This window comes from Winogradskyella sp. PE311, from assembly GCF_046545555.1.
Lineage (GTDB): Bacteria > Bacteroidota > Bacteroidia > Flavobacteriales > Flavobacteriaceae > Winogradskyella.
In genome coordinates this window covers 1-230,686 of sequence record NZ_JBHZTH010000004.1, presented here as the reverse complement: position 1 = coordinate 230,686, position 230,686 = coordinate 1, and the positions used below count along the sequence as shown (strand labels likewise).

The window sequence follows — 230,686 nt, the reverse complement described above, 5'->3', positions numbered from 1 at the left end:
TTTAGCAAAAGAGTTTGTTAAAGGAAAGCGCTTATTGTTTTTGCATCCAGCACAGATGTATTTGTTTGTTGCAGTTATCTTCTTTTTTATTTTTAATTTTTACGTTAGAGATAGCAGAGCCACTTTGGATGAAGAGATGAAAAGTGTTGTAGAAAATAGAGGTAAACGAAATAATAAAACTTCATTAAATGATAGTATTATAAAAGATTCTATTCAATTAGATAAAATTTTAAGGCCCATTAAAGACAATAAAGAGCTTCTCGGTCTTAATGAAAAAACAATCAAAGAATTAGATTCTTTATCTAAAACAAAAGTGCCAAAGAATAATATAGGAACTTCATACAATTTTAATGAAGCAAAAATAGACTCACTAATTAGCATAGGCGCTGCTGATGAAGAGCTTTATAGAGCTATGGGTATGTCTGATGATGCAGGATACTTTAACCGTAAAATTTATACTCAAGCCCTTAAATTTTACAAGACTATGGGACTTGGACAGGTGTATCAAACTTTTATAGATAGTATTCCTTTGGCTATGTTTTTTTTATTGCCAATTTTTGCATTTATTTTAAAGTTATTCTTTTTTAGGAAAGGAAGGTACTCTCATCATTTGGTATTTAGTTTTTACTATTTTTCTTTTTTATTTACAGTATTTAGTATTGTTTTAGGCACTAATTATTGGATATGGGATATACCAGATTGGATTGATGTATTAATAGGATTATCTACTTTTTTATATCTATTTTTTGCCATTGTTAAATTTTATGGACAAAACTGGTTTTTTAGTTTTGTTAAAACAGGTATGACTACTTTTTTGTTTTTAATGCTAGTACTGCCTTTATCGTTTTTTATATTAGGATTTATAGCATTTTTATTTTATTAGTCTTGCAGCATAGTAAGAAGCGTATAACCTATTAGTTTTCCTTTTTTATTATAAGATTCTGAGCGTACTAAGCCAATATTTTCTGCATACCATTCTTTAGAAGCACTTTTAATACGAACTACCATTTTTGTGCTAATTTTTTGTGAAATTACAACACAGTCAAAACTACCAGCTGGCGTAGTTAACTCTTCGCGATTTTCTACCTCTCGTTCTGTAATATCAATAGTCATATTAAACGAAATAGGACTATCAGTGCCTGCTTTAATAGTTAAATTACCATCCTTTAACTTAGTGCCAGTGGCAGAATCTAATGAAGGTAAGTCTAATTTAGACGCATCAACCTCTAAGGCCATATCCTTATACTGTTTAAGTTGGTTACCGTCCATTTTAAAATCCATATCAATGTCAAAAACACCATCAATACATTTTGCGGTAAATTCACCTTCAAAAACTAGCTTATCTTTTTTGTCATAAGATTTAGAATTAATTGTAAACGTAGCAGAATTCCCTTCTACTATTTTATCAATCACTTCATAACTGGTTTTACCAGTCACTTTGCCTTTACCAGTATAGTTAGTTAATTCCCATTGTGTACCCTTTTTGGTTGGTATGTAAGGTTTGCAGTCATTTTGAGCAAAACCGCCGTTTAATGAGATAAGAAATATTAAAATTGAAGTTAATGTTTTCATTTTGTAAAAAATTGATTAATAGCTAGTTAAATATACAAAATGAAATTGAGCTTCATAATAGAGTTTATTAAAACTTAAATTTATAAATCTTATTAGGTTTCGGCATGCCAAATAGGAATATTTAAAAATTCACTTATAACATAGGCATCACTTATAATGGATTTTAGACTTCCATGATCGATAACGTTAGTTCTTAAGCCATCCTTTAAGACTAAATTAAGCTCAAAACTGCCATAAGATCCATTTTTACTACTTATCGATTCTCCTATAATTTGCAGTGCTACAATAGATTTTAGTGCAATACAATTTTTGGTGTTTAATTTGACTTTATATGCTTTATAATAGTAGCCTAAGTTTTTATTAAATATCCTTGGCTTGAACAGTCTAAAACCAATATATGCACCAGCAAAAGAAAATACTAAACCTATTGCTAGTGTAAAAAAATTTGAAATTGAAGGGGAAGAAAATAAACCCTTATAGTTAACGAAATTAAAAAATACCAAAGCTAAACCAACTATGAAAAAGATGGAAACAAATAAAATCCCTCCAAAGGATGGATTATATCTAATTATGGAGTTGTGACTTTGCTTAAGAACATGTGTTTGAAAATTTGTACCGCCTGAAACTAATGGTGAAGTAGAAACTTGCTTTTTCAATAAAGACTTAGTGAAATCTACATTATCGAGTGATACGAAGGGTGCTACTACTTGTTTTTGTTTCTTTTTTGGAAGTTCCATTCACTATAATTTATCTTCTAAATATTTACCAGTTACAGAATTTTTATTCTTAACAACGTCTTCTGGTGTTCCGTAGGCGACTAAATGGCCTCCATTTTTACCACCTTCTGGCCCTAAATCAATTATATAATCTGCACATTTAATTAAATCAATATTATGCTCAATTACTATAATAGAATGCCCTTTTGCAATTAATGCTTTAAAAGATGTTAATAATTTCTGAATATCATGAAAATGTAAACCAGTAGTTGGTTCATCGAAAATAAAAAGTGAATTATTGCTCTTACTTCCTTTACCTAAAAATGTTGCTAACTTTATTCGTTGTGCTTCTCCGCCAGAGAGAGTAGAGGAGGACTGACCTAATGTAACATATCCTAATCCTACATCCTGAAGTGGTTGCAATTTACCTTGTATTCTTCCTTGCTTAGTAGTTGTAAAGAATTCGATAGCATTATCAATTGTCATATTTAAAACATCATCTATAGATTTACCTTCAAAATTTACTTCTAAAACTTCTTTTTTAAATCGTTTGCCACTGCAAGTATCACATGTTAAATGCACATCGGCCATAAACTGCATTTCTATGGTTACTTCACCTTCACCTTTGCAGGTTTCGCATCGTCCGCCATCAACATTAAAACTGAAATGCTTAGCAGCATAATTTCGGATTTTACTTAGTTTTTGAGATGCAAAGAGTGCTCTTATATCATCATATGCCTTTATGTAGGTTACAGGATTAGATCTAGAGGAACGACCTATTGGATTTTGGTCAACAAACTCAACATTCTGTATATTACTATGATTACCTTTCATTTCAGTAAACTGACCAACCTTATCACTAAAACCTGTTAATTTTTTTTGTATCGCAGGAAATAATATCTTTTTTACTAATGTACTTTTACCACTGCCAGAGACTCCTGTTATAACGGTTAGCATTTCTAAAGGAAATGTAACATCGATATTCTTAAGGTTATTTTCTCGAGCACCTATGATATCAATTTTGTATTTTGAAGTCTTTCGTGTTTTAGGTACTTCAATTTCTAATTGGCCGTTGAGGTATTTAGCTGTTAATGTATCTGAATTTAATATATTTTTAAAATCACCCACAGCTACGACCTCGCCACCAAATGTGCCTGCTTCTGGGCCTATATCAATAATCTCATCAGCAGCTTTCATAATGTCTTCATCATGTTCTACTACAATGACAGTATTTCCTAAATCTCTTAAAGATTTTAATACATCGATTAAACGCTCTGTATCCTTTGGATGAAGACCAATACTGGGTTCATCTAGTATATACATAGATCCAACAAGACTGCTACCAAGTGAAGTTGCTAAATTTATACGTTGACTTTCACCACCAGATAGTGTATTAGATTTTCTATTTAAGGTTAAATAGGTCAATCCAACATTAGAAAGAAACTCTAGTCGTGTATTAATCTCTGTTAATAGACGTTTAGCAATTTTTGTGTCATATGTATTTAGTTTTAAATCTTTAAAAAACGTAGTAAGTTCGTTAAGCGGTAAATCTACTAAGTCAGTTATTGTCGCATTATTAATTTTAACATACGAAGCCTCTTCCCGTAAGCGCTTACCTTTACATACATTACATTTAGTCTTTCCTCGATAGCGAGACAACATAACACGATTTTGAATTTTATACGCTTTGGATTCTAATTCTGAGAAGAAACTATCGAGCCCTTCAAAATATTGGTTGCCTTTCCAAACTAATACTTTGTGTTTATCACTTAACTCAAAGTAGGGTTTGTGAATTGGGAAATCAAATTTGTGAGAATTGTTAACCAATTGATCTCTGTAAAAACTCATGCTTTCACCTCTCCAAGGGAAAATAGCATTTTCATATACTGATAAAGCTGTATTAGGAATTACTAAATCGTTGTCAATACCAATTACATCTCCATAGCCTTCACATTTAGGACAAGCCCCATAAGGATTATTGAAACTAAACAGATGTGCGTTTGGCTCAAGGAAAAGCATATTATCTAATTCAAACTTGTTATTAAATGTTATTAGTTTATTGTCTGCTAGGTTTTCTATAATACATGTGCCTAAGCCTTCAAAAAAGGAAGTTTCAATTGCATCGGCTAAGCGATTTAAAAAATCTTCGTCATGTTTATAGACTATTCGGTCCACAACTAAAAATAAATTTGCATTTGAGTCTATGGCTTGTTTGAGTGCATCATCGATTCTTACGACGTCATCTTTTATTTTAATTCTTGCATATCCTTGTTGCTGTAAGGTTTGCAGTTTATTCTCTATTGTTCTTCCTTCTTCTAAAACAATAGGAGACAAGAGCAATAATTTTGACCCTTCTTTATATTTTGAAATATGATTTATGACATCTGAGACCGAATGTTTTTTTACTTCTTCACCAGAAATTGGTGAGTAAGTTTTACCAATTCGGGCAAATAATAATTTTAGATAATCATAAATTTCTGTTGTGGTGCCAACTGTAGATCGCGGATTTGTAGAATTTACCTTTTGTTCTATTGCAATAGCTGGTGCTATACCTTTAATATAATCTACTTTGGGTTTATTTAACCTTCCTAAAAACTGACGTGCATAACTCGACAGACTCTCAACATAGCGCCTTTGGCCCTCTGCATACAAGGTGTCAAAGGCTAAACTCGACTTACCAGAGCCAGACAACCCTGTAATAACCACTAACTTATTCCTTGGGATCACAACATCAATGTTCTTTAGATTATGCAGTTTTGCACCTTTTATGATGATGTTTTCTTTAGGGTTAACGTCTAAAACAGTAGTGTTCATAGGATATCTTAGTATATAATTTTGCAAAGATACTATAACTATTTCATCTATTAAAGGAACATATTATCCGATAAAATGTTAAATTTTACTAGTTTTCTTTGTTTTTTCGGAATGATTGTTGTTATATTGTCATTATAATCATAAAAAAATTCTGCGTATCGTATAATATTACTTTTAGAAAAGCTATAAACCCCAAGCTAAGAACTATTGTTCTGGCGACTAAGAGTATTATTATGAAAAAAGAACTTATCCAAGACGCAGAGTTGGTTAGCAACTACATTAAAGGTGACGAGAATGCATTAGCAATGCTAATACAGAGGCACAAACAGAAAATTTACAGTTTTATTTATTCTAAAGTATATGATAGAGACATCACAGAGGATGTATTCCAAGATACTTTTATTAAGGTTATTAGAACATTGAAAAGAGGTAAGTATAATGAAGAAGGTAAATTTTTACCTTGGGTAATGCGTATAGCGCATAACCTAGTTATAGATCATTTTAGAAAAAATAGCCGTATGCCTAAATTTGATAATACAGGCGAGTTTAGTATATTTTCAGTATTAAGTGATTCTAGCCTTAATGCAGAAAAAAGCATGATTAAAGATCAAGTAGAATCTGATGTAAGACGCATTATTGAAGAGCTGCCAGAAGATCAAAAGCAAGTGTTACTAATGCGTATGTACCAAGATATGAGCTTTAAAGAAATTTCGGAACGTACGGGAGTAAGTATAAATACGGCATTAGGAAGAATGCGTTATGCGCTAATTAACATGCGTAAAGTAATTGAACAAAACAACATTGTTTTAACAAATTAATACAATAAAGTGTTTTAAGTTGCGTTTTCCGTATATAATAACTTCTAAATTATTAAAATGGAAAAAATTTACTCTAACGCTTCCCCAAAAAATGATAACCTAAAACCAAAAGATGAAACTATAAGTTTCCTGTTGAATTATTCAAAGGCTTTAAGTGTTATAAATTATAATAAATTGAAGTTTGAAGCACTTCTAAATTGATAAAAAATCCTGATGTAAAAGCATCAGGATTTTTTTTCGAATAATAGTTCCTCATAATTATGAGTTGTTATATATTCTTGTTTTAATTTTTTTAGATATTGAATTATCTTAGGTTTGTTGGGATAATTTTCAGACAAGCAATTTTTTATGTTGTCATCGTAAACCGTAAGAATCAAATACCAGTGACCTTCTCTTAAAACATGTGATTTGGAAAAGAGAGGGTCATTGCCGTTTTGTTCACGTTTGGCATCAACAACAATTAATGGCAAATTAAGTGCCTTGTCTTCTATTTCAGTTTCTGAATAAGACAAATAATAATTGTTCCCGTCTAGATTAAATTCAACTTGACTATCTACGTTTAGACCATTAAGTTGATATTTTGTGTCAATATAATTGTAAAATTCATCAGCATCTTTTGGGTCTTTAAAGATAAAAGACGTCTCGTTAGGTAGTTTACGTTTAAACTTTTTAGCCTTAACTACTTTGTAACCCTCTTTTTTAAATTTTGGAGCTATTTTATAAGGAACACAAGATGTAATTAACAATAGTATTAATACAGCAGTAACTCTAGTTTTCATAGTTAAATAGTTTCTTTATTAAATAACAAGAACTATTCCAGAACTCCTTATTTTTTCTTTTTATAGTAATCATCCAAAACAGATTTTCTACCTATGGTTTTGGTGATAATATCCTTGTCTAAATTCCATCCACGAGCTGGTGAGTACTCACGTCCATACCAGATAATTTGAAGATGCAAATCGTTCCAAAGCTCCTTTGGAAACAAACGCTTGGCATCTTTTTCGGTTTGTACAACGTTTTTACCGTTGGTTAAATTCCAACGATACATTAAACGATGAATATGCGTATCTACAGGAAATGCAGGAATCCCAAAAGCTTGAGATAGAACGACTGCAGCAGTCTTATGGCCTACAGCAGGGAGCTCTTCCAAATCCTTATATGTTTTAGGAACTTGGCCATTGTGTTTATCTATTAAAATATGAGATAATCCATGTATGCCTTTACTTTTCATTGGAGATAATCCAACAGGCTTTATAATTTCTCTAATCTCTTCAATACTCATCTTAATCATATCATAAGGGTTATCGGCACGCGCAAATAATAACGGTGTAATTTGATTGACTCGGACATCGGTACTTTGTGCCGACATTAGCACTGCAATTAATAAAGTATATGGGTCTTTATGTTCTAAGGGTATAGGAATTGTTGGATACAATTCTCTTAATGAATTAATTATAAATTGTACTTTATCGAGTTTTTTCATCTTATTAAAATTAAAATAGTAAATTTACAACATTAGATAAGTAACTACTTTACATTTTCCCCTAAAACAAAATGAATTGTAAATAATTTTAACTATTAAATAGCTATACTTGATTAATAGCAGAGTATAATATTAATATTAATAGAAATTCTATTAGACTAACCAATTAGAATTAAATGAAATTAGCTTATGTAACGAATTCCATTAATGGAACAAGTGGTCTTGAACGCATGGTTAGTATACAAACTAACTATTTCTTAGAATATTTTGATTATGAAATTGATTTGATTTTATTAGATCAAAATGAAGATAACTCTGACGGATTTTACCCAATTAATAGTAATATAAATAGATACTACCTAAACTTAAAAAGTAAAGGATGTAAAAATTTATATCAAAAAGCCAAGGGGTTAAACCAAATATTGAATAAAATTGAACCAGATATTGTTGTCGTATGCGATAATGATATTTTCAGTTTATATATTCCTATCTTCATTAATTCTCGATACAAAACTGTATATCAAAGGCATAATGCAAATACTATAAATCTTGATAGAAGAAGAAATACTATTAAAATAAAATTTCTCAATACTATAAAGAAAATTTTAATTAAATATGCAGGTAAAGGATATGATAGGTTTGTTCTCCTTTCAAATTCACATAAGAATGATTGGAAGAGACTAAATAATATAGAGGTTATAGGAAATCCGACTACTATTGATACCAAAGGTCAAAGAGCTATTTTAAAAGAAAAGACTGTGTTGGCAGTAGGGAGGCATGACCCTGTTAAGGGATTTGACATGCTTTTGTTGGCTTGGGCTAAAGTCTTAGATAAAAACCCTGATTGGACTCTAAATATTGTTGGTAAAAAAACTCATGGAATTGATCTAAAAAAAATAGCTAAGGATTTAGGTATATTGAATAAAGTCATTTTTAAAGAATATACTAACGATGTCTCGAAGTTATACTTAGAGTCTTCAATATTAGTTTGTAGTTCAATATTAGAAGGGCTTCCTTTAGTAATAATAGAAGCTATGTCTTTTGGCTTACCAGTGGTATCTTTCGACTGTAATTATGGACCACGTGATTTAATTACTGATTCAGAAGATGGTATAATTGTTCCTCAAAATAACATAGATAAGCTCTCAGAATCATTAAATTATTTAATCGATAATGAAGATATTAGATTTAGATATGGCCAAAATGCACAGAATAATATTCAAAGGTACTCTATGGAAAATATAATGTCTAAATGGAAACATTTATTCGAAGAATTAATGAAAGAATAGATTAATTTCTTTAATTGCTTAAATCTAATTGTATCTTTACTTAAAACAAAGATTTTTCAAAATGACGCATTTAAAGGTAGGCGATAAAGCACCAAATTTCACATCAGAAGATCAAGACGGTAAAACAATTACGTTAGAAGATTATAAAGGAAAAAAGTTAGTAATCTTCTTTTATCCAAAAGCCAGCACTCCAGGTTGTACAGCGGAAGCTTGTAATTTAAATGATAATTATGATCGTTTTAAATCTAATGGTTATGATATTTTAGGTGTTAGTGCAGATAGCGCGAAGCGTCAAGCTAATTTTAAAAATAAGTACGGATTTCAATATCCGTTATTGGCAGATGAGGACAAATCTGTAATTGAAGCTTTTGGTGTATGGGGACCTAAGAAATTTATGGGAAAAGAATATGATGGTATCCATAGAACAACATTTGTTATAGATGAAAATGGTATTTTAGAAGACGTTATTTTAAAAGTAAAGACAAAAGCACATACGGATCAAATTTTAATTGATTAGCAACTATATGTTATAAAAAAAGCGACCAAATGGTCGCTTTTTTATTTGTATTAAGATTTAGTTTTTATGCATGACCTCTTCTGCCTCACATCCAAATAAACATTTTTCTTTTATTAAGCGTGCAACACCTTCTGGTAACATGGCTTCCCATCCATCATCACCATTTGCAATCATTTTTAGTACAGTTCTGGAGAAAACAGATAAGTTAGACGCATCAAAATCTGTTATATCTACAACCTTTCCGTTGTATTTAAAGAACTTGTAAAGTTCTTTCATACGTGGGTGAACTTTCAAATTCTCACTATTAGTGAGGCTTCCGTCTTTATTTTGCATTGGATATAAATAAACACGTAAGTCTTTGTAAAATAACTTTCCGAATGCTTCTAGAATACCACCACTTAAATGACGATAATATTTCTCGTCGAATATATCTACTAAATTATTTACACCCATGGCTAATCCCATGCGCGCTCTTGAGTATTGTGAGAAGTATTCAACGAGTTTATAATACTCTTGAAAGTTAGAAATTAATACCGTCTGGCCTAGAGAGCATAGTAGTTTCGCACGATCCATAAAATCTTGCTCATCAATCTTTCCTTCAGCTCTTAAATTAGATAGAGTTATTTCAAAAATAACTTGAGTTTTCTCTTTATCTACTTTATTTTCCTTTATGAACATTTCGTATGATTTCTCAAACATGTCCATATTCACCTTTGTTACTGGTCTAAAGCTACCTCTTAGCGTTAAAATGTTCTTTTTATATAATACGCGAGCAGGTAAGACATTATTACCATCTGGCGCAAACATTACGGCATCAGTCATATTGTTTTTCACCAATTGCAGACTCATAAGGCGATTATCTACATCCTTAAAGACTGGACCTGAGAAATTAATAGTGTCAATTTCTAATTGATCTTTATCTAAATGGTCATATAGATAGCGTAATAACTTACGTGGCTGATTGTATTTGTAAAAAGCACCATAAATTAAGTTTGTTCCTAATTTACCTAATGTTTCTTGTTGTAACCTGGCATCAGTTTCTTTAAAACGTATATGAAGTACAATGTCGTTATACGCTTCATCTGGTCCAACTTGATATTTAATGCCAACCCAACCATGACCCTTATATTTCTTTGCAAAATCAATAGTAGCTACAGTGTTTGCATAAGAGAAGAAAATTTTATTAGGATTATTGTCTCTTGTTATACGTTGCTCCATCAAACCAACTTCATGATTTAACATCTTTCTAAGTCTAGCTTCGGTAACATAGCGCTTATCATCTTCAATACCATAAATAGCGTCACTAAAATCTTTATCATAAGCAGACATCGCTTTAGCAATAGTACCAGATGCACCACCTGCTCTAAAAAATTGGCGCACGGTTTCTTGTCCTGCACCAATTTCGGCAAATGTGCCGTAAATATCTTTGTTAAGATTAATACGTAAGGCTTTGTCTTTTAGTGATGGAATATTTTCAAATTCCGTGTCGCCTGTATACGTTATGTCCTTCATAGAGTATGGGTTTACATCTTTGCTGTAAAGGTATCAATTTACCATGGCAAACAAAAAAATAAGCTTATTTTTGTTTTAAACTTAACACTATTGAAAGTAACTTTTTTAGGCACCGGAACTTCACAAGGAATTCCAATTATAGGAAGTAGTCATCCTGTATGTTTAAGTGATAATCCTAAAGATAAAAGGCTTAGAGTGTCCATTCTTGTAGAGTGGGATGATTATAGTTTTGTGGTGGACTGCGGACCAGATTTTAGACAGCAAATGCTACGTGCTAAAGTCTCTAAAATTGATGGAATTATTTTTACACACGAGCATGCAGACCATACTATGGGACTAGACGATATTAGACCTTTTTTCTTTAGACAAGGTGATATTGATTTATATGCACATCAGCGAGTCTTTAGGGCTTTACAAAAACGATTTGACTATATATTTACAACAAAGGCAAAATACCCTGGAGTACCAAGTGTAACTCAATATGAAGTTAAGAATCAGCCTTTTACTGCTGGAAACATAGAGGTGGTTCCAATAGATGGATTACATTATAAGCTTCAAGTTTTTGGTTATAGATTTAAAGATTTCGCTTACCTAACGGACATGAAAACTATTAATGCCTCTGAAGTTGAGAAATTACATAACTTAGATGTTTTAGTTATTAATGCCTTAAGAGAAGAACCTCATATATCTCATTTTAATCTTGAGGAGGCTCTATCATTTATAGAATTAGTTGCGCCTAAGCGTGCTTATTTAACACATATAAGTCACCATTTAGGGTTTCATGATGAAGTACAACAAAAATTACCAAACAACGTTTTTTTAGCATACGATAATTTACAAATCACCATTTAAGATATGAAGAGTAGAATTTTTATGTACTTGTTTATTTTTTCAGTTTTACTGACTATTTTTTTATATGTTAATTCAAAAAGTATACTAGATAAGTACGAGGTAGATATTAAGAAGTATAAAGTTATAATGGCTGAACAAGAAAAGGCTATTGCCACTCTAGAAGAAGAAAATTTTGATTTGAATTACTTTAATATAGATCGAAATGATAATGCTTTAGATTATTTTGTGGAGCAAGGGTATGACACGGATAAACTTATACTTGCAATTAAAGAAGGTTTATATAATATGAATAATTATGAAGGTGATGATCACCCAATTGTGCCTTTTGTTTCAATGACAGACTCTAAGATATTGATTAATAAAGTAAGAATATTAAATCATAAATGGATTGCTGCAAATTTTACGGACGGAGTGCATTGGGGAGAAATTTTCGTAACCTATGATATTGACGAAAATAATGACTTAAAATATAAATTAGTAGAATACTTCATGTATCCAAGATTTAATTAGATATATTGCTCTAACCACGTTTTAAAATCATAGAAATTTTGTGGCGCAACACCATGTCCTACAGGATATTCTTTATAAACGTGATTAATATCTAATTCCTCTAAGAACTCAGGGTTTTTTCTTGCCCAATCAACAGGTATAACTTGATCCATTGATCCGTGAGAACAAAAGAAGTTGAGATGTTCTACTTTATTGTCCTCAATAGTATGAGGTAAAATATCTTTATGGATATAACCACTTAAAGCAACAATATTTTTTACTTTGTGTGGGTAATTCAATGCTACTGCATAACTTAAAATTGTTCCTTGGCTAAATCCTAAAAGTGTAACGTTTTTTGAGTCTACATTATACGTATTACAAGCATAATCTATAAAAGCAGAAATCTTATCTACAGATTGTTTTGCTTGTATGTTGTCATTCCATTTTCCTTTTTCCGCATCAAAATTTATAGCGTACCAAGCATTTCCGTAAGGTTGCATTGGGTATGGTGCTCTTACTGAGATGATAAATAAGTCATCGGGAAGTTCAGCTGCAAAAGAAAATAAATCATTCTCGTCGCTCCCATATCCATGGCACATAATCAATAATGGTGCATTTTCTTGTAATGAAGATGGTCGAGTGATATAATGTAAATCATTCATTTTTACTGCCCTATAGATTTAAATACATTTTGAAAAACACGACCAACTATAGGTATAATATTCAATTTACCAGTAATGGCTCCATAAATTCCATATAAATAAAGGACCGAAAAAAATATCCAAAACGACATACTAACCATCATACTGTCTAAACTACTTACAACATAACCAATCATAATGTATAAAAGGCCTAAACCTAAGGCTTGTCTAATATGAAATGAAGTGAAAGGATTCTTTTTATCATTATTCATAAAAAAAGCTATTAAGGTTCCAAATAAAGTTAAATAGGCAACTAAACCTAGCGTTTTGCCCTCGTCCACAGTATTCTGGTTCATTATTTTAATGTGATTTTGTTATTGGCAATAACTCCATAAGTCAAACCTTTTAATTTTAATCCTAAAAAGGCACTGTTTTTAGATCTTGAAGTTATATGTGATTTGTCGAATGTATAATTAGTATCGGGATTAAATAAAGTTAAATTAGCAATTTCACCTTCGCTTAAAACAGAGCTCGAAACTTTAAACCTTTCTTTACCTTGGGTTAAAAGACCTATTGTTTTCTTTGTTGTAAAAATAGTTTGAAGTGCTCCAAATGCTGATTCCAGGCCTATAGTTCCGTATTTAGCATAATCGAATTCTATTTTCTTATCTTCTATGTCAATTGGATTATGGTCTGTTGTAACCATATCAATAGTACCATCTTTTAAACCTTCTATTAATGCATCACAGTCTTTTTGCGTTCTAAGTGGTGGTAATACTTTAAATCTTGTATCAAAACCTTCTAAATTAGTATCTGTAAGGATTAAATTATGAATAGCTACGCTACAAGTAACATTTAGTTTATTTGCTTTTGCATCTCTAATAAGTTCTACAGACTTTGCTGTAGATATTGTTGGTATGTGTAATTTGCCTTTTGTATAATTTAACAGAAACAAATCTCTTGCAACTTGCAGCGCTTCTGCCAGAGCAGGATTACCTTTAAGACCTAACCTTGTGCTATTTATATGCTCATTAACAACACCAGCACCAGAAATCTTAGATTCTTGTGGAAATGAGCAAACCAAGCCATCAAAACTACTTACATATTGCATCGCAATTTTCATAAGATTAGGATTAGAGATTGGTTTTTGGTAATCGTAGAATGCCACAGCACCTGCATTGGTCATATCAAACAATTCGCCTAATTCTATCCCATCGCTGAGTTTTGTTAAAGCTCCAATAGGGTATAAGCTAGTCGCACAATTTTGAGCTTTAGATTTTACAAATGTAATATCTGCGTAGCTATCAATTACTGGATTTGAATTAGGGTTTAGAGCTACAGCTGTAAAACCAGATTGGGCAGCAGTCATTAAACCATTACTGATAGTTTCACGTTCTTCATATCCAGGTTCACCAAAAGAAACACTGCTATCAAACCAACCTTGTGATATATGAAGATTGTCTAATTTTATTTCTTTGTAATTGTTTGAGTTTGAAATGTTCTTGGAAATCTCGGCAATGCGACCTTTTTCAATTAAAATATCAACCGTTTCATTGTGAAAATCACTTTTAGAATCAACGATGGTTGCAGATTTTATGAGTGCGTTCATTTAAGATATTTTAATAATAATATTTCTATAATTAAAAATACTAGGGCAAAAATAACAAACCATTTCCATAGTGCATTAATATTTGAACTACTTTTTATATCATTAATCGTGGAGGCTAAACTGTTATTAAGTATTTCGGCATTGGTTGTTTGTAAATCGTAGTAGCTAAGCGCACTTTCTGAACGATTATAATTAAAGCTTAAATTTTGAAGGACTTGATCTTTATTTTTCACCTTAAGAATACCTGCTTTATTGGGATAACTTTCCGTTTCTAAAACGACAGATTTACTGAATGTTTTTTGTAATGGAATTACTGAAGATTCTTCAGAAGATAAGGTTAAAATGTCATCCTGTCCCAAAACAGCATTAATTGCTATTGTATTGGGTTGGCCAATTGTGTAATAAAGCTGAGACAGTTTTAAGCTCTGCTTACCAACATTATATAAAACAGGAACTATTAATGGGGAATTCTTAAAGTTAGAATTAGTAGAGTTTAATGCTGATGAAAAAGCAAATAAACCATCGATACCAGTTAAAAATGTACTACCATCTTCATAAGATAATACACTATTAGATTTTGAAGCAAATCGAAATGAAGTCTCGACTTTTGGGTACTGAAAATTAGATACTTTAGAGTAAAATGCATTAGCCAATAATGGATGATTATAGTTAATAGATGTAATGCGTTTATCGGTAGTGTTCTTAGAAGTTAATGGCGAAATTTTAAAATCTTTAAATAATTGATTATATGTATTTAAGGATAATTTACTTGACGGTATTATTAAAACATAACCTCCGTTGTTTTTAAAAGCCTTTAATGCTTCTTGTAGTGCTGTAGAAATAATATCAATTTCATTTAAAATTATTAAATTTTGATCTGGTATTAAATTAAAATTTAGTGCATCAAATGTGTAAGACTTATACTCAAATTCGTCTTCTGTATAGATGCGTTTTAAAAAACCATCATTCGTATTTTGATTAATGCTTAATACCTTAATTTTAGGTTTTGAGTTAATATTAAAGTAGAAAGTATTGTCATATTGTAAACCAGAATCTTCAATAATTAATTTACCATTAACAACTAAATTATTGGTAATTGTAAACGTGGTTTCTGATTTTTCGTTAATATCCACCGCGCTTTTTGCTAAAAGTTCATCATTATTAAATAATGAAATCGTTACATTTTCAATTGCGGCACCTTCATTTGTTAAATTAACAACTAAATCAATGGTTTCGGCTGTAATATTAGAGGCATATAAGCTATCGATACTGACGTTGGAAACCAAGGAGGATTTCGGTTGCACCAATTTAAGCTTTAAAGTACTATCGTTTTCAAAAACTAAAGGTCCATTTTTTTGCTGAAAATCAGAGGCTAAAACTAAGTTTTTTGTAGAATTATTTTCTTGTAAAAATAGTTGTTTGCCTTTAAGGTAAGCCGCATCATAGCTGAGTTGTGTTGTTGAAAATGGCAACTGAATTAATTCATTTCTAAGCGCTTTTAACGTTGTGTTTCTAAACGTTTTATCATTGGTAAATAGGCTTAATGACGCATCCTCAGGAAGCGTTCCAATTATATCCTGAATAGATTCATTTAAGAGCGAGCCATTTTTCCCAGTTGCCTCCATACTGTATGAATTATCGAGATAAATTACAGTCTCTTGTGTTTCATTAAAATCGTCTGTATGAGGTATAAATGGCTGTGCAAATGCTACAATAATAGAAGCTAATAACAACATTCGAGACAAGAGTGTTAGCCATTTTTTTAATTGAGAACTTTTACGCGTTTGTAATTTTACTTTTTTTAAAAATTTAACGTTAGTAAACTGTACTTTCTGAAATTTTCGTAGTTGAAATAGGTGAATAAGAATAGGAATAAAAAGTAAAAATAAAGCGTAAAGTAATTCTGGATTTTTAAACTGCATTCCTGTAGTGTAGGATTATTATTTAGTCAAATATAGAAAATGAATAACGATAACAGTATTTCGGTTTTGAGAAATTTAACAGAAAAAGAAATAATCGGTTATAGATTTCATATAATGTGTATTAAAGTACTGTCTTATATCTTCTTGTTCTTCTGCGTTTGCAACAGTAACAATACTTTGAGGTTCCTTTAGCTCTGCTAGGTAATCAAAACTATAAAGTTCTTGGTCATATATATGTTTCCCAATTTTTTTTATGTTGTCGCAAATCCAAAAGAAGGGAACGTTTTGTTCTAATAATAATTTAGCAACAGTTTTTCCTTTTTTTCCTGCACCCCAAACAGTTAAGGGACGATTGACATCATGGTCTAGTTCTAAAAAATAATGAACTTTAATGTCTAAAAAGTAGTTAATGGCATAATGCTCGTGAGTTCTAGATGTTCTTGTACTATAATCCCTCCAATGCAATAAGACTTTGTCGCAAGGAATACATTTATAATTTGCTCTATAATAACGAAACGTGAGATCATAGTCCTCTGGATAACGGCTTGGATTAAAGCCTCCGCAGGCAATAAAATCGTCTCTGTGCAACATCCAACAAGGTGAAGGGATTACACACTCTTTATAAATTTCAGAATAATTAGTTCCTGTAGCTGTGAGTTTATTTATCCAACGCTCATATCTTGCATAGCCGTCACTCACACCGTCTGCTCTAAAGTATTTAACTTGTCCGACAGCAACATGATTTTTACCATGCGTTATTAAGTTATTAAGAAGTACTTCGTTGCGATTATTAGCCATAATATCATCACTATCCATCCTAGTAATGTAACTACCTTTAGACGCATCAAAACCCGTTCTTAGAGCTTCAATTATGCCATGTCCATTATTTTTATAGAGCTTTATTCTATCGTCTTGCTCGGCATAAGATTGAACAATGTCCAAGGACGAATCTGTAGAACTATCATCTACAAATATAGCTTCCCAATTAGTATAGGATTGATTCCTTATAGAAGAAATACATTCAGCAATAAAGGCTTCGGTATTCTTAAATGGAATTAAAATGCTTATTATTGCTTGAGACATAGCACGAATTTAACAAAACATTTAGATTTTAAGTGGTAACAGGTTGTAGTTTTGTGCGTCAAAGAAAAAATTAAAACTTTTAACATGAAAAATTACATTGCCATCCTTGGTTTAAGTTTAATCATAGTAGGTTGCGGATCTGCTAAACCAAAAGTAGATGATTCTGCAGCAAACAATCCAATTGAAACATCATTAGATCTTACAGCAGTCGTAGATGATAAAGTACCTGTTGTTATTAATCCTGGTCGTTTTACAACAGAAACTGTAACATATAGATTACCAAGAGTTGTACAAGGTACGTATTCTGTAAGTGATTTCGGGAAATATATAGATGATATAAAAGCTTTAGATTACGACGGCAATGAGCTAACTATCAATAATGTAGATACCAATACATGGACCATTGCAGATGCTACAAAATTAGATAAAATCACATATTATGTAAACGATACTTTCGATATTGAAACGAATGGAGGTATTGGAGGTGAGCAGCCGTTTTCGCCTGCTGGTACTAATATTGAAGAAGACAACTACGTATTAAATTTACATGGTTTTATTGGGTATTTCGATTCACTAAAGAATAATCAATATGCGCTAGATGTAACTGCACCAGCAACATTCATTAGAACTTCTGCATTAGAAGATAAAGGAATGAAATCGAGCCCAGATGGCAAGTCGATTACAAGTAGCTATTTTGCACAACGTTATTTTGATATTACAGATAACCCAATGATGTATGGTAAGTTAGATGTTGAAGAGTTTATGGTTGGTGATATTAAAATTGTACTAAGCGTATATTCGCCGAACAAAGTACATACTGCAGCTAGCCAAAAAGAGACAGTATTTAAAATGATGCAAGCTCAGAAAGAATATTTAGGAGACGTAAATAGTACAGCACGATACGATATATACTTATACCTATCTGATGGAACTGATACAGCGCCAAAAGGAATGGGAGCTTTAGAACATCATACATCTACAGTAGTCGTATTACCTGAGTCTTCTAGTAAAGAAGGTTTAGCTTCTTCTATTGTTGATGTTGTTGCACATGAATTTTTTCATATTGTAACTCCACTTTCAGTACACTCTGAAGATGTACATTATTTCGATTATAACAAGCCTACATTTTCTAAACACCTTTGGATGTATGAAGGGGTAACAGAATACTTTGCTCAGCACTTTCAGGTGTATGAAGGTTTGGTAGAGCCAAACACATTTTATAATACTGTAATGCAAAAAATTGCACGATCTAAGAATATGGATGATGCTATGAGCTTTACTATTATGAGTGAAAATGTATTAGATGAGCCTTATGCTTCTAACTACTTTAACGTGTATATGAAAGGTGCATTAATCGGTATGTGTATCGATATTTTAATGCGAAACGAAAGTGATGGCAACAGAAGTATGTTATCATTAATGAAAGAGCTTTCTGCAAAGTACGGACAAGAAAAACCATTTGTAGATGACGATATTATTGCAGAAATTACAGCAATGACTTATCCTAGTATTGGCGAATTTTTAACCACACATGTAGAAGGTGATGTGCCAATTAATTATAATGAGTTTTTTAAAATGGCTGGTTTAACTTTAGGACAAACTGAAGTAGAAACTAATTATATTTTTGCTGGTGGACAAAACATCATTTTTGATGCAGACCAAGAAAAAGGTTTGATTAAGTTTTCACCAATGGCATTAAAGAATTCGTTTTGGGCGTCTCAAGGCGTACAAGCTGATGATATTATCAAAAAAGTGAATGGTGCAGATTTAACATTACAAAATGCCCAACAAGTAATTGGTGGTATGTTCTCATGGCAAGCAGGCCAAGAGTATAGCTTAGACATTGAAAGAAATGGAGAAGCTAAAGTTTTAAAAGGAACATTAGAAAAAGCAACTGCTACTAGCGAATCTTTAGTAGAAGATGAAAATGCTACGGATGCGCAAAAAGCGTTAAGAGCTGCTTGGTTAAAAGGATAGTCTGTAAGACATAAGAATAAAAAGGCCTCCAGTTCGGAGGCCTTTTTTATTAGTACTTTGCAGATTTACCCTTTGGCAATGAGTTACTTATAAAATCTCTCAAATCGTCATTAGCTTTTATTAAATCTTCGTTTCTTAAGTACATCATGTGCCCACTTCTGTAGCCTTTAAAGAACATCCGATCTTTCATCTTTCCGCTTGGGTCGATTTGCCATTGCGAATACTTTGCAGAAAAGTAAGTCGTAGCACCATCATAATAACCAGATTGTGTTAACACTTTTAAATAAGGATTTTGCGCCATGGCTTGTCTAAGATTTTCTCTAGTATTATCGTTAGTTCTATCCCAATTCCCAACATTACCAAACACATTGTATTTTACATCGGTATGAAAGCCCAATTCATTTTTCACATAGTAATTAATAGCTGGTGTAAACGAATGTAACCATGATGTGAGTTCTGCACTATAATCTGGACTTGTACCAGTTTCCACCTTGTCGATACCAATATATCTCGAGTCTAGGCGACCAATAGTTTCGCCTGTTTTATTACGTAACAGTTCTTTCCAGAAATACCGATTAGGTACATCTAAATTTTGTTGTAAAATTACCTTTTCCGAAAGACCAGAGTAGTAACTCATTTTTTTGGCAATGGCTTTCTTTTCAGTATCAGTAATAAATCCACCTTTAGCCAGTGCTGGCATTAAATCATTAACTGCAAATTGTTCAGCTTCTGGTAAAATATCTAATAAGTCTTTAGACTGAAGGGCAGGAGGTAGCATTTTATGATACCAAGCTGCAGCTGTATAATAAGGTAAATTTAAACTCGATGATAATGGTCCGCCAACACGAAGCACTTTATAATCTGCAGGAGATACCATAATAACACCATTAAGATACATCCATTGGCTATTCTGAAGTTCTAATGACAAGCCCATAACACGTGTCCCACCATAACTCTCGCCAATTATGTATTTTGGAGATTCCCAACGATTATAGCGCGTGGTAAATGTGTTCATCCAACTGGCTAAATATGTAATATCTGCATTAACACCAAAGAATAATTTGTCATCTGGCATTTTGCCATCTTTATCGGCAACTTTCCTAGAAAAGCCAGTATTTACTGGATTTATAAATACGATATCCGCAACATCTAAAATAGAGTTGGGATTATCCTTTACTCCATAAGGCTGAATAGGATACCCTTCATCATCGATTTTTAAAATCTTTGGCCCTGTGTAAGCAATATGCATCCAAACCGATGCCGAACCTGGTCCACCATTAAAAGAATAGATAATTGGTCGTTGGTTGCCTTTAGGGGCGTTTGTACGTTTGTAATACGTGTAATACAAGGATGCTATCGTTTTTCCATTAGCATCCCAAACCGGTTGAAAACCTGTTTCTGCACGATAGTTAATCTGTTTTCCTTTAATAGTTACAGAATTATTAGTGACATATGCCGTATCTATTGGGATTTTTAAATCTTGAGAAAAGCTAAGCGTTACAAAGCATACGAGGAGGAGTGCAAATCTAAATTTCATTTTTATAATATTTGGTTGGGTGTTATATACTGTCTTTTTGTGCAAGCCAATCTTCATAAGAAAGCACAGTTTTTGTTGGTTTTGAGTCTCCTTCTAAAAGGCCTATAAATTCTAAATCATGACCATCGGGATCGCTAAAATAAATGGCGACTGCTGGCATCCAAGCAAATACCATTGGCCGTTCTGTACCATCGTTAAGAAAATTCCAGAAGTTTAAGTTGTGCTTTTTTAAGAAGGCAACGGAGTCATTAAGTATCCAATCTGCATCGCATTGAAATGCAAAATGTCTAATATCAATCTCATCTTTTGGTTTTTCCCAAAGACCTAGCATTTGTTGTTTGGGTTTGCCAATCCAAAAAAAAGCGGTACGTCTATCGTCGCGAGTACGGCAAAGTTCTAAGCCTAGCACGTTAGAATAAAAGTCTATAGAGCGCTCAAGGTCTTCTACAAAAAGATGTGTTTCATAAAGTCCGTTGATCATAAGCTTATTTATAATTAGCATTAGCAACTAAAGGTAAGCAATTTTAGAACCCTTCAAAAACTCCCAAACCAAATAAAGCAAAATCATATTTTACAGGGTCGTTTGGGTCTAAACGACGTAAGGCCTTGTCTAATTCTGCTAAGGCTTTACCATCATTTTGCTTACGTTTTAATAGTCCGAGTTTGCGTGCTACGTTACCAGAGTGCACATCTAAAGGACAACTCAATTGCGCTGGTGCTAATGATTTCCAAATACCAAAATCTACACCAGCAGCGTCATTACGTACCATCCAACGCAAATACATATTAATACGTTTGGCAGCCGAGTTTTTTAAGGGATCACTCACATGTTTTTTAGTACGTTCTAAATGTGGCACCTCAAAAAACACCGATTTAAAATGATGAATACTTTGCTGTAAAGAATTTGCCTCAGCATGTTTTGAAAACACACCTTCTAAACCTTTGTGGTTATTATATATATGCTTGAGACTTTTTATAAACTGTTTTAAATCGTCACTATTAAATGTTCTATGTACAAAACCTTCAAAACCATCTAAATCTGCTTCTTGGTGTTGTGTAATAAACTCAAAAGGGGACTGGTCTAATAAATCCATCATCCGTTTGGCATTGGTTATAATGCTCTTACGATTGCCCCAAGCAATAGTGGCTGTTAAAAACCCAGCAATTTCAATGTCTTCTTTTTTAGTAAACTGATGTGATATTTGTATAGGATCACTCTCAATAAATTTTGGATTATTGTAAAGGCTCACCTTTTCGTCTAGGAAATTTTTTAGTTCTTCTTTTTTGAGTTTCAATGTGCTTTTTTTACAAAAATACATTAAGTTATAATTCTTATATTTAGATTCAGAAGACTTATTTTCGATTAAACTATAAAATTTATATGCGTCATTTATTAGTGTTTTTTATTGTCCTTTCTTATATCAATGTTTATGGTCAAACTGATGTTAAAACAGTATTCGAAAATGCAAAAAATGAGTTTAAACGAATAGATACTTTAGATAGAGATGAATATGATAAAATCAATTACACTTCAATACTAAAATCCTTTAAAGAATCCATTAAACTTGAACCTGATAATGCAGAAGCCTTATACTTTTTAGGCTACGTATATAGTAGAATGAATTCGAAAGACGGTAGAAAAATTATTGATTTGAGTGTAGATTTAACTATAAAATCTAGCGAACAATTCGAAAAAATAAATGAGATAACACCAAAGTATTCGGGAGAATTATTATTTCTTGATCCTTATTCTAAGATTTCTGCAGAATGGGGTTCTTTAGGGCTTAAATACCTTTATGAGCAGAAAAAAGATTCTGCGATTTGGGCTTTCAAAGAAGGCAAAAGAAGAGGTGGTTTTAGTAAATACGCACTCAAAACTCACAGAAAAGTTTTAGAGGCTTGTAGTGAAAACTCAGTACTGATATCTTCAGGTGATATGTCGACTTTTCCTTTATATTATCTGCAAACAGTTGAGAATTTTCGTAATGATATATCTTTAGTTGATGTAACTTTATTGAATACAGTGTGGTACCCTAATTTTCTTTCTGTAAATAACATAATTGCGTTTGATATTCCTAAAAAGGAGCTCGAAACTATTGACTACCTAGAATGGCCAGACAAATTAATTAAGATCAGTGATTTTTCTTGGATGCTCAAAGCCAGTTATGAAGGACATCTTCTTAGAGGTGATAGAGTTTTTTTGAGTTTTTTAAAACAAAATAAGTTTAAAAGAGATATTTATTTCACCCTAGGCTTCGATAGAAGTAGCGAATTGAGTTTAAGAGATTACCTAGGTTCAAAAATTGTTGTTAACCAATTAGTGTATTCCGAATTAGAGAATGAGGACTTTGATCAATATAAAAAGTCTATTTCTCGAACATTGAAACTTACTAAATATATAGATTTAAATAATCCTGATGAATTAGCTCAATTAGAATTTTACAGATATAATTTATTAAATCAAATTAGTTATCTTTTAGATGAAAACGATAAGAAAAGAGCTAAACAATTGATAAGTATTTTAGATAAATATGCTCCTGAAAACATTTATCCATATAAATATACTGAAGATTCTGAAAGTCTAGAAAAGTATAGAAATAGACTCTAAGTTTCGATAAACTATTTAACTACTCCAATTTAATAAGCTAAAGGTTTTAAGTTCTTGTTTTTTGAGTTTCAATAGATAGACATTTGGGCACAAAAATAAAGTAACTTTTAGTTAAATTTTCGTAATGTTAGGTATAGATAATCTGCTCTATAAAAACTAACTTCGCTTTACAATTGATATAAGTCATTATAACGGACTCATATCACAACGTTAGCCATTATTAAAAAAACAGAGTGAATCAATGAATAAGTTGATAAATATTGTACAACTAACTGTAAAAAAATTTAAGGCAAATACAATTTCTTTAGTCTTGTTTCTGTACTCTACAATTATGAAGTTGGTAAAACTTATTCAACCATTAATTAATAAAATTAAAGAAAATGCAATTTCTTTACTTTCGTTACTATGTGCTATAATTGCGTTGTATTATTCACAAAAATCTATAGAACTAAGCGTAATGCAATTCAGTAAAAACTCTATTGCATCCGATAGTCTTTTCCAAGTGCAACTTGATAATTCTAAAAGGTTAAATGATAGCCTAATAAGTGAGGTAAGCAAAATTCAAGAAATTAACTCTGAATTACAAAACATTAATAGATTACAATTAAATTCAATTGAGCGTCTTAATATTGCCACAAAAAAAACCTTAGATAATATTATATATTCAGAAAGACCTAATATATCTAATAATGGTTCTCTTAAATTATCCGATATAAATAGTGATGAAAAGTATATTAGACTCGATATTCAGAATATTGGAAAGAGGACTGCAAAATCAATAGCATATAGAAAATATATTATTAGTGAAAGTGGAGAAATAATATATTCAGATACACAAAAAAATAATCCCTTAGACATTTCATTAGAAAGCAACCAAGAATTCGTATTAGGATTTAAGTTCAGAACTAATTTAAAACAAAAAAAATTAAACGATTTTTATTTCTGCTACGAGTTAAGCTATTTAGACTCCAACCTTTCTAAAAAATTCTATTATACTAAATTTACTAAATACAGTTTAAATAAAGCACTTGTAGATAAGCCTCTTTTTTATACGTGCAATACACAAGAAACGATAAAACTACTTGAGATAATTAATACTGATTTGAAAAATAAAAAGGAACGTATCTTTTCAAATAGGTCTGAATAATAAAATAACAATGGCTAACACCGTATAAAATTAATTGCTAGTGCAAGCCTACTTACGAAAATCCTCACGGATTTTCTATTCGGTTTGTATTTGCTAAATTAGTTGCTTAAACACGCAACTAATCTTATACAAACACGTTAAGCGCAGCATAAAATCCTTCTATACGAACAACCTTTTTATTTTAATTTTCAGGAAAATTAAAAGTTGAGTTGTTATATAAATAAACTCAACACTTTAAAGAAGATGAACCAACTAACTCAACTTGCGATTATTATAATATTTAGTATAACTATAACAAGCTGTTCTAGCGATGATAACCAAGAGCCACAGCCTATAACAGTAACAGACATAGACGGTAATGTGTATAATACCATAACCATTGGTGATCAAATTTGGATGCTAGAAAACCTCAAGGTGACTACTTTTAATGATGGTACACCAATTACACCCTACACATTTGCAGAACACGGTAATAATTGGGGAAGTCTAAATAACCAAGAAACCTTTTATCAATGGGCCAACACGGACGATTTAAATGATGTTGTAGATGTTGATATGCCTCTAGATTATTATGGAGCAATGTATAATCATTGGGCAATTGAAAGTGGAAAACTAGCTCCAGAAGGTTGGAGAATACCATCTGCAGAAGATTTTATAACATTAGAAAATTATTTAGCTGCAAATGGCTATGCTGGTAATGAAGCGGTAGCTTTAAAATCAGATTCAGGTTGGTTGACGGCTTCCGGAAACGGAACAAATGCTGCGGAATTTAATGGATTACCAAATGGTTATGTAAATGCATTGGGAGGCCCAACACTCTCCGAAGGAATTTGTACTTGGGCAACAACAAATACAAATGGCTCAACAAGAACTATGGTGCAGTTATTTGATGAAGCGACGATAAGTTATCCATTAAACGCTATTCAAATAGGAGCTGGCATAAGATGCATAAAAATTTAGGTTAGTAAATAGGTTGATTTAGTTAATTAAATGGCAGCTTGTTCCTTGCAGGTTGTCATTTTTATTTCATTCAGTTTTACTTAAAGTGAATCCTTAATTTGTTTGTGTAGTCTCTAATTAATTTCAAAACTTTTAATTCAACTATTCTACTAATTACCTACATTTGCAATCTCTTAAATGAGAGAATTTAAGTTTAACTAAAAGAGATTCCTGCTTTTGCAGGACATATTATGAAAGCAGGCATTGTAGGATTACCAAACGTAGGAAAATCAACTTTATTTAACTGTTTGTCTAACGCTAAAGCACAGAGCGCCAACTTTCCGTTTTGTACTATAGAACCTAATATTGGTGTGGTAAATGTACCAGATCCAAGACTATCTAAGTTAGAGGAATTGGTGAACCCAGAAAAAGTAATACCTGCAACGGTAGAGATTGTAGATATCGCAGGTTTAGTGAAAGGTGCGAGTAAAGGAGAAGGTCTTGGAAATCAGTTCTTAGCTAATATTAGAGAAACCGATGCTATCTTGCACGTACTACGTTGTTTTGATAATGAAAATATTGTCCATGTAGATGGTTCTGTAGACCCAATAAGAGATAAGGAAACGATCGATATGGAGTTGCAGTTAAAAGACTTAGAAACTGCTGAGAAGAAATTAGATAAAGTAAAACGTGCTGCAAAAACGGGTAACAAAGAAGCTCAGAAAGAAGAAGCGGTTTTAATAAATATTAAAGAGAATTTAGAGGCAGGTATTTCTGTGAGAGCAATCTCTTTTTCTGATGAAGATTATGAAGACTATGTAAAACCGTCTCAATTTATTACTGACAAACCTGTTATGTATGTCTGTAATGTTGATGAAGGTGCTGCAACTACTGGAAATACTTATGTAGAAAAGGTGCGTGAAATGGTAAAAGATGAGAACGCAGAAGTTTTAGTTTTAGCTGTCGGTACAGAAGCAGATATTAATGAGTTAGAAGATTACGAAGAACGCCAAATGTTTTTGCAAGATATTGGTTTAGAAGAACCAGGTTCTGCTAAGTTAATCCGTTCGGCATATAAGCTTCTAAATCAACAAACGTATTTTACTGCTGGTGTAAAAGAAGTTAGAGCTTGGACTGTAAATATTGGTGCCACAGGACCACAAGCTGCAGGAGTTATTCATACCGATTTTGAAAAAGGTTTTATTAGAGCAGAAGTTATTGCTTATAATGACTATGTAGAATATGGTAGTGAAAGTAAAGTAAAGGAGGCCGGTAAAATGCGTGTTGAAGGAAAGAATTACATTGTTAAAGATGGTGATGTGATGCATTTCTTGTTTAATGTGTAAATTTCTGTAAAACCAAATGCTTATACAAGCATTGTTGCTATTTTAAACGACTCAATTATATAGAGATAAGATGAAACGTTACATTTTCTTATTTTTTATTTCTACATTTTTTTGTAATGCTCAGATTAATGAGAGCGATTCACTTAAAGTAAAAGGAAGTTTAGCATTAACGGGCTTTTGGCAAAGCGGAAATGTAGAAACCTTGATATTGCGAGGTCGTTCTGATTTTAGTGTGAAACCTTGGAAAAAATGGGTTTTCAAAAACACGAATTCTTATGTTTACCAAGCCTTTGATAAGGATAAGGCTGATTCTGATTTTTTAAGCCTCAATTTCCTTTATTTTAATCCAGAGCAACGTTTCTATCCGCAAGTATTGGGTTTTGTGAGTACTAATTTTAGACGAGAAATCGACCTGAGGTATATCGTTGGTGCAGGTGCAACCTATCAAATAATAAAGCAGAAAGAAAATTGGCTTAAAGCGTCTTTAACATTTGAGTATGAAGAAACTGACTTTAAAAGTAATCAGTTTAATAATTCAGAATTTAATGGATCGCGCTCTATAAATACCTTTAGAGGTACGTTATGGCTTAATGGTAAGTATACTTTGTTTAAGAAAAAGGTTGTTATTAAGCACGAAAGTTATTTTCAGCCGTCTTTAGAACAAGGTGACAATTACCGTTGGCAAGCGGAGCTAACAACAGAGTTTCCACTTTGGAAATTTCTCAGTTTTAATATTAATTACCGTCGTACATTTGAAAGTGTGGTCATTGCAAGCCAAGAAGAAGGGGATCAATTCTTAACGTTTGGCTTTACCGTAAAGAGTTTTTGAAAATAGTATAGCATGCCAACACTAGAAATTAAAACAGTAATTAATGCAGATATAAAAACCTGTTTTGACTTATCACGCGATATTGATTTCCATAAAAAATCGCTCGAACATTCAAATGAGAAAGCCATAGCAGGTAAAACTTCAGGTTTAATTGAACTCGGAGAATGGGTGACTTGGGAAGCCACTCATTTTGGTGTAAAACAGCAATTAACTTCTAAAATTACCGAATTTGATACTCCCAACTATTTTGTAGATGAAATGGTATCAGGTGCATTTAAGTCCTTTAAACACGAACATTTGTTTAGTTATGCTAATAATCAAACCATTATGATTGATAAATTTCATTTTCAATCACCTTTTGGAATTCTAGGTAGATTAGCAAATTCTCTTTTTTTATCTCGATACATGAAGAATTTATTGATAACAAGAAATGGATTTCTTAAGACTAAAGCAGAAGCCATTACCAACCTTGAACATCGTAACTCTTAATTTTTGTGTTTTCTTATTTTAGGAAACAGCTCTAATTTCACGCCATGAAATCTAAGCAAACGTTCATTTACGGAATTTTACTCGGTATTCTTGGTATTGTACTATTTTCGTCTAAAGCCGTCATGGTAAAATTGGCTTATAGATACAATATAGATGCGCTAAGTATGCTTTTATTGAGAATGCTATTTGCATTTCCGTTTTATATAGCAATAGCCTACTTCTACAGAAATGAAAAGAAAGAATCTACTGCACGCAAAGATTATCTATGGCTTATATTTTTCGGGTTTGTTGGTTACTATTTAGCAAGTTATTTCGATTTTGTTGGTCTAACTTATATAAAAGCCAGCTTAGAACGGATTATTCTATTTATCTATCCCACTATTGTCTTACTGTTTAATAAATTGTTTCTAAAGAAAACTATTACAAACAAACAAAAACTAGCAATACTTATCACTTATGTTGGTATTGTAATAACATTTGGTAGTGAAGTTTCAATATCTGGTAATAATGCTTATTTAGGCGGTTTTTTTGTGTTATTGAGTGCTATAACTTATGCTTCATACTTAGTTGGTAGCGGTTGGCTAATTCCAAAGTTTGGTGTCATGCGATTTACAGCATATGCGATGCTCGTATCTTGTGTATGTGTTTTTGTACATTTCGGGATATTTTCTCAAGTTAATCTTTTCAATTTTCCATGGCAAGTGTATGCGCTAGGTCTAGCAATTGCAGTTTTTGCAACCGTAATTCCGTCATTTTTGGTATCATTATCCATTAAATTAATAAATTCTTCAAATTTTGCTGTGGTTGCTGGTATCGGACCAATTTCAACAATTATACTTGCTGTTGTTTTTTTAAATGAAAGTTTAACGGGTCTTCAAATTATTGGAACTATGGTTGTAATTCTAGGCATCTTATTAGTTTCAAAAAGTAAGAAGGTATAGTAAGGCACGAAGTATTTCATCAATTGTAATCTATATCCATTGAATACCAATGTTCTCAACATTTTAAAGACATTATTGTTAATTACTTTACTCAAACCGTATTTCATTTTTTAACGTATAGTCTTATCTTAGCCCTTCACGTAAAAATCCGTATCTATTTCTATGGCAGAACAGTCTAATTATACTGAAGATAATATTCGCTCACTCGATTGGAAAGAACATATCCGAATGCGACCTGGTATGTATATCGGTAAGTTAGGTGATGGATCGTCTCCAGATGATGGTATTTACATTCTGCTTAAAGAGGTTTTAGACAACTCTATAGATGAGTTTGTAATGGGAGCTGGTAAGACCATTGAAATTTCAATACAAGGCGAACGTGTTATAGTCAGAGATTATGGTCGTGGTATTCCTTTGGGTAAGGTTGTAGATGTGGTATCTAAAATGAATACAGGTGGTAAATACGATTCTAAAGCCTTTAAGAAATCTGTAGGATTAAATGGTGTTGGTACAAAAGCGGTAAATGCATTATCTTCCTACTTTAGAGTAGAATCTACGCGAGATGGAAAATCAGCATCTGCGGAGTTTGAACAAGGAAATCTTACTAACAAAGAACAATTAGATGATACCTCTAGGAGAAAAGGAACTAAGGTATCATTTATACCTGATACTGTAATTTTTAAGAACTATAAGTATAGAAGCGAGTACGTTGTAAAAATGCTCAAAAACTATGTGTACTTAAATCCTGGATTAACGATTGTTTTTAATGGTGAAAAGTATTTTAGCGAGAACGGGCTTAAAGATTTATTATCTGAAACGATAAATGAAACGGATTTACTCTATCCAATAATTCATTTAAGAGGCGATGATATTGAAATTGCATTAACGCATAGTAAAACACAATATAGCGAGGAATACCATTCGTTTGTAAATGGACAGAATACTACACAAGGTGGCACGCATTTAGCAGCTTACAGAGAATCTATAGTAAAAGCAGTTAGAGAATTTTATGGTAAAAGCTATGAGGCCTCTGATATAAGGAAATCTATAGTTACTGCGATTGCTATAAAGGTGATGGAACCTGTTTTTGAGAGTCAGACCAAAACAAAACTAGGTTCTACAGATATGGGAGGAGACTTACCAACAGTAAGAACGTATATAAATGATTTTGTTAAACGCTATTTAGACAACTATTTGCATAAGAATCCTGATACGGCAGAGAAAATTCAGCGTAAAATTCTGCAAGCGGAACGTGAGCGTAAGGAATTATCTGGTATTAGAAAATTAGCAAAAGACAGAGCAAAAAAAGCAAGTCTACATAATAAGAAATTGCGCGATTGTCGTGTACATTTTGGTGATACTAAAAAAGACAACTATTTAGATACGACCTTATTTATTACTGAGGGAGATTCGGCTTCTGGTAGTATTACAAAATCGAGAGATGTTAATACGCAAGCTGTTTTCAGCCTAAAAGGGAAACCTTTAAATTCTTATGGGCTTAGTAAAAAAATTGTTTATGAAAATGAGGAATTTAACCTTCTTCAAGCAGCATTAAATATCGAAGAATCCTTGGAAGATTTAAGATATAACAACGTCGTTATTGCAACAGATGCCGATGTCGATGGTATGCACATTAGATTGCTATTAATAACATTCTTTTTACAGTTCTTTCCTGAGGTGATAAAAGAAGGTCACTTATACATCTTGCAAACTCCTTTGTTCAGGGTAAGAAATAAAAAGGAAACCATTTATTGTTATTCTGAAGATGAGCGTAGAGATGCTGTAGAAAAATTAAAACCAAAACCAGAGATTACACGTTTTAAAGGTTTAGGTGAAATATCTCCAGATGAGTTTGTTCATTTTATTGGAGATGATATTAGATTAGATCCTGTAATGTTAGACAAAGACATGTCTATAGAAGAGTTATTATCCTTCTATATGGGTAAAAATACACCAACACGACAGGAGTTTATAATTGATAACCTTAAGGTTGAATTAGATGTTGTTGAATAAAACCAATTTTAAATGAAAGGAGCGGTAAAAGTATTTAATGCAATCACCATAATATTTGTTTTGATTCTAATATTTTGGTTGACGCAACTTAACTATTCTGATTTATCGTTTAAAGAAAATAGTAATGTTTATTTTGGGATAGGATCAGTCAGTTTAATGATTTTTGCGATGCAAATGATTAAAAATTCAATACAAAAAAGAAGTAAATAAAAGAACCCAATAACTACCATTTGAATAAAATTGATTCCTGAGTTTACAGGAATGTCAGAAAAGAGCATGAGCGAAGAACACGAAGAATTAGAAAACATAAATAACGAGCAAGAGCAAGAACCTCAGGAGACCATAACTAAGGTTACAGGCATGTATAAAGAGTGGTTCTTAGATTACGCATCTTATGTAATTTTAGAACGTGCGGTACCAGCTATAGAAGACGGTTTTAAGCCTGTACAACGCCGTATAATGCATTCTATGAAAGACTTAGACGATGGTCGCTATAACAAAGTAGCAAACATTGTTGGTCATACCATGCAATACCATCCGCATGGAGATGCGAGTATTGCAGATGCCATGGTTCAAATAGGTCAAAAAGACTTATTAATAGATACCCAAGGAAACTGGGGAAACATATTAACAGGAGATAGAGCAGCAGCATCTAGATATATCGAAGCACGTTTGTCTAGGTTTGCTTTAGATGTGGTTTACAATCCTAAAATCACTGAGTGGCAAGCCTCTTATGATGGTAGACGTAAAGAACCGATAAATTTACCTGTAATGTTTCCGTTACTGTTAGCGCAAGGTGGAGAAGGTATTGCTGTAGGTTTATCTACTAAAATATTACCTCATAATTTCATTGAACTTATAGATGCTTCAGTAAAACATTTAAAAGGCAAACGCTTTACGATATTGCCAGATTTTCCAACAGCAGGTATTGCCGATTTCACGAATTATAATGATGGTTTACGAGGAGGAAAAGTTCGTGTTAGAGCTAAAATTTCGCAACGCGATAAAAATACGCTTGTCATTACAGAAATTCCTTTTGCAACAACCACATCATCGCTCATAGATTCTATTCTAAAGGCCAATGATAAGGGTAAGATAAAGATTAAAAAGATTGAAGATAATACGGCTGCAAACGTAGAAATTTTAATTCATTTACCATCTGGTTTATCACCAGATAAAACGATTGATGCATTGTATGCGTTTACAAATTGCGAATCGTCTATTTCACCACTCGGTTGTGTTATAGAAGATAATAAGCCTTATTTTGTTGGTGTTTCTGAAATGTTACGTCGCTCAACTGATAACACTGTGCAGTTACTAAAAAGTGAGTTAGAGATACGATTATCAGAATTTCAAGAACAATGGCATTTTGCTTCTTTAGAGCGTATTTTTATTGAAAAACGAATCTATCGCGATATTGAAGAGGAAGAAACCTGGGACGGCGTAATTAATGCTATAGATAAGGGACTTCAGCCACATATAAAACATCTAAAACGTGCTATTACTGTTGAAGATATTACACGTTTAACAGAGATTAGAATTAAACGTATTTCTAAATTTGATATTGATAAGGCACAGCAAAAAATTGATGCTTTAGAAGATCAAATCGCTGAGGTGAAACATCACTTAGCGAATCTTATAGATTATGCGATTGCTTATTTTGAAAGACTCAAAAAAACGTACGGAGAAGGTAAAGAGCGTAAAACAGAAATCAGAGTTTTTGAAGATGTTGATGCTACCAAAGTAGTTATACGTAATACTAAACTTTACGTCAATAGAGAAGAAGGCTTTATTGGCACTTCTTTGCGACGCGACGAGTACGTGTGTGATTGTAGTGATATTGACGATATCATTGTATTTACCAAAGAAGGTAAAATGATGGTGACTAAAGTAGACTCAAAAACTTTTATAGGTAAAAATATTATTCATGTTGCCGTGTTTAAGAAAAAAGATAAGCGCACAGTTTATAATATGATTTATCGCGATGGTAAAGGTGGACCATCTTATGTAAAGCGTTTTGCTGTAACTAGCATGACCAGAGATCGCGAGTACGATTTAACCAATGGTAACAAAGGATCTGCGCTTTGGTACTTCTCTGCAAACCCAAATGGAGAGGCAGAAGTTGTTACTATTATGCTAAGACAAGTTGGAAGTATTAAAAAACTGAAATGGGATTTAGACTTTGCAGATATTCTTATTAAGGGTAGAACGTCTAAGGGTAATTTGGTGACTAAATATTCAATTAAGCGGATAGAACTTAAGGAAAAGGGAGTTTCTACATTAAAACCACGTAAAATATGGTTTGATGATACAGTTCAGCGCCTTAATGTAGATGATAGAGGGGAGTTGATAGGTGAATTTAGAGGTGAAGACCGTTTGCTAGTCATAACGCAAAGTGGATTAGTTAAAACAATTATACCAGAACTCACAACACATTTTGAGAGTGATATGATTGTTTTAGAAAAATGGATTCCTAAAAAACCAATCTCTGCTATTTACTACGACGGTGAAAAAGAACGATATTACGTAAAACGTTTTTTGATAGAACAAGAAGGTAAAGAAGAGTCATTCATATCTGATCATGCAGATTCACAATTAGAAATTGTATCTACCGATTGGAGACCAATGGCAGACGTCGAATTTACTAAAGAACGTGGTAAAGATAGAAAACCAAACTTAGAAGTTAATCTTGAAGAGTTTATTGCAGTAAAAGGCATTACAGCCCTTGGAAATCAGTTAACTAAAGATAAAATAAATCAAGTCAGCTTAATGGATTCATTACCTTATGAAGCACCAGAAGAAGTGCCTGCAGATGAGATAGAAGTTGTCGATGAAGAAACCATTTCATCATCTGATGATGCCTCTAATGCGTCTAAGAAGGAGGTAGGATCTTCCAATATAACATCCGATGAAGATGATGCTGATATAGATGATTCTGGGCAAGCGAGTTTATTTTAGCTTTTCTTTTTAACACGATAATTTAAAAACTCCACAAACAAAGAAAACGCAATTGCGAAATACAAGTAGCCTTTTGGTATGGCTCCAACCGTGTTTCCAAAGAATTCTGTATGCGATAAATGTGCAGCCTCTGTAATTAGCATAAAGCCAATTAGTATTAAGAATGATAACCCTAAGATTTGCATGCTTGGATTACGATCTATAAACTTACGGATTGGGTTGGCGAATCCTATCATTACAGCAATAGAAATGACTACAGCAATAACCATTAGAACGAGGGTGTAGTTTGTGTTTGGGTGCAAACCGTTAGTCATGCCAACAGCAGTAAGTATCGAATCTATAGAAAATATAAAGTCTATAATTAAAATTTGAGTTAAAGCTTGCGATAGCGATTTTATAATTTTTGATTTTACTCCGTCTTCGTCATGTTTTGGACTTTCTACTTTTTCTCTAATCTCTGATGTACTCTTGTAGATTAGAAATAAACCACCAGCAAAGAGAATGATAGCTTGCCAACTAATTGCAATAGTGAGCCAGCTAGATTCAATGGTGTAAAAAGGCGCACTTAAACCCACTAAAAACGAAACAAAGAATAGTAAAACAATACGTTGTACCATCGCTAGTATTAAACCAATATTAGTAGCCTTATTCCGTTGATGCTCGGGTAGTTTATTAGCGGCGATAGATATAAATACTATATTATCTATGCCTAGGATAATTTCTAAAAACGTAAGTGTAATCAATGCCATTATAGCATCAGAACTTAATAAAAAATCTAGCATGTTATTTAGTTGATCTTAGTCGCAACGCCTTGTTCTGTGCGAGTGGGTCTGTTTGGTTTTTTTACTGCGAGTTTATACTCAAACGTGTAAGAATCACTAGAAGTTGTTAGTATTTTCATGTGAATCGCTTCTTTTTCTGAATTATTCTTAGGGTGCAATTTTTTGAGAATAAATTCACAATCATTTATCCATCGAATAGAAGATGTATCTATTTTATCTTCGTAATAATCTATATTTAAGTTCTCAGTTCTTGTGAATTTACCGATTTTTTCTGTCCCATCGACTTTGTAAGTAAACTCGAAATCTCCAGTCTTGTAATCGTTACAGTTACGTTCTATTTCGTAGCAACTAAAAAACAACATTGGTAATATGAGGCAAACAGCACGTTTCATTTTAATAATTTGTACAAAGATAAAAATAGTGTGATTACTTTTAGGGCTTATAGCTCTTAAAAGTGCCGTCTTTATAAAAAACGACAATTTTTTCTATTTGAGAATCAGAATTTGTATTCTTTGAAGCAGGTTCGCTTATAATTTTAGACTCGGTGAAATTTGAATTGGGAGATTCAGAAAGTTTAGGCTCAGATGGGAAATTACCTTTTCCATTCATTAACCAATATAATTCTACTTCAGGATAGGAGTGAAGTACCTTCATTACAAAATCTAAACTCGGTTTGTTTCTACCCGAAAGTATATGTGAAATACTGGAGCGTTGCACACCAACTTTTTCAGCGAAACTTGATGCGGATTCGTTGTAAAAATTAATGACTTTTTGTAGCCGTAATATGAATTCTTGTGAGTTTATCATTGTAAACATGTTATTAGTGTAAATAACGTTACAAAAGTAAACAATAGTATTGTAATTAGGTCCTAATATTAAAAATTAGTATTTTAATGTTTAAATTAAAACATTGATAAATGTTTATAAAATACTGAAATACAATAAAATAAAAACCAAAAATGATTCGTATTGAATATTTTTCAATAGCTGCGAACGGTTCGGGTGTATCATTGTAATATTTTGTTTAATAATGTAACAAATAGGATTATTTTAAGCGTTTACATTTGTAAATTATCAAATGATTACATTTGTAATTCAATTTGTATTGTTAATGAATTTAGAACATTTAAATAGTATTTATTCTTTAGTTAAAACGCCAGAATTGTTTGGACGTTATATTACCAATTCTGATATAGAAAAATGTTTTGTGAGGTTTCCAAAATCTGTAATTTCTACTATCGGAAGTTCAGTAGAAAATAGGTCAATTTACAGTTTAAAATTTGGGACTGGTCCGAAGAAAATTCTATTATGGTCTCAAATGCATGGTAATGAATCTACAACAACAAAGGCACTTTTTGATTGTTTTAATCTATTTATGACAAACAATGCTATACCTAGCACAATTTTAGATGCTTGCACTTTAATGATAATTCCAATATTAAATCCAGATGGTGCTCAGCGTTATACGAGATTAAATGCCAACGAGGTAGACTTAAATAGAGACGCTCAACAACTTACGCAACCGGAAAGTAAAGTTTTGCGGAATACCTATGATGAGTTTAAGCCAGATTACTGTTTTAACCTTCATGGGCAGCGTACAATATATAATGTTGGTGATAGTAAAATATCTTCAAGCTTATCATTTTTGTCTCCATCGCAGGATGAAGAACGAACATTAACTGAGAATAGAAAAATTTCTATGTCTATAATAGCGAAGATTAATGAAATGATGCAATCTGCAGTGCCAGGAGGAATAGCAAGGTACGATGATGGTTTTAACTTAAACTGTGTTGGTGATACGTTTCAAAATATGAATGTGCCAACGTTGTTATATGAAGCGGGTCATTGTCCTAATGATTATGATAGAGAGGTGGTGAGACGATTAATTTTTTGTTCAATTCTAAAAGGTTTAAATACAATAGCATTAGGACGAGATATATTAGATTATAAATCTTACCTCAAAATACCAGAAAATAGAAAACAGTTTTATGATATCATTATCCGTAATGTAAAAATAGAAGGTGAAAATTCGAAGTCCTTAGATTTAGCTATTCAATATGAAGAAAAACTGGTTAATAGTAAAATTGAATTTATTCCTGTTGTAGCTAATATCGCAAAATTAGACCAATTTTATGGGCACAGAGAAATTGATGCTAATAAGGCTTTTGTTGAAAACTCTCAAAACCGAATGCTAAATGTAGGCGACGAAATCGATTTCGTATTCATAAATAATGAAAGAATATCACTAAAACCTTAAAATAACTCAATTTTAATGCGTATTTGTTAATAAAAATCCTTTATTTTTGCATAAAGCTTAAAGAATTCAACAATTATGGCAAAATTTAAATTAGACGAAGTTGACCACCAAATCTTAGATATGCTTATAGATAATACCCGTATTCCTTTTACGGATATTGCTAAAAAGTTATTAATTTCCGCAGGTACAGTGCATGTGCGTGTAAAGAAAATGGAAGAAGCAGGTATTATTAAAGGATCATCATTAACATTAGATTATAAGAAATTAGGATATTCATTTATAGCGTATGTAGGTGTGTTTTTACAGAATACCTCTCAGACTAAATTTGTCTTAGAGCGCATTAATAATATTCCTTATGTGACAGTGGCCCATATTACGACGGGTAAATTTAATATCTTTTGTAAAATTAGAGCTAACGATACCATGCACGCAAAAGAGATTATCTTTATGTTAGATGATATTGAGGGAGTTTACCGAACAGAAACTATGATTTCATTAGAGGAAAGTATCAACGATAAAAAGCGATTGATGCATACCATCTTTAATGAGTTATAAACTAATACTATAAATAGCGATTATGGCCCTTAGTGTTTAGCTGAGGGTCTTTTTATTTAAAACTTTAATTACATGCTTTCAAATACTTTAAATACAGGAGAATTTAATCCTTACTATGCAGTTTATATTGATAAAGCAACTGATGTAGATATTGTAAAGGGTTTAAAGCAGAATTTAGATACTGTAGTGAATTTTTATTCTAACCTTCCTAATGAAAAGCATAGCTATGCCTATGAGGCTGGCAAATGGACAATAAAAGATATTTTATTACATATTATTGATACAGAACGCATATTTTCTTATCGTGCTTTAAGAATTGGAAGGAAAGATACGACCGCAATAGCAGGTTTTGAACAAGATGACTATGTTGCTAATTGTTATGCGGAAAAAAGATCTTTAGAAAGTTTAATTGAAGAATACAAATCTGTTAGACTCGCTACAATTTCACTTTTTAAGAGTTATGAAGACGATGTATTAAGACATATAGGTATGGCTAGTGGCTCACCAGTATCAGTAAGAGCCATAGGTTATATAATTACAGGTCATGAGAACCATCATAATCAAATAATAAAAGAGAGGTATTTCTAACCTATGTAATCTTTAAAAGCTTCAAGAATGATTGTATTATCTACTTCACAGTTTATTTTAGGCTGACCGATAGCTTCTAAAAGAACAAATCTAACCTTGCCATAACTATTTTTCTTATCGTGCTTTAATAGACCTATAATAATTTCGATATCTCTTTCAGTGATTAAAGCCTTAGAGAAGGTTTTTAAAATACTATTTTTAATATCTAAAAATTCCTTAGGCGCCAAACTGCAAATCTTGGTAGAAATGTAGGCTTCTAAAATCATACCTATTGCAATAGCCTCGCCATGCAATAAAGGGGTTTTGTCTGCATTACCTAGAAAATAACTTTCAATGGCATGGCCGAGGGTATGACCAAAATTTAAAATCTTACGTAAGCCCTGTTCTGTAGGATCTTCACTAACCACTTTGTTTTTTATAATAACAGAATCGTATATTAATTGATCTAAATGAGAAATATCTAGGTCTTGTAAATTAGTAAGCGTATCCCAATAGCCTTTATTGTAAATTAATCCATGTTTCAGCATTTCAGCATAACCTGACACCATTTGATTTTGAGGTAATGTACTTAGAAATGAAGTATCTATTAGTACCATACTACCTTCGCTAATAATTCCTATTTGGTTTTTTAAATGACCTAAGTCCACACCAGTTTTACCACCAACTGAAGCATCTACCATCGCTAACAAGGATGTAGGTACATTTATATAATCTATGCCTCTCATGTAAGTGCTAGCAACGAAACCACCTAAATCTGTTACAACACCACCTCCCAAATTAATAAGAAGACTTTTTCTATCTGCATTATAATCTGACAATGCTTCCCATACACCTGTGCATATATCGATAGTTTTATGGTCTTCGCCTTCTGGCATTTCCATAACTTCTACTACGATATCTCCAGACTCTAATTGTGCGAGGAAATTAGGTAAACAATATTCGTGCGTATTGGTATCGACGAGTACAAATATTATTGAAGGATTTGATGTCTTTACATAGTTGTTTAATTCTACATAAACTTCAGAATTAAAGTGAACTATGGCATTTTTGGTAACGATGGATTTCATATGAAAAAAGTCCTAAAATTAATGATGTGAAAATACTTAGTTTTTTTAGAAAATAATACCAAGCAGATTAAATATATTTGCAGTATACAGATGATATTATGATAAATCGTTCACTTTTTGAAAATACGAGCACCGCATTTAGTTTAAAATCAGATTCTGAATTAGAACGTGCTTATTTTTTGTTTAAGATGATTTCTTCTCAACCATTGGTGCGAATAGGAACTGCCGCCACTAACTTTGCTTTAAAAGCAAACTTACCAGTAGAAGGATTAATTCGGTCAACTGTTTTTGACCATTTTTGTGGTGGAGTTAGCGAAGACGATTGTTTACCGGTTATTGATAAACTTTTTACAAAGTCTGTAAGCTCTGTTTTAGATTATTCGGTAGAAGGGAAGGAAGTGGAAAATCAATTTGATAATGCGTTAGAAAAAATTTTAAAGATCATTAATTTTTGTGATGAAAAAGAGGCTATGCCCATAGTTGTATTTAAACCTACGGGTTTTGGTCGTTTTGCATTATATCAAAAGAAGACAGAAGGTATAAAGTTAACTGCAGATGAGAATGACGAGTGGAATAGAATTGTATCTCGATTTGATGCCGTCTGCAGTCTAGCTGAATCAAAAGATGTAGAAGTATTAATTGATGGTGAGGAAAGTTGGATGCAAGATGCTGCTGATGATTTAGTTGAATCAATGATGCGCAAGTATAATAGAGAAAAAACCATAGTTTATAATACATTACAATGTTACAGATGGGATCGCTTGGAGTATCTTAAAGATTTGCATGAAAGAGGTAAAGCAGAAGATTTTAAAATAGGAATGAAGATTGTAAGAGGCGCTTACATGGAAAAAGAGCGCCTTAGAGCAGAAGAAAGAGAATATACTTCGCCAATTTGCGAAAACAAGGCTGCTACCGACGCTAATTTTAATGAAACCCTTGTTTATATCTTAGAAAACCTAAACGATATATCTGTTTTTATAGGAACCCACAATGAGCATAGCTGTTATTTGGCTATGGATTTAATGGAAGAAAAAAAGATTGATAAGCAAGATAATAATGTGTGGTTTGGGCAGTTATACGGCATGAGTGATCATATTAGCTTTAATCTAGCTGCACAAGGTTATAATGTTGCAAAATATATTCCTTTTGGACCTGTTAAAGATGTTATGCCTTATTTAATAAGAAGGGCAGAAGAGAACACTTCTGTTGCCGGGCAGACTAATAGAGAATTAGTCTTACTGAAGTCTGAACGGAAACGCCGTAAAATATAAAAGAAAAGCCTCAACTATTAGAATGAGGCTTTTTTTTATAATATATTTTCAAATGGATTTATTTCCAAAACTGAAACCATTTTTTCTTGTTTGCAGGATCAGTACCATAACCATAACCATAACCGTATCCACCAGTCTTAGATTTTACACCATTTAATAGCATAGTCATATTTGGCAACCTTTTCTCGTCATATAATGTTTGTGCAACATGCACTAGTTTTCGCTTATCTACATTATTTGCACTTACTACATAAACAAATATATCTGCAAAGTGTGATATTAATAATGTATCACTAACCAAGCCAACAGCGGATGTATCAGCAATAATATAATCATATTTGTTTTCAAAATAATCAAAAAGTTCAGTAACCCGATCGCTCATTAATAATTCTGAAGGATTCGGAGGTATTGTACCGGAAGGAATAATATCTAAATATTTATTTTCTTTATGTTTAAAAATCACATCATTGGGCTTGAGCGTTTTATCAGCAATATAATCTGACAAGCCTTTTTCTGGTGTGTCCTTAAATCCTAAATAGTCTAATATTTTTGGAACCCTAATGTCCATTTCTATTAAAAGAACAGATTTACTTGAATACGAAATTGATGTCGCTAAGTTTGTGCTAGTATGAGATTTACCTTCTTGTGCTTTTGTAGAAGTGATAAATATCTTTTTAGCTTTACCTTTAATATTTTTAAGGCTAAAATCAATGTTGGATCTTACAATCCTGAAGGCCTCTGCTTTAGGAGTATAATCCGTCTTTTTAACTAACTTTTCTTTCTTTGACGACTTTGGTATATCTCCTAAGTAAGGGACGTTGAGAACCTCAACAAGATCATTTTTTGAGTAAAGTTTTGTGTCTAATAAGTCAATTAAATATACAAAGCCTATTGGTAATAATAATCCTAGAATTAAAGCCGCTAAATAAGTAATTATAACGTTTGGAGCGATCGGTTTGTATGATGAATGCGCATTATCAATTACTTTTGCATTTGGAGTATACATGCCAAATCTTATTGCAGATTCTTCTCGCTTTTCTAATAAATATAGATAAAGTGATTCTTTTATATCTTGTTGTCTTTGTATACTTCTAAACTTCCTTGCTTTTGTCGGTGCGCTGTATAATTGACCACTAATTCTATTACTTTCAGTATTCAGATTTGTTAAAGTTAATTCAGATGTTTTCTTGATACTCTGTAGCGAACTTTCAAGATTATTTTTTAAAACATTTATTTGATTATTAAGTTGGATAACTACAGGATTTTTATTACTCGAACTTCTTAATAATCTATCTCGTTGCGCTACTAGCTCATTATGACTTTTAATAATCTGTGATGTGTTTGAATCTCCAATACCTACATTAGCGGGTAACATATCACTAATTTTAGTCTCATCTTCTAATTCTTCTTGCAAATAAGAAATCATTTGGATATTAGTAGATGTATTAGAAATTTGTTGATCTAATTGCTTTCGAGTTTGAATATTAATATTTGCTTGAGCGTCAAGAGCCGTAAGATTATTTTGTTTTTGAATTAATTCTGCATTAGACTCCACATCACTCAACTCTCTTGATACTTGTTCTAATCTATTATTAATGAAATCTGAGGTAACCTTGACTACTTCTTCTTTGTCAAAGAGCACATCGCGATTATATTCTAAAATTAATTGATCTAAATAATCAACCGCTTTTTGAGCAACTGTTTCTTTTAACTCTAACTTAATAACACTAGAGCCTTTTTCAGTTGAGATTGCCACACTGTTAGAGTAGTAATTAACTAAATTAGAAACAGGTATGATTACTATTTTAAGATTACTACCAACAACCGGTGCATTTTCGCCAATATTTGGCACAATAACAAACCCTCCATATCTTGTGTCAATTTTATCACCAAAAGCATAGAGTTTACCTTCTGAATCATCTCTTTCTGAAAATGTTTTTTGATTGTCTTTGAATAATAAAAATTCTGTAGATGACTTAATTTTTATATATAAAGCTGCTTTTACTTTATTTATAACAGAATCGCTAGCGAAAAAATTAACTCTAACAGGTGGGTTTTTATAAAGTTCTTGTTCTTTTATTTTCCCTTCTGCATAATAGCGTATATTGAGTTTGAGTGTTTTTATTATTTTTTCTGCAATACCTCGTGATTGAATAACCCTAATCTCATCTTTAATTTTATCCGTTCCACCAGCGAACAAACCATTACTCCCTAAACCCTCTAGGCTTGGTAGTTTTGTAGATTGTTGCTCATCTTGTATTTTTATTGTAGCATTGGCTTTGTATGTATAGGCCGTATATCGCAAATAAGTGAACGCAAGAAGTAAAGCAACAATTACAGATAGAATTATCCATTTCCAATACGAAAGAAATAGTTCTAATACTTGTTTAATATCTTTAGTCGGTGAACTAGCTTTATTTTTCATGAAAAATTAAAAATCAAGTGGTTATTTTACCAAAAAGACTGCAATAATTGTTGTTAAAGTTCCAATGGCAGAAATGAGTACTCCGTTATTTTGGTTATACGTAGAAGAACGAATCCTAGCATTGTTTGGTTCAACATAGATAACATCATTTTGTTGTAAGTAATATACTGGGGAATTAACAGCATTTACTGTTGTTAAATCTACTTTAGCAAATTTCTTTTTACCATCTATTTCTCTTATAAGCAATACATTTTTTCTTTTACCGAAAATTGTTAAATCACCAGCTAAACCTAACGCTTCAAGTAATGTAATTCTTTCATCCTCAATAGTAAAAGTTCCACGATTACTCACTTCTCCAAGAATAGTAATTGTAAAGTTAGCTAATCTTACATTTACAATGGGGTTTGATGCGTATTCAGAAATGCGTTCTACTAAGAAAGCTGTTAGTTCAGTTCTATTTAACCCAGAAACTTTTAATTTACCTAAAACAGGGAAGTTGATGTTTCCGTTATAATCTACTAAATAGGTTTGTACCTGCACAGCTCCTTGTGCACTTGTTACACTACCGCTATTATTAGCTACAACTGGGAGATTAAACGGTTTAACTGTATCGGGATCTAAAGCAGATACATTAATTGTAAGTAAATCATCTGGTTTATATATAATTTGTTTTGGCTCTGACATTAAAACGCCTCCGTCTAAGGGTTCATCCTGAAAATAGACAAGATTTTTTCTCGATCCACAGGACATTAACATTAGTATTGCTAATATTGGTATTATTAAATTACGCGTTTTCATTTTTATTATTTGTGATGGTTAATTATTTTTGAGAATCTAAAACCTCATAAGTTGAGTTATTAGATATATATTCTGGTATTAAGGCCTTTATCGCAGAAACTATTTCTAACGGTTGCGTTAAGGAATTTACAGAAGTTAATGTATTGATTTGATTTTCTGTACTGTCAATATCTATATGCCTTGACTTAGCGATCATTATTTTTTCGTGATATGTTTTCTTAGTGTTTTCTCCATCAGCTAATAGTTCTTCGTAGATTTTTTCACCTGGACGTAACCCCGTTATCTTAATATCAATATCTTCAGGATACCGAAGTCCAGACAGAATAATCATGTTAGTCGCTAAGTTGAATATTTTAATTGGTTCACCCATATCAAATACAAATATTTCACCACCATTACCCATTGCGGCAGCTTCTAATACTAGCTGACAAGCTTCTGGAATTGTCATAAAATAACGCGTAATATCTTTATGTGTAACAGTTAAAGGTCCACCTTTATCAATCTGTTTTTTAAATAACGGAATAACTGAGCCATTAGACCCTAGAACATTTCCAAATCTTGTTGTGATAAATTTAGTATGTCCTTTTCCTTTTAAACAAGTAACATAAAGTTCGGCGATACGTTTGGTAGCTCCCATAACATTTGTTGGGTTAACCGCTTTGTCAGTAGAGATTAGAACAAATTTATCAACACTATGTTTAACAGCAATGTCGGCAACATTTTTAGTTCCTCCAATATTTACACTCACAGCTTCGAAAGGATTATTTTCCATTAAAGGGACGTGCTTATATGCTGCAGCATGAAATACAATTTTTGGTTTGTAGGTGTTAAAAATTTGGTCAATTCTAGTCTTATTTCGTACATCGGCGACAATAGCATCTATATTAGTTAAACCTAGTTGTCTAAATTCTTGCTGAATATCATATAATGCAGACTCTGCATTATCAATTAAAATAAGTTTCTTATAATTATAAAGGGTAACTTTTCTTGCGATTTCACTACCGATTGATCCTGCCGCACCTGTCACTAAGACCACTTTATTATCATATTGGTCTTCTAAATCTGGGTTCTTAATGTTTATAGGATCTCTTCCTAGTAAATCTTCAATTTTGACTTCTTTTATTTGGCCCACACTTAAATCTCCATCAATCCAATTTTGAACAGGTGGCACAATCTTTACTTTTAGGCCTAATGAAAATAAGCTTCCAGTAATTTGTAATAATCTTGATGGGTCAATATTCTGTATTGAAATTATGACGTCTTCTACATCGTGTTTTTTGATAAAATTATTATCTATTTTATCAATCTTAAAAACTTTTACGAGATTAATTTTTTTTCCAATTTTACCTTCATTGTCATCTATAAAGCCAACAACTTTAAAACCATTTTTTGTATCATTTTGTATGGCGTCATAAGTTAACATGCCAGAGTTGCCTGCTCCGAAAATAAGCACATTAGAAGTGGTATTAATATCTTGAGTAACCTGATTGTACAAGGATTTTATAAATAACTTAGCACCTGTAAGAAAGAGAATATTTAATAATAAATGAATATAAATTATAGATCCTGAAATATCAAAAATACTATTTCCGTCAATAAATTTTCTACTTAAAAAGGTGCAACAAATAAGAAGCGTGGCAAGTATGTTAGTTCCTATTATGATATTTAAAATATCTTTAAATCCGGTAAATCTTACAACGCCTTTATAGGAGCCTACAGCGACTAAACTAACTGCTGCTACTACTGCTACATATGGTACCTGCTTTAATAAAACAGAGAATTCAAAATCGAGCTTAAAATTAAATCTAATTAAATACGCAAGAAAGAAGGTCGCTATAATAACACATATATCAAATAATAAGACGAGCCATTGTGATGCATAGCGTTGCGAAATTTTATTTAAAAATTTGACTAACATACTGCAAAATACATATTTATGACAGAAATCACTCTATCTAATTCGTCTTTAGTTAGATTTGATCCGCTAGGTAAGCATAAGCCACGTTCAAATAATTCATCTGATACACCATTTAAATAGCTTGGCGCATCTTTAAAAATGGGTTGTTGATGCATTGGCTTCCATAAAGGTCGCGATTCAATGTTCTCTTTTTCAAAAGCAAATCGCAGTTCCTCTCTTGTTTTCATAGAGTCTAACATAATACATGATAACCAGCGGTTAGAAAAGTGCCCATCTGGCTCCTTTAAAAACTCGACACCTTTTACAGCTTCAAAATGACTTTTATAAAGCTCATGATTAGCTCTACGATTAGCAACATGACTATCTAAGATTGTCATTTGCCCTCTTCCAATTCCTGCCACTATATTAGACATTCTATAGTTATAGCCAATATGTGAATGTTGATAATGTGGTGCATTATCTCTAGCCTGAGTTGCTAAAAATACAGCCTTATCCTTGTGCGACTTTGTTCTCGTAACTAAAGCGCCACCACCAGAAGTCGTTATAATTTTATTTCCGTTAAATGAGAGTATTGATAAATCTCCAAATGTCCCACAATTTTGACCTTTGTAATGACTACCTAAAGACTCAGCGCTATCCTCAATTATTGGAATATCGAATGACTTCGCAACTTTGTGTATTTCATCTACTTTATAAGGCATACCATAAAGGTGAACAGAAATGATAGCTTTGGGTTTTTTACCTTTTGCTATTCTATCTTTTATTGCTATTTCTAGCTGCACAGGACACATGTTCCAGGTTTCCTTTTCACTATCAACAAAGATTGGTGTTGCTCCCTGATATACTATCGGATTAGCAGAAGCAGAAAAAGTCTTACTTTGGCAAATAACTTCGTCTCCATAGCTAACGTCTAAAAGTATAAGACTTAAATGTAAAGCCGAAGTGCCAGATGCTAATGCAGCGACATGCCTGTCTTCGTTAAGATAAGATTGTAAGTCAGTTTCAAAGCCATTGACATTTGGTCCTAAAGGGGCTACCCAATTAGTGTCAAAAGCTTCATTGACAAAACTTTGTTCGTTACCGCTCATGTGTGGCGATGACATCCATATTTTAGGTTTCATAAGCAAAAATTGTTAAGTAATGTAATATTACTATTCAATTTCATGTCTTAGAGGGATTTGGGACACGATTTAAAAATCGGTTTAAATATGCATCAATAAAATGAGATAGCCCAAATAAAGACGACAAAAAGCAAATATTTCGTTGTTAAATGTAAGAGTTGTTTTGAGGTAAGCACTAACTATTTGGATTCAGTGCCCATAAATTCTGGCATATCAGAATCATTAGTACTATAAATATCTTTTCTAGAAATAACCTTATCTATAGTTTTAAAGAAGATTTTAAGATCTAAAGCAAATGATTGATTGTCTACGTAATAATTGTCTAACTCAAATTTTTGTTCCCAAGAGATAGCGTTTCTTCCATTAACTTGTGCCCACCCAGTTATACCAGGAACGACTAAATGTCTCCTTTTTTGTTCTTCGTTATAACGTGGTAAGTACTTTGGAAGTAGTGGTCTAGGTCCTATTAGACTCATGTTACCTTTAAGTATATTAAATAATTGAGGCAGTTCGTCTAAAGAATGTTTTCTGCAAAAATTACCAATTTTAGTTATACGTTTATGACCAGCTAATAATACCCCATTACTGTCTGTTTTATCATTCATGGTCTTTAACTTAATTATAGTAAATACGCTTCCGTCTTTGCCAGTTCGTGGTTGATAAAAAAAAGGCTTACCATTATTAGATATAGTTAAAACTATAATTAAAAACATAAGTAGTGGAAAAACTAAAATTATACCAATTAGAGCTGCTAAAAAATCAAAAATGCGTTTAAAGATGTTTTTATAAATTTTCATGTGTACTACTATGAGGTGAGTGTAATGTTGATTTTAATTAAATAACATTAGATATAAGATTCAATAAGTCTTGGTTAATTATATTTACATCAAAACGTTTTTCGGCATATTTACGACTATTTATTCCCATTTCATTAATCTTCTCTGGGTTTTTTATAAAGTATTCCATAGCCTCTACTAATGGGTCTAGTTTCTGAGGTTCTATTAAGAAACCATTTACACCTTCTTCTACAGATTCTCTGCACCCAACAGAATCGGTTGTGATAATTGGATTTCCGCAAGCACAAGCTTCTAATGTTGTGCGCGGCAAGCCTTCTCTATAATAACTTGGAAGAACAAAAACATCATTTTTATGTAGGTGTTCTTCTATATTTCTTTGTAGTCCATGAAAAACAATAACACTTTTTTCGTGAAGCTCCTTAAGTTCTTCTTGGCTGATGGCAGTAGGTGAAGTTTCAGGAGCTCCAATAAGATGAAACTCTACTTTTGGATACTTTTCTTTTAAGATTTGAGCAGCCTTTAAATACAAGTCAATACCTTTTTCCTTTATAAGTCTTGCAACTAAAAGAAAGCGTACTTTATCTGTTGGGTTTTTTTCTAAAAACTTAAACTGTTTTAGGTTGACACCAGAACCACTTACAAATGCAACAGGTTGCTTCTTTGATATAACATTTCTATCTAAAAACAATTGATAATCGTCCTTATTTTGAAATACGATATATTTATTTTTTCTAATTGATAGTTTATAAAGATTTTCGTTAAATCGTTGTAAAATGCGTGCTTTTGCAGTTAAACCAGTAAACGCAAAACCTAGCCCTGTAATTAAAGAAATAACAGGTGTTTTCGCCATATTTGCTGCCATTGAGCCATAAATAACGGGCTTAACGGTATAAGGGAAAACTAAGTCAATATTATTATTTTTTATAATAGACTTCAATTCTAAAATAGATTTAAAATCATTTATCGGATTTAAACCTGTTCGTTGTAAATTAAATTCTATAATAATAGCGCCTCTATCTTTTAAATCTTTTATGTTTTTTTCAGTGTAATCTGGCGCAGCGGTATACACTTTAAAATTATTGGAAATAAGATGAGATATAAAATCACCTCTAAACCTAACTAATGAAGATGCATGAGATGCAATAAGTAATATTTTTTTTTGTTCTGCCACTTTTAGTTTTGTTTTAGAAAATTAAATTTATACCATTTTTGAAAACAGTAATACGACCAAACTCTAAAAGTACTATCCTTTTTACTATCTAAATGATCATTTACTAATTTTGTTATAAACTCAATATTAAAGATCCCTTGTTTTTTTAGAAGATCTGGTTCAATGTAGCTTTCTAATTCTTTGCGTAAACTTTGTCTTAGCCAATCTCCTGTTGGTGACCCAAAACCACTTTTGCTTTTTTCTAAAAATTCTTCAGGAAATTGATCTCTGAAGGCTTCTTTTAAAATGTGCTTTTTATTCCAGCCTTTCATTAAATAGTTTTCTGGTAGCGTATTGGTAAACTCCCAAAGCGCTTTGTTTAAAAAAGGAGCTCGGCATTCTAATGAAGTTAGCATACTGGTTCTATCTACTTTTGCAAGCATACCACCTTCTAAGCTACAAATTTTATCTACGTGTCTAAAATCTGTTAAACTTTCAATTTTTTGCTTACCAATAATAGCTTTATATTCTTGAAATAAATCGTCTACTTGATAGTCGGATGTAATTATTTCCTTTAATTGATTACTAGTATTAGCTAATGATATAATATCCCAATAAAAATCGCCGTTATAATTAATGGCATTTAATAACTTATTTATTTGAAACTTACGACCTCTTGTGTCATCCTTGTTAATGAGATATTTATTACTCAAACCGGCTATAGTTTTATGCAAACCCTTAGGTACAATGCTTGTGTACTTTTTATTCATTTTGCCGATATAGTATTTGTTGTAACCACCAAATATCTCATCACCACCATCTCCTGTTAAAGCTACAGTGACGTGCTCTCTTGTCTTTTCTGAGAGTAGGTGAGTAGGTAAAGATGCTGTGTCTGAGAATGGCTCATCAAAATTGACAAGAATTTCATGGATGTTATTCTTTAAATCATCTTCATCAATAATAAACTCATGATGATTACTGCCTATCATATCTGCCACAACTCTAGATTTATCAGTCTCGTCATATGAAGCTTTTTTAAATCCGATAGAGAATGTATTAATCTTTTTATCTGTTGCTTGTGACAAACAAAGTGAAACTATTGATGAATCTACACCACCAGATAAAAATGTTCCTAAGCCAACATCAGCAATAGATCTGCTGGCTACACTATTATAAAGTAATTCTTTCGTTTTAGTTTTTGCATCATCAAAAGAGATATTTACCGTCTTTGGTTTTGGTTCTGTGTTTATTTTATGAATTGTGGTGTTATGAGATTCAAAATCATACACCATGTAATGATTTGCTTCTAATTTAAAAATACCATCATAAATAGTGTGAGGAGCAGGAATGTAGGTTAGCCTAAAATATAAGTTTAATCCTTTCTTTGAAATATTAGGAGTAAAATCAATAGTTTTTATAATAGATTTTAATTCAGAAGCCCAAATAAACTCTTTATCAGTGTGCACGTAATACAGAGGCTTCTCTCCAAAAAAATCGCGTGCAACAAATAATTTATTTATTCTTTTGTCGTAAATGCTAAAACCATACATTCCATCTAACCACTGAAACGATTCAACTCCGTATTTTTCATAAGCTTTTAAAATCACTTCCGTGTCACTAGATGTATTAAAAGATACTCCTTCCGACTCTAGTTTTGCTTTAAGCACTTTATAATTATAGATTTCGCCGTTAAAGACTATTACAATTTGCTTATCATCAGAAAAAATTGGTTGTTTACCGCTAGATAAATCAATAATAGAGAGACGTCTCATAGCCATTCCGACAGAAAACTTTTCATTTTCTTCTGAAAACACACCATCTTCATCTGGTCCTCTATGGATGATCAAATCATTCATATTGTTGAGGATAGAATTTATATTATTTTTATTGCGATTGGTCTTGGCTATAATGCCATTAATTCCACACATCTGTTATAGTGTTAATTCTTTATAAATTTATTAAACTTTGTATAAATCGTATCTAAATGATACGCTTTAGCTCTCTGCAAGCTAAGTTGACTAAACTTTTCTCGTTGATCTGGATTCTTATGAAAATAATCTAAGGCTTTGCTTAGGCCAATATGATCATCGTTATTAACTAATAATCCGTATTTGCCAATAAAAAACTCACCATCCTTAATGGTTATTTTTTCATTAGCATTAAGCAACTCAAGCGGTCCAGAAAGACAGTTTGTAGAAACACAAGGAAGCCCAATAGCCATAGCCTCTATCATTGCATTAGGAAAACCCTCTGTAAATGAAGAAAGGACAAAACAGTGGTTGTCTAAAAGATAATCGTTTACATTTTTCACTTTTCCCTTCAATGCTATTTGATCTTGTAATTTAGCTTTTGAAATTTCATCTACTAAATAATCATTTAATTCTCCTCCACCTAGGATAGAAAAATTAAAATTTAGTGCCGAGTGTTTTATGGCTCGTATTACCATAATTTGATTCTTCCTTTTATTCAGTGTACCAGCTGTTATTAATTTTAAAGTATTATTATTAGTATTGAGACTTTTTGGAATTATAGTTTTCTCTGGGATTTCAATAGGATTGTAAATTACTTCCATAGGTATTTTAATACCAAAGTTATCTTTAAGATCACTATTAATATGATGCGAATTTGAAAATAACTTATCACATCTGTTATATAAAATAGGATAGAAGATTTTAGAAATGTAAAATGAAAGTTTGCTAGTAACGTTATCTGAAGGAAATCCTCGTTCACTAACAATAGTCTTTACATTTTTATTAAATGTAGAAACGATTCCGTTAATAAGATTTGGAAATGCAAGAAATGATACTGAAATAGCGATGTTATTTCTTTTTATAAATCTGTAATATTTAATAATGTATTTTACAGAATCAATTGCTTTTGCGTAAAAAGGACGATCTGGTGAATGGTTAGACAAGATTACAATATTAACCTCTTTAGGTACATTAAAATGTAAAACATTATGAAATAGAACCAAGTTAACAGTGTAGTTTTTTACAAGTTCCTTTAAAAGTAGGCTTATAACTTTTTCAGCACCACCACTGCCAAGAGATATACTTAATATTGATATGTTTTTTTTATGATTTGGGGCCATGATTTATTTAAGAATATCTAAGAATAACTGTTCATAATCCTTAATAATTTTTTCTTTATTGAACTTTTTGTAAACACTGTTTCTAACTTGTATTGGGTCGAATATATTAAAGTTATTTAGTTTATTTAAAAATTCCTCTTTATTCTCAACTAAAAATCCATTCACATTATTTGTTACTATTTCTTTTGTTCCACCAGGTGCATTGAAGGCTAATACTGGGGTTCCAACGACACAACTTTCTAGTAGAGCATTTGGAAAACCTTCTACAAAAGAACCCTGTAAAAATATATCATTTTGAGATAAATAATCATTTACTCGATTTGTAAAGGGTATATGCTCAATATTCTCTCTTAAGCCCAGTTCATCTATTTTTTTGAATATAGATTCTTTTAAAGACCCATCTCCTATAATGGTATAAATAAATGGAAAATCTACTTTTGATAAGATTTCTAATAATCGTTCATGCCCTTTGACTTCGGTAAGCCTTCCAACGGTTATAAATCTTCTAATTTTTGAATTCGTTGTATTGTACTTAACATCAGCTAAATTTGATATTGGATTATTAATTATAGAAATTTTATTTATCGGAATATTAAAATTACTTATCATGTCATCAGCCATATCTTTAGATTGACAAATAACCATATCTAAATTCTTATAACCATTAGACATGAAATTAATTGGTGACCATTTTCTTGCTTTTTTTTCATTTTTCCGCTTACTTAAAATTGTGGCCTCCCTACCTATAAATTTAGTATTACGAAAATATGGTGCAATTAAAGACATAGCTGTATTTACATGGGATATGGAACTAACAACTATTTGAGGTTTAACTTTATAAATATGTTTAATAATTGACGGTATCGCAGTAAGAATGCGTGACTTATCTAAATATATTACATCAATATTACTAACATCATAAGCAGTGTCTTTCTCATAACCTGCAATTAATAGTATTGGGTGAAATTTCTTCTTATCAATAAACTGAGACACAAAAGACATAACACGTTCTGCACCACCGGGAACTAATGAAGGTAGTAAAAAAATAATTTTGATTTTAGAAGAATTGCTCATAGTCAAAGAATAATATTTTGAAAAAGCTTAGAACACAAACTATAATTAGGTAGAATAAAACTAGATAAGATTAAAGCAGATATTAATTCTAAATTGCAAGAACAATCTTTATAAATAATTAATTTATCGAAGAATATAATGTTTGTATGTGATAGATTTGTTGAAAATCTAATAGTATTAGGTAGCATGATAGGTTAATTTGGGTTTAAATATGTATCACATATTCAGGGGTAAATATGAGATAAAAGTACATAAATATCAAACTTACTCTTTAAAAGGCGAAAAAAAAACTTTAACTGACCTATAATCGCCTAATTATATATGCTTAATAATTTTTTTGATATCAATTTCTTTAATTTTTTTAGCAGGATTACCCGCTATAAAAGTGTTTTCTTCCTCAAAGCTTTTATTTACAACAGCATTTGCCCCAATTGCAGTATTATTACATATTTTAATATTACCATAGATTTTGGCACCAGGAGCAATGTAAATATTATCTCCTAGTATAGGTGCCTCTATTTGACCTCCTGAAGCACCGATATTTACACACGCGTGCATTCTGCAATTACTACCAATTGTAGCTCTACTATTTATTACAATAGTTCCATAATGTACTATTGATAAACCAGGTCCAAAAATATTTATAGGAATTGAAAAACCTAATTTCAAAGAAATTTTCTTATATAAGTATTTTAAGTATAAAGTATAAACTTTAGACAATAAATTAGATCTACAATTGGTGTAATATTCTAATTTCCGCATTCTTTTTTGAAAAATCCAAATATAATTTGGTGATATGAGTCTTTTTATTTTTTCAGAATTAGAATTATTGTTTATTCCAAGAGCAATTTTATCTCTAGACAAATAATTATGGTAGTCTTTTTTCGATTTAATCATATCAATAAAATAGCCTATTTATTTAAAAGGTAATTGTTTAGTAGATGCGTACTGACTTGTTGACTAACTTTTTTGTGACCGTAACAAGTCCAATGAGTATCATATTCAAAAGTCCAAGTTTTGTCATTGTTAGAATCTAAAACAATTATATTCAATTCTAACTCTTTACACAATTTTATTAATTCTGGATTCGTATTAGGATGAAATACCAAAACCTTTTTTTCCATTGAATAGTTCGAAATAATATGATCTAATAAATCCGAAACATATTTCTTTTTAAAAGTTTTTTTTCGTTTAATTAATTTAGGTTTTTTTGCTCCTTTTGTAAGTGATGATGAATATCTGTTATAAAAATAATAAAGCAATTTCCATGAGTAAAGAATCTTCTTAAATTTCGGAGACTTCATTTTACCATAATCAATTTCTCCGCTTTCTAAATTAATTTGTGTTATATCATTTAGATTATTTATATTTTCAATACTTTCTGTAAAATCGTTATCGTTAACATAGATTAAGGTAATCAAAGGGTCTTTTTCATCCGTTTGCTTGCTGATCTCCATAGCTTCAATAAGAGATACTCCGGAACGAGCTGCTTCTAAAAAGTTAAATTCAGGTAAATATTCTTTAAGTAATACAGACTGATGACAGTCATTTGGATTCATGAAATTCTCAATGTAAGAATCGCCAATTACGGTAATTAAGTTGTCGTAACTTTTTGGTAGAATTCCTGGCCATCCTAATTTATTGATTGTCCATTGGTGATCGCCTCCAACCCAATAACCATTTTGATTTGGTATATATTTCTGAATACCAAATTCATCAATTGTTCTTTGCGGTATATCTGATACAGCATGAGTTGTTCTTACAACGATTTCACCAACAAATATTAATATGAGTGAAAAAAGAATGATATGTTTTATAAGTTTTACCATCTTAATTTTAATAATAAAAAAGCTAATTAAATTATGTAAATAACAAATTCAAATTAATGCTATTATGTAGCATTTGAGATTAGATTTTAGTTTTTAATCTTTAAGCAAATATGTCATAACTTAAGTTAATGTTCAAAATTATTCTTTTAAATGTATCATTATTACTTTAATTAGTATAGATTAAAACTGACCTAAATGATTTTTTAGTCATTTACCTTAAAGTAAATAGTCACTTATTGAATTTGGTCAAAATAAGTGATTTAATTCTTGAATAAAATATCCTGAAACCTGGTACAAATAATAAAAGCAAAATACCATATACAATTGCAACAACAATTGTTACTTGTGTTGCGTATGCAATCCACTTAAACAATGTCAAGTGATCATTACCATATATTAAATACTCAGTTAAAAAATCCGTTATTAATGCTGTAATTACAAATACAAAGATTATTGGAAGCAATCCTTTCCAATATAAATAGATACTTTTTTTGAAACCATACTTATACAAAAAATAGGGTTTCCATAATACAACAAGTAGGAACATACTAATTACGGTTCCAAGCATTATACCAACTATACCATAGAAATAACCAAAAATAAGAGATATTGCTAAATTTAGAAGAGCTTCTGTAATTGCTGCCCAAGTATCAGAATACAGTCCATAAGCATTTTTGAAACGCTCAATAGGTGAGCTAATCTGAATCATAAAGAAATTAGCTATCATTAATAATAGTATAGTATTAGATAGTATATATATATCTTTTTCTAGCCATAATAATATGAATGAATTAATAACGTGATAAATTATGATGCTAAAAAAACCAGCAATAAAAAACTGAATTGCAATTAGCTCCCAAAGAACTTTTTTAATGTTTTTTTCATCATTTTCTGCTATTAAATTACCAACTGCAGATCCTGTACCAGCAAATGCCATTTTCACTAAACCACCAAGTTTCATAAAAATAAGTTGATAGTTACCGAAAAACGCAACGCTTTGGGCATTAATTAAAAAGAAAATAAGAAGATTATCTGTGCCATTTTTAACGAAAGCACTTATTTTATGAAAAAATACTTGTTTAATTTTTTTAATTACTTCTGGATATTCCTTTATAATCTCTTTTTTCTCTAATGAATTAATTATAAGCCATGGATATTCTTTCTTTATTTTATACCTAACAACAATACTGTAAATAATACTGAAAACTAATTCTAATGTAATGTATAAAAAGAAATTTTTAAAATAAAGTGCAACAACAACTTGCAATATAACTCGTATGATATTAAAACTTTGGTAGTACTGTTGAACTATATAGCCTTTTTGATCAGCACCTAATAAGCTAATATGATAATTAACAAAGTAGCTTAATAATACAGAAATTAATAAGGAATAAAAGACATAATATATGAGTAATAAAGAAAAAGGTTGAGTAGAAAATATTAATGGAAAGAAAAGTGATATAATAAAACCTACACCAAATATGATATATCCTATTTTTTTGTAAAGTACTCCAAGTAAGGCAATTATTTTGTTAATCTCTTTATAGTTTTTATCAAATATTGGTTTGTATAAAGTGAAACCAATTGCCGTTCCAATTCCTAATTCTGCTAAATTAAGAAAGCCTAAAATACTTCTTAAAGTTGTTTCGAGCCCAATAAAAGAATCCCCTAAGTTATCCAAAAAGATCTTCCTGGAGAAAAATTGAACTAAGATGGAGAGTATGAAGAAAAAGACACCAACTTTTGCGTTTTTCAATGATTTTGAAACTCTAGACATTTAAATTTATTATTTTCTAATTTATAATTATTGTTTTAGCAAAATTTCTTTATTCCAATACTAAATTAAAGTTTGAGGTGACAATATAATTCTTTTGTACTGAGAACGGCCTAATTTAATAATACAGGTTCATAGTTTTGACAATATTAAAAAAGGAAAATTAGTATCCTTTTATTTCATGTTAACATACTATAATTAACGTCAAAAGTAAACAAGCCAAAGGTTTTACTGTATAAAAAGTACTCTTTAAATAAATTATAGATTATTGATATAATTCAATATCATAGATATTGTTGATAAGGTTGTTATAACTTTTAAATATTGATAGTACCGTGATGAAGAATTAAATATGTTAAATCTTTAATTTCGACATTGGGGATTTTTAATTTGACTTTTGTGAGAAAAGAGTAAGCATGTTAAATGTTTATATCTAAAATCCAAATGTATATTATCTGACGTAAATAAGTAAGAGTAATTACGTTTATTTAATTATATATATTTTCTTACAAAAAAATGTTTTTAATCGAATAATAAAGTATTTAGTCATTGTAACTGATTTGTATTACTTAAATTGCGTTCACCCCAAAGAAATTGATTAATAGCAAAATGACAATGAAACTTCCGATTAACCTACTTATTAATAGACATAATTTATATATATTATTATTTATAACAACAACCTTTTTTGTACAAAATTCCTATGGACAGCAACTAGCATTCCCAAGTGCTAAGGGGTCTGGTGCATATGTTACCGGTGGGAGAGGAGGTATAGTAGTCCATGTTACAAACCTTAATGATAGTGGACCCGGCAGTTTTAGAGCAGCGATGTCTTTACAGGTTCCAAGAACCGTTGTTTTTGATGTAAGTGGGGTAATTACTTTGAATTCTATATTATCATTAGGCTCTAGTAATAGTAATGTTACTATAGCTGGGCAGACAGCTCCGGAAGGAGGAATTACAATTGAGGGTCACCGTTTGTTTTTATCTAGTGTCTCAAATATTATTTGTAGACATATTAGGTTTAAAGGTGGTGCAACCATAAACAACGATTCGGTTTCTGTTGTAGCTGACATACAAAATCAAATATTTGACCATTGTAGTTTTGCCTTTGGCTCGGATGAATGTGCTTCTTGGTATAGTACTTTTGATGGTGCAGAAATAAATAACGTAACAATACAACGATGTTTATTCGGAGAAAGTTCAAAAGGCTCTATAATAGGAAAACAATCTGGCACGACTGGAAACCCACCTACAGTGTCATTTATTTTTAATATGTTTTATAATTCTAATTACAGGTTTCCAAACATTACTGGTGATAATGGTAGATTAGATGTTATTAATAATATTGCTTGGAATGCAGGTAATAGATTAATCCGAGGGAATGGTAGTTTTAATCTTAATCATATTGGTAATTATTGTGATTATGGATCTACAGGAGTAAGAGACGTTAGGTTAAACTTATTTCGGTTTGGAACAATACCCCAAATATATTCAGTAGATAATAAAATTGTTGGTAATCCAGCTTCAGACTTATCAAATGAAATATCTGAAATTAATACAAATAATTCATTAAGCTGGAAATTTTTTCAAGATGGTGGAGGTTTTAGTTATGGAGATCAATTACCAAGTAATTATTTTACCAGTTCAAGATTTACATTGTTAGGAGAGCCTTTTGATATATTAACCGCTGATGATGCTTTTAGTGATGTTGTATCTGATGTTGGATGTAACGCAAGGCTTAATTCGGATGGTAGTTTTAGCGACAATAAAGATATCTTGGATGCCGATTGGATAAGTCAAGTTGAACAAGGTAATTTTGTTGAACAATTGAATACGTCAGAGTATGTAGTTCCAGAAATAATTTCTATAACAAGACCTTCCGAGTTTTATCAGAGTAATCCTCATATACCAGAAAACTGGTTTAATTCTTTCGTGCCTAATGGACAAGATCATAACGATATTTCACCAAATGGCTATACTTGGTTAGAAGAATATTTAAACCAAGTAGATGAACCAGCGGTAGTAATTAATGCTGAGAATGTCACTTTAACCCCAGAAGCCGTAACTCTTAACGTACCTGAGTCGATAATTTTAAATAAAATTTTCACACCAGTTAACACCACCGATAAAAGCGGTTTATGGGAATCTAGCGACCCTTCCATAGCAGTTGTAGATTCTAATGGTCTAGTTACTTCGATTTCAGAAGGTATTACTACTATAAGTTTTATATCTAATGACGGAGGATTTATAGCAGAATCTCAGATCACTGTAACAGATATTCAAATACCGCTGGAGTCAGTCACTGTTTCCCCCAATTCTATTACTCTCGAAGCTGGTGAAGATATTCAATTATTGATGGAGTTATTACCATCAAATACATCTGATATTTTGGGGAATTGGTCTAGTAATAATGAGTTGGTGGCGCAAGTTGATCAAATGGGCTTAGTTACTTCCATAAGTGAAGGAATAGCAACAATTACATATACTGCTGATGATTCAGGAATCAGTGATAGTGCTTCAATTACAGTTATTGATACTTTTTACGGATCATACGATCTATATAATGCTGAAACTGATGTGTTAATTCAAAATATTAACGGGGATTCAGTTATTAATCTAGAAAATCAAGGGAATCAAATTAATTTTAGATGTATACCCTCTGGAGGTGATTCTAATCCCGATGTCGAAAGTGTTAGAGTAACTTGGTCTGGTCCAACGAGTGGTACGTGGATAGAGAGTGTTCCTCTTTATGCAGGTTTACCTGGTGGACATGTTGATCTTGATTTTGAACCTTATACTGTTGAAGATGGAACTTATAATTTCACAATAGAATATTTCAGTGAAAATTCTGCCTCTGGTAATTTGGTAGGATTAGACACCTTTTCATTAACTTTTTTTTTCAGCAATTTACCCAATGCCAATGCTGGTCCAGACCAAGATATTTGCGAAGGGGAAACAATAACTTTAACTGCTTCTGGTGGCGAGAATTTTTTATGGGATTCTGGTGAAACAACGGCATCAATAACGGTTAGTCCATCTGTTAGTACAACATACGCTGTAACTGTTTCTGACAACGACGGAAATAGCGATGAGGATAGTGTTACCGTGACGGTAAATACTATACCAATTGCTGATGCTGGTGAGGACCAAACAATATGTGAAGGTCAATCTATTACTTTAACGGCTAATGGAGGAAACTCATATTTATGGAGTACAGGTGAAACAACTCAATCAATAGATGTTAATCCAATTTCGGACACATTATACAATGTTGAAGTTTTTTCAAATTCTTGCTCTAGCTTAGATAGTATAACTGTTTTTGTAAATGATGCACCAGACATTACATTATCCAATAATACAACAATTGTTGAAGGGGATTCTATTGTACTTGTTGCCAGCGGTGGTGATAATTATGCATGGAGTAATGGGGAATCTTCGTCATCGATAGAGGTAAGCCCATCCCAAACGACAACTTATTCTGTTAGTTCTGCAGGTAATAATGGATGTTCTACAACTTTAGAGGTTGTAGTTTCAGTAGAAGCGCTATATGAGGCTTTTGCAGGTGAAGATGAGAGGGTATGTGAAAATAATGAAATTGAAGTAACGTTAACTGCCAATAATGGGGATTCTTATTTATGGAATACAGGTGAAACTACGCAAAGTATTCTTGTTAATCCCCTTTCTACAACTACTTATTCAGTTACCGTAAATTCTGGTATTCAAGTAGACACGGATGAGGTGACAATTTTTGTAGATCCAAATCCAAATGTAATAATAGCTAATGGTGAGAATGTAGATATCTTAAATGGTGATTTCGTGACGTTATCTGCTTCAGGCGCCAATACTTACTTATGGAATAATGGTGCAACTCAGCCAAATATTGCAGTAAGTCCAACACAGACCACAACTTATGACGTAAGTGGCTTTATTGGTGAATGTAATGATAATAAACAAGTAACAGTTAATGTTATCCCTGAGGTAATAGCAGATGCAGGTGAAGATGTTGAAGTTTGTTTAGGGCAAACAATTGCTCTTACAGCTTCTGGTGGTGACCAGTACGCGTGGAGTACAGGTGAGACAACTCAGACAATAAATGTAACTCCAACTCAAACTACTGAATATACTGTAACAGTTTTCAATGCTTTAGATTTTGATGAAGACTCAGTATTAGTAGAGGTATTAATAGATTGCGAAGAAGATGATAACCCAAGTTCATCAGATGACCCATTAGATTTTTCATTTGATGTATTTCCTAACCCTGCAAATACTTATGTTGATGTAAAACTTTCTGGATCGGTAAATTTAACCAGGGTCTACTTATATGATATAACGGGTAAATTAATTCATTATAAAATGGTTGTTAATGAAAATCTTAGCACGTCTTCTACGACAAGGTTAGATGTAAGTAATTTACAACCAGGAATGTATTATATTAAAATGGTTGATATAAATAATGAAATTTCTAAAAAATTAATTGTTAGATAAGCAAAGTAGATCAATTAAAGTAAATACCCACTACTATAATTAATAGTGGGTATTTACTTTAATAAAAGAATTAATAGAGTAGTTTATTTTCGTTAAATGACATTTAATATTATTTTCAAAGACTATTAAAATAAAATTCAGGTTTGAACTAGTGTTAGTTCCTCTTCTTCCTCTTCTTCTTCTTCTTCCTTTGCCAAGTAAATCTGATACTGTATCCACATAGCTGAAAAAGACACATAATAAAACGTAAAAAAGTTATGATTTGCTAAAAGAAACAGTGAAAGCGCAATTGTTTGCATTATCAAATTTGGCTTTTTATTAAAATAAAACAAGCTCATAACCATTAGATATCCAATATATGAAACAAACAAAAAGAAAGGTAAAATGCCTGCTTCACCTATTACCATTAAATAAGAATTATGGACTCCTAATCCATGTCCTTCTTTTCCTGAGAATGAGCCATAACCATTTCCAATTAATGGAGCCTCAAGTATATCGTCGTAGAATCTAGCCCAAGTATCAGCTCTTGAATCTTCGCTTATCTCTTCTGATGAGACTCCTTCACTACTAACTGCTGCTTTTAATTGATCAAATCTTGGGTTATTAAGCCCTACGACTTCATCAATAAAAAATAATGTACCAATAATCAAAAAGCCTAGGCCAAAAATTCTAATGTTCTTGATACTTATTTTAAGAGAAATTACATTTATTAACAACCAAATGACAATAAAAGTTCTTGAAAAGGTTAATAATCCAGCAAGGGTAAATAAAAATTGGCCAATTAATTTTAAATTAATGTTTTTTAAGCCATAAGTTGTTGCGTAGCCCGTGATACAAATAAAACCAGCCACATTAGCATTTAAATAAAAACCGGCATAACGTCCGAAATCACTAGTAAAGAAAACAGCCTCTAGAGGAACAGTTAATGAGCCAATTAATAAAAAAACATAAAATTCTAAGGTACTAATATGTTTAGCCATTTCGTAAGCGCAAAGCAAATAAATAAAGTATTTAATAGCATCAAACACAAACATAAATGCTGGTCCAACATACCTGAGACTAGAAATTATAAAAAACAAAAGAGATATTATAATAAGCCACCAATTCGGTGCTGTTTTTTTTTCAAAAAAGTAATAAAGTGCTAAAAGTCCTATTGTGGCATAACTTAAAAGTCCACCTACAGTAGATCCATAACTAACTAAAGCTATAGAAGGTAAGTTCAATAATACTAATGCAAAAGTGATATACTTTAATATATTCATTTGACTTTAACTGACATTTTTGTGTTGGTGTATTATCTTGATAAATTAAAAATTAAATACAAATATATTAAAATTGGAAATAGATAAACTCCTGTTGTTCGCCAGTAAAACTGAAAATTAAAACTATAATAAGTAAATAAAATGACCATCGCATTGGTTTATTGATGAAATCTATTTTTGCAATGGCGTACTCACCAGCCCTTCCCAGCCACTCAATAGACATAAAAAATGCAACTAACAGTAATATTGTTGTTGGGAATATAGCCGATTTAGCAAATAAAGTATCAGTAAATATGTTTTGAATATAAAGTAAAGCCTGAGTTACGTTATCTGCTCTAAAGAAAATCCAAGCGATTAATGTAATAAAAAATGTTGTTGCCATTTGAAATAATTCTTTTAACGTTGGTAAGTATTTCCCCTCCGCTACCAAATTAGTATTGACTCTATTCTTATTAAGTAATAATAACGGTAAAAAGTAGATTGCATTTAATGCTCCCCAAACAACAAAGGTCCAATTAGCTCCATGCCAAAACCCACTCACTATGAAAATTATAAAGGTATTTCTAATTTTCATTTTGAGTCCTCCTTTACTACCTCCTAGTGGAATATAAAGATAATCTCTAAACCAAGTAGATAAAGAAATATGCCAACGCCTCCAAAACTCAGCTATATCTCTCGAAAAGTATGGGAAAGCAAAATTTCGTTTTAAATCAAAACCAAATAGTCTAGAAATACCGATAGCAATATCTGAATATCCTGAAAAATCACCATAAATTTGAAAAGCAAAGAAAAAAGCTCCAAGTAATAAAGTGCTGCCAGAATAATCCTCGTAATTATTAAAAATTATATTGGCATATTTAGCACAATTATCTGCTATGACAACTTTTTTAAACATACCCCAAAGTACTTGCCTAAGTCCATCTACCGCTTTTGAGTATTCAAATTTTCTTTTTATGTGGAATTGAGGTAGTAGGTTAGTAGCTCTCTCTATTGGTCCAGCAACTAGTTGTGGGAAAAAACTAACAAATGCCATAAACGCAACAAAATCTTTAGTAGGCTCTAATTTTTTATTATAAACATCTATGGTATAACTCAAAGTTTGAAATGTGTAAAAGCTAATCCCAACTGGTAATATTATGTTAAGTGTATCAACATTTAGTTTGCCACCAAAAAATGTGAATGAATTCACAAGACTATCAACGAAAAAATTATAATATTTAAAAAAACCGAGAAAACCTAGATTTATACATATACTAATCCATAAAAAGAGCTTACGTTTAGACTGTTTTGATTCATTTTTTAATTTTAAACCTATTGTATAGTCTACAATAGAACTAAAAAGGATAAGAAAAAGAAAGCGCCAATCCCACCAACCATAAAAGACATAACTCGATATAGCAATAAGTACATTTTGGCTGTTAATTCGTTTACTACCTATTAGCCAATAAAGAGCAAATACTATGGGTAAAAACAGAAAAAACTCGATAGAATTAAATAGCATAAGAATTTTAATTAAGTTAGTATTTTTCTTTTATAATGTCAATAAGTTGTTTACTGGCCTTTATTGCACCTCGAACATTAGAATGATGATAGTCAGAAAAGTCTTGATCAATATATGTGTAAATATGATTTTTGTAAGAATTTAAATCATAATAAGAGACACCCTTAGCTCTCATCGATGTTTTGAAGTAACTGTTCTCATCATTATTATTAGTCAGTTTCAAACGAGAGGGTGGGTATGGAGTCCTAGTGCATATTAATTTAATATTATTGGATTCTGCCAATTTGTGAATTTTATCAAAAAAATAGTTAAAACGTTTTTGATTGAATATAGTATTATCAAAGTTTGAAATTGGTTTAAAACTATTTATTGCATCGTTGTTCACAATTGTTGTGTCATATAAAAAGCCTCTAATCCATCTCTTATTTAAATTTTTTTTCTTTTTACTTTGAGATAATGCAAAAGTTAGATCTTTTTTAATATAGTTGTTATACTTCATTAGGGGTACAGTATAATTTAAAATACCGTTTTTACCATAACCGTCAATTACTAAATCGAATTTGTTTTTTGTGGATTTAAAGAAAGAAGCGTTAGAAAATATCTGATAAAAATCGTGACTATCGTCTGAAGAAGGCAAGAACAAGTCTAAAATTACAAATTTTGGTTTTTGATAATCTATAACCTCTTTCAAAGCATAATAGGATTCTGCAATGTCTTGTGCAGATGTACCCATATTGTATGACTTTAACTGCAAGCCTTCATCAATTATTTTTGGATTAAAGGCAGTATATGATCGACTAGACCCTAATATAATTATGTCATAGGTATTCTTATTACTATGTATGTCTTCCCATTTTAAATAATTTTTATGGGTTTTATTTTTGATAGCTTTGTAAGCAGGATACTCATAAATGACCAGTATAATTAAATTAATTAATACAAAGAAAAATGCCCCATAAGCGACCTGTCTTAAGAACTTTTTCATTTTGTTAAGTGTTTAGAAATTAAAGCTTCCCATTGCGATGTAACATGCGTATCGATGTACTTCTCAGTGGTTAACAATGCTTTTTTAGAAAATGAATTACGTAAATTTACATCTTCCGTAAGCATTTTTAATTTTTCAACAAATTGCTCTTGATTGTCAACTGGTACCAAAAATCCATTCTCACCATCATTTATCAATTCAGAAGGCCCATAATTACAATCTGTACTTAACGATGGTAGTCCAAAAGTCATAGCTTCTAATAAAACATTTGGGAAGCCTTCTGCTTTTGAGGCAAAGGCGAAAATTGAGGCTTTGTTATAATAATTATGGACATCTTTTATCTGGGATAAAATTTCTACCTTATCTGAAAGATTATTATTTTGAATTAAAGTTTTTATTTTTTCTTTATTTGGTCCATCACCTATTAAAAGTAATTTCCAGTCAGTCAATTCCAATTTATGAAAGGCTAATACTATTTTTTCCTGTCGCTTATCGTTATTTAAAGTCCCTACTGTTAATATGATTTTTTCTCTATTACGATAATCTATTCTTAGTTTAGATAATTTTGAGGCTATTGGGTTTGGTAAAACGGTTATAGACTTAGTTTTTATCATACTATTGTAAATATCCTTAACTTTATTTGTTTGCGCCACTAAGCAATCAGCTTTAGGATAAATAAATTTTCTTAAAAGTAGCCAAAATTTCGGTATATCGTTCTTTAAAGGATCATTACGTTCACTAATAATACTAGGGATATTGTTTGATTTAGCCGCTAAAGTTGCAATAATATTTGCAGACGTAATAAAACCAATTAATAGATCTATTTTGTTTGTCTTTGTGATGTATTTGACTTTTTTATAGATAGAATAATTTAATTTTATTGAATCAAATACCGAGGCCGGTTTATTTAATGCATTTAAGCAGGAAACCACATTAACATCAGTATCAAGCGCATAAAAGGGTTCTGAACTTATAAAGGTTATTATGGTTACATCGAAGTTTTTAACAAGTTCATTACTTAAATTAGTGATAACACGCTCTGCACCACCAGATTTTAGTGCACCAATGACAAAAGCAATTTTCTGTTTTTTATGTGTCATAAATTTTTTTATAATAACTATAAAAAATAAAGCTAAAGCTAATACTCCTTATTTTAATACTTTTACTTTATTTTGAACCTATAAGTTCTCTTCCCCATTTAAATTTCATAATTACGTAACCTAACGAAATTGAAATAAGCATTGACCCTAAGAATGCTATAATAATTCCTATGGTAGGAGATAGGCCTTGTATTATAAGAAATGTAAAATAGACCTTTAAGATAGGTTGATGTATTAGATAAATATAATAACTAGTATGGTTTATTAATTTGGTTAATGGTTTTATTTTTTCAACCGAACTTTTATATTTCTCCACAACTATATTCAAAAAGCCATATACAAAGCATAAAGCTAAAATACTAATAACTAACAATGCTTGTCTATTTGTTATAAGTAGGTATTTATTATCGAGCGTTTGTGCGAAATAAAAATACAAACTAAAGATGGCTAAATGAGCTAGGAATATATATAAAACTTTACCTTTTAAATAATTCAAAATAGTCGATGAATTTTTACTAAAGTAATTTCCTAATAAAAAGAATATAAAATATCTGAATACTCGTCCAATTGGTTGAAGATTATAATATAAAAATAATACAGATATGATATAAAGAAACGAACCTAAAACAATTCCAAAAACTATTTTTTTATTAAGATAATCTTCAAATTTATAATATATCATAAACATAATGAACATCATTAATAAAAACCATAAATGACCACTATCTGTCCATAAATGAGCCAAATAAGAACCAAAATTATTATAATCTAAGAAAAAGTATATATAAATTGGTGCAAGGATGAAATAAGGTACTATTAATCTCCTGGATTTTTTATAAAATAGTGTTTTATAATTTCCATATTTACCATAATTTGATCTCAGAAAGTGATATATATAGCCAGATATAAAAACAAATAATGGCATTGAAAATGTAGAAATGTAACTTCCTAAATAGTCGGCATAGATATTGTATTCAAAATATTGACTAACACCCCAACTTCCTCTATATGGGGAAAATGAGTGCCTTAGGACGACTAGCAATATGCCAACTGCCCTTAAAATATCCATGTGGTTTAAGTCCCTTTTCAAAATAAGAAAATAATAGTTTACAGGTTAGTAACCTTAATAGTTGACATCTATTATGAGTATTATTTAACACTTATAATAGGTGTCTTAGATTATTTATTTCCCTATAGAAGAATATTCAAAACCTATAGCTTCCATTTCTTTTTGATCTAAAATATTTCTACCATCAAAAATAAAAGCTGGTTTTTTCATACCATCGTAAATTTTCTGCCAGTCAAAAGCTTTAAACTCATCCCATTCTGTCATTATTGCTATTGCATGTGCATCTTTAGCAGCCTCATAAGGGTCACTATATGTTTTAACAAGGTCTTTATTTTCTTCTTCTGATCTTGTATTAAGATAGTTAAGATCTAGTTGTGTTCTTTCTTCAGAGACTTTAGGATCGTAAACAGCAATATGTGCTTGTTCACTTAGTAAATGATCTGCAACGTAGATTGCAGCTGACTCACGCGTATCGTTAGTATCTTTCTTAAAAGCCCATCCGAGCATCGCAATTTTTTTACCTGATACAGTATTATATAAAGTGCTAATTAGATTATCCGAAAATCTTCTTTTTTGGTGATCGTTTAAAATAATAACCTGTTCCCAATAATCAGCAACTTCATTTAGTCCATAACTTCTTGCAATATAGACTAGGTTAAGAATATCTTTTTGAAAACAAGAACCACCAAAACCAATAGATGCATTTAAAAATTTAGATCCAATTCTAGAATCCATACCAATTGCTCTTGCTACTTCACCAACATTAGCTTCAGTTTTTTCGCATAATTCTGAGATAGCATTTATAGAAGATATTCTTTGTGCTAAAAAGGCATTTGCAGTTAGTTTAGATAATTCAGAAGACCAAACGTTAGTTCTTAATATTCTGTCTTGCGACACCCAACTACCATAAACATTGGCTAAGCTTTCTATTGCATCTTCAGATTCTCCACCAATTAATACACGATCTGGATTTAATAAATCTTCTATTGCAGTTCCTTCCGCTAAAAATTCTGGATTTGATAAAATGCTATATTTAACACCATTACCTGTATTGTCTAAAATACTTTTTATAGCTTGAGCCGTTCTAACAGGAAGTGTAGACTTTTCTACAACAATCTTATCCGACTTTGCAACCTCTGCGATATTCCTAGCACACAACTCAACATATTTTAAATCTGCGGCCATTCCTTTACCTTTTCCGTAAGTCTTAGTCGGAGTGTTTACTGAAATAAAAATCATTTCAGAGGCATTGATCGCTTTATCTATTTCTGTAGAAAAGAAAAGATTTTTCCCTCTTGTTTCTTTAACGATTTCTGCTAAACCTGGTTCGTATATTGGTAATTTTGAAACGTCTTCGTCATTCCAAGCAGCAATTCGTTCTGCATTGATATCTACGATTGTAACTTTAATATGTGGGTTTTTCTTTGCTATAACTGCCATTGTTGGTCCACCAACATATCCAGCGCCTATGCAACAAATATTTGTAATTTTCATGGTTATAAGTTTATTTGATTCGGGTTCATTTATTATAATCGGGGCAAATTTGTATGAAAAAATCTAATTGCCCGAAATTTTTATACTAACGACTTGTTTTTACGATAAACTCCATTATTTCTCTTATGTGAGCAGAAACTATCGTTATAATCATTCGTCTTTATTAACTGTAATATCCTTTAAACCAATCTATAAAAGATTTCACACCTTCTTTTATAGACGTATTTGGTTGATAGTCATAATCCTTTATTAATTCATCTACATCAGCCCATGTTCTTTCTACATCACCTGGCTGCATTGGCAACATGTTTTTATCTGCGGTTTTATCTAAATTGAATTCAATCTCTTTAATAAAATCTAATAATTTAACAGAGTTGTTGTTTCCTATATTATAGATTTTATAAAGAGCGTTATTGTCTATCCTACTTTGTGGTGATTTTTCAATTATTCTTACTACACCTTCTACAATATCGTCTACATAGGTAAAGTCGCGCTCCATTTTACCATGATTAAAGACTTTTATAGGTCTATCATTTTCAATGGCATCTGTAAACAAAAACATTGCCATATCTGGTCGCCCCCAAGGTCCGTAAACTGTAAAAAATCGTAATCCTGTTGTTGGAATATTAAATAAATGACTGTAAGTATGCGCCATTAATTCATTACTTTTTTTAGTTGCAGCGTATAAACTTATTGGGTGATCTACATTGTCTTCAGTGCCAAAAGGTATTTTCTTGTTTAGACCATAAACGCTTGAACTACTTGCGTAAACAAGATGTTTTATAGTATTGTGTCGGCAGCATTCCAAAATATTAAGAAAGCCTACTAAATTTGAATCTATATAGGTCTCTGGGTTTTCTAGACTATATCTAACACCAGCTTGAGCAGCTAAGTTACATACAATGTCAAATTTTTCATCTTTAAACAGTTTAGGTAGTGCTTCTCTATCTTCAAGATTCATTCTTACGAATGAAAAATTCTCATTATTACTTTTACAGGTCTTATTAAAAACGGTGGCGTCATTTCTATTAATTCCTAGTTCTTCTAATCTCGAATACTTTAAATTAACATCGTAATAATCATTTATGTTGTCTAAACCAACAACCTTATGTCCTTTTTCTAATAGTACTTTGGCTGTAAAAAAACCTATGAAGCCAGCGGCTCCAGTAACTAATACTTTCATATTATATTTTTATTTAAATAGTTCTTTAGATGTAAATTTTAGAGTGACTGATCTAAAATTTAAATCGATTAATTTATATAAGTTAATCCATAACATAGTCAATTGATATCAGTGAAGCTATAGAGTCACAATTTTGAATTTTCAGAGCTATATTACGTTCTTTGTAACTATTATCAATGTGATATATATTACAAGAATCTAAGTCTGTTAAACTTTCAGAGAAATCTACGTTTCCAAATTTTATTAAGTTTTTTATTATGGTAGAATCTAATTTATTAGTAAAAATAAAGGTTGATGCATTGTCTGAATATTTTATTGGTTTAGAACCTATATTTTTTTTGGTTCTCGCATTAGGGCCATAATCGCAAGATGCATCCTTTCCATTTAAAAAAAACATCAGTATAACTAGTCCTATTGCAAAACCGCTAAGATAATAGCCTAAACGTTGAGTGAATTTCATTAAAAATTAAAATATTAAGAGATTAGCATCATTATAATCTAAACCAAACCATTCTGCTACAGACTTGTTTGTAAGAATACCATGGTATAAGTAAAGTCCGTTCTTTAATCCTCGATCAAAACGTAAGGCATTTTCTAAACCACCATATTCTCCAATTTCTAATAGATAAGGTGTGAAAATATTACTAATTGAAACGGATGCTGTTCTAGAATAGCGCGCCGGAATATTAGGCACACCATAATGTATTACACCATTATGCTCAAAAGTAGGATGATCGTGTGTAGTGACTTCACTGGTTTCGAAGCATCCACCCATATCTATACTAACATCAATGATTACCGAACCACGTTTCATATGCTCAACCATTGTTTCTGTCACTACTATGGGAGAACGATTTGTGCCTCTTACTGCTCCGATTGCTACATCGCAGCGCTTTAATGCTTTTAGAAGGTTTTTGGGTTGCATTGTTGACGTATATATTGTACGTCCTAAATTATTTTGAATACGTCTAAGTTTTGTGATTGAACTATCAAATACTTTTACATTTGCTCCGAGACCAATTGCTGATCTTGCTGCAAACTCACCAACGGTTCCAGCACCTAAAATAATGACTTCTGTCGGTGGTACGCCATTGATATTACCCATCATCAATCCATTTCCACCATTTACATTAGATAATAATTCTGAAGCAATTAAAATAGAAGCGGTTCCTGCGATTTCACTTAGTGAACGCACTGCAGGATATGCACCATCTTCATCTTTTATATATTCAAAAGCTAATGCTGTAATTCGTTTTTTTGCTAATGCCTCAAAGTATGATTTACTTTGGGTTTTTATCTGTAAAGCAGATATTAAAATGGTTTGTGGATTAATGAGTGAGATTTCATCTAAAGAAGGCGGTTCTACCTTAAGTATAATAGGGCAGGAGTAAACTTTTGCTGTATCTTTAGTTACCTCTGCACCAGCTTCGCTATAATCTTTGTCTTTAAAATTCGCGCCTTTTCCGGCTCCGGACTCTAATAAAACACGATGTCCGTTTGCAGTTAATGCCGAAACAGCATCTGGCGTTAAACACACACGTTTTTCTTGAAAATGAGTCTCTTTTGGAATTCCAATAAAAAGGTCTCCTTTTTGTTTAAGAATTTCTAGAGTTTCTTCTTGGGGAAGAAGTTGGGCTTTAGTGAAGGGTGATAAAGGTGTACTCATTAATCATTATAATTAGTATAGTAGCTGCAAGATAGTAAAAACACTTACATTAAGTGACGAAAAAAAATATCTCATATTTAAGTTACTAATACCCTATTACTTTATAAAATTGATGGTTAAAAATACTGCTTTACCTTACCCCAAACTGTTTTTGGCTTTATCATAAACTCTTCTTCGAGTTCTTCTAAACTTTTGTTAGCATCATTAATTTTGTTGAACATTTTGGCCCTAATAAGATATATTGAGGGTACAACTACGACTAAAATCGGGAGTAATACAACAAAAGTTCCTTCGTCAAGCTGTCCAGCTTCTGCATTCCAGCTATTCACGGCTTGAAAGGCAAACATAACAATCGGTACTAAAATGGCATGATACCACCAATGACGGCATGTGAAAAACCAAATGATTAATAAAAGAAATGGTATAAATTTACTTGTATATACCCACATGGCATATTGAGCTTCTTCCCAAGCTCCACTTGTATATGTAAATAAAAAAGTGTCCCATACCTTTGTGGCCGGGACACTTTCGTGTAATGAATAAAGTAGAGGAGTAGATACTATAATAGTGGCTAAAATGCTACCAACAATAGCACTCCTACTTAGACTTCTTTTATCCGTTTGGAATGAGTTTTCTAAGTTTTTTTTCGATTTGTGTTGTTGATTGTCCATCAAGGTCAATAATGTTAGTTGCTTCAGCAGTAAATAACATTCCTCCAAAAATCGCAATCGCTAGTACTAATTTTTTAGTTTTCATAATATAAGGGATTTAATTAATTAATTACTACAAAATTATGGTTGATACCCAAGTCGTAGAAATTAATTTTTGTTAAAATCCGATATATTTTGCGTTTTAAATTACGGTTTTTCCGTAATTACAAATCTATTTTTGTGAAATGTGAGTGAAATTTTGTTTAAAATTTCGTTTCTGTCATAGCAATATTTTTGGTTAAATTTTCTGTTTCTATAGTTAATTTGAGGGATCTTGTATTATCGTCTAAGTCAGTTATGGTAATTGCTTGACTGTTTTTTGGTATTATACTTTGAATACGATCTGGCCATTCTATAAATAACCAATGGTCACTGTAAAGATAGTCTTCAACACCAAAATTATAAGCTTCTTCTATAGATTCTATTCTATAAAAATCGAAATGAAAAACTTTATCGTTGGGTATTTTGTATTGATTAACAATAGAGAAGGTTGGGCTGGTAACAATATCCTTACTACCCATAGCCTTAATTAAAGCCTTTACAAAAGTAGTTTTGCCAGAGCCCATTGACCCATTTAATATTACAGTTTTAAACATAAAATTGGACAAAACTTTAGCTGCAATGCAATCAATATCCTTAATGTTGTATGTATACTCTATGGTTTTCACGTGTTCCGTTAGAATTTAAAAGACAATATTAAGTATAAAAAGTGGGATAACCTAGTAAAATATGTATTTCGTCGGATTTTTATGCTTTTAATCCATTAAGGAAGAAATATGCATTATCAGTATTTACATTAATATGGTTATTCTTTGGGGTCTAATACTACAAATGGAATGACCATTTCTTCTAAAGAGACACCACCATGCTGATAAGTATTTCTATAGTAACTTACATAATGATTATAGTTATTTGGATATGCCAAGAACATATCTCCTTTGGCAAATATGAACGAACTACTCATAGACAATGAAGGTAAATGCGCTGATTTAGGATTCTTAACCGCAAAAACATCCTTATCTTGGTAAGTTAAACTTCTACCTGTTTTATAACGCAAGTTTAAACTTGTATCTCTATCTCCAATGACTTTAGAAGGTGAATTTACATTTATTGTCCCATGATCTGTTGTTAGTATAAGCTTAAAACCTAGTTGTTGCGACAGCTGTATCATTTCTAACAACGGAGAGTTTTTAAACCAACTTACTGTTAATGAACGATATGCTTTATCGTTAGAAGCTAGTTCCTTTACCACTTCCATCTCTGTCTTAGAATGGGATAGCATATCTACAAAATTATATACAATCACATTTAAGTCGTTATCTTTGAGTGACCTAAAATTATCTACTAACTTCTTACCTGCTTTTAGATTAGTTATTTTGTGATACTCATGCTTTATATGATTTAGCCCTAAACGCTTTAATTGCTCCCTTAAAAAGTCGCCTTCGTGCATATTTTTACCACCTTCATCCGTATCATTTTTCCAATACTGAGGGAACAATTTTTCCATATCTGCTGGCATTAATCCAGAGAAAATAGCATTACGTGCATATTGTGTGGCAGTAGGTAAAATACTGTAAAAGGATAACTCAGATGCTTTTTTGTAATAATTATTTACAATGGGCTCAAAAGCTTTCCATTGATCGTATCTTAAGTTATCTATTACAATTAATACAGTTGGTTGTTTATCACTAAGCTCAGGCACTACCTTTTCTTTAAATAAGGTATGAGACATTATAGGTGCTTCTGTATTTGGTTGAAACCAATCCTCATAATTTTTTTCTATAAATTTGCCAAACTGCATATTAGCTTCTGTTTTTTGAGATTCTAATATGTCTGTCATCCCGACATCCTCAATGCTTTCTAATTGCAGCTCCCAGTATACAAGTTTCTGGTAAAGCTCTATCCATTCCTCATATGAGTTTACCATAGATAAATCCATAGAAATTTTTCTAAATTCTTGTTGATAATTCGAAGTGGTTTTTTCAGAAATAAGCCTTGAATGATCTAAATTCTTCTTCAGGCTTAATAATATTTGATTGGGATTCACAGGTTTAATTAAATAGTCAGCAATTTTATTGCCAATAGCTTCCTCCATAATATATTCTTCTTCACTTTTAGTGATCATTACAATAGGAAGGTTTGCTCTACGTTCTTTAATCTCATTTAATGTCTCAAGACCAGTAAGACCTGGCATATTTTCGTCTAAGAAAACAATATCAAAATTTGTATCATCAATAATCTCCAAAGCTTCAGTACCACTTTGGCAAGTAGTAACTTGGTATTCTTTCTTTTCTAAAAATAAGATGTGTGGCTTTAATAAATCGATTTCATCGTCAACCCAAAGAATATTTATCATGTTGGTGTATATTTGTTTCTTAATTAATGAATTTTAAGTTTTGCCTAAAAATAATAAGCTCAAAATATTTAACGATCCAATTTACGGATTTATTACTATTCCTAATTCACTAATTTTTGATCTTATTCAGCATAAATATTTTCAAAGACTAAGAAGAATAAGTCAAATGGGCTTATCCTATTTAGTTTATCCAGGTGCTCATCATACCCGTTTTCATCATGCATTAGGTAGTATGCATTTAATGCAAAAAGCTATCAATGTCCTTAGATTTAAAGGAGTTACTATTGCTGAGGATGAAGAAAATGGCCTATTAACAGCTATTTTATTACATGATATTGGTCATGGTCCGTTTTCTCATGCGATGGAGCACAGCATTGTAAAGGCTATTTCTCATGAAGAAATATCCTTGCATTTTATGGAAGAATTGAATAAAGAGTTTAACGGAAGTTTAACGTTAGCTATTTCAATTTTTAAGGGTGAGTATCCAAGAAAGTTTATGTGTCAGCTTATTTCAAGTCAATTAGATATGGATAGAGCTGATTATTTGAAGCGAGATAGTTTTTATACAGGTGTTGCGGAAGGTAACGTAAATAGTGAGCGTTTAATTACCATGTTAAATGTAAAAGATGACAAATTAGTTGTTGAAGAAAAAGGGATATACAGCGTAGAAAAATTTCTAGTTGCACGCAGATTTATGTACTGGCAAGTTTATCTGCATAAAACGGGTTTAGTTGCAGAACAGTTAGTAACTAGAGTTTTAAAACGTGCAAAAGAGTTAATTGAATTAGGAGTAAATTTAAATTGTAGTTCTGCGCTAAGTTATTTTTTGATTAATGGAATAAACTCTAAAAGTTTTGATAATGATACTTTAGCGATTTTTGCAAAATTAGATGATTATGATATTGTTTCTGCCCTAAAAGAGTGGCAATATCATGATGATTTTGTTTTAGGTAATCTTTGTGATATGATTATTAATAGAGATTTACTGAGAATTAAATTTAAAAATAAACCGATTAAAAATTCAGATCTTAAATTACATAGAGATAGTTTAATTAATAAGTATGGTGTAAGTCATCAAGAAGCTGATTACTTTGTTTTTAATGGAAAAGTAAGAAATCAAGGGTATCAAAACACTCAACAACCTATAAATATCCTTTTAAAATCAGGTAAAATTAAAGATATTTTAAAGGCTGCTGATCAATTAAACCTAAAAGCCTTGAGCAAACCAATAACCAAATACTATATATGCTATCCTAAGAAGAAAATGTAATCTTTTTTTCTATTTTTGTAGGAATCAGCGTTTACTTAAAAAATCAATTAATGGAAACATTCATATTCAAAACTTATAAAGTTAGGTATTAAAACGAATGTTACATGTGACCTCTGAAAGGCAATAGATATTAACACATGAAATTTACAGCAGAACAAATCGCAGGCATTTTGGAAGGTACAATTGTTGGTGATCCTAATATAGAAGTTTCTCAACTCTCTAAAATCGAGGAAGGAAAAAAAGGTTCACTTACTTTCTTAGCGAATCCAAAATACAAGTCATTTATATATAAGACTGAGGCATCTATTACTATAGTAAACTCAGATTTTGAATCTGAGGAACCTTTAAAGACCACCTTAATAAAGGTAGAAGATGCTTATGGAGCTTTTACAAAATTATTAGAATATTATAATCAAATAAAACTGAATAAAACAGGAATAGAAAAATCTAGTTTTATCTCGGATTCGGCGAAAATCGGTGAGACTATTTATATTGGTGCATTCACATATATTGGCGATAACGTCATTATTGGAGATAATGTTAAGATATTTCCAAATTCATACATAGGTGATAATGTATCCATAGGAGACAATAGTATAGTTTTTGCAGGAGGTAAGATATATTCAGATTGTATTATTGGTAATAATTGTGTTATTAATTCTGGTGCAATAATAGGCGCTGATGGTTTTGGTTTTGCTCCAAATGAAAAAGGAGAATATTCTAAAGTACCGCAAATTGGTAATGTGATTTTAGAGGATAATGTAGACATTGGCGCTGGTACTACAATAGATAGAGCTACATTAGGTAGTACTATTATTAGAAAAGGAGTAAAATTAGACAATCAAATTCAGATTGCTCACAATGTAGAAATAGGAAAGAATACAGTAATTGCCGCTCAAACTGGTATTGCTGGTTCTACTAAAATAGGTGAGAATTGCCAAATAGGTGGTCAGGTTGGTATCGTTGGTCATATTACTATAGGAAATAATGTTAGAATACAGGCGCAATCTGGAATTGGTAGACATGTTAAAGATAATGAGGTTTTGCAAGGATCACCAGCTTTAACTTATGGTGATTATAATAAATCCTATGTATATTTTAAAAACTTACCTAAGCTAGTTAAAACAATTAATGAATTAGAAAAAAGAGTAGATGGCAATAATTAAAACTGAAATAAAACAAAAAACCATTGAAAAAGAAGTCACTTTAAAGGGAGTTGGTCTTCATACTGGAGCTGATGTTACTTTGGTGTTTAAGCCAGGTTCTGAAAATTCTGGTTTTCTGTTTGAACGTGTTGATTTAGAAGGGAGTCCTAAAATCGAAGCAGATGCAAATTATGTGACAAATACACAACGCGGTACTTGTTTAGAAAGAAATGGGGTCACCATTCAAACATGTGAGCATGTGCTGGCTGCTTTAGTTGGTTTAGATATTGATAATGCTATTATTGAATTAAACGCTTCTGAGCCACCTATAATGGATGGTTCTTCAAAGTTTTTTGTTGAAGCAATAGAAAAAGCTGGTGTAATTGAACAAGACGCCTTTAGAGATGAATATGTTGTAAAGGATGTTGTTTCTTATACCGATGAAGCTACAGGAAGTGAAATTATTTTAATGCCTTCTAACTCATATCAGGTTACGACTATGGTAGATTTTGGGACTAAAGTTTTAGGCACTCAAAATGCAACTATGAATTCAGTTTCAGACTTCAAAACTGAAATTGCATCAGCGAGAACATTTAGTTTTCTTCATGAAATTGAGATGCTTCTAGAACATGGTTTAATTAAAGGTGGTGATTTAAATAATGCAATTGTTTATGTAGATAAAGAATTATCGCCAGAGACAATGGAAAAATTAAGAGTCGCTTTTAATAAAGATAAGATAACTGTAAAACCAAATGGGATTTTAGACAATCTTAATCTTCATCATCCTAACGAAGCTGCAAGACATAAGTTGTTAGATGTTGTTGGTGATTTAGCTTTAATAGGTACGCGAATCAGAGGTAAGGTTATTGCAAATAAACCAGGACACTTTGTAAACACACAATTTGCAAAGAAAATGTCGAAAATTATAAAGAACGAAAGACGAAATAACGTACCTCAAGTAGATTTGAATTCAGCACCATTAATGGATGTCAATCAAATTATGGATATGTTACCACATAGACAGCCTTTTTTATTATTAGATAAGGTATTTGAACTTTCTGACCAGCATGTTATTGGTATGAAAAACGTCACTATGAACGAGGAGTTTTTTAAGGGACATTTTCCGGGACAACCAGTTATGCCAGGTGTCTTAATTGTTGAAGCAATGGCACAAACTGGTGGTATATTAGTATTGAGCACTGTTCCAGACCCTGAAAATTATTTAACATTTTTCATGAAAATGGATAATGTAAAATTCAAACAAAAAGTGGTTCCTGGTGATACATTAATTTTTAAATGCTCATTAATCACACCGATTAGACGTGGTATTTGTCATATGCAAGGTTATGCATATGCTAATGGTAAATTATGTGCAGAAGCTGAACTCATGGCACAAATCTCTAAAGTAAAATAATTAAGAAATGAACCGAACAGAATTTAATATTCAACAAGACGTTCATAAGTTGCGAAACGAAAACATTTTTACCACTTTATCAAAATAAAAATAAGAAAAATGAACCAGCCTTTAGCTTACGTACATCCTGGCGCAAAAATCGCAAAGAATGTAGTTATAGAACCTTTTACAACCATACACAATAATGTGAAAATCGGGGAAGGAACTTGGATTGGAAGTAATGTGACAATTATGGAAGGTGCCCGAATTGGAAAAAATTGTAATATTTTCCCTGGATCTGTTATATCAGCAGTTCCTCAAGATTTAAAATATAATGATGAAGAGACAACTGTAGAAATTGGTAATAACGTAACTATAAGAGAGTGTGTTACCATTAATCGAGGTACAACAGACAAAATGAAAACGGTTATAGGTAATAATTGTCTTATAATGGCTTATTGTCATATTGCACACGATTGTATAGTTGGTAATAATTGTATCTTTTCAAATAATAGTACACTTGCTGGTCATATAACCGTTGGTGATTATGTTGTTTTGGCAGGTATGACTGCTGTACATCAATTTTGCTCTATTGGTAACCATGCTTTTGTAACTGGTGGATCTCTTGTGCGTAAAGACGTACCTCCTTTTGTCAAGGCTGCTAGAGAACCTTTATCTTATGTAGGTATAAATTCAGTTGGCTTAAGAAGAAGAGGTTATACTACAGAAAAGATTAGAGAGATTCAGAATATTTATAGAATTCTTTATCAAAAAAATTACAATAATACACAAGCTTCGGATTTAATAGAAGCAGAAATGGAGGCCACTACAGAACGAGATGAGATTCTTCAATTTATTAAAAACTCACATAGAGGTATAATGAAAGGCTACTTCAAATCGAATTAATTATCAGACTATATAAAATAGAAATAACAGATTAAGTGTTTTTAAAATTGAAAACAATTTAATAACTAAACGAATTAACAAATAAATAGTTTTATGGCAAATACATCAGATATAAGAAACGGATTATGTATAAAGTATAATAACGATATATATAAAATCATTGAATTTCTTCATGTAAAGCCAGGTAAAGGGCCTGCTTTTGTAAGAACTAAAATGAAAAGTGTTACAACAGGTAAAGTACTAGATAACACATTTTCAGCAGGTCACAAGATTGAGGATATACGTGTAGAAACACATAAATTTCAGTTTCTCTATAATGATGGTGAATTTTTCCATTTTATGAATGAAGCAGATTATACTCAAATACGTCTATTAGAGTCAGCATTAGATAGAGCTGATTTAATGAAGGAAGGTCAGGTTGTAACTATTCAAATTAATACTGAAGATGATATGCCATTATCAGTAGATATGCCTGCTACAGTAATTTTAGAAGTTACAGCAACTGAGCCTGGCGTTAAGGGTAATACAGCTACAAATGCAACCAAGCCGGCGACTGTAGAAACCGGAGCAGAGGTTAATGTGCCTTTATTTATAAATGAAGGTGATAAAATTAAAGTAGAAACAGAAAAAGGGACTTATAAAGAGCGTATAAAAGAGTAAATTAATTAAAGAAATTTAGACCTTATAATTTGAAATTCCCACAACCACATTCATTAAAAGAAATAGCAAGCCTATTAGATTGTAAGTTTATTGGCCCAGACGATTTTGAAATTTTGGGTATAAACGAAATACATGTTGTTGAACCCGGTGATATAGTCTTTGTAGATCATCCAAAGTATTATGATAAGGCTTTAAATTCTGATGCTACAATAGTACTTATAAATAAGGAAGTAGTATGCCCTAAGGGAAAAGCATTACTAATTTCTGATGATCCTTTTAGAGATTTTAATAAACTCACAAAACATTTTAAACCATTTCAATCATCAAATATTGCAATTGCCAAAGATGCAATAATTGGAAAAGACACCATTATTCAACCTAATTGTTTCATTGGTAATAATGTAAGTATTGGCGATAATTGTACTATTCATTCTAATGTCAGTATTTATGACGATACGATTATAGGTAATAATGTAACTATTCACGCAGGAACTATAATAGGTGCAAGTGCATTTTATTATAAAAATAGGCCAGAAGGATATGATCAATTAGTATCTGGTGGACGGGTTATTATAAAAAATAATGTTGATATTGGTGCTTTATGCACTGTAGATAGAGGTGTAAGTGGTGACACAACAATAGGAGAAGGCTGTAAATTAGATAATCATATTCAAATAGGACATGATACTGTCTTAGGTACTAAATGCTTAATTGCGGCGCATACGGCTATTGCTGGTTGTGTGGTTGTAGAGGATAACGTTACACTTTGGGGACAAGTTGGAGTTAAAAGTGGAATCACCATTAAAGAAGGAACAACCATTTATGCACAATCTGGTCTCGGACAAACCACTGAAGAAGGAAAAACCTATTTTGGATCACCAGCACAAGAAGCAAGACAGCAATTTAAGCAAATGGCTTACATAAATAAAATACCAGAAATACTAAAAAAATTAAAAAATATATAGATGTCAGCAAAAGAAATAGTTAGGGCTTTCTATAATTCAGATTTAGCAAATGATTCAGGTGTTGTTTCTAAATTTTTTCACCCAGATTGTGAATTACACTGGAGTAGTAGTCAGGGATTTAGTCTTTTGAAGTATAATGATATTGTTAATTTCTTTGAAGGAACCAGAAAGTCCTATCATAGCCTCCGTTTTGAATTTACGCATCTAATAGAAGCTAACAACACAGTTATTACTAGACATACACTTTTGGCTAATACAATTGAAAATCCAGATACAGAAGTTTCATTAGCTCGTTTTTCTGCGATTTGGGAAATAAAAGACAACAAGTTGTATCGAGGTTACGAAATCAGTCAACTTGCAGATGAAAATCATGACAAAGCAATGGATTCCTATGCAAAAAGAAAAGTTTAAAAAGAGGTCGTATTTGACTTTCAAAACTCTTATTTTTGTATCACGAAATTTATAATACTTAAAATCAAAATATCAATGAGCGTTTTAGTTAATAAAAATTCAAATATAATAGTTCAAGGATTTACTGGTAGTGAAGGTACATTTCATGCTGGTCAAATGATTGAGTACGGTACCAATGTAGTTGGTGGTGTAACACCTGGTAAGGGTGGTCAAACTCATTTAGACAAACCAGTTTTTAATACAGTTTCAGAAGCTGTAGAAAAAGTTGGTGCTGATACAACTATTATTTTTGTACCACCAGCATTTGCTGCTGATGCAATTATGGAAGCTGCTGACGCAGGAATTAAGGTAATAATTACGATAACCGAAGGAATTCCTGTTGCAGATATGATAAAGGCTGCTGATTATATTAAAAATAGAGATTGTCGTTTAGTTGGACCAAATTGTCCTGGTGTTATAACTCCAGGTGAAGCTAAAGTTGGTATTATGCCAGGTTTTGTTTTTAAATCAGGAAAGATAGGAATTGTATCTAAATCAGGTACATTAACTTATGAAGCTGCTGACCAAGTGGTAAAGCAAGGATTAGGAATCACAACAGCAATTGGAATAGGTGGTGATCCAATAATTGGAACTACTACAAAAGAAGCGGTGGAATTATTAATAAATGACCCAGAAACAGAAGCTGTTGTTATGATTGGTGAAATAGGAGGTCAATTAGAGGCTGATGCTGCGCATTGGTATAAAGAAAGCGGTAGTAAAAAACCTGTTGTAGGTTTTATTGCTGGTGAAACAGCACCTGCTGGTCGTACAATGGGTCATGCTGGTGCAATAGTAGGTGGAAGTGATGATACTGCACAAGCTAAGAAGAAAATCATGAGAGAATGCGGAATACATGTTGTAGATTCTCCTGCTGAGATAGGAAAGAAAGTAGCTGAAGTATTAGGCTAGACTTACGTTAAAAAAAATAACCCAATTATGTTGGGAATAAACTGTTAAAAACCTTACAAAATCTTGTGAGGTTTTTTTATTTCTTGCAATTTGTAAATGGTATATTTGAATAGGCATTTAGTGCCATTATACGAAACTAACTAACCGAAATTATTTAATATGAAATTACTAGAAGGTAAAACAGCTATCATTACAGGTGCAAGTCGTGGAATTGGTAAAGGTATAGCTCAAGTTTTCGCGCAGCATGGAGCTAATGTCGCATTTACTTATAGCTCGTCAGTTGATGCTGCAAATGCACTAGAGAAAGATCTAAATTCTACTGGAATAAAAGCAAAAGGATATCAAAGTAACGCTGCAAATTTTGAAGAATCTCAAAAGCTAGCTGAAGATGTTTTAGCAGAATTTGGGTCTATTGATATTTTGGTAAATAACGCAGGTATTACTAAAGATAATCTTTTAATGCGAATGGGAGAAGAAGACTTTGATCGCGTAATAGAAGTAAACCTCAAGTCTGTTTTTAATATGACAAAAGCGGTACAACGTACGATGTTAAAGCAACGTAAAGGGTCTATTATTAATATGAGCTCTGTTGTTGGCGTAAAAGGTAACGCAGGCCAAACCAACTATGCTGCCTCTAAAGCGGGTATCATAGGTTTTTCTAAATCTGTGGCCTTAGAGTTAGGTTCTAGAAATATTAGAAGTAATGTTATTGCGCCCGGTTTTATTGAAACCGAAATGACTGCAAAATTAGATGAAGAAACAGTAAAAGGTTGGAGGGCAGGTATACCTCTAAAACGTGGTGGTTCTGCTGAAGATGTTGCCAATGCTTGTGTGTTTTTAGCAAGTGAATTAAGTGCTTATGTTACAGGTCAAACATTAAATGTAGACGGTGGCATGTTAACTTAATATGTAATATCTGAAAATTAGGCCTGTTATGAGTTGAAATTAGATGAATTTAGAAACTTATATATATATAATTATAGCTGCAATTACAGCGCTTTTAGTAGCGCTGTTTCAGTATATGTATAAATCTAAAATAAAGTCTAAACTAAAATATAGTCTTGTAGGTCTTAGAGCAGTATCAATATTAGCAATTTTAATGTTGCTAATTAATCCAAAATTTGAGTCTAAATCATTTTATGATGAAAAGCCTACTTTAGTAGTTGCGGTAGATAACTCAGAATCTGTAGCTTATTTAGAGCAAGGCAAAAATGTGACTAGTTTTTTAGAAGTACTTGAAACTAGTTCGGAAATAAAAGAACGTTTCAATATTCAAAAATATAGTTTTGGCAAATCAGTAAATAAGTTAGATAGTCTAACTTTTAATGAAGGGCAATCCAATATATCAGAAGCCTTAAAACAATTTGGAGAAGTTTACACTAATCAAACGGCTCCGCTATTATTAATAAGTGACGGAAACCAAACCTTTGGGGCCGATTATAGCTTTATAGCAAAATCCATAAAACAGCCTATTTATCCTTTAATACTTGGGGATTCAACTGTATATTCAGATTTAAGTATTAAACAACTTAACGTAAATCGTTATGTCTATTTAAAAAATAAGTTTCCTGTAGAAATTATTGCAAATTATAATGGAATAGCACCCGTTAATACAGAATTAAAAATTTGGTCTGGTAATTCAGTAGTCTTCAGAAAATCACTACAATTTAATGCCTCTAAAACTTCAGAAATTATTTCTACGTCGTTGTTAGCCAATAATATTGGTGTGAAAACATACCGCGTAGAATTGGCACCATTATTAAATGAAAAAAATAATTTTAATAATTTCAAGAATTTTGGAGTAGAGGTAATCGATCAAAAAACTAATGTTGCTATTGTAGCCGAACGTCTTCATCCAGATTTAGGGACTTTAAAAAAATCTATAGAAAGCAATGAGCAAAGAAGTGTAACTATATTAAGCCCAAAGGAATATATTTTAAAAGCCAATGATTATCAATTAGTTATACTATATCAGCCAAATAATAAATTTAAATTAGTCTTAGATGAAGTAAAAGCACAAAGGCGTAATGCTTTTATAGTAACTGGAGCTACAACAGATTACGAGTTTATAAATAACACGCACTTAAAAGTGCTTTGGTCAGTTACAAATCAAACAGAGGATTATCAACCAGAATTAAATAGAAATTACAATACATTTATAATCGATAATTTAGATTTTAATGATTACCCACCTCTTAAATCTGAATTTGGCGGTTTTAATTTTTTGGTACCTCCCGACATAATTCTCTATAAAACTGTCAATGGCATTAATACAGGCGATGCAATGCTTGCGACGTACGCGTTTGATAATATGAAATTTGCTATACTCAATGGAGAAGGAATTTGGAGGTGGAGAGCGCAATCATATCTAAATTCAAACAGCTTTATTGATTTTGATAATTTTATTGGAAAATTAGTCCAGTATTTAAGTTCAAATAAAAAACGTAATCGTATAAATATTGACTATAAATCTTTTTATAATGGTAATGATGCTGTTGTAATAGCTGCCCAATACTTCAATAAAAGTTTTGAGTTTGATAAATCCGCATCGTTATCTATTATCTTAAAAAATAAAGAAAGTAATAGTCGTAGAGAGATTCCTCTTTTATTAAATACTAATAGTTATTCAGTTGATTTAAGCGGCATATCAGCAGGTACTTATGAATTTACTGTTAAACATAATTCTGAGTCTGTATCTGCATCTGGAAGCTTTCAAGTCTTAGAATATAATGTGGAAAAACAATTTTTAAATGCAGATATTGATAAACTTCAATTACTGGCAGAAAACAGTAAAGGCAAAGCCTTTTTTAGTAAAGATTATGATAATTTACTAAGCGATTTACTTTCTGATAATAGATATAAAACCATTCAAAAAAGCACTAAAAATATTGTACCTTTGATAGACTGGTATTATCTTCTAGGAATAATAGCGATAGGTTTATTTTTAGAATGGTTTATTAGAAAATATAACGGATTAATTTAAAAGAAAATAAGATGGAAAAATTACCCAAGGTTGGATTGCCAATATTAATAGGAATAATTATTTTAGTTATTGTAGTTGCAAAATCTGCAGTCACAATAGATTCTGGTGAAGCTGGAGTGCTTTTTAAGACCTTTGGAGATGGTGTTGTTACAGATGAGCCACCAATGGGTGAGGGATTTCATATTGTAGCACCTTGGAATAAAGTTTACATATATGAAGTGCGTCAACAGGAGCTTTTTGAAAAGATGAAAGTGCTGTCGTCTAATGGTTTAGAAATACAGATAGATGCTTCTGCTTGGTACGAGCCAGTTTATGATCAATTAGGGAATTTACACCAATCATTAGGTCAAGGCTATTTACAGCGTGTAATACAACCAGCAATTCGCAGTGCTGCAAGAAGTGTAATTGGTCGCTATACACCAGATGATTTATACTCAACTAAACGTGACGCCATTCAAATTGAAATTTTTGAAGAGACTAAAAAGATTCTTGATAAGCAATACGTTCAATTAAATGAAGTTTTAGTTAGGGATGTTACTTTACCTCCTACAATTAAAGAAGCTATTGAAAGTAAATTAAAACAGGAGCAATCCTCTTTAGAATATGAATTTAAATTGGTTACAGCTGCTAAAGAAGCTGAAAAAGTAATTATAGAAGCTAAAGGTAAAGCTGATGCTAACCGTATATTAAGCGCATCTTTAACGGATAAAATTCTTCAAGATAAAGGTATTGAAGCTACAGTGAAGCTGTCTGAATCAGATAATAGTAAAGTAATTGTTATTGGTTCTGGTGATAGTGGCATGCCAATTATATTAGGTAATCAATAATTTAGAAGTTAAATATTAATAATTTCTTAAAAATCAGTTTTAATCTGAAATTAATTTGGAGTTATAAAGATATTTTACTCACCTTTGTAAAAATAAAATAAGAAATGACATCTATTCAATTACATCATCATTTTCATTTAAGCGCTCAAGCGTGGTGAAAGTGTATTGAATAAAGTATAATATATTTTAAAAACCCGTTTGATATTTCAGATGGGTTTTTTGTTTATAAAAATTTCATTGATTTATCAGACATAAAACAAAAGATTCTCGCTTTCTCGGGAAATATTATGAATAAAATTAAAATTGCAGTTCAAAAATCGGGTCGTCTTCATGATGATTCCATGAAAATTTTAAAAGAAATCGGAATTTCTGTTGATAACGGAAAAGATCAATTAAAAGCATCGGCACGTAACTTTCCTTTAGAAGTATTCTATTTAAGAAATGGAGATATACCTCAATACTTGAGAGATGGTGTTGTAGACGCTGCTATTATTGGCGAAAACGTACTGGTAGAAAAAGGAAGTGACCTTACTATTGTAGAGCGTTTAGGTTTTTCTAAATGTAAAGTATCCATTGCAGTACCAAAATCTTCTAAGGCTAAATCGTTAAAAGATTTATCAGGAAAACGAATTGCTACATCATACCCAAATACTGTAAATCATTTTTTAGATAAAGTAGGAGTTAAAGCGAACTTGCACATAATTAATGGTTCAGTTGAGATTGCGCCAAATATTGGTTTAGCGGATGGCATTTGTGATATCGTTTCTAGTGGAAGTACACTATTTAAAAATGGATTAAAAGAAATAGAAGTTTTGATGAAGTCTGAAGCAGTTTTAGCAACATCACCTAAGATATCTAAAGAAAATCAAGAGCTTGTCAATACACTTCAATTTAGGTTAAAATCTGTGTTAAGAGGTCGTGAAAGTAAGTATGTTTTATTAAATGCACCCAACGATAAGTTAGATGCCATTACCCAAATTCTTCCAGGTATGAATAGTCCAACTATTACACCATTAGCAAAAGAGGGTTGGAGTTCTGTACACTCTGTTTTGAACAAAAATGAATTCTGGAATATGATTGATGAGTTAAAAGCAAATGGAGCAGAAGGAATTTTAGTTTGCCCTATTGAAAATATGGTATTGTAATATGAGACTCATAGAGAATCCAAAGCTAGAAGATTGGTCAGAATTATTACAGAGACCAACAAAGACCGTTGATGATATTGAAGCTATCGTTAATCAGGTATTTGAAGATATTAGAAGTAATGGTGACACTGCAGTAGCAAAATACACGTCTAAGTTTGATAATGTTGACTTAGAATCTAATAGTGTTAGTAAAGCCGAAATTGAAAATGCAATCAAGGCTGTTACAGAAGAATTAAAAGAAGCCATACAATTAGCTAAATCTAATATAGAACGTTTTCATAAGGCACAAAGAACAGAAAAAGTGTCTTTGAGTACTATGGATGGTGTAGAATGTTGGCAAGAAAAGCGACCTATTCAAAAAGTTGGATTATATATTCCTGGTGGAACAGCTCCTTTGTTTTCAACAGTTTTAATGTTGGCAATTCCTGCCCAGATTGCCAATTGCAATGAGATTGTATTATGTACTCCTCCAAATAAAGAAGGAAAAATTGCTAATGAGATTTTATATGCAGCTCAACTCTGCGGTTTAACTAAAATTGTAAAAGTAGGAGGAATTCAAGCCATAGCAGGACTAACTTTTGGAACGGAATCAATTCCTCAAGTATATAAAATTTTTGGACCAGGAAATCAATACGTCACTGTGGCAAAACAATTGGCGACTAAATATGGTGTGGCTATAGATATGCCAGCTGGTCCTAGTGAATTATTGGTAATGGCAGATGAATCTGCAAATGCAGCTTATGTGGCTTCAGATTTGTTGAGTCAGGCTGAGCATGGTTCAGATAGCCAGGTGATATTAGTAACTACCTCTAAATCATTTGCAGAAAATGTAAGTGAAGAAGTACATACGCAACTCGCTGAATTGCCAAGAAAAGAAATGGCAAGTGATGCTATTAAAAATTCTAAATCCATTGTTGTTAGTGATTTTGAAACAGCATTAGATTTAATAGATGCCTATGGCCCAGAACATTTCATAGTTGCAACAAAGAATGATGATTATTTTGTGGAAAATATTGGTAATGCAGGTTCTGTATTTATTGGTAATTATACACCTGAAAGTGCAGGAGATTATGCTTCTGGCACCAATCATACCTTACCAACTAATGGGTTTTCAAAAGCCTATTCTGGTGTTAACTTAGATAGTTTTCAAAAAAGTATGACATTTCAAAAAATATCTCAAGCTGGTATTAAAAACATCGGAAATGCTATAGAATTAATGGCTGAAGCTGAAGGTTTACAAGCTCACAAAAACGCTGTAACATTGAGACTTAAAGATTTAGAGTCATGAATATAGAAAATCTTTTAAGAGAAAATATAAAGAACCTAAAAGCATATTCTTCCGCGAGAGATGAATACAAAGAGGTTACTAATGAGATGGTTTTTATTGACGCCAACGAAAATCCGTTTGAGTCAGATGTCAATCGATATCCAGACCCACAACAGAGCAAAGTAAAGTCGCGTTTGAGTGATTTAAAAAGAATTCCTTCAAATCAAATCCTTTTAGGAAATGGAAGTGACGAAGTTTTAGACCTTATTTTCAGAGCATTTTGCGAACCAAATCAAGATAATGTCATCACATTACCACCGACTTATGGTATGTATTCAGTGTTAGCAAATCTTAATGCTATAAGTATTAAAGAGGTGCTTTTAGATTCGAATTTTGAACCAAATGTTAATCAAATTCTAAAGACTCAAGATCAAAACTCAAAGATTCTATTCTTATGCTCTCCAAATAATCCAACAGCCAATAGTTTTGAAGCTTTAAAAGTTGAAAAATTAATTAAAGAATTTAAAGGCATTGTTGTTATTGACGAAGCTTATATCGATTTCTCAAATCAAGATAGTTGGTTGTCACGACTGAATGAGTTTCAGAATTTAATAGTTACTCAAACCTTATCAAAAGCTTATGGTTTAGCAGGAATTAGACTCGGAATTTGTTATGCTTCCAAAGAAATCATTGCGGTCCTCAATCGTATAAAACCTCCATACAACATCAATGAGTTGACTCAACAAGCAGCTTTAAAACGCCTAAATGCGATTGATACCGTTAATACTGAAGTTAAAATGATTCTTGACCAAAGAACACAGTTGTCAAAAGTCATTGAAGCTATTGATTTTGTAGAAAATGTATATGCGTCTGATGCTAATTTTCTATTAGTAAAAGTTGATGACGCCAATAACCGTTACAGACAATTAATAGAGAAAGGTATTGTTGCTCGTAATAGAACAACTCAGCCTTTATGTGATAATTGTTTGAGGTTTACAGTTGGTACATTAGATGAAAACCAAAAATTAATCGAGACATTAAACCAATTATAATGAAGCCAGTATTATTCATAGACAGGGATGGAACCTTAATAAAGGAACCAGCAGACGAACAAATTGACTCATTTGAGAAGTTAGATTTTTATCCTAAAGTATTTCAATATTTAAGCAAGATTGCTAAGGAATTGAATTTTGAAATCGTTATGATTACCAATCAAGATGGTTTAGGCACAGATGTGTATCCTGAAGATACCTTTTGGCCAGTTCATAATTTCGTTTTAAATACCTTTGAGCAAGAAGGTGTTGTTTTCAAAGAACAATTTATTGATAGAACATTCGCAAAAGATAATGCACCAACGCGCAAGCCAAACACTGGTTTATTAACTAAGTATTTTTCAGAAGACTATGATTTATCAAATTCATTCGTCATAGGTGATCGCTTAACTGATGTTGAATTAGCAAAGAATCTAGGTGCTAAAGGTATTTTTATAAATGACAACACCAATTTAGGTACTGATGAAGTTACAGTAAGCAATTCAGAATTAAACTCATTTATAGCTTTAGAAACAAATGATTGGGAAGTTATTTATAGATTTTTAAAATCTACAGAACGTATTGGAAGTATTGAACGTAATACCAACGAAACAAAAATTAAGATTGAATTAAATCTTGACGGAACAGGAAAAAGCAACATAGAAACTGGGATTGCTTTTTTTGACCATATGTTAGATCAGATATCGCGTCATGGTCAATTAGATTTAAACATTAAAGTAAATGGTGATTTAGAAGTTGATGAGCATCATACTATAGAAGATACTGCGATTGCCTTAGGAGAAGTATTTGCAACGACTTTAGGAAATAAGTTAGGTATAGAACGTTATGGTTTTTGTTTGCCAATGGACGATTGCTTAGCGCAAGTGGCTATTGATTTTGGTGGAAGAAATTGGTTAGTTTGGGATGCAGAATTTAAAAGAGAAATGATTGGTAAAATGCCAACAGAAATGTTTTACCATTTCTTTAAATCCTTTACTGATGGTGCAAAATGCAATTTAAATATTAAAGTAGAAGGTGAGAATGAGCATCATAAAATCGAAGCTATTTTCAAAGCTTTTGCAAAAGCTATAAAAATGGCGGTGAAACAAGATGTAGAAAAAATGATTTTACCATCAACTAAAGGAATGCTCTAATGAAACTGTCAATAGTAAATTACGGAGCTGGTAATATAAAGAGTATTCAATTCGCCTTTCAAAGACTAGGCTATGAAGCTGTTCTTACTGATAATCCAAAAGAGATTAAAACTGCAGATAAAGTTATTTTTCCTGGAGTAGGTGAAGCGAGTTCAGCCATGAAAATGCTTAAAGAAAGTGGTTTAGATACATTAATACCGCAATTAAAACAACCAGTTTTAGGCATATGTTTAGGTATGCAATTAATGTGTAACCATACAGAGGAAGGTAACACCAAAGGACTTGGCATTTTTGATGTTAATGTAAAGCGCTTTTCTAATGCAGTAAAAGTGCCGCAAATGGGTTGGAATACAGTTAAGAATTTAAAATCAGATTTATTTAAAGGGATAATTGAAGGTGACTATATGTATTTAGTGCATAGTTATTATGCAGAAAATTGTAACGAAGCTATAGCAACTTCAGATTATGAATTAGAATATGCATCGGCTTTAGAGAACGATAATTTTTATGGAGTTCAATTTCATCCGGAAAAGAGTAGTAAGGTTGGTGAGAAATTGTTACAAAATTTTTTAGACTTATAACATGAGAATAATACCAGCAATAGATATAATAAATGGTCAATGTGTGCGTCTTACAAAAGGGGATTACGACACTAAAAAGGTATATAATGAAAACCCAGTTGAAGTAGCTAAAGCTTTTGAAGATTCGGGTATAGAGTATTTGCATGTTGTAGATTTAGATGGAGCTAAAGCAAGTCATATCGTAAACTACAACGTTCTTGAAGCTATTGCAACTAAAACAAATCTAAAAATTGATTTTGGAGGTGGTTTAAAATCTAATGAAGATCTAAAAATTGCTTTCGAATCTGGTGCACATCAAATTACAGGTGGAAGTATCGCAGTTAAAAATCCTGAAATTTTTCAAGATTGGATTACTACCTATGGGTCAGATAAAGTTATACTTGGTGCAGATTGTAATAATGAGAAAATAGCGATTTCTGGTTGGCAAGAAGAAAGTGGTTTAGAAGTTATACCTTTTGTTAAAGACTATCAGTCTAAAGGTATTGATTATGTGATTTGTACAGATATATCAAAAGATGGTATGCTAGAAGGCCCTTCATTTGATTTGTATCAAAGAATTCTAAATGAAATGAGTAATATAAAACTTATCGCTTCAGGAGGAATTTCCGCATTTAATGAATTACCTAAGTTAGAAACAATGGGTTGTGAAGGTGTAATTATTGGGAAAGCTATTTATGAAAATAGAATTAGCTTAAAACAATTAGAGAATTTTATATTAAATAATTAATTTGAAGATTGTCATTCCGCACTTGATGCGGAATCCGCTTTGAAACTAAAATAATTAGATTTCTGCCTTCGCAGGAATGACAAAGAATTATGTTAACAAAAAGAATTGTACCATGCCTAGACATCAAAAACGGAAGAACCGTCAAAGGTGTTAACTTTGTAGACCTAAGAGATGCAGGTGACCCTGTTGTTTTAGCTAAGCAATATGCTGAATTAGGAGCAGATGAGTTAGTGTTTCTAGATATTGCAGCTACATTAGAGAATCGTAAAACCATGCACGATATGGTTTTGAGAGTCGCAGAGCAAGTCAATATTCCTTTTACAGTTGGTGGTGGTATTTCTTCTATTGAAGATGTAGACGTCCTTTTACATTGCGGAGCAGATAAAGTGTCTATTAATTCTTCTGCTGTAAAGCGCCCAGATTTAATTAATGAGTTATCTGATAAATTTGGAAGTCAATGTGTCGTAGTTGCTATTGATGCTAAACAAGTAGAAGGTGAGTGGTTAGTCCATTTGGCAGGTGGAACGATTCCGACAGATATAAAATTATTTGATTGGGCCAAAGAAGTCGAAACACGTGGTGCAGGTGAAATCTTATTTACCTCTATGGATCATGATGGTACTAAAAGTGGTTTTGCTAATAAAGCATTGGAAAAACTATCAGAACTCGTCAATATACCAATCATAGCTTCTGGTGGTGCTGGTACAGTGCAACATTTTATGGATACCTTTAAAGAAGGAAAAGCTGATGCTGCTTTAGCTGCAAGTGTTTTTCACTTTGGTGAAATACCTATTTTAGAATTGAAAACAGAATTAAAGAAAAATAATATCGAAGTTAGATTATGAACGTAGATTTCAATAAAAACCCAAATGGCTTAGTGCCAGCTGTAATTCAAGATGCCTCAACCAATAAAGTATTGATGTTAGGTTATATGAATTCTGAAGCTCTAAAGAAGAGTATAGAAACTAAGTTGGTTACTTTTTTTAGTCGAACCAAACAACGTCTTTGGACAAAAGGAGAAGAAAGTGGCAATGTTCTTAATCTTGTTGATATAAAATTGGACTGTGATAGTGATTCTTTATTGATTAAAGTTAATCCTAAAGGACCAACTTGTCATAAAGGTACAGATACTTGTTGGAATGAAGAAAACAAGCAGTCCTATGGATTTATTTCAAAACTAGAAACTACAATCGCTTCAAGAATTGAAAATGCAGATTCAGAAAAGTCGTATGTGGCATCCTTATTTGCAAAGGGTATTAATAAAGTGGCGCAAAAAGTAGGAGAAGAGGCTGTAGAAGTTGTTATTGAGGCTAAAGACAATAATGATGGTTTGTTTTTAGATGAATCTGCAGACCTATTATTTCATTATCTCATGCTATTACAAGCTAAAGGTTTCAGATTAAATAATGTTGTAGATGTTCTAAAAAGTAGAGAAAAAAAGTAAGCTGTTATACTTTTAAAATATAACAGCTTTGTTTACTGGTAAATATTCAGAAAGTTTATTCACCAACAAGAACTATTTTTAAATTAGGATAGTTTTCTTTTAATTCTTTTTCAAGTCCGATAACGTGAGATGCACCAACTAATACAATATTACGCTCTGAGCTTGAGGCGATAACTTGTTCTGCAATGTTTTTTGCCATACGTTGGTTGCGCTCATTCCAGTAGCGTAGTCCTTCAGTACAGCCATCAGTTATAACTTTTGCATATTCAAAAGAACTCATCTTATGCAAACGCTCTAAAGACTTTCTTTTGTTTGTATGATTTCCTAAACCTCTAAATATTGCTGGAAAAATAGAAGAGTTATAGGCTTTTTTATTCAACTTAGATATTATATTATTATTACCGTTTTTTTGACCCTCTTTAGAACATTTTGCCCAAGCATTATGGTATTCTCCATTCGTTTGTTGATCATCCATAGATGTTAATAACTTCATATCTTTTGATAAAGCTAACTTAAAGGTTAAGTCACCATCCTCGTGTCGTGTAGGGCTTTTGGAACCGTTAACTCCATTCTTCTTAATATATGTATAAAACTCATGATTAGCATTATCTCTATTATAAGCAAAAGTGGTAATCATAAAATCTAAATCTTCTGAAGACATTTGCGAAAATGATTTGTTTAATATTGAATTGTATTTTTCTGTATTTGGTACAAATGACTTTTGTATAGAGTCTGATAAATAATAGAATGCTTTATAATTTTTAGACCATCCATCTTTAAGATATTCCCAACTACTGGTATCATTTCCTCTAGGGCTTTCAACATATATAGCTGTAGGATTATAGTTAATAGCTCTTCTTAGCATAGGCTTATAACTCTTTTTAACTATTTTGGGAACGGTATGCATTGTACCTACGATTAAAATTTCCTTTTGTTCTTTTTGAGCATTTAATCCTAATAATGAAATCAATGAAATTAAAATAAATGTGATAATAGTTCTCATAATAAATTGTTTTTTGTTAAACTTTCTTGAAACAAATTTACTTATGGAAATCCTATTAAATCAATAATAACAGTGCTTTGGGGCGAAATGACTTTAGATTGTGGTAGAATGCATGATGTCTTTTACAGACTTAAGGTAAGTTTTTGATATTGGTACTTCAACATCATAATTTAATAAGAGAAAATGTTTTCCGTTATCTGTTTTCCATTGTTGATAATGAAAAGGATTAACCAAATACGAACGATGCGTTCGTATTAAATCGGAAAATTCTTGATCAATTACAGATAGCTTATTTCTTATCAATGTTTTTTTAATTGTTTTCGAAGACACATAAAGAACTTCAATATAATTATCTGAGGATTGAATACATATTATTTCATTTAATTGTAGTCTTAAACCCTCATAATTGCCTTCTCCTTTAATTTCAATTTTTTGATCATCTAAACGTTTTTCATGATATTTCCCAAAGGCAAATCTGGCAATAATAATTATAGGAAGTATAGTGGCAATTGCGGGCAGAAAAATAGATATTAACATATACCCTAAAGTATATGGGTTTTGTTGACCAATCATTACCACATAAAGATAATAGCCTCTAGCTATAACAATTGTTACTATAGAAAATATTAATAGATATAATACCTCATTAAAAACTGTCCAATTTTTATTAAACCTTTTATATAAGTAATATTGAAATGGTAAAAACATGAGGTAACAAAATCCACCTAATAAGCCATAACCTGGTAAAAACACTAATTTCTCGTTAGTATTAAACTCGTTAACGTCTAAAGGTTCTGTGAAAAACAGAAACACAAATATCCATATGGCTAATAATAGGCCTATTATGAGATGGTGTTTTAATAAAGGATCGAATGGGTATTTTTTTTTCAAGATTATATTTTGAATTATAAAAATAAGCATTGCTTTTGGAATCTTCAATAAAATAACGTTCTTGCTACCATGTTTGATAAACGATTTTATTACCTCATAAAAATTCAATATTTAGGCTATCGTTTTCATGGTTGGCAAAAACAGCCAGATGTAAAAACGATTCATCTAATGATTGATAGAACATTAAAGTATATTTTAAAAGATGTGCGTTTTAAAACATTAGGAGCTGGGAGAACGGACGCTATGGTCTCTGCCAACGAAGCAGCTTTAGAATTATTTATTTATAATGAACCTTTAATCGATTTTGACGCATTTTTAAATCTTTTTAATCACAATTTACCACAAGATATTAGGGCGTTATCTATAAAGGAAGTTGATAAAGCGTTTAATATCATACAAGATTCTAAGTTAAAAGAGTATCATTATGTGTTTTCACAAGGAAAAAAAAATCACCCATTTTGCGCACCGATATTAACCACAATACTAGAACCTCTGAATATTTCATTAATGAAAGAAGGTGCCAAATTGTTTGAAGGGTCGCATAATTTTAAAACATATTGTTACAGAGCAACTGATAAAGGTCAGTATTTTAGAACTATTGATTCTTCAGAAATTATTGATAATAACATATATACTGCTAATTTTTTCCCTGAGCATTCGTATGTATTTAAAGTTGTAGGTAAGGGGTTTATGCGTAATCAAATTAGATTAATGTTTGGATGCTTAATTAAATTAGGAAGAGGAGAGGTGACTCTAGATTACATTGAAAACACATTACAACAAGACAGCACTGAAGTTATGGATTACATTGCACCTGCATCGGGTTTAATATTACATTCGGTTAATTTTCAATAAAAAAAGGTACTAACATTAAGTAAGCACCTCTTTTAAGATTGGTTGGTTATATTATTTAATTAAGCCATCCTTTTGCAGTAGAGCTTTTAGAAAAGAAAATTAATAGAACACACACCAGAATAACTAAAACTGGCATTACAATTTGTGCACCAGTCATTTTAACATTGGCAAAAAGATAAAAATGTTGAACAATTGCACCAATAGCAGAAATAACAAAAAGTGGATGTGCCCATTTTTTCCTAATTAATAATGCAATACAGCCTAATGCGCCACAAAACACTGCCAAAGCGAATGCTGCTGTATACCACGCAGGATATTCCATTAAAAATTCTGCTTGTTGTTCTTCGGGTAAAGCAGCGATCATTTCGTCTGTAGCGAAAGCTTTACCTAAGTAGGCCATTACACCTAATCCATTCCATACAAGTGCTAATACACTTACCACCCAAAACCAAATAGGTGGTTTGTTAATTGAATTTGTCATAATAAAGTTGATTTTATTAGTTAGTTATAATTTCAATTTATGAAAAAAATAATAAAGTCTTATTTATTACAAACATCTTAAAACCTAAAAAGGGTAGAAATAATTTATTTCTACCCTTTTTAAATTCGATTATATATAGTTAGCTCACTACATGTAATTTTGGCTCCTTATCAACAAACTTTCCGTTAACAGATTCTCCTAAAATAAGTACTTCTTTAGAACGCTCGTACATTTTTATTGCACGATGCATCTGTAATTTTGTGCCACTATAGAGTTTTACTCCTGATCTTGAGCCTTTGTTTCGGATCTCAATATAGTAACCGTCCTTTAGTTTTGTTGGTCTTGTTGCTGGTCTACCCATAAAATTAGTGTGTGTTTTAAAAGTACTGCATGATAGTAAAAATTCTTACAACTCACAAGTTAATTACAAGAATTATAAATTAAGATACTAACACGTTAAAACCCTTTAACACTTAACGCTTTCTTTAACAAAACTTTTTGTTAATAGAGGTACTGCGTTGTTAAACACTGTTAAACCACTTGACAAAAGTGTATATCGCTATATATTAAGTATAGACGAAATTAATAACAATTAAAATTTTAAAAATAATTATGAGTTACTTGAATATGAATGATGACAAATTATTACCAACTGTGGTAGAGTTAAATACTTTATTAGCCGATTATCACATATATTACCAAAATCTAAGAAATTTTCATTGGAACATTTTAGGTGAAAACTTTTTTGAGTTACATGAAAAATTTGAAGAATTATATACAGATGCTAGAATAAAAATCGATGAAATAGCAGAACGTATATTAACACTAAGATATCATCCGATGAGTAATCTTAAGGATTACTTGGCTACAGCTTCTATAAAAGAAGTTTCATCTAAACAATCTGATAAACAAATGGTAATAGCCATTTTAGATAACCACTCAACACTATTAAAGCAAATGTCTAAAGTTATCAATAAGGCAGAAAATAGTCATGACGAAGGAACTACTGATTTAATTGGCGCTTATATTAGAGAGTTAGAAAAAAGTAGTTGGATGTTAGACGCATTTACAAAAGAAACAACTTCACAATTGAATGAGAGCGTTATCTAGTAATTAGAGTAAATTTTAAATAAAAATTTTAATTAACTAGAAAACAATCAAAACAAATAATGAAAGAACAATTTAGTACAGCATTAGAAAATTTAATTGAAAAATTACAAGGCTGGTTTAATACAACAATAGAATATATTCCAAACTTTATCCTAGCGATATTAGTAATGACAGCATCTTATTTCGCTGCCAAATACATAAGTAGATTAGTAGGAAAGTTAGTTGGTAAAAAAGTAGAACAAGATTCAATTAAAAATGCAATAGCAAGAGTATCTGCTGTTATTGTAGTGGCCTTAGGATTATTTATGGCTCTCGGTGTTATGAATTTAGGAAAAGCGTTAACCTCTTTATTAGCAGGTGCTGGAGTAGTAGGTTTAGCTATCGGTTTAGCACTTCAAGGCACTTTGGCTAACACTTTTGCCGGTCTTATTTTATCGTTCAGAAAGAAGATACAAATAGGGCATTGGGTAGAAACTACGGGTTTTTCGGGAGAAGTTATAGATATAAACCTAAAAGATTTTACACTTAAGGAAGCTGATAATAATTTAGTCGTAATACCTAATAAAACAATTTTAGAAAATCCATTAAAAAATTATTCGCTTACAACAAGAATGAGAGTGTTCTTAGAATGTGGAGTAGGCTACGAGTCGGATCTAGAGTATGTGCAAGACTTAACAAAAAATACTATTGCTAATACTTTTAATCAGGTAGAAACGCCTGACGATGTAGAATTTTATTATACAGAATTTGGGGATAGTTCAATTAACTTCTTATGTCGTTTCTGGATTGATGCAGAAAGTATGCTCGAGAAATTAAAAGCAAAAACTACAGCTATTATAGAAATTAAGAAGGCTTATGATAAAGAAGGAATAAATATCCCTTTCCCAATTAGAACTCTTCAGTTCGATAATAAGTTAAGCGTTAAGTCGCCAGATATTAAAGAAGCTTTTTCTACTAATTAAATTTCATAAAATAATTTAAAATTCAGAATTAATCTGAAACACATTGGTGGTCTGATAATCAGATTTACCATTAATACTAATCATTAAAAAATTTAAAAAAATGTTACGTTGGACAATCACATTTATAATAATTGCAATAATTGCCGGAGTTTTAGGATTTGGCGGAATAGCAGGAGGAGCAGCTACTATAGCTAAAATATGTTTCTTCTTATTCTTAATACTTTTTGTATTGTCTTTATTTAGAGGCTCATCAAAAAAAATCTAGAGACGTGTAATTAATATATTTAATAATTTTAAACATATAAAACAATAAAAATGAAAAAATTCACATACTTATTTATAGCACTATTTAGTTTAAGTTTAATAACTACAAGTTGTAGAGAAGAAAAGTCTACAGGCGACAAAATTGAAGAAGCAGTTGACGAAACTGGCGATGCAATAGAAGATGCGGCAGATGAAGTTGAAGATGCTGTTGATAACTAAAATTAAATTTACATAATCAATTAAAAGCCATCAAAACTGATGGCTTTTTTTTATTTTTATAAAAAAAGAGAATTTATTTAAACTAAAATAATTAATGTCAATAAAAGACATCTTAAAAGTGCTTTTGAAACTTTACTTAAGGATAAAGCCGAAAAAAAACTTCTATTCAGTTAGTGGATTATTAATGGCATTTATTCTAGCCGAATTCAGTAAAATTAACGATTTTTTGCCAAATCTTCTCTCATACTATTTTGAGAAAATCCAAAATAAAATTTTAAAAGAAATTGTTCAGTTACTCATTTCATATTTCCAAACAGATTTTCAATTACTTATTGTTTTATTAGTATTAATAATTTTATTTATATTCTTCTATTTTAGAAATCTGGAATTAAAAAGTTTCATAAAGTTTAATATAAATAGTAAAAACGGTAATTACTATTTAAATTATGAGGTTAAGGGAGTTGAGGCTCAAAAAGATATTAATGTAGATTTATTAATAAATAAAATTTTAAAAAAAACGGATAAACAATTAAAAATTAAAGAGAGTCAACTTAAAATAATAGAGAAAAAAAAGGGTTTATTTAATGAACAATATCAACAATTAGCTGATAGAGTATCTGCTTTAGAAACTAATGATGATGAAATCAGAGTAGAGCTTCTGAAGTATATAGAAAATTTTAATGGTAAAAAAATAACAGAGTATTCAAGAACATACATAAATGCATTAGATAATTTTCTTCATGGAAAAATTGATTTATCGGTTAAATTATTGTCAGAAAATAATATTGCTAACGAAAAAAGTTTAAACTCAAAAAAAAACTTGCTTTTATTAAAGTGCAGAATTCTTCAGTTCGTTGGGAAGTTTGATGAAGTTGATAGTATTTATAAGAGAACATTAAGTTTACTAAACGAAGAAGATTATAAAACTATCATTGAATACGCTGTTTTTTTACACAATCAAAATCAATACTCTAATTCAATTTACTACTATAAGAAAGCAGAATTATTAGCAGATACTCCAGTTAGAAAATCTGAAGTAGCGCATAATCTTGGTATTTTATACAAAGAGAATTACGAATTTAATTTAGCCATGAAACAACTTGGCGTAGCTCTATTAATTAGAGAAAAACAAGTTGAATTTGGCTTAAAAAGTAATATTACATCTTTAATAAATACATTAAATAGTATTGGAAATTTACATGCTAATGACAGCCCACTTATAAACTTTGAGTTAGCGGAATATTATTTTTTACGAGCTATTGAATTATCAAAAAAACTAGTTAAAGATGAATCTACCAAATCTAATGAAGAACTGATTTTTTCATTGTTTAACTACTCAAATTTAACTGCAAAGTCTTTTAAATATGATTATAGTATTAAGACCCTAAAAGATGTTTTAGATTCCATTGATGGTTTGGAAAATTCTTCAACTGAAAAACTTATAAGAGTTAAGGCACTGATTAAGCATAATATCGGTTATTATCATATCGAAAAAAGAAACTTTGCCATTGGTATATCATATTTAGAAGATGCAATTGATATTTTGTTAGAGTTATTTAAAAATAACAGAAAAAGATTTTTCGTAGACTACTCTAAAACTCTACATAATTTAGCTTATGGACAGTCAGAATTAAATCTGTATGAAGACACGAATAAAAATTACCAATTAGCAATAAAAATAATGAAAAGTTTTATGGATAATAAAAATTCAAAGCACCTACTCATTTTAACGAATATATGTAAGGATTACGGGGAATTTTTATTTTCAGAGAGTGGCGAGTGTAGGGAAGGTTTAGTACAATTAGAAAAAAGCTTAGATATAAGTTTGGCATTAGTAAGAAAAAACCCTAGACAATTTTCAATACTTTATGCACAATCATTAGCTTCCTTAGCAAGTTTTCAAACTTTGTGCTTTAAAAATTATCGATTTGCAATTGAATATTACGAAAAAAGTTTAGAGATTTATTATAACCACATTAAACTTACTAGAAATACAAATGCAGTAGATATGAAAATTTGCGATATATGTCACAATATTGCTACATTATATAAGCATTTATATAGTAAAAATCAAGATGAGTCTTACAGAAAACATAGTTTAAGATATCTAGATAAAGTAAAGGCTATACTTGAAAAGTATGATCAAATAGATAAGCCCAATGGTTTTGAAAGAGCTTTAGAAGATTTAAATGATAAATATTCGTATTTTAACTATAAACTATAACCTTTATGAAAACAACTATTCCAAGAGAAACACTAGCGTTTTTTAAAAAGTTATCTAATAATAACAATAGAGATTGGTTTAATGCCCACAAACCAGAGTTTAAAGCTATAGAGGCTAAAGTTAAATCTGCTTATAATCACTTAGGCGAATTAATGAATGCACACGATAAGATTGAGAAAATTAAAATCTTCAGAATATATAGAGATGTTAGATTCTCGAAAAATAAACTTCCATATAAAACGCATTTTGGTGGTTCCTTTGCTAGGCACAAACCAGAACTAAGAGGTGGATACTATTTACACATTCAACCAAACAATGAATCTTTTATTGCAACAGGGTTTTGGAACCCAAACAAAGAAGATCTATTCCGAATTAGAAAAGAATTTGAAATGGATGATAGCGAAATAAGAGCTATTCTTAATAATAAAACTTTTAAATCAACATGGGGAGGTTTTGTTGGTGACGAACTTAAAACTGCACCAAGAGATTTCGACAAACAGCATCCGGCAATAGATCTGATAAAAAGAAAACAATTCATTTTTACTAAAAAGTATTCTGATAAAGAAGTGTTATCAGAAGATTTCTTAAATAAAGTGAATACATCATATAAGATAATAAGACCATATTTTGATTATATGAGCGACGTCCTCACCACCAATCTTAACGGGGAATCTTTACTTTAAACGGCTTTTAATACTTCGTTTACAAATAATTGAACGCTACTGATAAGACGTTCTTTAACAATATTCATTATACGTTTATTTAGTGCAGATGAGTTTTTAATATATAAACTATATTCTTCTGTAGTAAACTGACCTATAACCATACCTTTTACAGAATTTCTAAACTTCATGTCCTTATGCACTGCGTTCTCTATGTAAACTAATTGTTTTGGTAAAGATAAATCGTAGAATACATTCTTTCGCTTAGTAATATAGTTGCTGAAAACTGCTATTAATAAGGAGTGTTGCATCTTTATAATAGGTCTTAAAGTCGCATTTTGAAATAACTCTTCAGAGCCCATATTATCATATACTTTCGCTGAAGCAATTGTTGGTCTTATTGACAGAAGGTCTTTTGTTCTAGAATCCATAATGTTTTTACCTTAATTATATTCTAAATTTAAGTATTAAGTAATCGCATAGAATTGTAAAGAGAATATCTTGTTAACGGTCTTATCAACAAAACCAATTTTCGAATTCAAAAATGTTATAAATTTCAAACCATTCTGAAACAATTAACCTTTATCTTTGAGTAAATTGTTAAGTATGAAATTCGGAAGAGTAGACAATCCGCAAGACATAGATTTTACTTTGCCAGAAGATCATCCTGATACTTTAAAAACACTCAACAAAAATGCGGCTGACAACATAAACGTATTTGTTGGCTGTGCAAAATGGAATAGAGCAGATCTACAAGGCTTTTATCCACGTGGCACTAAAGATGATTTAGAATACTATTCGCGACAGTTTAATGCCATAGAATTAAATGCAACATTCTATAGAATTTTTTCACCAGAACAGTTTTCAAAGTGGTACAGCAAAACACCAGAAAACTTCCGGTTTTTCCCAAAAATGAATCAAGAGGTAAGTCATTGGAAACGACTTAATAAAGATATCAACCCTGTTATAGATAATTATTTAAACAGTGCTATAAATCTAAAAGAAAAACTAGGTTGTATATTTTTACAAATGCATAGTAACTTTTCTCCAAAGGATTTTAATAGAGTTATTGATTTTGCAGAAAGTTGGCCAAGAGAAGTGCCATTAGCAATGGAGTTTAGAAATACTACTTGGTATAATGATACTGGAATTGCTGGGGAATTATATCAACTTTTAGAAGAAAACAATATTTCTAATGTAATTGTAGATACTGCAGGAAGGCGAGACATACTACATATGAGGCTAACTAATTCTAGAGCATTCATTCGCTATGTGGATACTAATCATAATATAGATTATGAAAGATTAGATGATTGGGTACAACGCTTAAAAAAATGGAAAGCTAACGGCATTAATGAGGTTAATTTCTTCATACATCAAAACATAAAAAAAGAATCACCTTTACTTTCGGCGTATTTAATAGAACAATTAAATACCGAAATAGGAACAAATTTAAAAGTACCTATAAAAAGTCAAAATTAAATAAAATGAGATTTCATACAAGAAAATGGGTGAAACCCGAAGATTTAAATCCTAATGGTACACTATTCGGAGGTCAGCTTTTAGCTTGGATTGATGAAGAGGCTGCATTATATACAATTATACAATTAGAGAACTCTAAAATTGTAACCAAATATATGTCTGAAATTAACTTTATGGCATCTGCTAAAAAAGGTGATATTGTAGAGATAGGTATGGAAGTTGTAAAGTTTGGAAAATCTTCATTAACAATGAAATGCGAGGTAAGAAATAAGATGACAAGAGAAACCATCCTAACCGTAGATAACATTATAATGGTAAACCTAGGACCTAACGGCAAACCAAAACCGCATGGCAAAACTCGAGTAGAATTTGTAAGTGAGCGATTAAAGGAAGACGATTAGTTTTTTATGCCCAAAGACAGTTCGTAAATTTCTAAATCAAAATACTTTACAGCAGCTAAAGTGTGATCAAAAATATCACCTAATATATATTCATAGTTTTCCCACCGTTGATCTTTACTAAAGGCGTAAATCTCCATAGGAATTCCTTGTGGTGTAGATTCTAACTGACGTACCATTAAGGTCATATCTTTATTTATTGCGGAGTGATTTTCTATATACGTTTGTAAATATTTCCTAAAAACACCAAAATTGGTCAAATTTCGTCCGTTAATTAAAATCGTTTTATCAATATCATTTTTAATATTGTGCTGCTCAATTTCCGAGTTACGGTCTTCTAAATAGGCAGATACCAATTGAATTTTCTTAAAACGCTTTATATCATCTTCCGTTAGAAACCGAATTGTAGAAGGTTTAATGATTACAGACCGTTTAATGCGTCTACCACCAGAAGCTTTCATTCCTCGCCAGTTTTTAAACGAATCAGAAATTAAAGCGTATGTTGGGATTGTTGTGATCGTTTTATCCCAATTCTGAACTTTAACGGTTGCTAAATTAATTTCAATAACATCACCATCTGCTCCGTATTTCTCAAAAGTAATCCAATCACCAATACGCACCATATCGTTTATAGAAACCTGTATGCTCGCAACAAAACCTAAAATAGTGTCCTTAAATATTAATAATATTACAGCAGACGCAGTTCCTAAAGTAAAAGCAAACTTTATAAAAGTAACACCTGTGAGAATAGAGAAAATACCAAACACCCCTAGTGTCCAAGCAAAAATCATAAACACCTGCATGTATCTATCTACAGGCTTATCTTTATAAGCGTCTAATGTTTTTAGATAGTCTTTAATTGAATTTAATAAGCTTCTAATTATGCGAAGTGTTAAGATAATAGCAATTATTTTTAACGTTTTTTCAATTATATTTTCTGAGTACTCATAATCCGAAAAAACTTGCGGTACAAACTCCACAAGAATTAAAAGCGGAATAATATGAGCCACATTTCTAGGTAGTTTGTTATTAATTAAGATGTCATCAAAATTAGTTTTAGTACGTTTTGCTACACCTGAAGAAAATTTCCAAAGTAAACGTTTAGTGATATAATCAACTATAAAAGCGACTACTACTAATGCAATAAGTAGTCCTAACATATTGATGAGCTTTGCATTATTTACCGTAAACCCGTTTTTAATAAGCAAATCGTATATAAAGTGTCGTATATTATCCATTGGATTTTAAATATTTTCTATCAATATAAAATGTACCAAAAGGAATGATTGAAGCTAATAAAACAATCCACAAAGTTTTTGAATTCCACTTCATATCTTTTGAGATAAAAATTGCGAAGACGATATATGCCATAAAAAGAACGCCATGAGGCATACCTAATAGTTTTACATATTGTGGGTCATTCGCTAAATGCTTTAAAGGTGTCGCAATAAAGAGCAGTAGGATATAAGAAATGCCTTCTAATAAAGCAATAATTCTAAAAACGGACAACAATTTTGGCATGTTACTAATTTTCTGCAAAAATACTCTAGAATTGAATAAAACTAGCTCTTTTTAACAGGATTTAAGAAATAATTTAAAACTCTAATTGTATTAATTATCTTTATCAAATCAATAAAAAATAGACCAACACAAATGAAAAATCTTTTAACCTTAGCACTTTGCTGTTTTTTTATGTTCTCTTGTGCAACAATGAACAAACAAGTAAAGACTAAAAATGCAAAAACAACTCAAATTAAACCGCCAGTACCTAAAAAGAAACAAGGTAAAATTAAAGATTACGGTAAAGTAATTACAAAAGATGCAGTTACTGATAACGGTTTATTCGATGTACATTTAGTAGGTGAGAAGTATTATTACGAAATTCCAATGACGTATTTAAATAAGGATATGCTTTTGGTAACGCGTTTAGCAAAGCTACCAGCTAATTTAGGTGGAGGGTATGTAAATGCAGGAACAAAAACTAATACCAGAATGATTAATTGGGAACGTTTTAAAGATAAAATACTAATAAAAGAAAAATCTTCTAGTGCAGTTGCGGCAGACAGTCTACCGATCAATGTTTCTGTAAGATCAAATAATTATGAGCCAACATTATACGCTTTTGACATTGCAGCATTTTCAAAAGATTCTTCTGCTGTAGTTATCGATGTCACTAATTTTTATAGCTCTGATGTAAAAGCTATAAGTGGTTTAGGTGCACGTTTACGTACAACATATAAGGTTAGAAATTTAGATAAATCTAGAAGTTTCATTAATACAATGAAAAGTTTCCCAGAGAATATAGAGGTTATTCAAGATTTTACTTATAATGCAACAAATCCTCCAGTAAATACGGGCGATCAAACTATTAGTCTACAGGTTAACCAATCAATGATTTTATTGCCAGAAGTACCTATGCAGCCGCGTTATTTTGACGAACGCGTTGGTTGGTTTACACTAAGTCAGTACGATTATAGTAGTGAAGAATTAAAAGCAGATAGAAAGACGTATTTAAGAAGATGGAAATTAATTCCAAAGGATATTGAAGCTTACAAAAGAGGAGAGCTTGTTGAGCCTGTAAAACCAATAGTTTATTATTTAGATCCTGCGACACCTCAAAAGTTTAGATCCTACATGAAAGAAGGTATTGAACTTTGGCAAAAAGCATTTGAAGCTGCAGGCTTTAAAAATGCAATTATTGCAAAAGATCCGCCATCAAAAGAAGAAGATCCAGATTTTAGTCCAGAAGATATTAGATATTCAGTTGTAAGATATGTAGCAAGTACAACACGTAATGCAACTGGTCCGAGTGTGTCTGACCCAAGAAGCGGTGAAATTATTGAAAGTGATATCATATGGTACCACAACCATTTAAGATCCTACAGAAATAGATATATGTTAGAAACTGGTGCTGCGAATCCGTCTGCACGTACTTTAAATACACCTGATGAAGAAATAGGCGAGATGATGAAGATGGTTATTGCTCATGAGGTTGGGCATACTTTAGGGTTACCTCATAATATGAGTGCCAGCTATGCCTATGATGTAGAAAGTTATCGTGATGGAGCTTTTACTCAAAAAAACGGCATTGCTGCTACTATAATGGATTATGCACGTTATAATTATATTGCACAACCTGGTGATACAAATATTCGATTTGTGAGACAATTAGGGCCTTATGATGATTATGCAATTAATTTTGGTTACAGATATATTCCTGGTGCTAATTCAGCCGATGCCGAAAAGGAAACACTCAATAGCTGGGTAATGGAAAAAGCTGGTGACCCAAAATATAAATTTGGAAAGCAAAGTAGCCGTTTCGATCCTACTGCACAAACTGAAGATATTGGTAACAATAGTATAAAAGCAAGTACTTATGGACTTAAAAACTTAAAAATAGTAGCTAAGAACTTACCGAGTTGGACAAGTGATAAAACGAATAATTATGGGGATTTATCAGAATTATATGGCGAAATGCTTGGTGTTTGGAGTCGTTACATAGGCCATGTAGTTACACATGTGGGTGGAGTAGTAGAGGACACCAAAAATCCAACCCAAGGCGGTTCTGTCTATAATCCTGTTGACAAAAGTTATCAAAAAGCAGCAATTCAATGGTTGCATAAAAATGCATTTGAAACACCAAATTGGTTGCTAGATGGTGCTATTCTAAAAAATATTAGTTACGCTGGTTATACGGACCGTATGAGAGGTTTACAAAGCAGACATTTAAATAACTTATTGAACTTTGAACGGATTGGCAGACTTATTGATCATAAAGTTATGGATGCTAAAAACTATTCAGCTTTAGATATGTTAAAAGATGTGCGTATGGGTATTTGGAAAGAATCTAATACTGCATCTAACGTTGCTGTTTTTAGACGTAATTTACAACGTGTATATTTAGATAGAATGATTTACTTAATGACACAAGATTTAGAACCAAGGCGCAGTAGGCAATATTTTAATGTTAATCAATCTGACGTAAGGGCTTTAGTTAGAGGTGAGTTAAATCAGTTAAAAAGTGTATTAAATAATGCCTCAAGACGAGCAATAAATACAGAAACCAAATACCATTATAGAGATTGTATTGAAAGAATAAACAGTATATTAGATCCAAAATAGTAACAATGAAGAATCTTATTTTATTAGTATTATTATTTTCCTTTTCCGCTACTACATATAGTTGTGCGCAAACAAAAGCAACTCAAAAGGAGAAGTTTCAATCAACGTATAATAGTGTGAAGTCAAATGTGAAGTCAAAAGCCTATAAGTTTATTGGCGAAGTTGTATATAGTAACAAGGATAGAACACTTTTAGAAGGAGATAATAACGAAATCACAATAGCAAAAAATGAAGCTTCTGGTTTTATAAAAGCATTAGTTAGTTCAAAAAATGTGGATGTTTCTGGGGTAATAGAAAATTATTTGGTTTCATATGACGATGACAAACAACAAATCTCAATAAAATTTGAAATTAAGAATGACGAATTTTATATAGATATAAAGCCAAATGGTAATGCATTCTTAACATTTAAATCTGGAACTGATTATATTACACAAGTCGGTAAAATAGAAAAGCTTTAGAATAAATTGAATCTGAAATCTTATAAAATTCACATAGTAGGCTCAGGTATATCTGGTCTAATTGCTGCGAAAACTTTGGAAGCCCAAGGCTTTGCTCCAAAAATTATAGAGGCAACAAGTCGCGTAGGAGGTCGCGTTAAAACAGATTTAGTTAATAATTATCAATTAGATCATGGTTTTCAAGTACTGCTAGAAAGTTACCCTGAAGCGAAAAAACATTTAGATTACGAGGTGTTAAGTTTACAAAAATTTAAACCTGGTGCTGTAATTTTTAAAAACGGTAAATCTCAAACTATTGGCGATCCCTTGAGAGATTTTAGTCTTTTTTTTCCCACTTTAAAGGCCACTGTAGGCACATTAAATGATAAACTTAAAATACTAAAACTGAATACATCTTTAAAAAGAAAGTCTATTGAAGATATATTTGAAAGTGAAAATAAGTCAACATTCCAATACTTAAAAGAAAAAGGTTTTTCCGATGGTATAATTTCTGACTTTTTTAAGCCTTTCTTTTCAGGTATTTTTTTAGAACCTAATCTAGAGACCTCTTCTAGGATGTTTGAGTTTGTTTATAAAATGTTCGGTGAAGGGTTAGCCGTTTTGCCCAAGGAAGGAATTGGAGTTATTGCGGAACATTTACTATCTCAACTCAATCAAACAAAAATATTTTATAATTCTAAAGTAAAATCGGTTACTACAAATAATATTACATTAGAAAATGGGGAGCAATTAGATACGGATTACACCATAATAGCAACTGAGCCAAATCTTATCGTGCCAGATTTAGAACGTAATACTGATTCTTGGAAATCGTGTTATAACCTTTATTTCGAAGTTAAAAACAAAGTCATCAAGGGTGCGTTAATAGGGCTAATTTCTGATGCAAATGCAATTATTAATAATATTTGTTATTGTAATAATTCCGGAGTTAATAATTCTTCAGACAAACAATTGTTGTCAGTAACTGTAGTTAAACCTATAAAATTATCAGAAAAGGAGTTAGTTAAGCAAGTAGAATCCGAACTTCAACAATTTTGTAATATTTCTACAAGCAATTTTGTAAAGATGTATCATATAAAAAAGGCACTACCAGATTTAGAGTATTTACGAGCAGACATTGATCCTAAAGACACAAAACTAAAATCAAATATTTTCTTAGCTGGTGATTACCTTCTTAATGGATCTTTAAATGCAGCAATGATTTCTGGAGAAAGAGCTGCGGAAGGCGTTCTAGAAAGCGTAAAAGAGGATAGACTGTTGAAAACTTAAGCTGATAAAATAAATTTTCATCAAAAGAATCTGTATCTTTGTTACAGAATATAGAAAATATCTACACTTAATAATCTTTTCCTGAGATTAAGTTTTTAAAGATGCGACCCAAGAATGTGTTAATTAGTTTTAACTGCTTTGCATTGTAAATATTTTCAGAAATTGCATTTATAAATTTTTAAAATAACGAATGGGTAGATCACAACAGACATTTAGTAAAAGCGAAAAAGAGAAAAAGAGATTAAAAAAGAGAGAGGATAAGCGTAAGAAGATGGAAGCGCGTAAACTCGAAAAAGAAGAAAACGGAACTGGAGGAATTCCTTTAGCTTACGTTGATCATAATGGTAATCTAACAGATACACCGCCAGATCCTTCAATGAAGATAAAGGTTAAGGCCAAGAATATCGTTCTCGGTGTGCCGCAAAAAGAGGATAGCGACGAAGAATGGGATCCAGTAAGAAAAGGAAAAGTGTCATTCTACGATAGTTCTAAAGGTTTCGGTTTTATAATTGACACAGAAACTAATGAAAAACACTTTACGCATGTTAGTGGTATTATTGATGATATTGCTGAAAATGATAAAGTTACTTTTGAATTAGAGAAAGGACAACGTGGTATGAATGCCGTAAAAGTAAAACAAGCTTAATTCTACGTTTCAACAAATATATACAAGCCATTATCTTATTGATAATGGCTTTTTTTTAGCTTAATTCTTATGATCGCAACTATAGAAAAACGTTCTAGTAAATATGTTTTAGGTATGAAAAGCTCCATGCATCACAATGAGTTTGGTAAAATTGTTGAATTATGGAAGCGCTTTATGCCAAACCGTAAGTCAATTATAAATGCAATTAATACTGAATATATAGCGCTTCAAGTATATGATGATTTTAATAATTTTGAATCAGCTTTTGATATTTGGGCTTGTGTCGAAGTTTCAGATGTTAATAATATACCGACAAATATGAAAGCATTTATTATCCCTGAAGGTGAATACGCCAAATTTCTTCATAAAGGAATGGATGCCTCGGCTACTTACCAAAAAATTATGAGAGAATGGTTACCTACTTCTGGTTATATAATAGATGATAGACCACATTTTCAGGTGATGGGGGAGAAGTATAAAAATGGAAGTTCAGACTCGGAAGAGGATTTTTATATACCTGTGAAGCCTAAAAATTAACTCTAAAATCACAGCCCAATTTGTAGTTACTGCAGCCAAAAGCAGCTTTGCCTTTTAAGACTTTACCATTCTTACATTTAGGGCATACATCATCTGCTTTAATAGCTTTTAATGTAGTTTGCTTCGGTTCGAGCTTTAGTTTAAAATTATTATCAAAACGTAATAATCCCTCAATAGAGTTTCCATCAACTTTAAAACTTTTTAAATTTACGGTAGAGCCTTTGCTTAATAATCTCATAAACTGGTTGTCAGAGATCTTCTTATTTCCAAAGCTAAAGGGTAAAGTAAAGTCACAACTCTTGCCATAAAGATTGCATCCATAGGCTGATTTTCCTTTTAAAAGTTCACCAGTTTTACATTTAGGGCAAGAGCTACCCACGAGTTTTTGAGTTTTTATTTTTGATTTGGACTTTAAAACTTTATTTGGCTTATTATTTACGGCAGAAATTCTGGTTTGCACCTTTTCACTCCGTACTTCATATACTAAGGCTTCCACCATACGCTTCATTCCTTTAATAAATGCATTAGCACTAATCTTACCTTTTTCAATATCTTTTAATTGCTTTTCCCATGAGCCAGTAAGTTCAGCGGATTTAAGTAATTCATTTTGAATCGTATCAATTAACTGAACACCTGTTATAGTAGGTATTAATTGCTTTTTATTACGTTTTACGTATTTGCGTCTAAACAGTGTTTCGATAATATTAGCTCTAGTAGAGGGACGGCCAATACCATTTTCTTTCATTAAATCGCGCAACTCATCATTGTCTACCTGTTTTCCAGCTGTTTCCATTGCACGGAGGAGAGAAGCTTCAGTAAATTGATTAGGTGGTTTTGTTTGTTTTTCTAAAAATGAAGGTTCGTGAGGTCCTTTTTCACCTTTTTTAAAAGTTGGTATTAACGATTCTTGCTTCTTATTAGATTTTTCGGTTTCAAACACCACGCGCCAACCTTTAGATAAAATTTCTTTACCTGTAGTCTTAAATTTTACATCAGCTGCCTTTCCTAATACGGTTGTATTAGAAACTTTACAATCCTCATAAAAAACGGCAATAAATCGTTTTACAATAATATCATAAACCTGTTGCTCATTATATTGTAAGTGCGTTTGCATTCCTGTTGGTATAATAGCATGGTGGTCCGTCACTTTTTTATCATTAAATACACGTGTTGACTTTTTAATTTTTTTATCTAAAAGAGGTGATGTAAGTATTTTGTAATCAATAAGTTTTGATAAAATTCCTTTTACTTTAGGATAAACGTCATTTGGTAAAAAAGTAGTATCAACTCTAGGGTAAGTTACTGCCTTTTTTTCATATAATTTTTGAGCAATTTTTAAAGTTTCGTCTGCTGAAAATCCAAATTTTGTATTGCAATAGACCTGTAAACCTGTTAAATCAAAAAGCTTTGGAGCATATTCTGTTCCTTTCTTTTTGGTGATAGAAACAATTTCAAATTCGTGTTCTTTAACCTTATTGGCTAAAATTTCACCATCTTCCATTTTGAGAAAACGTCCCTCTTCATAGCTAAAAAGTGTATCTCTATATAGGGTTTGTAATTCCCAATAGGGCTGTGGCTTAAAATTTTCTATCTCCTTAAATCGATTAACAAGCATCGCCAATGTAGGAGTCTGAACTCGCCCAACAGATAATACCTGTTTATAACCACCATGTTTAACTGTGTATAATCTTGTAGCATTAATGCCTAACAACCAATCACCAATAGACCTTGAAAAGCCTGCATAGTATAGATTATCATAATCTTCAGATGATTTTAAATTATTAAAACCCTCTTTAATGGCTTCAGTTGTTAATGACGATATCCATAAACGTTGAACTTTCCCCTTATAATTTGCCTCATTAATTACCCAACGCTGAATTAATTCTCCTTCTTGCCCAGCATCACCGCAGTTAATAACAACTTCAGCTTTATCGAAAAGACCTTTTACAATTTTAAACTGTTTTTTAATCCCATCATTATTAGAAACTTTAACCTGAAATTTTTCAGGAAGCATAGGCAGATTATTCAAATCCCAACTTTTCCAATAGGGTTTGTAATCTGCTGGTTCATAGAGTGTACATAAATGTCCAAAAGTGTATGTAACGGCGTAGCCATTGCCCTCATAGTAACCGTCATGCCGAGTTGTGGCACCTAATACAGAAGCAATTTCTCTTGCAACACTTGGTTTTTCTGCAATACAGACTTTCAAATTGTAAGTAGTTTAATGAAACTGCAAAGTACAGAAATTTATAATTTTTGAAACGAATTATTTAGAGTTCTAAAATTAACTTTTGGCCAATTCTTAAAGTAGAAGACCTTTTAATTTTATTGGTTCTACAAATAGAATATATAGATGTATTATTTCGTTTAGAAATGCGCGATAACGTATCGCCTTTTCTTACAATATATACTTTTCGTTCTTTTTCTAAACTTGCTAAAGCAGCTTCTTTAGTTTTGTAGAGACTAAGTTTTGTTAATTTTTTCGAGCTATGATGACTTGGTCTTGTCCATTTTTTTGTAACCCAAAGCTCATTAGACCTAATTTTATTTGTGCTATCGAAATTAAATAGATAATCTGGATGTATGTATTCTCCTTTATAACTTGCTACTAAATGTAAATGACTACCTGTAGATCTCCCAGTATTACCTCCTTTACCTAAATATTGGCCCTTTCTTAAAGTGTCATTAGCTTTTACACCGATATGAGATAAATGCGCATATGTTGTTTCCAAACCATTAAAGTGGCGAACCACCACTGTTTTACCGTGGCCACGGCTATAGCGCGCAAAACGCACAATACCACTTAAAATAGAAACAACAGAGTCACCAGTTACTAAATCTATATCTATGCCTTTATGTGCACGTCCTCTTCGCCAACCATAACGTGATGTGATTACTTTTTTATATAAAATAGGTGAAGCATAAAAACTGTCTTTGAAAACTACTTTTATAGGGAATTCTGTAGTAGAATAACGATAAGGATTGTACGCTGTATTATCCCAGTATTCTGATTTTATATCAATAGGAGCCTCGTAAACTCTATTATCAATCGAATTTAGAGGGATCTCAATTTCATCAATCAAGAATGTTTTTTCAGCAGTAGTTGAAACCTTAATTTTAATTGACTTTGATAAGCTGTCGTCTTGCGCTGTAATGATAGAGGGAATGCAAATTAATGCTATGCATAACAGAATGTACTTCATTTATAACATAATTGATTTAAAAATTGAAACGTAAATATAATACTAATATTATTTTCCAAAATAAATATGAATACCTGAAACTATAAGGTCTTGTTAAATCTTTGTAGTTACGAAACATTATTGTTAAGTTATAGTAACAAAAAATTAAGTGAACTATGAGGAAGATACTAATTATACTATTAATTGTAACATTTAACTGTAATAAGAGCATGAACGCGCAAGCTCCAGAAGCTGTGAAAAAGACGTTTAAATCTAAATATCCAAATGAAAACGACCCAGATTGGCATAAAGATAGTCATGGATATTATGAAGCACACTTTAAGATAGATGGTGTTAAATATAGAGCAGATTATAATGCAGATGGCACTTGGGTAGAGACCGAAACAAGTATAGAGAAAAAAGATTTACCTAAAGCTATTAAAGCCATTATTAAAAGTAAGTATGATGACGAATCTATTTCGGAAATTGAAAAGGTAGAAAGTGCTAGTAAAGGATTATTTTATGATGTAGAATTTAAGAGAAAAGGAAAGAACATGGATGTCGAGTTTAAGGCCGATGGTACTATAATTAACTAACAATAAATAGAATAAATAAAAAAAGCATCAATATGAGTTGATGCTTTTTTTATAGATATTTACTTTATAATTAATTTTTCTATACGCTTACTTCCTAATTTATTGTTTAATTCTAATATATAAATACCTGAACTTAAATGCTCAGTTTTTATAACATGCCTCACCTTAATGGTAGATAATTGATTTTTAGTCATTTCTCTTCCTCTTAAGTCATAAAGTATAGCATTAGTATTTTGTAATACTGGGCCTTCTATAACTATAGATTTATTAACGTAATCCGTGAAAATATTTAAATCTTTTATAGATTCTTCTGGTGTAGTTAAGGATTGGTTTTCAAACAACAAATAAAATCTTCCAACACCAGTAATTTCAGCATTAGCGATAAAATTGTAACTATCCTCATTTAAGCGCGTAAACGAATTGTTAGAAGTATCTTCTAAGTACACGTTAATTGCTGACGAAACATCAGATTCATTGATACTTATAGTGATGTTGTCTCCTTGGCTTGCGTTAATCGCTAAAGGAATTCTAGCATTATTTAAGGCATCTCCACTCAATGCTTGAACAGCAAAGTTTGACCCAACACTATTTTCAACTAAATGCGTATGTAATGAGAAGTTGGAATTCGATTGATCAAAAGATGCAGCATCATAGCCTGGATCTAAACCTAGACTTGCATTCGCATTAAAGTATACTTCGGTTGTATAGGTGTTAACCTCTGAAGTCATCATTAGGTTTATGTATCCTAAATGAGAAGTAGAATTTCTACCCTGAATAAAATCATCAGAATTACCCGAAGTTCTCATATTTGGACTAAATGTAATTGATCCACCGCCAGATTTAACTTTAACAAAAAAGCCTTGTCCAGGAGCTATTAATCTATTTGGTGTTAGATTATTATAAATAATCCATCCATCTGAAGCATTTCCGTCATAGCCATAAATAGCTTTATGATTGCTAATGTCTAATTGATCTTCATTTAAAGCGAAGAACGTATCAAAATCCATATAAGAAGGGTATGGGTTTCCAATAAGGTTCCAACCTGCATAAGCACTCGAAGACTCGGTTATAGGGACATTAAATGCTCCACTGCGCAATGTGCCTGAGAAAGTGAATGTACTACCGTCAATAGCATCTTCAGAGGCATCCCTTGCAGCTCTAAATCCTATACCATTTGTTAATGGCGCTGCTGCATCATCAATATCTGAAGTTACATAGGTAAGAAAATCACCTAATGGCTCATCAAAAATTCCGAATAGCTTTTGATCTGTATTTAATGGGTTTTCATAAATATTTGGGTTAGCTGTTGCAAAATCACCAAATATTTCTCCTACAAAAGGTGATGAAATTAAATCATTTTTCGCGGCACTAGCAAATCCATTAACGTGTCTCTTATATGACATTTCTCCAACACTCGCTCCATCTACGATAAGACTAGAGTATTTTGTAGAAATAGATTCTAATACTAAAGAACCATTGTTAGTCAAATCACCATTTACCTTTAAACTTGCACCTTCTTTTATAATAAGTGCTGCGCCATTTGCAATTACTAAATCATTAATATTAAATTGTTCATCTTCATTAATTGTCCAGGTACCATCTGCTATAAGAACATTTTTATTATCTGAAGTTAATGATGGCCCTACATTATTAGACCAAGTGTCATTACAATATACCATAGCTTCGTTTGGTATAGCTATACCACAAGAATTAGTATATGGCAAAAATTGTATTAATGTTGCTTTTGGCGTTGTTAGACTGTCATCAATTAAACCTGTAGATTTACCTCCACGACCTCTTAAATGAACACCTATAACCTCATTAACACCATCACTATAAAGTTCTACTTTTATAGCATCTGCTTGTATTGGTTCTTGTGTTGTTCCATCCCAGGCAAAAATACCGTTATTAATCCAACCTCCTTGTCCATCGTCTAAAATGGTCCATGTATTATTTAAACGGTAACTAATTCTCCACATGGTATTAGGTTGTGGTGCGTCTGCATAAGAACCACCAAAAGTTATGTAATTTATATTCTTTGGATTTGGCCAATTTACTTGCCATTGAAAGGCATCATCTATTGTTGGTGTTCCTAAATTAGTGGTATAATCGAGTCCGTATTCATTAAATTCTGTAGGATCATAATAGTTGCTCACTCTAGGATCATATAATATATCCTCAAATTTACCTCTGCCATTAGTTACTGAACCCGAAAGAGTTGCTGACTTTAATAGGGCTAAATTAGTGCTTTCATCTGGCGAATTAAATGTGCTTTCAGGAGTTTCTAATTGGTTAATCCAAGAAGCTATCATATTTAAAGCGTCAGTATCTACCACTGATTTAGATAGCGGTGGCATCATTACAACCGGGTCTACACTAGCAATCCTATGATATAGTATCGATTTAGAGGCATTCCCTGGAAAAATTATTTCTTCATCAGGACTTACATTTAAAGGACTAAGAATATCAGCATTTAGTATTTCCGTAGCTTCTAAACTATTAAATAATCTTAAATCAAATTGAGCTCTATTGTTATTATCTGTTCTATGACAATATGCGCAGTTTAAATCTAAATAAGATCTTGCCTTTTCATCTAGACTAGCAGACGCATCATAAATTGATTTGCTTGTAAGAATATTTGGTGTATCTGTGTCTGTGATAGATTCACCGATAATACCTAAATGACTTAGTGTAACCAATTGATTACCTGTTAAGCCCGTTGCGTCATAAGTTAAATCCTTATTAAGGAATCGACTTCTTAAACCGAGAGCTCCTTTATTTGCAGAGTTGTGACAACTTGTACATTCTGAGTTAGATGGGAAATGCCATGTTTGTGTTCTTGTACCACCAGAAGTGGTTGTAATGTCTACCGTTTCGTCTAGCGCAACCTCTTGCAAATAGGCTTCAGTTTCTTGGTCGTTCCAATTATAAGTAAGGAAGTAAAACTTTCCATCATCACCAACAATAGAAAAACGCGTTTCGATTTTTTTAGTCACTGATGGATTATTATCGTCTACAGGTAATTCAAAATGTTTAATAATTACAGAACCAACTGGGAATTCCCAATCTCCGTTTTCAGAGTAATCTATACGTTCACCTTCAGTATCGTATGCGCCATCGTTTGGAATGGCTAGCCATCTTTTTTTCAAAGCACCATCTGACCAAAAGGACTCAACAAGTTCATAAGGTATAATACCATCATCTACCTCTAAGGTATTTAAGTTGGTAAATGCACCCGTTTCTGTTAATGTTTGGGGAAAACTATCATAATCTATAGCAGTCGGTGAAATCATTTTATATAGAGTGGTATTTGCACCTGCTTTTAAAATAAAAAGTTCTTTATTATGATCTTCACCAAATGAAATAACATTTGCTGGAGAAAAAATAGCAAGCTGCTCAAAAGACCCATCATCAATATCTACAGTCCACAATTCTTCACCAGAACCATAATCTGCACAAATATATTTACCATATAATTCGGGCATTTCGGATCCTCTATATACGTAACCACCAATTAGACTATTCACATTTGCTCTAGGAAAAGCTAATAATGGCCCTTCATGAGGCATGTCATTTAATAACTCGGAGACACAGCCATTTGGACCATCTGCATAGCCTTCAAAAACTGGCCAACCGTAGTTTTTACCTTTTTCTAATATATTTACTTCCTCATGTTTATTAAGACCTACATCACCAATATAGAATTTGCCGGTTTCAGAATCTTTTGTCATTCTAAAAGGGTTTCTTAATCCTACGCTCCAATATTCTTCAAAATTCGTACCAGCAGCATTTACAAATGGGTTATCATTAGGTATCCAATATTCTACACCAGTAATTTCGTCCGCTTCGCCAACATCTTGTGGTTTTGTTCTAGTAGCAGGATGACTTTTAGTTGGATCTTTATCTACATCTAGACGCAATACACCACCATCTAAATTATTTATAAAATCTTGCGACTTTTTCCAGGCTGTTTGATCTCCAGTTGTTAAATATAAAAATCCGTCATCTCCAAACTCCATGCCACCACCTCTATGCGTTGTGCCATACATTCTATCTTTGATTAATGTGGTTCTACTTCCAGGAATTAGGGCTAGAGTAGAGGGATCAACTTCAAATCGCTCTAATATTAAGAAATTCCCATAATACTGCTCTAAATCACAGTTTTGACCTAGGTACGAATTCGGATAGTCATTACTGTTAGAATCTTCCGTTGTATAAAAGATGTAAAAATAATTATCGCCATTACCGTAATTTGGGTGTATAGCTAAACCTAAAAGTCCACCATCCCATACAAAGCCAACTTCATCAGAGAGATCAACCAAGGTGTTTTTTTGAGTTGTATTCTCATCAGTGCTAATCCAATAAATATTACCATCTAACTGACCAACAACTATTTTATCGTCATTAGGTACAGCTTTAAAAAATACAGGATAAAAAAATGATAAATTAGGATAAGCCACTCTATATGGCTGTACATCTATTGTCGATTCTGACGGAAAAGCATTATTTAAATAAGGTGCTATCGGTTCTGCTGTGGTTAAACCTGAACCAAAGAAATACGGAACAGCACTAAACAAAAGACAACATGATAAAACAAGAATACTAACCTTTAATTTTGAATGATACAACTTTGAGTTTAAAGCTGTTTTAACAGATAAATTTTTCATTTAACAACGATTTGAGTTTCAATTTCATTGCTATAAATGCATTCTATTTGTTAATAAGCTTAAGGATAATCCATAGGTCGAAATCCTTAATAACAAGAAAAGATAAAATGTTAATAGCAACTAATGCTTAAAAGTATACTGGTACTTTGTGTTAATCAAAACTTACAGCTACTAAACATGTATTATCGTTTAAGTGCTTAATTAATGGTGTTTACCCTTTATAAATTAGAGATGAACCTATCTGAAATAGAATCGCAATTCATTTGTGTCAACAGATATTTTATTTAATCCCTTAGCGCTTGGCGAAGCTAAAAAATGCTTTTGATTAATTTTATGAACCATATCAAATAGCTTAATTTTGTAATCTTTAAAAATTCAGACTAAAACTATATATGTCAAAAACAAATCAAGCTATTCTAGAAAAGAAAACAGACAAAGAATTATACGATTATCAGCAAGGTGCTATCAGTCAAATTTTTGAGAAATTTGAGACTGCACCAGATGATTATCATTTGTTGTATCAGTTGCCGACAGGTGGTGGTAAAACCGTTATTTTTTCTGAAATGGTTCGTCAGTACTTAAAGAATCACAACAAAAAAGTATTGGTAATGACGCATAGAGTCGAGCTTTGTAACCAAACTTCGAAAATGCTTACCAGTTTTGGTGTAACCAATAAAGTGGTAAATAGTAAAGCTAATTTAGACGACCAAGCTGAATATTCTTGTTTTGTAGCAATGGTCGAGACTTTAAATAATAGACTAAATGATAACATGTTAGATATTTCTGATGTTGGTTTAGTTATTATTGACGAAGCCCATTACAACTCGTTTACCAAGCTTTTTAAATTTTTCGAAAATTCATTTGTATTAGGTGTAACAGCAACACCTTTAAGTTCTAACAAAGACCTTCCTATGAAGGATAATTATGACGAACTTATTACAGGTGAAACCATAGAAAATTTAATAGAAAACGAGTTTTTAGCTCGTGCAGAAACCTACGCTTACGATATGGGATTAACCTCATTAGAAGTAGGCTCTAATGGTGATTATACAGTGAAATCTTCAGAAGATTTATATTCTAGTCCTGCAATGCTTCAAAAATTAGTAGATGCCTATAAAAAGCATTCAATGGGTAAAAAAGCATTAATCTTTAATAATGGTATTAATACTTCAATAAATGTGTATTACGCTTTTAGAGAAGCAGGTTTACCTATTATGCATTTAGACAATACAGCAACTAAGAAGCAACGAAAACAAATTTTAGAATGGTTTCATGAAACACCAGATGCCATTTTAACTTCGGTAAGTATTTTAACCACAGGATTCGATGAACCTACAATAGATACAATTATTTTAAATAGGGCAACTAAATCTCTAACCTTATACTATCAAATGATTGGTCGTGGCTCGCGTATCCTTAACAGTAAAGCTAAGTTTACAACCATAGATTTAGGAAACAATCTATATAGATTTGGACCTTGGGGAGCGGATTTAGATTGGCAATTAATTTTTAAATCACCAAATTGGTATGCAGATCGTATAAAGAGTGATGAAGTTATTGAAGCCAACTTTAAGCACGATTTAGCAGATGAAATTAAAGAAGAGTTTGCAAAATCTGAAGAAACTTACTTTGATATAAAGCAAACGTATAAAGATGCAGTAGCAAAAGGCGAATCTTCTAAAGTAGTATTAGAACGCTCTATAGAACAGCACGCAAAAATCTGTATTGAGAACAGTGAGGATGTTTATGATGCATTAGGCTTAGCTAAAATGCTTAAGGATGATATTAATATGCGAATAGAAATCTATGCGAAGTGCATTAGTAAGAGCACAGGTAATTTTTTGAAGTGGTTAAAAGATGATTATAAGCAAAAACTCAATTCTTATTTACGTGCTAATTTTGATGAGAAGTTTGAAGAAATTCACGGATTTCCGCCAGAGGAGTAGTGCAATCTATAAAGTAAAGTTACCTTTGCGCTATAAGACTACAGTATGGCAACATTTTCAGAATTAGGTATTCATAAATCCTATGTAAAAGGCTTAAAAGAGCTTAAAATTGTAAACCCAACAGAGATACAGGAAACTGTAATTCCGGTATTATTAAAATCTAAAACCGACTTAATTGGTTTAGCTCAGACAGGTACTGGTAAAACGGCAGCCTTTGGTTTACCTGTTTTGCATCATATTGATAAAAACAATTCTGATGTACAAGCTCTAATTATTGCGCCTACTCGAGAATTGGTACAGCAAATACAGAAGCAGCTTTTTAGATTTACTAAATATATAGATGGAAAAATTTTTGCTGAAGGAGTCTATGGAGGTGAAAAGATTGATAGGCAAATTAAGGCATTGACCAGAACAACGCATATTGTTGTTGCCACACCAGGACGTCTACTCGATTTAATAGAACGTGGAGCAGTAGATATTTCTAATGTAAAAATATTGGTACTCGACGAGGCTGACGAAATGCTAAGCATGGGTTTTAAAGAAGATTTAAATAAAATCTTAAAATTTAATACCTCCAAAAGGAATACGTGGCTATTCTCTGCAACAATGCCAGAAGAAATAAAACACATTATACAAAATTACATGTCGCCAGATGCCATAAAAATTGAGGTGAACAAAAATGCTTTGGTTAATGAAAATATTTCGCATCACTACATTTCTACACAGATAAAGGATAAGTTGAATACGATTATCCGAATTTTAGACAAGCGCCAAGACGAAAGAGGTATCATATTTTGCAGAACAAAAGCAGGTACTAAAGCCCTTGCCTTACAATTGCAGCAAGAAGGTTATGCAATTGGTGCGTTAGAAGGTGATATGCAGCAGAAGGACCGTGATAAAGTAATGCGAGCATTTAAAAATGAAAGTATACAAGTTTTAATTTCAACAGATGTTTCAGCAAGAGGTATAGATGTTCGTAATTTAGGATTTGTATTGCATCATCAATTACCAGAGCATTTAGACTACTATACACATAGAAGTGGAAGAACAGCAAGAGCTGGTAAAACAGGACAATCGATAGCTTTAATAATTCCTGGTGAAATGCAAAAGGTTATTGATATTCAAACAGCTTTGGGTATTGTTTTTAGAGAAATTACAATGTAGTACTAAAGCTAGTTTATTAGTATTACCTTGTGTGTTTTATAATCAATATACAATAGTATTCTAATGAAATCATTCTCAATTCAAGATATCAATGCCATTATTAATGGTGAAATTTCTGGTGCTACTAACAATGCGATAACAGGATTAGAGCAAATACAAAAAGCAAATAAAAATGAGGCTACCTTTATTGGTAACCGAAAATATGTAGCACTTTGGGAGACTTCTAAAGCAAGTTTAGCCATTGTTAATGCTAATTTAGATATTGAGCCAGGTGATAATCGTGCATTGATTAAAGTAAAAAATGCAGATTTAGCTATGGCTAAGTTATTAGAAGAATTCACACCTGAACCTCCACACTTTGAAACCGAAATTCATCCTGCCGCTGTAATAGATGCCTCTGCTAAAATTGGCAGTGGAAGTAGAGTTGGAGCCGGTTGCTATATTGGCAAAGATGTTGTTTTAGGTGAGAATGTAACAGTATATCCTAATGTAACTATTTTAGACGAAACCACAATTGGAGACCACACGACTGTATGGTCTGGCACAATAATACGAGAACGCTCTGTTATTGGTGCGCATTGTATTTTTCATAATAATGTAAGTATCGGAGCAGATGGTTTTGGCTATCGTCCAAGTGATGATGGTAGAGGATTGGTTAAAATTCCGCATATAGGAAATGTGGTGATTGGTAATGGGGTGGAAATTGGAGCAAATTCTTGTGTAGATCGCGGTAAATTTAGTTCTACACAATTAGGAGATGGTTGTAAGATCGATAATTTGGTGCAGATTGGACATAATTGTGTGCTTGGTCGTTCTTGTATTATGGCTGGTAATAGTGGACTTGCAGGCTCTGTAACATTAGGAGATGGAGTAATAATAGGTGGATCTGCATCTATAAAAGACCATACTACAATACATTCTGGAGCAACTGTTGGTGCAGGTTCTGGTGTTATGAATGATGTTGCCGCTGGGAAAACTGTATTGGGTTATCCTGCTGTAGACTCTAGAGAAATGCTAAAACAATGGGTCGCACTTCGTAAACTAACACGCTAATTTCGGGCATTTTAAATCACTTTATATTTTGTGGCACACTTGTTGAATAACTCATAGTATTATTAATAAATTAAATATAATACAATGAGTACAGGAACAGTAAAATTCTTCAACGATGCAAAAGGCTTCGGATTTATAACAGAAGAAGGTTCAAACAAGGAACATTTTGTTCACATTTCTGGATTGGTAGACGAAATTCGTGAAGGCGATAAAGTAGAATACGATCTTACAGAAGGAAAAAAAGGATTAAACGCCATAAACGTAAAAGTTATTTAAATATATCGCTTAACCTAAGTTATGAAAGCCTATCACTATGTGATGGGCTTTTTTTGTAGTTATGTATTGGATGTTTTTATTTCTAATTATAGCGTTATTATTGAGATCTATTAGGATAATACCATAATAATACCTAAATTTATTTTCCTTAAAAATCTATCTCATTTTTATTTTTTAATTGACTAAAGTGTAACACTTTATAAATTTCTGCTACTTATTATATGTGCTAACCAAGCTTAATATGATAACTTATTTTTTTATACCCACTGAAATAAAAGAAAACTTTTTTAAAAAGCAGGTGTTCTAAACCTGCATATTATCCGACAGTCCCATAATTCCCCGTTTTTTTATCCCTTAACAATTAGTATTAATTAATTTAAAAACAAAAAATTATGAGTAATCCAACAGATGACGCTATTAACATCACAGTTACTGTAGACACAGACAACATCACTGAATCAAACAAAGATTGTTCAGTTGTATTTTCAGAAGATCTAGGTGGGCCAATTCAAGATCCTTGTGCGCCTGCAAATTTTTTAACTGAAGTCGAAAAAAATCAAGTGATAACATGGACTGCTGTTCCTAAAAATGGTGGAAGTACAGTCGTGTTTTTTCAGAACGTAAAAAGAGAAGGAGGAAAGTCTATTTTAAAAGATTTTAAACGTGGTAGAGCACATAATGTTTATACTTCTAAAATTAGAAATGATAATTCTCTAAAAAAAGACGATGAGGAAAATTATAGTATTACAATAGGCCTCAATGGTTATGAAGGTATGGCTGGTAGTAATGAAAATGGACCAATCGTATATTTAGGCAAAACTGTAGCTTATATGAATAGTTACGCTGACAATATTTGGCATACAGTAGCAGAAGCGCCTTTTGAAATTGAAGGTATTGCAGGTCATAATACTGATGGACCAATTATTTTTTCAGGTAATCGTGTAGCTTACATGAATGGCTACGGAAGTAATACATGGACAGAACTACCTTCTGCACCTTTTACTATTGAAGGTATAGCTGGTAATAATAATGTTAAAGGTGTTCTTGCTTACTCAGGTAACCGTGTGGCTTATTTGCATTATAGTGCGCAAAGTACTTGGGTAGAAGTAAATAATGCTCCTTTTGATATTGAAGGTATAACTGGTGATTATTATGGTGGACCTATTGTGTTTGCTGAAAATCAAATCGCTAATATGGGTAATTATGAAGCTAATACCTGGCAAATAATACAAGCTCCATTTGATGTTGAAGGTATATCTGGTAGCAGAACAAACGGCTTAGTTATATATGCAGGTTCACAAGTAGCATACATTACATCATATAATTCAAGTCCGTGGACACAAGTTGCTCCAGTACCATTTATTATTGAGGGTATATCTGGAAATGGCACCAGAGGTCCAATCGTTTTTTCAGGTCCTCAGGTAAAGTATATGTCAGATTATAGGGCGAACCAATGGCATGATGTCGCTCCTATGCCTTTTAGTACGCGGAGTTTTACGATTGATCCAAGATTAAGATTGAAATCTCACGCAAGATAATGATGATGTTAAACAATATAAAGACCTATATATGCTGTATAGGTCTTATTTTTTTCTGTACACAAAAGATTTGTGGTCAAAACCAAAAAAAAGCAGATCATTTAAAAGCCTTATACCAATCAGGTAAATACGAGATTCCTGAACATTTACTTTTAATTCGTATTGCCGAATCTGAAGTTAATCCTGACTCTGCCTTATATTATGCCAATATCCTTATTAAGAAAGCTGTTAATTTAAAACCAAAAGATTCTGCTTTAAGAGCTCTTAAAATTGGATACCTAGCGAAAGGAAATGCGTTTCTCATTAAGGGAGAAAATTCAAAGGTTATAGAAGCGTTTCTTAAAGGTCTTGAGTATGCAGAACAGACTAAAGATAAAAATACTATAGGAATACTTCAGGTTTCTATAGCTGATACTTATGTTCTTATGGAGAACAATGAGTTTGCTGAGCAACACTATATTCAGGGAATTGAGTTGTTAAGGAAGATTCCGGATTCATTGAATTTAGCATCTGCACTTTTAAATGCTGGTGATTGGCTAACTAGAATTGAAGAGTATAATAAGGCATTGTTATATTTTGAAGAATCTAGTACTATTTTTGAAAAAAGAAATTATTTAGTCGGAAAAGCATACAACTTAGGAAATATAGGAATGGTTTATGCCGAGCAAAATAAAGATGAACTCGCGGAAGATAAAATAAATGAAGCCATTAGTATTCTAGAAGGTTTAGAAGATTATTATCCAATATCTGTTTATTTAACATATTTAGCTGATATATATGTTGACAAGGAAAATTTTGATTTGGCTTTTAAATTTGCTAATCGTAGTTTAAATTTAGCAAAGGCCTATGGTTTAAAGGAACAAATAAGAGACGCTAACCTTAAACTTTCTGAACTCAATGAAAAAGCTGGCAATGGAGACTTTGCTTTAAGTTATTATCGGGACTATATTATTTATAGAGATAGCATCCGAAATATTGAAGAGGTTCAGAAAATTTCTAATGCTACAAACAGTAAAACATTAGCTGAATTAGAACTTGAAACTCAAAAGCGTAAGACGCAACGCATTATGCTATGGTCAACAATTGGTGTGTTATTCCTCATTGGTATATTAGCCTATAATTTATTTAAGAAAAATAAATTTGTAAAGAAGACCAATAAAATAATTGCGGCTGAAAAAGACCGTTCAGATAAATTACTGCTTAATATTCTGCCAGAAGAAACCGCTCAAGAGCTAAAAGATAAGGGTAGAGTAGCGGCTAAAAAGTATCCTTCGGTTACTGTTTTGTTTTCCGACTTTAAAGGGTTTACGAGTTATGCTGAGAATCTTTCACCAGAGAAGCTCGTAGAAACTATAGATTATTATTTTTCTGAGTTTGATTTAATCATGGAAAAACATGGTCTAGAAAAAATTAAAACTATTGGAGATGCCTATATGGCTGTTGGTGGTTTGAGTTATGATAATGTGGACCAAGCTAAAGAGATGGTATTAGCTGCTAAGGAAATGAATGCTTTTGTCTCCAATGCTAAATTCGATGATATTACAACAGCAGATTTTGATATTAGGATTGGAATTAACACAGGACCTGTAGTAGCTGGAGTCGTTGGTACTAAAAAATTCGCTTATGATATTTGGGGAGATACTGTAAATATTGCATCACGTATGGAAAGTAATTCTAAACCAGGACGTATCAACATTTCTGAAGATACTTATAATATTCTCAAATCTGAGTTTGATTGTGAATATCGTGGTGAGCTCGATGTAAAAAATAGAGGTTCAATGAAAATGTATTTTGTAAACTCATAGTAAAATTCTTTAATATTATATGAAATTATTTAACGGATTACGATTTAAAATGATAGAAGGGAAGCGTCTAAAAAATTATTTGGCTTATGCTATAGGGGAAATTTTACTTGTTGTTATCGGTATTTTGGTTGCAGTAACCATTAATAACTTTAATGAAAACAAGACGCTTGAAGAAGATACAAGAAAAATCGCATTACAAATTGAAAAGAAAATAGAAGAAGATCTCGTTATTATTAAAGAGGTGAGATCTGCAATTGCCGAAGATTTAAAACTCTACGATTTATATCTAAAAAAAGATAAGACCGACTCCGAAAAATTGAATGCCGTATTGCAAGCACCGTTTTTGGTTACTATAAACATTCAATTTTTACCTGTAAACCCAATTGTATCATCAATTATTGAAAAAGCATCGCTAATTAATTCTGATATTTCTAATAAGTTAGTGCAAATTGAACAAGTCTATAAATCTGTAGAGCTTGGATTACGGCCAATGGAAGATATTATTAAAAATGAACTCATTGCAAACTTACGCTACATAAAAGATAATTTTAATTGGTACGAGAAATTAGTAATAGATAACTCTAGTTTTACAATAGAGGAATATAAATATTTTGGTTCTGATGATTATAGAAATCGCGTGGTACACATGAAATTTTTGTATACAAATGGTTACGACGGACAGCTTGAAGAAATGGAAGCTGTTTTAGAAAAGGAATTAGCAGAACTTAAAGCAATGTTTTAGACTATTCTAATTTATTAAAATACTATTTTACATAATGTAAATTATAGGACATAATACAACAATTAGCGTAATAGCGCTTTTCAGTGATATTTGACATAATCATAGTTCTAGAATCACGCAGTGTTCTATAACGTTAATGATTATGTACAAGCTAATTGTGAGTTTGAAACTATTAGTTTAAACAAACTACAGAACTAATTGCGTATCCAACTAAAACCATCCACTGGATGCTTTTAATTGAATAGTATGTCAAATGTCCGCTGTCAAACGCTCGATTGCGTTGATAAAATCAAATTACTATTGTAATTTATTTTATATGCAATTTACAGCCGCTTGCCAGCCGCACAATAAAAGCTAGCTTTTTACTTCTATTAAAAATCGCGTAAACGACAAAATGTACGTGATAAAAAATTTTAGACGATTCTCGTGGATTGCCACAAGAGCATAAATTTTGAGAAATCGAGTTTTTACGAGATTCACGAACTCATTTAAAGTTTTATCTAATTAAGTAAATACGTGAGTAAAAATAAAATTCTATGCACTTGTTATATTTAGAATTCCAAATGGGCTTTTTTTAAGTTTCTATATCTTTTGTCTTGAAACAAAAGAAACAAAAATTCAAGGCTGCATATAATTTTGGAAACAATTAACGGCTCATTCGCTAAATTTTAGATTATTTAGCGTTAAGAGAATGTCCTGTGGACATTATTAGCTAAATACGATTCGAAACATGCATTTAGTAAAGTGTTGTATCCAAATACAATCATCCACTGGATAATCGCATTTGTATAGTCTAAAATATTACGCTCCACTCACCTATTGTTTTACCAAAATTTTATGAGGCCGAGCTAAACATTGAGGTTCTATTTTACATAATATTGCAATCTTTTAACTGAATTCCGCTTTATCAATTATTTTCTTGGCTATAGATTCGAAATCGTCACCAGAATAAACTTGAACCTTAATTATTTGATCATTAAACGTAGCTTTAATGTCACCTAAATGATCCTTACTTATGGCATAATAATCTACAGATTCAACGCTACTAAACATGCCACTAGTTCCTAACTCCGTGACTAAATTTGATAATCCTAACATATTTTTACTTTTAATAAATTAATACTCTAAATTTCCTCGACAGAATCCCATCGTCTATTGCTTTAACCAAAATTTTATGAGGGCAAAACTTAGTAATTCAACTTGCCACCTAACGCTTCATTATCCTCCCGTTTGGCTCGCCTATTATAATCATCTCTTATGCGTTTAAAAACGTTTGAAACAATTGGAAATTCGACATAAGTCAAATTATAAATTTCATCATAAATTTTAGCTTGGTCATACTCTAAATTACCACCTGCATGAGCTCCTCTAACGGTAACTCCTCTACTATTTGTAATTCCTATTTCAAACATAAGTAGCATTCTATGAGAATTAATTTCCTCTAATGTTTCTAAAATTACTGAAGGAAACCAAGTTTCGTGCAATCCTTTTGGATATTTAGATAATAGTGTACCTATTACTCCTTCTACGGATTCAAGCCTGTCATCTTTTTTAGCTAATTCTCTAACTTTACTTATCCAAGCTTTTAGTTTATCTCCATCAATAACAGCTTCATCATTTGTGCCAGGGATAATGTTAATGTTTTCTAGAATTTTATGCTTAGAAAAAATAAGATCTGACTCCTCTTTTGTTCTTTTGGAGCGTCTTTCTGCTTTTTCTTCATCACTCATACCATTTGGAACATAAACTTCATTTAAAAAATGACTGAATAACTCGGGCTCTTTAGCAATAGCTTTAAATAAAAATCTAGGTTTTCTTTTACTATTAAAATCATTTAAATCAAATAGGTATTTCAATTCTAAAACAGCAATCTCATCTTCTACTATATCAGCTCTAGAATCCAATTCTGAGAAGATGTTTTGGATTGACCATGTGTGAAGTCTACTGTTTGTTGGGTTTACAAAGTCAGTTATTTTTGCATCTCTTAAGAGTTTAATAATATCTGTTGTCTCATATTTTTTCACTCGTTCAGGATGTCCCAAATGATTTAAAACAGCAATAGTTCTATCATATTGAAGGAATTTAGAAATTGCATATTTAAAGCTTTCTTCATCAGGTGGTACCCAATCATATTTATTCTGCCAATAATATTCTTCAATATTTTTATTGTTAAGTGTCTCAATAAACTTCCATAATTGAACATTTGGTGATAAAGCAAGTAGAAACAGTGATTGTTGCATTTCATTTGCATTATCAGTTTTCAGTTTATTAAAAATTTCTATACAAGTTTTAAAACCTATTTGTGATTCTTTGGTTCTCACATATTGAGAAGCCAGTTGCTCATTCTTTTCTATTTTACTTCCTAATAGGTTTAGTATTTTATTTTCTATATTTTCATCTAATGTGATTTTTGCCAGAGCTTCTCCTAAGTACATTGGGTATTCCAATGTTGAAGCAAGTTCAATAACGTCATCTAATGAATTACTTTTAAGAAAATCAATTAAAAAATCAACTCTTTTGGATACAATAATTTTATTGTTTTCATCAATATTCATCTCATCCTTGCCTTCAAAAAATTCAGGATAACTATCTTCAAATAAATAGATATCCTTTAAAACAAGGTCTTTTGGCTCAAATTTAAGAGCCACTGTTTCAAACTCATTAAGGATATCAATTGGTAGAGCCCATCTTGCTTGTTGAAAGCTTCGATGTTTACCAATTAAATTTCTAAATGCGTGATAAACTATAGACCTATCTTCTTCACTAGTGGGAATATTATTACTGATATGCTCCAAAGCATCATTTATTTTTACATTAGTAAAAACATCTAATTTGTCTATTAATGATGATATTTTTGCAGGACTATTACCAGCAAGCTCAATTAAATTTGAAATTGCAAAATCTTCCATTTCCGACCTTTCTCGGTTAGTCACTGACACATCCTCAATATTATTGAAAAGTCTCCATTCCATTCGACTACCATGAAAAGCCACATCGTGCTGTTTGCCTATCAGATTATTAAATAAAATATATGCTATATCTGGAAAGCGCTTACGTATTAACTCTAACGCTTTTATTCTTATTTTTAATGGAGCTAAAGTCTGTGGATACCAGCTTCTATAAATTGAGTTTAGAGTTGCCAGAGGTGTGTTTGCATTTGGGTAATCTTTTGGGCCTTTTTCAATTAGCTGACAAATAATCAATGATACTTTGGATAAGTTTTCAGGCATCCAAGCTATTTGTTCTAAAGTCCATAATAGGTAAGGTAAATAGCTATTCTTACTTAACATAGTATCTTCAACCTCAAAAAATGAATCAAGTTTATCAGAAGTAACTAATGAATCTATTTCTTCTAACATAATTGATGGAGCTGCCTCTCCTAGCCTCATTAAATTACTTGACAATGACCTCCAAGTATTTGCATCACCATTTTTCAGTATCTCTCTAATGATATTATTGACATATAACTCAGGTGAGAAACCACAATTAACACCAAACTCTTCACCATAAACTGATAATATAATAAGAGTTTCAGCGATACCTCTTTTTAATTCAGTACTATATTTAGGTATTGCCTTGTGAATAGCTGCCATATATCGCTCTTCTGGCTTTAAATCTAAAGCCGGATTATGTTCACTTAATACTTCAATAGCGATTTTCGTAAACCTTTCTAAATCTTCGGCAGTTATATGCTTAGCCATAAACAGCCAACTATCTGTATGGGAAATTAAACGCCAATTATCATTAACAAAGAGAACATTTGTTTCTTCCAACGCTAAAAGTTCTCTAAGTGTTTTTTCAAACTCGCTGTACTTTTTTTCACTAATATTTTGAACTATTTCCCTGTCATATTGATTTGTGCTTTTGAATCTAGCTAATAATAGAATTGGTAATAAGCTTCTTTTTTCAGTTGCCGTATACCATTTTGGTTCTGCATCACTTACTTTAAGAGTACGCCTTAAAACACTAATATTTCTGGCTGTATTTTTAGATAATTGCCTAGACTTTTCATTTCCAATCCCCATCTTTTTTAAAGATTCGATAAATGGCTCGAATTCAATAATCGGCAAAACAATTTCATCATTTTTTTTAGAACTGTTTATTGTTGACGGAACAATAATAATATGATTATTAGATTTTGCTTTGGCAATATCAATTTCTTCGATTTGACATTTTGGAATAATTATTAATTGTCTTTTTTCATTAATCAATCTTTGTAAACTATGGGTGTCTGTTGGAATTAGCGTTTTTGATAAAATAGACTCTTTCATTTTACTTTCCATTGAAACAATAGTAGCCAATATAAAAGCTAAGGCTTCATCCGTTGTTGGAGCTTTCATGTAAGTCGCAGTTCCAGTTGAATCAAGTAATAAATGCTTTAACGATATTACTGCTGCTTCCCTACCTCCTATTAATATTTCTGGAGGAAATTCAAACTTATCCGTTTTAGACCAAATACTCCAAAAATCTTCCCCAATATAGACACCTTCTGTTGTTAAACGCAAATGGTTGGCCATCCAATAATCTACACCTCTTGCAATATCTAACCATTGTTCTAAATCAGTGGCATCATAACATTTTACATCTTTCCAAATTCCTTCTTTATTTTTTTCTTCAGCCCATTCGGTTTTTCCAACCCAAACTCTTGAAGTTAAAAAAACAAATGTCGTTTCAGACTTAGTTACTCCCAAAGAATCTTTAGTTCTCTTCGCATAATCTTTATTTGCTTTGGTTTTTGTATCCGAATTAGTCCCAAATTCCCATACAGAATCGCCTTCTGGTATATACTTATTCCCTATTGATGTTTTTAGTATGCCATCATAGCCACCTATATATGTATCTTCTTCAGCTGGGAAATCTGCCGATTTTATATCGTCAAAATTTAGACTAGCAAATATTAGTTTTCTTGCCAATAATGGTAATATACCTTTACTATCTAGAGTACTTGCCCATTGATTTAGATGAATTGATTTAACTATCATATTAATTTATTTGATATACTTCTAATATCAAGAACTTTACCTTAAGAGAGTTATAAGACAACTTGACATATTATAGAAATACTTGTATTTATTTTGCCAATACGACATATAATATCCTAGATATCAAATAATTATAAAAATGAAAAAAGCAGGAATAGTTACTCCTGCTTTTAATCTATATAGAATCCCGATGGGATGAAAATTCATAAGGGGATTCGAACCCCTAAACTTTTTCAAGCGCCTGATTGACAATCAGGTGTGTATACCAATTCCACCATATGCTCATGTTTAATACTGCAATTATTATGCCATTTTTTGCTTAGACACTCCGCTTTTCTCCTATCATCACTTCGTAAAAAGAGTGCTTCATTAGAAGAGTAACAACATTTATTTTGGTTTTAGTTTAAGTGGGTGATATTATTTTTTAACTTGTTGAATTAATCAAAAGAACTAGAATAATTGTTTAAACTCGGAATTAATTTTGAAGCCTGTTTCCCAAATGAAGAACGCTCTACATTAGAGGAGTACTTATCAGGAATTGATAAATCCGACTTGTTAAAAATGGGTTCTTTTTTTTTAGGTTTCAACACAGAGAAATCAAGATACTCTGATATTATTCATTTTTTGCAAATGTATTTCAGCTCTGAAAACTCTGATTTTGCACAAACTATATATTCTAATATATTACAATATGTAGAAAATGAATCATACCCTCTAAGTTTTTATGAAGTGCCTTATCCAGTATCCAGTTTAAGGCTTTTTGAGTTCATTTTTGATCACATACCTGACGAACAAGAAACTACAAAAACAAACCAAGAAATTGAGCAAGATACTTTTAAAGCTTATGTTCTATTAAATCAAATTACAATTACTGAGAGGGATATAAAAAGTACCCAAATAAGAGAGGAAAATAATTTAGCCTTTACTGCTGCTCAGGCACTTTTGCAGATTAGCTTTCACAACAATGATATTATAAATTTTAGAGTTGAAAAACTTTACGAATGTCAATTTAAGAGAGCCTTATTTTATTTTGAATTTTTATCCGAACGAGAAGACTGTCAAGCTTTGCTTGAAGCCTTTTATGCGCATTACGAAGTTGCAGATTATAAAGATTATCTAAAACGTCTATTCGGAATAGTCCAGGCAGTTTTAATGATGGATAAAGAATCTCATGTCGAAATTCATCTAGAAGAACAAGAAAGTATGGCATTCATCGATAAGCATGTAGCTAGTGTTGATGAATCAATTACTGAAGTTGATTTTCTAAAAGTGAGAAGTAATCCTTTATACAAATTTGAAGAAGATAAGTACAGAATCATTTCTCCTTTATTTACAATTGAAATGATTTATAATGGACTATTTTTTAGATTGAAAGCTATTAATAATCAATTGCCAAATACAGATAAAGTTACTGGCTTTTATAACCTTAAAACGTATCAATTTAGTGAGCAATACGTTTTATCTAAGTTGTTAAAAGAAATTTACGGTAATAGATATATTCAAAAATCTGGTTCTGTACTAGATGGTGTCATGGATGGCGCGCCAGATTACTATATGCGAAATGGTAAGTATATCCACATATACGAATCTAAAGACATTTTGATAAGTAAGGAAAGTAAGCAATCTTTTGATTACAGAGATTTAGAAAATGAACTGAAGATCAAGCTTTTTGAAAATGAAAATGGTAGTCCTAAAGCTGTCAGACAATTAGTAGAAACTATTAGAAAAATACTTAATGGTGAAGTTATTTATGACCCGAACATACCATTGACTAGAGTTCAAATATTTCCAATATTAATTTTACATTACAGAATGTTTAATGCTGCTGGATTAAATAATGTAATAAATACATGGTTTGTTTCAGAATTGACACGATTAAGAGATTTAGGATTAGATATTTCAAGAGTTCACGACCTTGTAATTATTGATGTTGAAACCTTAATGTTTAATAAGGATGCTCTAATAAAAAGGAAAATAACTATACAAAACGCCTTACTTGAATATGAAAAATATTATTTAAGATTTAATCTTGCAAATGCACGACCAAGACCTAGAAGTCAAGAAGAAGTAAATAAGTTAATTGAAAATTCCCTACTGCCTTTTTCTTTTTATATCGATAATAAAATAGAAAAGTTAGGTTATCAAAGATCTGGTAAAGATTTACTTGAAAAGGCTAGTGTTTTATTTGAAGAAGAATAATAGCTAATTATAAATACGGTTGATTAACGTTTGATTAAAACGTAATAGTTTATCCTTAAATACATTTACCCATTCCACACACATTTTTCTCCACTCCTCTACCCTTTCTTAAAAAGAGTGTTCCATTAACTGAGTAAAGCAACTTATAGATTAAATTTTTCTACAGATAAGAAGACTAACATGCGCTTTTAACCAAAGCCCATGTTGTACATAACGCAAGTACATTATAGGACAAATGCTATTATTTGTTATTTGGTAAGAACATACCATTAGTCAACTATAATGATATTATGTAAAATATCCCAGAAGCTTTATTAATATTGGTTTTAATGTGAAGTATATAAAAACATTTATCACTATCTTGAAGATTTAAAAGATTCAAAATCATCTGCAGTTTATTCTTTACGATGCCTGAGTTCTTTTAATAGCATCGCTTTTTCTTGCTCTAGCTTTTCTATAATTACATTTTGAGAAGACACACGTTTATTTACTTTTTTAGCGGCTTTATTGCTTCTATATAGCATATAAGCTAATACACAGAATATTAATAGACCACTAGCTAACCAAATCATTTGATTTTTTTTGTTTGCAGTCTTTATATTTATCAATTCAATTTCAGTTTCTCTTTTATCAATTTGGAAACGTGCTTTAATTTGCTCTATTTCTTTTACAGAAACTTCATTAACTAAACTGTCTTGGTATTTGCGATTTACCTCTAAATAACTTAAAGCTTTATCATAATGTTTTCGATCTTTATAAAAATCAGTGAGTTTTTTACTAAAATCTTTAATCTGTTCTTTAAGACCAGCTTTGTGCGCGATATTAAAAGCTTCTAATAACTTCGATTCTCCTAAATTAAAATTTTGCTCCTTTATATTAATGTCTCCAAGCTCTCCAAGATAAACAGATGTAGAGTACGAATCATCTAAAGGTGTTAAGATTTCTATAGCCTCGTTAAGATGCTGTTTTGCAGCTTCAAAATTACCTTGAGTAGATAATACTAATCCTAGATTTCCTAGTGAATAGCCTTGCACAATAGTGTTATTAAGTGTTTTATTTCTTTTTAGGGTTTCTTCAAAATAGATAATAGCACTATCAAGTTTTCCTGCCAAACGATGAGTTTCACCAAGATTGAGTTTGGTTAATATAAGATTTCCCCTATTATCAGAATTAGCATATATCTCTTCTGCTTTTTTTAAATAATTAATTGCAGAGTTATAATCTTCATCACTTGTAGAATTACTAGCTAATTGACCATAAGTAGCAGCAGTCTGTTCTTTTAGACCTAAAGAATCATATATTCTAAGTGCAGTTAAAGACGCATCTAATGCTATAGAATTATTTCCTAAACTCCTTTCTACATGGCCAATTTCTTCCCATGCATTAGCTTGCAGTATCGTATTGTTTATTTCTTTTGCGATTGCTAACGCCTGTTTTGCAAAAAGCAGAGAGGAATCTGCCCTTTTATGATAATAAGACTTTAAACTCAAAATTCGAAAAACCTCTTCTTTAGTAAGGTTCTTTTGCCTTAAAATTTGATTAAGGCTATCAGCATTTATACTGTCTTGAGCAAAGGATGGAGTACATACTACTATTAAAAAAAAAGTAAATGAAAATATTTTATTAAAAATCACAAATCGATATTTATATTAATATACATGGTTGGCTTTTTTATCCTTTGAAGAAGGTTTTTATGCTTATTACTTTAATAACAATAATACGCAACGCTCAATAATTGAAACCGTAATAACTATTTTAAAACAAGAAGAGTTATTAGCCAAAAGACAAAATCGTTAAATTATTTTATACGCTAATAATTAAGGGAATGCATAAATGTAATGAAATTTGTGGAAATTTGATTTAAGCACATAAGTGAATATTTTAAACATTCCTCAAACATTTTTCTCCTCTCCTCTGCCCTTTTCTTTATTGTCTCATATTTTAAGTTATTTAAATCTATATCCATCATATTTTTAGTTAATTTGTTTTCCAATCGATTTATATGACTTACAAAACCATCAACTTTTACGCTTTACTTGTCTGCTTTTTTTGCAGTTTTAATATTGGAAATTCTCAGATTAAAGTCAGTAATGCGCCTAATTGGGTCGTTAATCAATCCTACGAGAAAAACCCAAATATTGATTTACAGGAAATCTCTTATGGTTTGCTTACCTTACTAAACGATGAGCAAATACATGTACCAAAAAAAGAGCGTTATATCCGTTTGGTAAAAAAAATAACTGATAATGTTGGTGTGCAAGATGGTTCTGCTATTTCTATTAACTACGATCCTACGTACCAACAACTTATATTGCATAATATATCTGTATATCGGAATGGAAAAACTATAAATAAGCTTAAGGTCAATGATTTTCAGACCATTAGACAAGAATCTAATGCGGAAAGTTATATTTATGATGGAAGCCTTAACGCCGTAAACAATCTAGCCGATATTAGAAATGGGGATATTTTAGACATAAGCTATACCATTAAAGGTTTTAATCCCATACATAAGGATGGCTTTTCTGGTGGTACGTCGTTAAACGATTTTCAGCCCATTGGCAAAATCAACTACTATATTATAGCTAAAAAAGTACTAAAACATAAAACTGTAAATACGGATATTGAACCAACAATTGGCTCGTATAAAGGTTATACAACCTATCATTGGCAGGCTAACCTTCCAAAAAAACCAGCCTTTGAGGACAACATGCCAAGTTGGTATTTGACGTATAATAACGTGTTTGTATCCAATTATGAGGATTGGAATGCTGTTGTAAATTGGGCTTTGGCTATTTACCAAGATGATGTAAAACTAGCACCAGAATTACAAGCAAAGATTAATCTTATCACAGAAACTTATGAAAGAGAAAGTGAACGTATTTCTGCCACGCTGAAGTTTGTACAAGACGATATTAGATATCTTGGTTTAGAGTCTGGCATTGGTGCATACAAACCTTTTTCTCCTAATAAAGTTTTAGAACAGCGTTTTGGTGATTGTAAAGATAAGAGTTGGCTCATGGTAACCATGCTTCGCCAAATGGGTATAGAAGCCTACCCAGTTTTTGCTAACGCTGTCTACGGAGAATCTTTGCATCAGTTTTTACCTTCACCAAAGGTGTTTGATCATGTGGTTGTAAATGTTATAGATAGTGACAATAACAGCTTATTTTATGACCCAACGATAAGTAATCAATTTGGGTATTATAAATCGGTACCATTTCCAGATTATGGCAAGGTACTCGTTATAAAAGAGGGCAATAATACTTTACAACAAGCTACTAGTAATAGTAAGGATTTGGTTGAAGTATTTGATGTTTTTGATATACCTACAATAGGTGGTTCTGGTACTTTAAAAGTCCTAAGTACTTATAAAGGCTCTGATGCTGATGACATGAGAATGCTCTATAAATCAACTAGCTTATCTTCAATTAGTAAGGATTTTAAAAGCTATTATGAAAACCTATATGAGGGTGTTGAAGTTATAGCGAATCCTACATTTGATGACGACAGTATATCTAACAAAATAATTGTTGAAGAGCATTATAGAATAAATGAAATCTGGCAACCTATGGTTGGTAGTGATAAAAATATTTCTGTTGATTTTATTCCATACAGTATTCACGATGTTTTTATTTCACCAGATGAAAAAACACGAAAAACACCATATGCGCTTTATTATCCTGCCCATAAGAAGCATCATGTCACTATTAAATTGCCAAGCCGTTGGAATTTAGAGAAAGATGATATTGCGGTAAGCTCTAAAAATTTTGAATTTTCTATGACGAGTAAAATGAATAGTCTAAAGGATATTCTCTATATAGATTATGAATATGAAAATAAAAATAGCTACGTAAAACCTGAAGATTTTAAAGAATTTTATGCAAAATCTAAAGAAGTAGAACAAATACTATCTTATTATATTTATATACCTAAAAGTGAAGCAAAAACCAAACCATTTGATACAGCCTTTGAAAGTGATGAAGTGGCTTCTAATGTAATTTCTGTTTTTTTCTGGTTATTTGGTACAGCGCTTGTCATAGCACTTATTTTGGTTGTTTTTGTGGTATACTCCAATAAGAAAAAAGATAAATACTGATATATTTATTTAGACCACTCTCCTACTTTGTTAATTAATTTTTTAAAGCGTCTAAAATCTACTTAACTGATTTAGGAGAATTAGCTTTATTTATAATCGTATTAGTAGGGTTGAATAAAAATCATTCCGTCTTTCTTTTTTGCAAGATTTTTACAACACGACTATGGGTTATTTCTAACAAATTCCATTGGTAACCTTCAAAGTCGGTGGTATTCATAAATTGTACGACTACGGCATCAATATCTTTATGATATTCTGCCATACATTGGTAACCTGCAACCAATCCTCCATGATTAAATTCATAAATAGACGCATATATTTCCATTTCTTTTTCATTGAGTAATGAACCATCGTTTAAGGCTCTTAAAAATAGACCTACATCTTCTGCAGTAGCAAGCATACCTTGTTCTTCGGTCTTAAAGTCGTTGTCTAAACCTACATAATATCCACTCATAACATCGTCTATATCTACTTCAGCCAATGAGCCAAACGTATTTTTTAGCCCAAGTGGGTTTAAAATGTTTTTCTTAAAATAGTCTTGTCTACTTTCTCCAGAAACCTGTTCTATAATACGCGAAAGCAATAAATAGTTGGTGTTAGAATACCCATAATCTTCGTTTGGTTCAAAATCTGCTGGCAAATCTAGCACATATTGAAGTACATCTATATTGGTATTTGGTTGATTCTTCCAATACTCAGCACGATCTGTAAAATTAGGAATACCACTTCTATGCTGCACCAACATGCGTAGCGTGATTTTATCTGCATGCTTTATTCTATCTGCAAGTTCTGGGAAATAATCTACAAGCGTTTTATCTAAAGACAAACGGTTATTATGCACTAATTGCGTTATAGAAACAGCAACATAGAGCTTACTAATACTGGCAATTTTAAATAAGGCTTTAGGATTAGCTGGTGTTTTTAATTCTCGGTTATTATAACCTGAGGCATAAAATGCTGGCGGCTTATTTCCTTCATCTACATAAACGATTACACCTTCAAAACCATAACTTCGGGCCTGGTCCACTTGCTCTTGTATGGTATTTGGCAATGGCATTATCCAGGCTTTAACTAAAATCCATGGCACAAACCATAAAGAAATAAACGTCCCAAAAAATAATACGATCCTAAAAATTTGCTTTGCTTTACTCGTCTTTTGATTTTTGTTTTCCATAACTCGCATCCTAATATTTTAAAGATACAGCAAACCTATTCTAAATTGTAATAACAATACATTCTCAATTACCGAATTGTAATATAATAGAGATGAATTGCAATTCTGAGTATAAGTACCCTGTAGTAAAGCGTTATAAAATAAAAACCCATTCAAATACTTGAATGGGTTTTAGAGACATAATTAAGGGTAATAAAAACGTTTTATAGCATTTACTTTTTCGGTAATTTCTTCTTGCAGAATGCCATCGCTTAATTTTAAAATTACTATTCTTCCATTTGGTTTGTAATTAGTTATTATTAGAGTTTTTCATTTAATAATACTTTTTTTTATAGATCACTATAATTTCTAAGAAGCCTCAAAAACAGTTATCTACTGGGAATAATAATTTGAGTTATCATTTCTATAATCGATTAGAAATATAGTGTGTAAACAAAATCACACACTATATTTAATTATGAATTAAAACTTTCCATTGTCATTCTTCCATTCAGCCTTTGGTGGTATCGGTGCGATAACATCCCAATGCTCTACGATAAGGCCATCTTCTAACCTAAATAAATCGTAGAATGCAGTATGCACGTCTTTACCAAACTTACCTTCGCTTAAAGTGAGCACAAAATTACCTTGACCTAACACTTTGTGCAGTGTATCGTATTCCATTACCATTTTATTTTCAGCAAAATATTTCATTGCAGCACCAAAACCTTCTAAACCATCAGCAACACCAGGATTATGCTGTATGTAGTTCTTAGGATTAATGTAATTAGTAATTACATCCATTTCTCCTTTTAAAAGAACGGTATTTATAAAGTCTTGTACTTTAGTTTTATTTGCTTCAGTTTTATCTAAATCTGTCAAGCTTGTGGCACCATCAAATTGGGTATGACCACTAGGATTTGCAGACGAAACAGGCAACATATTATCCCAATGCTCTACAATTTTATCATCTTCAAATCTGAATACGTCAAATGCCGCCTTAGGCCCAAAAAAATCATATTCAGTATGTGCAAATACATAATCTCCATCTTGGAACGCACGAATAACATTTGCTTTGAAACCACCTGGAGGTGCGTGTTGCATAACTTCTCCAAAACCTGCTAAACCATCACCTACACCTAAATTGTGCTGTATATATTTTTCTGGATTTATATAAGAAATCGGTGTTTGATCTCCTGTATTAAAGCTGTTTAATAATGCAACAACCTTGTCTTTTTTAGACATTTCTTGTTGTTTTAAAGTAGAAAGGGTTTGAGATCGCGTCATTTGTATAGAAGATTGATTCATCATACCCATAAACTCCTTTGAAGTTGTATCACTCATAAACGCTTGTATGTAACCATCTGAGTTTTCTTTAGTGTCCCAATACACTAGAACAACTTGTCTACCAGATTCATCAAAACCTGTAATACGTTGCACAAATCCTTTTTGTTTAGCAGTCTTTTCGGCTACTTTATTGTTTGTTAAATCAAAATCTGCCATAACAGCTCCATCAACTAGATTAAAAGACATCATTTCTATAAACTGACTATTCTCTGCTTTAAAATCTGCATTGATCGTATAGCGATTCATCTTCATAGAAGGACCTTCAATCATACCTGCATAATCAGCAACTGAACTGTCTCCCATAAATTTTTTCATTGATGCTTCTGCATCTGCAAGTGTTTTCCAATATACTATTACAGTATACTCACCGCTCTCATTAACTCCACTTTCGCGTCTAATAAATCCGGGTTGTTTGCTCGTAAAGTTAGCTTCAACTTGAGCATCTAGATTATTAAATGTTTGGTTATTGGCTGTCGTTTTTATTGAAAACGTCGTGACTTCTAATACGGAAGGCTCGCTATTGTTTTCTTCGTTTTTACAACTTAAAGTTAGTATAACTGCCATTGCAATTAATATTAATTTTTGTTTCATAATGTTCTTTTAGTTTATAATTATTGATATTACAAACCTATAGCTATACATTACTACAATGATTATAAAAGTTGATGGAATAATAGTAAAAGTGTAACCGAGTCTAAAGCACGTGTTTTAGAATAAAATAATACTTCTTGAATTATTACATGTTTTCAAATAGAGCATATTGTAATAAAACAAGAATAGCCGAATTTTATAATTCGGCTATACTACATGTTTAAATCAAAAAACACTACCAATCAATCAAAACTAAGCTTGATTTAAACATTAATTAAAGGTTTTATTCAATACCTAATTTTTTTAATTGTGCCTCATCTAAAATAGTTTTTAGTTCGTTTTTCCATTCAAACCGCAACTTAGTCAGTTGCTCCTTACGTTCTTTACGAGTCATTTCGCTTTTTGTACTTTTTAGATCTTGTCGGGCCTTAATCTTTTTTAAGTTTATACTATAAACCTCTTCTTTTTGCACTTTGCTTAAGTCTAATTTTTTAGCCATATGCTCAGTTTTACGACTAATTCTATCTTCCTGAGATTTCTGTGCCCAAAGCAACGATTTGGTACCAAAAAGTATGGCGAATACAACTAATGTTGTAATAAATATTTTCTTTCGTTTCATGTTTATAATTTTAATTTATTGTAATAACTAGTTTAGTTATTCTATACCACAAAGATATAGTTAGACTAAAGTGTAATGATTATACAAGTAAATCAAAAAATAGTGAAAGTGTTACCAAAGATTAAAATTGGCTTCTAAACTGAAGTGGTGTTTTCTGAGTATTTTTTTTGAAGAATTTAATCATATTTGCAGGCTCTTCAAATCCGGTTTTATAACTAACTTCTTTTATAGACAAGGAGGTAGATACCAAATAGCGCTTTATTTCCATAGTAACAAAATCATCAATAAAAGATTTAACTGTTTTACCCGTCAGCTCTTTTAAAATATCATTAAGAAGTTTATATGAAATAAATAATTTTGAGGCATAAGCTCTAGAGCTTCTGGTGATTATATAATCTGTTTGAAGCATATTTTTAAAATCACTAAACGTCTCTAGCCAGTGGATTTTAGCACTGTTAATTGCCTTATTTTCTTTTGCGCGCTCTGCCTTTAGCAAAAAAACTTGAAGTAAAGCTCTTAACATATCTCCTTTGAGAAAATTATTATCAAAATGATATTCATTATACAACGTATGCGCAACTCCAACAAAGTTGTCTTCGCCGAGGTCTTCTTTATGGATTACTGGCGATTCTAAATGGTAATTATATAACCGATTTAAATTGACATTTTTAGACAAGAAATAATGTTGTTCAAAAAATACACTATTTAGAACAATACAAAATCCTTCAGCATGTTTCATGTTTTCTGTAAAATGGTGGACTTGATTTTTTGCAATAAATAAAACACTCCCTTCATTTAAATTATAAAACTGAAAATCAACATAATGTTTGTAAGATCCCTTACTTACAACTACAATAAAATAAAATTGAATTTTATGAGCCTTAAAAGGGTCATGGTCATCAATTCCTTTTAGCTTTTGGTAGGTTTCAGACAACGTCATTACCTCTATATCTAATTCAATTCGTGATTTGAACGTGATTTTTGGTAAAGATTTTGACATACAGTAAATGTAATAAATTTATAGTATTTGTTTAATACCGTTGCGCCATGAGATTAGAAATTGTTTGCAGATGCACTTAAAAATCTAAAATTTATGGATCAATTCTTAATATCGAAAATCCTAAAGTAAGGAGCATCTTTATAATAAAACTAGTTGATTAAAACCACAATCCATATCTTTGATTTCTAAATTCAAGAGGATTAAAATTGGAACAAATTAAAGCGTATTTAGATAAAATAGCAGATATATCGCAAGCAGATTGGGACTATTTTACGTCCAAATTACAACGCCGAATTATTAAAAAGAAAAGCATTTTTCTAAAATTGAATGCCATAGAAAATCACATCTCTTTTATAGAATCTGGTGTGGTACGTTTATTTATCCCAAAAGACAATCCGGAAAAAGAAATCACCTTTGGTTTTAGCTTTAAGGACCAATTTATTAGTGCCTATGATTCTTTTTTAACACAAACTCCTTCGGCTTATCAATTGCAAGCACTTACAGATACAACCATTCTAAGTATAACTTATGACGATTTACAATTGGTATATACACATACTCAAATCGGTAATCTTATCGGTAGATTAACAGCAGAACGACTGTTCTTATTAAAATCTAAACGTGAGCAAAATTTACTCAACCTAACTGCTGAGCAGCGTTATTTAAAATTGTTTAAAGAACGTCCGGAGTTATTAAAAATAATTCCTCTAAAATATATCAGCTCTTATATCGGAGTTACTGCACAAGCTCTAAGTCGAATTCGTAAGCGTTTATAAAACCCATTTAATTGATTTAGGTTCATTGTTTGGCAAGTAGCATCAAATTACCTTTGCAAAAAAAAGTTATGGCGATAGTTGTTTTTGTTTTGGTGCTTTGGTATGGAGGTTTGTTTTTTCAATCTTTCTTTTTACACCGCTATGCAGCACACCAAGTCTTTACAATGTCTAAGACTATGGAACGTATAACCTTTGTTCTTACTTGGATTTTTCAAGGTTCGAGCTATTTAAGTGCCTATGGTTATGGTATTATGCATCGCATGCACCATGCCTATACAGATACAGAGAACGATCCGCATTCTCCGTCGCATGATGCTAATCTTTTTGCAATGATGTGGAAAACCAAAACTATCTACCAGGATATTAATAAACAACGTATTACAATTGACGAGCGCTTCACTAAAAATGTACCGCAATGGAAAACATTTGATGCTTTTGCTAGTTCGCGTTTGTCAAGAATTCTTTGGATTTCGCTTTATATTCTATTCTTTGTGTTTTTTGTGACCACTTGGTGGCAATGGCTATTACTCCCAATTACATTTTTAATGGCACCAATACATGGTGTTATTATTAATTGGTTTGGACATATTTATGGTTATGTGAATTTTAAAATGAAAAACACCAGCAAAAATCTGTTTCGCTTTGATTTTTTAATGATGGGAGAAGGCTATCACAACAACCATCATAAGCATGCCAGCCGTGCTAATTTTGGTGTAAAATGGTACGAAATAGATATCACCTATTTAATTATAAGAGTGTTGGATGCTATTGGTTTTATAAGATTAAAACCGATTAAAGTAAAAAAATAGTAACACTATTAAAATTTTCGAATTTTATAGTCCGATTTGCACAAAATAACGCAATAGGCATGTAAGTACTTTTTAAAATTCTAATATCTTCGCGCGCATTATGTGGATGTATCTAGGACTTTTAGCGGCTTTATTTTTAGGACTACATAATTTATGTAAAAAACATGCAGTGCGAGGTAATGAGGTTTTCCCTGTATTGCTAGGTACAATATCTTCGGGTTTTTTACTGCTATTACCGTTGTATTTAGGTTCTGTGTTTTATGAAGACTACATGCTTACGACACAGCTTTACATTTCTAACATTCCTTGGAAAACACATGGCTTCATAGCTATCAAATCTGCAATAATGGCGTCTTCTTGGGTTTTAGCCTACCAAGCTCTGAAACACTTGCCAATTACTATTGTAACACCAATACGATCAGCTGGTCCATTTTTTACCTTTATTGGTGCTATTTTAATATACCAAGAACGACCAAATATTTTACAATGGATTGGGTTCTTTCTTATCATTGGTTCTGTACTACTCTACTCTAGAATCGGAAAAAAAGAAGGTATTATTTTTAAACGTAACAAGTGGATATTTGCAATCATTGGCGCCACTTTTCTAGGTGCTTCTAGTGGCTTGTATGATAAATTTTTAATTCAAAATTTAGACCTAAGTCCACAAACACTTCAATTTTGGTTCTGTTGGTATACAGTGCTCATTCTTATGGTTATTTTGTCGGTTACCTGGTTTCCTTATAAAGAAAAACGAAAAGCATTTCAATTTCGATGGACTATTATTGCCGTTGGCATATTATTAGTTGCTGCAGATTATTTTTATTTTAAGGCCTTACAAGATCCTGATGCGTTAATTATGCTATTATCAGCCATAAAACGAAGTCAAATATTAATTGCAGTTGTCATTGGTGGCTTGGTTTTTAAGGAACAAAACAAACGTAAAAAACTTATTCCACTCCTCGGTATAATGATTGGTGTTTTCCTAATTTTATATTCTTAAATAAGGTAAAGTTAGTACAATCAAAATCTTCAAAATTTAAACAAAAACTATTAAATTGCAGTAGCTTCTAAAACACAGAAAATCTAATAAATGATTTATACCATCATCGATGTTGAAACTACAGGACAAGGCAATCGAATGACCGAAATTTCTGTTTTTAAATACGATGGCACTGCTGTTATAGATGAGTTTACATCATTAGTTAATCCTAATAGCTACATTCCTGAACATATTACTGCATTAACAGGTATTGATAACGCCTTAGTTGCTGATGCTCCTTATTTTGAAGACATAGCCCAAGATATTCTCAGTATTACATCAGATGCAATTTTTGTAGCACACAACGTGAATTTTGATTTTAACGTTATTAATGGCGAGTTTAAACGCTTAGGTATTGATTTTACGAGAAAAAAACTCTGTACAGTTAGATTATCACGAAAGCTATTGCCAGGACATCGCTCATATAGTTTAGGGAAATTGTGCAATGATTTAAACATAAATCTTGTTGACAGACATAGAGCAAGAGGTGATGCAGAAGCCACAACTATTCTTTTTGAATTACTATTAAAACAACCTGAAGCTGACGCTGTATTTTCTGAATTTCTTAATAAAAATTCGAGAGAAGCAACCTTACCTCCTAACTTACCCAAATCGAGTTTTGAAGCCTTACCTAACTCAGCAGGTATTTATTATTTTAAGAATAAGAAAGGGAAGGTTATTTACGTTGGTAAAGCAAAAGACATTAAGAAACGTGTACTAAGTCATTTCTATAGCAAGACTAAAAAAGCCCAAGATATGGTGAGGGAAACTGGTGATATAGATTTTGAGATCTCTGGAAGTGAATTAGTTGCTTTATTAATGGAAGATGCGGCAATTAAACACCACTTCCCTATTTACAATAAAGCCGCTAAGCGGACCATTCAGTCGTTTTCAATCTTCTCGTATGAAGATCGTAAAGGTATTCTTCATTTAGCAAGTAATAAAGGGCGTTTAGTACCAAATCCAATAATTACATTTTATAACGTTAGAGATGTTCGTTCTTTTATGGAAAAGCTCTGTGCGAAATATAATTTATGTCCTAAATATTGTCACCTACAAGAAGCGGTTTCTGAGTGCTCACACTATAGTATTAAAAATTGTAATGGTATTTGTCGTAACAAAGAATCGGTTGAAGCTTATAATAACAGAGTCCTCGAAGCTATTTACGATATTTCAGATCATAAAGATGATATAGTCTTTAAGGAAAAAGGTAGAACTTCAAATGAAGAAGCCTTTGTATTAATTAAGGGCGGTGATTATATGGGTTACGGTTTTATTGAGAAAACAGAAACTATAAGCCATATTGATGATTTACAAACCTTTCTAATTCCTCAGAAAGATAATATTGATATTCAGAAAATTCTACGACCGCGTTTAATGAAATTATAGATTCGCTGTCTTTTTAAATGCCTTCTTTCTTGCGAGTTGTAATAAAATAAACACCCGTAAGTAAAACAGAAGCTGCTATTATAGATTGAGCACTTAATGTTTCGTCTAAAACGTACCAACCTAATATCATTGCTACAATAGGATTTACGTATGCAGATGTGGCAACTTTCTCTGTTGAAACCTGCTTTAAAAGGTAATTAAATGCAGTAAAAGCAACAATACCACCAAATACAATTAGAGCTACCATTACTAATTGCACTTTAAAGCTCCAGTCTAATGGAGATGTCCAAGTTTCTCCCAATGAAAGACTTGTAAAGGCTAATATTATACTTGCAATGGCCATCTGATAACCAGAACTCACAAAATAATTTTTTGGTACGTCAGCCTTAGCAACAAATACGCCACCATAACTCCAACTTAAAACACAAGTGAAAATCATGAAGATTCCTAGTAAGGTTTTTTCGTTAGTGACCAATTCTTTCTGGCTTACCAGCAGATACATACCTATGATACCCAAAGCAACGCCTATTAAAGATTTAGGACGCATTTTCTTCTTATCCATAATTCGCATAAGTAATAAAACAAACAAGGGTTGTGTAGACGCCAATAAAGCACCAAAACCGCTATCGACATATTTTAAGGCCCAAACAAAAACACCATTTCCATATACTAAAAACAGAAAACCAACTATAGTAGAATTTAATAGCTGTTTTTTAGTGATTTTAAGACTGAATTTAAAAGCTTTGGCAATAGCAAAAATTAATATACTTGCGCTAAAAAAGCGGATTGAAGCCAGAAATAACGGCGGTAGTTCTGTAACCGCAATTTTATTGAGTAAATATGTCGATCCCCAAATAACATAGATGGCGATAAATGCTAAAATTATTAAGGTTTTAGAACTTGGTTTTTGCATTATTTATTTAAAAATTATATAGCATAAACTCTCACTTTTTTCTTCTTTAAACGTACATTATTCAATTTGTCAACTAAAGTCTCTGAAATAGTCTTTGGCACGGCAACAAAAGCACAATCTGGTTTTAATTCAATAACTCCCAATTGATCTTTTGAAATACCACCTTGTTTAAAAAATAAGCCAGCAATATCACCTTTAGAAATTTTATCTTTTCGACCACCAGAAATAAATAAAGTGGTCCAAAACGGTGGTTTTATATGTGTTGCGGTATTCAACTTAATGGTTTGTGATTTACCTATAAAATCTGGAAATACTTCACGCTCTCCCTTTATTAAATAAGCTGCTCCTTTAGAATTTACTCTGGCTGTTCTACCATTTCTATGTGTATATTCTTGTATTGCTATAGGAATTTCGTAATGTATAATATAACCCATCTCAGGTATATCAATACCACGCGCAGCTAAATCACTTGCCACAAGTACTGAAACACTTCCGTTTCGTAATTTTATTAAAGCACGCTCACGTTCGCGTTGCTCCATGCCTCCATAAAAACATGTATGTGCTATATTTTTTTTATCTAAAAACCGACTCAAATCTTCGAGACGTTCTTTAGTATTGCAAAAGACAATACCAGGTTCACTTCCTACGTGATGCAATAAATCAACTAAAGTATTGTGTTTGTTTGCTGATGGCGAAACTACAGTTTTAACCTCTAGTTTAGCACTTTGTTTTTGTGTTAAGAAATTTAAGGTTTTAGCACCTTCCATATTTAAGTACTTCGGAATCGAAGCACCTTGAGTTGCAGACGTTAAAATGCGTTTAGTAACATTGGCTAAATAACTCATTATGAATTTCATCTCACCACCTGCCCCAACTTCTATCGATATGTCGAACTCATCAATAACTAAAGTCTTAATGTATTTAGTAGTAAAGCGTGCCTGCTCAAAATGATCAGCCAAACGACCTGGTGTACCTATTAAAATAGTTGGTGTATGCTTCAATTCTATTTTGTCTTTAGAAATAGCACGACCACCATAAATGGCATTCGCTTTGTAACCAGAGCCCATATTTCTAACTACAGTTTCAATTTGTATTGCAAGTTCTCTAGATGGCACAACAATTAGTGCTTGGACTTCCTCTATTTTAGGATCTAATTGATCTAATAACGGTAATAAAAACGCCAGAGTCTTTCCTGTACCAGTCGGAGACAATAGTATTGTTTTTTCACTTTTATCTATAGCTTCCAATGCCTGATGTTGCATTGCATTAAGTTCATAAATATGTAACTTTTCAAGAATTTCTTGTTGCCCCTTTATCTGATTTGCCATAACCTTAATTCATATGTTGTTGCTAAGAAAATCTATTCGCTAGAACTTGCAACGTACGAACAAAAGTAAGTATACCATTTGTAGAAACACTAAAATAAAAACGTTCACTATTAATATTTTAGCCTTCTCTTCTTAAAACTTCTAGTGGAGAACTTCTAAGTACAGTTTGGATATTACTTAATCCAATACATACTACAAGTAAAGTTATGCCTGGCAAGAAAATTGAAAACGGAATTAGCGATGGTACAAAAGGTGCCTTAAATACAAATAGTGCTAAACATAAACTACCTGCTAAAGCTAAAATAATACCAACTAAGCTTCCAAGTAGACCTAAAAACACATATTCGAAAGCAGAAATTTGTAATATTTGCTTGTTCTTTGCTCCCAGCGTTCTCAAAAGTACACTCTCTTTAACACGCTGATATTTGCTGGTTCTTACAGAACCTATAAGTACGACAATACCTGTAAGAATACTGAAAAATGCCATAAAATTAATAATCCAAGCCACCTTGTCTAAAATATCTTCAATAATAGTATATACTTGTCGCAAATCTATTACTGAAACATTTGGAAACTGTGCCACCAAATCACGCTGTAAATTAGCAGAGCTTATTTCATCTGGCGCAGCTGTTGTAAAAACATTAAATTGCGGGGCTTTTTCTAAAACACCTTTAGGAAATACGATAGAGAAATTTAATTGTAGTTGGCCCCAATCTACTTTACGAATACTGCCAACTTTGGTTTCCATAAGAACACTTTGTACATTAAAAACAATAGTATCTCCAACAGAAACTCTTGCATCTGCAGCTAAATTATCTGAGATTGAAATCGGCACAATTTCGCCAGGTGATGCATTAGAATACCATTCTCCATCTATTAATTCTTCTGAAGCAATAAGCGTATCACGGTAAGTTGTTCTAAACTCATGGTTTAAAATCCAACCTCTTACTTGTCGTGTTGTGTCTTGACGTAAATCATTTACCAATTGATCCTTGATTTTATGCATACGCATGGTTACCAATGGTATATTATTTAAAATTGGTAGACTGTTTGCTGTAATACGTTTGGCAACTGCATCACGCTGCTCACTTTGAACATCTAAGATGATAATATTAGCAGTCTCGGCTGTTTCACCAATCTCTGTTTTTGACAATAAAATATCTTTTGTGAAATATAAAGTACTGATTAAAAATGTCCCCAAACCAATAGCAACAACAAGTACAACGGTTTGGTTATTAGGTCTAAATAAATTAAGTAAGCTCTGGCGCGCTGTAAAACCCCATCGTTTTGGAAAAAACTGTCTAATCAATTTAATAGTAAGCATCGCAATACCAGCTAAAACAGAAAAAGTAACTAAAGTTCCAAATACAAAACCTAGTGCAAAAGACGCTTTTCCGATGAGCCAATACGAGAAAACGAAAAGAAAAACTAAAATCCCAGTAAAAACCATAAAACGTACGCTTTTTGGTTCTTGCTTTGCTGATTGATTAACTCGTAAAACCTCTAAAGGCGAAACATACCACGTTCTCAATAAAGGTAGTAAGGCAAATAATATAGACATAAATAAACCTAAACATATACCTATTAATATAGGTTGAGCAGAGATTGTAATTTCGACGGTAAAGGGCAAAAACTCTTGGAGTATATAAGGAAATAGTTCTTGAAGACCAACACCAATGAGCGACCCTATTAAACCTCCAATTATCCCTATTCCTGCAATTTGAATTAAGAAAATTAAAAAACTCTGTAAACGTGAAGCTCCCATACATTTTAAAACTGCAATGGCTTTCAGTTTTTCTTTAATATAGATATGAACTGAGCTGGCGATACCAATACAACCTAGTAATAATGCAATAAATGCTGCCAGATTAAGGAATTTACCAACATTATCATAACGTCTTCCTAAACGTCTACTTGTACTCGTATGTGTATCTAAATCTGCTTTTTCATTATCGAGTAATGGATCTATTATTTTTTCAAAATTATCTAAATCTAAAGTGTCAGAAGCTTTATAGAAAAATTGATATTCTTTTCGACTTCCAAATTGTAATAACTCTGTATCTTCAATAAAACGATAAGGAATTATAATTGGTGGTGCTACAGATGTGGATATGGCTGTACTTCCAGGTATAGCTTTTAGAGCCCCAGAAATAGGTAAAACTAACTTACCAACTTTAATAGAATCTCCAGGTTTGATATTAAATTGCAACAACAAAGTCGCATCAACTAATGCTCCACCTGAATCTTGATAAGTTCTTGACGCTGATGATGGTTGCGTGTCTATAGTTCCGTAAAAAGGAAACGCTCCATCTAATCCTCTAACTTTAACCAACTTAGTGCCTCCATTTTTTGGAAAGGCAATCATGGACACAAAATTTACCTCAGATGCATCGGGTTGTAATGAGTCTATGATAGCTTGCGCACGTTCTGTCGGCACTTGTCTCGAATCAATAATATAATCAGCTCCCATTAAAGATTTGGACTGACGCTTGATATTATCCTTTAAATTAGTGCTAAATAATTGAATAGATACTACAGCAGCTATTCCTAAAATTATGGATGCCATAAACAAAAACAGACGCACACGACTAGCTTTAGCATCTCTCCATGCCATCTTAAAAAGCCAAGATATATTTAGTTTAGATGAACTCAAAGTGCAGAAGTTGGTTGATTTGTTAATATTTGACCTCCTTTAAGTCGAAGAATCTGCTGTGTACGATTGGCTAATTCTAAATCGTGAGAAATAATAACAAGCGTTGTACCTGCTTCTTTATTTAAATCGAAAAGTAACTTTATGACTTTCTCCCCTGTTTCTTCATCTAAATTACCAGTTGGTTCATCCGCAAATAAAATAGAAGGTGCATTGGCAAATGCTCTAGCTAAAGCCACGCGCTGTTGTTCTCCACCCGATAGTTGTGACGGATAATGATGCATACGCTTGCCTAAACCCACTTTTTGAAGAAGATCCTTACTCGTTACTGTTGCGTTTTTTGCCCCTTGTAATTCTAAAGGCACGCTCACATTTTCTAAGGCCGTTAATGTTGGTAACAACTGAAAATTCTGAAAAATGAATCCTACTTCTTTATTTCGTAATTGCGCACGTTCATCTTCATTAAGCCTATTTAAATCTTGTCCGCACAGTTCTACTGTACCTGCATTGGGTTGATCTAATCCTGCACAGATACCTAATAATGTTGTTTTGCCACTACCAGAAGGCCCAACGATAGAAAAGGTTTGTCCTTTTTCAACATCGAAAGAGATGTTTTGCAAAACCGTTAATTGTTTGTTACCACTGGTATAAGTCTTTTCTAACCCAGTAATCTTTAATATCTTTGACATGCGAATTATAAATTTAAAGGACAAAAATGTCGAAGGCTCAAAATAATCAATTGCAATTAATTCTACCAATTACAGCGGTACATAAATCCTTAAAGTTTTGTTATTTTATTATAGCTTTTTGTTTACTAGGTTGTGCAGATAATTCATCAAAAAAAACTACTGAAGAAAAAGTGACTACAGAAATCAATGAAGAAACTGAGCGTGTAGAAACAAAACCACAAACCATTTTGTGTTTTGGGGATAGTATTACTGCTGGTTATGGCCTAGATGATAGCCAAGATGCGTTTCCTGGGGTTTTACAAAAAAAAATAGATACTTTAAATTTAAACTATACTGTTGTTAATTCCGGATTAAGTGGTGAAACTACTGCTGGAGGAAAAAGTCGTATTAACTGGGTTATGAATCAGGCTGTTGAAATATTTATATTAGAACTTGGTGCAAATGACGGTTTGCGTGGTGTACCTTTATCTGAAACCCGATTGAATTTACAAACTATTATTGATGTTGTGAAATCTAAAAGTCCTGAAACTAAAATCATCTTGGCAGGTATGGAATTACCGCCAAACATGGGTCAAGATTACACTTCAGAATTCAGACAGCTTTTTGTTGATATCGCAGCTCAAAATAGTTTAGCTTTTATCCCATTTATTTTAAAAGACGTGGGTGGCATTGCTGAATTAAACCAAAATGATGGCATTCACCCAACTGTTGAAGGTCATAAAATTGTTGCAAATACCGTTTGGAATACTTTACAACCTATGCTATAGCAATCTTAAAATCTTTAAATTAAAGCTTCTTTTTTTTAGGTCGTTCACCTTCACTTTTAGCATGACTTAATGATGTTTCAGCTATTTGTTTTGCCAATATTTTTTCAATCAGTTCCTCTTTTGTTAAATGATGAAACATCGTTCTAACCTCTTTACGGAGGTGCTCCGAAATATTACGATTAGGTTTTGTTTTAAATATCTTTTTCGCCCATAATATTATCTTATTTTCTTCTATACTTTGGGCATCTGCCTTTTTTATTTCAGAAAAATGAATCCCTAATTCGTCTTCAAAGTCAGCAATATCTATAACTTCTTCTTGTTGTAAAATTGTAATCGCTAAGCCCTTTGCACCTGCTCTAGCCGTTCTACCACTTCTATGCACATACGCATCATAAGTGTCTGGTAAGTGGTAATTAACTACATAAGCAACCTCCTTAACATCTAATCCTCTTGCGGCTAAATCAGTAGCAACCAAAATATCAATATGCCCTTCTCTAAATTGTCCCATTATACGATCTCTAATCCCTTGGCTTAAACTACCGTGAAGTGAACCTGAAGAAAATTTATTGATAGCCAAATTCTTTCCTAGTTTATTAACTGCGGCTTTTGTCTTGCAAAATATAATACCACGTTGCCCTAATCTAGCATTTAAAAAATGAAGTAAAACATCTAACTTTTCTATTGGTTCTACAACTACATATTGATGATTTATACCTTGGTGTCCAAGAGTTGACATATCTACCTCAATATGAACTACATGTTTGGACATATAGTTCTGAATTAATTGCTTAATTGTGCCTGGCATCGTTGCTGTAAACAATAATGTACGTCTAGATTTTGGAATTTCTTTAATTATAGCATCTAAACCCTCCTTTAGCGCACTAACCATTTCATCAGCCTCATCTAATATAAAATATGTAATACTAGAAATATCAACAGCGTTGCGTTTTACTAAGTCAGCCAGACGACCCGGCGTTGCAACAACAATATGTGTTGGACTTTGTAAACGTTCTATCTGTGGTTTAATAGGTATACCACCACAAACTGTAGCTATAGAAATTTCTGGTGAATACTTTGTGAAAGCCTCTAAATTCTTACCGATTTGTTGCCCTAACTCCCTAGTAGGCGTTAAAATAACGGCTTGTATTTGGGCATTAGACGTGTCTATTAGTTGCAATAATGGTAATCCGAAAGCAGCTGTTTTACCAGTTCCTGTTTTAGCCAAGGCTACAACATCTTCCTTTTTCTTTAGTACTACAGGAATAGTTTTCTCTTGAATATCTGTTGGAACCATTATCTGAAAATCCGCTAGTGCATGCGTTAAGGCATTATTAATTCCTAAATCGGAGAATTTTTTTGACATAAAATTAATTTTGGTAAAGGTAAGAATACTGTTCTTTTGATGATGGAAAAAACGGTTATATCCTTATTAAAAATCAGTTCTAAATAATGAACAGTTATATCATAAAGTTCAAAACTTCAATCTTCAATTCTAATTATTGAAAAGAATGAGGCAAACGTTATTTAGTCTGATGGATTAAACTGTTTTTACCGCTCGTAAAGCTGAAATACATCATGAATATAATTTGTGGGTGATATAGCGCGTAGATAGCCATATTTAATGATAGGTTTAGTATAGTTTTTTAGATAACGAAGATCCAGTAATATAGCGTCTAAAAGTCCTTTTATAACTGCCAAAGATTCTGCACTAAGATCAAATCGAGATTATTGATAATCTTTATCGTTCCAATTAAAAATAAATGATATAAGGCGATTTTGATTTAATATTTAGTCAAAAAGTAGGAAAAACTGTAATTTATAGTATTAGATTTTATTACAAGCCGTAGCCATTTCCAAACCTTAGGCTCAAAATAAATCCGTGTATGTTGGCAATTGGCGAGTTGTTTGAAGCGATATTATAGTTATAGATTAATCTAAAATTGTCAAATAAATAGAGCCTAAAATCACAGTTAAAATATTTGTAATAGCTTTTTCGCTGTGCGGAATGAAAATAAAATAAGTTCTTAATACATCTAAGATAATTAAACGAAAAAAGTCCCAAGCATTAAGCTTGAGACTCTATGAAATAGTTTATTAAAGTTTTTTTATTTTGAGGATACTTTATAATCCGTCAATACAATATCTTTTTGAGCTACTAATATACCTTCTATTTTCTTTGTGGTTAAAATTCTTTTAGCGTCACCTTTTTTATTTAAACGTTTTCTGCATCGCTTAGTTAATAATGGATCATCATTAAAAAGTAAAGACTCTAACTGAACTTCATTCTTTGATTGTTCCTTTATAATTGGAAAAATTTGTTGCATTCTGTTATAACGTCTGTCGTTACCTGGCACAAATGTATAAAAGGTGTATTTACCATCTTTGTCTGTTTTCACCCAGCTTCTATGAAACACATAACGATCATCACCAGACCGTCTTAAATCGAAATCTCCGTTTTCATCTGGTTGTTCTATAAATACGATTACATTTTCTGCTGGTGTAACACCATCACTTTGAAAAATAGTACCACTTAATTTAAGCTTATTAGTCTTAGATCTAAAATCTGGAATGGTATCTGTATTGTTAAGGTGATCTTCAGCTCTATCGTAAATTGGACTATTATTTGAATAAAGTTCTTGCGCATTAAGAGGGTTAATAGCACTAAAAAAACAAAATACGCAAAATACTAGAATAAGATTTTTCATAAGAATAAGATTTGGGTTACAACAAATTTCATTCAAATAATTTGTAAATCCTTATAAATCATATCAATACCTCATTTTTACGATAAAGTGATTTAAAGTGTAAATTTCATCGATTAAAAGACCTAAAAATTCGTACTGTAATACATTGAAAACTGCATCATTTAAATTATATATAAGTTGATAAATCTCATTTTTCTTCATGTTTTTAAGTCATATTTTAACAGGTTTTGCTAGAAAATCATGACTTGTATTTCATCGAATAAATATGCTTTTAATCCACTAAATACGCAGTTTGTCCAAGTTTTATGCATTTAAAGTGTTAAAAAAAATATCATAAAAATTCAATTTTTAGTTGTTTTTCATATAAATTTATATAGATTTGTTCCGTTAAGTCCAAATCAAAATTATAAACATGAAAACTAAACTTACCTTATTAAGTATAATTTTTTCACTCATGATAAGCCTGGGAAATGCTCAGAAGAAAAAAGATTCTCAAAGCATTATTAGTGGAAAAGTAAATATTTCTAAATATCACAGTCGTGAAGATCTAGATAAGATGCCTAAAGGAGATCTACTTGTTTTATATATAGAACGCATAGAAGTCATTGTTAACATATTACCGAATATTGCATTTGCAACTAAACCGGGTATAACAATGGAAACTCTTGGCATACCAGAAACAAAAGAGAACAAAAACGCATTAAAAGAAAATATTGAAGCCTCAGATACTTACTTTGAAAGCACAATAGAATTTCAAAAAAAGATACTGCCCTACTCAGATACAAATGATTTAATAGCGGCTATATTGTTTTATGAAGAGACCCTAAAATCACTTCATACCTACAATGAATTTAAAGATTAAAATTATTTAGTTAGTGATTATTATTTAGTTGTGTGATACCTCGTCAATTTTGGCGAGGTTTTTTTGTTTTAATACCAAAAAGTTTAAGTATCTTTTATAAAATCATAGCTGCACTTAATTTAAATATTATTTTTTGTAAGAAATTTCTTTTTAATGTATGAAAAAAGTGTATTTCATCGATAATTTATTGTATTTCATGGGTTTTATTTGTATGTTTGATGTAATTAGTTTCAAACCCAAACTAAATTAATTTAACTGCAATGAAAAATTTTATTACAACCGCACTTATTTTTCTATTGGCTATAAGCAATTCTATTGCTCAGCAAGAAAAAGGAATAATTGGATATGATAATTGGTTAGACTCATGGACTGAGTTCAGGCCAAGTCGTGTTAACTATGAAGAAGCTACACAAATTTTAAGTGGAAATATTTCTCAAAACACAACACTCACAAAAAGAAATACATACCTCCTACTAGGCGATGTTTTCGTAACAAATAATGCTACCTTAATCATAGAACCAGGAACAGTAATTCTTGGAGACTTTAAAACTAAAGGATCACTTACTATAAGTAAAGGTTCTAAAATTATAGCCGAAGGAACACAAACCGACCCTATTATTTTCACCTCTAATAAGAGCGTGAAAAAACCTGGTGATTGGGGAGGACTTTTTATATTGGGCAACGCTCCTATAAACACTTATGGTAACGAGGCTTCATTAAATTATGGTCTAAAACCGAGCAATTTTGAAAGTATTGGATATGGTGGAGAAAATATTGAAAGTAACTCTGGTATTTTAAAATATGTTAGAATTGAGTTTGCTGGTAAAAAGACTAAAGCATTTGGTAATTTTAGTGGGCTTACTCTTGCTGGTGTTGGTAGACAAACTGTAGTATATAATGTTATGGTAAGTTATTGTGAAGGTTCTGCTTATAATATTCTTGGCGGTGATATTGTACTTGTTAAAATAGTATCATACAAAAACAATCAAAACGACTATCAATTCAACTATGGAGCACAGTGTAACATTATAAATTCACTTGCAGTTAGAAACCCATACATATCTAGTCCAGAAGGCTCTAGATGCATGTATATAAAATCATACGATAACAAGGAAGCTTCAGATCCACTTAAGAATTCAACCTATGTTAATGCAGAAAATTTAACGCTTGTAAATTTATCAGAGGATTTAGAATCTGATATTAATGTGGGTTTAGTAAAAGAAGCGATATATATTGGAAATGACGTGTCTTTTATAATTGATAAAAGCGTAATTTCTGGCTTTAGTCCTGCTGTCATACTAGACAATACAATAAAACTAAACGATGCTAATCTTAGAAAGATTCAGTTTGTTAGAACTTACTTTAATAACTGTAACGGAAACATCTTTAGAAAAGGATTTAGTAATAATGACGACTTAGAAAGTTGGTATGGTAGTAGAGCCTTTAACAATCTGTACTCTAAAGGACCAGATTCAGAAACATTCATTGATTCTAAAGACAGTAAATATCCAGATTTTAGATTAAAAGTAAATAGAATTATAGCATCTAACGATTACTTCGATGATGATGAAGATGATGACTAAGAGCAATCTATTAACCGAAAATTTTAAATCATAAAATATATATTACAATTATATTTAAAATTAAAGTAAACAAATATAAAAGCTTATAGAATAAATAATTACAATCATTATTAATGCTTAAAAATACATTTGCTCAAAAAATCTTAATTGGTATTGGTCTAACACTTGTTGTATTACAAACAAGTGTAAATGCTCAAATAGTTATTGGTACTCCAAATTTAGGATTTAGTCAAGCATGTGCTAGTAATTCATTTAACAACTATAGTACAACTTTTACGTTTTCACCAGAATCTGCTTTAAACGCCTCAAATGAATTCACAATAGAATTATCAGATTCTGACGGCGATTTTTCCAGCCCAACTGTTATTTACACTTCTGGTGCAGGGAACATAACAACATCACCAGCTACATTAAATTTTTCTATACCAGAAACAACTGCTGGTGAAAGCTACAAGATTCGAATAAAAAGTAGTGCGCCTATAGCAACAAGTGCAGCCTCTTCTGATTTTGCAGCTTATTACAAACAACAAGATTCGCCTTTTACAATTAATAATTTAGTATCGACAGGCGCTTATTGCACCGGAGGAAGTTATCTTTTAACCATTGATGATCCTGGTACAGGTAATAACGATTCACCATTAAATTATCCATCCCTTACATTTAACTGGTTTAAAGAGACAAGTGCAACAACATCTGTATTTGTTTCAGAAGGTACAACCCTATTAGTTGATGAAGAAGGCACATATTTTGTAGAAACCAATTATGGTACATGTACATCAGATTCATTTTCTAATCGTGTAACCATAAGTGAAGCCGATAGCTCTGGTGAAGCTAACGCATCTATTGTATCGAGTTTAGGAAATCCATATTGCCCAGAACAAGGCTTAACCACACTTACAACATTAGGTGGAAATAGTTACCAATGGTTTAAAGATGGAATCGAAATTGATGATGCTACTAACCAAATGTACCAAACTAATGAGTCTGGTATCTTCTCAGTACAAGTAGATTTAGGTGATTGTATGGCTTCAGGATCTATAGACTTAATTAGTGAGCTTTTTGAAAGCGACATAAATATTGATCCGATCAATAATATGCTAGAAGGTGAAACGCTTTCAGTTGAAATTACAAGTACAGCTGTTAGTCCTGAATATGAATGGTTTTTAGATAATCAAATTATTGTTGGCGCCACAGGACCAAGCTATAATGCCACTGAATTTGGTGATTATGAAGTTATAATATCTGAGACATCTAGTGGATGTAACGGATCGAGAGTATATCAATTTACAATAAACCAAGGCATTGAACCCTTTCCAGACGTAGATAACATACCAAATGTTATTAGTCCTAATGGCGACTTAATTAATGACACTTGGGTATTGCCATTACAATATGTTACAGGAACAAATACTGAGATAGTTATATTAAATGAACAAGGTAAGCTTGTTTTTCAAACTATAGATTATCAAAATAATTGGCCAGAAACTAGTTTAGACTTAACTAGTGTAAACAAGTTGTTTTATTATATAATAACAACAACAGATGGTAAAGTTAAAAAAGGAACAATAACAATAGTTAAATAAGATGAAGAGACTATTGATTATAACCATATTATTCTGTTCCATGCAGATAGTTAATTCACAAGCAGATGACGGTGTAGTTTCTTTTGATTTACCAATAAGAAACTCTCTTATTTTTAATCGTTTTGCTATAAATCCAACTTTTACTTTTGTAAGACAACAAAATAAGTTTATAAACTTTACTAGTAAGAGAGAGAATATTCAGTTCGACAATGCTCCTGAGACATTACTTGGAACTTATTCTGGTCGATTTGCAGAAAACATTGGTGCTGGTATTTCAGCTTTTCAACAAAACTATGGTGTACTAACGACCTTTGGAGGTGTGCTCAATTTCGCCTATAATGTAAAGTTAAACACAGACAAAAACTTAACATTCGGCTTAAATATAGGTGCTTATAAAAGCGGGGTTAATTCCTCTAACATAGTCACAAATTTTGATGATCCATCACTTCAAAATGTGCAATCAAATTTTCTATTAACAGTTAACCCAGGTATTAATTACGGTACTGAGTTTTTAGATTTTGGTGTTTCAGTTAACAATCTTGTATTATATAATATTGAAACCTCATCTATGATAGAAGAGGATCCAAGACAAGGAATTCAAGCGCATGTAATGCATACAGGTTATTTTAATGGACGTGGCTTTTTTGAGAAAACTAAATTTACTGCTTTAGTAATGTCAGAATTCCAGAAAGAAGAAACAATTATTTCTGGTTTAGCTTCCCTTAATGTACCAAAGGGTATATGGTTTCAAATAGGATATAATAACCGATATGGCGTTTCTGGTGGCTTAGGATTAAATGTATCTAAAAATATAGCTTTAGAATATAATGTAGAAAAAGCTATTGGGCAATTTGTGGATTTTGGACCTTCACATGAAGTTTCATTAGCATACAGATTTATTACAAAAAAGGAATATAAGTATAACGGAGATGAAAAAGTAAGCGGTTTATTTACAAAAAAGCGCACTACTCCAATAGTTGAAGCGACAGACGAAGAGTTAGCTGCAATTAGAGATAGAGCTGAAGAAAGACGAGTTATCGCGGAACTAGATCGTGAAGCTAAAGAAGCAGCTAAGGCCAAAGCTGATGCAGATGCTAAGATTGCAGCTGAAGAAAAAGCCAAAGAAGATGCTGCAGAGAAAGCTAGAAAAGAAGCAGAACAAAAAATTAAAAAACTAGAGGCACAAAAAGCTAAAGAAGAGGCAGAAGCTAAAGCGAAAATTGAAGCAGAAAAAATAGCTAGAGAAAGAGCAGAAATAAAAGCAAAACTATTGGCTGAAGAGCAAGCTAAACAAGATGCTGAAGCTAAAGCTAAACAATTAGCAGAACAAAAAGCAAGAGAAGATGCTGCTTTACAAGCTAAGAAATTAGCCGAGCAAAAAGCTAAAGAAGCAGAACAAAAAGTTAAGCTAGAGGCTGAAGCGAGAGCTAAACAAATGGCAGAGCAAAAAGCTAAAGAAGAAGCGGAAGAGCAAACAAGAATACAAACCGAATTATTAGCTAAAAAACAAGCTGAAGAAACGGCTAAACAACTCGCTGAACAAAAAGCAAAGGAGGACGGTTATAAAATTGCCAAACAATTAGAAGAGAAAAAAGCAAGAGAAGATGCCGCATTAAAAGCTAAGCAATTAGCCGAGCAAAAAGCTAAGGAAGAAGCAGAAGAATTAGCTAAAAAACAGGCTGAAGAAACTGCTAGACAATTAGCTGAACAGAGTGCAAAAGAAGAAGCTGCTGAACAAGCTAAAGCATTAGCAAAACAAAAGGTAAAAGAAGCTGAAGAAAAAGCAGCAAAAGAAATAGCAGATGCTAAGGCTCAGGAAGAAGCTAAAATAAAAGCAGAAGAATTAGCCGAACAAAATTCCAATGAAGAAACTAAGGCAAAAGCGGATTTAATTGCAAATCCTACAGATGACATAGGTAAATCCATGAAAAAGTTGTCTGAACAAGCTGAGCAGACTAAAACTGAACAAAATAAATTATTAGAAGATCTTAAGGATATCATAGATATAAAAGATAAAGATCTAAAAGACTTAAAAGAAGAAAACGACTTAAGCGATAAAGGCATTACAGTTGCTCCAAAACCTTTTAAAAGTGTAACAGCTGAAAACAATAAGTTAAATACGATTAAGTCGAATCTAGACAACGTCATAAAAACACGAAGTGATAAAATTGACGAATTGAAATCACTTTTTGATGACCGTTCTAAAATTAAGAATACAGAGTTAGACGAAGTAAATCTATTTTATAAAAAGGAAATTAAACGATTAACGGAGGAACAATTAAAGGCTTTAGATGTAAGAGAAAAACTAGATTCTAGATTAGAGGATATTAGAATAGCTACAGAGTTCGAAAAAAGACGCAGAATTAAACGTGCTGTTTATGATAGTGATAGCGATAGGTACGACCAAGATAGAGCGATGCTTCAAAATATTAAACGCACCACTACTCTAGCAGACACACCTTATAAATCAGAAGATTTTGATTTTGGTGAAGTACAGAATAGTAATATCAAAATTCTAAAAAACATAAATAATGTAGATAGTGGTTACTATTTAATAATTGCAGTACATAGCGATATTAATAAAAGAAATGAATTTATCAAAAAGGTCGTAGCCTCAGGTCGTAGTGATGTAGATTTCTTTTATGATGTAAACACTAGTAAATATTATATTTATTATATAAAAGCCGATGGGATACAACAAGCCAATAGTGCTATGCAAACAAAAGGAAATAGACCATATAATGAAAAAATGTCCCTCGTAAAAATTGAAAATTAAATAAGTTAAGCTGTTCTTCAAGCTTTCATTGCCCTATGAAATTTTGAGGAAGTAAAATTAAGTATCATGAAAAAACCTACTTTTTCAAGAATAATAATTTTTGTAATAACGATGTGCTTTGGGATAGCCTCGTTTGCTCAAAATTATGTGCCGTTCGCGCCAAGATTCAATCAAGATTTAAAGGGAGACATTGTATTAATTGGGAATAATATTTTAGGACCAAATAACGATGCCTTTAATGATGGTAATATCTATAATCACAATGTCGATATGCAATATATCGATATTGATAGTGACGCATCTACCTTTAGTTCCTCTAGTGCTGATTTAAGTATAGATAATCCAAATTGTTATAGAATTATTTATGCTGGCCTATATTGGGGAGCTGTAAATCCAGGGAATGAACCTATTACAGATATAAAATTTAAGGGACCCATTGGAGATTATAACGATATTACCGGAAATATAATATATGATGCTAACGGTTCTTCAGTGGATGGAGGAGATAGTTTTTCTTATGCTTGTTTTGCAGATGTTACAGACATCGTTACGAGTTATGGGCCTGGTGTTGATTTAGGAACATATACAGTTGCTAATGTATCGTCTGGTACAGGAGAAACAGCTAATTTTACACCATTTAATGGTACAGGGCAATCTGCAGGATGGTCGCTCTTTATTGTGTATGAAGATCCTACTTTACCAGGAAAATCAATAACTAGTTTTGATGGATTTAGTGCTATTAGTGTACCAGGTAGTAATCCTACTTTAGATATCCCTATAAACGGTTTTAGAACTATACCAGCACCTGCACCTGTTAGAGCAAATTTTGCATTTGCGACACTAGAAGGTGATAGTCCTATTTTAGGTGATCGTTTAAGATTAAATGGAGTTAGTTTATCTACAGTAGATAGACCTGTTTCAAATTTTTTCAATAGTTCGGTAACACAATTAGATGCGACACCGGTTTTAGATAGAGTACCTAACAGCTTAAATACTTTAGGTTTTGATACTGGTACAATAGCAATTCCTAATCCAGGAAACTCCGTTATAGCGAATGATGCTACATCAGGTACAATACGTCTTGAAACAAGTGGAGACACTTATTTCCCCTATTTCTTTGCCTTTGCTGTAGAAATAATAGAGCCAAACGTTGTTTTAACTAAAATTGTGGAAGATGACGCAGGCAATGATATAGGTGGAGAACTTGTTGGCTTGGGTTCATCCTTAAATTATGTTATTGGTTTTCAAAATACCGGAAATGATAATGCAACTAATTTTCAAATACGTGATATTCTACCTATTAACATTGTATTTAATTATCCGGATGATTTAATATTACCACCTGGTGTAACTGTAGATAGTTATAATCCTATAACACGAGAACTTGTTCTTAATATAGATAATTCACTTGTTGAAGAAAATGACCCTGTTTACGAAATAAGAATTGAGGTTGAAGTTGTTAATAGCTGCGGAGACCTTGCAGATGCATGCTCTAATATTATTAATAATCAAGCTTTTGCTACATACAATGGTTTTTTTAATCCAACCTTTCAGATTACAGATGATCCTAGTATCAATAGTAATACGGGATGCCTATTATCTCCTCAAGCTACCAATTTTTTAGCTGATCTAGATTGTGAATTTAGAGAAGAAATTATCTTATGTGGTGATAGTGTTGAATTAACAGCTGCTAATGGATATGATTCATACTCATGGTCTACAAGCCCTTCAGGAACACCTGTTATTGGAGATACACAAACTATTACAGTTAACTCTACAGGTACCTATTATTCATTTAATACTGCAGTGGCTCCGTGTCAATCTATTGAACAAGTTTATGAAGTTGAACTTTTTGGTGGAGATGTAGAAAACCCAGTGATACCTTATGCTGATGAAGTAGTAACATGTCCTAATGATGGAAAACTACTTCCAAATATATTTCTTTGTGGAGCAAATGATTCAAGATTTATTGAAACTAATATTGCAAATTCTACTTCGATAATCTGGGAACAATTAGATGAAGGAAGTTGTGCAGCAGTTGCAAATCCTGATTGTGCAAATGAAGATAATGCGTGTACTTGGAATGAAGTTGCCAACGGCTCAGACTTTTTGGCAAATACTTCTGGTCAATTTCGTCTAACTATTAACTATCCTGGTGGATGTTTTAATCAATTTTATTTTAATGTTTATCAAAACTTACTAGTTCCAACAGTGGTTTCAACAGATATTATTTGTACCACAGATGGAAGCATTACAGTTAATGATGTACCAAGCGGCTACGAATACAGTATAGATGGTACTAATTATCAAACCAATAACGTTTTTATTATTACCACTCCTGGAACTTACAGTGTTTATGTAAGACAAATAGGTGTACCTACAAACCCATGCATTTTTACAGTACCAGATGTTTTAATAAGAGATAGAGATTTTACAGTTACATCTACTGTTTTACAACCACTTTGTTTTGGTGAAATGGGAAGTATTCAATTAGCCGCAAATGATGTTGATCCTCAATATACATTTACATTAGAAGAAGGCGGTACTTTAGTAAATTCAGTAGGACCTATAATTGACAACACACATATTTTTGAAAACTTAAATCCAGGAACTTATACAGCAACGGTTGAAACTGAAAATGGATGTTTATATGCAGAAGATATTATTATTATCGAACCACCTTTACTTACTGTTACAGCGGCTATCACAGCACCTTTAACTTGTACCGATGGTGAAATAACTATCTATGCTGAAGGTGGTACACCACCATATTTTTACTATATAAATAGTACAACTGATTTTCAAACCATACCAGAGATAGTAGTAACTGCTGCTGGTATATACGATATTACGGTATTAGATTCTAATAACTGTGAGGCCAACACTACCATTACCATTGAGGTTATTCCACCACCAGAATTTACAATAACCACAACTGATATATTATGCGGAGGAACAGGAGATACTGGTACGATTTCAATTGATGTTACAAATGCAAATGGTAATAGCATAGCATATAGTATTAATGGTGGTACAACCTTCTCAAACTCTTCTGTATTTACAGGTCTGACAGCAGGAAATTATGATGTAGTATTGCAATACGCATCTGGTACATCTTTATGTACAACAAACCCACAGAGTGTAACTATTGTTGAAAATATTGCCATATCTGGTACTGCAGAATTATCTGCGCCCTTAACTTGTAACAATGATGGCACAATAACAGTTACAGCAGTGTCTGGTGGAACTCCACCGTATGAATATAGTATTGATGGTATAAACTTTCAAACAAGTAACGTCTTTTCAGGCTTAACACAAGGCTCTTATACTATAATCATCAGAGATGACAATGTTTGTACATCTATCACAAATGAAATTGTTATAGATGCATTAAATCCTCCAACTGAAATGGATTTTTCTAGCACTCCAGTAATATGTCCTGCAATTACTAGTGATATAACGATTACAAATACAACTGGAGGAACAGGAGTTTTAGAATATCAAATTATTGCCCCAGCTTCAGCTGTGACTCCTTACCAAACTTCGACTGTTTTCTTAGGATTATCTCCTGACACTTATACATTTCAAGTAAGAGATGAAAATGATTGTATTTACAATGAAACTTACACAATTGACCCAATCGCTGCGCCAACACTAAATGTTATTTTAACAGAAGGCTTAGATTGTACAGTAACACCAGATGCATTGTTTACAGGTACTCTTTCAGGAACCGCTCCTTATACACATGCTGTTTCCTTTAATAGTGGAGCATATACATCTTTAGGAGCAACAGCAACGACATTTACATATAATACATCAAACCCTGGTACGTATCAATTTCAAATAACTGATGCTAATGGTTGTACCGCAGAATCTTCATTAATTACAATAAATCCAATAGCACCTCCAGCATTCAGTGCTGTAGTGCAAACACAGCCTATTCTTTGTAATGGCGATGCAAATGGAGCTATAGATATCACAATAGATACAACTGTTGGTACTCCTCCATTTACAATAAATGTAAATAACGATACAACAGCAACTAATTTTGGAACACAAACGACTGGTTTACCAGCAGGAACATACACCATAACTATTACTGATGCTAATGCTTGTACAGATACAGAAACCATTGTAATTTCTGAACCAAATGCCATTGGGTTTGACTTAACTAAAGTGGACATTACTTGTAATAACCCTGGTGGATCATCATTAGGATCAATTACAGTAGAAAACGTTTCAGGCGGGACTGCTCCATTCTCTTATTTTATTTCAAATAATTTTGGAGATGTTATTCCGGGAAATCCTTACAATGCAACAACAAATGAAAACCACACTTTTAATATAATCAACTTTGGAATATACACCATAAATATTGTAGATTCTAATGGGTGTAGCCTATCACAGCAAATTACTATTGCTTCGCCCCCTTCAGATTTAGATATTAACGTTAATATAGCTGTCCCAGATTGTACAACAGGTGGTACTGCTGAAGTTACTGCTATATCAGCAGTAGGAAGTGGTAGTTACGAATTTGGTATCTTAGAGTTTAACACTATACCATATACAACAACTTATTTCGCGCCAGATACACCAGGTGGAAATACAAGAACATTTACTAATTTAATACCTGGTGTTGTTTATACCTTTGTAGTCCATGATTTGGTAACAGACTGTTATTATGTGAAATCTGCAGATGCACCGATTGATCCTGCATCTACATTAACATCTTCAGTAGTTCCAAACAATGTGTCTTGCTTAGGTGCCGCTGATGGAAGTGTAACGTTTACTATCGACAATTTTGATAGCACAACCACTTCTGTAGATTATGCGATTTATTCTGCATTTAATAATGTCCTAATTGATGGGCCAACGAACTTACCAGTCACATTTGGTACGCCAGAAACTGTTACAACACCAATGCCAGGAACATTAGCGCCAGGCCAATATTACCTCCTATTCACTGAAAATGGGACGAGTACTTTTAACGGTTGTAATTCTGCGTCTCAAATCTTTGAAATATTAGAATCAGCTGTTGCTTTAGACTTAAATGTATTTGTAGATCAAAATGCGAATTGTAATCCAAATTCAGGATTAATAAGTGCTATAGCTCAAAACGGAACACCACCATATGAATATCAAATAACAACGGTTGCCACTCCACCACTTGCTACTGATGCAGGTTGGACTTCGGCAAGCACTTTTAACGTAAACGCAGATACGTATTACGTACATGTTTTAGATGCGTTTGGATGTGTTGAATCTAGTCCTGCAACTGTTGTTGATTTAGACAATTCACCTTTGATCTCAGCTACTGTAAATAATCCTTGTGAAATTACAGATGGAAATTACAACATTGATATCACTTTGGATACGCCTAGTAGTCCTCCATATAGTTTTAGTATTGATGGCGGAGCATTTCAAACTCAAACCGCTCCTTTTACAATTTCTAACTTATTTTCCGGGACACATACCATTGAAATCCAAGATGCAAATGGTTGTGGTAATATTTTATCTATTGATGTAGAAGAACCTATAAACTTAACACCAGAAGTGACTGCCTTACCATCATGTAATAATGATGATGGCGAAATTACAGTATCTGGTTCTGGAGGATCTGGTTCTTACACGTATAGTATAGCTCCAAATCCTGCTTCAATAAATTTAGCAGGCAATATATTTTCAGGTGTACCATCAGGGATTTATACGATAACGGTTACAGATACTGTATTGCTATGTACAGCAGAGACAACAATATCTGTATCAGAAGCTATTCTACCAACGTTTACGCTAACACCAAATGCAGTTACATGTTTTGCTGATAATACAGGTACGTTTGATATTAACATTATTAATTATAGTGGTAATTATACCTACGAAGTGTTCGATGATCTAGGAGCTTCAATAACGGGAGTTATCGCTGCGAACACATCGACAAACCCGTTAACGGTTATGGGTATGGAAGCTGGTATCTTTTCGGTGGAAATTACGCAAACAGATGTGCCATTCTGTTCTAATACAGAAACTGTAATTATTAGTTCACCAACAGAAGCTTTAACACTTACGCTTTCAGAAACATCTAATGTGACTTGTAATAATAATCTAGGAACGATAACGGCCATTGCCAATGGTGGATGGGATGATTATGAATTTGAATTAACTGGAGATGCGTCGGTTGCATATTCTGCAAATAATACTTTTACAGATTTATCGGCAGGAACATACACGGTAAATGTAAGAGACAGTGAAGGTTGTATAGCTTCAGAAACAATTACGTTAAGTGAACCTACACCGATTACAGCAACATTTACACCAAGCACAACTGTACTATCTTGTTTTGGTGATCAAAATGCTAATATTACGGTAACTGCAGTCTCGGGAGGGCAAGGCTCTAATTATACATATACACTGAATACTATTGCACCTATTATAAGTAGTTCTGGTCCACAAACCTCTAATGTTTTTAATGATTTAGGAGCAGGAACATACAATATTACAATTACAGATGGTTTTGATTGCGAAATGACTTCACTCGATTTGGTTATTGCTGATCCAACACCAGTTGATGTAAATTTAGTAAGAGCATCTTCACAAACATGTTTTATTGAATCTACCTTAACTTTAAGTGCAACTGGAGGAACAGGGCCTTACGACTATAGCGACACAAGTTCCTTTGCCACAACAATTGGCAGTTTTAATACATCGACAACATTCTCAGTGCCAGAAGGTACTTATACTTATTATGTAAGAGATGCTAATGGTTGTATCACCAATGCATCAAATGAAATTACAATAGAACCATTAAACGATTTAACCATTAATTTAGAATCTACCAATCCAACAATTAATTGTACTGGAGATAACAGTGGGTCTATAATTGCAATAGCTCAAGGTGGTTTGGGAGATTACATATATACCTTACAAGACGGTCTAGGCAATGTAATTGTAGCAACGCAAAACACACCAGGCTTTTTTACAGGATTAGTCGCTGGTGACTATTTAGTGTATGTAGAAAGTGGTGATTGTGATTTCACCTCATCTCCAATAACTATTACACAACCTTTAGCACCGTTAGATGCTTCAATAGTTGTTAATAATATATCGTGTCCTGGAACAGATAACGGATCAGTTGACATTACTGCATCTGGCGGAACTGGTATAATTAAATATGCTATATCACCTCAATTAAATCAGTTTTTTGAAACTAATATTTTCGAAAATTTATCGCCTGATGATTATTCTATTATTGTTCAAGATGAACTCGGTTGTTATTTAACTTTTGATTTTACAATTGTAGAACCAGAACCAGTATCACTAATTATTGTTCCAAACTCTATATTTCCAGAAGTTTGTAGTGGTGATGCGAATGGCGAATTTAGTATTGATATTTCTGGTGGAAATATGCCATACAGTGTTAGCTTAGATAACTATGATGGTCCTTATACGATTGGATCTGCAACTCAAACTCAATTCGATTTTACAGATTTAGAAGGAGGAGATCACACTGTATATGTACGTGATACACTTGGTTGTGAATCTGAATGGAACATTACATTTCCTGAATCTATAGCTATAAATCCAGAAGTCATCGTAGAATCTATCTGTGATAATAATTTACAAGGTAATATAGTCACCGTGACTGTAGATGACTCTATCACAAACCTATCTGATTTAGATTATTCCTTAGATGGTGGAACTTATCAATTGAGTAATGTTTTTACAAATGTACCAGTTGGGACAGATCATTATATTAGCGTAAGACATACAAACGGCTGTATACAAAACACAGAGTTCTTTGATATCGAAGCTTACACACCTGTAACATTAACATTAACAGAAACTGAACTCAATGAATTCATTGCTAATGCTGATGGAGGAACAGGCGATTACACTTATACAATGAATGGAGAAGATTATGGAAGTACGAGCACATTCATTATTTCTGAATCTGGATTATACACAGTAATTGTTACCGATACCAATGGCTGCACTGCCGAAGCACAAATTGAATTAGTCTTTATAGATGTTTGTATACCTAATTGGTTTACACCTAATGGAGATGGAGAGTTCGATACATGGGCACCTGGTTGTACAGATAACTATCCAAACTTAACTTTTGACATTTTCGATCGATATGGTCGTAAGGTTGCGACGTACCGAGTTGGAGAAGTTTGGGATGGACGTTATAACGGTACTGAGTTACCAACAGGTGATTATTGGTTTGTAGTAAAAACTAATGACCCAAATGTAGATAAAGAGTTTGTTGGAAATTTTACACTATACAGGTAACACCAGATCGATTGAATTAAACCTACTAAGATGAAAAGAATTATAACATATATATTATTTCTAACAGTAACTTTTAGTTACGGCCAAGAATTGAATTTACCGGTTTGGACACAATACCTAGCCGATAACGATTTTATTATTTCACCAACCTACGCTGGTATTGGAGATAATCTAAAGATTAGGGCAAATGGACTAACACAATGGGTAGGGATTAAAAATGCACCTGATAATCAATCTATTTATGCCGATTTTAGAATATCTAATCGCTCTGGTATTGGGATTTCAGCTTACAATGATAAAAATGGAAATACTAGACAGAAAGGTGTTAAGTTTTCTTTTGCCCATCATTTAACCTTAGATTATAAAACAAAACAGTATCTATCGTTAGGTATATCTTATAACATAAATAGTTTTAGAATTGATATAGAAAACTTCAATACTACTTTTGATATACCTATAATCGATCCTTCAATTAATGACGACAGATCTGTAAATAACAATAATTTCGACGCTGGTATTCTATATAGATGGGATAACTTTTATCTAAGCTTTAATGCAAATAATTTAGTTTCCAAGGACACAGATCCTTTTACTGGCTTAGAACCAAGTCGATTATTAAATTACCAGTTATATACAGGTTATGTAATCACTCCAAAAAACAATAAGGATGTTGAGTTTGAACCATCTGTATTCTTTCAATTATTTGATAGTGATAGACGTTCTGCAACAGATATTAACTTTAAATACAGGAAATTTAACAGAAATGGTGACTATTATTGGATTGGTGCATCATATAGATTTTTAAATGATCAATTTTTGAATCCTTTGAATGTTGGCCCTATGGCTGGAGTATTATATAATAAATTATATTTTGGCTATTCTTATCAAGTTACAATTAATGATCTATCAGGATTCAATACAGGTACGCATGTTGTAACTATTGGATTAAATTTATTACAAAGCGCTAGTAATTGTGCATGTACTAAAGGAACTAGTCAGAGTTATTATAGATTGTAGTTATTTAATTTCGAGCTTATAACCTACTCCATGTATATTGGTAATCTTTATTGATGTATCTGCTTGTAGCTTTTTACGTAGCTTTGAGATATAAGTATCTAGACTTCTACCAACAAAAACACCATTATCTTCCCAAACTTTTTTCATAAGTTCATCACGTTTTAAAATCTCATTTGGTCGCTCAACAAAAAGTGCCAAGAGTTCGCACTCTTTTTTTGATAAAGCAATTTCTATTGCTTCTTTAACAAGCTTATTTTGTTCTGGATAAAAGTAAAAACTGCCAAGTTTTTCCACATCATTATCTAAAGGTTTTTCAATTTTAATCTTAGGATTTTTAAACATAAAAAAGACAAAACCTATTACAATCAAAAAAATAAGACTAAAAACTATCGTTTTAAAAATATCTAATTCATCATTCAATTTTAAAAATTTCACCTCTATTAAATAACACGCATCAGGCAGATATCGCCCAGAACAAGGAATAATAGTACTCTCGACGTCTTCTGTAATTTGATAACTATATGCTACCTCATTATCATTACATTGAATAACTTCAACACGATAATCTTCTGGCAAACCTGCTGACTCAAAACTTTCATCTAGTGCTACCACTAAATTATTAGGCTCAAAAGTCAATGTATTATTAAACCCTAGTCTATATATATTAGTCTTTAATTCCTTTACTGGTAAAATGAGTGATGTAGAATCCCCATTACTTAGTAATACTTTATTACCAGTATCTCGTAATGCAATTTTTACACGCTCAACAAAGTCATTTTTCTTAACACTACAAGATGCTGCGCACACTAAAATAAATACTATGACTATTTTAATTGAAGAATTCTTTTTCATATTGTTTCACAAAGAACCGTTATTTAGTTTAAATTTTGCAAGTGTTTGACACTTCTTTTACACTTTTTTGACACTCTTTGAAACTTGTAAATCTAGTTTTACCTCATTATTTAATCAAAAATATATAACATGAGAAAATTACTAGTATTAATTACGATTATGGCATTAACTTTAAGTAATGTTATCGCACAAGAGCAACTAAAAATAAATACATCTAAGAGTACCGTTAAATGGTCTGGAGAATATTCATTTTATTTTGGTGGCCATAATGGCACAATAAGTATTACAGAAGGCTATTTTATTAAGACCAATACCGTTATAACTGGAGGCAAGTTTAATATTGATATGAACTCAATAATATGTTTAGACATAGAAGATGACGAGGCAAATGAAGGCTTAATTAATCACTTAAAAAATGACGATTTCTTTGAAGTAGAAAAATATCCTGAAGCAACAATTGAAATAACGGCTGTGGAATATCATAATAATACAAGTATGAAAATTTACGCTAATCTAAATATAAAAGGAATTACCTTGCCTGAGAGTTTCCAAGCTGAAGTAGATTATTCAAAACAACAATTAACTGCAAAATTTAAAATAGATAGGCAGCGTTGGGGAATTGACTATAAAAGTAAATTTAGAGATGGAGCTATTGCCGACGGTATTGGCTTTGAGGTTATTTTAAGCTTATAAAACTATGAAAAAATACTATTTAATTATTATAGTCTTACTTTTTTCTGTTGGGCTATTAGCGCAAGAAAACGAAAAATTAGACTTATTAAAAGCTGATAGTACGTGGTTAAAAGAAATTATAAAATTTCCTTTTGGTTTCGCACCGCAAATAGAATTCGAAGGTTACGAAGATTTACGTTTTGCCAAAGACTGGAGTAAACCTAAAGGATCAGAGTTTTTTACATACGCCTTTGTTTGGAATATTAATCTATATTACTCACCAAGCACAGATCTTATAGAAAAAAACATAAAACTTTATTATGATGGCTTAATGACTGCTGTTAATAAAGAGAAACATTTTACAGTGCCTAAAACCAATGTTAACTTCCATCAACTTAATAATAAAAATGGCTTACCTCTATTTACAGGTACTATTCAGTTAAATGATTCATTTTTTACCAAGAAAATAATACAACTTAATGTAACTGTAGAAACCCTATACTGTAAAATTAATAAACGCTATTTACTGTATTTTAAAGTATCTACACACAAAATAGGTAGTGATACTTGGAAAAAATTTGATGAACTAGAATTAAAGAATAATTATTGCGAATTATGAAGCTATTTTAGAAGAGGTATTATTCTCCCTCTATATTTAGCAGATGTTCTGTGAGAACTTATAATATTAACATCTGCAGTCTTATCAGCGTATAATTTCATTATTATATCATAAGATTCAACTTTGTCCTTGACAATAAATTTCACCTTTAAACCCTTGGATGCATCTATATTATAATCACGGATTATATTATTAAAATTTATTCCAACATCGTCACCATTTATATAAGCATTACTTATCCTAACCTCACCCACATAGGGTAAATTAGCGATCGCAGAGTCATTTTTAATTTTAATTTTATATCCTGTAGATAAACTAACACGTCCTCCATTATTACCAGTATTCCTAAGCAATTTGTTAGATACATTAATTACATCCATTGTCTGTAATGGGTATAAAACTTCTGCATCAAATTGAAATCTTCCAGATTCTACTAAACGTTTTAGTTCATCAAATGCTTTTGATTCCTCAGCTAATTCGACATTACTTTTAGAGCTACCACAACTTAATAGTATTAAAGTCAAAAACGTTAATAATTGTCTCATCTTCATTTCTCTAAGTTACGAATTAATTTAATTGCATCTATAAATGAATTGTTAATTCTAAGTCCTTATAATTTATAAAAATAGCCAGAATTCATTTTATCATTCATTACTTGTAATACCTCGATTAACTATTTGGTTTAACGAGTATTAAATGCGCTTATCGTTTAATTTCTAGAGCCCTAGAAATAAAATTTACTTTTAAACTAGCTATTAATTATTACGTTATGAAATACCCTAACAAAAATATGTCATTTGAGAACAGAAATTGTATTAACTATAAATTCGTTAAAATTAGATATTACGCTACCATCTTTATGTCTTTGTTTTTATTAAACTCTGCACCTCGTTATTTTGATAACTCGTCAAGTAATGAAGTGTTTTCCCATTTTGGATATTTAAAACTTATCGCTAACAGTACAGATAATACCTCTAGCACCATTTTTTATTTCAACAGTAATGCAACTCGTGGTTTAGATCCTGGTTATGATGCTTCTATGTTTGGAGGTGTTGCACCACCTTTTGCATTATATTCTCATTTAATTGAGGAGGATAATGGTACTCCTTATGCCATTCAATCATTAAATGGTGAAGATATGGGTAATGCCACTATTCCTTTAGGAATAAATGCATCACAAGGTGAAAACATAGTAATTAGTATTTTACAAACTGATTTCCCTACTTCTATAAATATCTATTTAGAAGATAATTTAACTGACACATCAACGCTTTTAAATAATAACGATTTTACATTTACGACAGATTCCGATATATCAGGAATTGGACGCTTTTATCTTAAGTTAGAAAGTAGCGTACTAGACACAACACAGTCTCTTTTTAATGATTTAAAAGTATCGACAAATCAGTTTGAAAAATCTATTATCATAAAAGGGAAATTAAAAAACAAAACATCTTTTAAAATTTATGATATTAATGGTAAATCTGTTAATGAAGGATTATTAAACATATCTAGCAATTACCAAACTATTAAAACACACAACATACAAACTGGAGTTTATTTAGTTGAACTAAAAGATGATTACCAAAAACTAACGAAGAAATTAATTATTAACTAACTAATCCATTAATAATTGGGAAAGCCACAAGTCCTTTACTTGTGGCTTTTTTCATTTAATAGGTTTAAATTGCATAAATGAAGTTTAAAGAAATGTTTGAAGGTTTTGAATCTACACCTCTGCTGTGGAATGACGACTTGGTTTATGGACTAAAACAATTTCTTCCTAAACGTACTTTATTATCAGCTATTCCTAAAGGAGATTATAAGAGACTACGACTGGGTAAATGGGTAGAGGCTTTTGTTTCGTTACAACTAAGACAACAATCTCTTATAAATATTATTTATGAGAACCTTCAAATTAAAAATGATAAAGTTACAATTGGCGAATTAGATTTACTTTTTACGAAGGACTTACAACCTATACATTTAGAAATCGTTTATAAGTTTTATTTGTACGATTCAGCACAAACTAATACTACCAAATTAGAACATTGGATTGGACCAAATCGTAACGATACGCTTATTCAAAAACTAAATAAACTTAAGGAAAAACAATTACCATTACTTTATAACAAGCATACTATAAAAGCTATAAACGAGACTGAATTTAATGTGGCAACTGCTGAACAGTATGTTTGCTTTAAAGCGCAGTTATTTATTCCGTATAAAACGAAAGATTTAGATATAGCACCGCTAAATAAGGCTTGTATATCTGGTTTTCATATGCCTTTTAAGGACATTATGCGCCTAAGTACATACCAAATCTATATACCTAGTAAACTTAATTGGTTAAATATACCTACACAAGATGTTTCTTGGTTAAACTATGATGATGCATTTAAAGAAATAGAATCTTTTATTAATACTAAAAAATCCCCTTTAATCTGGGTAAGACTCAATACTAAAATTCAAAAATTATTTATTACTTGGTGGTAAAAAAAAAGCAACACCATATATATATATCTTATTATTGGATGAACGCATTAAATTTTTGTGTACCTAATTCGTAAATCTATTTTGAAAACAAAAAACACCTATTTCAAACTTTATAAACCTTATGGCTATTTAAGTCAATTCATTAATAATCAGACTAAACGAAAAAATAAGAAACTCTTAAATGGGTTATATAATTTTCCTGATAAAATAATGGCCGTTGGTAGATTAGACGAAAAATCTGAAGGTTTGTTGCTACTGACTACCGATGGTAAATTTAGCAACCATATTACAAGTTCTAAAATTGAAAAAGAATATCATGTTATGGTAGATGGAATATTAACAGAATTGGATATTCATCAATTACGAGAGGGTGTAAATATTACAGTAAATGGCACAATTTATAAAACTAAAAAATGTAAAGTTTCCCTCCTAATGGATACAAATCACATAATAGATCGTTTTGTAAGAGATGAAAAGCATGGGCCAACGTCTTGGTTCAGTATTACACTAACAGAAGGTAAATTTAGACAAGTACGAAAAATGACTGCTAAAATAGGGTTTCCGACGCTTAGATTAGTTAGAGTTAGAATTGGTAATTATAAATTAAATACCATGACACCTAAAGAGGTGATTGAAATTAATTATTAGAGGCCTCGTCATTTGCAGCTTCTTCAGGAGTCTTTTCTTTAATAATTACTTTTTCATTTTGAAATATAATTATCGCTTTTACACCTGTAAGCAAATTCCATTCTTTAGAAGATATAACTTTGCCTTTATCATCATAAACAACAAATTCTGCTGTATTAGGTCCAGATTCACCTTGATTTAAAGCTTCAATTTTAAGAATATTTTTGCCTTGAGCTAAATTTACTTCAACACGTCTATAATTGCTTCTTAGCAAAAGATTAGGTTGCACAATTGCTCCATTTAGAAATATTCTAACACGATCACCATCAGGATATTCATGATCACGGCAAACTATATTTACAAATTTTGTGTCCACACGATGCTCACCAAGAAACTGATCAGACATTGTTCTAATAACACCACCTTTTTCTAGTTCTTTACTCCAACGCTTTTCAAATATTTCTCCAGGACTTTTAAGCCCATCATCATCAATCATTGAAAAAGGCCTTTTACTTTCTTTAATAATAAATTTCTTTTCTGCCTCACTAGACTTACCACTACTCTTATCATTTACTTTATCTAACTTAGGTGCTACTTTAATCTTTACAGGTATAGAGTCTTTTTTCTTTTTCGAGGGTTCTGCAGGAATTCGGACAGATTTCTTTTCCTTATCGGTCACTTGTGCATACGCACCCGAAACTGACAACAGGAAACATAAAATTAGTATGTATTTTACTATTTTCACTTTATTATTTAGACGTATTTATCTTTACATTCTTGTGGTACAAAAACCATACCTCTTTCAAAATAAACGTATATAAGTCTAATTCCTTACAAAAAAACGTTAAAACTTACCGTTGAAGCTGATACGTAATTTTCTATTATATTCTTCAAACAACCAGTCTTTGTAGTTTTGAGTACTATTCATTATACAATAACAGTATTGCTTAATACGGTAAGCAATTTCATCTTGCAACAGCTTTATTAAGTCCCTTGCATCGAATACATCTTCGCTATTTTCTATACATATTTTAGAGTGCTGTGCTATAGAACGCTCTATAACAGTAAAGGACTTTTTTCCTAAACTAATAACATCTTTATACTCCTCTTTAATATCGAAATCTAGAGATTGGGACTTTTTAAATTTTGCTTTTAGAGCATCTGGCATTATATAAACAAAATCGCGCTCTAAAGATTCATCATCAACAATATTTTCTAAATACAAGTCTGGATATTTAAATATATGTTGCCAGTCCGTAGGCTGACTCCATGGTCCAAAACGCGCAATATTATTTCCTAAATCAATAACCTGAAATGTAGATCTATCTTTATATATACGACTACCACGACCAATCATTTGAAAATATAACGTTAAGGAACGCGTCGCTCTATTTAAAATAATCGATTCTACTGAAGGTTCGTCAAATCCAGTTGTTAGTATACTTACAGAAGATAGAACAGCATCTGGCGTATCCTTAAACCATTTTAGTATATCTTTTCTATCTTGCTTATTAGCAGTATTATCTAAGTGTCTTACATTATAACCTGCCTTTTTAAATGTATAATACACTTCTTTAGAAGTATAAATTCCATTATTAAATATAAGCGTCTTTTTTCCTTTTGCTAATTCTTCATATGCCGCAAGAAGTTTAGTTTGCATAAGGCTATTTGTGTAAAGAGCCTCTGAAGATTTTACAGTATAATCCCCATTTATACCAATCTTTAAAGTAGTTAAGCCGACATCATAATGATATACCTCTGCGCTAGATAAAAATCCGTTTTTAATTAACGTAGAAATATCGTCTCCTACAATTAGCTTGTTGTAGTTATCCTTCATTGGTAGTTTAATATTACTACTAAGAGGAGTTGCGGTAACACCAAGAATAAAGCAATTTTCGAAAAATTTAAATAGCTTCCTAAACGAATTATAGTGCGCCTCATCAATAATTACTAATCCTACGTTCTTAAGTTCAAAATCTTTATCAGTAAGACGATTATTTAAAGTTTCTACCATAGCAACAAAGCACTGATAATCATCTTGATCTGGCAAAGTCTTTACTTTACTATTAATGATCTTATTGTTTACTTTAAAACCAGATAAAACATTAGAGGTTTGTTTACAGAGTTCTATTCTATGAGTTAGAATAACTACCTTCTTTTTGTGCTCTTCAATATAACGTCGCACAATTTCTGAGAAAATAACAGTTTTTCCTCCACCTGTTGGTAGTTGATATAGAAGGTTAAAATCATTAGTTTCTTCCTCCATCACATCAAAAATCCGATTTAGATCTTTGATTTGATAATCGTAAAGTCGTTTCTCCGTTACAGTTTCTTTAATTGCCTCTATTGACATATACTATTTACCTCTGACGTTAATTTTGCAAAAATAGGATATTGTAAGTGTTTCTGAAACGAATTGTTGATAACCTTTAACAAGATTGGTACTGTTATTGTGTTTAAGAAAGTATTAACATTTTAAATAATAATATTATGAAATCATTTAGAAGACATTCTGCGGCGGTCAACGCAGGATCTATGGCAGACATTGCCTTTTTGTTACTAATTTTCTTTTTAGTAACGACCACCATTTCTGCCGATAAAGGCATTTTGAGACAGTTACCTAGCGACTGTCCACCAAATGAAAATTGCACAAAGGATATTCATGAAAACAATGTTCTCAGAATTAATTTAAACAGTAATCAAGAGATTTTTATTGAAGATGAAATTGTGCAGTTAGAAGATATTCAGCTAATTGTAAAAAACTTTGTTGACAATAATTTGGAGTCTAACTGCGATTATTGTGAAGGTGCAAAATCTTTGGAATCTTCAGATCATCCGAATAAAGCAGTGATTTCACTCAGTCATGATGCTATGACCAAGTATTACTTGTTTATTTCGGTGCAGGATGAAATAACCAAGGCTTATTACGAATTAAGAGAGCAGTATACTAAACAAAAGTTTGATAAAACGTTAGATGAAGTTACGAAAGAAGAATTGGTACTTGTAAAAAAAGCGTATCCATTTATTGTTTCAGAAGTAATGATAAAACGAACTATTAAGGAATAGTATCATTAGCAGGAATGCAATATTCAATGTTCAGCTTTTTTTTGCCCCATTTTTTTGCTTTTTTAACATCGACGCCCATATAGATATCAATGCGTTTTTTCCAGCGTCTATTCATCTTATCTTTAACCGTAAAAAGACTATCAAAACCTTCTATTTTGACTTTAGTATTATGTATTAAACCAGAATCTAACAAATCTCTAGATACAGCTATATATAAGTCACCAGGCCTAAGGCTATCACCAAAAGCTGTTATACTAGGATTTGAACTTGTTTGATAAGATAGTGAGTTGTAAGCAGTAGCAGTTACTTCAAAACCTTTAGACAAGCAAGTTACCTCTACCTCTTTTTTACAACAAAATAGTAGAACTATAATTATAAATAGAACTGATATTTTTGTTTTCATAGCACTAAATATAGTCATTATAGTTAAAATTTGTTAAATCATTACTATGTTATACAAAGTACTGTAACAATTGTTTTTTTTGGTCGTCTATATAATGTAATCAATTAAAAACGAACAATCATGAGAACTTTAAACAACAATCAATTATCGGGTACATCTACAGAAACTAAAAGTTATACCTGGAACAGCAAAAGACGTTATAGATAAATAACGCATTCATCAATCATTAAATCAAACAATTATGAGAGCCTTATCAAAAATAGTCAATACATCTAATAGTTTAGATGATGACTTAGAAACAATTAGATAATGAAACTAAAAAAAGCCAATTACATCTACTGTAGTTGGCTTTTTTTCTAAATTATAATTAAACTATTTTTTTACAATCTTTTTCGTTGTTGAAGAAGATTCTATACTTAGTTTTATAAAGTAAATACCGCTTTGTTGTTGTGCCATATTTATAATATTAGAAACATTGGCATCCATTGTACCACTTATAACAAGTTGACCTAGTGTATTATAAATTTTATAGTCTACTGCTTCACCAATATTATTTAATACCACATTTAAGTTATCATTAACTGGATTTGGATATAAACTAATTGCATCGTCTAAATTAAAATCGTGAACACTCAAAAAATTCTTCACGCTAAATAATACAGATTCTGATGAGCCAAAATCTCCATTAGAATCAATTATAAAGTTTCCACTATCATCTTGTAGATCATAATTTCCAGTACCAAATCCACAGCAAATACCATCGTTTTCTTCATCAAAAATGGTAAATGTGTAACAATCGCTAGAAGATGGCACACCAATTATCTCTTGATATGTCGTAGCATTAGCATAAGGATTTGTTGGGCCACTACTTATTATAGCACCAGTACTATTAGCAAGTTGCCATGTTGTCTCTGATCCATAATTATCTGTTAGAATATTAAAAACGATGTTTGACGTAGTATACTCTGATGAAACCTCAAAATTAAAAGAAAAACTATCGTTTGAACTATTCTCATCTGGTACACCATTCGGATTCCTTACGGAAACCGTGAACGTATGACTTCCAGGCGAGAGGTTAGTGTAAACTGGCATAGCAACAACTTCAGACTCATCAGTTAATAAAGAACCTGTCCAATTTACCAAGGTTATAGGTTCTTCATCCAAACTATAACTAACTCCTGCCGCAGTTAATTCTAAATCTCCCCTATTTATTAAGGTCACTTGCGGCGTAAAATCTTCATTACATAAAGCAGAATTATTATTAGGTCCTGCATTTACTGAAGCATCGTTATCGAAAGTACCTAATACTGGAAAAATATCTAACGTTACCGCTCCTGTATTTCCTGGATCTAGCCAATCACTTAATCGAGATGATGCCGAAGTACCAAAAGCCCAAGCAACACCAAAACGACCATAAACGTCAAATCCACCATTATCATTAGTTCCTGCACAAGCAGCACTTCCTCCAGAGAGCATACCAATTAAATGTCCATCTTCATTAAATAAACCAGAACCAGATGATCCGCCTTCGGTTACACCTAAGTCCCAATCAGCGATTCTCCACATTTCTGTTGTTGGATTACCGTTAAAACTCGTTACAAACCGAGTGGCACCATCATCATCTCTGCAAGTTTTTTGAATATCTCCACTCGGATGATGTACACCAAAATTAATTTGTGGAGTTTGTAAGGTCGATCTATTCCATCCAGACCATACAACATCCGGATTTCCATTAAAAAAGCTAGTATCTGTGATCTCAACCAACTCCATGTCAGATTCACTACTTGTAGCTCTAACTATAGAACCACTTACCGTCTGATCAAAAGAGCCACTCGTACTATTAGCATTTGTACCACATGATGGGTTTGGACTTCTCCAATTAAATCTAAATGCCCAACTACCTTCTCCACCGCCACAATGATTTGCCGTTAAAAAGTAAGGTGTACCATCATTATTTGTATTGTTAATTAAAGTGCCAGAGCAAAACCCTGTAGCGCCAGTAACCAACATTCCTGCAGCTTTTTTCACTTCTTCTTTCTTCAAATTTATTTGAAAAGGATCAGATGAAGGCGTAATGTCGCAATCAACATCATGATTACAAGCACCTGAGTCGTTTAAGGCACGTTGAAACGTTTCTGCAGTTCTATAACCATGAACTACGGAACCCACGGTTAATTTGGCTTTGCCTTTAACATTAGCGGGTTGGTAATATTCAATGATAGCATTATTACCTTGCACTAACCATGTTCCTAAAACTTCTTCAGTATTATTATTGTGATGTGTAAACGGTCTTAGTAAATCATTTTTTTCTTTATTATAAACATATAACCTAGACCCTTTTGGTATCCAGAAGCTATCAAAAATAAAGTTTAGTGTGTGGGCACCTTCAGAAGTGTAAGACATTCTCCATATGCGATCTCCGTTATCTAATATAGTCCACTCGCCTACTTCATTAAAATTATGGTCAACATAAATATCATGACCAAAACGCCAAGGTTTAGATTTGTCTTGGTCATTCTTTTTATCCTCCTCTATTAAAGATTCTACATCAAAAGTTTCAAGTATATAAGGTTTAATAGAATTTATCCCTTCTAAAGACCAGCTTGGTGGTTTTATTTCGTCTGGTATTTTTTGTGCAAATGATAACGTTGTAACTAATGCTAAAACGTAAATTAAAAGTGATTTCATAGATTAATTTTTTATTTGATTAATAAACTTAATAATTTCAGACAACACTACAATAACATAAAATTAACATTGCGTTGAGTATCTACTAACTACCTAATTATCCGACAAAGGACATTCAATTTCCTATTTTACTATTGCTTTTTGTTAGTTATGATTTTCTGCATACATTTAATGTAAATTGAAAAATTATGCAGGTTAGAATTGTTTTCATGAATCTTATAATCATAACTCTTATGACAAGTTGTAAAACTGAAACGCAAACAGAAGATCAACTTTTAGTCGATGCAAGAGCAATTCATGAAAAAGTTATAACACTAGATACACATTGCGATATTAATGTGAAGAACTTTACGGACTCCTTAAATTATTCACAACGTTTAGATAACCAAGTTAACCTACCAAAGATGAAAGAAGGTGGTTTAGACGTAGCATGGTTTATTGTTTATACCGGTCAAGATTCATTATCAGAAAATGGATATGCGAAGGCATACGAAAATGCGATGTCTAAATTTAACGCTATACACAAATTAGTTACAGATATTGCACCTAACGCTATTGAATTAGCTCTGAACTCAGATGATGTAAGACGTATTGACGCCAGCGGTAAAAAAGTGGCAATGATTGGCATTGAAAATGGTTACCCAATTGGCTTAGACATAAGTAATGTTGAAAAATTTTATAAACTTGGTGCACGTTACATGTCTTTATCTCATAATGGTCATAGCCAATTATGCGATAGTAATACAGGAGAGCGTGATAGCATTTGGCTACACAATGGTTTAAGCGAACTAGGTAAACAAGTCGTTACAGAAATGAACCGTGTAGGTATGATGATAGATGTGTCTCATCCTTCAAAAGAATCCATGAAACAAATGATAGCATTGAGTAAAGCTCCAATAATAGCATCACATTCTTCCGCTAGAGCACTCTGCGATCATAGTAGAAATTTAGATGACGAGCAATTAATATGGTTAAAAGAAAATGGAGGTGTTGTACAAACGGTGGCTTTTTCTTCGTATTTAAATACCGAAAAACACAATCTCAGAAATAAAGAATTAGAAAATTTAGGCAAGCAAGTAATGGATTCTTTAGGTATTTCAATGCTCGCACGCAGTGAAGCTTCTAAATTACCAGAAATGGAACGTGAAGCCTATTACGAGGCTTACAGCAAAATGAGAACGCTAGTAAAAGAAAAATCTAAAACAATGAAAGATTTACCACCTGGAGTAGATGTCGGTGATTTTGTAAATCATATTGATTATCTAATAGAAAAAATAGGAATAGACCATGTTGGCATAAGTAGTGATTTTGATGGTGGTGGCGGTATCGAAGGCTGGTCCGATACGTCTGAAACGTTTAACGTTACTTTAGAATTGGTAAAACGTGGTTATACTGAAGCAGAAATTGAACAACTTTGGAGTGGTAATCTTTTGAGAGTATTAGACGAAGTAGAGGAAATTTCTAAAAGTTTAAATTAATAATTTACTAATTCTTTTAATGTAGTTTCAAATTTATCTCTAGATAGATATTGATCCTCGAGTTGACCAACAAACGGTATAGGTGTATCCATACTAGCCATACGCTTTACAGGAGCATCTAAATATTGAAAACATTCTTCCATTATCATAGCCGATATATCACTAGCTATACCACCAAACAATGAATCTTCTTGCAGTATTATTGCTCTTCCTGTTTTTTTAACAGAACTAAAAATTGCTTCTTTATCTAAAGGTTGTAAAGATCTTAAATCTATTAAGTCCGCAGAGATCCCAGCATTGTTTTCTAAAGCTTCTAATGCCCAATGTACACCAGCTCCATAAGTAATAATAGTAATAGCTTCTCCTTCTTTCAAAAGAGCAGCTTTACCAAAAGGTAAAGTATAATAGTCTGTAGGCACTTCTTGCCTAATACTTCTATATAATGCTTTATGCTCAAAAAATAAGACAGGGTTAGGGTCATTAATAGCAGTTGCTAATAATCCTTTAGCATCATAGGGAAATGCTGGATATATTACTTTTAAACCTGGTGTTTTTGTAAACCAAGCTTCATTGGTTTGTGAGTGAAAAGGTCCTGCCGCGACACCTGCTCCACATGGCATTCTTACAACTACATCAGCTTGCTGCTCCCATCGGTAATGCGATTTAGCTAAATAGTTGACGATAGGATTAAAACCAGAGGTTGCAAAATCTGCAAATTGCATTTCTACCACAGATTTTAGTCCTGCGATAGATAAACCCATACCTGTCTCAATTATAGCAGATTCACAAATTGGAGTATTTCTAACTCTATCTTTACCGAATTGCTCTACAAAACCTTCAGTGATTTTAAAGACACCACCATATTCGGCAATATCCTGTCCCATAATTACTAAATCATTATGCTTTTCCATGGACTGTTTTAGACTTTCAGAAATAGCATCAACTAACCTCAGTTCTTTGGTGTTACTATTAGGATTAAAATGCTTATAATCAAATGATTTATATACATCATTTAATTCGTTAGTTTCATTGGGAATAATAGCCTCTTCGGCATAAGCGGATTCCAAGGCGCTATCAATCTCTGTCTTTATTTTATCGCTGTATGTCTTATCAATTTCTGTAGTTAAAATCTTCTTACTAAATAGATAACTTCTAAAATTTTCAATTGGATCTTTAGCCTCCCACTCTTTCATTAAACCCTCAGGTACATACTTAGTACCACTCGCCTCTTCATGCCCTCGTCGTCTAAAGGTTTTAAATTCTATTAGAATTGGCCTAGGGCGTTTTCTAATACTCTCTGTGAGTTTCTTAATCTTGGTGTAGGTTTCTATAATATTATTACCGTCGAGAACAAAGGACTCTATACCATAACCCTTACCTCTATCTGCTAAATGTTTGCAGTTATATTGTTCGCTTGTTGGCGTAGATAATCCATATCCGTTATTCTCAATACAGAATATAACTGGTAATTGCCATACTGATGCAACATTTAATGCTTCGTGAAAATCACCTTCACTTGTCCCACCTTCACCTGTAAAAACAGCAGTTACTTGCCCATTTTTCTTTAAAAGATTAGCTAAAGCTATACCATCTGCAACACCTAGTTGTGGTCCTAAATGCGATATCATACCAACAATGTTGTATTCTTGTGTTCCGAAATGGAACGAACGATCCCTCCCTTTAGTAAAGCCACTTGCCTTACCTTGCCATTGACAAAATAAACGATGTAACGGAATTTCGCGTGTTGTAAATACACCAAGGTTTCTATGCATTGGTAATATATATTCGCTAGGTTTTAAAGCCATTGTGACACCAACAGAAATCGCCTCCTGACCAATCCCAGAAAACCATTTAGAAATTTTACCTTGACGCAACAGAATCAACATTTTTTCCTCTATTAAACGAGGCTTAAGCATGTTATAATAAAGCTTTAAAAGTACTTTATCACTCAAGTTGCGCTTATCGTAGTCTATGTTGCATTTGGTTATTGTGGGCATAAGTTCTTGTTTTGTAGTTAACAAATAAAAAGAATAGTAAAATAAGTACTTTGCGATTCCTAATTGGATTATGGTAATTATACTTTATTCTGATTTAGCTTTTTTTTCTTAGCTCTTCGTTTTTTTCGTTCAATTTTTTTTCTTTGTTTCAAATATTTATGATGCGCATTTATTGTAGTATCATCGAAAATTCCATTAATTTCAACTTCATAACCTTCATTTATTAATTTTGTTTGGTATTCTTTGATTTTATTATAAAACTCTTTCGCTTTAGTTATATCTTCTTCTGTCGGGACTTTATCTTTTGGCAGCTTTGCTTCACTCTTTTTATTTTTTTTACAATCAATTTCTTTCCAACCATACTTTTTATCCAAACTAAATTTACGTTCGTAACATTTTCCGTTTTTTGGTTTTTTTGGTAAATCGCGAGTTTGAGCTTTCATTGCAAATGAAAAAACTAATATTAAAGTAACGAGTATTATTTTTTTCATTCAATTAATATTTCATTCAGAAATTATTGATAACATTCAAATGTAAATAAAAATGCTTCAAATAGTATTGTAAGCTCTTTAAATTGTCAATAATTTCGGTTGAATAATTTATGCCAATTTTCGTTACATTTGTATATTGACTATAAATTAAACAATTACCAATGGACAGAATACCTAGCGTTGATTTAAAGGATTTCCTTTCTGACGACCCAAAACGAAAACAAAAATTTATTGATGAAATAGGAAAAGCCTATCAAGATATTGGTTTTGTTGCTTTAAAGGGACATTTTTTAGATGACAAATTAGTAGATAGTCTTTATGGTGAAGTCAAAAACTTTTTCGATTTACCACTAGACACTAAAGAAAGTTACGAAATACCTGGTATTGGCGGACAACGTGGCTATGTTTCATTCGGAAAAGAAAGCGCTAAAGGCAAAAAAGAAGGCGATTTAAAAGAGTTTTGGCATTTTGGTCAATATGTTGAGGATGACGATGAACGCAGAAAAGAATATCCAGAAAATGTAAATGTTACTGAGTTACCCGATTTTAATAAAGTTGGCAAACAGACTTATGCCATGTTAGAAAAAACAGCTAAATATGTATTACGTTCATTAGCATTATATTTAGATTTAGAAGAAACTTATTTCGATAATTATATTCATAATGGCAATTCAATATTAAGACCAATTCACTACCCTCCTATAGTTCAAGAACCAAAAAATGCAGTTAGAGCAGCGGCTCATGGCGATATAAATCTTATTACACTTTTAATGGGAGCGCAAGGTCGCGGTTTACAAGTACAACGGCACGATGGCGAATGGTTAGATGCTATAGCAGAGCCTGACGAGTTAATGATTAATGTTGGAGATATGTTATCGCGTCATACCAATAATAAATTAAAGTCTACAATCCATAGAGTTGTTAATCCACCTCGTGAACTTTGGGGAACTTCACGATATTCAATACCGTTTTTTATGCACCCAATAAGCGAAATGAAATTAGATGTTTTAGATAGTTGTATTGACAAGCAAAACCCAAAACAGTACGAAAATATTACTGCAGGAGAGTTTTTAAATCAGCGACTTATTGAACTTGGTTTGATTAAAAAGTAATGGACTTACAAGATCAACTAAAAAATCTTTTTCCAGATCATAAACTAGATCCTTCTATTAAAGTGGAAAAATCTAAAAGTAATATTTGGCTACAAGAAGAACCAATTCTATGTAAATATGAAAAACGAAAAGGTAAACCAATTACAATCTTAGAAGGGTATAATGGTGCTACAGAAGATTTTAAGAAATTAGCAAAAGAATTAAAGACTAAACTTAGTGTTGGTGGTAGTTTTAAAGATAACAAAATAATTATCCAAGGAGATTACAGAGATAAAATTATGACTATACTAAAAGAAAAAGGATTTAATGTTAAACGTGTTGGTGGTTAATATTTATGACTGAAAAAATTTTACACATAACAAATGGTAATGTGCTTACCGATTATTTAAGAGAACTAGATTTTAATGATGACATATTAACTTGGCAAGAGATGTTGTGCGAAGGACCAACAATACCTGCAATAGATTCTGATGCGTTTTTAGAAATTAGACGTAAGTTTCTTAAAGCGCATTATAATATCGAAGTTAATACCAATGAACTTAAAAGAGAATTAGCTAAACTAGATGATACTGATAAGTATTCTCAGATTAACTTGTGGTTTGAATATGACCTCTTTTGCCATATTAATCTTATTGGTGTGATAAACCTTTTACACCAAAAGGAAATAAAAAAACCAATATACCTTATTTGCAGTGGTCGTGTTGAAGGCGAAAAGAATCTTAAAGGTTTGGCTGAATTAAAACCAGAACAAATAAAAGCGCATTATAGAGATAAAGTTTTGTTAACTAGAGAAGATATTGATTTGTGCATAGCGTTATGGCGAACATATTGCGGCACGGACCATAATATTTTAAAACCATATATTGTTACCAAATCGAACTTTAAGTATATGACCAACTGCTTAAAAGCACATTTAAAACGCTTCCCACATCAAAAAAGTGGCTTAAATGTATTAGAAGATAATATACTTAGATTAATTAGAGATAATGAAATTAAATCTAAACATCATCTTTTGGGATATAGTCTAAATTACCAAGGGTATTACGGCTTTGGAGACACACAAATGAAGCGGATTATAGATAAGATTTCTATATTTTTTGACGAGTCGGAAACTGAAATCAAACTCAATCGAAAAGGTCATGAAGCATTATTAAGACAACATAATTTTGCTTCAGAAATTAAAAACAACATGGTTTATGGAGGTTTACAACGTTTAGAATATCAGTTTAGTGTAGAAGAAAACAAACTCATTAAAACAGTTTTGAATGTCAATTAAAGACTCTGAATTAATATTAAATCCGGACGGAAGTGTATACCATCTTAACCTTAAACCAGAGGATATTTCAGACACTATAATATTTGTTGGAGATCAAGATAGAGTAGAAAAAATAACTCAGCATTTTGATAGTGTAGATTTTACTACCCAAAAACGTGAATTTAAAACGCAAACGGGATATTATAAAGACAGTAGAATAACTGTTATATCTACTGGCATAGGGCCTGATAATATTGATATTGTCTTAAATGAACTTGATGCATTGGTAAATATTGACCTAAAAACACGTCAACCAAAAACAAATCTTACAAGCCTAAATATTATACGTATAGGTACTTCTGGATCATTGCAAGCAGATATCCCTGTAGATTCTTTTTTAATCAGCACACACGGCTTAGATGTTAATGGTATGCTCCATTTTTATCAAATAAATGGTATAAGTAATCCAGAAATCGAAGACGCTTTTATTAATCATACCGACTGGGACAAAAATAAAGCGAGACCAATCGTTATAAACAATAGTAAATATTTAGAAAAATATTTTGAGAGCAGTAAAATGTTTAAAGGAATGACTGGCACAGCTGGTGGTTTCTATGGGCCACAAGGCAGAGTCTTACGACTTCCTTTACATGACCCAAACTTAAATATGAAACTTGATAATTTCAGTTATAAAGATTTTAGGATTACGAATTTTGAGATGGAAACCTCTGTTATATATGGGCTTTCTAAATTATTAGGACATGAAGCACTGTCATTAAATGCTATCATAGCAAATAGAGCTACAGGAGATTTTAGTAAAAATCCAAAGAAAACTGTTAATAGGTTAATTGAATACGCTCTCGAGCGTATTGTAAATATTTAGTAAAAAAGGTACTCAATTAAGTTAAGCATAAATGAGAAAAGTAAATATAGGAGGTGTGCCAGAGCACTTTAATTTAGCTTGGTATTTAACCTTAAAAAATGGTGAATATAAAACGGAAGGGCTTAATCTAAGATGGCACGACTATTATGGCGGTACAGGAGCTATGTGCAAAGGATTAAGATCTGGTGACATTGATATAGCTGTTATACTTACTGAAGGGATTATTAAAGATATCATTGCTGGTAATCCTTCTAAAATTGTACAAACATTTGTTCGGTCTCCTTTAGTATGGGGAATTCATGTCGCAGCAGATTCAAAGTTTAAAAGTATAGAAGACATAAAGGGAACTAGAGCTGCGATTAGCAGATACGGTTCAGGCTCGCACCTTATGGCATATATCAATGCAAAAAAAAATGGTTGGGATTTAGATAAAGATTTAAATTTTGAAGTTATAAGAAATTTAGAAGGTGCAATAGAAGGTTTAACTAATGGTGAAGCGGACTATTTTATGTGGGAAAAATTTACCACTAAGCCTTTAGTAGACGATGGCATATTTAGACGCATAGATGACTGTCCTTCTCCTTGGCCCTGTTTTGTAATAGCAGTAAGAGAAGAATTTATTCAAAATAATGAGGATGATTTACAAACTATTCTAGACATTATTAATGAAACCACTTCAGAATTTAAGTCTATACCAAGTATAGATAGAACTATAGCAAATCGTTATGAACAAGAATTAGCAGACGTGCAAGAATGGCTTTCTCTTACAACTTGGTCTCAAGGACTTATTGATTCAAAAACAATTGAAAATGTTCAAGATCAGCTTTTTAACTTAAATATTATACCAAAAAAAGTTCCTTATTCTGACCTAATCCACGAACTAAAGCCTTCATTTTAGCACCTAAAAAGTCTTAATTTTTATAAAATATAGACATATTTGCTAATATAAAATTTATTTATAATGATTATAAATAACACCTAAAAGCCTTTAATCATCGACAAAAAACACTGTTTACATGTACTATATTTGTAAGTAAATTTAGATGAAATTGTTTATAACTTTCAGTATTTCAATTTTTTAGTTACATTTGACACACCAAATTGACACTTATGATTTTAACTATTACTCTAATTTTATCTTTCTTAATTGCAGTTAACTTTTTACTATTAATATTCAGTTGTAATAAGTCTAACAAGAAAGTTAATAACATCAGACCGTACATTATTAGAAATAAACGACCTACCGCTTCTTTGGTTCCCAATCAATTTCAGATTCGCCGTCTTGCAGCAACTGGAAGTTAGTTTTACTAAAATGCTTATTTCCAAACCAATATCCCCTATTTGCACTTAGCGGAGAAGGATGACCTGTTTCTAGTACAGTATGATTGTCGGTATTTATTAATTTCTTTTTCTTTTTAGCAAATCCTCCCCAAAGTAAAAAGATGATATTCTGATTTTTACTACTAATTAATTTTATTACTGCATCTGTAAATTGTTCCCATCCTTTTTTTTGATGGCTACCTGCTTCATTTGCTCTAACAGTTAATGTCGCATTTAAAAGTAACACTCCTTGACTGGCCCAATATTCTAAATTTCCATTTTCTGGATAACTTATCCCTAAATCATTTTCAATTTCTTTAAATATATTTTTTAAAGATGGTGGGTGGTTAACACCAGTGTTTACAGAAAAGCTTAAACCATTGGCTTGGCCTAAGCCATGATAAGGATCTTGACCAATAATAACTACTTTCACAGATTCAAAAGGACAATAATTAAAAGCATTAAAAATTTGCGATCCCTTCGGAAAACAGGTATAATTTTGATATTCAGTCTTTACAAATTCTATTAAATTTTTAAAATAAGGCTTGTCAAATTCTTTTTGTAAATAAGGCTTCCAACTTTTATGTATCTCAACATTCATTTAATAAAATTTTAATCAAAAATAAGTATAACAAAATGAATTTACAGTATTAGGCATATCACAACAATTACCCTAAATTTGCATTCCTTAAATTTTAATATCACAGTGATACGTATTCATGAAAAAACTTTAAAAGACCTTGAGTTTTTTACAGTTTTAGAACAAATTAGTGAACATACCATTACAGCTCTTGGAAAAGAAGCTGCACTAGCTATACTTCCATTTGAATCTGTTGAAATATTAAAACAAGAATTAGGATATGTCAACGAATACCTTTCCTCTTACGATAATGATAATAGAATTCCCAATCACGGTTTCGACTCTATTTCTAAAGAACTAAAGCTTTTAAAAATTGAAAACACCTACTTAGAAGTCAAAAGTTTTCAGCGGTTAGTAAGTACATCGATTACCGTTAATACTATTTTAAAATTTCTAGATAAGTTTAAGGAATACTACCCAAAACTTTATCAATATAGTCAACATATAGAGCTTAATACGACTATTATTGAGCAAGTTGATGGTGTTGTGAATAGATTTGGTGATATTAAAGATGATGCTTCTCCTCTACTATCAGAATTACGTCGATCAATTAACAAACTAAAAGTTAAGATAAACACAAGTTTCTCTTCTGCTTTAAATACATACCACAACCTCGATTATTTAGATGACATCAGAGAATCTGTTGTTGAGAATAAGCGTGTTCTTGCTGTAAAAGCCATGTATCGTAAAAAAGTTAGAGGAGCTATAATGGGTGGCAGTAAAACTGGCAGTATAGTTTACATCGAGCCCGAAACAACATTACAATACTCTAGAGAATTAAACAACCTAGAGTACGAAGAGAAAGAGGAAGTTGTAAAAATATTAAAAGAGTTAACAGATTATATTCGTTTATTTTTACCACTACTTAATAAGTATCAAAATTTCCTAACAAATATTGACCTTATTTGTGCAAAAGCGAAGTACGCTAAAAGTATGAACGCTATTTTACCAGAAATTTCAGATAAACGAGATATGTATTTTAGGGATGCTTACCATCCGATATTATACCTCACTAATAAAGAAAAGAAAGAAATCACTTTTCCTCAAACTATTGGCTTAAATGAAGACAGTAGAATTATCGTTATTTCTGGACCAAATGCTGGAGGCAAAAGCATTACACTAAAAACAGTGGGTCTTTTACAGACCATGATACAAAGCGGAATTCTAATTCCTGTGCATGAACGCAGTAAAGTATGCCTGTTCGATCGTATTCTAAGCGATATAGGTGATAATCAATCCATAGAAAATCACCTCAGTACTTATAGTTATCGTTTAAAACAGATGAATTATTTCCTAAAAAAATGCAACAAAAACACTCTATTTTTAATTGATGAGTTTGGCACTGGTAGTGATCCAGAACTCGGTGGTGCTTTAGCGGAAACTTTTCTAGAGGTATTTTACGATAGAAAAGCTTTTGGTATCATTACTACACACTACTCTAACTTAAAACTATTAGCGAACGAGTTACCTCATATCCAAAATGCGAATATGCTTTTTAATGAAAGAACTTTAGAGCCTATGTATAAATTAGTTGTAGGCCAGGCTGGCAGTTCATTCACATTCGAAGTCGCACAAAAAAATGGAATTCCATATAGCTTGATTAATAAATCTAAGAAGAAAATTGAACGCGGAAAAATACGCTTTGATGCAACTATCGCTAAACTTCAAAAAGAACGTAGCAAGTTAGAACGGACTGAACGCGCACTAAAAGAAAATGAAAAAAAGAAATTATCTGAAGCAGATAAACTAGAAGAAGTAAATGCAAAAGTTCAGAAAAAACTTGAAAGCTTTCAAGAACTGTACGATTCTAACCAAAGGCTTATATATTTAGGTCAAAAAGTTAATGATATTTCAGAAAAGTACTTTGAAAATAAAAAGAAACGCGAACTAATGGCCGAGTTGTTTAAACTTGTTCAAATAGAAAACTCTAAACGCAAAAAAGTTTCTGCAAAACAGAAACGAGCTGAAAAGCACAAAGAAAGACAAGTAAAACAAGAAGCTGAAAAAAAGGTTGAAGTTATCCGTAAAAAGAAAAAGGCGGCAAAGCAAAAAGCCAAACCAATAGAAAAACCTAAACCTATATTAAAAGTGGGAGATCGGGTTAGAATGCATGATGGAAGGGCTGTTGGCAGTATAGATTCAATTGAAAAAAATAAAGCTAACGTCAATTATGGGATGTTTACAACAAACGTTAGTTTAGACTTGCTAGAATTAGTTGAAGCAAAGAAAAAGTAAGTACTAATTTGCTGTTAACAAGCTAGTGAAATTACTTCCCTAGTCTGTATCTTTGTACTGTGATACAGAATATACCCAAAGACAAGCAATTAATATTATTCGATGGAGTTTGCAACCTTTGCAACAGCAGTGTCTTGTACGTTATAAAACGAGACAATAAAAACAAGTTTTTATTTGCTCCACTTCAAAGCACAATTGGTAAATCAATTATTAATGAGTTTAATATTGATATTGTAAAAACAGATTCTATTATACTTTATAAGCCAAAAGAACGAAAGATTTATGACAAATCTACAGCGGCACTTTTTATAGCAAAGTCTTTAAATTTCCCTACTAATTTAATGGCTGTATTTTTTATTGTACCGAATTTTATTAGAAATTGGGTGTACAACTTTATTGCGAAAAACCGCTACAAATGGTATGGTAAAAAAGAATCTTGTATGATACCTACTCCGGAATTAAAATCTAAATTTATAGAATAGAAAAAGCCTTTTAGCATCCACTCTAAAAGGCTTTTTGAAATTAACAACTTACTTAAAACTAATTTAATCTAAACAAAATTTCAATTCTTGTTTGAGGGTTGTAATGAATTGGTTAATAGCACATTATTTTGTTATTACAAATGTATACATCTTTATTATCTCAATAGAAAATACTCGATATAGAGCACTATATAATTGTTAAATTTTAATTAGGTGTAAAAATCATCTATAAGATGCAACTTATTATAATTAATGCGATTGACTCATTCAAAAGGCTAGTTAACTAGCCAGAAGTAACAATACACTAAATTTTGGTGTTATAAATTAGATTTGCGACCTAACTTAGCTCTAAGCTTATTTTAAGTTAATGGTTTTTAAGCTTAGTAATGTAGTAAGCCTCAAAGCGAGATATTGTTAGTTCGACCCTTATTTCAGTTAGTAAGGAAATAGTCGGATTCTATTAAGAATTAGGTCTAGCTTCTTAATGGTGTCAATGAAATTGATAGACTGAAATATTTAGCTTTGAGGTTTTTAATTACTTCAAACTCTTTAAAATAAAATCTAAATTTGGATTACTATTATTGTTTTTGATATAGGCATCTGTAAAATACTTTGGCTCTACAGCTAATCCTAAATCTTGAAGTTTTTTTATAGTAGAAACATATTCCATAGTCACTTTACCCGTAAGTAGAACTCCTAAATCTTCGTCATTTTTTGCATACTTATATACGTTTTTTAAACCACTTAAATATAAATGATCTTTAGTAAATCCGCCTCCTCTATGCACGCGCAAAGTAATTCCAAAAGCCTTGTCTCTATTTAGCTTATGTTGACCATTCAAAAGGTTAAATGTGTCAGAAAAATTATAACCTTTATTTAGACTATCTACTGCAATAACTCTAAAAGCAAGTTCTTTTAAACGCTCTATTGTAAGACAACCACTCATAAATTCTGAATACACAGCCAATCCTTCTTGAGTTTCAACATTATTAGGGAGACCGTTAGAAAACACCTTTAAAGGCTGACTTAAGCCGTTAAAAGTCGTTACCATATGCACACCAATCTCATGGTTTGTTAATACTTTTAGCTGGTTTAAACTGTATTTATGGCTTTTACGTAAAACTAAAGTCTGCGTATTATTTAATACCATTGCTGCAGCAGAAAGGTTATTTGAAATTTTTATGTTATAATTAAAATCATACCGTTTAGAGAAATCATCAAAATATGCCTTTGCCTCTTCGGCAGAATACATAGGTAGCATTTCTTCATTAAATTCTGAATCATCAAAACGTAGAATGAATTTGGCATTTTCAATATCCTTCTCCGTAGGTGTTCCAAAACTCTTAAGACTATTGAAATAAAATTTTCGTCCTTGTCCTATTGTTTCTATACATTCTATTAAACCAGAATACTCATATATAATATCTTCATATAATTGTCTAATCTCATTATCTTCTATACGTTCTAAACGTTGAGAGAAAAACAAACGATGTAATTTGTATCCATTAAATTTCATTTTAGGATACTTAAATTGTGGTTGGTAATTATATTTTGAAGAATAAAATTTCTTTTTCTCAGATGCTATATTCAGTGGGTTAATATAATTAAGGAGCTCAATATTTCTAACCAATCGATTTAGGTTGGCATCTATATCAAATAAATCTTGAAACGCTTCTTTAGTTCTTATTATGGACATTATGTTTTAAACTTCTTATAAAATTCGTCGGCATGCTTAGGCAAAAGTGTCTGTAATTGTTGTTCTACAGCTGTAACTACTTCGGGATAAATAATCTGTTTATATTCATCGCAATAGACTTTTGCAATTTCGGTTGCCAAAACTAATGTATTCTTAAAGTTTTTAGTAATATATTTTAAGAAATTACCTTTTCCGAAAAAGGTATTATTTATAGCAGCAGTTTGTTTAATATCATTTGGGAATTTAATGCTAGTTAAAGTCCTGCGCCATTCTTCTATCATATCACCATATTTTTCAATATCAATATTTGTAGTACCTAAATTCCATGTAGGCACCTCCCTGTCCCATCGCTGCCAATTATAACTATGAATATCATAAACTATACAAACCCCAAACTTTTCTTCTAGTTTAGAAATTAAAGCATTTACAACCTTATAAAAGTTTGCATGCTTTAGTAAACTTTTCTCTTTTTCTGATTCTGCTAGAGGTTCTTTCCAGAGTTGTTTTCCCCAAGCGGTTTCAAAGACAGCTTCTTCTGAAGGGCGATTTAAATCATATTCAAAACGTGAATCACATCCAGCTATTACAATAGGATGGGATATAATCATATTCTTGGTTTCAGGATCCTCCTCGTACCATCTATCGTATTCAGAATGTAAACAATTATTCCAAAGCTCTTTTCTAAACTGGTTGCCATTATGAATAGCACTACAAGCGTAATGTACATATGCATCTAATTTAATTGTAAATGAATAATCTTCTGATACTGCATGAAAGACTTCTTCATTCTCGATTTTGCTAACAATTTCTTGTATAGATAATTTAAGCATGAATAAAAATTTAGTTTTTGAAACTCTTTAAAAACTTAATATAATTATCTGGTAATTTATGGTGTTCTGCACCAGAAATCATCGTAGTAATATATTCTTCAGATGGTTTAAATTCACCTTTTTGTGGATTAGATATATAAACTAAGCATTCTAAATACTGCTTGTGATTATCATTATTCTCTTCATCTAAAACAACAACATTCATCATTTTTTGTTTGTAAGCATTACCTTCTTCTTCAATACTATCAAGCTTCTTTTTATCTTTTAAATTTATCAGATATACAACACCATATACTTTTTTTTCTTCTTTATAAATAATACTTGAGACACCACCTTTTCGAGATGTACCTTCTCTATTAAATACTAATTCATAGTCATCAATATATCCGTTAGAGATTTTTTTAGCAGATTTACAACGATTGTTAACCATTTGTTCTACGTTCATGTTAGAGCCAAAAGCGAAATAAAGTATACTTTCTGTCATATGCAAATCGAAATTATCTGCATCAATTTTTATCGTCAGCTTATCATCAATCTCTTTCTTCATATAGGATAGCACATTCCCGCATAGTTGCCTGTTCCCTCTGATAAAAATAGATAAGCCAGCAATATTAGTTGTTGTTGTACCAATATTACTTTTAGTACTGTACATAAATTCTGTTATATTATCTATATCATCTTCTTCATCAATAGTGCATACAGAAGCTATACTATCCGACTTTACAATATTTGTTTTTAAGTGTAAACCAAATCGTTTTGGAAATTCTATTACTAGGCTTTTAAGATCTTCATTCCATTTATCACTTATATTAGGTTCAGTTTGTAGTCTAACTATATTTAATTCAGGGTTGTTTTGTAAAGCCTTTCTTTGAGTTTCAATAAAATCACGAGCAATTTTTAATTTATCTGTATTATCATTGTCTTCCGGAAATTCAAACCCCTCACCAGTCATAAAGACATTGTGCTTTGCATTTAAAATTTTTTCATTGAAGTATTTATAAAAGTCCTCGTTAAAGGCTTTGTTATTTCTATCTATGATTTTATAATTTTTATTGTCATTGAATTCTTGAATTATGCTATCTAGTTTATTGTCAATATCTTTATTCTCTAACTTATTTGCTAGTAAATCAACTTTATTTTCAATGATTTCATTTTTATCATCTAGTCCGAAAAATCGTTGCACAACAAAATAAATTACACCTGCACCAAAAAACTCTGTAGCAAGATTAATTAATACTGATTTTACATCATTATTATCTTTAAATATAGTCAGAGCAATAACAGAAAATAAAACTGATATTGATACAATAAATGAATAAACAGCTAACTCGTGTTTCCTTAATAATTTTTTATCAGGCATCTTTAATGATTTTAGTTAAAAATATCATCATATTTTGCTCTAAGGAATTAAACTCACCATCAGAGAAAAACAAGACTTCAATATCTGCTAGTAATATATTAATATCGTCTTTATCATAGCCATGTTGACGTAAACTTGTCATAATCTTTTGAATGCCTTGATAATCGTTGTCATTATCAAATTCATCATGGATTTCTTGAAAAGTCTGCATATCTACTTTAGAAATAATAATATTTCTTTCATGATTATCTTCTTTAAAATCTGAATGTGCGGCAAACAATAATATATAAGCTACAAGTTCGTCTCTTGTCCAGTCGATTGTTTTCATACTAATTTGTTAGGGTTCCATATTCTGTCCATGACCCATCATAGACTATTAAATCTTTGTATTCACAAACAGTTGCTCCTAATGCTAAAATGCAAGCTGTAATTCCAGAGCCACAACTAAATACAACTTTATTATTTTCAAGCTTTAAATTATTAAAAAATACTTGCAGTTCAGACTTAGGTTTCATTAAATTATCATTTAATAATTCAGTGTATGGCAAATTTAAAGAATTAGGAATTGTGCCACGCCTTAGACCCTCTCTAGGTTCATCGACTTGGCACGTAAATCTTGCTTCTGATCGCGCATCAATTATTAAGACGTTATTATCTTTTGAAAATAAATTAACTCCTTCAAAATTTGTCATTAAGCTCGGATTAAAATTAGCTACAAAATCACCTTCGGAAAATTCAAAATTATCATAGGTATTAATACGATGTCCTTTATTCTTCCATTCTGGCAAACCGCCATTTAGAACAGCAATATTTGTAAATCCGAACACTTTAAATAACCACCAACATCTTGCACTAGAATAAATTCCTTTATCATCGTAGACTATAATTACAGAATTCTTTTGAATACCGAGTTTTCTAGCTTCTTGCTGAAATTGATCAGCACTAGGCAATGTACTAGGAAAAGATGATTCTGTGTCACTAAACTTTTTCTTAATATCAAAAAATCGAGCTTTCGGAATTCTTACTGAATGCTCATCAATTTGTTTATTAATTGTGGCGTCTAAAACAATTAAATTCTCAGCTTCAAGATTTGTATGTAACCATACTGCTGAAACTAAGGGAGATGAGATGTGAGTTATAACTGGCATACTAATCTATTATGCCTCCTCTACTGCTTTTCGTAATCTGGTACGTCTATCAAAAGCTTGTAACTGATCTAAAACCTTACTCTCAAGGAAATCAATGACTTTCTCCTCCACTTTCGTTTTACTCTTATAGACTTTATTAATATATGTAATACCACCGGGAGACATAACATTGACTTCTACTAATTTTCCACCGATAACGTCTATACCTACAAAATAGAGGCCGTCCTTGACTAGCTTAGGTCCTATTTGCTTACATAATGCTTTCTCAGCCTTCGTTAAAGCGTGCTTTTGTACACTTCCACCAGCAGATACATTAGAGCGGTGATCGTCATTACCAGGAACACGCTTCATTGCACCAACAGGTTCACCATTTAATAATAAAATTCTAACATCTCCTTGATCTGCTCCTTCAATATAATCTTGAAGAATAACGTAATTAGAATCTCCTTCACCAGCACTGATATAAAAATCTAATAATGAGTTAATATTGCTCATGGCAGATTTCTCAATGAGAATAACACCAGAGCCACCAAAGCCGTTTAATGGCTTTAATATCATTTTATCAGCTTTAGATTCTTTGATCTGCTTTATTAAATAGTTTTTATTTTTTGAAACATGTGTATTTGGTATGATATTACTATGAGCATCACCAAAAGCAGCAGTATAAAGCTTATTATTCGCCTCACGCATACCCTGAAGTGAATTTACTATAAATACATCGTCCTTAACTGAATCTAAAAAATTGAGCATTATTGGATCTAAAGGTGGGTTTGCTCTAAAGAAAATAGCGTCAAAACCAGCTAATGGTAGCATTTCTTCACGTAATTTAGCCTTATTGTAAAAAGACTTTAAACTCGATGGCACTTTTTCCATCCTACCAATGACATTACAAAACGCATTTGTTACGCTATCTCTTATAGTAAGGTTTGCCGGACTGCAAATAGCTACACCATGACCTCTTTTGGCACATTCTTTAATTAAAGCTAAACTGGTATCATTTTCTGGGTCAATCTCTTCCCATGGATACATTATAAAGCAAACATTCATTCTAGTATCATTTTGGTTGATTAATAAAACACTTAAAGTTAGTGACTTTTATTCTAATAAAAAATCAAATTATTTTACTGCTTCATAATTATCATCCCATTCTTTTGGTTTTGGGTCATGCAGTTTGTCCTGAGAATTTGCAACGAGCATAGATACTGCGGCGTCACCTGTAACATTAATCACAGTACGACACATATCTAACGGTCTATCTACTGCAAATATCAAGGCTAATCCAGCTTCAGGAATTCCGGCGTAACCCAAAACACCAACAAGCATAACCATACCAGCTCCAGGAACAGCCGCTGAGCCTATAGAGGCTAGTGTGGCTGTGGCTATAATACCTAATTGCGTCCCTATAGATAGATCCATACCAAAAGCTTGGGCAATAAAAACAGCCGCGACAGCTTGATACAGACTTGTACCATCCATATTAATTGTCGCTCCAATTGGTAAAACAAAACTAGAAACCTCTTCTTCTACACCTAAATGCTCTGTAACACGCTCCATGGTTACAGGTAATGTAGCCGCACTACTGCTTGTAGAAAACGCAAGTAACTGAGCTGGAGCTATACCATTAAGGAAAAAACGAGGTGATTTTTTCGTAAACATTTTAACCAAGACAATATAGAATACCACCATTAGCCCTAAACCCAAAACAACACAAATGGCATACATACCTAAAGCAGCAAATAAATCTGTACTAGGTGCTTCAACTACTAATGCTGCCATTAAAGCAAAAACACCATAGGGAGCAGCTAGCATAATTAAATCCACCATTTTCAATATAACTTCATTAAGTCCATCGAAAAAATTCTTTACGGTTTTAGATTTATCCTCAGGAATGAGTATTAATGCAATTCCAAAAAATACAGCGAAGAAAATAACTTGTAGCATATTTCTGTTACTCGATGCTGCACTTACTATATTGCTTGGCACTAAATCAATTAAAGCCTGTAAAGGCCCAGCTTCTTTTTGGTTTTTTGCAGCCATTCGTTTGGCTTCTGCATCACCACCATAAGCTTCAATAAGTTCATTTCTAGTATCTTCTTCTATAGAATTACCAGGCTGTATTGTACTCACAACTAATAAACCAATAGAAACAGCAACAATTGTAGTAATAATGTAAGTCACGATAGTTCGAAAACCCATTTTAGAAAGACTAGAAATATCCCTTAAATCTGATATTCCTTTTATCAATGCAGCTAGAATTAATGGAATCGCTATTAACTTTAACGAATTAATAAAAATGGTTCCAAAGGGTTTAATCCAGTCTGCAATTAAACTTGGCCCTATCTCAAAGGTCGTAAATGCCAATCCAAAGGCAATTCCTAATACCATACCGATTATAATCTTCCAGTGTAGTGCTAATTTTTTCATTTAGTAATCATTTTTTGTAATATATAAGATTGTAACAATAATTAATACTATAGCTTCTCTTTTATTTTTTGTTCTTTTTCTTTCCTAAAGATATATCATAATCATCGACACTTCCTATTATCTTTAAATTTAAGTAGCGTGTTTTTTTTGTTTTATCAACTTTCACAATAGTCTCTTCGCTATACACTGAATCCGCTTTTTTCTTGTTTCCGAAGATTTTATACAAAGAAGCTTTTCTAACAGTTTTCCATGGAATCCTTAAATAATACTCAATATTATGATCGCTATCATGCGTACCAGAAATTTCCATATGGCCAATTGTCGATTCTACAGTCATACTTGGGATAGTGATCTTTCCATTAGTAATATCAATGCTGTTTTGAAGTGTGTCAAATTTTATCTTCTTTAGATTTTTATTTCCAATGTAGTCTGAAAACAGTGCCATGGGCTCATAGTTTTCTAGCCGCCCTTCTAAAATTTTTACGTTCATATGAACTTCTGATTGATCTAAATCTGGTACCAAATCTGGGTAAACTCTAATAGTTCCGGTAATTGTAGAGGTTAAGCGACCATGAAGATTTTCTGATACTAAATGGTCTTGACCAAAGTTTTCAAATTTATAAGCGAGTCTATCAATATCAGCATTTTGTATATACATAGAAGGCTTAAAATATATGTGTTTAGGATCGCTTCCATTAAAATAACCCGAAAGCTTAAAACTACCTCCTGCAGAATTAAGATTGAGTGTATCTACATAAATGTAATGATTCTTTGTTGTTCGTAATTGACCTTCTATATTTTTTAAATCAATTCTGTGATATTTTAAACGTTTTACATCAATATTAAAGGTCATATCTGTAAAAGGAAGTTCATAAATATTAAAGGCATCTGCATGAGACTTTACATCGCTCAACTCATTAGATACAACTGCTTTTTTTGGTGGCTCTGGATTAAATTTAAATAATGCATCAAAGTCTATATAATCTGATTTAAGTCTCAGTAAATTATTAGTCTTATTTATACTATCTCTACTACCTATATAATAGCTCATGTCTACATCAAAATTTGAATTTCCAATATTACCACTAAGATCATTTACAACAAGTCGACTATCTTCATAATGAAAATGACCTTTAAAATTCTCAAAGGTATTAGGATGCAATTGCATTTTTGTTTGCAATTTTTCTATATCCAAATCTATAGCCTTAATACCAGAATCCTTATAATGTAAGACTGTATTAAACCCTAGCTCTAAATTTTTAAATGATTCATGTCTATACTCTTCCGGAACATAATTTTCTCCTTTATAAGTAAATAAATCTTCAATCCGTAATAGATTAGAATTTAGCGCTAAATCAAGAATAACATCACCTTGTAATGTTTCTTTAAACCAAAATTTATAGTCGTGTGCATGGCCATTGATATGAAAGTCGGAATCATCAATATAACCCTTAAAATCAACAACTTTCATATCATTTTTATCAATTAAAACATCGGCATAAAAGTCATGGAAATTATGCGGATAATGCTTTAAGTTTGCTTGCAAGCTATCAACAAAAAACTCACCCATCGGTAAATTTTTAAAATCCGTAAAATCTCTTGCTAAGGCTTTAAAAGATAACCCTGTTTTTAGGTTTGTAATTTGTTCATCAGTACCAATGCTATCTGCAATTGAAAACCCTGTTAACTCTGCAACATCTATGAGATTAGAAGTAATATCTAAATGTGCTACAACTGAGTCGTTTGTATGATGAATTATTGATGGTAAATTGGTTAAAAAACCTTTTACTGATAAATCGGACTTTCCAAATAATAGATCGAAATTTTCTACAGTAGTATTTTTACCTTCCATAACCAAATGCGCATTTAAACGTTTTAATGGAGCTGGTAAATCTTCAGATAAAATACTCAAATCAGAAATATTTAATTCACTAAAATAGGCTTGGTTAAGATTATTTAAAGCTAGCTCAGGATTATTGAGATCTATTATATCATGGAAGTTCATTTTCAATGCTATATTGCCCGATGTATTTTTAATACCACTAATATTAAAAAAATCAGTAATGAATTTAATATTAAAGTCTACATCTAATTGTGCTTCAATATCTGGGTGCTCAAAATTCTTTACCATTATAGATCCTAAAAATTTTCCACGTTCTAATTTGGCAGTCATATTAGTTAATGATAATTCCATACTTTCTAAAGTACGCTCATTGCCATTTGTAAAATAGCCTTTAAATCCTAAATCACTTATACGTCTTCCTTTTTTAGTATTCTCAAGAAAAGCTTTATTGGTTCCAAAATTGGCTTCTATAAATGGCATTCTCTCATCTTCTAAAGGCCCTTTTATTTCCGCATTAAAATAAATATCACCAGCGTTATTATAGCGTTCAAGAATGGGTATAATGTCGTGCGGAGCAAATGCTATAAACATATCAAAGTTTGATTTCTTCCCTTTTATAGAAAGGTCTAAATCCATATCCTCTTTAGTTGCAAGACTGCCTATCAGCTCAAAATCTGAGTGCTCCATAACAACAGTTGTAGGCGAAATTTTTAGTATACCAGATTTTTCATCATAGGTAAGATCTGTGTCAAATTCAAAGTGTTTGTTTTTAATGTACGTTGTGTCGGTATCTTTAATAATATTGAGTTTAAACTCTGTATCGACATGTGCCTCTATTGTATTATTTTTTGTTTTAAAACCACCATCTGCCCAATATACATAAGTTTCTATATCTGTAAGATTAGATTCGTTTAACTTGTGAATATCTAAATTTCTAAGTCTGATCTTTTTTAGATGTATATCTAAAGTTGATTGTGTTTCTACACCTTCTTTATCTGCTTTAAGAGCATTTTCGAAATTATTTGAGCCATCCTTGTGCAAAATGAAGTTTAGAAATCCGTCTTCAACTAAAATCGACTGTACATCATAGTTTTGCTGTATAATATCCCAAAAATCAAAGCCTATGTAAACATGTTTTACTTGCATTATAGGTGAAACAGAATCGGGTTTAGCTTCAAAAATTTCAACATCATTAATTTTTATTGAGGTATACGGGAAATTTTTAAACAGTGAAAGCTCACTTTTACCAATTTTAATTAAGCCTTTATACTCTGTATTTAATTGCTTTAATTGATTTTGAATTATAGTTTCTTGTTTAGTGTAGATATAACCAAAAATAAGGCTAAGAAAAAGGAAAGGTATCACCAAAAGAAACAAGATAAGTTTCCTTATTTTTTTTCTCCTTGATGTTTTGTCTTTCATATAAAGCGATAGCGTTACGACTGTTACAATTTATCTATTCTACTTAGCAATGTATAATCAGCCAAAACCAAAGCAGCCATAGCCTCAACAATAGGTACAGCTCTAGGTACTACACAAGGATCGTGACGACCTTTGCCTTGCATTTCTACAATTTCTCCAGAACTATTTAAAGCATCTTGTTTTTGGATCACAGTTGCAACAGGTTTAAAAGCAACTCTAAAGTAAATATCCATTCCGTTACTTATACCTCCTTGTACTCCTCCGGACAAATTGGTTTTTGTACTTCCGTCTTCATTAAATAAGTCATTATGTTCGCTACCTTTCATTCTTGCACCACAAAATCCACTTCCGTATTCAAAGCCCTTTACAGCGTTAATAGATAACATTGCTTTTCCTAGTTCTGCATGCAATTTATCAAAAACAGGCTCACCTAAGCCGACAGGTACATTTTGAATCACACAAGTAATTGTACCACCAATTGTATCTCCTTGTTTCTTTATTTCTTGAACCTTTGCAATCATTTTTTCTGCAGAGGCTTCATCTGGACAACGAATAGCGTTAGATTCAATTTTACCAAAGTCTAATTCTTGATAGGGTTTGTCTATAAAGATGTCGCCAACAGAAGATGTAAATGCATTTATTTTAATTGAAGCTAACATTTGTTTAGCAATGGCACCTGCTACTACTCTACTCGCCGTTTCTCGGGCTGAACTTCTTCCGCCACCTCTATAATCTCTAATACCATATTTCTGATCATATGTGTAATCCGCATGGCTTGGCCTATACACATCCTTTATATGAGTATAATCTTTAGATTTCTGATTAGTATTATGGATAACGAATCCTATTGGCGTACCTGTTGTAACTCCTTCAAAAACACCTGAGTAAAACTCTACAGTATCTGGTTCTTTGCGCTGTGTAACAATCTTTGATTGCCCTGGTTTACGACGGTTTAATTCATTCTGAATAGCTTCAAAATCTAAATTAAGACCAGATGGACAGCCATCTATTATTCCGCCTATTGCCAGGCCATGAGATTCACCAAAAGTTGTGAGTTTAAATAATTTTCCAAAGCTATTACCTGCCATTAAAATATATTTTATGCTAATGTAAATCTATTCTAAGAGAAACAAAAATTGTAGTTCAATTTTCGGAATGTTACACTAACGTTAACTAGCTTTTAAAATAGCTATTACAAGTAACATTTTCGTAACATTTTCCTCATAGATTAATAACTACTTAAGTGACAATAAATTACTGTCATATGCAGAACTTTGCAATTACTAATACAAACTTAGTGGATCTTAAACGAAAAGTAGAAATTGCTGTTATTTCAGATGTTCACCTTGGTACTTATGGGTGCCAAGCTAAGCAACTCTTGACTTATCTTAATAGTATTAAGCCAAAGAAACTAATTCTCAATGGTGATATTATTGATATTTGGCAGTTTAAAAAACGTTACTTTCCTAAGTCACATCTTAGCGTTATAAAAAAAATAATGGATTTTGCGGCCAATGGTACTGAAGTTATCTACATAACGGGAAATCATGACGAAATGTTACGGAAATTTACAGATACCGAAATTGGTAATGTTTCTATAGTTAATAAACTTGTATTAGATCTAGATGGTAAAAAAGCATGGTTCTTTCATGGAGACGTCTTTGATATTTCCATTCAGAATGCTAAATGGCTCGCAAAACTTGGTGGTTGGGGTTATGACCTATTAATTGTACTGAATCAATTCGTTAATTGGTGCTTAGAAAAAGGCGGTAGAGAACGCTATTCACTTTCCAAAAAAATAAAAAATAGTGTAAAAGGTGCTATTAAATATATCAATGATTTTGAAAAAGTAGCTACGGATTTGGCTTTAGAAAACGGTTATGACTATGTAGTCTGTGGTCATATCCATCAACCTAAAATGCTTGTAAAAGAGAATAAACTTGGGAAAACAACGTATTTGAACTCTGGAGATTGGATTGAAAATTTCACAGCACTAGAATATCAGTTTAAACGTTGGAAAATCTATAACTACAATAAAGACAAGTTAGCACCGTTTTTCGCTGACGAAGATTTAAAAGATATGGATACTAAAGATTTAATTGCAGCAATAACTATTGTTGAGCAACCCAAGAAGAAAAAGTCAAAGTAATGCTTCTTTTATAATGGAAATTGGATGTTTAGCAATTCTCGAGGTACCATCTTTAATTTGATGTCTGCAACTCGTGCCATTTGCAGCAATAATAGTATCTAACGCAGCTTTTCTAACTGCCGGAAACAAGGTCTGTTCGCCTATTTGCATACTTACATCGTAATGTGCTTTCTCATAACCAAAACTACCAGCCATACCACAACAACCACTCGGAATTATGGTTACCTTATAGTTTACTGGAAGGTTAAGTATATCAAAACTCGATTTTTGACTACCTAATGCTTTCTGATGGCAATGTCCATGTAGTTTAATCCTTTTCTCAGCTTTTGTAAAATGTTTAGGTGTTATATGACCCAATTCTATTTCTTGTTGAATAAATTCTTCAATTAAAAAAGTATGTTTCGCTATTGATTTCGCAGCAACTTTATCATCAGCAAGTTTTAAATATTCGTCCTTAAAGGTCAATATAGCAGAAGGCTCTATTCCAAGTAAAACATCCTCTTTATTTATCTTATCTTTAAAGTAATTAACATTGAAATTAGCTAGTACTTTTGCTTCTTCCAAAAATCCTTTAGACAAAAAACTTCTTCCACTTTCTAAATTACTGATGCATATAACGTTATAACCCAATTTAGCAAGTACTTGTTTAGCATCAATAGCTATATTCGATTCGAGATAATTAGTGAATTCATCTACAAATAAATAGACGTTTTTTAGTGTATTTTCTGGTGAAGAACTGTTGTTATTATTCCATTTAGAAAAAGACGAACTAGACAACTCTGGCAGGCTACGTTTATGGTGAATACCCAAAATTAATTTCATATAGCCTGCAACAAATTTTGTCTTAAAAAGGGCGTTAGAAACACGAGGGAACTTTGAAGCTCGCTTATTGTATTTTGTGACATTAGCAAAGAATTTATCCTTAAACTTAAAACCATTTGCTTTTTGGTATTGGTATTGAAATTCTGCCTTTAAACTCGCAACGTCTACACTACTTGGACATTCACTAGTACAAGCCTTACAGCTTAAGCATAAATCAAATACATCTTTAAGCGCTTTATGATTAAATCTATTGGCCTTATCTGAGTTTGTAAGATATTCACGTAGTGCATTAGCTCTAGCACGTGTCGTGTCATTCTCGTTTCTTGTTGCACGATAACTAGGACACATAGTGCCACCAAATTCGGGTAATTTTCTGCAATCACCAGAGCCATTGCATTTTTCAGCTTCGCGAAGTATACCTTGAGAACTAGAAAAATCTAAAATAGTCGTAATCTCAGGCTCATTTTTATTTTGCGAATATCTTAAATTCTTATCCATTGGATAAGCGTCCACAATTTTACCAGGATTAAAAATAGTTTTAGGGTCAAAAACAGATTTTATCCGTTTTAAGATGTGGTAGTTGTCATCACCAATCATCATCGGAATAAATTCAGCCCTAACGATACCATCTCCATGTTCACCAGACATAGAGCCTTTGTACTTTTTTACCAAACGCGCCACATCAGTTGTAATACTTCTAAATAACTTTACGTCATTAGATTGTTTTAAATCTAAAATTGGCCTTAAATGTAATTCACCAGCACCAGCGTGCGCATAATAAACAGCGTTTTGATTATATGAGCGCATTAAATCAGTGAAATCATTAATATAAGGCTCTAAATCTTCTAAAGCGACAGCAGTATCTTCTATACAAGCCACCGTTTTTTTATCACCAATCATATTACCTAATAAGCCAAGACCTGCTTTTCTAAGCTCTAAAGCCTTATTTATCTCATCCGCTTTTAATATTGGAGCTGCATAACTCAAATTTAAGGCGTTTACAGATTGCATAAACGCATCTAACTCATTTTTAAGTTGATCTGAGGTATCAGCTTTCAACTCACACATTAAAATAGCGACAGGCTCACCTTCTATAAAATGCCTATTCTCTTGTTGTTTTTTATTATGCTTTGTGAGATTTAGAATAGAGTTATCCATCATTTCACACGTATGTAAATTATGATTCATTAAGGGTTTAACAGCTTGCATACAGGCTGCAATACTTTTAAAATGAAGTGCTACCATAGCACTTTCCGCTGGAGGCAAATCATCTAATTGTAATGTAATTTCAGTAGTAAACGCCAAAGTCCCTTCGCTTCCTGCTAAGAGTTGACACATATTAAAACCTTTATTTGAGCCCGAAAAGACTTCAGACTTAATTAGCTCATCTATGGCATAACCCGTATTTCTTCTATGTATTTCTGGCTTAGGAAACTGCTTATAAATCTGGTTTTTAACCGCTTCTGGTTTTAACTCTTTAAAAATCGTTTTATAAATTTCACCTTCTAAAGTGTCTAATTGTAATTTGCTTTGAAACTCAGTAGATGTGAGGTTTGAAAACTCGACTTCACTTCTATCGCTTAATATTGTTTTTAGGCTTACAACTTTATCTCTAGTAACACCATATTGTATGGATGTGGTACCGGAAGAATTGTTACCAACCATACCACCAATCATACAACGATTGGATGTTGACGTGTTTGGCCCAAAAAATAAACCAAATGGTTTTAGGTAATTATTAAGCTCATCTCTAACAACACCAGGCTGTACAGTAACTGTTTTATTAGTTTCATTAATATCTAAAATACGAGTAAAGTATTTTGAAACATCTACAACTATGCCTTCTCCGACAACTTGTCCTGCCAAAGAGGTACCAGCTGTTCTGGGTATTAAAGATGTTTTATTAGAAGCAGCAAAAGAAATTAACTGCTTTATATCTGTAGCGTCTTTAGGAAGGGCAACAGCCAATGGCATTATTCTATAAACAGAAGCATCCGTAGCGTAAAGCTTTAGCATTAAATCGTCAAAATAAAGCTCACCTTTGAGTTTAGTTTTTAAAAGTTCTAAAGCCTTTCTATGTTTCATTCACTTTAATAAAAATGTGTATAAAACTATGAAGAAATCTAATATAAAAACGGTTTTGGCGTTATTTTTGTAAAGAATAATCAAATCAATAAAAAACGTAATACAATGAAAAAATTAATTTTAACATCGCTCGCAATTTTTACTTGCTTTGCATTTGTAAATGCTCAGGAAATAGCTGATAACGCTATAGGTCTTAGATTAGGTGATAGTGATGGGTTTGGTGCAGAAGTATCATACCAACGTGCCCTTGGTGGCAACAACAGATTAGAAGTAGATTTAGGCTGGAGAAGCGGTAACGCTTTTGATGGCTTTAAATTAGCAGGTCTTTACCAATGGGTTTGGCAATTAGACGGAGATTTTAATTGGTATGCTGGCGCAGGTGGTGGTATAGGCTCGTATAGCTTTGATAATGTGCCTGCAGGTTTTGATGATAGTGAAACTTTTGTTTTTGCCGCTGGTAATGTTGGTATAGAATATAGTTTTGATATTCCATTGCTTTTATCATTAGACTTTAGACCAGAACTTGGGTTTGGAGATTTTAATGATGATTTAGATTTTGACATTGCGCTTGGTATTAGATATCAATTCTAAAAAAAGATTAAGATTTAAATAAAAAACCACTTCAACAGAAGTGGTTTTTTTATGATCGTAACTTAAAGAATAAGCCATAAAATTTGTTTAATTTTGTGCTATTAAAAATCAATAATTAATAGATTACCGCCTTCAATTAGACATCATCTATAAAACTGGCGGAACTTAAAATACATTTTATATGAAAGACACTGCTTTATCTTCTACGCACGCTGCATTAGGTGCTAAAATGGTACCATTTGCTGGTTATAATATGCCTGTACAATATGAAGGAGTAAATGCTGAACATGAAACTGTGCGACAAGCTGTTGGTGTCTTTGATGTTTCTCATATGGGTGAATTTTTAATAGAAGGCCCAAATGCACTAGATCTTATACAAAAAGTGTCTAGTAATGACGCTTCAAAACTTGAGATTGGTAAAGCCCAATACAGTTGTTTGCCAAATGATGATGGCGGTGTGGTTGACGATTTAATTATTTATAAAATAAAAGACGAATCGTACTTATTGGTTGTTAATGCTAGTAATATCGAAAAAGATTGGAATTGGATTTCTTCTAAAAATGATATTGGTGCAGAAATGCGAGATTTGAGTGAAGACTATTCGCTTTTAGCTATACAAGGGCCAAAAGCTGTTGAAGCTATGCAATCCTTATCTAGTCACGATTTAGCTGATATTAAATTTTACAACTTTGTAGTTGGTGATTTTGCAGGTATTGAGCATGTAATTATTTCTGCAACAGGATATACTGGTAGTGGTGGGTTTGAAATTTATTGTAAAAATTCTGAAGTAAAACAAGTTTGGGATAAGGTGTTAGAAGCTGGAGCTGAATTTGGAATTAAACCTATTGGGTTAGCTGCTAGAGATACGTTACGCTTAGAAATGGGGTATTGTTTATACGGTAATGATATTGACGATACGACATCACCTATTGAAGCTGGTTTAAGTTGGGTTTGCAAATTCAATAAAGAATTTACAAATAGTGAAGCACTAAAAGCTGAAAAAGAACGCACACCAGAGCGTAAATTAGTAGCGTTTAAATTAGACGAACGTGGCATACCAAGACATGGATATGATATTGTTGATGGTAACGGAAAAACTATAGGTAATGTAACATCGGGTACTATGAGCCCTAGTTTAGGAGTTGGTATTGGCTTAGGTTATGTACCAAAAGTATTTGCTAAAGTAGATAGTAAAATAAAAATCCAGGTAAGAAAAAATGCCATTCCGGCAACAATAATAAAATTGCCATTTTATAAAGGCTAAGCTTTTGTGTGTGGACTGATTAATGACTAAAAATCTACAAAAACATCGTATACTTATTCTAGGAGCTAGTGGCTATATTGGCCATTCAATCTATAAAGAATTAGGACCGTATTTTAGAACTTTTGGTACCTATCGTACTCCAAAACGCGAATTTGAAACAAACAAACAATTCTTTCAATATAATGTAGAAGAAGATGATGTGTATGAAGTTTTAGATGCCTGTAAACCCTCTATTATAATTTCTGCTTTACGAGGCGATTTTAATGCACAAACCATAGCACATCAGCATATTGCCGAATATGTTAATGCTACAGGTTGTAAAATCATTTTTCTCTCTTCAGCAAATACGTTTGATGCCTATAGCAAGTACCCAAGTTACGAGTTAGATAAAACTCTAAGTCATAGTATTTATGGGCATTTTAAAATAAAGATTGAGAATCTATTATTACGCCTTCCCAAAAAGCAAGTCGCTATTCTTAGGTTGCCAATGGTATTTGGTCCCAACTGCCCAAGAATAAAAGAAATAAAGCAATGTATTGCTGAGAAAGAGCCTGTAGAGATATTTCCTAATTTAATAATGAATGTGATGCTAGATAAGAAAGTAACACAGCAAATTCATTATATTATTAACAGAAACAAGTATGGTATCTTTCATTTAGGAAGTACAGATTTAGTACATCACGATGAGTTTGTAAAAAACATACTCGCGTTTACAGTGGATGGTGATGTACAATTAAAACATGTTTTTACGACCAATGATGATAGATATTTGGCTGTGTTACCAAAGTTTAATAAACTACCTAAACACCTTCAAATAACAAGTGATAAGGTTTTAGAAGAACTTCAAAAATAAGCTTGTTACCTACTCCATTATTCATTAAATTTAAACGAATTAACAGCAACATATGAAATTAGACGAATCTACGATTGAAAAGAAATTACTACACTTCCCAGATTGGGATTATTACGATAATGCTATCCATGCAGAATTTGAATTTGATAATTTTAAAGACTGTTTTAGTGCCATGAGTAGAATAGCATTTGAGTGCGAGGCTCAGCACCATCACCCAAATTGGAGCAATGTATATAATGTGCTTAAAATATCTTTATCTACGCACGATGCAGATGGAGTAACTCATAAAGACTTTAAACTTGCTGAAGCTATAGAAGCTATTGTAGAGGTAGAAGAATAAAATGAGTTTGTAATACTTTATAAAACAATTATATTTGAAACTTACTGTAAAGCGCGGTAAGTTTAAATTTTAGTTTAATGAGATTTCTGTGTTAACAGAAATTAAAATATGATTTTCAATGGGAAGAGCTTTCGAATTTAGAAAAGCAAGAAAAATGAAACGTTGGTCTGCAATGAGTAAAGCCTTTACACGTATTGGTAAAGACATTGTAATGGCTGTAAAAGAAGGAGGCCCAGACCCAGATAGCAACGCTCGTTTACGTGCAGTAATACAAAATGCTAAGGCGGTAAATATGCCAAAAGCTAATGTAGAGCGCGCTATTAAAAAGGCAAGTGAAAAAGGACAAGGAGATTATAAAGAAGTAATTTTTGAAGGTTACGCACAACACGGAATCGCTGTACTAGTAGAAACAGCAACAGATAATAATACGCGTACTGTAGCTAATGTACGCTCTTACTTTAATAAAACAGATGGTAGTTTAGGCACATCTGGTTCGGTAGTTTTTATGTTCGATCATACCTGTAATTTTAAAATTAAAAATGAAGGTATGGATTTAGAAGAATTAGAACTAGAACTTATAGACTTTGGTGTAGAAGAAATTTTTGAAGACACAGATGAAGATGCAGATGGAAACGAAGAAATAAGTGTAATGATATACGCACCGTTTGAAAGTTTTGGAAATATACAATCCTATTTGGAAACTAATAATCTCGAAATTATTTCTTCAGGTTTTGAGCGCATACCACAAGTCACAAAAGCTATTACAGCAGAACAGGCAGCAGATGTAGAAAAACTATTAGAAAAACTTGAAGAAGATGATGATGTGCAGAATGTGTATCATACCATGGAAGAGACCGCAGAATAATATTTAAAATCTATTAATTAGTTATAAGAGGGCTTCTGCCCTCTTTTTATTGAAGTCTATTAGAGTGAGTCTAAAGGGCTACTAATTTTTTGTATACTTCTATTTGAGACTTTAGTATATACCTGTGTGGTCTTAATAGAATGATGTCCTAATAACTCTTGTATAAATCGCAGATCTGCACCGGATTCTAACAAATGCGTCGCATAGCTGTGTCGTAATCCATGAATCCCAATTTTTTTGTTAATACCAGCTTTTGCCATCGCTTTTTTAAATATAGACTGCAAACTACTTTTAGAATACATGCCTCCATATTGTCCTTCAAAAAGGTATTCTTTAGGATTATAAATTTTAAAATAGTTTCTTAGTTCGTCTAAGATAGATACAGGTAAAGGCACATATCTATCTTTTTTACCCTTAGCACTAACAATATGCACCAACATTCTTGCGCTATCTATATCGCTAAGCTTAATATTTACGACTTCAGAAACACGTAAACCCATACCATAGCTCAACTTTATAGCTGTTCTATGCTTTAGGTTTGTCGTTACTTTAATAATTCGTTTAACATCGCGTTTACTTAATAACTTGGGTAAAGACGCAGGTTTTTTTGGTCTTGGAATATCAAAAAACATTTTAGATCTATGCAGTACCTGTTCAAAATAAAATTTTACAGCATTAATTTTTCCGTTGAGCTTGCGTTCTTTCATTTTTAGCTTTTGAACACAGTAAAGAAAATAATCTTTAAGTCGCTTAGGATTTAGATTGTCTACAGGATAGTCGTTTAACAACTCTAATAATTCAGCAAATTCAGAAAGATACATACGTTGTGTATGCACACTATAAGCTTTTAAATGTAGCTGATTCCTATACGCTATGAATGCATTCTGATTAACAAAATGAATTCTCGATAACAATTTTTGACCAATTAAATCTTTAGTTAATTGTAATTGCTCCCTAACGACAGGTAAATCTGGCAAGTACCAACATTTGTTTGTAGCACTATACTTAGCAGAAGGAAATCTTTCACGAAGTTTTTTTTGTAGTAAAGAGTTATAAGGAAAATAAATAAGAATCACATTTTTTTCTCGGTGCTTACTTATAACAAATTTGTAATTCGCTAGGTTCATTTATTCATCATTTTGTATATCATTATATAAAAGTAATGATAATTGATATACAAAATAACGAATTCTATATATATTTTAAATTACTAATTTTCAATATCTAACAAAAGATTTAATTGTATTCTCGTGTTATTGAATAATAGGTTATATTTACGTGTTGGTATGTAATTGCCTGCGGCACGTAGAATCGCGTTTTGCAAACGCTGCCCTTCTACTAATTTCATACCAACGTCCACTGTTTGTCGCACCTCACCAATTTTATGTATATTTAGTCAAGTCTACGAGAACTCCTCACAAAACTACACACAACAAAGTGTATAGCGAATGAGGCGCAACAATGGCTCTACGTGAGGCGCGCCTCACTACGCCATACACAGTGGACGTTGTGCGTCATAGAAAAACTCACTCAAAATTAGAAAAATATAAAAATGACAAATGAAATAATAACTCACGAGAACAAAGAATTTAAAAATGTTGATTATTCTGGAAAAACATTAAGAAATAGAGAATTTTTTAAATGTAAGTTTATATCGTGCATTTTCGTAAAAAGTGACTTGAGAGGAAATAGTTTTGAAGAATGCACTTTTCAGGACTGTAACTTTTCAATGACAGAAATAGAAGGAACGGGTTTTAGAAACGCAAGCTTTATAGGAAGCAAAATTCTTGGAATTGATTTTACAAGATGCAACAATTTTGCATTTTCTTTCAGATTTGAGAATTGTATTATGGATTATTGTACATTTTTTGGGACAAAGTTAAAGAATACGCACTTTGTAAAATGTTCTCTTAAAGAAGCAGATTTTACTGAATCGGATTTATCTTCAGCAGTTTTTAATGACACAGACCTTACAGGAACGAGGTTTTTAAATACTATACTTGAAAAGGCGGACTTTAGAAATGCAAAAAACTTCGCTATTGACCCTGAATTTAACAAACTTAAAAAAGCAAAATTTTCTGCATTTCAACTAGAAGGATTGCTATATAAATATCAATTGATTATTTCTTGAACAAAAAAAAATAATTACGAACGCACAACACCGTATATAAGCTATGGCTCGTTCTGTGCCTATTTGGAAAATCCTGCGGTTTGCCAAAGTTAGTTTATATTTGGAGAGGTTCGTGCCGAGACACGCCACAGCTCATATACATAACGTTGTAACCAATGAGAGAAACGAATGAGTAAAGAAGATTGGTATAGAAATACAGAATGGAATGACCAAATTGAATCTGAATTTGAATCTCGCCTAAAACGCTCTCGTGGGAATTATAACAAAGCTCAATATTTGAGAATTCAAGCAAGTTATCTTCTCGATTCTAAAAAAAGTAGTATTCAAGAAAAAGGAATTGAATTTATGGAACGTCTCATAAACTCATATCCTGAAGAAGAATTTAGCACAATACACGGAATTGAGCAATTGGGAGATTTTTACTTGAAAAAAAAGATATTTGACCAAGCCGAAAAACACTTTAGAAAAGTAGCTGAATACTATTATACCGAAACTCGCAGTGGAACTTCTGGTTTAGCGGATTTAAAGCTTTGTGAGACAATATTGAAATCAGAACAAACCAAGAAATTTGAGGAAGCCTATAAAATTGCGACTGAAAAGTTTAATGCAACTGGTGGAAGTTTAATGATGAACAGTGATAAATACTATTACGCTGATTTAATGGCTAATCTATGCTATAAAATGAATCGGAAAGATGAAGCGTCTGAATTTGCTCAATCTGCAATGGAATTATCCAAAATTACTGAACCTCAATTCAATCGACATAAAACAGTTGGAATAGTTAAAGTCGTGAAAGAAAAAATTGAACGACTGAAAAGAATAATGGAATAAATCACTGGTTACAACACCGTATATAAAAAATTGCTGGTGTTGTGCTAAAACAAAGGTCGTTGCACGTTTGCTACGTCTGATTTTCCTTCGGAAAATCCTCGCACGCAAACACGCAACTTTCCATATACAAAAACGTTGTAAGGCATTTGAAAATCGAAACTGAATGGGAGTTTGGAACACTGAAATAAAAGGAAATGATACCACATTAGATATTTACTCGAATTTTTTCGAAAAGTATAATAATGGAGGAAATCAAGTTTGGGTTTCAAACGAAATAAAAACTGAATTTGCTGATTATTTTTCAGATTCAGACGACCGAAATAATTCATTATTTGGACTTGCCTTGGCTCAATGGGAAACAAAATCTCTTGAACCCGAAATTTTAATTCAAGTAAAAGAAATAATTGATAACGGAACTGACTTGGAATTGTGGAAAGAACTTGGTGCAGATGAAAAAACAATTCAAGAAAGAAAATCTGAATTGCAAAACTTCCTGAAATTAATATCGACTGAAAAACCTAAAGCGAAAAGAAGGGTTCGACCGAAATTTGAATTTACGACAAACGAAATCGTCCGAATAATAACTACTGACAGAACAAAGGAATTTAGAGTCAACGAAGAGTTTACGAACGGAAAATATATCCATACAAGCGGAATAATGGAATGGAATTCTGGTGGTGGAGCTGGAATAATGTACTTTAATGGACAAGGTAAAAAAGTTTCTGCGAAATGGATTGACAATAACAACTTGGAAATAATTCACGAACCGAATTTGAATTTTGTAAAAAAGGAGAATGAATCGTTTTTCCGAGGAAACGAAGTGAAAATAGAATATAAAACTGAATAAAAAACGCCTTACAACAATGGCTATAAGTAATTGCTTGTTCTCGCCTACTTCTGAAAATCCTCGCGGATTTTCAGTTTGGTGTGTACTTGCAATGTTGAGTGCAAACCCACGCAACTACTCATAGCCGAGACCGTTGTGCATAATGCGGAAAATCGTGCAAAACAGTAAAATTCCGTTCTGAAAAGCCAGCAGCATATTTTAGCACATTTGGTTTTTCCCACACACGAGCCAACGCTCTAAAAACCAAAAGAGCTAAAATTTCCCAACGCTAAACCGAATAAACAAAATGAAAAACATAAATTTGAAACTGAACAAAAAGACATTAAAAACGAATGATAGACTTTAAGGCAAAAGCAAACCTAATTTGGGACGTAGCGAATTTATTAAGAGGTGATTACAAGCAATCAGATTACGGAAAAGTTATATTGCCACTAACGGTTTTAAGACGTTTGGACTGTGTACTTGAACCAACAAAAGAAAAGGTTTTAGAATACTTACCTAAAGTTTCAGACAAACCAGACAAATCGAAAGACATAATTCTTAACAAAATTGCAGGTCATAACTTTCATAACAGAAGTAAATACGACTTTGAAAAATTAGTCGCAGAACCTGACAAAATAGCTGCAAACTTACGGAACTACATAAACGGATTTTCTTCAAGTGCAAGAGAGATAATCGAATATTTCAACTTTGACGACCAAATTGAAAGAATGGACGACCCAAAAGCTGATATTCTATTTCAAATCGTGAAAAAATTCTCTGAAATTGACCTTTCTGATATGGACAGTATGTCAATGGGTTACACTTTTGAGGAACTGATTCGAAAATTCGCAGAACAATCTAACGAAACTGCTGGAGAGCATTTTACACCGAGAGAAGTAATAAAACTTATGGTAAATCTTCTGTTTATTTCAGACAACGAAACACTAACAAAAGAAGGAATTGTAAAAACACTTTACGACCCAGCTTGTGGAACAGGTGGAATGCTTTCAATTGGTGAACAACATTTAAACAGTTTTAATAAAAAAGCAAAACTGGAAGTTTTCGGTCAAGAGATAAATCCAGAATCCTATGCTATTTGTAAATCAGATATGCTTATTAAAGGACAAAATCCGTCAAACATAAAATTCGGAAACAGTTTTACAGTTGACGGTTTAGAAGATGAAAAATTTGACTATATGCTTTCAAATCCACCATTTGGAGTTGATTGGAAAAAGGCACAAAAAATCATCAAATCTGAACACGAAAACAAAGGACATTCTGGTCGTTTTGGAGCTGGATTACCAAGAATTAATGATGGTTCTTTTCTGTTTTTACAACATATGATTTCTAAAATGAAATCTGATGGAACTCGAATTGCAGTTGTTTTTAATGGTTCGCCTCTTTTTTCTGGAAGTGCAGGAAGTGGAGAAAGTAATATTAGACAATGGATTATTGAAAATGATTGGCTTGAAGCCATTATAGCAATGCCTGACCAATTATTTTACAATACAGGAATATCAACTTATGTGTGGATTGTAAACAATAAAAAAAGCAAAGAACGAAGAGGAAAAATTCAACTCATTAACGCAACAGGAAATAAAGACAAAGAGTTGCTGGCAGAAAAGAAAATTGACTTCAATCGTTTTTATGAAAAACAAACACCAAGTTTAGGTAATAAGCGTAAGAGAATTATTGAAAATGGTGAAGAAAAAGGAATTGGTTATATCACCAAAATTTATGGTGATTTTGAAGAAAATGAATTCTGTCAAATTTATCCTAACGACTTTTTTGGTTATTGGAGAATTAGTGTTGAACAACCAGATTGGTTAGATTTAATGACAAAAGTTGCTCACGATAAACAAAAGCTTGCTGACTTTTTAAATACAGCTACACCAGAAGAAATCAAGAAGCAAACAGACGAATTTGAACAATTATGCAAAATGCATATTGAAGAAGGGAAATGGACCTTAAACGAAAACGAATTAACAATAGAAGAAGACAAAAAAATTAAAGTAAAACCTGACACATCTAATAGAGATTACGAAAACATTCCATTTTTAAAATTAGATGATGATAAAAAATTAGTGCCACAGACAATTGAGGAATATTTTGATAGAGAAGTAAAACCACATTTACCAGAAGCTTGGATTGATGACAAAAAAACCAAAATAGGTTACGAGTTAAACTTCACAAAGTATTTCTATGAATTTAAACCATTGCGTTCATTGGAAGCTATTAAAGCAGACATTTTTGCATTAGAACAAAGTTCTTTGGATTTAGAAAAAAAAGTTTTGGATTAATGAAAAGATACGAAACATATAAAGACAGTGGTATTGAATGGATTGGAGAAATTCCAGAGCATTGGGAAGTAAAAAGACTTAAATACATTGGTGATTCTATTATAGGTATTACGTATAATCCAAAAGATGTTGTACAAGAAGGCGGCACTTTGGTATTAAGGTCTTCCAACATTCAAAATGGAAAATTGAGTTTAAAAGATAACGTTTATATAAACAAAGATATTCCTGAAAAATTGGAAACCAAAGTTGGAGATATTTTAATTTGCTCAAGAAACGGAAGCAGAAGATTAATAGGAAAAAATATCACAATAGATGAAAAAACTGAAGGTGAAACTTTTGGTGCATTTATGACTGTTTTTAGAACTGAAAAGTACGAATTCATATCCAAATATTTTAATTCACAAGTTTTTTCAGGTCAGTCAGGTTTGTTTTTAACTTCTACCATTAATCAATTAACTGTAAATACGCTTAACAACTTTTATACAGCCTTACCACCAAAAGAAGAGCGTGTTTTAATAGCAAAATATCTCGATAAAAAAATCAACGAGATTGATGAATTAATTTCTCAAAAAAAGAAACTACTTAATTTATATATAAGAGAAAAAGAAGCAATAATAAATAAAGCTGTAACAAAAGGTATTAATCCAAATGTAAAATTCAAAGAAACTGAAATAACACGTTTAGGTGATATTCCTGAACATTGGAAAGTTATTAAACTTAAATATATAAGTAATATAATAAATGGTTATTCGCCAGAACAATGTAAACCTTCAAACACTGGCGAAATTGAGTATATCAAAGTGGATAATATTAATCGTGATAAATTTAAAGTTAAACCAAGTTCTAATTTCACATATAAGGAATTTACAGTAAGTGATGAACCAACTATTCTCTTTCCAAAACGTGGAGCAGCAATTGCCTTGAATAAAGTAGGAATCATTTGTAAACCTTTTAGCTTTGATACTAATCTAATGGGTTTGAATATAATGAACGAAAAAATAAATATTAAATATTTAGCGTATCTCATTAAGAATTTTTCGCTAATCTCTATAGCAGATACATCAACTATTCCACAAATAAATAATAAGCATATAAACCCTTTGCAAATTCCTTATCCACCTAAAAAGGAACAACAAGAAATTGTAAATCACATCGAAATTCAAAACAAAAGAATTAATGATAAGTCAAGTACAACAAAAAAACTTATTGATTTACTTATAGAATACAAAAGAGTTTTAATAAGTGATGTGGTAACAGGAAAAATTAAAGTAACTTAAAGAAATAAGAATATGACATTGTGTGTGTCTTGGATAAGAAAAGTAAATAATTTAGAAGAATTAATCTTTGCAACAGATAGTTGTCTCTCTGGTGGAGAACGCTGGAACAGTGGTGTAAAACTATTTGAGTTACCCAGAAAAGACTGTTTAATTAGTTTTGCAGGTGAAACAAGTCGTACTTATCCTTTAATTCTAAACTTAATTTCATCCATTAAATTTGATGAACATTTAGCAAACTCGCACACAGATATTAACGAAGTTTTAGATTACTTGAGTAACCTATTTACAACCTTATATAATTCTATAGATTATGGAGGTGCACAAGGTGATGAAGTCGAAGATTTCAAGTTTCTTTTTGGTGGTTACTCTTGGAAAGAAAGCAAATTTAAACTTTGGGAAATAGGTTATCTTTCAGAAACGAATGCTTTTGTTCATAATGAAATTGACGAAAACAAAATGTTTTTTGGTTTTATAGGAGACGAAATTGAAAAAGCAGAAGAATTACTCGAAGAAGAACAAAAGAACAACGGAAAACGTTTTTCTAATAATTTTGATATGGAACCTTTCAAGGTTTTATTAACGATGATTAGAGAAAAGGAATATTCTACAATTGATGGTGCAATACAAATCGCTAAAATTCATCCACCAGGTACAACAGAATTTTTAGGTGTTTATTGGCCTTCAATTAAAGGTAATAAAACCTTTTTAGGAAAAGACGTAAGTATAGACAACAATCCAAATGTAAATTTCATTGACCCAGATACTGCAACTATTGTTGGAGAAGAATTACCTGAAAAATTAATAGAAATTGATTCAGATATTTATGGTATCAATACCAAATTTGTTGAAGATTGCTATCCATTAGAAGATGGAATTGAAAATCGTAACTTAAGACAAGATTTAACGAAAAGGCAAAAATCAAGGTTAAAAACTATTTTCAGTGATTTAGCTTATGCGCGATTTGTAGAAAGCGAACAATTAGAAAAAGAAACGGATTAATTATGGCAAATTTAACCACAGAAAACACATTTGAAACTGCCATAGTGGATTCATTAATCCAAAATGGAGGTTATACCCAAGGTAATTCAGCAGATTATAGTCCTGAATTGGGAATGTTCAAATATGAAATATTAAGTTTTTTACAAGAAACACAGCCAAAAAATTGGAGTAAAATTTCAGGTATTCACGGAGAACAAGTTGAAAATCGTATTATCCAACGTATCTACAAAGAAATGGATTTACGTGGTGCTTTAGACGTTGTACGAAATGGATTTACAGATTATGGAGTTCGTTTCAAATTAGCATTTTTTAAGCCTGAAACTAGTTTAAATCCTGAAACACAAGAATTATACGACAAAAATCAACTAAAAGTAATTCGTCAAGTTTATTACACACATAAAAACCGAAATTCAGTTGACATTGTTTTGTCTTTAAATGGGATTCCATTAGCTACAATTGAGTTAAAAAATCATTTTACAGGTCAAAATACAGACAATGCAAAAAGACAATATGCAAGTTCAAGAGATAATAGAGAATTATTATTTGCTTTCAAGAAAAGAGCTTTAGTACATTTTGCAGTTGATGATGAAGAAGTATTTATGGCAACTAAATTGGATGGCACAAAAACATATTGGCTTCCATTCAACAAAGGTTATAACAGAGGAAAAGGAAATCCACCAAATAAAGATGGTTACAAAACTGATTATTTGTGGGAAAAAATATTAGCCAAAGACAGTTGGTTAGATATTGTTCATCGTTTTGTGCATCTTCAAACAGAAGAAATTGAAATTGATGGAAAAACATTTAAAAAAGAAAAAATGATTTTTCCTCGTTATCATCAATTAGATGTTGTTCGAGATATTACAAAAAATGTAAAAGAAAACGGAGTTGGAAAAAATTATCTGGTTCAACATTCAGCTGGTTCAGGAAAAAGTAATTCCATTGCTTGGTTATCTTATCGTTTATCAAGTTTACACAATGCACAAGATGAACGCATTTTTGATAGTGTAATTGTAGTAACAGACCGAAGAGTTTTAGACCAACAATTACAGAATACTATTTATCAATTTGAACATAAAACAGGAGTTGTTCAGAAAATTGATAAAGACAGTACACAATTGGCTTCAGCATTAAATTCTGGATTGCATATTATCATTACTACATTACAGAAGTTTCCGTTTGTAATTGAAAAAGTAGAAGAATTTTCAGGACGTAAATTTGCTGTTGTTATTGATGAAGCTCATAGTTCACAAGGTGGTGAAGCGCATAAAAAAATGAAAGAAGTTTTAGGAGCTTCTGAAACAGAAAATAATGAAGATGATGATTATTCAGCAGAAGATTTTATAAGCGAACAAGTTGAAAAATCAGCTACTGCAAGAGGAAAGCAAAATAACATTTCGTTTTTTGCTTTTACAGCGACACCTAAATATAAAACACTTGCAATTTTTGGTCAAATAGGTACTGATGGAAAACCAGAACCTTTTCATTTATATTCGATGCGACAAGCCATTGAAGAAGGATTTATTTTGGATGTATTACAAAATTACACGAATTACGAATTGTATTTTCAGCTTTCAAAAGCTATTGAAGATGACCCAAATTTAAACAGAAAGAAAGCTGCGAGAGCTATAGGGAATTTTGTGAATTTCCATCCTCATAATTTAGCACAAAAAACAGAAATTGTAATTGAACATTTTAGACAAATTGTTGCTACAAAAATTGGTGGTCGAGCAAAAGCAATGTTTATAACTTCTTCCCGAAAATTAGCTAAAAGGTATTTTGAAGAATTCAATAAATACATCAAAGAAAACGAATACACAAACGAGCTAAAAATACTTGTTGCCTTTTCTGGAAAAGTTATAGATGACAATTATCCTGATGGTGTTACAGAACCGCAATTAACTGGTTACGGAGAAAAAGAATTACCAAAAGCCTTTAATGATGACGAATACAGAATATTAATTGTCGCAGACAAATATCAAACAGGATTTGACCAACCACTTTTGCATACTATGTATGTAGATAAAAAATTATCTGGTGTTAAAGCTGTTCAAACTTTATCACGTTTAAACCGAATGACAGCAGGAAAAGAAGATACTTTCGTGTTAGATTTTGCGAATGATAGAGAAACAATATTCGAATCTTTTCAACCTTATTATGAAAAGACAATGGTTGCAGAAGAACCAGAAATCAACCATTTATTTGATTTGAAATTGAAGATTGACGAAAAACAAATCATTCAAGAATCCGAAGTGAATGCATTTGCCAATGTATATTTTAAACCAACAGGTAAATTAAATTCAAAAGACCAATCACGTTTATATGCTTTTATCGACCCAGCAATTGACAGATATAAAGCTTTGGAAATAGAGGACGAAAAAGACGAATTTAAAAAGAGTTTGAGAACTTGGACTAACCTCTATTCATTCCTTGCTCAAATAATGCCATTTAAAGAGCCTGAATTCGAAAAATTCTATGCTTATTCTAAACTTCTACAAACCAAACTTCCGAAAAAGGAATTAGCGGAAAGTCTGCAATTATCTGATGAAATTGCAATGGAATATTATCGATTACAAAAAGTGAAAGAAGGTTCAATTGATTTAGTAAAAGGAGAAGATGGGGAATTAGATGGACTAACAGAAGCTGGAATTAAAAGAGCCAAAGAAGAAAAAGCATTACTTTCAGAAATAATTGATGTTCTTAATGAACGTTTCGGAACTGAATTTGAAGAAGCTGACCGATTGTTTTTTGAACAAATAGAGGCGGAATTAATCGAAGATGAAAAATTACAAGCACAAGCGAAAGCAAATAAAATAGACACGTTTAAATATGCTTTTGAGGATATGTTTTTAAATAAACTTATTGAGAGAATGGACCAAAATCAAGACATTTTTGATAAAATAATTGAAAACAAATCTTTCGGAAATCTTGTGAAAGAATTAATGCTGAAAAAGGTTTATTCGAAAATTAACGAAAAAGACCAATCCTAAAGCCATACACATTTGCAATTCGCTAAAGCCAACGCTACGCCAAAAATTGCAAAAGAGTATGTCTTGCCAACGCTCAATTCTGAACTAAATAACAAACATCGGAAAACCAAGCAGAACGTGAAAAGCACTATGCACAACAACGTGTATAAAACATAGCTATTATAGGCTTTCCGAGAGGTTTTTGTATATTTACAAAGTACGCCAAATTTTTTATTTGGTTATATTTAGAAAAAAAAATTAAACATAAAAATAAAAAATTCGGCTCGTGCAAAATCCGAAAAGTTAGTGTCTTTTTAGACGCTACGTTTCATACACAAGACCGTTGTGTACAATAAAAACAAACGATAATGATTCCTGAATTTTTAAAGAATTTTGAACCCGATTTAAAGAAATACGAACGGGAATTCATTCGAATAAAAGCAAAACCAAGAAAAGAAAAACTTCTTGAAGATAATTTGAATTTAAAAGAAAGTAAATTTCTTGGAAAACCATTCTTTCCATTAGATAAAGAATATCCAAAAGATGAGAATGGAAAATCAATGATAATGGTTGCTCAACTAAATTTTGAACAAATTCCTGAATTGGATTCATTTCCGAAAAATGGAATTCTTCAACTCTTTTTATCAGCAACAGATTGGTATCAGGAAGATTTTGCTATAATTTATCATACAGTTGAGGAATTAAGTAAAGAACCATTAAATGATTTTTCTTTCATAACAGAAAAAGATTATGAAGAAATGCCAGTCTTTAAACTTCATCAACTCTCATTTGAAAAAGGAATTGATAAAGGAGGTTCGGAAGATTCACAATTTGATTATCTATTTAATGGAATTGACTATTGGGATTTTACGGAAAAATTGACCGAACAACAAGAGGAATTATTCGGAAAATACTTTGACGCTACAGGACATAAAATTGGTGGATATGCTGAATTCACTCAATCTGACCCAAGAGACTATAATGCTGACCAAAGAGATGACATTCAAGTTTTACAAATAGATGTAGATGACCAAATAATGTTTGGAGATAGCGGACTTGGACACATTTTTATCAGCAAGGAAAATCTAATTAAAAAGGATTTCACTAAAGCATATTTTTATTGGGATTGCTGTTAAAAATTACTGTACACAACACCGTATAAAATTAATTGCTAGTTCTAGCCTACTTACGAAAGTCCTCGCGGACTTTCTATCTGTGATTTATTTGCTAAATTTAGTGCTTAAAACACGCAACTAATCTTATACAAACACGTTAGGTGCAATTAAAAAAAATGAGAGGAGTTACAACTTTAATTTTATGCTGTCTATTATCGATAAGTTCATTAAGTCAGACCAAATGGGAAAAGGCTGATAAAGAGCTTTCTGAAAAATTGAATAATGGAGAGATTAGCTATGAGGAATATTTTCCCCTATCAATGACATTGGCAGGAAAATTATCTGACAGATTAAGTGCTTATCATAAGAATAAATCTAAAATTTTAAATCCAAAAAATGAGGGATTAACTATTCGCTTTATACCAAATAAATACAGAGTGAATGAGTATGGCGGAATTTACAGAAAAGCTATCTTGAAAAATGATTCAAACTCAACATATATAATTCCACGAATTGATGCTACTATTGGAAATTTAAATGGTTTCATATTAATAGATGACAAATGGCTTCCCCACGGAGAATATGGTAAATCATCCTGTGGTAATAGTTATTATGATGAAACTTTAGGTTCATACGAACAAATTGAATTTGAATTGGCTAATGGTATAAATGTAGAAGGAAAGATAGAGGCAAAATACAAGGTCACAATAACTATCGAAGGTAAAGTGTACGAATCGAATGAAGTGACTATTAATCTATACGAAAATCAATATAAACGATTAACAGAATAAAATAACTGCACCTAACAATGGCTATAAGTAATTGCTTGTTCTCGCCTACTTCTGAAAATCCTTGCGGATTTTCAGCTTGGTGTGTACTTGCAAAGTTAAGCACTAACCCTCGCAACTACTTATAGCCAAAACCGTTAGAGCACATATAATCGAACTACCGCAAAAATTAAAAATTAATGACAAGAGAAGAATTACAACCAGAATGGGAACGAATTGTTGATACTGGATTTTCTGACTACAAAAAACTGACAGAAGCCGAACGTGTTTGGTTTAATGTTGAACCATTAATTACGGACGGAATAGTTGACCATTACATAAATTATGGTGCTGAATATAACGCTGACACGATTACGGATTTAGAAACTCTGAATTTTACCAAAGTTGCGGATTTGTTACGAAAAATGAATTCCCACTTTCCGAATGGAAAACCATCGACTGATATTGACGAGCGTGCTGAACAAATGGAAGATTGGGACGAAAAACACGAGGATTTGTTAGAAAATATAGATAATGAGTTTTGGAAAATGAGCGATGAATTAGAAAAGAAATTGGAATTATATATTAACGAAAACAACATCGGAAAATAAAATACGTGCCCTAACACCGTATAAAAATAATTGCGGTTTAGCGCTTAATCAAAAGTCGTTGCGTGTTTGTAACGTCTGAATTTCCTTCGGAAATTCCTCGCATACAAACCCGCAACTATTCTTATACATCAACGTTAGCTGTAATTTGAAAAAAGTAATCCTCATATCGATATTAATTATTGCCAAATTAAGTTTTGGTCAAGAAGCGTTTAGCGAAAAAATACTGATTGATAAATCTAACAAAATCATTTCCGAATATAACTCTCGAATTGAATCCGAGATGAAAAAGGACACAACATATGGTCCGAATTACTTGGAAATGACTCGATATTATGACCAAAATGGAAAACTTCTAAAAAGAGTTAATCTAAACCCACGTAGCTCACTCGGATTAACTGGTCCTCGAACAGAAATTTATGACTCAGTCGGAAATCTGATTTTGGAGAAAAACGAAGACCATAAAGGTGTGATTTGGAATTTATCACTGAATGAATATGACAATTCTGGAAATCTGACAAAGCGAACTAAATTTGACTTTGAACATATTTATATGGAAATTTTCGAATATAATAATGACAATGTAATCACACGAACTGAAATGTATGATTGCAATGGTCGGAAAAGAAAATCCAAAAGAAAAACAAAGCGAAAAGAACCTTATAAAATAGAATAAAAACTACAGCTAACACCGTGTATAATTAATTGCTTGGTCACTGCCGACTTACGAAAATTCCGCTGGAATTTTCTATCTGTGATTAGTTTGCTAACTTAGTTGCTTAACCACGCAACTAACCATACACAATCACGTTGTACACAAGCCGAACAAAAGAGAAACTACAAACAAAATGAAATCAAATTAT

Annotated in this window: 194 protein-coding genes (1 of these 194 cut by a window edge); 107 read left to right on the top strand and 87 right to left on the bottom strand. The window is 31.9% G+C overall.

Annotation, left to right across the window (positions count from 1 at the left end):
* Window positions 1-883, top strand: partial view of a DUF3667 domain-containing protein gene (locus ACFWU4_RS13685; RefSeq protein WP_411128827.1) — the 3' portion only. It extends 197 nt beyond the left edge of the window; only the last 883 of its 1,080 coding nucleotides appear in the window; its start codon lies off the left edge, out of view; the stop codon is at window positions 881-883.
* Here the strand turns inward: ACFWU4_RS13685 and ACFWU4_RS13680 are convergent.
* The 3 genes from ACFWU4_RS13680 to uvrA form a co-directional block, all read right to left on the bottom strand.
* On the bottom strand, window positions 880-1,572 hold the full coding sequence (locus tag ACFWU4_RS13680) for a hypothetical protein (protein WP_411128825.1): 693 nt from the start codon (window positions 1,570-1,572) through the stop codon (window positions 880-882). The two genes, ACFWU4_RS13685 and ACFWU4_RS13680, sit on opposite strands and share 4 nt — an antisense overlap.
* A 92-nt stretch (window positions 1,573-1,664) precedes the next feature.
* Window positions 1,665-2,309, bottom strand: a complete 645-nt coding sequence (locus ACFWU4_RS13675; RefSeq protein ID WP_411128823.1) for a hypothetical protein — start codon at window positions 2,307-2,309, stop codon at window positions 1,665-1,667.
* A gap of 3 nt (window positions 2,310-2,312) precedes the next feature.
* Window positions 2,313-5,102 (bottom strand): excinuclease ABC subunit UvrA, encoded by a 2,790-nt coding sequence (uvrA, locus tag ACFWU4_RS13670; RefSeq protein ID WP_411128821.1) that lies wholly within the window; start codon window positions 5,100-5,102, stop codon window positions 2,313-2,315.
* A 233-nt stretch (window positions 5,103-5,335) separates the two neighbouring features.
* Here uvrA and ACFWU4_RS13665 point away from each other — a divergent pair, with 233 nt between their 5' ends.
* Both ACFWU4_RS13665 and ACFWU4_RS13660 read left to right on the top strand, forming a co-directional pair.
* On the top strand, window positions 5,336-5,920 hold the full coding sequence (locus ACFWU4_RS13665) for an RNA polymerase sigma factor (RefSeq protein WP_411128819.1): 585 nt from the start codon (window positions 5,336-5,338) through the stop codon (window positions 5,918-5,920).
* A 57-nt stretch (window positions 5,921-5,977) separates the two neighbouring features.
* Window positions 5,978-6,121, top strand: a complete 144-nt coding sequence (locus ACFWU4_RS13660; RefSeq protein WP_411128817.1) for a hypothetical protein — start codon at window positions 5,978-5,980, stop codon at window positions 6,119-6,121.
* A gap of 23 nt (window positions 6,122-6,144) precedes the next feature.
* Here ACFWU4_RS13660 and ACFWU4_RS13655 read toward each other — a convergent pair whose 3' ends face one another.
* On the bottom strand, window positions 6,145-6,699 hold the full coding sequence (locus tag ACFWU4_RS13655; protein ID WP_411128815.1) for a hypothetical protein: 555 nt from the start codon (window positions 6,697-6,699) through the stop codon (window positions 6,145-6,147).
* Window positions 6,700-6,746: 47 nt separating this feature from the next.
* The gene (locus ACFWU4_RS13650) at window positions 6,747-7,403 is read right to left on the bottom strand and encodes an endonuclease III domain-containing protein (RefSeq protein ID WP_411128813.1); all 657 of its coding nucleotides are present in this window, start codon (window positions 7,401-7,403) and stop codon (window positions 6,747-6,749) included.
* A 176-nt stretch (window positions 7,404-7,579) separates the two neighbouring features.
* Here ACFWU4_RS13650 and ACFWU4_RS13645 point away from each other — a divergent pair, with 176 nt between their 5' ends.
* Both ACFWU4_RS13645 and bcp read left to right on the top strand, forming a co-directional pair.
* Complete coding sequence (locus ACFWU4_RS13645) at window positions 7,580-8,692, top strand: glycosyltransferase family 4 protein (protein WP_411128811.1); 1,113 nt, start codon at window positions 7,580-7,582, stop codon at window positions 8,690-8,692.
* 61 nt (window positions 8,693-8,753) lie between these two features.
* Window positions 8,754-9,209: a thioredoxin-dependent thiol peroxidase gene (gene bcp / locus ACFWU4_RS13640; protein ID WP_411128809.1), complete on the top strand. Its 456-nt coding sequence runs from the start codon at window positions 8,754-8,756 to the stop codon at window positions 9,207-9,209.
* Window positions 9,210-9,266: 57 nt separating this feature from the next.
* Here bcp and ACFWU4_RS13635 read toward each other — a convergent pair whose 3' ends face one another.
* Window positions 9,267-10,721 carry a TonB-dependent receptor gene (locus ACFWU4_RS13635; protein ID WP_411128808.1) on the bottom strand — a complete coding sequence of 485 codons (1,455 nt, stop codon included), beginning with the start codon at window positions 10,719-10,721 and terminating at the stop codon, window positions 9,267-9,269.
* Between the two features lie 90 nt (window positions 10,722-10,811).
* Between ACFWU4_RS13635 and ACFWU4_RS13630 the strand changes: the two genes are divergently transcribed.
* Both ACFWU4_RS13630 and ACFWU4_RS13625 read left to right on the top strand, forming a co-directional pair.
* Window positions 10,812-11,573, top strand: coding sequence for an MBL fold metallo-hydrolase (locus ACFWU4_RS13630; protein ID WP_411128806.1), 762 nt, complete (start codon window positions 10,812-10,814; stop codon window positions 11,571-11,573).
* 3 nt (window positions 11,574-11,576) lie between these two features.
* A complete protein-coding gene (locus ACFWU4_RS13625; protein WP_411128804.1) occupies window positions 11,577-12,083 on the top strand; it encodes a hydrolase in 507 nt (168 codons plus the stop codon).
* Here the strand turns inward: ACFWU4_RS13625 and ACFWU4_RS13620 are convergent.
* The 5 genes from ACFWU4_RS13620 to ACFWU4_RS13600 form a co-directional block, all read right to left on the bottom strand.
* On the bottom strand, window positions 12,080-12,724 hold the full coding sequence (locus tag ACFWU4_RS13620) for an alpha/beta hydrolase (RefSeq protein WP_411128802.1): 645 nt from the start codon (window positions 12,722-12,724) through the stop codon (window positions 12,080-12,082). The genes ACFWU4_RS13625 and ACFWU4_RS13620 overlap by 4 nt on opposite strands.
* 2 nt (window positions 12,725-12,726) lie before the next feature.
* Window positions 12,727-13,059, bottom strand: a complete 333-nt coding sequence (locus tag ACFWU4_RS13615) for a hypothetical protein (RefSeq protein WP_411128800.1) — start codon at window positions 13,057-13,059, stop codon at window positions 12,727-12,729.
* Window positions 13,059-14,312, bottom strand: a complete 1,254-nt coding sequence (locus ACFWU4_RS13610) for a dihydroorotase (RefSeq protein WP_411128798.1) — start codon at window positions 14,310-14,312, stop codon at window positions 13,059-13,061. Before ACFWU4_RS13610 ends, ACFWU4_RS13615 begins: the two co-directional genes overlap by 1 nt.
* Window positions 14,309-16,234 carry a BatA domain-containing protein gene (locus ACFWU4_RS13605; protein ID WP_411128796.1) on the bottom strand — a complete coding sequence of 642 codons (1,926 nt, stop codon included), beginning with the start codon at window positions 16,232-16,234 and terminating at the stop codon, window positions 14,309-14,311. Before ACFWU4_RS13605 ends, ACFWU4_RS13610 begins: the two co-directional genes overlap by 4 nt.
* A 75-nt stretch (window positions 16,235-16,309) precedes the next feature.
* Window positions 16,310-17,317, bottom strand: coding sequence for a glycosyltransferase family 2 protein (locus ACFWU4_RS13600; protein WP_411128794.1), 1,008 nt, complete (start codon window positions 17,315-17,317; stop codon window positions 16,310-16,312).
* A gap of 84 nt (window positions 17,318-17,401) precedes the next feature.
* Here ACFWU4_RS13600 and ACFWU4_RS13595 point away from each other — a divergent pair, with 84 nt between their 5' ends.
* Window positions 17,402-19,294 (top strand): peptidase M61, encoded by a 1,893-nt coding sequence (locus tag ACFWU4_RS13595; RefSeq protein WP_411128792.1) that lies wholly within the window; start codon window positions 17,402-17,404, stop codon window positions 19,292-19,294.
* Between the two features lie 49 nt (window positions 19,295-19,343).
* Here the strand turns inward: ACFWU4_RS13595 and ACFWU4_RS13590 are convergent, their stop codons facing one another.
* The 3 genes from ACFWU4_RS13590 to ACFWU4_RS13580 are packed head-to-tail and all read right to left on the bottom strand — an operon-like array spanning window position 19,344 to window position 22,150.
* Window positions 19,344-20,831 carry a S10 family peptidase gene (locus tag ACFWU4_RS13590; RefSeq protein WP_411128790.1) on the bottom strand — a complete coding sequence of 496 codons (1,488 nt, stop codon included), beginning with the start codon at window positions 20,829-20,831 and terminating at the stop codon, window positions 19,344-19,346.
* A 22-nt stretch (window positions 20,832-20,853) separates the two neighbouring features.
* A complete protein-coding gene (locus tag ACFWU4_RS13585) occupies window positions 20,854-21,312 on the bottom strand; it encodes a VOC family protein (RefSeq protein WP_411128788.1) in 459 nt (152 codons plus the stop codon).
* A gap of 43 nt (window positions 21,313-21,355) precedes the next feature.
* Window positions 21,356-22,150 (bottom strand): TIGR02757 family protein, encoded by a 795-nt coding sequence (locus tag ACFWU4_RS13580; RefSeq protein WP_411128786.1) that lies wholly within the window; start codon window positions 22,148-22,150, stop codon window positions 21,356-21,358.
* A 62-nt stretch (window positions 22,151-22,212) separates the two neighbouring features.
* Here ACFWU4_RS13580 and ACFWU4_RS13575 point away from each other — a divergent pair, with 62 nt between their 5' ends.
* The 9 genes from ACFWU4_RS13575 to ACFWU4_RS13535 all read left to right on the top strand — a co-directional run bounded on the left by ACFWU4_RS13575 (window position 22,213) and on the right by ACFWU4_RS13535 (window position 34,101).
* Window positions 22,213-23,439, top strand: coding sequence for a hypothetical protein (locus ACFWU4_RS13575; protein WP_411128784.1), 1,227 nt, complete (start codon window positions 22,213-22,215; stop codon window positions 23,437-23,439).
* A 241-nt stretch (window positions 23,440-23,680) separates the two neighbouring features.
* Complete coding sequence (locus ACFWU4_RS13570; RefSeq protein ID WP_411128782.1) at window positions 23,681-24,586, top strand: hypothetical protein; 906 nt, start codon at window positions 23,681-23,683, stop codon at window positions 24,584-24,586.
* A gap of 243 nt (window positions 24,587-24,829) precedes the next feature.
* Window positions 24,830-25,546, top strand: a complete 717-nt coding sequence (locus tag ACFWU4_RS13565) for an FISUMP domain-containing protein (RefSeq protein ID WP_411128780.1) — start codon at window positions 24,830-24,832, stop codon at window positions 25,544-25,546.
* A gap of 230 nt (window positions 25,547-25,776) precedes the next feature.
* Window positions 25,777-26,871, top strand: coding sequence for a redox-regulated ATPase YchF (gene ychF, locus ACFWU4_RS13560; RefSeq protein ID WP_411128778.1), 1,095 nt, complete (start codon window positions 25,777-25,779; stop codon window positions 26,869-26,871).
* A gap of 70 nt (window positions 26,872-26,941) precedes the next feature.
* A complete protein-coding gene (locus ACFWU4_RS13555) occupies window positions 26,942-27,700 on the top strand; it encodes a DUF481 domain-containing protein (protein ID WP_411128776.1) in 759 nt (252 codons plus the stop codon).
* A 12-nt stretch (window positions 27,701-27,712) separates the two neighbouring features.
* Window positions 27,713-28,189, top strand: coding sequence for an SRPBCC family protein (locus ACFWU4_RS13550; protein WP_411128774.1), 477 nt, complete (start codon window positions 27,713-27,715; stop codon window positions 28,187-28,189).
* A 44-nt stretch (window positions 28,190-28,233) separates the two neighbouring features.
* Window positions 28,234-29,130: a DMT family transporter gene (locus tag ACFWU4_RS13545; protein WP_411128772.1), complete on the top strand. Its 897-nt coding sequence runs from the start codon at window positions 28,234-28,236 to the stop codon at window positions 29,128-29,130.
* Window positions 29,131-29,292: 162 nt separating this feature from the next.
* A complete protein-coding gene (locus ACFWU4_RS13540) occupies window positions 29,293-31,143 on the top strand; it encodes a DNA topoisomerase IV subunit B (protein ID WP_411128770.1) in 1,851 nt (616 codons plus the stop codon).
* 276 nt (window positions 31,144-31,419) lie between these two features.
* On the top strand, window positions 31,420-34,101 hold the full coding sequence (locus tag ACFWU4_RS13535; RefSeq protein ID WP_411128930.1) for a DNA gyrase/topoisomerase IV subunit A: 2,682 nt from the start codon (window positions 31,420-31,422) through the stop codon (window positions 34,099-34,101).
* Here ACFWU4_RS13535 and ACFWU4_RS13530 read toward each other — a convergent pair.
* Genes ACFWU4_RS13530 through ACFWU4_RS13520 form a run of 3 tightly spaced genes read right to left on the bottom strand, consistent with a single transcriptional unit; the run spans window position 34,098 to window position 35,690 of the window.
* Window positions 34,098-34,883 carry a TerC family protein gene (locus tag ACFWU4_RS13530; protein WP_411128768.1) on the bottom strand — a complete coding sequence of 262 codons (786 nt, stop codon included), beginning with the start codon at window positions 34,881-34,883 and terminating at the stop codon, window positions 34,098-34,100. The genes ACFWU4_RS13535 and ACFWU4_RS13530 overlap by 4 nt on opposite strands.
* Before the next feature lie 5 nt (window positions 34,884-34,888).
* Complete coding sequence (locus ACFWU4_RS13525) at window positions 34,889-35,275, bottom strand: hypothetical protein (RefSeq protein ID WP_411128766.1); 387 nt, start codon at window positions 35,273-35,275, stop codon at window positions 34,889-34,891.
* A gap of 40 nt (window positions 35,276-35,315) precedes the next feature.
* The gene (locus tag ACFWU4_RS13520) at window positions 35,316-35,690 is read right to left on the bottom strand and encodes a helix-turn-helix domain-containing protein (protein WP_411128764.1); all 375 of its coding nucleotides are present in this window, start codon (window positions 35,688-35,690) and stop codon (window positions 35,316-35,318) included.
* 271 nt (window positions 35,691-35,961) lie between these two features.
* On the opposite strand from ACFWU4_RS13520, the gene ACFWU4_RS13515 reads away from it, so the two are divergent.
* The 3 genes from ACFWU4_RS13515 to ACFWU4_RS13505 all read left to right on the top strand — a co-directional run bounded on the left by ACFWU4_RS13515 (window position 35,962) and on the right by ACFWU4_RS13505 (window position 38,283).
* Complete coding sequence (locus ACFWU4_RS13515; protein ID WP_411128762.1) at window positions 35,962-37,140, top strand: M14 family zinc carboxypeptidase; 1,179 nt, start codon at window positions 35,962-35,964, stop codon at window positions 37,138-37,140.
* Window positions 37,141-37,215: 75 nt separating this feature from the next.
* Window positions 37,216-37,695, top strand: a complete 480-nt coding sequence (locus ACFWU4_RS13510) for an Lrp/AsnC family transcriptional regulator (protein WP_411128760.1) — start codon at window positions 37,216-37,218, stop codon at window positions 37,693-37,695.
* 72 nt (window positions 37,696-37,767) lie between these two features.
* The gene (locus ACFWU4_RS13505) at window positions 37,768-38,283 is read left to right on the top strand and encodes a DinB family protein (protein ID WP_411128758.1); all 516 of its coding nucleotides are present in this window, start codon (window positions 37,768-37,770) and stop codon (window positions 38,281-38,283) included.
* Here the strand turns inward: ACFWU4_RS13505 and aroB are convergent.
* The gene (aroB, locus tag ACFWU4_RS13500; protein ID WP_411128756.1) at window positions 38,280-39,350 is read right to left on the bottom strand and encodes a 3-dehydroquinate synthase; all 1,071 of its coding nucleotides are present in this window, start codon (window positions 39,348-39,350) and stop codon (window positions 38,280-38,282) included. The two genes, ACFWU4_RS13505 and aroB, sit on opposite strands and share 4 nt — an antisense overlap.
* A 98-nt stretch (window positions 39,351-39,448) precedes the next feature.
* Here aroB and ACFWU4_RS13495 point away from each other — a divergent pair, with 98 nt between their 5' ends.
* Window positions 39,449-40,621: a proline dehydrogenase family protein gene (locus ACFWU4_RS13495; RefSeq protein ID WP_411128754.1), complete on the top strand. Its 1,173-nt coding sequence runs from the start codon at window positions 39,449-39,451 to the stop codon at window positions 40,619-40,621.
* A gap of 58 nt (window positions 40,622-40,679) precedes the next feature.
* On the opposite strand, the gene ACFWU4_RS13490 is transcribed toward ACFWU4_RS13495, so the two are convergent.
* The 12 genes from ACFWU4_RS13490 to ACFWU4_RS13435 form a co-directional block, all read right to left on the bottom strand.
* Entirely contained in the window at window positions 40,680-43,046 is a 2,367-nt protein-coding gene (locus ACFWU4_RS13490; protein WP_411128752.1) for a GumC family protein, read from the bottom strand.
* Window positions 43,047-43,067: 21 nt separating this feature from the next.
* The gene (locus ACFWU4_RS13485; protein ID WP_411128750.1) at window positions 43,068-43,844 is read right to left on the bottom strand and encodes a polysaccharide biosynthesis/export family protein; all 777 of its coding nucleotides are present in this window, start codon (window positions 43,842-43,844) and stop codon (window positions 43,068-43,070) included.
* Window positions 43,845-43,866: 22 nt separating this feature from the next.
* Window positions 43,867-45,762 (bottom strand): polysaccharide biosynthesis protein, encoded by a 1,896-nt coding sequence (locus ACFWU4_RS13480; protein ID WP_411128748.1) that lies wholly within the window; start codon window positions 45,760-45,762, stop codon window positions 43,867-43,869.
* Entirely contained in the window at window positions 45,756-46,883 is a 1,128-nt protein-coding gene (locus ACFWU4_RS13475; protein WP_411128746.1) for a DegT/DnrJ/EryC1/StrS family aminotransferase, read from the bottom strand. Before ACFWU4_RS13475 ends, ACFWU4_RS13480 begins: the two co-directional genes overlap by 7 nt.
* A gap of 179 nt (window positions 46,884-47,062) precedes the next feature.
* Entirely contained in the window at window positions 47,063-47,674 is a 612-nt protein-coding gene (locus ACFWU4_RS13470) for a sugar transferase (RefSeq protein WP_411128928.1), read from the bottom strand.
* A 43-nt stretch (window positions 47,675-47,717) separates the two neighbouring features.
* Window positions 47,718-48,851 (bottom strand): glycosyltransferase family 4 protein, encoded by a 1,134-nt coding sequence (locus ACFWU4_RS13465; protein ID WP_411128744.1) that lies wholly within the window; start codon window positions 48,849-48,851, stop codon window positions 47,718-47,720.
* A 2-nt stretch (window positions 48,852-48,853) separates the two neighbouring features.
* Complete coding sequence (gene asnB, locus ACFWU4_RS13460; protein WP_411128742.1) at window positions 48,854-50,758, bottom strand: asparagine synthase (glutamine-hydrolyzing); 1,905 nt, start codon at window positions 50,756-50,758, stop codon at window positions 48,854-48,856.
* A gap of 11 nt (window positions 50,759-50,769) precedes the next feature.
* Window positions 50,770-51,921 (bottom strand): glycosyltransferase, encoded by a 1,152-nt coding sequence (locus tag ACFWU4_RS13455; RefSeq protein WP_411128740.1) that lies wholly within the window; start codon window positions 51,919-51,921, stop codon window positions 50,770-50,772.
* A 3-nt stretch (window positions 51,922-51,924) separates the two neighbouring features.
* The gene (locus tag ACFWU4_RS13450; protein ID WP_411128738.1) at window positions 51,925-52,995 is read right to left on the bottom strand and encodes a glycosyltransferase; all 1,071 of its coding nucleotides are present in this window, start codon (window positions 52,993-52,995) and stop codon (window positions 51,925-51,927) included.
* A 315-nt stretch (window positions 52,996-53,310) separates the two neighbouring features.
* Window positions 53,311-53,892: a serine O-acetyltransferase gene (locus ACFWU4_RS13445; RefSeq protein WP_411128736.1), complete on the bottom strand. Its 582-nt coding sequence runs from the start codon at window positions 53,890-53,892 to the stop codon at window positions 53,311-53,313.
* Between the two features lie 14 nt (window positions 53,893-53,906).
* Window positions 53,907-54,824 (bottom strand): hypothetical protein, encoded by a 918-nt coding sequence (locus ACFWU4_RS13440; protein WP_411128734.1) that lies wholly within the window; start codon window positions 54,822-54,824, stop codon window positions 53,907-53,909.
* Between the two features lie 229 nt (window positions 54,825-55,053).
* Window positions 55,054-56,505 (bottom strand): hypothetical protein, encoded by a 1,452-nt coding sequence (locus ACFWU4_RS13435; protein WP_411128732.1) that lies wholly within the window; start codon window positions 56,503-56,505, stop codon window positions 55,054-55,056.
* Window positions 56,506-57,213: 708 nt separating this feature from the next.
* On the opposite strand from ACFWU4_RS13435, the gene ACFWU4_RS13430 reads away from it, so the two are divergent.
* Window positions 57,214-61,086, top strand: coding sequence for an Ig-like domain-containing protein (locus tag ACFWU4_RS13430; protein WP_411128730.1), 3,873 nt, complete (start codon window positions 57,214-57,216; stop codon window positions 61,084-61,086).
* Between the two features lie 137 nt (window positions 61,087-61,223).
* Here the strand turns inward: ACFWU4_RS13430 and ACFWU4_RS13425 are convergent, their stop codons facing one another.
* The 13 genes from ACFWU4_RS13425 to ACFWU4_RS13365 form a co-directional block, all read right to left on the bottom strand.
* Window positions 61,224-62,348, bottom strand: coding sequence for an O-antigen ligase family protein (locus ACFWU4_RS13425; protein ID WP_411128728.1), 1,125 nt, complete (start codon window positions 62,346-62,348; stop codon window positions 61,224-61,226).
* A gap of 67 nt (window positions 62,349-62,415) precedes the next feature.
* Window positions 62,416-63,849: an MBOAT family O-acyltransferase gene (locus ACFWU4_RS13420; protein ID WP_411128726.1), complete on the bottom strand. Its 1,434-nt coding sequence runs from the start codon at window positions 63,847-63,849 to the stop codon at window positions 62,416-62,418.
* Window positions 63,850-63,865: 16 nt separating this feature from the next.
* The gene (locus ACFWU4_RS13415) at window positions 63,866-64,834 is read right to left on the bottom strand and encodes a hypothetical protein (protein ID WP_411128725.1); all 969 of its coding nucleotides are present in this window, start codon (window positions 64,832-64,834) and stop codon (window positions 63,866-63,868) included.
* Window positions 64,831-65,934, bottom strand: a complete 1,104-nt coding sequence (locus tag ACFWU4_RS13410) for a glycosyltransferase family 4 protein (protein WP_411128723.1) — start codon at window positions 65,932-65,934, stop codon at window positions 64,831-64,833. Before ACFWU4_RS13410 ends, ACFWU4_RS13415 begins: the two co-directional genes overlap by 4 nt.
* Before the next feature lie 67 nt (window positions 65,935-66,001).
* Window positions 66,002-67,003 carry an acyltransferase family protein gene (locus ACFWU4_RS13405; protein WP_411128721.1) on the bottom strand — a complete coding sequence of 334 codons (1,002 nt, stop codon included), beginning with the start codon at window positions 67,001-67,003 and terminating at the stop codon, window positions 66,002-66,004.
* 114 nt (window positions 67,004-67,117) lie between these two features.
* A complete protein-coding gene (locus tag ACFWU4_RS13400; protein WP_411128719.1) occupies window positions 67,118-68,497 on the bottom strand; it encodes a nucleotide sugar dehydrogenase in 1,380 nt (459 codons plus the stop codon).
* Window positions 68,498-68,660: 163 nt separating this feature from the next.
* A complete protein-coding gene (locus ACFWU4_RS13395) occupies window positions 68,661-69,680 on the bottom strand; it encodes an NAD-dependent epimerase (RefSeq protein ID WP_411128717.1) in 1,020 nt (339 codons plus the stop codon).
* 82 nt (window positions 69,681-69,762) lie between these two features.
* On the bottom strand, window positions 69,763-70,140 hold the full coding sequence (locus tag ACFWU4_RS13390; protein ID WP_411128715.1) for a hypothetical protein: 378 nt from the start codon (window positions 70,138-70,140) through the stop codon (window positions 69,763-69,765).
* 6 nt (window positions 70,141-70,146) lie between these two features.
* Complete coding sequence (locus ACFWU4_RS13385; RefSeq protein WP_411128713.1) at window positions 70,147-71,346, bottom strand: alanine dehydrogenase; 1,200 nt, start codon at window positions 71,344-71,346, stop codon at window positions 70,147-70,149.
* Between the two features lie 116 nt (window positions 71,347-71,462).
* Complete coding sequence (locus ACFWU4_RS13380; protein ID WP_411128711.1) at window positions 71,463-72,017, bottom strand: hypothetical protein; 555 nt, start codon at window positions 72,015-72,017, stop codon at window positions 71,463-71,465.
* Window positions 71,959-72,102 carry a hypothetical protein gene (locus ACFWU4_RS13375; RefSeq protein WP_411128709.1) on the bottom strand — a complete coding sequence of 48 codons (144 nt, stop codon included), beginning with the start codon at window positions 72,100-72,102 and terminating at the stop codon, window positions 71,959-71,961. The genes ACFWU4_RS13380 and ACFWU4_RS13375 overlap by 59 nt, the downstream gene beginning before the upstream one ends.
* Before the next feature lie 157 nt (window positions 72,103-72,259).
* Window positions 72,260-72,724, bottom strand: coding sequence for a tRNA (adenosine(37)-N6)-threonylcarbamoyltransferase complex ATPase subunit type 1 TsaE (gene tsaE, locus ACFWU4_RS13370; protein WP_411128708.1), 465 nt, complete (start codon window positions 72,722-72,724; stop codon window positions 72,260-72,262).
* A 137-nt stretch (window positions 72,725-72,861) separates the two neighbouring features.
* Window positions 72,862-74,412, bottom strand: a complete 1,551-nt coding sequence (locus tag ACFWU4_RS13365) for a PglZ domain-containing protein (protein WP_411128706.1) — start codon at window positions 74,410-74,412, stop codon at window positions 72,862-72,864.
* 40 nt (window positions 74,413-74,452) lie between these two features.
* Here ACFWU4_RS13365 and ACFWU4_RS13360 point away from each other — a divergent pair, with 40 nt between their 5' ends.
* The 19 genes from ACFWU4_RS13360 to hisIE all read left to right on the top strand — a co-directional run bounded on the left by ACFWU4_RS13360 (window position 74,453) and on the right by hisIE (window position 93,269).
* Window positions 74,453-75,682 (top strand): HD domain-containing protein, encoded by a 1,230-nt coding sequence (locus ACFWU4_RS13360; protein WP_411128705.1) that lies wholly within the window; start codon window positions 74,453-74,455, stop codon window positions 75,680-75,682.
* A gap of 137 nt (window positions 75,683-75,819) precedes the next feature.
* Window positions 75,820-76,848 carry a UDP-3-O-(3-hydroxymyristoyl)glucosamine N-acyltransferase gene (gene lpxD / locus ACFWU4_RS13355; protein WP_411128703.1) on the top strand — a complete coding sequence of 343 codons (1,029 nt, stop codon included), beginning with the start codon at window positions 75,820-75,822 and terminating at the stop codon, window positions 76,846-76,848.
* Window positions 76,835-78,241, top strand: coding sequence for a bifunctional UDP-3-O-[3-hydroxymyristoyl] N-acetylglucosamine deacetylase/3-hydroxyacyl-ACP dehydratase (locus ACFWU4_RS13350; RefSeq protein WP_411128701.1), 1,407 nt, complete (start codon window positions 76,835-76,837; stop codon window positions 78,239-78,241). Before lpxD (ACFWU4_RS13355) ends, ACFWU4_RS13350 begins: the two co-directional genes overlap by 14 nt.
* A gap of 99 nt (window positions 78,242-78,340) precedes the next feature.
* On the top strand, window positions 78,341-79,126 hold the full coding sequence (lpxA, locus tag ACFWU4_RS13345; RefSeq protein ID WP_411128699.1) for an acyl-ACP--UDP-N-acetylglucosamine O-acyltransferase: 786 nt from the start codon (window positions 78,341-78,343) through the stop codon (window positions 79,124-79,126).
* A gap of 93 nt (window positions 79,127-79,219) precedes the next feature.
* Window positions 79,220-79,786: an elongation factor P gene (gene efp / locus ACFWU4_RS13340; protein WP_411128697.1), complete on the top strand. Its 567-nt coding sequence runs from the start codon at window positions 79,220-79,222 to the stop codon at window positions 79,784-79,786.
* Between the two features lie 29 nt (window positions 79,787-79,815).
* Window positions 79,816-80,751, top strand: a complete 936-nt coding sequence (locus ACFWU4_RS13335; protein WP_411128695.1) for a UDP-3-O-(3-hydroxymyristoyl)glucosamine N-acyltransferase — start codon at window positions 79,816-79,818, stop codon at window positions 80,749-80,751.
* Entirely contained in the window at window positions 80,752-81,162 is a 411-nt protein-coding gene (locus ACFWU4_RS13330; protein ID WP_411128693.1) for a nuclear transport factor 2 family protein, read from the top strand. It begins immediately after the preceding gene.
* A 75-nt stretch (window positions 81,163-81,237) separates the two neighbouring features.
* Window positions 81,238-82,110, top strand: a complete 873-nt coding sequence (gene sucD / locus ACFWU4_RS13325) for a succinate--CoA ligase subunit alpha (protein ID WP_411128691.1) — start codon at window positions 81,238-81,240, stop codon at window positions 82,108-82,110.
* Between the two features lie 159 nt (window positions 82,111-82,269).
* A complete protein-coding gene (gene fabG / locus ACFWU4_RS13320) occupies window positions 82,270-83,016 on the top strand; it encodes a 3-oxoacyl-[acyl-carrier-protein] reductase (RefSeq protein ID WP_411128689.1) in 747 nt (248 codons plus the stop codon).
* Between the two features lie 43 nt (window positions 83,017-83,059).
* Window positions 83,060-85,093 carry a VWA domain-containing protein gene (locus ACFWU4_RS13315; RefSeq protein WP_411128687.1) on the top strand — a complete coding sequence of 678 codons (2,034 nt, stop codon included), beginning with the start codon at window positions 83,060-83,062 and terminating at the stop codon, window positions 85,091-85,093.
* An 11-nt stretch (window positions 85,094-85,104) separates the two neighbouring features.
* Window positions 85,105-85,920: a prohibitin family protein gene (locus tag ACFWU4_RS13310; protein WP_411128685.1), complete on the top strand. Its 816-nt coding sequence runs from the start codon at window positions 85,105-85,107 to the stop codon at window positions 85,918-85,920.
* A gap of 287 nt (window positions 85,921-86,207) precedes the next feature.
* Window positions 86,208-87,065 carry an ATP phosphoribosyltransferase gene (gene hisG / locus ACFWU4_RS13305; RefSeq protein WP_411128684.1) on the top strand — a complete coding sequence of 286 codons (858 nt, stop codon included), beginning with the start codon at window positions 86,208-86,210 and terminating at the stop codon, window positions 87,063-87,065.
* 1 nt (window position 87,066) lies between these two features.
* Complete coding sequence (gene hisD, locus ACFWU4_RS13300) at window positions 87,067-88,353, top strand: histidinol dehydrogenase (protein WP_411128682.1); 1,287 nt, start codon at window positions 87,067-87,069, stop codon at window positions 88,351-88,353.
* A complete protein-coding gene (gene hisC, locus ACFWU4_RS13295) occupies window positions 88,350-89,384 on the top strand; it encodes a histidinol-phosphate transaminase (RefSeq protein WP_411128680.1) in 1,035 nt (344 codons plus the stop codon). Before hisD ends, hisC begins: the two co-directional genes overlap by 4 nt.
* Complete coding sequence (hisB, locus tag ACFWU4_RS13290) at window positions 89,384-90,517, top strand: bifunctional histidinol-phosphatase/imidazoleglycerol-phosphate dehydratase HisB (RefSeq protein ID WP_411128678.1); 1,134 nt, start codon at window positions 89,384-89,386, stop codon at window positions 90,515-90,517. The genes hisC and hisB overlap by 1 nt, the downstream gene beginning before the upstream one ends.
* Complete coding sequence (gene hisH / locus ACFWU4_RS13285) at window positions 90,517-91,098, top strand: imidazole glycerol phosphate synthase subunit HisH (RefSeq protein WP_411128676.1); 582 nt, start codon at window positions 90,517-90,519, stop codon at window positions 91,096-91,098. Before hisB ends, hisH begins: the two co-directional genes overlap by 1 nt.
* Window position 91,099: 1 nt before the next feature.
* A complete protein-coding gene (hisA, locus tag ACFWU4_RS13280; protein WP_411128674.1) occupies window positions 91,100-91,825 on the top strand; it encodes a 1-(5-phosphoribosyl)-5-[(5-phosphoribosylamino)methylideneamino]imidazole-4-carboxamide isomerase in 726 nt (241 codons plus the stop codon).
* An 89-nt stretch (window positions 91,826-91,914) separates the two neighbouring features.
* Complete coding sequence (hisF, locus tag ACFWU4_RS13275) at window positions 91,915-92,670, top strand: imidazole glycerol phosphate synthase subunit HisF (protein WP_411128672.1); 756 nt, start codon at window positions 91,915-91,917, stop codon at window positions 92,668-92,670.
* Window positions 92,667-93,269, top strand: coding sequence for a bifunctional phosphoribosyl-AMP cyclohydrolase/phosphoribosyl-ATP diphosphatase HisIE (hisIE, locus tag ACFWU4_RS13270; protein ID WP_411128670.1), 603 nt, complete (start codon window positions 92,667-92,669; stop codon window positions 93,267-93,269). The genes hisF and hisIE overlap by 4 nt, the downstream gene beginning before the upstream one ends.
* A 55-nt stretch (window positions 93,270-93,324) precedes the next feature.
* On the opposite strand, the gene ACFWU4_RS13265 is transcribed toward hisIE, so the two are convergent.
* On the bottom strand, window positions 93,325-94,272 hold the full coding sequence (locus ACFWU4_RS13265; protein ID WP_411128668.1) for a DUF5694 domain-containing protein: 948 nt from the start codon (window positions 94,270-94,272) through the stop codon (window positions 93,325-93,327).
* 93 nt (window positions 94,273-94,365) lie between these two features.
* Window positions 94,366-95,163, bottom strand: a complete 798-nt coding sequence (locus ACFWU4_RS13260) for a LytTR family DNA-binding domain-containing protein (RefSeq protein ID WP_411128666.1) — start codon at window positions 95,161-95,163, stop codon at window positions 94,366-94,368.
* A 69-nt stretch (window positions 95,164-95,232) separates the two neighbouring features.
* Between ACFWU4_RS13260 and truA the strand changes: the two genes are divergently transcribed.
* The gene (gene truA / locus ACFWU4_RS13255; RefSeq protein ID WP_411128664.1) at window positions 95,233-96,018 is read left to right on the top strand and encodes a tRNA pseudouridine(38-40) synthase TruA; all 786 of its coding nucleotides are present in this window, start codon (window positions 95,233-95,235) and stop codon (window positions 96,016-96,018) included.
* 55 nt (window positions 96,019-96,073) lie between these two features.
* On the opposite strand, the gene ACFWU4_RS13250 is transcribed toward truA, so the two are convergent.
* Complete coding sequence (locus ACFWU4_RS13250) at window positions 96,074-96,499, bottom strand: hypothetical protein (RefSeq protein ID WP_411128663.1); 426 nt, start codon at window positions 96,497-96,499, stop codon at window positions 96,074-96,076.
* A gap of 139 nt (window positions 96,500-96,638) precedes the next feature.
* Complete coding sequence (locus tag ACFWU4_RS13245; protein WP_411128661.1) at window positions 96,639-96,860, bottom strand: hypothetical protein; 222 nt, start codon at window positions 96,858-96,860, stop codon at window positions 96,639-96,641.
* Between the two features lie 251 nt (window positions 96,861-97,111).
* Here ACFWU4_RS13245 and ACFWU4_RS13240 point away from each other — a divergent pair, with 251 nt between their 5' ends.
* The 6 genes from ACFWU4_RS13240 (at window position 97,112) to ACFWU4_RS13215 (ending at window position 101,961) form a co-directional block, all read left to right on the top strand.
* Window positions 97,112-97,609 (top strand): Dps family protein, encoded by a 498-nt coding sequence (locus ACFWU4_RS13240; protein ID WP_411128659.1) that lies wholly within the window; start codon window positions 97,112-97,114, stop codon window positions 97,607-97,609.
* A 59-nt stretch (window positions 97,610-97,668) separates the two neighbouring features.
* Window positions 97,669-98,571 carry a mechanosensitive ion channel family protein gene (locus ACFWU4_RS13235; RefSeq protein WP_411128657.1) on the top strand — a complete coding sequence of 301 codons (903 nt, stop codon included), beginning with the start codon at window positions 97,669-97,671 and terminating at the stop codon, window positions 98,569-98,571.
* A gap of 100 nt (window positions 98,572-98,671) precedes the next feature.
* Window positions 98,672-98,836 carry a DUF1328 family protein gene (locus ACFWU4_RS13230; protein WP_411128655.1) on the top strand — a complete coding sequence of 55 codons (165 nt, stop codon included), beginning with the start codon at window positions 98,672-98,674 and terminating at the stop codon, window positions 98,834-98,836.
* A gap of 50 nt (window positions 98,837-98,886) precedes the next feature.
* Window positions 98,887-99,054 carry a hypothetical protein gene (locus ACFWU4_RS13225; RefSeq protein ID WP_411128653.1) on the top strand — a complete coding sequence of 56 codons (168 nt, stop codon included), beginning with the start codon at window positions 98,887-98,889 and terminating at the stop codon, window positions 99,052-99,054.
* A gap of 94 nt (window positions 99,055-99,148) precedes the next feature.
* A complete protein-coding gene (locus tag ACFWU4_RS13220) occupies window positions 99,149-101,278 on the top strand; it encodes a hypothetical protein (RefSeq protein WP_411128651.1) in 2,130 nt (709 codons plus the stop codon).
* 5 nt (window positions 101,279-101,283) lie between these two features.
* Window positions 101,284-101,961: a DUF2461 domain-containing protein gene (locus ACFWU4_RS13215; protein ID WP_411128649.1), complete on the top strand. Its 678-nt coding sequence runs from the start codon at window positions 101,284-101,286 to the stop codon at window positions 101,959-101,961.
* Here the strand turns inward: ACFWU4_RS13215 and ACFWU4_RS13210 are convergent.
* On the bottom strand, window positions 101,958-102,371 hold the full coding sequence (locus ACFWU4_RS13210) for a glyoxalase (protein ID WP_411128647.1): 414 nt from the start codon (window positions 102,369-102,371) through the stop codon (window positions 101,958-101,960). The genes ACFWU4_RS13215 and ACFWU4_RS13210 overlap by 4 nt on opposite strands.
* A 175-nt stretch (window positions 102,372-102,546) precedes the next feature.
* Here ACFWU4_RS13210 and ACFWU4_RS13205 point away from each other — a divergent pair, with 175 nt between their 5' ends.
* Entirely contained in the window at window positions 102,547-103,422 is an 876-nt protein-coding gene (locus ACFWU4_RS13205) for a DUF72 domain-containing protein (protein ID WP_411128645.1), read from the top strand.
* Between the two features lie 5 nt (window positions 103,423-103,427).
* A complete protein-coding gene (locus tag ACFWU4_RS13200; protein WP_411128643.1) occupies window positions 103,428-103,823 on the top strand; it encodes an acyl-CoA thioesterase in 396 nt (131 codons plus the stop codon).
* On the opposite strand, the gene ACFWU4_RS13195 is transcribed toward ACFWU4_RS13200, so the two are convergent.
* Both ACFWU4_RS13195 and ACFWU4_RS13190 read right to left on the bottom strand, forming a co-directional pair.
* Complete coding sequence (locus ACFWU4_RS13195) at window positions 103,820-105,058, bottom strand: mechanosensitive ion channel family protein (protein ID WP_411128641.1); 1,239 nt, start codon at window positions 105,056-105,058, stop codon at window positions 103,820-103,822. The two genes, ACFWU4_RS13200 and ACFWU4_RS13195, sit on opposite strands and share 4 nt — an antisense overlap.
* Complete coding sequence (locus ACFWU4_RS13190; protein ID WP_411128639.1) at window positions 105,051-105,341, bottom strand: DUF3817 domain-containing protein; 291 nt, start codon at window positions 105,339-105,341, stop codon at window positions 105,051-105,053. The genes ACFWU4_RS13195 and ACFWU4_RS13190 overlap by 8 nt, the downstream gene beginning before the upstream one ends.
* A gap of 132 nt (window positions 105,342-105,473) precedes the next feature.
* Between ACFWU4_RS13190 and ACFWU4_RS13185 the strand changes: the two genes are divergently transcribed.
* The 5 genes from ACFWU4_RS13185 (at window position 105,474) to ACFWU4_RS13165 (ending at window position 110,855) form a co-directional block, all read left to right on the top strand.
* Entirely contained in the window at window positions 105,474-107,942 is a 2,469-nt protein-coding gene (locus tag ACFWU4_RS13185) for a zinc-dependent metalloprotease (RefSeq protein ID WP_411128637.1), read from the top strand.
* Window positions 107,943-107,947: 5 nt separating this feature from the next.
* Entirely contained in the window at window positions 107,948-108,403 is a 456-nt protein-coding gene (locus tag ACFWU4_RS13180; RefSeq protein ID WP_411128635.1) for a hypothetical protein, read from the top strand.
* Window positions 108,404-108,409: 6 nt separating this feature from the next.
* Window positions 108,410-109,672, top strand: coding sequence for an NAD(P)/FAD-dependent oxidoreductase (locus tag ACFWU4_RS13175; protein ID WP_411128633.1), 1,263 nt, complete (start codon window positions 108,410-108,412; stop codon window positions 109,670-109,672).
* Window positions 109,673-109,862: 190 nt separating this feature from the next.
* Entirely contained in the window at window positions 109,863-110,318 is a 456-nt protein-coding gene (locus ACFWU4_RS13170; RefSeq protein WP_411128631.1) for a cold-shock protein, read from the top strand.
* Between the two features lie 69 nt (window positions 110,319-110,387).
* On the top strand, window positions 110,388-110,855 hold the full coding sequence (locus tag ACFWU4_RS13165; RefSeq protein WP_411128629.1) for a GyrI-like domain-containing protein: 468 nt from the start codon (window positions 110,388-110,390) through the stop codon (window positions 110,853-110,855).
* Here ACFWU4_RS13165 and ACFWU4_RS13160 read toward each other — a convergent pair.
* A complete protein-coding gene (locus ACFWU4_RS13160; protein ID WP_411128627.1) occupies window positions 110,845-113,064 on the bottom strand; it encodes a DNA topoisomerase 3 in 2,220 nt (739 codons plus the stop codon). The two genes, ACFWU4_RS13165 and ACFWU4_RS13160, sit on opposite strands and share 11 nt — an antisense overlap.
* Window positions 113,065-113,125: 61 nt before the next feature.
* On the bottom strand, window positions 113,126-114,058 hold the full coding sequence (locus ACFWU4_RS13155) for a peptidoglycan DD-metalloendopeptidase family protein (RefSeq protein ID WP_411128625.1): 933 nt from the start codon (window positions 114,056-114,058) through the stop codon (window positions 113,126-113,128).
* A 155-nt stretch (window positions 114,059-114,213) separates the two neighbouring features.
* Here ACFWU4_RS13155 and ACFWU4_RS13150 point away from each other — a divergent pair, with 155 nt between their 5' ends.
* Window positions 114,214-114,633 (top strand): PepSY-like domain-containing protein, encoded by a 420-nt coding sequence (locus ACFWU4_RS13150; RefSeq protein ID WP_411128623.1) that lies wholly within the window; start codon window positions 114,214-114,216, stop codon window positions 114,631-114,633.
* 59 nt (window positions 114,634-114,692) lie between these two features.
* Here ACFWU4_RS13150 and ACFWU4_RS13145 read toward each other — a convergent pair whose 3' ends face one another.
* Window positions 114,693-119,300, bottom strand: a complete 4,608-nt coding sequence (locus ACFWU4_RS13145; RefSeq protein ID WP_411128621.1) for a PQQ-dependent sugar dehydrogenase — start codon at window positions 119,298-119,300, stop codon at window positions 114,693-114,695.
* 392 nt (window positions 119,301-119,692) lie between these two features.
* Here ACFWU4_RS13145 and ACFWU4_RS13140 point away from each other — a divergent pair, with 392 nt between their 5' ends.
* From ACFWU4_RS13140 to ACFWU4_RS13110, 7 genes are all read left to right on the top strand, one after another.
* Entirely contained in the window at window positions 119,693-121,246 is a 1,554-nt protein-coding gene (locus tag ACFWU4_RS13140; RefSeq protein ID WP_411128619.1) for a DEAD/DEAH box helicase, read from the top strand.
* A 45-nt stretch (window positions 121,247-121,291) separates the two neighbouring features.
* A complete protein-coding gene (locus tag ACFWU4_RS13135) occupies window positions 121,292-122,410 on the top strand; it encodes a DEAD/DEAH box helicase (RefSeq protein WP_411128617.1) in 1,119 nt (372 codons plus the stop codon).
* A 63-nt stretch (window positions 122,411-122,473) separates the two neighbouring features.
* Entirely contained in the window at window positions 122,474-123,463 is a 990-nt protein-coding gene (gene lpxD / locus ACFWU4_RS13130; RefSeq protein WP_411128615.1) for a UDP-3-O-(3-hydroxymyristoyl)glucosamine N-acyltransferase, read from the top strand.
* A gap of 84 nt (window positions 123,464-123,547) precedes the next feature.
* Window positions 123,548-123,739, top strand: a complete 192-nt coding sequence (locus ACFWU4_RS13125; protein ID WP_411128613.1) for a cold-shock protein — start codon at window positions 123,548-123,550, stop codon at window positions 123,737-123,739.
* 392 nt (window positions 123,740-124,131) lie between these two features.
* Complete coding sequence (locus ACFWU4_RS13120; protein WP_411128611.1) at window positions 124,132-125,277, top strand: hypothetical protein; 1,146 nt, start codon at window positions 124,132-124,134, stop codon at window positions 125,275-125,277.
* Window positions 125,277-127,082 (top strand): adenylate/guanylate cyclase domain-containing protein, encoded by a 1,806-nt coding sequence (locus ACFWU4_RS13115; protein WP_411128609.1) that lies wholly within the window; start codon window positions 125,277-125,279, stop codon window positions 127,080-127,082. Before ACFWU4_RS13120 ends, ACFWU4_RS13115 begins: the two co-directional genes overlap by 1 nt.
* A 19-nt stretch (window positions 127,083-127,101) precedes the next feature.
* Window positions 127,102-127,824: a hypothetical protein gene (locus ACFWU4_RS13110; RefSeq protein ID WP_411128607.1), complete on the top strand. Its 723-nt coding sequence runs from the start codon at window positions 127,102-127,104 to the stop codon at window positions 127,822-127,824.
* A gap of 888 nt (window positions 127,825-128,712) precedes the next feature.
* Here ACFWU4_RS13110 and ACFWU4_RS13105 read toward each other — a convergent pair.
* On the bottom strand, window positions 128,713-128,922 hold the full coding sequence (locus tag ACFWU4_RS13105) for a hypothetical protein (protein WP_411128606.1): 210 nt from the start codon (window positions 128,920-128,922) through the stop codon (window positions 128,713-128,715).
* An 89-nt stretch (window positions 128,923-129,011) separates the two neighbouring features.
* Window positions 129,012-132,806, bottom strand: coding sequence for a hypothetical protein (locus ACFWU4_RS13100; protein WP_411128604.1), 3,795 nt, complete (start codon window positions 132,804-132,806; stop codon window positions 129,012-129,014).
* 459 nt (window positions 132,807-133,265) lie between these two features.
* On the opposite strand from ACFWU4_RS13100, the gene ACFWU4_RS13095 reads away from it, so the two are divergent.
* Window positions 133,266-135,005 (top strand): hypothetical protein, encoded by a 1,740-nt coding sequence (locus ACFWU4_RS13095; protein WP_411128602.1) that lies wholly within the window; start codon window positions 133,266-133,268, stop codon window positions 135,003-135,005.
* A 395-nt stretch (window positions 135,006-135,400) separates the two neighbouring features.
* On the opposite strand, the gene ACFWU4_RS13090 is transcribed toward ACFWU4_RS13095, so the two are convergent.
* Window positions 135,401-136,639, bottom strand: coding sequence for a tetratricopeptide repeat protein (locus tag ACFWU4_RS13090; protein WP_411128600.1), 1,239 nt, complete (start codon window positions 136,637-136,639; stop codon window positions 135,401-135,403).
* Between the two features lie 368 nt (window positions 136,640-137,007).
* Between ACFWU4_RS13090 and ACFWU4_RS13085 the strand changes: the two genes are divergently transcribed.
* The gene (locus tag ACFWU4_RS13085; protein ID WP_411128598.1) at window positions 137,008-139,104 is read left to right on the top strand and encodes a DUF3857 domain-containing transglutaminase family protein; all 2,097 of its coding nucleotides are present in this window, start codon (window positions 137,008-137,010) and stop codon (window positions 139,102-139,104) included.
* Between the two features lie 121 nt (window positions 139,105-139,225).
* Here the strand turns inward: ACFWU4_RS13085 and ACFWU4_RS13080 are convergent, their stop codons facing one another.
* The 4 genes from ACFWU4_RS13080 to ACFWU4_RS13065 form a co-directional block, all read right to left on the bottom strand.
* Window positions 139,226-140,278 (bottom strand): serine hydrolase domain-containing protein, encoded by a 1,053-nt coding sequence (locus tag ACFWU4_RS13080; RefSeq protein ID WP_411128596.1) that lies wholly within the window; start codon window positions 140,276-140,278, stop codon window positions 139,226-139,228.
* A 462-nt stretch (window positions 140,279-140,740) separates the two neighbouring features.
* Window positions 140,741-142,195: a nuclear transport factor 2 family protein gene (locus tag ACFWU4_RS13075; protein WP_411128594.1), complete on the bottom strand. Its 1,455-nt coding sequence runs from the start codon at window positions 142,193-142,195 to the stop codon at window positions 140,741-140,743.
* 283 nt (window positions 142,196-142,478) lie between these two features.
* Window positions 142,479-142,814: a hypothetical protein gene (locus tag ACFWU4_RS13070; RefSeq protein WP_411128592.1), complete on the bottom strand. Its 336-nt coding sequence runs from the start codon at window positions 142,812-142,814 to the stop codon at window positions 142,479-142,481.
* 121 nt (window positions 142,815-142,935) lie between these two features.
* Window positions 142,936-143,814, bottom strand: a complete 879-nt coding sequence (locus ACFWU4_RS13065; protein ID WP_411128590.1) for an AraC family transcriptional regulator — start codon at window positions 143,812-143,814, stop codon at window positions 142,936-142,938.
* A 206-nt stretch (window positions 143,815-144,020) separates the two neighbouring features.
* On the opposite strand from ACFWU4_RS13065, the gene ACFWU4_RS13060 reads away from it, so the two are divergent.
* The 4 genes from ACFWU4_RS13060 to ACFWU4_RS13045 all read left to right on the top strand — a co-directional run bounded on the left by ACFWU4_RS13060 (window position 144,021) and on the right by ACFWU4_RS13045 (window position 147,827).
* Complete coding sequence (locus ACFWU4_RS13060; RefSeq protein WP_411128588.1) at window positions 144,021-144,590, top strand: Crp/Fnr family transcriptional regulator; 570 nt, start codon at window positions 144,021-144,023, stop codon at window positions 144,588-144,590.
* A gap of 68 nt (window positions 144,591-144,658) precedes the next feature.
* Window positions 144,659-145,399 carry an acyl-CoA desaturase gene (locus ACFWU4_RS13055; protein ID WP_411128586.1) on the top strand — a complete coding sequence of 247 codons (741 nt, stop codon included), beginning with the start codon at window positions 144,659-144,661 and terminating at the stop codon, window positions 145,397-145,399.
* A 100-nt stretch (window positions 145,400-145,499) separates the two neighbouring features.
* The gene (locus ACFWU4_RS13050) at window positions 145,500-146,399 is read left to right on the top strand and encodes an EamA family transporter (RefSeq protein WP_411128584.1); all 900 of its coding nucleotides are present in this window, start codon (window positions 145,500-145,502) and stop codon (window positions 146,397-146,399) included.
* A 90-nt stretch (window positions 146,400-146,489) separates the two neighbouring features.
* Complete coding sequence (locus ACFWU4_RS13045) at window positions 146,490-147,827, top strand: exonuclease domain-containing protein (RefSeq protein ID WP_411128582.1); 1,338 nt, start codon at window positions 146,490-146,492, stop codon at window positions 147,825-147,827.
* A gap of 13 nt (window positions 147,828-147,840) precedes the next feature.
* Here ACFWU4_RS13045 and ACFWU4_RS13040 read toward each other — a convergent pair whose 3' ends face one another.
* The 4 genes from ACFWU4_RS13040 to ACFWU4_RS13025 all read right to left on the bottom strand — a co-directional run bounded on the left by ACFWU4_RS13040 (window position 147,841) and on the right by ACFWU4_RS13025 (window position 153,407).
* Window positions 147,841-148,740 carry an EamA family transporter gene (locus ACFWU4_RS13040; RefSeq protein WP_411128580.1) on the bottom strand — a complete coding sequence of 300 codons (900 nt, stop codon included), beginning with the start codon at window positions 148,738-148,740 and terminating at the stop codon, window positions 147,841-147,843.
* A 14-nt stretch (window positions 148,741-148,754) separates the two neighbouring features.
* Window positions 148,755-150,068 (bottom strand): DEAD/DEAH box helicase, encoded by a 1,314-nt coding sequence (locus ACFWU4_RS13035; RefSeq protein WP_411128578.1) that lies wholly within the window; start codon window positions 150,066-150,068, stop codon window positions 148,755-148,757.
* Window positions 150,069-150,186: 118 nt separating this feature from the next.
* Window positions 150,187-152,682 carry an ABC transporter permease gene (locus tag ACFWU4_RS13030; RefSeq protein ID WP_411128926.1) on the bottom strand — a complete coding sequence of 832 codons (2,496 nt, stop codon included), beginning with the start codon at window positions 152,680-152,682 and terminating at the stop codon, window positions 150,187-150,189.
* A 35-nt stretch (window positions 152,683-152,717) separates the two neighbouring features.
* Complete coding sequence (locus tag ACFWU4_RS13025; protein ID WP_411128576.1) at window positions 152,718-153,407, bottom strand: ABC transporter ATP-binding protein; 690 nt, start codon at window positions 153,405-153,407, stop codon at window positions 152,718-152,720.
* 26 nt (window positions 153,408-153,433) lie between these two features.
* Between ACFWU4_RS13025 and ACFWU4_RS13020 the strand changes: the two genes are divergently transcribed.
* Window positions 153,434-154,174 (top strand): arylesterase, encoded by a 741-nt coding sequence (locus ACFWU4_RS13020; protein WP_411128574.1) that lies wholly within the window; start codon window positions 153,434-153,436, stop codon window positions 154,172-154,174.
* 19 nt (window positions 154,175-154,193) lie between these two features.
* Here the strand turns inward: ACFWU4_RS13020 and ACFWU4_RS13015 are convergent, their stop codons facing one another.
* Together ACFWU4_RS13015 and ACFWU4_RS13010 are read right to left on the bottom strand one after the other, a co-directional pair.
* Window positions 154,194-155,537, bottom strand: a complete 1,344-nt coding sequence (locus tag ACFWU4_RS13015) for a DEAD/DEAH box helicase (RefSeq protein ID WP_411128572.1) — start codon at window positions 155,535-155,537, stop codon at window positions 154,194-154,196.
* Between the two features lie 742 nt (window positions 155,538-156,279).
* Window positions 156,280-156,879, bottom strand: coding sequence for a hypothetical protein (locus ACFWU4_RS13010; protein WP_411128570.1), 600 nt, complete (start codon window positions 156,877-156,879; stop codon window positions 156,280-156,282).
* A 454-nt stretch (window positions 156,880-157,333) separates the two neighbouring features.
* On the opposite strand from ACFWU4_RS13010, the gene ACFWU4_RS13005 reads away from it, so the two are divergent.
* The 6 genes from ACFWU4_RS13005 to ACFWU4_RS12980 all read left to right on the top strand — a co-directional run bounded on the left by ACFWU4_RS13005 (window position 157,334) and on the right by ACFWU4_RS12980 (window position 172,989).
* The gene (locus ACFWU4_RS13005; RefSeq protein WP_411128568.1) at window positions 157,334-157,741 is read left to right on the top strand and encodes a hypothetical protein; all 408 of its coding nucleotides are present in this window, start codon (window positions 157,334-157,336) and stop codon (window positions 157,739-157,741) included.
* Between the two features lie 260 nt (window positions 157,742-158,001).
* Window positions 158,002-159,324 carry a hypothetical protein gene (locus ACFWU4_RS13000; protein WP_411128566.1) on the top strand — a complete coding sequence of 441 codons (1,323 nt, stop codon included), beginning with the start codon at window positions 158,002-158,004 and terminating at the stop codon, window positions 159,322-159,324.
* A gap of 113 nt (window positions 159,325-159,437) precedes the next feature.
* Window positions 159,438-160,907, top strand: coding sequence for a gliding motility-associated C-terminal domain-containing protein (locus tag ACFWU4_RS12995; RefSeq protein ID WP_411128564.1), 1,470 nt, complete (start codon window positions 159,438-159,440; stop codon window positions 160,905-160,907).
* 1 nt (window position 160,908) lies between these two features.
* Window positions 160,909-163,683, top strand: coding sequence for a PorP/SprF family type IX secretion system membrane protein (locus tag ACFWU4_RS12990; RefSeq protein WP_411128562.1), 2,775 nt, complete (start codon window positions 160,909-160,911; stop codon window positions 163,681-163,683).
* 66 nt (window positions 163,684-163,749) lie between these two features.
* Window positions 163,750-171,972, top strand: coding sequence for a T9SS type B sorting domain-containing protein (locus ACFWU4_RS12985; RefSeq protein ID WP_411128560.1), 8,223 nt, complete (start codon window positions 163,750-163,752; stop codon window positions 171,970-171,972).
* Window positions 171,973-172,002: 30 nt separating this feature from the next.
* Window positions 172,003-172,989 carry a type IX secretion system membrane protein PorP/SprF gene (locus tag ACFWU4_RS12980; RefSeq protein ID WP_411128558.1) on the top strand — a complete coding sequence of 329 codons (987 nt, stop codon included), beginning with the start codon at window positions 172,003-172,005 and terminating at the stop codon, window positions 172,987-172,989.
* Here ACFWU4_RS12980 and ACFWU4_RS12975 read toward each other — a convergent pair whose 3' ends face one another.
* Window positions 172,990-173,841, bottom strand: a complete 852-nt coding sequence (locus ACFWU4_RS12975) for a winged helix-turn-helix domain-containing protein (protein WP_411128556.1) — start codon at window positions 173,839-173,841, stop codon at window positions 172,990-172,992. It lies immediately after the preceding gene.
* Window positions 173,842-173,970: 129 nt separating this feature from the next.
* Here ACFWU4_RS12975 and ACFWU4_RS12970 point away from each other — a divergent pair, with 129 nt between their 5' ends.
* Both ACFWU4_RS12970 and ACFWU4_RS12965 read left to right on the top strand, forming a co-directional pair.
* Window positions 173,971-174,534, top strand: a complete 564-nt coding sequence (locus tag ACFWU4_RS12970; RefSeq protein ID WP_411128555.1) for a YceI family protein — start codon at window positions 173,971-173,973, stop codon at window positions 174,532-174,534.
* Between the two features lie 4 nt (window positions 174,535-174,538).
* Window positions 174,539-175,132 carry a hypothetical protein gene (locus ACFWU4_RS12965; RefSeq protein ID WP_411128553.1) on the top strand — a complete coding sequence of 198 codons (594 nt, stop codon included), beginning with the start codon at window positions 174,539-174,541 and terminating at the stop codon, window positions 175,130-175,132.
* 2 nt (window positions 175,133-175,134) lie between these two features.
* Here ACFWU4_RS12965 and ACFWU4_RS12960 read toward each other — a convergent pair whose 3' ends face one another.
* Window positions 175,135-175,677, bottom strand: coding sequence for a DUF4251 domain-containing protein (locus ACFWU4_RS12960; protein WP_411128552.1), 543 nt, complete (start codon window positions 175,675-175,677; stop codon window positions 175,135-175,137).
* Between the two features lie 224 nt (window positions 175,678-175,901).
* Here ACFWU4_RS12960 and ACFWU4_RS12955 point away from each other — a divergent pair, with 224 nt between their 5' ends.
* From ACFWU4_RS12955 to ACFWU4_RS12945, 3 genes are all read left to right on the top strand, one after another.
* Window positions 175,902-176,750 carry a T9SS type A sorting domain-containing protein gene (locus ACFWU4_RS12955; RefSeq protein WP_411128550.1) on the top strand — a complete coding sequence of 283 codons (849 nt, stop codon included), beginning with the start codon at window positions 175,902-175,904 and terminating at the stop codon, window positions 176,748-176,750.
* A 77-nt stretch (window positions 176,751-176,827) separates the two neighbouring features.
* Window positions 176,828-177,628 carry a DUF1853 family protein gene (locus tag ACFWU4_RS12950; RefSeq protein ID WP_411128548.1) on the top strand — a complete coding sequence of 267 codons (801 nt, stop codon included), beginning with the start codon at window positions 176,828-176,830 and terminating at the stop codon, window positions 177,626-177,628.
* 81 nt (window positions 177,629-177,709) lie between these two features.
* Entirely contained in the window at window positions 177,710-178,276 is a 567-nt protein-coding gene (locus ACFWU4_RS12945) for a pseudouridine synthase (RefSeq protein WP_411128546.1), read from the top strand.
* Here ACFWU4_RS12945 and ACFWU4_RS12940 read toward each other — a convergent pair.
* Both ACFWU4_RS12940 and ACFWU4_RS12935 read right to left on the bottom strand, forming a co-directional pair.
* The gene (locus ACFWU4_RS12940) at window positions 178,266-179,000 is read right to left on the bottom strand and encodes a hypothetical protein (RefSeq protein ID WP_411128544.1); all 735 of its coding nucleotides are present in this window, start codon (window positions 178,998-179,000) and stop codon (window positions 178,266-178,268) included. The genes ACFWU4_RS12945 and ACFWU4_RS12940 overlap by 11 nt on opposite strands.
* 99 nt (window positions 179,001-179,099) lie before the next feature.
* Window positions 179,100-180,608: a DEAD/DEAH box helicase gene (locus ACFWU4_RS12935; protein ID WP_411128542.1), complete on the bottom strand. Its 1,509-nt coding sequence runs from the start codon at window positions 180,606-180,608 to the stop codon at window positions 179,100-179,102.
* A gap of 137 nt (window positions 180,609-180,745) precedes the next feature.
* On the opposite strand from ACFWU4_RS12935, the gene ACFWU4_RS12930 reads away from it, so the two are divergent.
* Window positions 180,746-181,321, top strand: coding sequence for an ExbD/TolR family protein (locus ACFWU4_RS12930; RefSeq protein ID WP_411128540.1), 576 nt, complete (start codon window positions 180,746-180,748; stop codon window positions 181,319-181,321).
* Here the strand turns inward: ACFWU4_RS12930 and ACFWU4_RS12925 are convergent.
* Both ACFWU4_RS12925 and ACFWU4_RS12920 read right to left on the bottom strand, forming a co-directional pair.
* On the bottom strand, window positions 181,311-181,724 hold the full coding sequence (locus ACFWU4_RS12925) for a 3D domain-containing protein (RefSeq protein WP_411128538.1): 414 nt from the start codon (window positions 181,722-181,724) through the stop codon (window positions 181,311-181,313). The genes ACFWU4_RS12930 and ACFWU4_RS12925 overlap by 11 nt on opposite strands.
* A gap of 372 nt (window positions 181,725-182,096) precedes the next feature.
* Entirely contained in the window at window positions 182,097-184,412 is a 2,316-nt protein-coding gene (locus ACFWU4_RS12920; protein ID WP_411128536.1) for a T9SS type A sorting domain-containing protein, read from the bottom strand.
* 209 nt (window positions 184,413-184,621) lie between these two features.
* Between ACFWU4_RS12920 and ACFWU4_RS12915 the strand changes: the two genes are divergently transcribed.
* On the top strand, window positions 184,622-185,890 hold the full coding sequence (locus tag ACFWU4_RS12915) for a dipeptidase (RefSeq protein WP_411128534.1): 1,269 nt from the start codon (window positions 184,622-184,624) through the stop codon (window positions 185,888-185,890).
* Here the strand turns inward: ACFWU4_RS12915 and ACFWU4_RS12910 are convergent.
* The gene (locus ACFWU4_RS12910; RefSeq protein WP_411128533.1) at window positions 185,887-187,887 is read right to left on the bottom strand and encodes a thiamine pyrophosphate-dependent enzyme; all 2,001 of its coding nucleotides are present in this window, start codon (window positions 187,885-187,887) and stop codon (window positions 185,887-185,889) included. The two genes, ACFWU4_RS12915 and ACFWU4_RS12910, sit on opposite strands and share 4 nt — an antisense overlap.
* A gap of 77 nt (window positions 187,888-187,964) precedes the next feature.
* On the bottom strand, window positions 187,965-188,378 hold the full coding sequence (locus ACFWU4_RS12905) for a hypothetical protein (RefSeq protein WP_411128531.1): 414 nt from the start codon (window positions 188,376-188,378) through the stop codon (window positions 187,965-187,967).
* A 161-nt stretch (window positions 188,379-188,539) separates the two neighbouring features.
* Between ACFWU4_RS12905 and ACFWU4_RS12900 the strand changes: the two genes are divergently transcribed.
* Genes ACFWU4_RS12900 through ACFWU4_RS12880 form a run of 5 tightly spaced genes read left to right on the top strand, consistent with a single transcriptional unit; the run spans window position 188,540 to window position 192,526 of the window.
* The gene (locus ACFWU4_RS12900; RefSeq protein WP_411128529.1) at window positions 188,540-189,490 is read left to right on the top strand and encodes an isopenicillin N synthase family dioxygenase; all 951 of its coding nucleotides are present in this window, start codon (window positions 188,540-188,542) and stop codon (window positions 189,488-189,490) included.
* Window positions 189,490-189,819, top strand: coding sequence for a translation initiation factor (locus ACFWU4_RS12895; protein WP_411128527.1), 330 nt, complete (start codon window positions 189,490-189,492; stop codon window positions 189,817-189,819). The genes ACFWU4_RS12900 and ACFWU4_RS12895 overlap by 1 nt, the downstream gene beginning before the upstream one ends.
* Before the next feature lie 5 nt (window positions 189,820-189,824).
* Entirely contained in the window at window positions 189,825-190,766 is a 942-nt protein-coding gene (locus ACFWU4_RS12890) for a DUF1835 domain-containing protein (protein WP_411128525.1), read from the top strand.
* The gene (locus tag ACFWU4_RS12885) at window positions 190,756-191,628 is read left to right on the top strand and encodes a nucleoside phosphorylase (RefSeq protein WP_411128523.1); all 873 of its coding nucleotides are present in this window, start codon (window positions 190,756-190,758) and stop codon (window positions 191,626-191,628) included. The genes ACFWU4_RS12890 and ACFWU4_RS12885 overlap by 11 nt, the downstream gene beginning before the upstream one ends.
* 31 nt (window positions 191,629-191,659) lie before the next feature.
* Window positions 191,660-192,526 (top strand): substrate-binding domain-containing protein, encoded by an 867-nt coding sequence (locus tag ACFWU4_RS12880; protein ID WP_411128521.1) that lies wholly within the window; start codon window positions 191,660-191,662, stop codon window positions 192,524-192,526.
* Window positions 192,527-192,868: 342 nt separating this feature from the next.
* On the opposite strand, the gene ACFWU4_RS12875 is transcribed toward ACFWU4_RS12880, so the two are convergent.
* Window positions 192,869-193,549 carry a uracil-DNA glycosylase gene (locus tag ACFWU4_RS12875; RefSeq protein WP_411128519.1) on the bottom strand — a complete coding sequence of 227 codons (681 nt, stop codon included), beginning with the start codon at window positions 193,547-193,549 and terminating at the stop codon, window positions 192,869-192,871.
* Window positions 193,550-193,654: 105 nt separating this feature from the next.
* On the opposite strand from ACFWU4_RS12875, the gene ACFWU4_RS12870 reads away from it, so the two are divergent.
* Both ACFWU4_RS12870 and ACFWU4_RS12865 read left to right on the top strand, forming a co-directional pair.
* On the top strand, window positions 193,655-195,823 hold the full coding sequence (locus tag ACFWU4_RS12870; protein WP_411128517.1) for an endonuclease MutS2: 2,169 nt from the start codon (window positions 193,655-193,657) through the stop codon (window positions 195,821-195,823).
* A gap of 59 nt (window positions 195,824-195,882) precedes the next feature.
* Entirely contained in the window at window positions 195,883-196,305 is a 423-nt protein-coding gene (locus tag ACFWU4_RS12865) for a thiol-disulfide oxidoreductase DCC family protein (protein ID WP_411128515.1), read from the top strand.
* A 535-nt stretch (window positions 196,306-196,840) separates the two neighbouring features.
* Here ACFWU4_RS12865 and ACFWU4_RS12860 read toward each other — a convergent pair.
* The 9 genes from ACFWU4_RS12860 to aroC all read right to left on the bottom strand — a co-directional run bounded on the left by ACFWU4_RS12860 (window position 196,841) and on the right by aroC (window position 208,116).
* Window positions 196,841-198,001, bottom strand: coding sequence for a flavohemoglobin expression-modulating QEGLA motif protein (locus ACFWU4_RS12860; RefSeq protein WP_411128513.1), 1,161 nt, complete (start codon window positions 197,999-198,001; stop codon window positions 196,841-196,843).
* On the bottom strand, window positions 198,001-198,831 hold the full coding sequence (locus ACFWU4_RS12855) for an N-formylglutamate amidohydrolase (RefSeq protein WP_411128511.1): 831 nt from the start codon (window positions 198,829-198,831) through the stop codon (window positions 198,001-198,003). The genes ACFWU4_RS12860 and ACFWU4_RS12855 overlap by 1 nt, the downstream gene beginning before the upstream one ends.
* Window positions 198,832-198,841: 10 nt before the next feature.
* Window positions 198,842-200,191, bottom strand: coding sequence for a gamma-glutamylcyclotransferase family protein (locus ACFWU4_RS12850; protein ID WP_411128509.1), 1,350 nt, complete (start codon window positions 200,189-200,191; stop codon window positions 198,842-198,844).
* Window positions 200,184-200,519: a hypothetical protein gene (locus tag ACFWU4_RS12845; protein WP_411128507.1), complete on the bottom strand. Its 336-nt coding sequence runs from the start codon at window positions 200,517-200,519 to the stop codon at window positions 200,184-200,186. Before ACFWU4_RS12845 ends, ACFWU4_RS12850 begins: the two co-directional genes overlap by 8 nt.
* A gap of 1 nt (window position 200,520) precedes the next feature.
* Window positions 200,521-201,339, bottom strand: coding sequence for a sulfurtransferase (locus ACFWU4_RS12840; protein ID WP_411128505.1), 819 nt, complete (start codon window positions 201,337-201,339; stop codon window positions 200,521-200,523).
* A 9-nt stretch (window positions 201,340-201,348) separates the two neighbouring features.
* Window positions 201,349-202,386, bottom strand: coding sequence for a glutathione synthase (gene gshB / locus ACFWU4_RS12835; RefSeq protein WP_411128503.1), 1,038 nt, complete (start codon window positions 202,384-202,386; stop codon window positions 201,349-201,351).
* A 69-nt stretch (window positions 202,387-202,455) separates the two neighbouring features.
* On the bottom strand, window positions 202,456-203,763 hold the full coding sequence (locus tag ACFWU4_RS12830) for a dicarboxylate/amino acid:cation symporter (RefSeq protein WP_411128501.1): 1,308 nt from the start codon (window positions 203,761-203,763) through the stop codon (window positions 202,456-202,458).
* A 61-nt stretch (window positions 203,764-203,824) separates the two neighbouring features.
* Entirely contained in the window at window positions 203,825-207,028 is a 3,204-nt protein-coding gene (locus ACFWU4_RS12825) for an AsmA-like C-terminal region-containing protein (protein WP_411128499.1), read from the bottom strand.
* A gap of 23 nt (window positions 207,029-207,051) precedes the next feature.
* The gene (aroC, locus tag ACFWU4_RS12820) at window positions 207,052-208,116 is read right to left on the bottom strand and encodes a chorismate synthase (RefSeq protein ID WP_411128497.1); all 1,065 of its coding nucleotides are present in this window, start codon (window positions 208,114-208,116) and stop codon (window positions 207,052-207,054) included.
* Between the two features lie 176 nt (window positions 208,117-208,292).
* Between aroC and ACFWU4_RS12815 the strand changes: the two genes are divergently transcribed.
* Complete coding sequence (locus tag ACFWU4_RS12815; RefSeq protein WP_411128495.1) at window positions 208,293-209,177, top strand: UDP-2,3-diacylglucosamine diphosphatase; 885 nt, start codon at window positions 208,293-208,295, stop codon at window positions 209,175-209,177.
* On the opposite strand, the gene ACFWU4_RS12810 is transcribed toward ACFWU4_RS12815, so the two are convergent.
* Entirely contained in the window at window positions 209,169-212,084 is a 2,916-nt protein-coding gene (locus ACFWU4_RS12810) for an FAD-binding and (Fe-S)-binding domain-containing protein (RefSeq protein WP_411128493.1), read from the bottom strand. The two genes, ACFWU4_RS12815 and ACFWU4_RS12810, sit on opposite strands and share 9 nt — an antisense overlap.
* A 105-nt stretch (window positions 212,085-212,189) precedes the next feature.
* Here ACFWU4_RS12810 and ACFWU4_RS12805 point away from each other — a divergent pair, with 105 nt between their 5' ends.
* From ACFWU4_RS12805 to ACFWU4_RS12785, 5 genes are all read left to right on the top strand, one after another.
* Entirely contained in the window at window positions 212,190-212,675 is a 486-nt protein-coding gene (locus tag ACFWU4_RS12805; RefSeq protein ID WP_411128491.1) for a hypothetical protein, read from the top strand.
* 181 nt (window positions 212,676-212,856) lie between these two features.
* Window positions 212,857-213,939 carry a glycine cleavage system aminomethyltransferase GcvT gene (gcvT, locus tag ACFWU4_RS12800; RefSeq protein ID WP_411128489.1) on the top strand — a complete coding sequence of 361 codons (1,083 nt, stop codon included), beginning with the start codon at window positions 212,857-212,859 and terminating at the stop codon, window positions 213,937-213,939.
* Between the two features lie 22 nt (window positions 213,940-213,961).
* Complete coding sequence (locus tag ACFWU4_RS12795; RefSeq protein ID WP_411128488.1) at window positions 213,962-214,792, top strand: sugar nucleotide-binding protein; 831 nt, start codon at window positions 213,962-213,964, stop codon at window positions 214,790-214,792.
* A 52-nt stretch (window positions 214,793-214,844) separates the two neighbouring features.
* Window positions 214,845-215,132, top strand: a complete 288-nt coding sequence (locus ACFWU4_RS12790; protein WP_411128486.1) for a 4a-hydroxytetrahydrobiopterin dehydratase — start codon at window positions 214,845-214,847, stop codon at window positions 215,130-215,132.
* Window positions 215,133-215,250: 118 nt separating this feature from the next.
* Entirely contained in the window at window positions 215,251-215,997 is a 747-nt protein-coding gene (locus tag ACFWU4_RS12785) for a YebC/PmpR family DNA-binding transcriptional regulator (protein ID WP_411128484.1), read from the top strand.
* Between the two features lie 59 nt (window positions 215,998-216,056).
* Here the strand turns inward: ACFWU4_RS12785 and ACFWU4_RS12780 are convergent, their stop codons facing one another.
* A complete protein-coding gene (locus ACFWU4_RS12780) occupies window positions 216,057-217,124 on the bottom strand; it encodes a tyrosine-type recombinase/integrase (protein WP_411128482.1) in 1,068 nt (355 codons plus the stop codon).
* An 83-nt stretch (window positions 217,125-217,207) separates the two neighbouring features.
* On the bottom strand, window positions 217,208-217,369 hold the full coding sequence (locus ACFWU4_RS12775; protein ID WP_411128480.1) for a hypothetical protein: 162 nt from the start codon (window positions 217,367-217,369) through the stop codon (window positions 217,208-217,210).
* A gap of 180 nt (window positions 217,370-217,549) precedes the next feature.
* Here ACFWU4_RS12775 and ACFWU4_RS12770 point away from each other — a divergent pair, with 180 nt between their 5' ends.
* The 11 genes from ACFWU4_RS12770 (at window position 217,550) to ACFWU4_RS12720 (ending at window position 230,499) form a co-directional block, all read left to right on the top strand.
* The gene (locus ACFWU4_RS12770) at window positions 217,550-218,128 is read left to right on the top strand and encodes a pentapeptide repeat-containing protein (RefSeq protein ID WP_182628772.1); all 579 of its coding nucleotides are present in this window, start codon (window positions 217,550-217,552) and stop codon (window positions 218,126-218,128) included.
* Between the two features lie 168 nt (window positions 218,129-218,296).
* On the top strand, window positions 218,297-218,959 hold the full coding sequence (locus ACFWU4_RS12765) for a hypothetical protein (RefSeq protein WP_411128478.1): 663 nt from the start codon (window positions 218,297-218,299) through the stop codon (window positions 218,957-218,959).
* 163 nt (window positions 218,960-219,122) lie between these two features.
* Window positions 219,123-219,806, top strand: a complete 684-nt coding sequence (locus ACFWU4_RS12760) for a hypothetical protein (protein ID WP_411128476.1) — start codon at window positions 219,123-219,125, stop codon at window positions 219,804-219,806.
* Window positions 219,807-220,138: 332 nt separating this feature from the next.
* Window positions 220,139-222,088 carry an N-6 DNA methylase gene (locus ACFWU4_RS12755; protein WP_411128474.1) on the top strand — a complete coding sequence of 650 codons (1,950 nt, stop codon included), beginning with the start codon at window positions 220,139-220,141 and terminating at the stop codon, window positions 222,086-222,088.
* Window positions 222,088-223,365 carry a restriction endonuclease subunit S gene (locus ACFWU4_RS12750; RefSeq protein WP_411128472.1) on the top strand — a complete coding sequence of 426 codons (1,278 nt, stop codon included), beginning with the start codon at window positions 222,088-222,090 and terminating at the stop codon, window positions 223,363-223,365. The genes ACFWU4_RS12755 and ACFWU4_RS12750 overlap by 1 nt, the downstream gene beginning before the upstream one ends.
* A 12-nt stretch (window positions 223,366-223,377) precedes the next feature.
* Window positions 223,378-224,364, top strand: a complete 987-nt coding sequence (locus ACFWU4_RS12745; RefSeq protein WP_411128470.1) for a hypothetical protein — start codon at window positions 223,378-223,380, stop codon at window positions 224,362-224,364.
* Window positions 224,365-224,366: 2 nt separating this feature from the next.
* Window positions 224,367-227,354, top strand: coding sequence for a type I restriction endonuclease subunit R (locus tag ACFWU4_RS12740; protein WP_411128468.1), 2,988 nt, complete (start codon window positions 224,367-224,369; stop codon window positions 227,352-227,354).
* Window positions 227,355-227,701: 347 nt separating this feature from the next.
* Window positions 227,702-228,469, top strand: a complete 768-nt coding sequence (locus tag ACFWU4_RS12735) for a YwqG family protein (RefSeq protein ID WP_411128466.1) — start codon at window positions 227,702-227,704, stop codon at window positions 228,467-228,469.
* Window positions 228,470-228,624: 155 nt separating this feature from the next.
* Complete coding sequence (locus ACFWU4_RS12730) at window positions 228,625-229,239, top strand: hypothetical protein (protein WP_411128464.1); 615 nt, start codon at window positions 228,625-228,627, stop codon at window positions 229,237-229,239.
* Window positions 229,240-229,415: 176 nt separating this feature from the next.
* Window positions 229,416-229,826: a DUF4375 domain-containing protein gene (locus ACFWU4_RS12725; RefSeq protein ID WP_411128462.1), complete on the top strand. Its 411-nt coding sequence runs from the start codon at window positions 229,416-229,418 to the stop codon at window positions 229,824-229,826.
* A gap of 145 nt (window positions 229,827-229,971) precedes the next feature.
* Window positions 229,972-230,499, top strand: a complete 528-nt coding sequence (locus ACFWU4_RS12720; RefSeq protein ID WP_411128460.1) for a hypothetical protein — start codon at window positions 229,972-229,974, stop codon at window positions 230,497-230,499.
* The last annotated feature ends 187 nt before the right edge of the window (window positions 230,500-230,686 follow it).

What these genes read in the sequence shown, in the direction of transcription:
- ychF (WP_411128778.1), top strand. Translation starts at nt 25,777, where the DNA reads ATGAAAGCAGGCATTGTAGGATTACCAAACGTAGGAAAATCAACTTTA.
- ACFWU4_RS13070 (WP_411128592.1), bottom strand. Translation starts at nt 142,814, where the DNA reads ATGAAACGAAAGAAAATATTTATTACAACATTAGTTGTATTCGCCATA.
- ACFWU4_RS13025 (WP_411128576.1), bottom strand. Translation starts at nt 153,407, where the DNA reads ATGTCAAAGATATTAAAGATTACTGGGTTAGAAAAGACTTATACCAGT.
- ACFWU4_RS13385 (WP_411128713.1), bottom strand. Translation starts at nt 71,346, where the DNA reads ATGAGTACACCTTTATCACCCTTCACTAAAGCCCAACTTCTTCCCCAA.
- ACFWU4_RS13100 (WP_411128604.1), bottom strand. Translation starts at nt 132,806, where the DNA reads ATGATAGTTAAATCAATTCATCTAAATCAATGGGCAAGTACTCTAGAT.
- ACFWU4_RS13205 (WP_411128645.1), top strand. Translation starts at nt 102,547, where the DNA reads ATGAAATTCGGAAGAGTAGACAATCCGCAAGACATAGATTTTACTTTG.
- ACFWU4_RS13265 (WP_411128668.1), bottom strand. Translation starts at nt 94,272, where the DNA reads ATGAGAACTATTATCACATTTATTTTAATTTCATTGATTTCATTATTA.
- aroC (WP_411128497.1), bottom strand. Translation starts at nt 208,116, where the DNA reads ATGGCAGGTAATAGCTTTGGAAAATTATTTAAACTCACAACTTTTGGT.
- ACFWU4_RS13165 (WP_411128629.1), top strand. Translation starts at nt 110,388, where the DNA reads ATGATCGCAACTATAGAAAAACGTTCTAGTAAATATGTTTTAGGTATG.
- ACFWU4_RS13145 (WP_411128621.1), bottom strand. Translation starts at nt 119,300, where the DNA reads ATGAAAAATTTATCTGTTAAAACAGCTTTAAACTCAAAGTTGTATCAT.
- ACFWU4_RS13390 (WP_411128715.1), bottom strand. Translation starts at nt 70,140, where the DNA reads ATGAAATTCACTCAACGTTTAGGCTATTATCTTAGCGGTTTTGCAATA.
- hisB (WP_411128678.1), top strand. Translation starts at nt 89,384, where the DNA reads ATGAAGCCAGTATTATTCATAGACAGGGATGGAACCTTAATAAAGGAA.
- ACFWU4_RS13030 (WP_411128926.1), bottom strand. Translation starts at nt 152,682, where the DNA reads ATGGCATGGAGAGATGCTAAAGCTAGTCGTGTGCGTCTGTTTTTGTTT.
- ACFWU4_RS13315 (WP_411128687.1), top strand. Translation starts at nt 83,060, where the DNA reads ATGAATTTAGAAACTTATATATATATAATTATAGCTGCAATTACAGCG.
- ACFWU4_RS13520 (WP_411128764.1), bottom strand. Translation starts at nt 35,690, where the DNA reads ATGATAAACTCACAAGAATTCATATTACGGCTACAAAAAGTCATTAAT.
- ACFWU4_RS12855 (WP_411128511.1), bottom strand. Translation starts at nt 198,831, where the DNA reads ATGCTTAAATTATCTATACAAGAAATTGTTAGCAAAATCGAGAATGAA.
- ACFWU4_RS12790 (WP_411128486.1), top strand. Translation starts at nt 214,845, where the DNA reads ATGAAATTAGACGAATCTACGATTGAAAAGAAATTACTACACTTCCCA.
- ACFWU4_RS13655 (WP_411128815.1), bottom strand. Translation starts at nt 6,699, where the DNA reads ATGAAAACTAGAGTTACTGCTGTATTAATACTATTGTTAATTACATCT.
- ACFWU4_RS13395 (WP_411128717.1), bottom strand. Translation starts at nt 69,680, where the DNA reads ATGAAAGTATTAGTTACTGGAGCCGCTGGCTTCATAGGTTTTTTTACA.
- ACFWU4_RS12965 (WP_411128553.1), top strand. Translation starts at nt 174,539, where the DNA reads ATGAAAAAATACTATTTAATTATTATAGTCTTACTTTTTTCTGTTGGG.
- ACFWU4_RS13110 (WP_411128607.1), top strand. Translation starts at nt 127,102, where the DNA reads ATGAAATTATTTAACGGATTACGATTTAAAATGATAGAAGGGAAGCGT.
- ACFWU4_RS13675 (WP_411128823.1), bottom strand. Translation starts at nt 2,309, where the DNA reads ATGGAACTTCCAAAAAAGAAACAAAAACAAGTAGTAGCACCCTTCGTA.
- ACFWU4_RS13180 (WP_411128635.1), top strand. Translation starts at nt 107,948, where the DNA reads ATGAAGAATCTTATTTTATTAGTATTATTATTTTCCTTTTCCGCTACT.
- ACFWU4_RS13545 (WP_411128772.1), top strand. Translation starts at nt 28,234, where the DNA reads ATGAAATCTAAGCAAACGTTCATTTACGGAATTTTACTCGGTATTCTT.
- ACFWU4_RS13535 (WP_411128930.1), top strand. Translation starts at nt 31,420, where the DNA reads ATGAGCGAAGAACACGAAGAATTAGAAAACATAAATAACGAGCAAGAG.
- ACFWU4_RS12850 (WP_411128509.1), bottom strand. Translation starts at nt 200,191, where the DNA reads ATGCCTGATAAAAAATTATTAAGGAAACACGAGTTAGCTGTTTATTCA.
- ACFWU4_RS13365 (WP_411128706.1), bottom strand. Translation starts at nt 74,412, where the DNA reads ATGATAAATATTCTTTGGGTTGACGATGAAATCGATTTATTAAAGCCA.
- ACFWU4_RS13150 (WP_411128623.1), top strand. Translation starts at nt 114,214, where the DNA reads ATGAGGAAGATACTAATTATACTATTAATTGTAACATTTAACTGTAAT.
- ACFWU4_RS13120 (WP_411128611.1), top strand. Translation starts at nt 124,132, where the DNA reads ATGAGTAATCCAACAGATGACGCTATTAACATCACAGTTACTGTAGAC.
- ACFWU4_RS13105 (WP_411128606.1), bottom strand. Translation starts at nt 128,922, where the DNA reads ATGTTAGGATTATCAAATTTAGTCACGGAGTTAGGAACTAGTGGCATG.
- sucD (WP_411128691.1), top strand. Translation starts at nt 81,238, where the DNA reads ATGAGCGTTTTAGTTAATAAAAATTCAAATATAATAGTTCAAGGATTT.
- ACFWU4_RS13200 (WP_411128643.1), top strand. Translation starts at nt 103,428, where the DNA reads ATGAGATTTCATACAAGAAAATGGGTGAAACCCGAAGATTTAAATCCT.
- ACFWU4_RS12890 (WP_411128525.1), top strand. Translation starts at nt 189,825, where the DNA reads ATGACTGAAAAAATTTTACACATAACAAATGGTAATGTGCTTACCGAT.
- ACFWU4_RS13665 (WP_411128819.1), top strand. Translation starts at nt 5,336, where the DNA reads ATGAAAAAAGAACTTATCCAAGACGCAGAGTTGGTTAGCAACTACATT.
- ACFWU4_RS13140 (WP_411128619.1), top strand. Translation starts at nt 119,693, where the DNA reads ATGTCAAAAACAAATCAAGCTATTCTAGAAAAGAAAACAGACAAAGAA.
- ACFWU4_RS12795 (WP_411128488.1), top strand. Translation starts at nt 213,962, where the DNA reads ATGACTAAAAATCTACAAAAACATCGTATACTTATTCTAGGAGCTAGT.
- ACFWU4_RS13680 (WP_411128825.1), bottom strand. Translation starts at nt 1,572, where the DNA reads ATGAAAACATTAACTTCAATTTTAATATTTCTTATCTCATTAAACGGC.
- uvrA (WP_411128821.1), bottom strand. Translation starts at nt 5,102, where the DNA reads ATGAACACTACTGTTTTAGACGTTAACCCTAAAGAAAACATCATCATA.
- ACFWU4_RS13215 (WP_411128649.1), top strand. Translation starts at nt 101,284, where the DNA reads ATGAAAACAACTATTCCAAGAGAAACACTAGCGTTTTTTAAAAAGTTA.
- ACFWU4_RS12885 (WP_411128523.1), top strand. Translation starts at nt 190,756, where the DNA reads ATGTCAATTAAAGACTCTGAATTAATATTAAATCCGGACGGAAGTGTA.
- ACFWU4_RS13580 (WP_411128786.1), bottom strand. Translation starts at nt 22,150, where the DNA reads ATGTATTTTTGTAAAAAAAGCACATTGAAACTCAAAAAAGAAGAACTA.
- ACFWU4_RS13115 (WP_411128609.1), top strand. Translation starts at nt 125,277, where the DNA reads ATGATGATGTTAAACAATATAAAGACCTATATATGCTGTATAGGTCTT.
- ACFWU4_RS12975 (WP_411128556.1), bottom strand. Translation starts at nt 173,841, where the DNA reads ATGAAAAAGAATTCTTCAATTAAAATAGTCATAGTATTTATTTTAGTG.
- ACFWU4_RS12910 (WP_411128533.1), bottom strand. Translation starts at nt 187,887, where the DNA reads ATGCCCACAATAACCAAATGCAACATAGACTACGATAAGCGCAACTTG.
- ACFWU4_RS13250 (WP_411128663.1), bottom strand. Translation starts at nt 96,499, where the DNA reads ATGACAAATTCAATTAACAAACCACCTATTTGGTTTTGGGTGGTAAGT.
- ACFWU4_RS12765 (WP_411128478.1), top strand. Translation starts at nt 218,297, where the DNA reads ATGAGTAAAGAAGATTGGTATAGAAATACAGAATGGAATGACCAAATT.
- ACFWU4_RS12755 (WP_411128474.1), top strand. Translation starts at nt 220,139, where the DNA reads ATGATAGACTTTAAGGCAAAAGCAAACCTAATTTGGGACGTAGCGAAT.
- ACFWU4_RS13530 (WP_411128768.1), bottom strand. Translation starts at nt 34,883, where the DNA reads ATGCTAGATTTTTTATTAAGTTCTGATGCTATAATGGCATTGATTACA.
- ACFWU4_RS13080 (WP_411128596.1), bottom strand. Translation starts at nt 140,278, where the DNA reads ATGGAAAACAAAAATCAAAAGACGAGTAAAGCAAAGCAAATTTTTAGG.
- ACFWU4_RS12830 (WP_411128501.1), bottom strand. Translation starts at nt 203,763, where the DNA reads ATGAAAAAATTAGCACTACACTGGAAGATTATAATCGGTATGGTATTA.
- ACFWU4_RS13455 (WP_411128740.1), bottom strand. Translation starts at nt 51,921, where the DNA reads ATGGCCCCAAATCATAAAAAAAACATATCAATATTAAGTATATCTCTT.
- ACFWU4_RS13245 (WP_411128661.1), bottom strand. Translation starts at nt 96,860, where the DNA reads ATGGGTAGACCAGCAACAAGACCAACAAAACTAAAGGACGGTTACTAT.
- ACFWU4_RS13420 (WP_411128726.1), bottom strand. Translation starts at nt 63,849, where the DNA reads ATGCTATTTAATTCTATCGAGTTTTTTCTGTTTTTACCCATAGTATTT.
- ACFWU4_RS12810 (WP_411128493.1), bottom strand. Translation starts at nt 212,084, where the DNA reads ATGAAACATAGAAAGGCTTTAGAACTTTTAAAAACTAAACTCAAAGGT.
- ACFWU4_RS13645 (WP_411128811.1), top strand. Translation starts at nt 7,580, where the DNA reads ATGAAATTAGCTTATGTAACGAATTCCATTAATGGAACAAGTGGTCTT.
- ACFWU4_RS12930 (WP_411128540.1), top strand. Translation starts at nt 180,746, where the DNA reads ATGAAATCATTTAGAAGACATTCTGCGGCGGTCAACGCAGGATCTATG.
- ACFWU4_RS13515 (WP_411128762.1), top strand. Translation starts at nt 35,962, where the DNA reads ATGATTACATTTGTAATTCAATTTGTATTGTTAATGAATTTAGAACAT.
- ACFWU4_RS13310 (WP_411128685.1), top strand. Translation starts at nt 85,105, where the DNA reads ATGGAAAAATTACCCAAGGTTGGATTGCCAATATTAATAGGAATAATT.
- lpxD (WP_411128703.1), top strand. Translation starts at nt 75,820, where the DNA reads ATGAAATTTACAGCAGAACAAATCGCAGGCATTTTGGAAGGTACAATT.
- ACFWU4_RS13170 (WP_411128631.1), top strand. Translation starts at nt 109,863, where the DNA reads ATGGGTAGATCACAACAGACATTTAGTAAAAGCGAAAAAGAGAAAAAG.
- ACFWU4_RS13625 (WP_411128804.1), top strand. Translation starts at nt 11,577, where the DNA reads ATGAAGAGTAGAATTTTTATGTACTTGTTTATTTTTTCAGTTTTACTG.
- gcvT (WP_411128489.1), top strand. Translation starts at nt 212,857, where the DNA reads ATGAAAGACACTGCTTTATCTTCTACGCACGCTGCATTAGGTGCTAAA.
- ACFWU4_RS12955 (WP_411128550.1), top strand. Translation starts at nt 175,902, where the DNA reads ATGAAATACCCTAACAAAAATATGTCATTTGAGAACAGAAATTGTATT.
- hisA (WP_411128674.1), top strand. Translation starts at nt 91,100, where the DNA reads ATGAGAATAATACCAGCAATAGATATAATAAATGGTCAATGTGTGCGT.
- truA (WP_411128664.1), top strand. Translation starts at nt 95,233, where the DNA reads ATGTTTGATAAACGATTTTATTACCTCATAAAAATTCAATATTTAGGC.
- ACFWU4_RS12990 (WP_411128562.1), top strand. Translation starts at nt 160,909, where the DNA reads ATGAAGAGACTATTGATTATAACCATATTATTCTGTTCCATGCAGATA.
- ACFWU4_RS13615 (WP_411128800.1), bottom strand. Translation starts at nt 13,059, where the DNA reads ATGAACCAGAATACTGTGGACGAGGGCAAAACGCTAGGTTTAGTTGCC.
- ACFWU4_RS13555 (WP_411128776.1), top strand. Translation starts at nt 26,942, where the DNA reads ATGAAACGTTACATTTTCTTATTTTTTATTTCTACATTTTTTTGTAAT.
- ACFWU4_RS13525 (WP_411128766.1), bottom strand. Translation starts at nt 35,275, where the DNA reads ATGAAACGTGCTGTTTGCCTCATATTACCAATGTTGTTTTTTAGTTGC.
- ACFWU4_RS13155 (WP_411128625.1), bottom strand. Translation starts at nt 114,058, where the DNA reads ATGAAGTACATTCTGTTATGCATAGCATTAATTTGCATTCCCTCTATC.
- ACFWU4_RS13575 (WP_411128784.1), top strand. Translation starts at nt 22,213, where the DNA reads ATGCGTCATTTATTAGTGTTTTTTATTGTCCTTTCTTATATCAATGTT.
- asnB (WP_411128742.1), bottom strand. Translation starts at nt 50,758, where the DNA reads ATGTGTGGAATTAATGGCATTATAGCCAAGACCAATCGCAATAAAAAT.
- ACFWU4_RS12995 (WP_411128564.1), top strand. Translation starts at nt 159,438, where the DNA reads ATGCTTAAAAATACATTTGCTCAAAAAATCTTAATTGGTATTGGTCTA.
- lpxA (WP_411128699.1), top strand. Translation starts at nt 78,341, where the DNA reads ATGAACCAGCCTTTAGCTTACGTACATCCTGGCGCAAAAATCGCAAAG.
- ACFWU4_RS13040 (WP_411128580.1), bottom strand. Translation starts at nt 148,740, where the DNA reads ATGCAAAAACCAAGTTCTAAAACCTTAATAATTTTAGCATTTATCGCC.
- ACFWU4_RS13650 (WP_411128813.1), bottom strand. Translation starts at nt 7,403, where the DNA reads ATGAAAAAACTCGATAAAGTACAATTTATAATTAATTCATTAAGAGAA.
- ACFWU4_RS13605 (WP_411128796.1), bottom strand. Translation starts at nt 16,234, where the DNA reads ATGCAGTTTAAAAATCCAGAATTACTTTACGCTTTATTTTTACTTTTT.
- ACFWU4_RS13565 (WP_411128780.1), top strand. Translation starts at nt 24,830, where the DNA reads ATGAACCAACTAACTCAACTTGCGATTATTATAATATTTAGTATAACT.
- ACFWU4_RS13185 (WP_411128637.1), top strand. Translation starts at nt 105,474, where the DNA reads ATGAAAAATCTTTTAACCTTAGCACTTTGCTGTTTTTTTATGTTCTCT.
- ACFWU4_RS13430 (WP_411128730.1), top strand. Translation starts at nt 57,214, where the DNA reads ATGAAACTTCCGATTAACCTACTTATTAATAGACATAATTTATATATA.
- ACFWU4_RS13415 (WP_411128725.1), bottom strand. Translation starts at nt 64,834, where the DNA reads ATGAAAAAGTTCTTAAGACAGGTCGCTTATGGGGCATTTTTCTTTGTA.
- ACFWU4_RS12840 (WP_411128505.1), bottom strand. Translation starts at nt 201,339, where the DNA reads ATGCCAGTTATAACTCACATCTCATCTCCCTTAGTTTCAGCAGTATGG.
- ACFWU4_RS13610 (WP_411128798.1), bottom strand. Translation starts at nt 14,312, where the DNA reads ATGAACGCACTCATAAAATCTGCAACCATCGTTGATTCTAAAAGTGAT.
- ACFWU4_RS12760 (WP_411128476.1), top strand. Translation starts at nt 219,123, where the DNA reads ATGGGAGTTTGGAACACTGAAATAAAAGGAAATGATACCACATTAGAT.
- gshB (WP_411128503.1), bottom strand. Translation starts at nt 202,386, where the DNA reads ATGAATGTTTGCTTTATAATGTATCCATGGGAAGAGATTGACCCAGAA.
- ACFWU4_RS12750 (WP_411128472.1), top strand. Translation starts at nt 222,088, where the DNA reads ATGAAAAGATACGAAACATATAAAGACAGTGGTATTGAATGGATTGGA.
- ACFWU4_RS13540 (WP_411128770.1), top strand. Translation starts at nt 29,293, where the DNA reads ATGGCAGAACAGTCTAATTATACTGAAGATAATATTCGCTCACTCGAT.
- hisD (WP_411128682.1), top strand. Translation starts at nt 87,067, where the DNA reads ATGAGACTCATAGAGAATCCAAAGCTAGAAGATTGGTCAGAATTATTA.
- ACFWU4_RS13660 (WP_411128817.1), top strand. Translation starts at nt 5,978, where the DNA reads ATGGAAAAAATTTACTCTAACGCTTCCCCAAAAAATGATAACCTAAAA.
- ACFWU4_RS13585 (WP_411128788.1), bottom strand. Translation starts at nt 21,312, where the DNA reads ATGATCAACGGACTTTATGAAACACATCTTTTTGTAGAAGACCTTGAG.
- ACFWU4_RS13045 (WP_411128582.1), top strand. Translation starts at nt 146,490, where the DNA reads ATGATTTATACCATCATCGATGTTGAAACTACAGGACAAGGCAATCGA.
- ACFWU4_RS13190 (WP_411128639.1), bottom strand. Translation starts at nt 105,341, where the DNA reads ATGCCAAAATTGTTGTCCGTTTTTAGAATTATTGCTTTATTAGAAGGC.
- bcp (WP_411128809.1), top strand. Translation starts at nt 8,754, where the DNA reads ATGACGCATTTAAAGGTAGGCGATAAAGCACCAAATTTCACATCAGAA.
- hisF (WP_411128672.1), top strand. Translation starts at nt 91,915, where the DNA reads ATGTTAACAAAAAGAATTGTACCATGCCTAGACATCAAAAACGGAAGA.
- ACFWU4_RS13125 (WP_411128613.1), top strand. Translation starts at nt 123,548, where the DNA reads ATGAGTACAGGAACAGTAAAATTCTTCAACGATGCAAAAGGCTTCGGA.
- ACFWU4_RS13020 (WP_411128574.1), top strand. Translation starts at nt 153,434, where the DNA reads ATGTCGAAGGCTCAAAATAATCAATTGCAATTAATTCTACCAATTACA.
- ACFWU4_RS13480 (WP_411128748.1), bottom strand. Translation starts at nt 45,762, where the DNA reads ATGTTAGTCAAATTTTTAAATAAAATTTCGCAACGCTATGCATCACAA.
- ACFWU4_RS13235 (WP_411128657.1), top strand. Translation starts at nt 97,669, where the DNA reads ATGAAAGAACAATTTAGTACAGCATTAGAAAATTTAATTGAAAAATTA.
- ACFWU4_RS13035 (WP_411128578.1), bottom strand. Translation starts at nt 150,068, where the DNA reads ATGGCAAATCAGATAAAGGGGCAACAAGAAATTCTTGAAAAGTTACAT.
- hisG (WP_411128684.1), top strand. Translation starts at nt 86,208, where the DNA reads ATGAATAAAATTAAAATTGCAGTTCAAAAATCGGGTCGTCTTCATGAT.
- ACFWU4_RS12960 (WP_411128552.1), bottom strand. Translation starts at nt 175,677, where the DNA reads ATGAGACAATTATTAACGTTTTTGACTTTAATACTATTAAGTTGTGGT.
- ACFWU4_RS13550 (WP_411128774.1), top strand. Translation starts at nt 27,713, where the DNA reads ATGCCAACACTAGAAATTAAAACAGTAATTAATGCAGATATAAAAACC.
- ACFWU4_RS13055 (WP_411128586.1), top strand. Translation starts at nt 144,659, where the DNA reads ATGGCGATAGTTGTTTTTGTTTTGGTGCTTTGGTATGGAGGTTTGTTT.
- aroB (WP_411128756.1), bottom strand. Translation starts at nt 39,350, where the DNA reads ATGAAATCCATCGTTACCAAAAATGCCATAGTTCACTTTAATTCTGAA.
- ACFWU4_RS13380 (WP_411128711.1), bottom strand. Translation starts at nt 72,017, where the DNA reads ATGGACAATCAACAACACAAATCGAAAAAAAACTTAGAAAACTCATTC.
- ACFWU4_RS13570 (WP_411128782.1), top strand. Translation starts at nt 23,681, where the DNA reads ATGAATAAGTTGATAAATATTGTACAACTAACTGTAAAAAAATTTAAG.
- ACFWU4_RS13010 (WP_411128570.1), bottom strand. Translation starts at nt 156,879, where the DNA reads ATGAAAAATCTTATTCTAGTATTTTGCGTATTTTGTTTTTTTAGTGCT.
- ACFWU4_RS12825 (WP_411128499.1), bottom strand. Translation starts at nt 207,028, where the DNA reads ATGAAAGACAAAACATCAAGGAGAAAAAAAATAAGGAAACTTATCTTG.
- ACFWU4_RS12860 (WP_411128513.1), bottom strand. Translation starts at nt 198,001, where the DNA reads ATGTCCATAATAAGAACTAAAGAAGCGTTTCAAGATTTATTTGATATA.
- ACFWU4_RS13495 (WP_411128754.1), top strand. Translation starts at nt 39,449, where the DNA reads ATGATAAATCGTTCACTTTTTGAAAATACGAGCACCGCATTTAGTTTA.
- ACFWU4_RS13445 (WP_411128736.1), bottom strand. Translation starts at nt 53,892, where the DNA reads ATGATTAAATCGAAAAAAGACTACCATAATTATTTGTCTAGAGATAAA.
- ACFWU4_RS12985 (WP_411128560.1), top strand. Translation starts at nt 163,750, where the DNA reads ATGAAAAAACCTACTTTTTCAAGAATAATAATTTTTGTAATAACGATG.
- lpxD (WP_411128615.1), top strand. Translation starts at nt 122,474, where the DNA reads ATGAAATCATTCTCAATTCAAGATATCAATGCCATTATTAATGGTGAA.
- efp (WP_411128697.1), top strand. Translation starts at nt 79,220, where the DNA reads ATGGCAAATACATCAGATATAAGAAACGGATTATGTATAAAGTATAAT.
- ACFWU4_RS13230 (WP_411128655.1), top strand. Translation starts at nt 98,672, where the DNA reads ATGTTACGTTGGACAATCACATTTATAATAATTGCAATAATTGCCGGA.
- ACFWU4_RS13595 (WP_411128792.1), top strand. Translation starts at nt 17,402, where the DNA reads ATGAAAAATTACATTGCCATCCTTGGTTTAAGTTTAATCATAGTAGGT.
- ACFWU4_RS12920 (WP_411128536.1), bottom strand. Translation starts at nt 184,412, where the DNA reads ATGAAATCACTTTTAATTTACGTTTTAGCATTAGTTACAACGTTATCA.
- hisH (WP_411128676.1), top strand. Translation starts at nt 90,517, where the DNA reads ATGAAACTGTCAATAGTAAATTACGGAGCTGGTAATATAAAGAGTATT.
- ACFWU4_RS12895 (WP_411128527.1), top strand. Translation starts at nt 189,490, where the DNA reads ATGGACTTACAAGATCAACTAAAAAATCTTTTTCCAGATCATAAACTA.
- ACFWU4_RS13050 (WP_411128584.1), top strand. Translation starts at nt 145,500, where the DNA reads ATGTGGATGTATCTAGGACTTTTAGCGGCTTTATTTTTAGGACTACAT.
- ACFWU4_RS13425 (WP_411128728.1), bottom strand. Translation starts at nt 62,348, where the DNA reads ATGAATATATTAAAGTATATCACTTTTGCATTAGTATTATTGAACTTA.
- ACFWU4_RS13195 (WP_411128641.1), bottom strand. Translation starts at nt 105,058, where the DNA reads ATGGATAATATACGACACTTTATATACGATTTGCTTATTAAAAACGGG.
- ACFWU4_RS13485 (WP_411128750.1), bottom strand. Translation starts at nt 43,844, where the DNA reads ATGAAAACGCGTAATTTAATAATACCAATATTAGCAATACTAATGTTA.
- ACFWU4_RS13225 (WP_411128653.1), top strand. Translation starts at nt 98,887, where the DNA reads ATGAAAAAATTCACATACTTATTTATAGCACTATTTAGTTTAAGTTTA.
- ACFWU4_RS13330 (WP_411128693.1), top strand. Translation starts at nt 80,752, where the DNA reads ATGTCAGCAAAAGAAATAGTTAGGGCTTTCTATAATTCAGATTTAGCA.
- ACFWU4_RS13135 (WP_411128617.1), top strand. Translation starts at nt 121,292, where the DNA reads ATGGCAACATTTTCAGAATTAGGTATTCATAAATCCTATGTAAAAGGC.
- ACFWU4_RS12845 (WP_411128507.1), bottom strand. Translation starts at nt 200,519, where the DNA reads ATGAAAACAATCGACTGGACAAGAGACGAACTTGTAGCTTATATATTA.
- ACFWU4_RS13410 (WP_411128723.1), bottom strand. Translation starts at nt 65,934, where the DNA reads ATGACACATAAAAAACAGAAAATTGCTTTTGTCATTGGTGCACTAAAA.
- ACFWU4_RS12805 (WP_411128491.1), top strand. Translation starts at nt 212,190, where the DNA reads ATGAAAAAATTAATTTTAACATCGCTCGCAATTTTTACTTGCTTTGCA.
- ACFWU4_RS12740 (WP_411128468.1), top strand. Translation starts at nt 224,367, where the DNA reads ATGGCAAATTTAACCACAGAAAACACATTTGAAACTGCCATAGTGGAT.
- ACFWU4_RS13490 (WP_411128752.1), bottom strand. Translation starts at nt 43,046, where the DNA reads ATGAAAAATAAAGCTAGTTCACCGACTAAAGATATTAAACAAGTATTA.
- ACFWU4_RS13220 (WP_411128651.1), top strand. Translation starts at nt 99,149, where the DNA reads ATGTCAATAAAAGACATCTTAAAAGTGCTTTTGAAACTTTACTTAAGG.
- ACFWU4_RS13635 (WP_411128808.1), bottom strand. Translation starts at nt 10,721, where the DNA reads ATGAAGGACATAACGTATACAGGCGACACGGAATTTGAAAATATTCCA.
- hisIE (WP_411128670.1), top strand. Translation starts at nt 92,667, where the DNA reads ATGAACGTAGATTTCAATAAAAACCCAAATGGCTTAGTGCCAGCTGTA.
- ACFWU4_RS12905 (WP_411128531.1), bottom strand. Translation starts at nt 188,378, where the DNA reads ATGAAAAAAATAATACTCGTTACTTTAATATTAGTTTTTTCATTTGCA.
- ACFWU4_RS12925 (WP_411128538.1), bottom strand. Translation starts at nt 181,724, where the DNA reads ATGAAAACAAAAATATCAGTTCTATTTATAATTATAGTTCTACTATTT.
- ACFWU4_RS12815 (WP_411128495.1), top strand. Translation starts at nt 208,293, where the DNA reads ATGCAGAACTTTGCAATTACTAATACAAACTTAGTGGATCTTAAACGA.
- ACFWU4_RS13015 (WP_411128572.1), bottom strand. Translation starts at nt 155,537, where the DNA reads ATGTCAAAAAAATTCTCCGATTTAGGAATTAATAATGCCTTAACGCAT.
- ACFWU4_RS13450 (WP_411128738.1), bottom strand. Translation starts at nt 52,995, where the DNA reads ATGAGCAATTCTTCTAAAATCAAAATTATTTTTTTACTACCTTCATTA.
- ACFWU4_RS13000 (WP_411128566.1), top strand. Translation starts at nt 158,002, where the DNA reads ATGAAAAATTTTATTACAACCGCACTTATTTTTCTATTGGCTATAAGC.
- ACFWU4_RS13240 (WP_411128659.1), top strand. Translation starts at nt 97,112, where the DNA reads ATGAGTTACTTGAATATGAATGATGACAAATTATTACCAACTGTGGTA.
- ACFWU4_RS13590 (WP_411128790.1), bottom strand. Translation starts at nt 20,831, where the DNA reads ATGAAATTTAGATTTGCACTCCTCCTCGTATGCTTTGTAACGCTTAGC.
- ACFWU4_RS13405 (WP_411128721.1), bottom strand. Translation starts at nt 67,003, where the DNA reads ATGGATATTTTAAGGGCAGTTGGCATATTGCTAGTCGTCCTAAGGCAC.
- ACFWU4_RS13350 (WP_411128701.1), top strand. Translation starts at nt 76,835, where the DNA reads ATGGCAATAATTAAAACTGAAATAAAACAAAAAACCATTGAAAAAGAA.
- ACFWU4_RS12780 (WP_411128482.1), bottom strand. Translation starts at nt 217,124, where the DNA reads ATGAACCTAGCGAATTACAAATTTGTTATAAGTAAGCACCGAGAAAAA.
- ACFWU4_RS12730 (WP_411128464.1), top strand. Translation starts at nt 228,625, where the DNA reads ATGAGAGGAGTTACAACTTTAATTTTATGCTGTCTATTATCGATAAGT.
- ACFWU4_RS13075 (WP_411128594.1), bottom strand. Translation starts at nt 142,195, where the DNA reads ATGAAACAAAAATTAATATTAATTGCAATGGCAGTTATACTAACTTTA.
- ACFWU4_RS13475 (WP_411128746.1), bottom strand. Translation starts at nt 46,883, where the DNA reads ATGAAACCTAAAATATGGATGTCATCGCCACACATGAGCGGTAACGAA.
- ACFWU4_RS13005 (WP_411128568.1), top strand. Translation starts at nt 157,334, where the DNA reads ATGATAAGCCTGGGAAATGCTCAGAAGAAAAAAGATTCTCAAAGCATT.
- ACFWU4_RS12900 (WP_411128529.1), top strand. Translation starts at nt 188,540, where the DNA reads ATGGACAGAATACCTAGCGTTGATTTAAAGGATTTCCTTTCTGACGAC.
- ACFWU4_RS12725 (WP_411128462.1), top strand. Translation starts at nt 229,416, where the DNA reads ATGACAAGAGAAGAATTACAACCAGAATGGGAACGAATTGTTGATACT.
- ACFWU4_RS12735 (WP_411128466.1), top strand. Translation starts at nt 227,702, where the DNA reads ATGATTCCTGAATTTTTAAAGAATTTTGAACCCGATTTAAAGAAATAC.
- ACFWU4_RS12745 (WP_411128470.1), top strand. Translation starts at nt 223,378, where the DNA reads ATGACATTGTGTGTGTCTTGGATAAGAAAAGTAAATAATTTAGAAGAA.
- ACFWU4_RS13085 (WP_411128598.1), top strand. Translation starts at nt 137,008, where the DNA reads ATGACTTACAAAACCATCAACTTTTACGCTTTACTTGTCTGCTTTTTT.
- ACFWU4_RS12915 (WP_411128534.1), top strand. Translation starts at nt 184,622, where the DNA reads ATGAATCTTATAATCATAACTCTTATGACAAGTTGTAAAACTGAAACG.
- ACFWU4_RS12770 (WP_182628772.1), top strand. Translation starts at nt 217,550, where the DNA reads ATGACAAATGAAATAATAACTCACGAGAACAAAGAATTTAAAAATGTT.
- ACFWU4_RS12970 (WP_411128555.1), top strand. Translation starts at nt 173,971, where the DNA reads ATGAGAAAATTACTAGTATTAATTACGATTATGGCATTAACTTTAAGT.
- ACFWU4_RS13600 (WP_411128794.1), bottom strand. Translation starts at nt 17,317, where the DNA reads ATGTCTCAAGCAATAATAAGCATTTTAATTCCATTTAAGAATACCGAA.
- ACFWU4_RS12980 (WP_411128558.1), top strand. Translation starts at nt 172,003, where the DNA reads ATGAAAAGAATTATAACATATATATTATTTCTAACAGTAACTTTTAGT.
- ACFWU4_RS13440 (WP_411128734.1), bottom strand. Translation starts at nt 54,824, where the DNA reads ATGGTAAAACTTATAAAACATATCATTCTTTTTTCACTCATATTAATA.
- ACFWU4_RS12880 (WP_411128521.1), top strand. Translation starts at nt 191,660, where the DNA reads ATGAGAAAAGTAAATATAGGAGGTGTGCCAGAGCACTTTAATTTAGCT.
- ACFWU4_RS13375 (WP_411128709.1), bottom strand. Translation starts at nt 72,102, where the DNA reads ATGAAAACTAAAAAATTAGTACTAGCGATTGCGATTTTTGGAGGAATG.
- ACFWU4_RS13620 (WP_411128802.1), bottom strand. Translation starts at nt 12,724, where the DNA reads ATGAATGATTTACATTATATCACTCGACCATCTTCATTACAAGAAAAT.
- ACFWU4_RS12950 (WP_411128548.1), top strand. Translation starts at nt 176,828, where the DNA reads ATGAAGTTTAAAGAAATGTTTGAAGGTTTTGAATCTACACCTCTGCTG.
- fabG (WP_411128689.1), top strand. Translation starts at nt 82,270, where the DNA reads ATGAAATTACTAGAAGGTAAAACAGCTATCATTACAGGTGCAAGTCGT.
- ACFWU4_RS12935 (WP_411128542.1), bottom strand. Translation starts at nt 180,608, where the DNA reads ATGTCAATAGAGGCAATTAAAGAAACTGTAACGGAGAAACGACTTTAC.
- ACFWU4_RS13210 (WP_411128647.1), bottom strand. Translation starts at nt 102,371, where the DNA reads ATGGATTCTAGAACAAAAGACCTTCTGTCAATAAGACCAACAATTGCT.
- ACFWU4_RS12785 (WP_411128484.1), top strand. Translation starts at nt 215,251, where the DNA reads ATGGGAAGAGCTTTCGAATTTAGAAAAGCAAGAAAAATGAAACGTTGG.
- ACFWU4_RS13505 (WP_411128758.1), top strand. Translation starts at nt 37,768, where the DNA reads ATGCTTTCAAATACTTTAAATACAGGAGAATTTAATCCTTACTATGCA.
- ACFWU4_RS13400 (WP_411128719.1), bottom strand. Translation starts at nt 68,497, where the DNA reads ATGAAAATTACAAATATTTGTTGCATAGGCGCTGGATATGTTGGTGGA.
- ACFWU4_RS13510 (WP_411128760.1), top strand. Translation starts at nt 37,216, where the DNA reads ATGGCAAAATTTAAATTAGACGAAGTTGACCACCAAATCTTAGATATG.
- ACFWU4_RS12875 (WP_411128519.1), bottom strand. Translation starts at nt 193,549, where the DNA reads ATGAATGTTGAGATACATAAAAGTTGGAAGCCTTATTTACAAAAAGAA.
- ACFWU4_RS13065 (WP_411128590.1), bottom strand. Translation starts at nt 143,814, where the DNA reads ATGTCAAAATCTTTACCAAAAATCACGTTCAAATCACGAATTGAATTA.
- hisC (WP_411128680.1), top strand. Translation starts at nt 88,350, where the DNA reads ATGAATATAGAAAATCTTTTAAGAGAAAATATAAAGAACCTAAAAGCA.